The following is a 220,830-nucleotide window of genomic DNA, read 5'->3' on the forward strand; positions in this document are numbered from 1 at the left end:
TGCTTGAACGCACGATCGACGCCTTCGGGGGTTGCCAGCACCTCGTAAACATCGGCCGGCGCGACACCGTCGGCCATCAGCGCCCATTCGAGGTTCTGTGCCGGAAACTTGCGCATCGCGCGCTTGCCCGGAAACTTTGTCGTGTCGAAGATGTCGAGGACCGAGGTTGGCGCCTCCTTCAGCACGTTGGGGTCATAGGCAAGCACATCGCCATAGGCGTCGAGACCGACGCCGCAGTCGAGTGCGGAACCTTCGATGAACTTTTCACGGGGGGCGATCTTGGAATAGTCGAGCCGCTCGAGAATGCCGGCGTCGCAACCCTGCAGCACGGTCGCGGTCTCGACCGTCACCAGATCGATCGGCACGTTGCCGGTGTCGACCATCGCTTTGACCTTGCCGAGATCGCCAAGATATTCCTGCTCGACGATCTTGATTCCAGTCTCCTTGCTGAACGGCTCGAACCATGCCTTGCGCTGGGCATCCTGCCAGGCGCCGCCGCTGGCCATGATCGAAAGTTCGTCGGCGAAGGCGGCATGTCCCATGGTGATGAATGCTGTGGCTGCCGCGAAGGCGAACAGCCGGGCCTTTGTGATTTTCATTGTTCTTATTCCCCTGTTTTCGAGATGGAACCGCCCGTCCCGGCATCGGCCGGAAAGGCACGGCAGTCGTTGGGCGCGCAGGAAACCGTGACCGGTTCCCCGTTGCCCATGGTCGCTTCGGGGCCAACCTTGACGGTCAGCACCTGTCCGTTTTCCAGCCTGGCCAGAAGACGCTGGTGGTCGCCGAGATAGATGCGGCCATCGACGGTGGCGGCTAGCGCATTTGCTCCGTTCGAAGCGGGCGCAAGCTTGAGCCGCTCCGGGCGGATGGCGACATGGCAGGCCGCGCCCTCGGCGACGCCGATGGCCAGCGCGGCGACCGAACCGCCGCCGTGCAGCGTGACGCGGCACTCCTTGCCGGAGACGCGCTCGACCTTGCCTTCCAGCGTGTTGTTCTCGCCGATGAAGCTGGCGACAAAGGAGTTCTGCGGCGTGTTGTAGAGATCATCAGGCGAACCGAGTTGGGCAATCCCGCCATTGTTGAACACGGCAACGCGGTCCGACATGGTCAGCGCCTCGCTCTGGTCGTGCGTCACATAGACGATGGTGACGCCGAGCATCGTGTGCAGTTGCTTGATCTCGAGCTGCATATGCTCGCGCAGCTTCTTGTCGAGCGCGCCGAGCGGCTCGTCCATCAGCACGAGGCTCGGCTCGAACACCAGCGCGCGGGCGAGCGCGACACGCTGCTGCTGGCCGCCGGAAAGCTGTGCCGGCCGCCGGTCGCCGAACTGCCGCAGCCGTACCATGTCGAGCGCGCGGCCGACGCGGGATGCAACGTCCGCCTTGGTGATCTTGCGGACCGAGAGCGGGAAGGCGACGTTCTCCTCGACGCTCATGTGCGGAAACAGCGCGTAGTTCTGGAACACCATGCCGATGTTGCGTTCGTAGGGCGGCAGCCTGTCGACTGACCGGCCTTCAAGCGTAATGACGCCGCCGGTCGGCCGTTCGAAGCCGGCGAGCATGTTGAGCGTCGTCGTCTTGCCCGAACCGGAGGGGCCGAGAAGGGTGAGGAACTCGCCGCGCGCCACGCCGAGGTTCAGCCGTGTCACCGCGAAAGTCCGGCCGTCATAGGATTTCTCGACATCGACGAATTCGACGAATCCCTGCCGGCCGGCGTCCGGTGCCGCAGCGGCGCTGTCGGCTGACAGGACTGTCGCTTCGGCGATCACGGACGGAAATCCGTTGAGCGGCGGCAATGGCCGCTTGTCGAAACGGGGTGGTGCTTGCCGTGCATGGGTCGGTCTCGCATGACGCCGGCCGCGCAAGAGCGGCAAAACCAAACTTGTATGCTCACACAATCAATCGCCAAAGAACCATAGATGCAGACAAGTTCGCCCGTCAAGTCGCTTTCTCCGGGATTGTGTGAGATTCTCCAGGCTGACTTTGAAAACGGGTACCGGACAAGTGCTATTGTCCGGAGGATTGTCTTATGCTAGATGCGTCGGTAGCCAGAGTGTCGACACACCGAAACCGCCAATCCACATGCTCCAAGACCTGCAACTCGCCTCGGATGAAGGCCCGGTCTACCGGCGCCTTGCGGACGCTATTGCCGAACGGATTACGGCCGGCACGCTTGCCGTTGGAGACCGGCTGCCACCGCAGCGCGAGATTGCCCGCGCACTTGGCATCAACGTCACCACGGTGACGCGCGCGCTGTCGACGCTGCAGCAGCGCGGGCTGCTCGAAGCGCGGCCCGGGCGCGGCACCACGGTCGCCGCCCGCAACGGAGGCGAAGGACCAGGTTTCGTGTCGGCGCCGAGCGAAGACACCGGCGTCATCGATCTTTCCGTGAACAGACCAGCGACCTCGGCCTATCTCGACGCGCTGGCGCTGCTGTTGCCGCGCCTGTCCAAGGACCGGCACTACGTCACGCTTCAGGACTATCACCCGCCTGAGGGGCCGCTGTGGGCGAGAGAGGCAATCGCCGAGTGGATGCGCCCGGCGGCAGGCGACGGCGATCCCGGCCGGGTGGTGCTGGCGGCGGGCGCCCAGCATGGGCTGGACTGTGTGCTTGGCGCGGTGACCAGGCAGGGCGACGTCGTGCTAGCCGACGAAGTGACCTATCAGGGCATCAATGCATTGTGCCGGGTGCATGGGTTAGAGCTCAGAGGCGTCGCCATGGATCGTGGCGGCATGCGGGCCGACGCGTTCGAGGCGGCCTGCGCGCAGCTCCGCCCGCGCGCGGTCTTCCTGGTGCCAACCCTGCACAACCCGACCACCATCACGCTACCCGAGGAACGCCGGCACGAGTTGGTGGCTGTGGCCCGTCGCCATAACGTCCTCATCATCGAGGATGACGTCTACCGCCCGCTGGCGGACCATCCGCCGCCGTCGCTTGCCAGCCTCGAGCCCGAATTGACGGTTCACATCGGTGCGTTGTCGAAATGCGTTGCCCCAGGACTGCGCCTCGGTTTTGTGATCGCCCCACGCGCCATAGCCGGCCAGGTCGCTGCGGCATTGCGCATCAACTGCTGGAGCATCAGCCCTCTGACCGCGCTGATCGGCGCGCGACTGATAGAAGAGGGCGCGGCGGCGCGTATCATCGAAGCCCAGAAGCAGGAGCTTCGCCAGCGCCAGGCCATCCTCACCGAAATCCTCGGCCGGTACGATGTCCAGAGCCACGCCACCTCGACCCATGCCTGGTTGCGCCTCCCGGAGCCGTGGCGGGGTGCGGGTTTCGCTCGCACCTGCCTGGGACGTGGCGTTGCCGTTCTTCCCGGCGATGCCTTCGCGGTTGGGCGCGAGCCGGTGCAGCACGGGGTACGCATCAATGTCGGCGCCGCGCGCTCGCTCGACGATCTGCGCACGGCTCTGAACACCATGGCCGAACTGCTCGCGGCCGGGCATCTGCAACTGCCTGGCTTTGTCTAGGGGCTCGGTCGTGGCAGCACCGGAAACCGTGGAAGTCGCCATAGTCGGCGCCGGCATTGTCGGTCTGGCAACGGCACTCCGGCTTGCGGCCGAGGGGCGCGAGGTGCTGCTCATCGACCCCAACGAGCCTGGCTCCGGCGCCTCGTTCGGCAACGCCGGAACGCTCGCTGAATATGCCTGCATGCCGGTCGGCAACCCGGCCCTGCTACGCGCGCTGCCAACCTGCTCCTCGATCCGGACAGCCCTTTCGCCTTGCGCTGGCCGGCGTTTTCCAGCTTGCGCCCTGGATGGTCCGCTTTGTGCGGCAGTCGCTTCCGGCGGCCACTCGCGCCAATGCGCTGGCGCTCGCCGGGCTGCTGGCTGAGGCCCTGTCGGCCTGGGAGGAGATGGTGAAGGAGGCCGAGGTGGCCGACCTGCTGCGACGCAACGGCTGTCTCTACCTGTATCGCAGCAAAAGCGATTTCGCCAAGGCGGCCGGGGGCAGGGCGCTGCGCGCGGGGTTTGGCGTCCATCAAGAGGTTCTGACGCCGGGGGAGGTGGCCGCGCTGGAGCTGAGCCTGCCCCCGACCGGGGCCTGCGGCCTGTACTTCCCGGATTCGATGAACGTTACCGATCCAAAGACGCTGATGCGGCGGCTGGTCGATGCCGCGACCGCCCGCGGCGTGTCGGTAGCGCAGGCTGCTGTAAACGGGCTGCGGGTCGAGGCGGACGGTGTCAGGCTCAGTGGTTCCGGCTTTCGCGTCAAGGCACACACGGTGGTGATCGCCGCGGGCGCGCAATCGCGGGCGTTGGCCATGCAGGCCGGCGACAGGATCCCGCTCGAGACCGAACGCGGTTATCATCTCGAATTCCCGACCAAAGCGCCTCTGCTCAATCGTCCGGTCTGTCCTGTCGATCTCGGCTTCTACATGACGCCGATGACTGGCCGGCTGCGTGTCGCCGGAACTGTCGAACTCGGCGGGCTTGCAGCGCCGGCAGATCCGCGCCGGCTAGCGCTGCTCGATCGCGGTGTCAGGCAGTTCTTTCCTCAACTCTGCCGGCCTTCATCCGAATGGCTCGGGTTCCGGCCGTCGCTGCCCGATTCCCGGCCGGTCATCGGTCCGTCGCGTCGCAGCCCCAAGGTGATCTATGCCTTCGGTCATGGTCATCTCGGCCTCACTTTGGCTTCGATCACGGCCCGCTTGGTCGCCGACCTGATTGCCGGACGCGGCGATCGCGACCGCCTCGCGCCCTTTGCGGCGGACCGCTTCGGTGCATGAAGGTACGTCGGCTCGGCCGCGGTAGCGCAGCGCGTGAGCATTGGAGCGTTCGGCATTCTCTTTTGTCCCCCAACTGACGCCAGCCTGCGCGCCAATAGCGGATGCCGGTTCCACCCCGAGCACCATTCAAGCAAAAACCCGCCCCGGTCTCCGGAGCGGGTCTGTTGCCTGAGGCGGAACTCAACACATGTCCGCCGCAGCAAGGTCGTCTCGAGATGCTGAAGATCCGGTTAACCGGCGATATTGATTCAAATCCAGCTGTGGATATTTGCCTTCGGGTAAATCGAGATGGCCATCCTTGTCCAACGGCGGGCAAAAGGAGAATCCATGACTAGCGACTTTGCCGCCGCCCACCTCCATCTTGAACGAGCCTGCCACTATTTGCGCGGCGATGACGAGACGAGCCGTACGGCTCGTGCGGCTCTGGATATCCTGATCGATGCAATTACCGCAGCCCAGTACAAGCGTCCGCCCGCAGACGTGGTGGAATTTCCCAGAGCGGCAACGCAGCGATAGTCGGCGAACCGGCCAGGAGGGCCTACGAAACCAGCCGATCGATCGCCTGCGTCAGCAGGCGATTCCCTCGGGACCGCAGAGGTCAAGCGTCTGATCCCTCCGCTGTGCATTTCGAACCCGAACCGCACTCTTATGCCTCTGTTCCTGGAGTTGAGGCGAACGTATTCTCGTTGCGGCCCAATGGTCTGAAATTTTCTCGGGGAGGAGATTGCGATGGCTGAGGCAGCACGTCACGACGCTTGGCAGGCCGGGGACAGCTATGACCTCTATATGGGGCGATGGAGCCGTCAGATCGCCCCGCTGTTTCTGAATTGGCTCGATCCGGCAGAAGGGCTGGATTGGCTGGAGGTGGGTAGCGGAACCGGGGCGCTTTCGGCAGCCATCATGGCGTGCTGCAACCCCAGCAGCCTGGTGTCGATAGACCCGTCGGAGGGTTTTCTCGCCAAGGCGCGTGTAAACGTGCCGGACGAACGTGTCGAGTTTCTCGCAGGCGATGCGCAGGCGTTGTCTGTCGAATCGGGCAGCAAGGACGTGGTCGTGTCGGCGCTCGTTCTCAACTTCATCCCCGACAAGCAAAAGGCGCTTGCCGAGATGAGGCGGGTGGCCCGCCCCGGAGCGACGATCGGGTTCTATGTGTGGGATTACCCTGGCGGCGGGGTGGAATTCATGCGGGCCTTCTGGACCGCTGCGACCGCGCTTGACCCCGGCGCCATCGACCTTACCGAAGACAGGCGTTTTCCATTTTGCACACAAGATGGATTGACCGATCTCGCTGAGAAGGCGGGCTTGGTTTCCATCGACTCCACGCGGATTGAAATGCCGGCCGTATTCAAGGACTTTGAAGACTATTGGCACCCCTTCACCCTGGGTGCAGGGCCGGCGCCCGGCTATTGCATGAGTCTCGGCCCCGCAGCTCGCCAGAAATTGATGGAGAGGCTCCGCGATAGTCTGCCGCGCGGCAAGGAGGGGTCCATTCCCCTGAAAACCAGAGCCTGGGCAGTCAAGGCCAAGGTTTGAGCGCGAGCCGGCGCCAGACCGGCAGGCCGCCGACCATAGACTGTCCTGCGCAAAGTTCGGGTTGACCGGCGTTGTACGCGAAGCGACTATTCGTCTGGACAGCCGAGATGCAGACTGCGCGAGGAGATTACGATGGACGAGCCCGATCGGTGGCGTCACATGTCGAGCGCGCCAAGGGATGGCAGCCGAATCCTGGTCACGGTTCGGCCGTCGGAACAGGGGCCGGCGGAAGTCGACCTGGCTTACTGGTCTCGAGCCGACCAGTTCGGCAGTGAGGGCTGGCGCGCTTCCGACTCGTCTCCAGGACGCGTGGTTGAATACGCCGAACCCGAGCTGAAGTGCTGGATGCCGCTGCCGACTGCCAATCTGAGCAAGGGTTCATTGCCCAGCCCCTGGGACGAAGAAGATGTCCCGCTGCTGGATGGGTCGGGGATATGAGGTGAGCGGAAAGGGCTAATTTCAATTGGCCGGCGGGACAGCGCCCCCCTCTGTCCTGCCCTCTGCCAAAAACTTGGCATCTCCCCCACTAGGGGAAGATTGGCAGCTTCGCCGTCGGCTCCTTCTCTTCAGCTCACCTCAGTCCCTCAGAACAGGAATGCTGCCGTGACGGGGTTCGGCCCGGTGCGGCCGTCTGATGAATCCATGCCACGAATGAGGCCGAGGTCCTCCGCGTCCAGCTCAAAATCGAAGACATCGAAATTGGCGGCGATCCGGTCCTGGCGGATCGACTTTGGAATGACGATCAGCCCTTCCTGAAGATGCCATCTGATGATCACCTGCGCCACGGACTTGCGATGTTTTAGTGCGATCTTTTCGAGGGTCGGGTCGCTCAACAGCCGGCCGCTGCCCAGGGGGCTCCAGCTTTCGATACGGATATTGTGCGTGCTGTGAAATTCTGTGGTATGGCGCTGTTGAAACCGGGGATGGAGTTCGATCTGATTGACCGAGGGCGTGACTCCGGTCTCGCCGATGATCCGCTCCAGATGGTCCTGGTTGAAATTCGAAACGCCGATCGACTTGATCCGGCCGGATTGCCTGAGTTCGATCAGCGTCTTCCACGCCTCGACATATTTGCCCTGGCTGGGCACCGGCCAGTGGATCAGAAATAGGTCGATCTGTTCGATCGCGAGCTTGTTCATCGTCCCGTCGAAAGCCCGAAGGGCGGCGTCGCGCTGATGTGCGCCGTTGCGCAGCTTCGAGGTGATGAACAACTCGCTTCTCGGCACGCCACCAGTGCGGATCGCTTGCCCGACGCCTTCCTCGTTCCGGTAGCCTTCGGCGGTGTCGATCAATCTGTAGCCGGCCTCGATCCCCCAACTCACAATCTTGGCCGTGATGGCCGGATCGACTTGCCACACGCCAAGGCCGATCTGGGGAATGGCTAAGCCGTCGTTCAATGTGATCTGTTCAGGCTTACTTGGTGTAATCTGTTCAGGCATGCTCAGGTCCTTCTGCATCGTTTAGCCCAGCGCAGCGCTTATCTGGGCGCGGCATCCGCCAGTGCCCAGTCGACAGGTGGAGGCAAGTCCGGCCCAGGCAGCCAAGATTGCAACCGCCAGCGCGATGCCGTCCTTGCCATTGCAAACCTGGCTACGTCACCGAGCGATCACGGGTTCCATCCGCCGCTGCCGTATTGACGGGTAATGATCTCGAGAAGATGACCGTTCGGGTCCTCGAAATAAACGCCGCGACCGCCGTCGTGGTGATTGATCTCGCCCAGCTGCGTCCGGGCAGGGTCAGCCCAGTACGGGAGATCCCGTTCACGAATCTTACCGAAGATCTCGTCGAACTCGGTTTCGCTGACCAGGAAGGCGTAATGCTGCGGCCTAATTTCGCCGCCGGTATCCATGTAGTCGAGGTTGGCACCGTTTTCGGTCGTGACCATCTGGAAAGGCCCCCAGCGCCTCGGGGCTGGAAGGCCAAGTATTTCCGCCAGGAACTTTGCCGACGCCTCGCTGTTGCGGGCCGGCAGTATTGTATGGTTGAAATCGATAGCCATGCGATCACTCCCTTTGATCTCTCCTCGCACGTCGTCGTTCCACGACTGAAGCGATGCTGCACGAGATGGGGTCGAAGGCCATGATGCTCAAGCCGGCGTGGCAACATGCCCGATGACCTGCACGGGGTCAGCTTGGTGAATACGGGCGATGATCATTTCGCCGCTATCCGGCACCTCGCCGGTCAAGCCGGTGATGTTGACCTGATGCGTGACAAGGACGGCTGGTCCGCCGAAACGCTGCCCGCGAAGCCAGGCCAAAAGAGCGGCGGTGCGCTTCTCGCCGGCAGAACTGTCGCCAAAGAATGAATTGAGCAGCTCGAGAGGCACAACTTCGCCGATCCCGAGCAGGCGAGCGGTGTCGAGGCAACGACACCACTGGCTCGAATAGACGGCTGCCGTCGAGATGCCATTCGCACGGAACAGGTCGCCGATTGCGCGGGACTGCGCACGACCTTCTTTCGACAGATTCCGCTGGGTGCTGCAATCACCGAGCCTGAAGCCGGGCGGATCGCCGGAGCCTGGGGCCTCGGCGTGGCGCAGCAAGGCAATGGCTTCTCCGGATCGCAGGGCTGACCAGAGCGGCTCGGTGGCGCGTGCCTTGCCGAAGGCAGCCGCTCCGAGCGACAGGACAAGAAATCGCCGACGTCCAATTCGCATGTTGCTTCTCACCTTTCCGATAGCGGCTTTGGCAAGTGCCGGCAAATGTCTCGATAGAGTGCGCGCTTACTGTTCGTCTCTATCGGCCCCGCTGCCGGAGGACATCGGCCAGTTCCGCCTTGAGAGGGCTGGCTTCAAGTTCGAGCGGGTCGGTCATCCGGTGGATGTCCGCCGAACCGGAACAATGCTATCCTGCGGGGAGCATTCGGGGAGGCGACTGCATTGACCGAGAGCTTGGAAGCCGAAGAGCCGAGAGGTTGGTCGAATCTGCTGCTCGCGGCAGAAAGGGGCGATGCGGAGGCCGTGAAAGCGGAATTGGCGGCCGGCGCCAATATCAACGAGGCGGACGGCGGCGGCTGGTCAGCCCTTCATCTCGCAGCCCTCAATGCCCGCACCGCGGCGGTCGAGGCGTTGATCGAACACCCAGCAATCGATGTGAATTCCAGAAACAAATGGAAAAGCACGCCTTTGAGCCTTGCTTCTGCCAAGGGCCACTACGCCTCTATTTTAGCCATGGTGAAACATCCCGAAATAGAGATCGATGCAAGAGCCGACTACTACGGCAGAACGGCCCTTATTGAAGCAGCAAAGAACGGGCATCTGGATGTCGTTAAGTTGCTTGTCGAGAATGGCGCCGACGTGAATCTTACTGACAAGACCGGAAGAAACAACGCGCTTATCGAGGCTATCAAGGGACGGCACTACGAGGTCGCGGGATACCTGCTTGATTCTCGGAAAATGAACTTTCTCAACAAGGATATGAGACTGAACGCCCTGATCTGGGCTGGAAGCTGCCATAACCCTCAACTCATCGAAAAGCTGGAAGTCTCGATTCATACTTTCTTCGAAGGCAAGTGAAGGTCCCGCTTCCGCCGCCGTGAGCATGTCCGTGGTCTTGCACTGGCCGATGTCCTCGATCGCCGCACGCCGCCTGTGGAGCTCCCTTCCGAAATCATTCAACCAATCGGTTGACAATCAGAAAGCGTGACTCTATATTCAACTATATGGTTGAATTAGAGACACCCCAGATCGACGCGGTTTTTCATGCCCTTGGCGACGCCACCCGCCGGCGGATGCTTCGCGACCTCGCCGGCGGCGAGCGAACGGTAAGCCAGCTGGCGGAACCCTTCGCCATGTCGCTGGCGGCGGCCTCCAAGCACATCAAGGCGCTGGAGAATGCCGGGCTTATTCGTCGAGAGGTGAGGGGCCGCACGCATCTTTGTCGCCTCGAACCCGGACCGCTGGCCAGCGCCCACCAATGGCTGGGCTTCTACGAGCGCTTCTGGACCAACCGTCTCGACGTTCTCGAACGTCTCCTTCACGAGGAGGACGCACGAAAAGCCCAGGATGATTCCAGGAAATCGCCCACCTCAAAAGAAGGAGACGACCAATGAACCAGATGAAAAACATCGAAGCCTATGGCGAGCTGACCGAGCCCGCCACGTTCACCATCCAGCGGCTTTTGCCCGGCCCCATCGAGCGGGTCTGGGCCTATCTCACCGAGAGTGACCTGCGTCGGCAGTGGATGGCCGCGGGCCAGATGGAAATGGAGGCCGGCACGTCGTTCGAGTTCGTCTGGCGTAACGACGAGCTGACCGACCCGCCCGGCCAGCGCCCTGCAGGCTTTCCCGAAGAGCATCGGATGGAGGGCCGGATCACAGAGCTCGATCCGCCTTACAATCTCGCCATCACCTGGGGAAACACCGGCGGCGTTTCCTTCTTGCTGGAGCCGAAGGGCAACGATGTGCTGCTCACCGTCGTCCATCGCCGGCTGCCGGAACGCGCAATCCAGCTCAACGTCACCGCCGGCTGGCACATGCACCTCGACATGTTGGCTGCCCGCCTCGCGGGCAAGACGCCGACCTCTTTCTGGGAGGGCTGGAGCCGCCTGCGCGAAGAATACGACCGCCGCCTGCCGGCCTGACACGATCGCGTCGGCCATCCCTGAAGTCACCGCCCAGCCTCCACCGGCATCGGCCTTGGAGGCTCGCACACCAGCAACGAACCGACGATGAAACGTGCTTGCATTTCGCAAGCCCGATGGAGGAAGTCATGCGCAAATTGATCACCGGAATGAAGGTTTCCGTCGACGGCAAGATGGAGGGACCCGAGGGTTACGCCGATTGGGTCGACGCGTGGTCGGAGGAGTATGGGCTGACGCCGCAAATCGATGCCTGCCTGCTCGGGAGCGTCATGTACGCCGGCTACGAGCGCTACTGGAGCGCGATCCAGAATGAGCCGGACAAGCCGCTGCCAATGACCGGCAAATTGCCGACGCCGGCGGAGCTCGAATGGGCCCGCTTTGCCGAACAGACCCCGCATCATGTGCTGTCGAACACAATGACCTCAGCGGCCTGGCCAAAGACGCGCTTCATGCGGAGGCTCGAAGACATCGCTGCCCTCAAGCAGCAGCCGGGCAAGGATATCTATCTCATGGGCGGTGCGCGAATGACCGCGAGCCTGATCGATGCCGGGCTGGTGGATGAACTGCGGCTGATCGTCTATCCGCTGCTCGTCGGCGAAGGGAAGGCGCTGTTTGGAGCAACGCAAAATCGTCGTGGGCTCGAACTGCGGAAGGTTCAGCAGCTCACGGATGGGCGCGTGAGCCTGGTCTATGGAATTGGCTAACTCAGCCGGTCTTCGCAGATTTCGCAGCGCTGCCCGGCTGAAATTTATTCCTGAAAGCCGCGTCGCAGGTCAGAGCGAAACCGATAGCCCGCCGTCAACGGCCAGTACATGTCCGTTGACGTAGGCGGCAGCGTCGGAGGCGAGAAACACCACGGCTCCGCCGAGCTCCTCGGGCTGGGCCCAGCGGCCCGCCGGGGTTCGTGTCTCGACCCATCTGGTGAAGGCCTCGTCGCTCATAAGCGCGGTATTGAGCTCGGTAGCGAAATAGCCGGGGGCGATCGCGTTGACGGTGATGCCGTGACGGCCCAGCTCAGCGGCCGTGGAGCGTGTCAGCCCGTGTAGGCCCGCCTTTGCCGCCACATAGGCGTGAATGGTGGGACGGCCAAGTATCGCTGCAACCGATCCGGTGTTAATTATGCGCCCGAACTTGTTTGGCAGCATCAGGCGCACCGCGTCGCGCATCATGCGGAAGCAGGCCGAGAGGTTGACGGCAATCACATGGTCGAAATCCTCGTCCTGCCATTCGACCAACTGACTTCGATGCTGGATGCCGGCGTTGTTGACCAGAATATCGAGGCGGCCGTGGCGTTCGACGATTCCTTCCAGCGACGCCCTTGAGATCGCCGCGTCGGTGACATCGAATGGCAGCGCTTCGGCACCGATCCTTTCGGCCGCCGCGGCGAGGGCGGCCGGATCGCGGGCATTGACGATCACTGTCGCGCCGTTTTCCGCAAGTGCCTTGGCCATGGCGAAGCCGAGACCACGCGAAGCACCCGTGACCAGCGCGACACGGCCGTTGAGCGAGAACAATTCCGACATTGAGATCCCCTATGGGCTTGGCTTCAAGTTCGAATCGGTCGGACTTACATAGCGATCACAGCGAGCTACATCCCTTCAAATGCCAGCCGACCATCGACGACAAGGGCGGAAGCGGCCCGGCCGCATTTGTCGATGGCGATCCCGGTATTTCGCTCGCACAGGCGGCGCTGTAGCAAGAACCAATCGCGCTTCCAAATTCTCGGCAGGAGCTGCCAGGCGCGTCCCACCGAGGTCATGACCTCGTAGATGCCGTAGACAACCGATGCGGCCGCCTCCCGCGTTGCGACAATCGCAATCGCCAAGGGGTCGTCGGGGTTGCGCTGCTTCATGTCCGTTTCGCACCGTCTTAGCCAAAATGAAGGCTAACACTTTACGAGGGGTGCGAACAGTTCAGGCCCGATGGTCCCGATTGTGGGGCGGGTGCGCCCGCGGACTTAGCCGCCGAAGTAATGACTGCCCACCGAGAGAATGGGACTTGCCAAGTTGTAGGATGACCGTATGATCAGACTCATGGCTACGGATCACCCATCTCTTCAACGCGAAGCTTCCGGCGCAATTGTTGAGCTACCTGCCAAGTTGGCGAATGATGCGCTGATAGACGGCCAGTCGCCGCTGGCAGAACGGTACCTCATCGATTGGAGCCGCGACAGGCGCGGAAGTGCCCGCTTCATCGTGCGTCCAGGATCCGTGGAAGATGTCCAGGCGTTTGTGAGATGGTGCTCGCAAAGCGGTGTCGCCATCGTCGTGCAGGGTGGCAATACCGGACTTGCCGGCGGCGGGATTCCGGACAATTCGGACTACGCAGTGCTGTCGCTTGAGCGTCTCAACCGGATACGGGCTGTCGATCCGCTCGACTTCACGCTGCAAGCGGATGCCGGTGCCGTGCTGCAAGACGTCAAGGACGCCGCTGAAGCATCCGACATGACCTTCCCTCTCGCGCTTGGTGCGCAGGGATCGTGCACGATCGGCGGCAATGTCGCGACCAACGCCGGCGGTATCAACGTGCTGCGCTACGGCATGACGCGTGATCTGGTGCTCGGGCTTGAGACAGTCCTGCCGGACGGCACACTGTGGAGCGGCATGAACGGGCTGCGCAAGGACAATCGCGGCTACAGCCTGAAGCAATTGATGATCGGTTCGGAAGGAACGCTCGGGGTCGTCACCGGCGTCGAGGTAAGGCTCTCGCCCCGGCCGACGCAGGTCGAGACCGCCTATGTCGGACTGGGCAGCTTCCGCCAGGCATGCGAACTGTTCCGGATGGCGCGGCATTTCTGCTCCGATCTTCTCAGCGCGTTTGAGGTCATCGGCGAGGAGTGCCTGCCGCTGGCCCATCTCATCGATCCGAACGTGCGCTCACCGTTGACACAGGCATGTCCGGTTCATGCGATCGTCGAACTCGCCTGTGGGCCAGGGATAGACGCCGGCGGACTTCTTGAATCGATGCTGGCGCGCGCCCTTGAGAGCGACCTGATCAAGGACGGTGTCGTCGCGCAAAGCCGCTCGCAGGCCGCCGCATTCTGGGCGATCCGTGAGGGGCTGGTCGAGGGGCAGGCGCGGCGCGGCTTTCATGTCCGCACCGACCTCTCGGTTCGCCTCAGCCAGGTGCCGAAGCTGATCGAGCAAGCCCGCGCGTGCATCGTGCGCGAGTGGCCAGGCTGGACATCCCTGGCCTATGGCCACGCGGGTGACGGGAACATCCATTTCAACGTGCTGCCTCCCATCGATTGCGACCCCGGCGAAGCGAGGATCGTAGGTCAGGCGGTTTTGACCCGACTCTATGAACTGGTCGGCGCGCTCGGCGGCTCGTTCAGTGCCGAGCATGGCGTCGGTCGGAGCCGCAGTCACGTGTTCTGGGCCGGCTTGTCGCAGCGCGAGCGGCAGCTTCATACCGCGATCAAAGCAGCTTTCGATCCGGCAGGCCTGTTCAATCCGACATGTCTCATGCCTGATCCGGGCGATTTCTAGGGAAAAGCCGCATGAAGCAGCGTTCGTCCATCATAGGCAGCGTGGAGGCGCTTCCGCATCGCGTCGCTTCGCATCTGAGCCGCGAGATCGAGGGCGGCGACATCATCCCGGGAGCCCGGCTTCCCACCGAAAGCCAGCTCGCCGACAAATTCGGCGTCAGCCGCAATGTTGTCAGGGAAGCGATCGCGCAGCTTCGCGCCGATGGCATGATCGAGGCGCGTCAGGGGGTGGGCGCATTCGTCATGGCGCCGGAACAGCGGACAGCTATCCGGATCGACCGTGAAGCACTGAAGGACCAGCGCAACATGGAGCAGCTGTTCGAGCTGCGCAGCATTCTGGAGACCGAATCCGCCACGCTGGCCGCAGCGCGCTGCACATCCGATGATCTTGACGCGATCAAGGCTGCGCTGGACCGCATGGGCGGCGAAGAGCGCTGGGAGGATGGCAGCATCGAGGCCGATCTGCTTTTCCATCGGGCGATCGCCCGGGCCACCGGCAACGGCTACATCTACACCTTCATTTCCTTCGTCTGCGAGCAGATCCGCCAGTCGATCCACTATGCCCGCCTCACCAATCCGCTCCACGACCTGGTCGAGGTCAACGTCGCCGAGCACGTGCGAATCTACGACGCGCTCGCCGCGCATGATCCGCAGGCTGCCGGCGAGGCGATGCGCCGGCACATCGATGGCGCGGCATCGCGGGTAGGCGTCGAACTCACCGCGAAGATCAATCGAGGCAAATGACCATGTCGCTCGGGCAGACCAAGGCAATCACCGATATCTGCCTGCTTGTGGAGGATATCGATCGCACCATCGACTTCTACACGCAGAAGCTCGGCTATCGGATCAGACGCCGGGCCGAGGGCTTTGTCGATTTTCATTCCGGGCGCGTGACGCTCGCCGCATGGGAACTGGATCACATCAATCGCCACTGCGGCGTCTCGAATGTCCGCTCACCGAAGCAGGCGCACAAGGCATGTGTCGCCATGGAACTGGAAAGCGCCGGCGAGGTCGACCGGCTCTATGCCGAACTGTCGGACAAGGGAGTGCCGTTCGTCGGGCCGCCCGGCGACTATGTCTGGAACGCGCGCTGCGCCTACTTCCACGACCCGGATGGGACACTGTGGGAGCTCTACGCCTGGACCGGCGCGGGACCGGGCGACTATCACGACACGCAAGTGTGATCCGATCGCGACGGCCTCGCAAGAAGGGCCGCGCGGCATGCAAACAAGTCCAACAAAGGAGCAAGAAGATGAGTGGGAACACATCGCAGTGGAATCGCAGATCGATCCTGAAGGCCGGCGCCGCCGGCCTGGCGGCTTTCGGGCCGGGACTTCAGCTGTTTGGCGCCAGCGCCTCGGCAGCCGCCAAGCTCGTCGTCCAGTATGACTGGCTGATGTCGAATGGCCAGATCGGCGATGTCGCAGCCGTCGCCAATGGCTACTTCAAAGAGGCCGGGCTCGAAGTCGAGTTCAGCCCCGGCGGACCGAACGCCGCCACCGTGCCGCCGGTGGTGTCCGGTGCCGCTCAGCTCGGCCAATTTTCCGAATCGCCTCAACTCTATGCCGCGCGGGCGAGCGGCGTTCCGGTGAAGATCATCGCCTGCGGCTATCGCACCGGGCCTTATGCGCTGACCTCGAAACCGGCGAAGCCGATCCGGTCGGCGGCGGACCTGAAGGGCATGCGGATCGGCACGCAGCCGACCGCGCGCTTCGCCATCGACGCGATGCTCGCGAAGAACAAGATCGACCCTTCCGAGGTCACCATCGTCAATGTCGGGTTCGACAAGGCCCCGCTCGTACGTGGCGACGTGGATGCGATCGGCGGTTGGATCACCAACACGCAGGCGCTCAGCGTCGTCGGCGATGATCGCATCGATCTTCTGTTGTCGGAGCTCGGCCTGGCGTCCTATGCCGACGTCTATTTCGCAACCGACAGCGCCATCGAATCCAATTCCGAGATCCTGGCGAAATTCATCGGCGCGGTCGCCAAAGGATGGGGCTGGGTCCACGCCAATCCCGAACAGGCGGTCGACAAGCTCGTCGCTGCCTATCCCGAGATCGATGCAGGCTGGGAAAAGAAGACGATCCCCCTGGTGCTGAAACTGTCGTTCGACGACAACACGAAAAAGGATGGATGGGGCACCTTCGATCCTGCCTCGATCGAGAGCCAGATCGCGCTGCTTGACCAGATTGGCCAGTATCCGAACGGCAGGCCGAAGGCCGAGGACGTCTATACGACTGAGATTCTCGAACTCAGTGCGGCTGAACGGCCGAAGCTCGGCGCGCCTGCCTCTTGATGGCCGCGCCGGCCATCGAAACTTCCGGGCTCGACGTCGGCTATCCCGGCCGGCACTCGCCCGTGACGGTGATCTCCGGTCTCGAACTGACAGTCGAGGCCGGGACGTTCCTGTCCATCCTCGGGCCTTCGGGGTGCGGAAAGTCGACGTTTCTGCGGGTTGTCGCCGATCTGCTGGCGCCACTCGCGGGCACGATACGCGTGATGGGCGAAACGCCGTCGGCGGTGCGCTCCGGCCGCGGCGTGGGCTTCGTCTTCCAGGACTCGACCCTTTTGCCGTGGCGCACGGCGCGCGAGAATGTACGGCTGCCGATCCAGGTGGGCCGCCGCAGCCTGTCGCGCATGATAGACGACCGGGCCGACGAGCTGCTCGAACTCGTCGGCCTGTCGGCGCTCAGTGAGCGCCTGCCGCATCAGCTTTCCGGCGGACAGCGCCAAAGGCTGGCGATCGCCCGGGCGCTGCTTGGCGAGCCACGTTTGCTTCTGATGGACGAACCTTTTGGCGCTCTTGACGAGATCACCCGCGATCGCCTCAACGACGAACTGCTGAACCTTTGGCGGCGGACCGGAACGACCGTGCTGTTCGTCACGCATTCCATTGCCGAAGCCGTCTATCTCGGGCAGCGCGTAATCGTGCTTGCGGCCCATCCCGGACGGATCGTCGCCGACCACGACCTTCGTCCGCTGAAGGGGCCGGAGAACAGATGCTCGCGCGAGGATCCGGCAATCGTCGCGGCGATGGCCAGGATGCGCTCCGCCCTTGGGGCGGCCTCGTGAACCGCGGCGCGCTTTCGCCGTTCGCACAGACTGTGCTGCCGATCCTCGGCGCCGGCTCGCTCATTCTCGCATGGCAATTCCTGCTGCCGCTCGCCGGCGTGCCGGCATATATCGTTCCGACGCCGACCGCGATAGCGGGCGCGTTTGCCAGGAACGGCTCACTTCTCCTGTCGAACCTCTGGCCGACGGCCATCGAGGCGCTCTCCGGCTTCGTCCTCGGCAACCTCGCCGCAGTGCTGCTGGCGATCGTCTTCGTGCACAGCCGTACGCTTCAGGCAGCCTATTTTCCGGTCGTGCTGTTCTTCAATACGATCCCGGTGCTTGCGCTGGCGCCGGTCGTCATCCTCATCTTCGGCCTCGGCATGCTGCCCAAGATCGTGATCGCGGGAGTGATCTGTTTCTTCCCAACGCTCATCAACATGATCCGGGGGCTGGAATCGGCGAGCCCCAGCGAGCACGAGCTGTTCCGCGTGCTGTCGGCGACGCGTTGGGAAATATTCTGGCGCCTGCGCCTGCCGCGCGCGCTGCCAATGCTTTTCGCCTCGCTGCGGATCGCCTCGGCGACCGCGGTGATCGGCGCGATCGTCGGCGAATGGATCGGCTCCGACAAAGGTCTCGGCGCGCTGATCATCCAGGCGACCTTCAACTATCAGTCCGACCGGCTCTACGCCGCCATCGTGCTCTCATCGCTGTTGTCGATCGGGTTCTTCATGACGGTCGTCGCCGCTGAGCGGTGGTCGGTTCGATACCGTTGACCGGCTGGCTCCCCGGGATGGCCGCTTGGCGTCGCACTGCGGACTTCGCTCTAGCCGCCCAGGCGAGGGTTGGCCTTTCCTGCGTCGGCCTGTACTATGACCGGTGCTTGCAGGGGATAGGGGAGCTCGAGCATGGGCCTGGGTCGGACTTTCCGCCGTTGGGGGATGCGGGCCTTCATCGCCGTCATGGTGCTTTCGCCGCATGCGGCGTCGGCCGACACCATTACGCCCGACCGGATCGCGGCAGCCCTGTCGAAGCTCGAGGCACTCGCTAAAGGCGTCGTCGCGGATGGCGGGGTGCCTGGTCTCGCCGTCGGAGTCGTCAATGACGACAAGGTGGTCTTCCTCAAGGGTTTCGGGCATCGCGAGGCCGGCAAACCGGAGGCCGTCGATGCCGACACGGTGTTCCAGATCGCCTCGCTCTCCAAGCCGGTCTCAGCAACGATAGTGGCGGCACTGGTCAGCGACGAGATTGTTTCCTGGGATACGAAAATCGCCGATCTCGATCCGGCCTTCCGGCTGTCCGAGCCCTATCCGACCAGCGAACTCACGGTTCGCGACCTGTTTTCGCACCGCAGCGGACTGCCCGGCACCGCCGGAGACGACCTCGAGGACATTGGCTATGACCGCGCGGAGATACTGCGCCGTCTGCGGTTCGTGTCGCCATCGTCGAGCTTTCGTGCCGGCTACTCCTACAGCAATTTCGGACTGACCGAGGGTGCCGTCGCGGCCGCGAAGCCGACGGGCAAGGTTTGGGAGGAGATCGCCGAGGAGAAGCTCTACCGTCCGCTTGGAATGGCGTCGACCAGCTCCCGTCATGCGGACTTCATCAAGCACGCCAATCGGGCCGCGCTCCACGTCAAGGTTGATGGCGTCTGGGCCGCGAAGGTAAAGCGCGATCCGGATGCGCAGGCGCCCGCAGGCGGCGTCAGTTCCACGGCACGCGATCTCTCGCAATGGGTGCGCCTCGTACTCGGCAACGGCGTCTATGACGGCAAGCCGCTCATTGCCGCCGATGCGCTGGCTCAGACGCATGTGCCTTTGATGACCCGAGGCAAGAACCCCGTCTCCGGCGGCGAGTCCTTCTACGGCCTCGGCTGGAATGTCGAATTCGGCCGGCACGGTCTGAGCTGGGGCCATGCCGGCGCCTTCAGCGTCGGCGCCCGCACGCTCGTCACGCTTTTTCCCGAACAGAAGCTTGGCATCGTCATCGTCGCCAACGCCTTTTCAACAGGCGTGCCGGAAGGACTGTCCGACAGCTTCGCCGATATGGCCTTTGACGGAAAGGTCGAGAAGGACTGGGTCAAGGCATGGGACGATACCTATGCGGGCCTGTTCGGCCCGGCGGTCGCGGCGGCCAAGGCCACCTATGCCGCGCCACCGTCTCCGGCAAGGCCGGCCGGGCCGGCCAGTGCCTATGCAGGCCGTTACTTCAACGACTTCATCGGCGATGCGGTCGTGTCGAGTGCGGGGGATGCTCTTGTGCTCAAGGTCGGGCCGGCCGGCGCGCGGTCCTATTCATTGAAGCATTTCGACGGCAACCTGTTCCTGACCTTCCCGGACGCCGAGACGCCGGACAGGCCCTCGGGCGTAGGCTTTGACATCGGCCCCGACGGCAAGGCGTCGGCCATAACCGTAGAGTTTCTCGACGATAACAATCTCGGCACGCTGCGGCGCGTTGGTGACTAGGGCCAAATGTTGGTGAGACGGTTGTCGGCTTCGCCGAGACGGAGCCGGGGGCCGCGCCGGCGTTCGCGATGCGGCGCTCAGCTCCGCGCCGATTGACAACCTTGAACAGCCGCCCATTCTGTAATCGCCACAGGCCTGGCCGGACAGAAAAGGCGCTATCCATGGAAAAGATCATTCTGGACTGCGATCCGGGGCACGACGATGCCATCGCCATCCTGCTGGCGGCCGGCAACCCGAACATCGACCTTCTCGGCATCACCACGGTTTCGGGCAACCACAATGTCGAGAACACCACGCGCAATGCGCTGGCCGTATGCACGGCTTACGGCATCAAGGTGCCGGTCGCGAAGGGCTCTCTCGGCCCGCTCATCATCGACCAGGTGCTGGCCGTCGAGATTCATGGCGATACCGGGCTCGACGGCCCCGTGCTGCCGCCCGCCTCGTTCGAGCTCGACAGGCGGCATGCCGTCGACTTCATCATCGACACGGTCATGGCGCATGAGCCGAAGACCGTCACGTTGGTACCCGTCGGTCCCTACACCAACATCGCACTCGCCGCCCGCAAGGAACCGCGCATCATAGAGAGGGTGAAGAAAATCATCGCGATGGGGGGAAGCTACACCAGAGGTAACATCACGCCGGCGGCGGAATTCAACGTCTATGCCGACCCTGAGGCCGCCGATGTGGTGTTCCGTGCCGATTGGGACGTCACCATGGTGGGGCTCGACCTCACGCACCAGGCGCAGGCCACCCCGGAATTGCAGGACAGGGTGCGCGCCGTCGGCGGCCCGATCGCCAAATTCATCCTCGATATCTGGGAGTTCATAGCGACCACGCATGGCGGCCTCCTGCAGATCGCGTATCCCGCCGTCCACGACGCATGCTGCGTCGCGGCCATGATCGACCCGAGCGTCTTCACCACCGAGAAGGCCGATATCCGCGTCGAGATTGCCGGCCGGTGGACCAAGGGCATGACGGTGTGCAATTTCGAGAAGATGGGCGGCATGCATCATTTCGGCGGCACGGCGAGCGAGCAGACCGACTTCCGCCACACTGTGGCGATGAAGCTCGACCATGCGAAATTCTGTGACCTGATCGTCGACGCGCTTGAGCGCCTCACCAGGCAAAAGGCGTGAGCCGATCTGCCGGGCGCGACGATTATCGAAGGGTAGCAAGATGAGCAAAAAAGCCAGTCCCAAATCCTCCAGCCCAAGGCAACTCGCGGAGATCGCCAGCTATCACGCCCATATCTACTATGACGGGCCGGCCGAGCGGCAGCATGCCGAATGGCTGCGCCTGCGCATCGGCGAACGTTTCCGTGTGCGCCTCGGCAATTGGCGCGACGAGCCGGTCGGCCCGCATGAGCAGGCCATGTACCAGGTCTCGTTCGCCACCGAGATTTTCGCTTCGCTGGTTCCCTGGCTGATGCTGAACCACGGCGGCCTGAGCATCCTCATCCACCCCAACACGACCAACCCCAAGCGCGACCATCTGGTCGATCCGATCTGGATCGGCCGGCCGCTGGGGGTGCACGGCGAGGTGCTTGGCGAGCAGGACGAGGCGGAAGAGGCGCTGGAAGTGAATACGGAGCCGACGCTGAGGGCGTAGGGGGCAATCGCATGTGGGTTCTACGCTTCCGTTCGACGGATCGCGGACAAACCGTCCCGTGGAGAAGCGCTGAAGGCTGCGGAGAGCTGTGATTGAGGTGAGCGGGATGGTGGCCTGAGCATCCTTATCCACCCCAACACAACCAATCCCAAGCGCGACCATCTGGTCGATCCGATCTGGATCGGCCCGACCGCTGGGCGTGCACGGCGAGGTGCTTGGCGAGGAGAACGAGGCGGAAGAGGCGCTGGAGGTGAATACGGAGCCGACGTTGGGGGAGTAGGGGGGGCGCGACGCCGTTCGGCATGTGAGGTTCGGCGTAGGAATCGCGTGTGCCTGCAGTGCAGCATGACCGGCCGCTTTGCGCCTCATCTCGGTCATCGAGGTAAAGTTTACCGTTGCCTCGAAGCAAGACATGTCAGATATCATGCTGAGCGGTGAACATCACTCCCCTCTCAACCTCGCCAGAAAGGTTTCGCGATCTCCGCTTCCACCTGCTTCCTCGTCAGGCCGACATCGGCGATCATATGCGGGGCGGTGATCAGCATATCCTGAAGCTTGAGCCGAAAGCGTTTGCGCTCCTCCCACGTCTCGACCATATCGCGCAGGCTGCCGAGGCAGAGCGATTGACGCGGCGCGTTCGTCCGCCTGATCGATGTCCGAGCGATCGTAGTGCGATGCACCGCTGGTACAAAGGTATCGGCCATGGAAACCTCCGTCTTTGAGAATGAAAACCTCTGTTTCACTGCGGCTGACCATGCCTTAGAAGATCGACGTCGTACTTAAGGCCTGCCTAAAATTTCCAAAAACTTGCAAACGGGATAAGATGCCCAGCATGCTGGCGCCGCGCTTTGCCTTTGGTCCATTCGTGCTCGATCCGGGCTCTGGAACGCTGCTTCGCAACGATCTTCCCGTTGCTGTCAGCCACCGTGGGCTAAAGCTCCTTGCTGCTATGGTCGAGCGTCCGGGCGAGATCCTGACGAAGGCCGAGTTGATGGACGCCGCCTGGCCCGGCATCGCTGTCGAGCAGGGTAATCTCACCGTCCAGATCGCGCAGCTCAGGAAGTTGCTGGGACATGTTGGTGATGGTGGCGAATGGATCGCCACGGTGCCCCGCGTGGGTTATCGTTTCACCGGTGTCAGCGAACCGCTCAGCGGCGCCGAGCGGAAAAGGTTGCCTCTTCCCGACAAGCCGTCGATCGCCGTGCTGCCCTTCGCCGGCTTCGGCGATGAGCAGGGTCAAGAATCGTTCGCCGACGGACTGACGGAAGACCTGATTACCGACCTTTCGCGCACGGCCGGCCTGTTCGTCACCGCTCGCAATTCCGTGTTTGCCTATAAGGGAAAGGCGATGGACGTGCGCGACATCGCTGGAGATCTTGGGGTGCGCTATGTCTTGGAGGGGAGCGTGAGACGCTCCGCCGGACGCGTTCGCATCAACGTGCAGCTAGTCGACGCAAGCGGCCGAGAACATCTGTGGGCGGAACGCTTTGACCGCGAGCTGAAGGACATCTTTGCCGTTCAGGATGAGGTCACCGGAAAGATCATCGATGCTCTGCTCGGACAGCTGCGTATGCCGCCGCATCGTATCCGGCCGCGAAGCCTCGAGGCCTATGACCTCGTCGTGCGGGCACGCAAGCTGATCGACGACTCGCCGCAGACATCGCGCGAAGTGCATCTGCTGCTCTCACGTGCGATCGCTCTCGATCCGGAATACGCCGAAGCTCACCGATGGCTGGCGATGAACCATTGGCTGGGATGGCTAATTTGGGGTGAACCGGTCGAACCAGCCCGAAGTCGCGCCTTAGAACTCGCCCGTAAGGCGGTGGCGCTCGATCCAAACGATGCCGGTTGCCATTGGGTCCTCGGCAACTTGCTCGCTTATGAACGTTGTTTCGCCGCCGCCGACCAGGAGTTTGCCAAGGCGATCGAACTCGATCCGAACGACGCCGACCTCTGGGCGACGCTTTCCGACAATGCCGTTCTGGCCGGGCGGGTCCAAGAAAGTCTTGATCATATTCGGAAGGCTTTCCGGCTCAATCCATTCCCAGCGGGGTTGTACTATCTGACCCTTGGCGTCGCGCAATACGCGAACAGGGACTATGAGGCCGCAGTCGTGACGCTGCGCCGCGAGGAGACGCATCGCAGCACGAGCTCTCGCCGGTTCCTGGCCGCGAGCCTTGCCCAACTCGGCCGGTTCGACGAAGCTCGCTCCGAGGTTGCGCTGTTTCTTGTCACTAACCCGCATTTCACCATTCGCCACTTTATAGGGACGCAGCCATTCCGCGACCATGCTACGCTCGATCATTTCGTTGATGGCTTGCGCCAGGCAGGTTTCCCCGACTGATCACTCAGGCTCGCGAAGCGCTTCGTGTCATGCGAACGCCATGTCAGGTGGTTGCACTCAGGTGTCGCTTGGACGACGGTTTTGCGCCCTTATGGCCGACGTTCGATTGCTGCGAACCGAGCCAAAACCGGCCGCTGAAGTTGATTGCGCAAAGCGGCCGATAAGGGTGGGTAGCGGGCTGGCTACTTCTGGACCAGAGTAGCGGTAGAATAAGTATGTCAGCCAAGCTTTGACCTGGGGAGGCAGGATATCAGAAGATGGAGCGACGGCTCACCGCAATCCTTGCTGCCGACGTTGTCGGATACAGCAAGCTCATGGGCGAGAACGAACTAGGCACGCTCGAAGGACTGAAGAGGTGCCGGCGCGAACTGATCGACCCCGAGATCAAAAAGCACCATGGCCGCACGATCAAGCTCATGGGCGACGGTGCACTGGTAGAGTTTGCCAGCGTCGTCGATGCCGTCCAGTGTGCTGCCGCGATTCAACGCCAAATGGCCGAGCACAATCGGGACGCCGCCGTGGCGCAGCCGATCCGGTTGCGCATCGGGGTCAATCTCGGTGATATCATCGTCGAAGGCGACGATATCTATGGCGACGGGGTAAACATCGCCGCCCGTCTGCAAACGATCGCAGAGCCCGGCGGAATCTGCATCTCTGGCACCGCGTTCGATCACGCGGCGCACAAAGTGGATGTCGGCTTTGCGGACCTCGGAGAGCAGCGCCTCAAGAATATCGCCGATCCGGCGCGCGCCTATCGGGTTCTGCTCGATCCTGCAGATGCAGGGAAGATCCTGGCGGCGCCACGCCGACCAAGATCTCGGGTCATGGTTTTGACGGGACTTGCGGCCCTACTTATTGTAGCCTTGGTTGCAACCGTCTTAACTTGGCGGAGCCCCGCAGTTGCCCAACGGCCAACCGTAGCGGTCCTGCCATTCGCAAACCTCAGCGGTGATCCTGGCCAGGACTATTTTGCCGACGGCATCACCGAGGATTTGATCACCGACCTTGCGAAGCTTTCCGGCCTCGAGGTGATCGCCCGCAACTCCGTCTTTGCCTACAAGGGAAAACCCCTGGTCCTGGCGGATGTCCGGCGTAACCTTGGCGTACGCTATGCGGTTGACGGCAGCGTCAGGCGCACCGGCGATCAGATGCGGCTCAATGCGCAGCTGATCGATATCGCCACTGGCGACACTTTGTGGGCCAATCGGTTCGATCGCGGCATCGCGGACGTGTTCGACGTTCAGGACGAGATGAGCCGGGACATCGCCCAGGCGCTCGGCGTCCACGCTTCGGCAACCGAGAGCGCGAGAATGGCCCGCCCGCCGACTGCAAACCTCGAAGCCTATGACACCTACCTCCGTGCGGAGCGGGAAGCGCGCACGGGTCGGGGCGACGGATTGCGCGAGGCGCTCGCGCTCTATGAGAAGGCGCAGGATCTCGACCCCACCTTCGCCGAAGCCTTCGCCGCCGACGCACGCCTGAGCGTCTATGTCTGGCGCGCCGCCTCCGACGATATCATTCAGAGCGCGCTCGCCCGAAAGAGAGCGTATGAGAAGGCAAGCCGTGCTTTGGAGCTCGACCCTGACTTGTCGTCGCCCTACGCGGTTCTCGGCGTCATGCAGGTCATCGATCAACGTTACGAGGATGCCATCGCTTCTGCGGAGCACGCGCTTGCTCTAGGCTCCGGGGACGCAGCCACGCAGATCGCTGTGGGTTACATCCAGCTGTTCGCTGGCAATCATGGCGATGCGGCAAGAGCCGGCGAAACGGCATTGAAGCTGGATCCCAATCTGGCTCCGATAGACCGTGAGGTCGTTGGGGTTGTCTTTCTTTTCCTTGGGGAAGCCCAGAAGGCCATCGAGAATCTCGAGCGCGCTCGCGACGATGCTCCAGAGGCAGGCAGCTTCAGGATCCTTCTTGCAGCCGCATACGCGCGCGACGGCCGCATGGAGGACGCGAAAGGCGCGATTGCAGACGGTCTCCGGCTGGTGGCGAGGACCGAATCCCTGGCTCGACTGCGGTCGCTGGCCGCGGTTCGCAATCACTATGCCCATCTCCGCAACGCTGAGGACCTGGTTCCGGTTATGGACGCTCTCCGCCGGGCAGGACTACCCGAATGGCCGTTCGGCTTCACTGCCGATGAACAGGACCGGCTGAACGGCGCGGAAATCGCATCTCTCGTTGTTGGCAAGACTCTGAAAGGCAGTCTCGAACCCGATGGGCTCCCGGCCATCATGCAAGTCGAACGGGATGGCACTGCGGTCTTCCGCACGATGACGCGAATGACCACCGAGAAGGTCTACGTGGATCGCGACCTCCTGTGCGAGAAGAGCGAGAATATGTTCGGCCGCCCTGACTGTGGCCTCGTGTACAGACGCAGCGAGGGCGCCGGGTATTCCTTTGTCAATTCAGGCAAGGTGTTTCACTTTGTGGCAGTGAAGTGAGATCGCAAGGTCAGGGGTTGTTGATCGAGTTCCAATCGGGCTGATCGACTGCCAACTTCGCCTGAACGACCGGCCATTTGGCGTCGCCCTTCGGCACAAGATCATTGGCGTTGTCCGCGAAATCGGTCGCGTTCCCTTCGTCGTAGATCAGATAGAGCTTGCCATCAATGATCTTGAACGCTTCAGGATCAACATTGACAGTGACGGATTCATTGAGTGCGACCTCGCCCGCGCAGTAACCACCATATTGAGGAGCATATTTGGTGGGCTGGCTCATGAACATTTCCTTGTGTTCCTCGCTGGCGAAATGCCACGGCGTGCCAAGCCACTCGTAGGAAAATTTCTCGGAACCCTTCACGGCCTTGCCGTCGGTGAAATAAGCGACCGTGTCGTAGCCCATGATTGCCACGCCGCCGAAATAACCGGTATTCACGGTGTTGCCGGCAAAAGCTGGTCCTGTGGCGGCAATTGCCGCGGCCGCGAATACCGCCGCCGACACCGGCCGGCGAACTGGGGTCATGATTGCCATGGCCATCTGCGCTCTCCTTTTCAATCGTGGATCGCTGCGCACTTGGCAGCATTCGCTTCGCCAAGGATTTTCTCCTGGCACGTGGCGCCGTGCCGTTTGAACAGTTTTACGATGTCGGTATTGCCCTTCCAGAACGCCCGGGTGATCGGCATGTACCCATGGCCCTCGGCACGGTTGACATCCGCACCTTGCGAAATGAGGAACTCTGCCAGTTCGACATGGTTTTCCTCGCCCGCTATCAGCAAGGACGTGACGCCAGACTTGTTGGCAGAGTCTTCGAGCACCGCCCCTTGTTGAAGCAACAGCTTGGCGATGGGGAGGCTGCCGGAAAAGGCAGCAGCGTGGAGCGGGGTAAATCCACCGGAATTGCGCGCCATGACGTCGGCGCCCTTGCTCAGCAGGAATTCCGCGATGGCAGGTTGGTCACTAAGCGCAGCAGAGATCAGGGGGGTTGCTTGATCGGGAGCCCGGCTATCGATCTCGGAGCCCCTCGCCAAGGCCTGCTCGACGGCAGCCTGATCTCCAGCCGCGACGGCATCGAACAACGGATCACCTGCGGCGGCCTTTATTGCCGCCAGCAACAGCATGAGGACTACCAGCAGTCCACGCATGATCCTAGCTCAGAGAACATTGAAGAGTAGCATATTAGCTCGGATTCATACAAGTTCCTTTGGGCGGGGAGAGTTCGCTTTTGGCGCGACCGCGACCACATCGTGGCCACGTCAATGTCCGCTGTCGGGATCAGTTGTCGATAGTTGCAGGGCTTGAATGGGCGCGAAGTCGTTATGGCTGCACGACCCTGATGGCAACTCCCAGGTTCTGCGGCGCGGATGGGGAAGGTCTTGCGTGGGGTCGGAAGACGCCGTTAGAGCAGCTTATCCGATGGCAGCTATACGATGCTCAGCACCTGAAAGCGGACCGACCGAAGACGGCCCCAATCAACGACGTTCGAGACCTTATGCTAGGCGAGGGGGAGGCAGGTCCCCCACTCAGCCCCCCGCCAACCGCGGCAGCAGGAAAATCTCCGCCCCCTCGGGCAGTTCCTTGGACCAAGTGTCGCGATAGATCGTTCCGTCGATCGCCACCGCTATCCCGCGATCAATCCAGGGCTCGATGCCGGGATACTGTTCCGCCAGTTTGCGGAACAGCTCCCGAATATCCTTCGCCTCGATCTCGATCTTGCTCTTGCCTCCGGCGATTGCGCCGAGCGATCCCCAGAGCGTTACTTCGACCATTAGCCTCCCCGTTCCGCCTCGATCGCCGCGAGAATGCGCGGCGGCGACATCGGGATATGCGTCATCCGCACGCCCGCGGCGTTCGACACCGCATTGGCGATCGCCGCCAGCGGCGGCACGATCGAGGTCTCGCCGACGCCGCGCACCCCGTAAGGATGGTTGGGATTGGGGATCTCGAGGATCTGCGTGTCGATCATCGGCAGGTCCGAGCAGACCGGGATCCGGTAGTCGAGGAAGCCGGGGTTCTGCAGCCGCCCGTCCTTGCCGTAGATGTACTCTTCGTTGAGCGCCCAGCCGATGCCTTGCGCGGCACCCCCCTGGTACTGCCCCTCGACATAGGTCGGGTGCACCGCCTTGCCGGCATCTTGCACGACTGTGTAGCGCAGGACCCTCGTGGTGCCGGTCTCCGGATCGACCTCGATATCGCAGATATGGGTGGCGAACGAGACGCCGGCGCCGTCCGCGACGAGCTCGCTGTGGCCGGCGATCGGCCCGCCCGTTTTTCCTGACGCCGCCGCGATCTCCCTTAGGGACAGCGCAGCAAGGTTGCCGTACTTCTCGCCTTTGGCGATGGCGTGGCCCGTTTCCCAGACCACGTCGTCGACGGGAATGTCCCACATCTGCGCGGCGCGTTCGCGCAGGATCTTGATGGTGTTGCGGGCGGCCGAGATCGTCGCCATCGAGGAGGAGAAGGTGCCGCGGCTGCCGTCCGTCATGTCGTTGTAGCCGAGGCTGGATGTGTCAGCCACCACAGCCTTGACCTGCTCATAGGCGATGCCGAGTTCCTCCGCCGCCACCAGCGACAGCGACGCGCGGGAACCACCCACATCGACCGTGCCGACGGCAAGCGAGACCGAGCCGTCCATGCCGATGTTGAGGTCGGTGCAGGTCTGGCCGCCGAAGTTGAACCAGAAGCCGCAAGCCATGCCACGGCCCTGGTTCTTGCCCAGCGGAGCCTTCATGTGCGTATGGTTCTTCGCCGCTTCCAGCGTCGGGCCGATGCCGATCGGGCCATATACCGGACCGTAGGAAGATCTGGTGCCTTCCTGTGCGGCGTTTCTGATCCGGAATTCGACCGGGTCCATGCCGATCTCCTTGGCCAGTTCGTCGATCGCACTTTCCACCGCAAACGCCGCCATCGGCGCCGACGGCGCCCGATAGGCGGCGGTCTTCGGCCGGTTGACCAGAACTTCGTAGCCAACCGTCCTGACGTTCTCGAGCCTGTAGCAGGCGAACGCCGTCATGGCGCCGATCTCGGCCCACATGCCGGCATAGGGGCCGCAGGAATAGCGCAGCGTCGCCTCGGCCGCGGTGATCGTGCCGTCCTTGCGGGCGCCGATCTTGACGTCGATCGAGGTGGCGCTGGTTGGGCCGGAGGCGCGGAACACCTCGTCACGCGTCATCACCAGCTTGACCGGCCGTCCGGCCTTGCGCGACAGCGCCAGCGCCACCGGCTCGGCCCAGACATGGGTCTTGCCGCCGAAACCGCCGCCGATCTCCGACGAGGTGACGCGCAGCTTGGAGGCTTCCATGCCAAGCAGTTGGGCGCAGTGCTGGCGGTAGACGAAATGGCCTTGCGTGCAGACCCAAAGGTCGGCGGTGCCGTCGGAGCTGACGCTCGCCACGCACGCATGCGGCTCGATATAGCCCTGATGCGTCTGCTCGGTCTTGAAGGAGCGTTCGACGACGAAGTCGGCCTGGCCGAAACCTTCATGGATGTCGCCATGGCCAAACTGCGTGCGCTTGGTGACGTTGGAAGGCTTGACGGGCTTTTCCTCGAGGCCCTCGGTGAAGATGGCGTCGTTAAGTAGGGGTGCCGTGTGCTTCATCGCCTCGTCGACATCGGTCACATGCGGCAGCACCTCATAGTCGACCTCGATCAGCTTCAGCGCCTGCCTCGCCGTGCGGGCGTCGACAGCGGCGACCGCGGCCACCGCATGGCCGTCATAGAGCGCCTTCTTGCGCGCCATGCAATTGTCGAGGATGTCGTACATGGCAGCATCGCCGTCGGTGAGGTCGGGCAGGTCGGCCGCGGTGATCACCGCCTTCACGCCGGCGAGCTTCTCCGCCTTCGATGTGTCGATCTTCCTGATCGTGGCGTGGGGGTGCGGGCTTCTCAGAACACGCCCGACCAATTGGCCGGCCATGTTGAAGTCCGCGCCGTAGCGGGCGCGGCCCGTCACCTTGTCGACGCCGTCGGGGCGGATGGGACGCGTGCCGACGGAGGTGAAACTGCGATTGGAGTAACGCGGATCGAAATTCATCGTCATGCCCCCTTCATCACGGTGGCGGCGTCCTGGACGGCGCGCACGATCTTGTCATAGCCGGTACAGCGGCAGAGGTTCCCGGCGAGGCCGAAGCGGATTTCCTCCTCGGTCGGGTCGGGGTTCTTGGCCAAAAGGTCCTTCGCCGCTATCAGGAAGCCCGGCGTGCAGATGCCGCATTGCAGCGCTGCGTGCTCGAGGAACTTCTGCTGCAGCGGATGCAGCCTGTCGCCATGCGCCATGCCCTCGATGGTCTCGACACGCCGGCCTTCAGCTTCCGCGCCAAGCACCAGGCACGAGCACACCAGCCGGTCGTCGAGGATGATGCTGCAGGCGCCGCAGTCGCCGGTGCCGCAGCCTTCCTTGGCGCCCGTCAGCCCGAGGCGGTCGCGCAGCACGTCGAGCAGCGTCTCGTCCGGCTGGCAAAGGTACTCGACATTGTCGCCGTTGATTGTGGTTGAGACTGCTACACCAGCCATCATTTGCCTCCTGCACGTGCATAGGCGGTCGTGGCGGCCCGCCTGGCCAGCACGCCCGCAACTTTTCTTCTGAACTCGACGGTGCCCCGCTTGTCGTCGATGGGACGGCAGGCCCCGGAGCAGACCTTGGCGAGCCGCTCAAGTGCTGCTTCGTCCAGCTTCCTGCCGATGAGGGCCTCGGTGGCCTCTTCCACCAGCAGCACCGTCGGCGCGACGGCGCCCAGTGCCACGCGGGCCGATTTGACGACACCTTGTTCATCGAGCGTCAGGTTCACCCCGGCGCTGACCACGGCGATGTCCATCTCCGTGCGTGGAATGAAACGCAGATAGGCATCGCCGGAGCGCGGCGCGCGCCTGTCGAGCAGGATCGCCTCGATGATCTCGCCCTTGGCAAGCGACGTCTTGCCCGGCCCGGTCGGCACTGCCTCTACCGCGACGGTGCGCCTGCCTGCTGGCCCGGCTATCAATGCCATAGCGCCGGCGGCTACCAGCGCCGGCACGCTGTCGGCTGCCGGCGAGGCGTTGCAAAGATTGCCTGTTATGGTGCAGCGTCCCTGCACCTGTTTCGAGCCGATCAGCTTGGCCGCTTCGACGACGCCCGGCCATTCCCCTTTCAAGGCCGCGCTCTCCCCCATCAAGGCGCAGGAGACCGCCGCACCGATGCTGAAGCCCTCCGCCGTTTCCCTGATTTCGCTGAGCCCATCGATTGCCTTGATGTCGAGGATCAGGTCGGGCTCGATAAAGCCGCCTTTCATCCTCACCAGGAGGTCGCTGCCTCCGGCGAGAATGGCGGCCGTGCCAGACGAGCCGGCCAACTGGCCAACGGCGTCTTCCATTGAAAGCGGACGTATGTAGCGCATCGTCTCCCCTTGATCCTCGCAATTCTGTCGGCCTGTTATAGTGCCTTGGATCGGAATGGTCATCCGGTTCTGCATCAGCAGCGATTAGGCCAGGCGCCGCAAAACCGAGTCCCAAAGCTACCCGAACTGGCGTGCGCCCGTGTCGGCATACTCTTGCAGTTCCGTCCGGATCAACCACTTTCTCGTTCCCGATCGACGAGACGAATGGCAACATTCCACCCATATCGACCATGGGCGGTAGCCAGCTGACGGAGTCTGAGTCCTGGAGCCGCAGGGCGGCGGGCCTTTTGCCGGCGCGTTCTCGACTCAGGGCGCCGGGCTGAACTGGAGCAATTTGAAACAATCGCCGCTTCCAGACTTCAACTGCGTCAGGAAGCGCTTCGACCGATCGATCCATTCCTGGTGCGACCTGGCATCAGCCTCGATCTCGTTGACCGGTCCAAGGTTGACGAAGCTGCGCCCCTTGCTGAAAAGCCAGCACGCACGGCCGAGAAGTCTCCTGCTGCGCTGGCGCAAGAGGTCGGCATCATAAAAGATGTCGAGCACCTCCTGCTTGATCTTTGCCTCCTTTTCAGGATTTGCGATCGCAACCGCGATCGAATCTCCGCCGATCGCATCCTGCAGGTCCTTGTAGTCGAGGACGAGCTGAGTGGTGGCATATTTGATCTCGCTCTCATCCTGGACGATGTTGAACCACAGCGCGGGGTCGAGTTCGTTGACGACGAACGATGCTTCGAAATCGCGCGATAGGTTCAGGATCTCGAACGCTTGAACCTCGACGTCGCGCTCTACCAAAAGGATCTCGGCGACCTGCTTGCCGAGTTCCGCCCCGTGGGCGCTGATCGCGGCATTCGTTCCACCGAGTTCGGGGCTGATATAAGGCCCGCCATCATCCAGCAGCGCATCGAATTCGCTGAGGTATTCGACGACGGCGGCACCGCGCGCAATGCGCGCGGCCAGTTTGGCGAGAACCAGCTGCAGCTCCGTTTCGCGTTTGCGCTGGTCCTGATAATTCTGCTGGAAAAAGAAGATGAACAGAGAAACGCCAATACCGATCAGGATTACCCCGAGCTGGGAAAAGATGTTGCGATAATATTCCAGCAGCTTCTCACGATGACGTATGTCGTGGCGCACATTGTGTGCCACACGAGCATTGACGATCAGCGAAAGGATCAGAAGCCCGGCACCGACCAGGATGAGGCCGCCGATGAGGAAATAGCCTCGCCCTGAGAAGGTGCTGAAATCCATGCGTTTGCCAGCTCGCTGAAGCCCGAGACCGCGCAGGTTAATACCATTCGGCTCCAACACCTACATGTTCGTAGCGGGCGTCAGCATCCGAGCCTTCATTGGTCGCGGTGATTTCTGGCAACGTTGCCACCTCCCGTAAGCCATCTTGCGTCGAACCAGCGGTCTGCCGGCCCGTCATACGGCAGCCGGGTGACATCCCAATGGCTGACGAAGCGCGCGTAGGCGTCCCACACCGGTGGACCGCCGCCGATGAAGACGACACGGCCGGCAAAGCGCCGGAGCGTGTCCTCCGGATCCATGCTGGAGCGAACGACGACAAGTTCCCGATCCGGGCGAGCAAAATCCGGAATGCTTGCGATCGTCTTGGGACCGGCGAGCAAGACGTGCCCTCTGGTGAGGTCGAAAAATCGTGCAACGTCAGCGACAAACTCGGGCGACCGGTTGCCTTCCCACGGAAGGCCACCATCGAGGCCGAGCTGCCCCGCTTGGCCGATGGCACAGACAACCCTAACGACAGTCTTCTTCACGAGTACTCCACCGATAGCCGGTCTGATCCCATTAGCGACGTTTGCACGTCATACGGCGCAACCTGTTTCAGTAAGGGGTTGCGTCCGGCAACCGCCTCAAACGCTAATATTTGCCTTCATCTCTTAATCGATCGGCAATGAGGTCGCACCACGTCTGTTTGCCTAACGTGAGAAAAGCATTTCGCGGCACTTCGGGCAAATGCGGCATAGCAAGGGCTGCAGCGGTGTTCGGGTGTTGAACGATCTCCGAAGCGGTTGCCTAATACTTTAGTTGTAATCTCTCACGTGTTTGATATCGTGACGACGGGAGGAATTCAGATGGCGGTGGAGTGCACATCCGCGCCCGATATGGGCGTCTTTTCAACCATTGAACTGGATCTCTTGAGGGGTGTGGTTCGGGAAATTTTGCGGTCCGGCGAAACGGAGCTTGACAACGAGGACGCCCAAATGATCGCGCGGGTGGTCATCGCAACCTACAAGGACGGCGCCTCGTGTCGCGAGGAATTGCTTGAAGCCGCCCGGATTGCCGCCAGGCGCTGCGCTCTCGACCATTTTTACGATCGAGCAGTCGGCTTGTTCGCATAGAGCAATTCCAGGAAAAGTGTGAACGGTTTTCCGTCCGGAATTGCGCAAAAACAAAGAGATAGAGCGGTTCGGCGTTTCTGTGAAACGATGAACCGCTCTAGGATTTCGCATCTGACGCAATTCAGGGCGGAGTTACTCGTTCCTGCTCCGTTGGCATTCCGCGCACCGCTGCGGAGTCAGGTGCAGACTTCTGATCAGAGGGCCCGAAGCTCATCGGCCGATCAATCGTCATTGTCTGCTTTCCGGCGCGTAGTGGAGAATGACAACACCTGACTTGAGCGTCCTCGTCTCCAGATGCTTCAGGGATATCCGGTTCGGGCCGCCCTTGAAGAGCGGCGTGCCTCTCCCGAGAATGACGGGGTTGATCCCGAGGTGATACTCATCGATCAGGCCGTGCTCCAGCAGGGTCGCCGTGAGGTCGGCGCTGCCGAACACGAAGATGTCTCCGCCGTCCCTGGTCTTCAGCTTGGAGACTTCTTCCGCGACATTGCCGTTGAAGAGCGTCGTGTTGTTCCAGTCGGCGCTTTTCAGCGTGCGCGAGAAGACCACCTTCTCGATCTTGTTCATGAAGTCCGCGATCCAGCCTTGCTCGGACGGCCAATAGGCTGCCATGAGCTCGTAGGTCACGCGGCCGAAGATCAGCGTGTCGGCCTTTTCCTGGGTCTCACGAATGTAGTTCTCGAGTTCTTCTTCGAAGACGAACCAGCTGATGTCCCTGTCCGGACCTTCGAAGAAGCCGTCGACGGTCACCATGTCCCATATAATCAGTTTTCTCATAGAACCCGCCTCTGCGTGTATCCCTTTGTGAATTCTTGGCCCGATCCCGTGAAGCGGAAGCGCATGTTGGTGATCCGCCCCGGCTCCAGGACCTCGGTCTTTTCCAGCCTGACCGGCGCCATGCCGTTCTGGCTGAAGAGGCGGATGCCGTCGCCGATGAGAACGGGCGCGACATGGATGAGGACCTCGTCCACAACCCCTAATTCGAGCCGACGGGAAGTCGCGGCATTTCAGCGGGATGCGACGAAGCGTTCCAGTTTGCCCAGAGTTTGCAATCCCAGTTCCACGGCACCGAAGCCCTTCGCCTCCTGGAACTCGGCAGCCGTGCTGAATACCATGCCCAGCGTTACCTTTGTTGCCCCGTCCTGATCCTCGAACGAGGCCCAGGCGTCGGCATGTTTCGGCCCGTTCTCGCCCCAATGCAGCGTATAGCCGATCCTCTCCTCGGGCCGGACCTCGTTATAGAGATGGTGGTTCGGGAAGACCGTGCCATCAGGCGCGATCATGTCGAAAACCCATTCGCCGCCCGTTCGCAAGTCGATCCTCTTCGTTCGACAGGAGAAGCCTTCCGGCCCCCACCATTGCGGCAGCGTTTCAGGGTTCATCCACGCGCCCCACACGATGGATCGCGGCGCCTGGATTACCCGCTGCAGCACCATGGTTCGTTCGGCCGCGCCCGCGAGGTTGTCCAGACCGGCGGAGAAGCCTTCCCGATAGCCTGCCTCCATATCCTGCGCCAGCGATGAAAGTTGCACCGTCACGATCAGCCGGCTGCGCTCGTGCGTGCCTGAAAGATTTGCCGTCACCAGCGCTGCTGATTGCGTCACGCCTTCGCACGAGATCACCTCATAGTTCACGCTGCACAGCGCCGGCTGCAGCGCAAGCCAGCCATTCTCGCAGCGGATGTCAGGCTGGTCCTCGACCTTGCAGAGCGAGATCTCGCGTCCACCCACCCTGGTGTCGGCCTCCAGGAACTCCACGGTAACCGAGGCTGATGGCGCAGCCCAGATCGCCCGCGCGGCCGGGGCGGTCCATGCCTGCCACAGTACGGCCAATGGCGCGGCCACGTCCCGTTCGAAGGTGAGTGTCGCAAAGCGGCTTTTCTTATCATCAGGCACCGCATGGGTCGCGCTGTTTGTAGCGACGTTCTGTGTCATTCTGCGCGCTCCTTCATCACATTCATCACAAATGCGTCCAACCGGTCGAGCCGAGCTTCCCAGATGGCCCGCTGCTCATCGAGCCATGTCCGCACCGGGTCCAGAGCCTCGGGCACGATGGCGCAGGTGCGTATCCGCCCGTCCTTGGAGGTGGAGATCAACCCTGCCTCCTCCAGTACGGAAAGGTGCCGCATCACCGTGGGCAGACGCAGTCCCGTGGGACCAGCGAGATCCGTCACCTGCGCAGGTGTTTCGGCAAGCCGGGTCAGGATCGACCGGCGGGTCGGATCAGCGAGCGCGTGGAAGAGCAGCGATAGATCAGGATCATGCTTAGCCATGTCGCTAACTATCGCCCAATTTGCCGCTGGCGCAAGCGAAAACTTCGTCAACTCGCTAAGTTTTTTCCGCCGAACGCGCCGAGTTCCTGGAGCAGGCGGCTTCCGTTGCCGAGTCCGCTGAGAAGTTGCTCGCAACGATGCGAGCGCGCCCCGATGCCGGCAATCGAAGACAAGTTCCTGAAGCCGCCGTTCCGCTTCCAGATGCTCGTAGGAAGCGCCAACATCGGAAATGACCCAACGCGAACTTCATCTCGCGGCGTGGACCGGGCGCGCACTGCCGAACCCCGGCGTGCGCTGCAGTTTGAAGGCACTAGCGGGAAAATCCAGTTCTCCCGCACGCCAGGAACCAGCGTTTGGCAATGGGCTTGGTGGCCAATCCAAATCGTTGATCGAAATCCGGCGGAACCAGATCGCTTTCGGATCCTCCACCCCAGTTGAGAGAGTATGGAGGTTCGACTGCAGCCCAGCCTTCACCCGCCACCCTTCGCCGACCTGCCCGCCCCAAACCTCAACCCGTCCATCAGCAGCGATACCAGCCGGCGCGAGCGGTCGCGCCAGTCCTTGGTGTCGGGCGCCGAATAGATGCCGCCCAGCGCGTGCAGAACGTCCGATGCGTCGACGTCGCTGCGGATCGAGCCGTCGGCCACCGCCGCCTCGATCAGCCGTCGCAAGGCAAGTGTCACCCTGCCCGAAACGTCGGAGAACAATGTGGAGTTCGTCGTGAGCAGGATGCGCAGGCTTGTCGCCAGTCCGCGCTTGGTGGCGATGTAGTCGACGAAGCGCTGCATCCATTGTTCGAGCGCGACGTCCGGCGAATGGTGAAGGGCGAGCTCGTCGGCGGCCTGGCACAGGCCTTCCACTTCGCGCCGGTAGACCACCTCGACCAGATGCTCGCGCGTCGGAAAGTGCCGGTAGAGCGTGCCGATGCCGACGCCGGCCTGGCGCGCGATCTCCTCCAGCGAGGCATCAACGCCATGTGCGGCAAAGGCCACTGCTGCGACCTCGACCAGCATGTCGCGGTTGCGCTGCGCATCGGCGCGCAGCGGTTTTGCCGCTGCGGCTTCGGCCTTGTCTCCAAACCTGGCGGGCGGCTGCGAAGCCAATTTTTTTCCAATTCGATCGGGGCTTGAACCGGGCAGGGCAGGGGCCCGGCAGGCCCGTTAATATAGCCACGGCATCGAGTATGTCATATCCTTCGAGCCCACAAGTCTGCCGTCGGCTGCCTCCGACTGCCAATGCAGATCGGCAAAATGCCGTGGGATATGGCCGGGCACCGGCTAGAGCGGGATGCGTTCAAATTGAACGAGGCATCCGGCGCTATCTCTTTGTGTTAGCCGCTTTATGCGACGCCAAGTGAGGCCACTTGGGTGCAAATGCTCCCATCTGGAACTGTAGTACTAGGCCGTGAACTCATAAACACGTTGCGCGATTGCTGAGGAGAGTCTGCTTTGGGCTGATCGCGGGAAGTCGGTCTGATGGGAGCGATTTCCGCAAAGCGCCGGAAGCGGACTGACCGGAGCGCGCAGTTTCCAGCCGCTTCTTCCGATGTCGACGATGCGGACCCCAGCGGCTTCAGCAGTCGGCCTACGGCTCGCGGATTGACGATTGAAGGGTGACGTCGAGGCCAGGTCTTAACAAGAGGTTCGGGTTCGGAAACTCGACGGTCACCTCGACCGTCTGTGTTTCAGGATCGAACTCGTAGGCGCCGGCTACGAAGCGGCCCTTATGCGGATAGGCGTCGCCGGTCGGCAGGATTAGGCCGAACTCGCGCTGCTCGGCGGCTTGCTCGATGGTCGTGACGATCTCGCCGCGCTGGAAATAGGCAGACGCCGGGGCTCGGCCGACGACATGGATCGGATCCAATTGGGCGATTGTGGCGAGCCGGCTCTGCTCTCGCACCTCCTTGGTGATGTATGCGCCTTCGTTGACCAGGGAGCGGCTGATGATACCCGTGATCGGCGCGTAAAGCTTCATCTGGTCCAAGGCTAAATCGGCAAGCGCGACATTCGCCCGGGCCTCCTCGACTCTGGCCGCCGAAATATCGCGCTGTGCTTCGGCCTCGATGAACTGCATTTCCGAGGCAACGTTGCGCGTACGAAGGGTCTCAGCATTCCGCAGCTTCACCTCGGCTAACCGCAGCTGCGCCTCAGCCTGCTTGAGGTGGGCCTGGGCGAGTGCGACAGAGAGCTCCTTGTCCCTACTCCCAAATTCAAATAGAAGGTCGCCCTGTTTCACGAGCTGACCCGCGGTGAAGTTTATCTTCAACAAAAGCCCATCAATCCGGGGCGCGACCTCCGCGAGGCGCGCGGGCGTCAACGTGCCCATGTATTCGAGCACTGCAGACGGCTGTTGCTGGGCTGATGCCGGTTGGAACAGCAGGAAGGCCACGGCGAATACCGGAATTATCCGCAGAGTGAGCGATCTATTCGCAGTCATTGCATTCTCCCTTCGAATAGCGAAGAAGATCGATGCTGCGTTCACGCCACGGCATTGCGCCGCGCCGTCTCGCGGAACCACGCGGCGCTCATCTTCGGCGTGCGCTTCTGCGTCTTGAAGTCCACGTGCACCAGCCCAAAGCGGTTGCCGAAGCCGGCGTTCCACTCGAAGTTGTCCATCGTGCTCCACTGGAAGTAGCCGTTGACCGGCACGCCGTCGGCCGTCGCGCGCTGGAGCTGCGTCAGGTAGTTGCGCAGATACATGATGCGGTCGGTGTCGTAGATCCTGCCGTCGTCGGCGATCACATCGTCGCTGGCGCAGCCGTTCTCGGTGATGAAGATCTCCTTGGCCCTCCAGAGCGACTGCACGAACTTCGGGGCCCAGTACATCGCCTCGGGGCCGAAGCTGAGCCACTTGTTGAACATCTGCGGGTGACCCTTGGCGAACGGGACCTCGCGCCAGCCGGGCGCCTGGTCGGAGGCCAGCACGTAGTATGTCGGCTTGTAGACGTTGATGCCGACGAAGTCCAAAGTCGAGCTGATGACCTTCAGGTCGTCGTCCGTGAACTTCGGCGCGTCCTTACCGGCCTCCTTCAGGTAGGCGTCGGTGTACTTGCCTTCGAGCATGACGGTCAGGAACGGGGTGTTCGCTTCGCGCGTGGCCGCCTGGGCGGCCTTGATGTGCTCGGGGGCCTCGATGAGCGGCACGGCGATTTCGATCACCTCGGCCGGGCCAACCTTGGTCCCCTGCTTCCCCTTCGCCCGGATGGCCTGCACCGCCAGCCCGTGGCCGAGAACCGCGTGGTGGCGAACCTGGTTCAACTCGCCCAGCGACAGCTTCAGGCCGGGGGCGATCGAGACGGAGTACGTGCCGCCCGGAACCTTGATCTCGTGGCCGCGATGGCCCGCGTCCACGAACGAGCGGAACTCGTTGATCGTGAAGAAGTGCTTCACGCGGTCGGAGAGTTTCTCGGCGATGTAGCCGGCGTAGTCGGCGAACGCCTTGGGAATGTCGCGGGATTGCCAACCGCCTTTGTCCTGCAGCGCTTGCGGGAGATCCCAGTGATAGAGCGTGGCGAACGGCTCGATGCCGGCGGCCTTCAACTCGTCCACTAGCCGGTTGTAGAAGTCCAGGCCCTTGGCGTTGGGCGTGCCAGTGCCCTCGGGAAAGATGCGCGGCCAGCAGATCGAGAAACGATAGGCGTTCGCGCCGATGTCATTCTTCATCAGCGCGACGTCCTCTTTGTAGCGGTGGTAGTGGTCGTTGGCGACGTCGCCGGTGTCGTTGTTCTTGATCTTGCCCGGCGTGTGCGCGAACGTGTCCCAAATGGACGGGCCCTTGCCGTCCTCGTTCCACGCGCCTTCGATCTGGTACGACGACGTGGCCGTGCCCCAGTAGAAGCCGTCAGGGAATGTTCGCGCCGCAGCGGGTGCGGCACCTGGCTGGGCACCGGCCGATTGCGCTGATGCCTCACCGCTGAATGTCGCGACGGACAAGCCAACGGCCGCTCCTCCGACGGCTTTGATAGAGTCACGCCTGGTGATTTCAATGCGGGAACGTTTCATACCGACCTCCTTCAAACGACCGTGGCGGTGGAAAGAAACGCGCGCTCCTCACCCGTGATGACTCGCGTCTTCCCCGTGACGCTAACTTTCGCGCTGGAACGGATGTCGCTCGAGCTGCTGCCGGCGCTCACCTCCACCGGACCGGGCTCCATGACGACTTCGCCGGAAAGTCCCGTGTAGGCGAGCAGGCTCATCGGAACCGTGAAGGAGACGGTTTTCGATGCGGCCGGCTCAAGATCGACGCGTGCGAACCCGATGAGCTGCTGCGCTGGGAGCGTCACGCCGGTTGCAGTGTCGGCGGCGTAGAGTTGCACGACCTCGGTCCCGCGCCGTTTGCCGGTGTTCGTGACGGTCAGAGACATTCGCGCCTCGCCGCTCACATCGACGGTGTCGCTTTCCAATTTCAGCGGGCTGTACTGGAATGTCGTGTAGCTCAGCCCGTGGCCGAAGGCGAACAGCGGCGTGGACGGCATGTCGAGGTAGCCTTTGTGGATGTCGGCCTTGGTTCGCTGATAGCCGCTGCCGGTCTTCTGGGCGTGGTGGATCGGCACCTGCCCGACGTGCCGCGGGAGCGTGTACGGCAGCTTCCCGCCGGGGTTGGTGACGCCGAAGATCGCCTCGGCGAGCGCCGGCCCCTGGCGCGGGCCGCCGAAATAGGCGGTGAGGACGGCCGGCAGGCGATCTATGACGGCAGCGAGCCCCTGGGGGCGGCCCATCGCTACGACGGCGACAGTCGGCTTGCCGACGGCCGTCACGGCGTTGACAAGTTCCACCTGCTGCGGCGGCAGGTCAATGTTCGCAGTGTCCTGGCCCTCGCCCTCGGTGCTGTCCTTACCGGCCCACGCCGAGCGGCCACCGACGTAAAGGATGATCACGTCGGCCTCCTTCGCCGCGGCGACTGCGCCGGGGATGTCCGTCGGCTCGGACGGCACCACACCGGTGCCCGCAACGGCGGTCACCTTGGCGTTGGGCAGAAGCTGGCGGACCGCCTCGGCGAGGGACACCGCCGGGTACGAGCGCTTGACGTAGTCCTCCAGATCTACTTTCAGATAGTCCTGTAGCTCGTTCTTCATCGCGACCTTGGCCTCGGGGGCCGGCAGCCACCCTGAATCGCCGGAGTCGCCGACGCCCGCCATCGAGGTTTCGCCGCCGCCCATCATGACGCCCAGCAGCCCCAGCGCGGCCGGATACGTGTAGGCCGGCAAGCCGATCACGGTGCTGTCGGCGTGCGGACCGATGATCGCGATGTTCGTGATGTCGCGGCTGAGCGGCAGGAGACCGTTCTCGTTCTTGAGCAGCGTGACCGACTCGGCCGCCAGCCGCTGGGACAGGTCCTTGCCTTCCGTCGCGAGGCTCTCGAGCTTGATCGGGTCCTCGGCGACGTACGGGTTATCGAACAACCCCAGTGCGAACTTGTCACGCAGCACGCGGCGCACGGACTCGTCCAGCTGTGACTCACTCACCTTGCCGATCTGAACCGCCCCGGCCAGCACCTGTCCGTAGCCGTGAACCTGCGGCAGCTCGACGTCCATGCCGGCGGCCAGGGCAAGCGCCCCGACCTCCTCGGGCGTATCAGCGACGCGCTGGCGCGTCTGGGCCCACCCGACGCCGACGTAGTCGGACACAACGGTGCCGGTGAAGCCCATCCGGCCTCGCAGCAGTTTCGTCAGCATCTCGTGGGAGACGTGGATCGGCACGCCTTCGAACTCGGCGTAGGAGGCCATCACCGATCCGAGCCCGGCGAGGCGGATCGCAGCCTCGAACGGACGGGCGTAGACGTCGTAGAGCTCGCGCGGCCCGACCGCGGTCGCGGCCATGTTCTGGCCAGCTTCGGTCACCGCGTAGCCGAGGAAGTGCTTCGCGCTCGCGAGCACGCCCTCGCGCAGGTCTTTCCCTTGCATCCCGCGCGTGAAGGCGACGCCCATGGCGGCGACGAGGTAGGGATCCTCTCCGTAGGTCTCGTGCACCCGCCCCCAACGGGCATCGCGCGACACGTCCAGCACCGGCGAGAGCGACTGCAGCATTCCCACCGACCGCATCTGCCGCCGCATGAGGTCCGCCATCTCCTCCACGGCTTGCGGATCCCATGTCGCCGCGAGACCGATCGCGGTGGGGAAGTGCGTGAATTGCGGCGCCACCACGCCGTTCAGCGCCTCGTTGTGAAAGATCGCCGGGATCTTCAGGCGCGTCTCGGTGACCAGGTAGCGCTGGATGGCGTTGACCGTCTTGGCGATCGTCTCGGGCGTCTTGTGCCCGAACGTGCCCAACCCAGCGATGTGTCCAATGCCTTGCTTCAACTGGGCGTCGAGCTGGCTCTTGATCGGCCCGTCGGCGCCGAGCAGGCCCATGGGATAGAGGGCGACAGCTGCATCGCCTTTTCCTCGACGGTCATCTGGCGTAGCAGCTCGTCCGCGCGTTCCATCGCAGGGTCGGCAGCGGCAGCCGCTGCGGGCGCGCTGGTGGCCGGGGTCGAAGGTTGTGCCGTCTGATCGGCCTGGGCGGCGGCATCGCTCGCGGTCGTCGCCAATCCGACGCCCGTGGCCGACACCATGAGCGCTCCGGTCCCCGCAAGCTTCGCAAGCTCACGGCGCGTGAGATCCATGCCCATTGTTCCCTCCGACACCTTGGCGTGCGGTGTTCGCGATCGTCAGCGCCTGCCGCAGGAGTAGAGAATCGCGACCGCAACAGGTTCCACGGGCGCGTCGGGAGACGGCCGCACGCGCCCGCCTAAGAGCTCCCTCTTCCGTGCCATGCCGCCCCCTCAGGCCGGCACTCCTCCAGACCTTACTCTACGCCTGGTGGCAAACTTCGCAAGGTGTGTGTTCCGGCCATTTCGCACCAGATTCAGGATGCTCCTGCTTGATTCTAAGGGCGAGCCCTGTCGGCCAGAACAAGGACGGCAGCGGCCGTAATGAGGAAGGCCCTGCAGCTGGGCCGGAAGTTGCCTGCGTCTCGAACGTTTGCATTGGGTCAATTTGCGAAGTAACTGGACGGCGCGGTCATGTCCGCTTTGACGCCCGAAGCCGCAAGTGTGATTCCCGCTCCCCAAAAATCGGAGCACGAATCATGCGGTATGAACTCAGCACCTACGAATGGAGTGTCATCAGACCGATGCTCCCGAACAAGCCGCGCGGCGTTCCCCGCGTCGACGACCGACGCATCCTCGACGGCATCTTCTGGGTCTTGCGATCAGGTGCGCCGTGGCGCGATCTGCCGGAGAGCTTCGGTCCTCATACTACCTGCTACAATCGCTTCGTTCGTTGGCGCCGAGCTGGCGTCTGGGATCAGATCATGGATGCCCTCGCCGCTGCTCATGATGGGGCGGTGCAGATGATCGACACCTCGGTCGTGCGCGTGCACCAGCATGGTGCCTGTATCGCGAGCAATTACGAGCAACAAATGGGTCGTTCACGAGGCGGACTGACCAGCAAGATTCACGCGGTCGTAGACGCCGCTGGTTTGCCAACGCGCCTTGGCCTCACACCTGGCGAGGCACACGACAATCGGCTGTGTTCGGTTCTCCTATCGGAACTGCAACCCCGAGCAACTTTGCTGGCAGATCGCGGATATGAAGCCAACTGGATCCGGGAGTTCGCCAGCCGGAAAGGCGCCTGGGCAAACATCCCGCCGAAACGAAATCGGAAGGAGCCGATCTGCTTCAGCCCTTACCTCTATCGGGCGCGCAATCTGGTTGAGCGGTTCTTCAATAAGATTAAGCAGTACCGACGCATCGCCACCCGCTACGACTAGCTCGCCGCTAACTATCTTGCCTTCGTCAAGCTCGCGTCCATCCGTCTGTGGCTGCGCGCTTATGAGTCCACGCCCTAGGCAGAAAGGCCCAGCCTGAACTTGTCCGTATCTTTTATCCTGCCTTGCCTTGCGGCTAGGTGGTTTGTCAGCAGATTTTCTTCGATGGGCTGTGACATGAAAAACCCTTGAGCGCTGTGACAACGCTCGGCAATCAGGAAATCAAGCTGCGCTTCGTTTTCCACGCCCTCTGCCAGAACGGTCAAACCGAGCGAATTGGCCAGTGCTATAATGCCTCGAACAATGTTCTGTTTTTTCTTCGACGCTTCCAGACCGCTCAAGAACGATCGGTCGATCTTCAACCGATCCAGGTTGAAATCGGCAAGGTAGCCGAAACTTGAATAGCCGGATCCAAAATCGTCGAGTGCCAAGCCGACCCCGATATTTCGAATTTCCGTCAGCATGTTCAAGGCGTTTCGGCTGTTCTGGATAAATACCCCTTCCGTTATTTCCAGTTGCAGGCGCGAGGGCGGCAGGCCCGTTTGTCGCAGCACCAGAAGAAGGTGCGCGAAGTAGGCATCGTTCTGAAGGCTTTTGCCCGAAAGATTGACCGAGCAAACGAAATCATCGGCAGAAACAGGCATCCATCGAGCTGCCTGCAGGCAAGCCTTGCTCAGCACAACCTTGTCGACTTCTAGTATCAGGTCGCCTCGTTCGGCAATTGGAATGAATGACATCGGCAGACGAATCGCGCCCGAAGCGGGGTCGCGCCAACGCACAAGCGCCTCGGCGCCAATCATGCGGCCGGTTGCCAGCTCGAATTGCGGTTGCCAAACCAGGAAGAACTCATCGCAATTAAGCGCCCGCTTGATGCCAGCTTCTTCGCCAAGCTGCATGTCGAACTGATTGAGGATTGCAGGCGAAAACGTCACGAAGCCAGAGCGTCCTTCCGCTTTGGCCACATAAAGAGCGCTGTCTGCGTTGCGCAACAGGGTGGAAATATCCGAGCCATGCTCAGGATAACATGCCATGCCGATACTGGCTCCCATGCGCACGTGGTGGCCTTCGAGTTCGGCAAACCGGTTCAATTGCTCCCGAAGCCGATCTCCGAGAGCATCCGCTGCCGCGTGCCGGTCCCCAATCGCCATGATGGCAAACTCGTCGCCGCCCAAACGGATGGCGACCACTTCGTCGGGCCGTTCGACCGATTGCAGGGTTTCAGCGACGGCTTTCAGCAGCAGATCACCGATGTGATGACCGAACGTATCGTTCACGCTCTTGAAATGATCCAGGTCTATCAGGAAAAGGCGGAGTTGTTTGCCGGCCTGCCTTGCCCGGTCCAGCACCACGTCCCTGTTGGCTGACATCCAGGCACGGTTCTTCAATCCCGTCGTCGCGTCGCGCCAGGCCAGGAATTCCAGTTTCTTTATTGTTTCCCAACGGCCGATTAGCAATACGGCAGTTCCGATCGCCAGCAGCGACAACACCGCCAGGGCGAACGCAATCTGGTAGTTGAATCTCTTCAGACTTTTTTCTGTCGAATAGAGATCTACGTTGATCTCATCTCCATATTTGTAATATTCGTCATTCATCCTCGCTACGAGCTGCTCGAGTTCCAGCCCCATTTCCTTCAGGCTCTTTTCGTCGAGAGGCAGCCCGGCCGCAATCATGGCATCAAGCCGTGTCACCGCGTCAACGACACGGGGCACGATACTTGCGTAGGCGGGAATCTCGCTCGCTGTCCCAGTGCCGTCGATCCGCTTGAAACGAATGTAGACTAGGTCGTTCGCCGCCGATAAGTGCTCAAGGCTGTCTGCCGACCCAGGGGCGGCCTGGGCGAGCGAAGTCATGTCCCTGAGGTGGGTTACATCGCGTATTGCAATGTGGAACTCGCGGATGGCGAAAAAGCCGAACCGAGGCAGCGAATATTCGATCTTGCTGAGGCTGAGAAACAATATGGTGATCAAGACGGCCGAGCTGGCCGCCGCCGCAGCAATGGCGCTCCCGTAGGTGAGGGGAACGCGCCAGCCACTCGATCCAAACCGTACCATTCGAGCCACGCCGGAGCTCGACTAGCCGCCGGACTCGAGCGTCTTGATCAGCCAGACCCATCGTGGTTTGCGGATTGGCGTATCGAAGGCAGGATAGTCCTTGAGCGGGTAGATCAGCCGGGTCGGACCCTGCGTGCGTCGGGTCAGCAACTTTCCATCCTGGCGGGTGGCAAGCAGGAGAGGACCTTCCGTCCAATCTTCGCGTGGAACTATCTGCACGTATTCGTCCACCGCCCGCAGAGCAACTGAATCCTCGCCTTCCAATCCAACGAGCTTGAGCACATCGCGGAACAGAACGCCTTCAAACGTAAGCTGCCCCTTTTCATATGGACTTGTGGTGGTGACTCTGTAGAGACCGAGCTTTTCCAGCTGTCGCAGCGTAACTGGAATTGACTTGCCGTTCTTCTGAACATTGAAGGCCACTGTGTCCGGCGGTTCCGGGAAATCAGCAGGCTCCAGCGCCGGCGCCGGCAGAATGCCAATCGCCAAAACTGCCAGCATGACCAGACCGCGCTTAAGCGGTAGAAGTGCTGTGTTGAGCAAGGATGACATGCAGCAATCCTTTTCTTCTCGATAGGCAAGCACCAGCCATTGCCTGACCTTCATTCGGGCAGACTGGTACTGTGGCCACGAATGTTTAATTTTTCCGTTAGCTTTGGTTCAGGCCGCGGGAACAGCGGTGGGATAGTACTCTGACGCTGGTCCTTGAGGCTGGAGAAGGGCGACCGTTTTCAAACCGGCAGCGGACAAGCCAGCGCAGTGGAGCAGCGGTCTAATCGCCGCGGCTTCGATCTTGTCTTCAAGCGCCGGCGGCGGCCGCGAGGCCAATTCTCTCCAATGTCGATGGGTTTTGACCCTAAGGGCTTGAACCGTGCCGGCCCAGCCCCCACGTAATAAACGGAGGCACCTCCGTTTTAGTGGAACACCTTTATCATATAATCAGGGGAACCGGTATGTCACCTGTTGAAGCCTGCAAGCCGGCGAGAGCGTGATCTCCCCCTCAAGGGGGGAGATTAGCCCCTTACCATCGCCTCGCCATCCCTTGGTGCTCTTGCCGCACCGCGTCAGCAACTGGAGCCAGACGCCCCCATGACAAGCAAAACCCGAATTCCCATCCACCTTCAAATCAACGGACATCGCCATGAGCTGGAGGTCGAGCCGCGCGTCACGCTGCTCGACGCCTTGCGCGACCATCTCGGCCTGACTGGGACCAAGAAGGGCTGCGACCAGGGCCAATGCGGCGCCTGCACCGTGCATGTCGACGGCCAGCGCGTGCTGGCCTGCCTGACGCTCGCTGCCCAGGCCGAGGGAAGGGCTGTCAGCACCATCGAAGGGCTTGCCGAAGGCGACGGCACGCTGCACGCGGTGCAGGCCGCCTTTCTCGAACAGGACGCCTTCCAGTGCGGTTACTGCACGCCGGGCCAGATCATGTCGGCGGTCGCCTGCATCAGCGAAGGCCATGCCGGTTCGGATGACGAGATCCGCGAATATATGTCCGGCAATCTCTGCCGCTGCGGCGCCTATCCGCACATCGTCGCCGCCGTGCGCCAGGCGGCACTGGAGGTTGCGTCATCCATGGAGACCGCGTCATGAGGGATTTTTCGTATCTGCGCGCCAATTCCGTCGATGCGGCACGCCAGGCGGCGGCGCTGCCCGGCGCCATGCTGCTGGCCGGCGGCACGACGCTCGTCGATCTTGCCAAATGCGGCGTCGCCGAACCCGACACCGTGGTCGACATCACTCATCTCAAGGGACTGGATAGGATCACGGTCGACGACCGGGGCGCCATGATCGGCGCGCTGGCAAAGATGAGCAGCGTCGCCGACCATGCCGCCATCAAGAGCCGGTTCCCTGCCGTTTCGGAAGCGCTGTGGCAGGCGGCTTCGGCGCAGCTCCGCAACATGGCGACCATCGGTGGCAATCTGATGCAGCGCACTCGCTGTCCGTATTTCCGCGATCCGGCGAATTTTCCCGCCTGTAACAAGCGCACGCCCGGCAGCGGCTGCTCGGCGATCGGCGGGGTCACCCGTGGCCATGCCGTGCTCGGCACCAGCGAGACCTGCATCGCCACCTATCCGGGCGATCTGGGCACGGCGCTGGTCGCCTTCGACGCAACAGTCCACCTCGGCGACCGCCAGGTCGCGGTCGACGACTTTTTTCTGCTGCCGGGCGCCACGCCCGACAGGGAGCATGCGATCGCGCCAGGTGAGGTGATCACCGCGATCAGCATTCCTGCTTCCCCTGCCGCCCAGCGCTCGACCTATCTGAAAATCCGCGACCGGCAATCCTACGAATTCGCTGCTGCAAGTGCCGCCGTCGGCATCGAGTTCGAGGCCGACGGAAGGACGATCAAGGATTTGCGCGTGGCGCTCGGCGGCGTTGCCACAAAGCCATGGCGCGCACGCGCCGTCGAAGAGGCGCTGAGGGGCAAGCTTCTGGAGCCTGACGCTGTCAGGCGCGCCAGCCTGCTCGCCATCGAGGGGGCCGTCGACCATGGTGCTAACCATTACAAGATCGAACTGGCGCCGCGCGTCGTCGCTCGCGCCATCCTTAAAGTGGGAGAAACGGCATGACCGTTCACGAGTTGAGAACAAGACACGATGATTCGAAGAGGGGCGAATCGAAGAGGGGCGACGCATCGGACGGCGCCGTCCTCGCGGACCAGGTTGGCGGGCGGCTGTCGCGCGTCGATGGCCCGGCCAAGATCACCGGCGCCGCAAAATACGCCGTCGAGCAGCAGCTTGACGGACTCAGCCACGCCGTTCTCGTCGAGAGCACGATTGCAGCCGGCAAGGTGCGTTCGATCGACACGGCTGCGGCCGAGGCAGCGCCGGGCGTGGTTCTTGTGCTGACGCCGGACAATGCGTTGCGCCTCAACACCGCAACGGACTGGCTGGGCACGCCGCCGCCGGATGTTCCCTATTGTCCGCTGGCGCGCAACATTACCTTCAGTGGTCAGCACGTCGCGGCGGTGGTGGCCGAGAGTTTCGAGCAGGCCGTCGCGGCTGCAGCGCTGGTCAGGGTCGCCTATGACGAGACGCCGGCCATCGTCGACCTTAGCGATGCGAAGGCCGGCGACGGCATTCCGATCGACGCGATGACGAAGGAGTGGGGCGATGCGCAGGCGGCTTTCGCCGCCGCCCCGGTGCGGATCTGCGCCGCCTACAACACGCCGCGCGAATACCAGGCGCCGATGGAACCGCATGGGCTGATCGCGCACTGGCAGGGCGACCGGCTGACGGTGTGGGAGCCAAGCCAATGGCTCGACGGCATGGCGCGGACCTATGCCGAATGGTTCGGCGTGCCGTTCGAGAATGTGCGCCTGGTCTCGCCCTATATCGGCGGCGGCTTCGGCTCCAAGGCGTTCGCCTACGGCTATGGCGCGGTGGCGGCGATGGCCGCGAAAATGCTGGGACGGCCGGTGAAGCTCGCGGTCACCAGGCCGCAGACCTTCACCGCCTATGGCGGGCGGGCGGCGACACGTCAGACGGTGGCGCTCGGCGCCGACGCCGAGGGAAAGATCCAGTCGATCGTCCATCGCGGCGTCAACGAGACCTCGGTCGACGGTATGTGGGTCGAGCCGCTCGGTTCGGTCACCTCGATCATGTATGCGGCGCCTAATTTCTCGTCGCGGCAGAATGTCGTGCGGGTCAACACCGTGGTGCCGGGCGCGTTGCGCGCGCCGGGCGAGAACCCGAGCGCCTTCGGTATCGAAAGCGCGATCGACGAGCTAGCTTACGAGGTCGGCATCGATCCGCTGGAAATCCGGCTCAGGAACTACGCCGAGCAGGATCCAGAGGCGAAAAAGCAATGGTCGACACGACAACTGCGCGAGGCTTTTGCCGCGGGTGCTGAGGCCTTCGGCTGGTCGAGGCGCTCGCCAGAGCCACGCTCGATGCGCGACGGCAACCAGCTGATCGGCTGGGGCGTTGCCGCCGGCACCTATCCGGTGCGGCGCGCCTATGGCGAGGCGATGGTGCGCATCCTCGCCGACGGCTCGGTCGAGGTCGAAAGCTCGAGCATCGACATGGGGCAGGGCACTTATACGATCCTGGCGCAGACCGCCGCCGAAGTCGTGGGCGTGCCGGCTGAGAACGTCGTGGTGAAGCTGGGCGACTCCCGCTATGCCCGCGCCGGCGTCACCGGCGGTTCGCGGCTGGCCGGCGTGATGACCGGCGCCGTGCACAAGGCGGCGACTGCCGCGCTCGACCAGCTGGTCGGGCTGGCGATCAGCGATCCAAATTCGCCGTTCCATGCACTGCAGGCCAACACGCTGGTCGTCGCTGAGGGCCGCATAAAGTCGCCTCGCGGCGAGGGGCCTGAGGTCTCCATCGCCGAGCTGCTCGCCAGCGTCGGACGCGAGCAGATTGAGGCGATGGGCGACACCATGCCGGCCAACTCGACGGCGGAGGATCGCTACAAGAACTACACGACCATCGCGACGGCGCTGTCGCACACCGAGGGCGACTATTCCCGCCACAGCTGGTGCGCGCATTTCGTCGAGGTGCGCGTCGACCAGGACTTCGGCACGGTTCGCGTGTCGCGCGTGGTGTCGGCGCTGGATTCGGGCCGGCTCTACAATCCCAAGCTCGCCGAAAGCCAGTGGAAGGGCGGCATCATCATGGGCATCGGCCAGGCGCTGCTGGAGGAAGGCATCGTCGACCGCCGCCACGGCCGCATCGTCAACAACAACCTGGCCGACTATCTGATCGCGACCAATGCCGACATTCCCGACATCGAGGTGATCTCAGTCGGCATCCCCGACCCGCATTCCTCCGTGCTCGGCGGCAAGGGCGTGGGCGAGCTGGGCATCGTCGGCGTTGCGCCTGCGATCGCCAATGCGGTGTTCCACGCCACCGGCAAAAGAGTGCGGGACCTGCCGATCACGCTGGAGAAGCTGATTTAGAGGGGAGGGTCGTGCGAAGCGCCCCCCTCTGCCCTGCCGGGTATCTCCCCCCTTGAGGGGGGAGATTATTCGCTCAACTGCTTTCGCCAACCACAAGCGATGGAAAGCTGACGGAGCGCCGAAGCTGCCAATCTCCTCCCTTGAGGGGGAGATGTCCGGCAGGACAGAGGGGTGCTGTCCCTCCAACTTGAGGAGCCAACTCATTTCTCCCCATCCTGCTTGATGAAATGACCGAGCAGGTCCATCGGCACCGGAAACACGACCGTCGACGAGCGCTCACCGGCGATGTCATGGAGCGCCTCGAAATAGCGCAGCTGCATGGCCTGCGGTGTCTCGGACAGCATCTTGCCGGCCTCGACGAGTTTTGCCGCCGCCTGCTGTTCGCCGTCGGCATTGATCACTTTGGCACGCCGCAGCCGTTCGGCCTCGGCTTGCTTGGCGATGGCGCGGACCATGTTCTCGTTGAGGTCGACATGCTTGATCTCGACGTCGGAGACCTTGATGCCCCAGGCATCGGTCCGCTGGTCGAGAATCTCCTGGATGTCGCTGTTGAGCTTGTCGCGTTCGGCCAGCATTTCATCGAGCTCATGCTTGCCGAGCACCGAGCGCAAGGTGGTCTGTGCCAGCTGGTTGGTGGCGGTCATGAAGTCCTCGACCTGGATCACCGCCCGCTCGGCGTCGACGATACGAAAATACAGCACCGCGTTGACCTTCACCGAAACATTGTCGCGCGAGATCACGTCCTGCGGCGGCACGTCCTGGACCACCACCCGCAGGTCGACCTTCACCATCTGCTGCACGAACGGGATCAGGATGATCAGGCCGGGGCCCTTGACCCCGGTGAAGCGGCCGAGCGTGAAGACCACGCCGCGCTGATATTCCCTCAGGATGCGAATGGCCGCGGACAGGAACATGACCACGACGAGCGCTGCTACCAGATAGGCCACATAACCGATGATCACTGCCTTGCTCCATCGCTTCTCACATTGCGACGCCGTATCGTCAGCACGAGACCGCTGACGTCAGCCACCTCGACGCTGTCGCCCACTGCAATGGGTTCGTCGGCTTTCGCCCGCCAGCGCTCGCCCCGGGCAAGCACGTGGCCCTCGCTGCCCTCCCAATCGAGGACCTTGGCCGGCAGGCCTTGCATGGCCTGTGCGCCAACACGCGGAAGGTTCTTGCGGGCCGCCCACAGATAGCTGCCGGTCAACAGCGCCAGGCCGAGCGTCAGGACGGCGGCGGTGCCGATGACGGCCCACGACATCTCGAAGCCGGGCCCCTCGATCCTGAGCAGCATGGCGGAGCCCAGCAGGAACGCCGCCACGCCTCCCAACCCAAGGACGACTGTGGGATTAAAGACCTCGACGACGAGGAAGATGATGCCAAGCAGCATCAAGGCAAGGCCGGCATAGCTGATCGGCAGGAGATTGAGCGCATAGAGCCCGAGCAGCAGGCAGATCGTGCCGACCACGCCGGGCGCAACCGCACCCGGGCTGGTGAACTCGAAGACGAGGCCATAAACCCCGATCAGCATCAGGATCACGGCGATGTTCGGATCGGTGATGACGGCGAGAAGCCGGATGAGCCAGCCGGGCTCCAGCGTTTCAACCGGCAGCCCTTTGGTCGCCAACACCTCTTTCCTGCCGGCTATTTCCACCGTCCGGCCGTCAGCCAGCTGAAGCAGTTCGGTCGTGTCGCGGGCGACGAAGTCGACGACACGCTCCTGCAGCGCCGCGTTGGCCGACAGGCTGGCCGCCTCGCGCACCGCCTTTTCACCCCAATCGGCATTGCGCCCACGCAGTTCAGCCAGACTGCGGATCAGGGCAACCGCGTCATTCGTTGCCTTGGCGATCATCGCATCGCCCGCCGGTGGGCTCTTCGGGTCCTTGCCGGCTTCCGGGCCATTGTTCTTGTCGTCGCCGCCGGGAAAGGATGGCAGCGGCCCGCCCATCTCGATTGGCGTTGCCGCGCCCAGATTGGTGCCGGGCGCCATCGCCGCCACATGGGTTGCGTAGAGGATGTAGGTTCCGGCGCTCGCCGCATGCCCGCCGGCGGGCGCGACATAGCCGATGACGGGAACCGGCGAGGCGAGGATGTCGGCGATGATCTCACGCATGCTGGTGACCAACCCGCCGGGCGTGTCCATCTGCAGGATGAAAACCTCGGCGTTCCGCTCTGCGGCCACCGCCAGCGCTTCCTCGAACTGCATGGCGCTCGCCGGACCGATGGCGCCGTCTATCTCGATGCGCAGTGCAGTCCTCTCTTGCCCGCTCGCCGCTCCGGTTGCGGAAGAGGAACAAACAGCCACAGCGGCTACAACAGCCGCGGCAATCAGGGCTACACGCGCGAGTTTCACGCTCAAAGCTCCCTATCAGGGATATGGGCCCGATTTTGCCGAAATCCATGCTGCGTCGCGCGCGCAGCGGCGCAATGGCGATTGGCGATCTCCCTCCGCTGGATGACGAGGCAATCGCATATCGGCAAGTGCCCCTCACCCGGATTGCCAACCGAATTGCGAAGGCCAATTCGGGGCAATCCGACCCTCTCTCCAAGGGGAGAGGAGATTGGCAGCGCCGGTGCTACCTCTTCTCCCCGGCGGGGAGAAGGTGGCCGCGAAGCGGCCGGATGAGGGGCCCCCCATGCGCGGGGGAGATCGGCAGCTTCAACCCTGTGCCTAACCCATTGGCATGAAGCGGGTGGTTTGCGTGCGCTGCTTCACCCATCTGATTGCAGAAGCCGATGAAGCCAGAGGAGGCAAAGCCATGACCATTCATCCGATAGGTTCGAAAGCAGCGGTCCGATCGGCGGAAGCGCGGGTCGCCGGATATGATTGGCAGGCATTGGCCGAGGAGATGAGCGGCTACGGCTGCGCAGTGATGGAAAAGCTGCTGACACCGGAAGAATGCCGGGAGATCGCCGGGCTCTATCCCGACGAAAGCCATTTCCGCAGCCATGTCCACATGGCGCGGCACGGCTTCGGCAAGGGCGAGTACCGCTATTTCCGCTATCCCTTGCCCGAGCTGATCGGCGGCTTGCGCACCGCGCTCTATCCGCGCCTGGCCGCGGTCGCCAACGAGTGGAACGAGCGCATGGGCATCGCCCAGCGCTACCCGGACGAACACGCCGCGTTCCTTAAGCAATGCCACGACCAGGGCCAGACGCGGCCGACGCCGCTTCTGCTGCAATACGTTGCCGGCGACTTCAACTGCCTGCATCAGGATCTCTACGGCGATCTTGCCTTCCCGCTGCAGGTGGCGATTCTGCTGTCCGAACCCGGCGAGGACTTCACCGGCGGCGAGTTCGTGCTGACCGAACAGCGCCCGCGCATGCAGAGCCGCGCCGAGGTGGTGCCGCTACGCCAGGGCGATGCCGTCGCCTTCGCGGTTCACAATCGTCCGGTCCAGGGCAGCAAAGGCAGCTACCGCGTCAATCTCAGGCACGGCGTCAGCCGGCTTCGCTCCGGCCTGCGCCACACCGTCGGCATTATCTTCCACGACGCGAAGTAAAGTGTCTTCGAAGGGCCTGCGTAGAGGCGACGGGCGGCTTCGTGCTAAGGGGGTCGGGGCTGGTGGCGACCTTGGTGGACATTCTGTAACGCTGATGATCGGCGACGCCTCGATGAGAGCGCTCCTCTCCCCGTCACTATACGGGGAGAGGATGCCGGCAGGCAGGTGAGGGGCGGCGCCAGCGTGAAATGATTGGCCTGCCCGTCCGGCGATGCCCGCTCTTGTCGGCCGCGAGAATACATGCGCCAACCGCTTTGGTCGCTTCGGCGCCTTCGCTCAGGCCTGAAACAGCGCCAGCCCTTCGGCGGTGAGGTGGCGGGCCTTGCCCTTGGCGAGCTCACCGAGTTGCAACGGGCCGATCGCCACCCGCACCAGGCGAAGCACCTCGACATCGTGCGCGCCGAGCAGCCGGCGAATGTGGCGGTTGCGGCCCTCGTCGAGGGTGATTTCGAGCCAGGCGGTGCTGGTGCCGCTGCGCAGGATGTCGATCGACCGCGCCGTCAAATCCTCGCCGTCGACCGTTGCGCCGGCGCGCAACTGCGCCAGCATGGCCTCGTCGGACAGGGCGCCGATCTGCACGTGGTAGATCTTGGCGACGTGCGAGGCGGGGTCGAGCAGGCGCTGCGCGAAGCGCGTGTCGTTGGTCATCAAAAGCAGGCCTTAGCTGGCCTTGTCGAGGCGGCCGACCGGCGACACGAAGGGCAGGTCGAGTTCTGCCAGGCAGTCATAGACGGTGCCGCGGTCCTGCGGGTCGTCGCGGGTGGTGACCAGGCCGCGCGGCTTGTTGATCATCAGATAGACCTTGCGCTCGGCGACAACGCGGCTGCCGTCGACCTCGATGCGGTCGCGGCCGGGATCGACGCGCAGCGAGCCGTTGCGCACGATTTTTCCGGCGACCCGGACGCGCCCTTCGGCGACCAGAATTTCGGCCTGCTTGCGCGAGCACAGGCCGAGCTTCGACAGCGCACGACAAAGGCTGACTCCTGGCGGATTGGCTCCGGCGCTAGGCGAGGGGCGTCGCCGGCCGCTATTCGGTCGTGGCGCTATGGTTTTGCGAGAGCGCTCCGGCAAGGTCAGGGCTTTCCCGCCAGCCCATCTCCAGCCCTGGCGAGCGTTTCCATGCCTTCGCTGAGGTGCCTTTTCAGGACGCGGAGGGCTGCCTCGGCGTCACGGTGGCGGCAGGTCGTCAACAGGTGGAGGTGCTCCGACTGCGAGCGGCTGCGATAGTTGAGGTTGGACAGGAGAACGCGAACGTAGCGGTCGGCCGCATTGTGGTGGGCTTCGATGAGGCCGAGGAGCCGGGCGTTGCCGCAGGCGCTGTAAAGCGCCAGGTGAAAGGCACGGCTCAGCGATCCGCAGCGGCCGACATTCGGCTCGGCATCGATCTGGTTGAGCACATAGCCGGCCTCGTCTAGTTTTTCTTTGCCGAGGTTGGGGATCGAAAGCCGCAGCGCTTCGCCTTCGAGCAATGCGCGGACCGCAAAGATCTCCCTGTTCTCGGCAGCGTCCATCCTGGCGACATGCGCGCCCTTGGTCGGATGGATCGACACGATGCCTTCGGCTTCGAGCTGGCGAAGCGCGTCGCGGACCGGCATGCGGCTGAAGCCGAACCGCTCGGCCAGGTCGTCCTGACGCAGCGGCGTGCCGGCCGCCAGGCTGCCCTCGGCAATCGATTGGCGCAGCACATTCGCCACTTGCTCCGCCACCGTCAGCGGCTTCTGCATCAAGCCTTCGCCAAGCCCGCGCAAACCATTCTCCCTGCTATCCTGCGGGCCTTGCCTAACAGAAAGCAGCTAGGGGGGATATGTGGATTCTCGTATACGAGTATCCCAGCGTGTATTGGCGGTGATGCCGCGTCACGCCGCATGGGCCAGCCGGCCGGCGAGCCCTGCTGCGCGGCTTCGGTTCCGCTGCCATCCGCGTGTTTGAAAATTCCTGGCGCTCTACCGGACGGAACCCGTCTCGGTAGCCGAGCGCCAGGAGATTTTGCGGTCAGGAAAACGGTCACCTGCCTCGGACGCGCCGCTTCCCTCGCTCCGACGTGGTGCCTGGCTGATCGCCGAGGCACCACGATCGTCAATTCGACCTGGGGTCGTTCAGCGTCTCGAGGACGAAAGACGCGGCAATCAGGTCGTCGGCATCGAGCCGCAGGGAGCCTTCACCTCCTCCCATGACGGCGGCGACCTTCTGAAAGGTTTTCATCTCGTGCCCGGTAATTCGGGCGCTTTGCATCCTGGCTTTGAGGTCAGCGACACGCAGCCCCAATGTGTGCGACGTTCCAATTTCACGGTTCGACATGACAATATGCTCCTCCCCAACCCATGCTTTTTGCCTCCCCGCCGGTATTCGCCGTCGCCTTGCCTAAATATAAGGCATCGCGAATACAGCGCCCCGAACGCGTGGTGCGAGGGAAGGTTCCAGCGCAACACGGTCACGAAATAATACGGGCCAGCCGGCCGATCCGGCAGGCTAACCGCAGGAGGGTGGCAGGCGCGGTGGATCGGTCACAAGCTGCACGCCGAACATTGCCGTCGCCGTCGAAGAAAACCTGCCGGTCTGCGAAGCGAAAAAGCTCACGGCAGCTCTGGAAGACGAGCTGTTCGAGCCCATGCCGGCGTTTGCGGCTGCCAATATCAGATTGGCGAGTGCGGATGCCGATCATGCTCACGGCGAACATGACAGGCACCAACGATCACATCGACCGGCTCGTTTCCGTTGGCCTCAGCATCATCCACTTCCTCAAGGAGCACCGCCCGCAGGCTGCGGACGAACGCTGCCTTCGGCGATGGATGCGCCGGGCGCGCTCAGCGCTGTTGCGGCGGCGGCGATGCTATGCCGCAACCAGACGTGCCGAGGTTCGTCCTGGTGGCGCGCGTGCCAGAGAAGGCTCATGGTGAAGCTGCCGAGATCAAGGGGGCAGCGAGACGAAACGTCCGCCCACCATCTGCGCCAGGCTCGACGGCAGCGTCATGATCAGGTCGGACTGGGCAGCGATTTCCACTGCTGCAAGGAAGCTCGGTACGCGCACGCTCACCCGTCGTCGGCGGCCCACACCAGCGAGCGCCACGTCGACGAACGCTGGTCCAACGCCGGTGACGCTCACCACGATATGACCCAATTCAACAAATCGGTCGAGCGTAAGCTCATGGTTCGCTGAGGGATGCCCGGTGCGCATCAGGGTGACAAAGCGGTCTTGATAGAGGCCGCGCCGGCGGATGCCCGCGGGCGCATCGTCGATCACGCCGACGAGTGCGTCCACGGCGTCCTCCTCCAGTGCTTCGATCGCCGTTGCGCTGGGCGGCAGAATGTCCAGATCGAGCGCCGGCGCCTCGACGGTGAGACGAGCAAGCAGATGAGGCGCCAACGCGGCAGTCTCAAGATCCATCATCAGCAGCCGCACATGACCGGTTGCCGTTGCCGGGTCGAACGGATTCGCCCCCAGCATCGTAGCGATGTCCGCCAAGGTGCTGCGCAGCGCCGGCCGAATCTCGTCGGCGCGGGCAGTGAGCACGTAACCTGTCCGCCCTTCCACCAGAAGGGCATCCGCGAACAGCTTTCTTAGCCGCGACAGCGCACGGCTCACCGCCGGCTGGCTCATACTGAGACGGACGGCGGCCCGCGTGACGCTTCTTTCGTCAAGCAGCGCCTCGAGCACCACCAGCAGGTTCAGGTCGACGCGACGCAAATTCACTTCGTGCATGCCGGCTATATAATACATGCATTTATCGCATGCATAGCCATTCCGTAATCTGAGGTTCTCATCAATCGCGAACACCCGAGGAGAACAGATCATGCATGTGGTTTTTGGAGCAAATGGGCGGGCCGGCGGGGAAACGGCGCGTGCGCTGATGGCGAACGGTGAGCCCGTGCGCGTGGTCGTGCGCCGTCGGGAACAGGGCAAAGCGTGGGCGGCGCTCGGTGCCGAAGTCGCCCTCGCCAGCCTTGATAACGCAGAGCAGGTTTCCGCCGCTTTGAAGGGCGCCACGGCGGCGTTTCTCCTCAACCCCCCGCCCGTCGCCGGCGATCCGTTTGGACAGACAGCGGAGATCGGCGCAGCACTTGCCCAGGCGGTCCGCCGCGCCGATCTGTCCAGGAGCGTTATCCTATCGTCGATTGGCGCGCAGCATGAGACGGGCACCGGGGTCATTGCCACCTTGCATCAGGTCGAGGCGATGCTAGCCGGCACCGCGCCCGCCACGGCCTTTCTGCGCTCGGGCTATTTTGTCGAAACTTGGTCGGAAGTCGCTGAGGCTTGCGTTTCGGAAGGCGTGCTCCCGTCGTTTCTGGAACCGGACCGGAAAATTCCCATGGTCAGCACGACCGATGTCGGGCGCGCTGCCGCCCGGCTGATGTCCCAGAACTGGGCTGGAACGCGCATCGTGGAACTGGCCGGGCCCGAAGACTGGAGCGCCAGCGATGTGGCGGTTGCCTTTGCGAAGGTTCTCGGCCGTCCGGTCGAGCCAGTGCTCGTGCCGCCGGAGCAGCGCGAAGCGGTCCTGGCCGAGGCGGGGCTCTCCGCGGAGGTTACCGCCGCCCTGCTCGGCATGTACGAAGGCATTGCAAACGGCCGCTTCACGCGCCAGGCCGGAACCGAACGTTGGCGTGGCACGACATCGCTGACAGCCGCGGTCGAGCGTATCGTGACGAAGCTGCGCGTTGCCGCTTAACCATTCATGCGAACCTTGTGATGGCAGGAGGACTTCCGGCCCCGGCCGACTCGCACTGTCACAGTTGCAGGAACCCGACCGTCGCATCGTGATCGGCACCCGCGGCGGAACGGGGTTATGACGCTCACACTCGGCCCCTCGAACCTGGCAAGCATTCGGTAGGTCGCCGGCCGGGTGTTCGACGAAATCGCAGCAGCTCGATCCAGCGCCAGCCGCCGTCGCCCATCTTCTCGTTGGCCGCGACCTGGCAGGCGAAATGCCCGGTCTAGGATTGCCTTGGCGCGGTCCTGGTGGAATAACGGCAACTGGTACGAGCATTGATCGGTTCTCTTCTGCCTTGATTCCGCCCACAGGCAAGAACGACGCGGGCGGCCGAAAAGAATTATGCTGAGCCGAGAATCTTTTCGGTAACTCCGGTCGTCTTCTGCTGAGACCAACCAATCAGGAGACGAACCATGGCCTACAAACTCATTCGCTACAGCGTGAAAGACACCGGGCTGGAAGAGAACCGCGCGCTGGTTGCAAAGGTGTTCGAGGCGCTGGATGAGACGGCGCCGCAGAGCGTGCGCTATCTGGTGCTCGAACTGGACGACGGCGAGTTCATCCACGTCGTCGGCGAGGGAAATGAACCATCCGCGTTGACCGGGCTTGCGGCCTTCGAGGCGTTCACGCAGAACCATGCGGAGCGACGTTCGACCCCGGTAAAGCGATCGCCTGCCAAAATCATCGGCAACTACCATGTGCTTGAGGACGGCAAAGCCGGATAGAGCGACCGCGCCAGGGCCGAAAGAACGCCATGATCTCACGAAAATTCGATCGGCCGGCGCTGGAGGCGATGCTCGCCGAGCTACACCCCAAACTGCACCGCTACTGCGCCCGAATGGCCGGCTCGGTGATCGACGGCGAGGACATCGTGCAGGAGACGCTGCTGAAGGCGCTGCAGGCGGTCGACGGCAGCATGGCGGTCGAGCGGCCCGAGCAATGGCTGTTTCGCATCGCCCATAATGCCGCGCAAGACCATCTGCGCCGGCGCCATCGGGAAAGGTCGCGCATGAGCGAGACCGACATGACCACCATCGAGGATCCTTCCGGCAGCGCCGACAGCAGGATCGCCGCGGCGACCGGCTTGCGCAGCTTCATGCAGCTTTCGGTGGCTCAGCGCAGCGCCGTGATCCTGATCGACGTGCTCGGCCTTTCCCTGCACGAGACCTGCGAGGTGACCGGCGCCACGCTCGCCGCCACCAAGGCGGCGCTGCATCGCGGGCGGGCACAGCTGCGCGTGCTGGCAGCCGAGCCCGAACACGTCGCCGCGCCTAAGCTCGGCGCCGATGACGAGCGGCGGCTGCGCCGCTATGTCGATCTGTTCAACGCGCGCGACTTCGACGCTGTCAGGGCGCTGATCGCCGAGGATATCCAGCTCGAACTCGTCAGCCGCCTCCGCCTGCGCGGCAAGGCCGAAGTGTCGACCTATTTCGGCAATTACGACCGCATCAGCGACTGGGCGCTGTCGCTGGGCTTCATCGATGGAAGGCCGGCGATCCTGATCCGCAACCCGCAGGAGCCGGACGGCGCCGTGCGCGGCTTCATGCTGGTCGAATGGCAGGACGAGCGGGTCGTCCAGATCCGCGATTTCCGCTACGCACCCTGGTGCCTGGTCGATGCGGAGATCAGCATCGTGGACGGGTGAGGAATCTACGACCCACACCTGTCCGCTCGATATGGAGTCGGTGCCGCTGCAACGTGTCTAGAGCGGTTCCGGTTCTCTTGGGACCGTAACTCGCTCTAACTATATGTTTTGCGGCATTTATGCCGACGCCAAATGATCCCATTTGGCTGCAAAATGCTCTAGTCGACACGCACGCGGCGCGTCACCTGGCCATTGCTTTCCCAGTATGTGTGTTTCTTGGCAATCAAGGGATCGTCCATTGCCGGTTGAACTTGTCCCGTGGTGCTGACCGCGCGCGAGGTCACCGTGTGTTCTCCAGGAGCGGGACTTGCCCAGTCCAGGGACCAGATTTTCCAGGCGTGCCCGGCCTCCTCACTGTGGTCAATGGTCGCTGGTGCCCAAGGCCCTTGATCGATTTGCACTTCGACCCGCTCGATCGGCGCCCCCCAGGCTGCCCCAATGACGCGGTAGTCCGAGTCTTTCCGGGTAACCTTCGCAGGCGCGGACTTTATCAGCGCTCGGCCAACCGAGTTCTCGGTCCACACGCTCTCGCCGTTGTGCTCTTCCTCCCGGATGGTGACATAGTCACGCGCCATCAGAAGGTTCATGAAGCGGGTGTCGCGAACCTCGATGCGCTCCAGCCACTTGACGTTGGCGATACCGTACCAACCTGGAGCAATCAGCCGCAGCGGAAAACCATTGGGCGCCGGCAAGGCGGCTCCGTTCATTTCATAGCAGAGCAGATTGTCGCGGTTCATCGCGTCGGCGAGCGACATGCTGCGAGCGAAGTTCTGCTGCATCTTGATATCGCGTATTGCGACCTCGCCTTTGTCAGTGCCGAAAAAGACAACCTCGATGCCATTTTCCAGAACGCCGGCCTCCTCGAGGATCGGGGCGAGCGGCGTCCCAGCCCAGCGCGCATTGCCGATGCCGCCGGTGAAAAAGGGGAAACCGTGGTTGCCCGAGCATTCCACTGTGAAAACGACCTCCTGCCGCGGTCGCGCCCTGATGTCGGCGAGCGTTAATTTTAAAGGCTTCTTCACCAGGCCTCCGATCTCCATCGACCATGTCTTCTCGTCGATCGTTGGTCGATTGAAATGCGAGATGCTGAAGAACTTGTCGTTTGGTGTTATCCAGCTATCCAAATCCTCCCAGACAAGCTGCTTCTGGATACCGACCGGATCGGGATTTTCGGTCGGCTGATCCAGCCACGGAATAACTTCCTCGCTCGGCCGTGTTGGAAAAGCGTAAGCCCGACGCGAGGTATAGAGAGCAGCAATTGCGGCAAGAGCCGCACTTCCTTGAACAAGGAGTTCTCTGCGCTGAAAATCAGGCATGCTGTTTACCTCCCAGTTGATCCGGAACGGGCTGCAACGTGCCTTAGGCCGTAGCCTGATCACGGATAGGCGACATAATGTGAGGTCTGCCGACCCGGAAGTATCCGGACAGGTCAGACAATCACCCGACGCAAGTCAAGCATGTGAAGCATTGGACGAAACACCAGCTCGCGTTTCGCACGCTAAGAGTGCGCCTTTGAGAAGGACGTGTCCACAACCTGGACGGGACATGATGATGATTGCAGCATTCGAGACCGATTTTTCCAGTCCTGCCAAAATCGTTTGCTGCTCGGATTGCTATCGGAAACGGCCGCTTTTGGGGTCGTCTCCAGGCCTTCGCGGGTGCGGTCGGAAAGGGCCGGTCCGACCGCATTTCTGCCGTTCCGATGTCGGCCTCACGATCTCCAAGGCGCACGTTCACCCATTATTCAGCGAGAAGGCGCGATGGTCTGCCGTCTTCCATGGCGCGACAGGATGGCGGTGCGGCCGGCGCAGGTGTATGTTGATGGTCTAATCTTTCGATATCAGGGAGGACAGCATGACGTCTTGGGAAATCAAGGGACGCGAACTTGTCAATTGCACCTGCGAATATGGCTGCAACTGTCAATTCAATGCGCTGCCCGACAAAGGCCATTGCCATGCGGTGGCGGGCATCCAGATCGACGAAGGTCATCATGGCGAGACCGCTCTCGACGGCCTTCGGATCGCCGCGATCTTCAAATGGCCTGGCGCGATCCACGAGGGCAATGGCGAAGCCATCGCCTTCGTCGACGAGAATGCAACCGACCGGCAGCGTCAAGCGCTGCTGCGCATCATGACCGGCCAGGACACCGACCCGTTCGCGACGATGTTCGCCGTCTACGCCTCAACCGTAACAAAAATGAATGAGCCGGTTTTCACCAAGATCGATCTCGACCTCGATATCGACGGCCGCAGGGGCCGCATCTTCGTCAAGGACTACATCGAAACCGTCGGCGAACCGATCCGCAACAAGGTGACGGGCGCGGACTCGCGCGCTCAGATCGTGTTGCCGAACGGCTTCGAATATGCAGTCGCCGAGATCGGCAGCGCTTCGAGCACAACCAGCGGGCCGGTTCAGGTGAACATGAAGGACAGTTACGGCCAGTTCGCCCGGCTGCATCTCAACAATCACGGGGTGGTGCGGGCCTGAGGCGCCACATGGACGGCGGGTCGCCGCTGGAACGGCTGCTCAGACGCGACCGCGTCATCACGATTGCGGGCGTGGTAACGCTGTGCCTGCTGGCCTGGCTTTATATCGTCGCGGGTGCAGGGCTCGGCATGAATGCGTGGGAGATGACGAGGCTCGCGCTATTCCCCCACCAGCAAACTGCCGACCTGACCTCCGATATGTCTGGGATGGATATGCCCGGCATGGACATGAGCGCGATGACCATGGCAGCCGAACCGCGGGCCTGGGGGCCGGCGATCTGGGCACTGATGATCGCCATGTGGTGGGTCATGATGGTTGCCATGATGTCCCCGAGTGCGGCGCCAACTATTCTGCTCTATGCGCGCGTGCATCGCCATGCGCTCGCACAGGGTCAGATCCAGGACAAGCTCGCGCCCACCGGCGTATTTATGGCAGGCTACCTCCTGGTTTGGCTGGGGTTTGCCGTCGTGGCCACCGCGTTGCATTGGCTGCTCGAACGCGAGGCGTTCGTTTCCGCAACGATGATGAGTTCGCAGAGCCGCTGGCTTTCCGGCATCGTCCTGATCGCCGCGGGCCTGTATCAGCTCTCGCCGCTCAAGAACGCCTGCCTGTCGCATTGCCGGGCACCGACCGCGTTTCTTGCCCGACACTGGCGTCCCCACGCAGTCGGCGCGCTGCGTTTGGGCGCGTTGCACGGGGCGTTTTGTGTCGGATGCTGCTGGATGCTGATGGCGTTGTTGTTCGTGGGCGGCATCATGAATCTGGTGTGGGTTGCCGGGCTCGCTATTCTGGTGCTGGCTGAAAAGCTGTTTCCTGCCGGCCAGTGGGTTGGCCGGGCAGCCGGCATCGCACTGATCGCCTGGGGCAGCGCAACGCTTTTGGTCTGACGACCAGGGCGGCCTATGTCGGCATTCAATGGCGTGAGGAACTTTGACTCCTCGCATCCGTTTACCCGAATGTTGGGATGGGAGGTTCCGCCAATGAATGTCAGCGACGAAAGGACTGTATCCCTCTGGGCGGCGACCGAAGTAGCGCCCGACGCGGTCGCGCTCGGGCAGAGCGAACAGGTCGATGTCGTGGTCGTCGGGTCTGGAATTGCCGGACTGTCGGTCGCGTACGAACTGGCCGTCGCCGGGCAAAAGGTGGCGGTCCTCGATCGCGGCCGGATCGGAAGCGGCATGACGGCTCGCACTACCGCGCACCTGTCATCCATTTGCGACGACTACTTTTCGGAACTGACCAAATTGCGCGGTGAGGAGCTGGCGCGGATGTATTACCAAAGCCAGTCGGCCGCTATCGACCGTATCCAATCAATCCAGGAGAGCGAGAGTATCGCGTGCGATTTCCGACGCCTCGACGGCTTTCTCTTTCCGGCTTCCGGCAGGCAGCAATCCGACATCAAGCGCCAGCTGGACGCCGGTCTGAAAATCGGTGTCGACGTCGAGAAGACCAAGGGTGTGCCGTTTGCAGGCTTTTCGGATGCGCAGGCCCTTCGATACGCCAACCAGGCGACCTTCCACCCGCTCAAATATCTCCGCGGGCTGGCGGTAGGCATCCGCTCGCGCGGCGGCGCGCTTTATGCCGATACCGTTGTCGAAAAGGTCGAGGAGACTGACCGCGGCGTGCGCGCAACCACGGTTTCAGGCTTTACCGTGTCCGCCAAATCGGCCGTTGTCGCCACCAACTCGCCGATCAACGATCGGGTCGCCCTCCATACCAAGCAAGCGCCGTATCGGACCTACGCGATGTCGTTCGAGATCGCGCGCGATACCATACGGGATGCCCTGTATTGGGATACTGAAGACCCTTACCACTACGTTCGGCTTCAGCCTGGCGAAGATCGGACCGACTTCCTGATCGTCGGAGGTGAAGACCACAAAACAGGGCAGGCCGATGATGCCGGTGATCGCTTCGCGGCCCTGGCGGCCTGGACCAAAAGGCTGGTGCCCGATGTCGGCGTGGAAACCAACCGGTGGTCCGGGCAGGTGATGGAGACCGTCGATTATGCGGGGTTCATCGGCCGCAATCCTGGCAACCGCCGCGTCTTTGTGGCGACTGGGGATTCCGGCCAGGGCATTACCCATGGCGTCGTCGCCGGCCTGTTGATTTCCGACCTGATTCTGAAGGGGGAAAGCCGCTGGCGCGATCTTTACGAGCCGTCTCGCAAGACGGCAGGCGCGATCGGCGATTATCTGTCGGAGAATGCGACAGCGCTCAAGAGTTTTGCCGAGTATATCGCGCCTGGCGAAATCGATTCCGTCGACAAGCTGCGACCGGGAGAAGGTGCCATCGTCCGCGAAGGGCTCACCAAAATCGCCGCGTTTCGCGATGACGACGGCACGCTCTACAAGCGCTCGGCCGCATGCACGCATATCGGCTGCCATGTCCATTGGAATTCCCTCGAGCGCTGCTGGGACTGCCCCTGCCACGGCTCGCATTTTGCTATCGACGGCACGGCTTTGAACGGACCGGCCGTGTCGCCCCTGGCTTCGCTTGACGCCCTCTTCGAGACGAATATTCGCCTCGCCTGACTGGGCGCTTCCGCTCAAGTGGTCCTGCGAGGCGCCAATGGCGAACGCTCAAGAGGGCGCGAAGTGGAATTTCTGCATCGCATCGGTCCGGCCAAACCGGCTCACAACTCCTTTTCGGCCAGCTCGCGAAAGGCATCGGGAATCGACCGCGACAGTCCGAGCGCGACCGAGGCATAGCCGACCGCCTCCCAGCCGAAGCGGTCGCGGATCTTATCGACGGCGCGGTCGGCGGTCCAGCGCGCCACGCCCTTCCTTGTGCCGGGGCGGCGGCGGTCGTCATCGAGGCCGAGCGGCAGTTCCAGCTGTAGGCCCGGCTGCTTTTCCAGATGCGAGACGGCGATCGCCAGCAGCGAAATGGTCTTTTCGTGCGGATGATCGACAATCACCTTGCGCACCAGCGCCTCGGCGATCTCGGCCAGCATCGCGGTTGCCGAAATCGGCTGATCGAGCGTGATCGAGCGCGTCACCGAGCGCAGGTCGGCGAAGCGGACACGGACCGTCACCGTACGGCCGGGCCGCGATTTCGCCCGCAGCCTGGTGGCGACCCTGTCGGCCAGATGCAGCAGGGTCGGCACGAAGACTTCCTCCTCGGCCGGTTTCCTGCCGAGCGCCGACTGCGCGCCGGCCGATCGCGCCCGGCGCTGCGTCTCGAGCTTGCGCGGATCGCGGTTCCAGGCCAGCGCGTTGAGCTTTTCGCCCGCCGCCGGGCCGAGCAGGCGCTCCAGCGACCCATCGTTGGTCTTCGCCAGCTCGCCGATGGTGTTGACGCCGATGCCGGCCAGCCGCTCCCTGGTGACCGGACCGACGCCCCACATCAGCTCAACCGGCAGATCGTGCAGGAACTCGAGCTCGTGGCGCGGATCGACCACCACCAGCCCGTCGGGCTTGGCCACTTGCGAGGCGATCTTGGCCAGATGCTTGGTGCGCGCCACGCCAACCGAGATCGGCAGGCCGAGTTCGGCGCGCACGCGGCGGCGGATGGTTGTGGCGATCTCGGCCGGCGGGCCGAACAGACGGGTGCAGCCGGTGACGTCTGCGAAGGCCTCGTCGATGGAAATCCGCTCGACCACCGGCGTGAAATCGCCAAGCACTTTGATGGCCGCATCGCCCAGCCGCTGGTAATCCTTGAAATGACCGCCGCCGAAAATCAGACCGGGGCACAGTTCCCGCGCCCGCCGCCCCGGCATGCCGCCACGTACGCCGAAGGCCTTGGCCTCGTAGGACGCGGCCAGCACGACGCCGCCGCCGACGGCGATCGGCTTGCCGCGCAGGGCCGGGTCGAGCAATTGTTCGACCGAGGCATAAAAGGCGTCCAGATCAGCGTGGAGGATGTTGGCTTCCATCCGGCCCGTTCGCCCGCGGAGGTTCGAACGCCGCATTGTCTCGAGGGTGGTTTGGTTTGGAACATAGAGAGAACATTGTACGTGGATTGTCAAGGAGCGTGGACGGCAGGTGGAAGACAATCGCTTCAGGTTTGCGCTGGCCCTCATCGCTGCTAGGCACTTCTCCCTGTAGGGACGGGAGCAGGACGCTCTCGTCGATGGTTTCGCTAATCACCAACGTTGCAGGAACTGCCGATGTTGCGGACAGCCCCCTTCGCCCCGTCACCATGCGGGGAGAAGGTGCCGGCAGGCGGATGAGGGGCGGCGCCGACTCGGCAATCAGCCGATCGAGCGCTACAACCCCATCTTGTAGCCGAGATGGCTGGCGATGAAACCGAGGCGCTCGTAGAAAGCGTGCGACTCTTGTCGACTCTTGTCGGTCGTGAGCTGAACGAAGCTGCAGTTGCGCGAGCGGCACTCTTCAACCGCCCATTCGATCATGCGTTTGCCGACGCCGCCGGACCGGCGGTGCCGGGCAACGCGAACGCCTTCGATTTGCCCGCGCCAGGCGCCTTTCCTCGAAATGCCCGGAATGAAGCTGAGCTGTAGGGATCCAACCACTTGCCCGGCTTCGACGGCCACCGCCAGCAGCTGGTTGAGATCGGCATCGATTGCCCTGAAGGCATCGAGATATGAGGGGGCGAGCGGCGTCGACGCGTCTTCCCGACCAGCGCCAAGCGCATCGTCGGCTAGCAATGCGACAATCGCCGGCAGATCGGGCGCTTGCGCGCGACGGAAATCAATTTCGCTCATCGAGGGACGACATACGGCGCGGGCTTGGCGACGGCAAGTGCGGTCCAGCCATTCGCGGCCGATGGCGTCGACGACCTCCGGCTTACGCGGCCTGCCGTGCCCAGAGGCGGTGGCCATAGCGGCGGAAGAAGCGCGCCAGGAGCCGCTGCTGCCTGGCGCGGGCGAGATCGGCGCCGCGTCTTTCCTGGCGCCAGCGCGGCATGTTGCGGAACAGCGCAATGAAGCGGGCGGCGTCCTCGAGCGCCTCCTCGGCCGACTGCGCCGGGCGGATCGCCGCCAGGAACAAGGCCTCGCCGTGCTTCAGCCGGTCGACCACCGCCTTGCGCTGGTCATGGCCCAGGCGGGCCTTGCCTATGCCGTCGAGGCGGATGGCGGCGAAGGCTGCCAGCATGGCCGGGCTGTCGCCGGTATAGCCGCAATCACGGGCGAATTGAGCGGAGAGGGCGTCCATCCTGGTTCCCTTGGCTGAGCGGCCGCGACGGGTGCCCGGTCTTCCGCCCATGCGTACGTCCACGGCGCTAACTAATCATCGGTATATCGTACACAAGCATAACTCTAAAATATGCGCAAGTTAAACTTTTACGCAGGGTTGGGCAGATCCGACTCGACTCTTCGGAAAAAACCCATAATGTTGCGAACAAAACAGGAACATGAGGCATCAGGAACAATGGCATTGCCGGGCAAGGAAGCGACGCTCGCCGAGGTTGTCTCGATTGCGGTCGAGTGTATCGATTGCGGCCGCAACAGATGGTGGAAGCCGGCTGAGCTCAGGCGCTTCGGGGTAACTGCGCAGACGCCGCTGGCGTCCCTTTCGGGGCGCCTCATTTGCTCGGCCTGCCGCGCCGATGGCCTGCCGGGCGCAGCGGTCGTGATCCAGGCGGCATTCGTCGACGAGCAGCAGCGGCGCCGCGCCGAGGCGCGGATGCTCAGCGAGCGCGAGGTTCCGCTGGAGAGATCCAGGCGGGCTTGAGTGGCGCGCCGATCCACCTTCTCCGACAGGGGGAGAAGCGAGCGCGCGAACCCGCCACCCCTAATACCCCAGCAGTTCCTTGAGCGGGATGACGCGGAAGACGGCCTTGATCGCGTAGCGGTTGAAGGTCAGCGTCTTCGGCGGATTGTACTGCTCGACGACCAGCTCGGCAGCGGTGCGCTTGACAAGCTTCTTGATGAAGGCCTTGCCGTTGCGTTCGTTTTCTTCGGGGAACATCTCGATCACCACATGGTCGCCTGGCACGGCGTCGCGGCCGCCGCAATAAAGCATCTCGCCGGGCTCGTAGCGCGGCACCATCGAGTCGGAGAGCACATGCAGCGCAAACACCTTGCGCAGATGGGCGATGCCGGGCGGGCGCTGGACGTAGCCGGCGACCTCGCCGTTGAAGGTGAAGTCGCCGTCGTCGCCGCCAACCGCAGCACCCAGAAGCTCGATGTCCATAGGGCCGGCGGGCAAAGGGGCGGCGTCGGTGACGATCTCTGCGTCGGCGACATTGTCGGCGTCGTCGAGGAAGACGACCTCGCCCTTGCCGAGCGCCACCGGGTCGACGCGCAGGAAGGCGGCGGTCTTCAAAAGGTTCTCGGTTTTTGGCAGGTTGCGGCCGGTTTCCCAATTGCCGACGGCGGCGACATCGGTGTCGTTGTGCTCGGCAATGTGGCGCATCACCAGGCCACGCTGCTTGCGCGCCTTGCGGATCGCCGCTCCGACCTTGATCGACAATGAGGTTTTCGCCATGGCGGCCATCTGAAACATAAGAATCGGTTTCGTCCATGAAAGAATGCCTTGCATAATTATTCGAGTTATGCTTATATGCAGCCATGCACAAGCCTCGTTGCCCCATCTCGTTTTCCCATCCGTCCCGGCTGTCCTCCTCCCCGGCCGGGACGAAACCCGAGGCCAGCGCCTCGGCTCCGGTCGCCCTGCCGTCATCGCAGGCGACCGGAACGGCCGGAGCCGTTCCCCTCACGGCTCCGGCCACGAACTTACGCGAGTGCCGCGCCGGCCTTTCGCGCATCCGCACCGAGGATGGCACGGTCATTGTCTTCGACCGGCGCACGGGCAGGGCGGTTTCCGGCGCCACCCGCGAGGCGGCCGAGGCGAAGCTTGGCCGCCGGTGGTGATCTCCCTTCTCCCCTGTGAACGGGGAGAGGGGCAGCTTCGGCATCTACGCAACCCTTTCAATGGAAGAACACCATGCCCGCCTGTACCGACACAGAATTGCAAAGCATCGCCCGCACGCCGGCCAGGCTGGCGCCGCCGGTCTGGCTGCCGCAGCGCCAGACCGTGCGCGAGATCCACGGGCCCGACGGCGAGTCCTTCAAGCTGCCGGCGCCGCGCCCCGTTGCCGCCGGGCGCCAGCCGCACGTCGCGGCCATGCGCTTCATCGACTGCCTGTTCAACCGCTGCCGCGCACCGCTCGATCTGACGCTGGAGGAAGATCCCGAGAACGACGCGCCCGGCAGCCGGCCGGCACTGGACATGCTGTGCTGCGGCCTGCGCACGCGGCCGCTGAAAAGCTACTGCGCCTATCACGCGGCGCGCTTCTGCGACCATCGCCCTACGGCTCTGGCGGATGCGGCGTGAACTGGGTCTTGCGTTCCTCGCCCCGCTACGTGGGGCGAGGACCCCAGGTTCTGCGAAGGCAGCCAATCAAACGAGGAGACTGTCCATGAGCAAGAAGACCGCCAAGGTCAAGGCGCCGAAGGCGCCCAAACTGGCAAAGGGCGAGGCCGAGCAGGTGCGCATCCGCAAGGAGGTCGGTCATAATTTCGCACTGAAGGACGACGCCTTCGGCCGCAAGCGGCTGGCGACCGGCACGCTGGAGGCGAGGCGCATTTATGAGGTTTCCAATGACGGCCACACCTCGACCGGCGGCATCGTGCGGGTGCGCAACGTCGACCCGCTGACCGGCATCACCTCGCTGTCGCGCCAGCAGCGCGAGGCGGGTATGCGCTACCGCGAGGATTTTCGCGTCTCGGCCCAGGACGGCGTCAAGCCGATGGCGCTGACCGAGCGCGTCGACGGCGGCCGCATCGGCGGCGGCGTTGCCGACCGCATCCTGTCGGCCGGCCGCGCCTATGCCGACGCCACCAGCGCGCTTTCGCATTGGGAGGTGTCGGGCGTGGTGCAAAAAGTCTGCTGCCATGGCGAAACGGTGAAGTGCCTCGCCGAACAGACGGGCGAGCCGCGGGACGTTGTGTCTAAGCTGCTCAAGGTTGGGCTGGATTTGTTGGCGGTGCATTACGGGATGATGCTGATGCGGCGGCCGCGGGGGTAGGGCGCGAACGGACGGCGGGACGTCGAACCAATGGGTGATCAGGCTAGAGGCGAACCTCGATCGCCGGCGTCCTCCAATTGAAGGGCGCGGGCTTCTCGACGGCCTGTTACGGTGCGCCATTGCTGGTAGATCGCAATGCCAAAGCCACCGCTAGACCCTCATTTCGCAGACGTGGCGCCGACGTCTTCGGTGCTGACCGCCTATGACGAGCACTGCATGCTGACTTACATCCGGCTGCTCGATGCTTCGGCGGACGGGGCCGATTGGCGTGAGGTCGCCTACACCGTTCTGCACATTGATCCGAACCAGGAGCCGGAACGGGCATTCCGGGCTTGGGCGACGCATCTGGCGCGCGCTCGCTGGATGACCGGGAATGAGGGTTGGCGCCGATCGGCACGATGAGCGGCGTGGATGACGCCGGAGATCTTTCGTGGAACTGCCGTCCCGGTTTGCCCGTTTAGACAGGAATCCAACTGGGAAGCGCCCGATGAACTCTTGGCAAATCAACACTTTGGAGGCGTGCTGCCTTCTTGCCGTTCCGCTGTCGATGATCCTTACGGTTCTGATAGCGGGTCTTATCCTTGGCTGAATCCCCGCTACACTGTCCAGTGAAGAAGGCTCTTCCCGGCCCGCATCGTGGTACGGGGCAATCGTGGGTTGCGCCTCTACGTCAGCATTTTGCGACGATCAGGCGCCGTAGCGAGCGCTCACCATATACGTTGGGGCTGTTAAGAGACAGGATTAAGGCGTATTAGCGAGTTAGAGTTAACAAAGGGTTTTCAGGTGACGCTGCTTCAAATCTCCTCGATCGTGGCTGAACTCGCGGTCTCCTACGTCACGATTGCACTCACATATCTGGCAGCTGTGTACGCGATTTGCTCCCGCTACTAGCCGCCGCGCGTCCAGTCGGCTTCCAGCACGCGACGCCTGTCGCCCGCCTGGCGCCAAATTTCGTCAGGGGCGCCCATAGCGACAGCGTCATCTTGGACGCGCATTGCCCAACCTCTCAATCCTTCGCGCGTTCCACGTACGCGCCGTCGGCCGTCATGACCACCACGCGGGTGCCGGCGCTGATGTGCGGCGGTACCAGCGTGCGCACGCCGTTGGACAGCGTCGCCGGCTTGTAGGACGAGGATGCCGTCTGGCCCTTGGTCACCGGCTCGGTCTCGACCACCTCGAAAGTGGCGCGCTGCGGCAGCACCAGCGAGATGGCAATGCCGTTGTGCTGCGAGATCTGCACCGCCATGCCTTCCGTGAGATAGGGCGCCATCTCGCCGACCACGCTTTCTGACACCGCGACCTGGTCGTAGCTCTCCGGGTTCATGAAATGAAAGCCCTCGCCATCGCGGTAGAGGAAGGTGTGCTCGCGCTCCTCGACATAGGCGCGCTCGACCTGCTCGGTGGTGCGGTAGCGCTCCGAAACCTTCACTCCATCGGAGATGCGGCGCATGTCGAGCTGGGTCACCGGCGTGCCCTTGCCGGGATGGATGTTTTCGGCAAAGAGGATCACATAGAGCTTGCCGTCCTTTTCGACGACATTGCCTCTGCGTAGGGAACTGGCGATGACCTTCACGGGCTTCATTCCTAAGAGTGTTGACTGGCCTGGGAGCGCCGACTGGCGCAAATCGGCTGCGGGAGCCGTCCGGTGCGGCCTAGCGCATCTTGGCTGCAATCGCCAGTCCTCGATGCGAATCCTTCTGTCATGACCGCCGCCTCGCCCTGGTGGACGCCTGATGTTCACGCCGACCGCCGGCCGCGGCTGATCCTGCGCAATGCCATCACTGCGGCCCTGCGCGACTGGTTTGCCCGCCGCGACTTCGTCGAGGTGGAGACGGCGGCGCTGCAAATCTCGCCCGGCAACGAGGCGCATCTGTCGGCCTTCGCCACCGATGCGATCGGCCCCGACGGGCAGCATCAGCCGCTCTATTTGCACACATCGCCGGAATTCGCCTGCAAGAAGCTGCTCACCGCCGGCGAGAAGCGCATCTTCAGCCTGAGCGCCGTCTATCGCAACCGCGAGCGCGGCCCCTTGCACCATCCGTCCTTCACAATGCTCGAATGGTACCGGGCTGATGAAACCTATGAGCGCCTGATGGAGGATTGCGCCGGGCTTGTCGCGCTGGCCGCCGAGCGGGCCGGCACAAAGCGTTTCTCCTTTCGCGGCCGCGAGGCCGATCCGTTCGCCGAGCCGGAACGGTTGAGCGTCGCCGAGGCTTTTGCGCGCTATGCCGGCATCGACCTGCTGGCCACGGTCGCCGCCGACGGCAGCACTGATCGTGAGGCGTTGTACACGGCGCTGGTTGCGGTGGGCCTACGCACCGCACCGGACGACAATTGGGCCGATCTGTTCAGCCGGGTAATGGTGGAAAAGATCGAGCCGATGCTGGGGCGGGGGTGCGCCACCATCCTTTACGGCTATCCGATTTCGGAGGCAGCACTTGCCCGGCCGAGTGCGGATGATGCGAGGACCGCCGAGCGCTTCGAGCTCTATTGCTGCGGCGTCGAGTTGGCCAACGCCTTCGGCGAACTGACCGACGCCGCCGAGCAGCGCCGGCGCTTCACCATCGAGATGGACGAGAAGGAGCGCGTCTATGGCGAACGCTATCCGATCGACGAGGATTTCCTCTCCGCACTCGCCATCATGCCGCAGGCAAGCGGCGCCGCACTCGGCTTCGACCGGCTGGTGATGCTGGCGACGGGGGCGATGCGGGTCGAGGATGTGATGTGGACGCCGATGGCGGGTTTGTGAGGCGAGGCGAATTGGCTGAGGGGGACTCTGCCGCTACGCCAAAGGCAAAGATCAGCGCCTGTCCAGCCCGGCCTCGATGACGATATGCTGGCAGACGCCTTCATTGGCATCGGCATGCTGCGAACCATCGACTTCGACGACAAGTTCCTTTTCCGGGCAAGCAAAGTCGACGATGTAACCAGCGATCGGAAATTGTCTCCGGAACCCGAGCCCATCAGCTGATGGGCGCGAAGCTCATTCCAGAGCTTCAATTCGGCGTCGGTCATGACTTTGCGCATCGACTTGGCATTGGCGCGATTTCGTGGGGCAACCGCGTGTGAGGGATTGTCAGTGCTCGGTTGCTTTTGAGATTGGCGCTCTACGGCGCGCCCCTCTGTCCTGCCGGACATCTCCCCCAAAAATGGGGAGATTGGCAGTTCCGCCGACAGCGCCACTTTTACGAGGTTGGCGATTGGCGAAATCAAAGATGACGGCCGATCTCCCACCAATGGGGAGATGTCCGGCAGGACCAGAGGGGGCGCTGTCCCGCCAACCTTGCCTTGATTTCGAGCTCCATCCTCACTGCTTCTCCTCCCGGTGGGACTTCACATTTCCTACCGCCCCATTAGCAAAGCGACGATGAGCTGCTGCAGATTGCCGCGCGGGGCGAATTCTACCCGGTCGAAATCGCGGCTTGCCTGCCGCTGTGCCTGGGAGAGTTCGGCGAGCCGCCTAGTCATTTCGGTCCTGATCTTTTCGCACCCGGGATCGTCGGGGACGGACAGGCCGATGGTGGCCGTCTCGATCTTGCGGACCATATCGACGATGATGTCGCCATGCACCTTTTCGTGGGCGGCGAGGCCGGCGGCAAAAACGTCCCAACTTTTCTGCACGGCGGCCGGCACCGGCCCGGACGTTTTGGGCAAGGTGTAGGTTATGATGAGCTTCGGCCGCGCCGATACCAGCACGCAGGCATTGCCTTGTCGCTGATAGTCCCTGACCCAGGTCAGCTTGAAATTGGTGTAGGCCATGGCGCGGACCTTGCTTTTGCCGATCATCGGCCCCCGCTCGCCCATCGAGGCATGGAGCTGGGGACCGGTCTGCCCTGAAACGGCGTAGGTCTCGACCTTCTCGACCGGCTTCCATCCCGCCTGCGCCGGCGATGCCAGCAAACAGGCCAGGAGCAGAGACTTCAGAACGACTGTTTTCATGCGAATCCCCCGGGCTGATGGCTTTGGTGCGCTTGAGATCATCAACGCGTGGCAGGAATGCGGTCAAGGCGCCCTTGCCAAACTCGGCGTTCGCATTCGCGTCGAAAGAACCAATCGACGGCGATGCGCCGCAAACTCAATCCGCTTGGCGGGCCCGTTTTGAAATCTTCTTTCTCACTAATCTCTATCAACTTACTAGAGTTAAGCCACAAAAGCGCTTTGCGAGGAGCCCAAATGTCGAAAAAGCTGGTGGTGGGGCTGTCAGGCAACCTGACCCGTCCGTCGAAGACCAAGGCGTTTATCAGCCACATCGTCGCGGAGGTGGCGAGCAGCACCGGTGCAGCCTCGACCGTTTTCGACCTAGAGGATCTCGGTCAGTCCTTCCCGCTGGCAAAGCGCATTGGCGATCTGGATCCGTTGGCCAGAAACATCGTCGAGCGATTGCTGGGGGCCGATGTCCTGGTGGTTGGCTCGCCGACCTTCAAAGGCAGCTACACCGGGCTGTTCAAGCATTTCTTCGACCTGCTCGACCCGTCATCCCTGAGGGGAAAGCCGGTCATCCTTGCTGCGACGGGCGGCGGCGATCGTCATTCGCTGGTGGTCGAACATCAGCTGCGGCCGCTGTTCGGCTTCTTCGAGGCGCTGACCCTGCCGACCGCGATTTACGCCTCCGACAAGGACTTCGCCAACGGCGTGCTGGTGTCCGAAGCCATCCATGCTCGCGCCAGGCAAGCGGTCGCCGAAGCTTGCCGGGCGGTGCCACGCAGCGTCGGTCTTGCCGCTTGAACACGGCCAGTGACCCTCAATCCCTTTCCGCACAGTCAGAAGGAACCCGCAATGACCAGACCCAGCAAGTCCAGGCAGATCAAGCTTGGTGCTTTCCTGCCCGGTGGCGGACAGCATATCGCAGCCTGGCGCCACCCTGACGCGCCGGCCGACGGCGCGACGAATTTCGAGTTCCACAGGCAGCTCGCGCTTACCGCCGAGCGCGGCCTGTTCGATGCCTATTTCCTCGCCGACAATCTGACCGTCGGCCTCGGCGCCCGCGAAGGCGGCAATGCAAAGATCGCCGGGTTCGAGCCGGTGACGCTGTTTGCCGCATTGGCGCCGCTCACCACACATCTGGGCTTCATCGCCACCGCCTCCACCACCTATGAGGAGCCGTATACGCTCGCCCGCAAGTTCGCCTCGCTCGATCTTCTGTCGAATGGCCGGGCCGGCTGGAATGTCGTGACCTCGGCGGGCGACGAAACCGCGCGTAATTTCAATCGCGAGACGCAGCCTGCCCACGCCGAGCGCTATGCCCGCGCGCATGAGCATGTCGAGACGGTCAAGGCGCTGTGGGATAGCTGGGAAGATGATGCCTTCATCCGCGATAAGAAGTCGGGGCGCTTCTACGATAAGGACAAGCTTCACGACATCGACCATAAGGGCCCGCATTTCAGCGTCAAAGGTCCGCTCAATGTGCCGCGCCCGGTGCAGGGCCACCCGGTGGTGGTGCAGGCCGGGCAGTCGGAGGGCGGCCGCAAGCTCGCCGCCCAATCGGCTGAAGTCATCTTCACCGCCCATCAGAATCTAGCCTCGGCGCAAGAATTCTACCGCGACCTCAAGGCGCGCGTGAAGGCTGCCGGCCGCAATCCCGGACAGGTGCTGATCATGCCGGGCGTGGCACCCTTCGTCGGCCGCACCGAAGACGAAGCCCGCGCCAAATACCAGCAGCTGAACGATCTGATCCTGCCCGAAGATGGCGTGGCCCTGCTCAACGGGTTGGCCGGCCAGACGCTCGACATCAGGGGTTATCCGCTCGACGGACCGCTGCCGCCGAGCAAGGAAACCGAAGGCATGAAGAGCCGCCAGGCGCTGATCCGCCAGATCGCCGACGAGCACAACTTCACCATCCGCCAGCTCTACCAGTGGGTGGCGACGGCCCGCGGCCACTACACTGTCATCGGCAGCGCGGTGCAGGTCGCCGATCAGCTGGAGGAATGGTTCGGCAGCGAGGCCGCCGACGGCTTCAACATCCTGCCGCCCTGGTTGCCCGGCGCGCTCGACGACTTCGTCGACCTGGTGATCCCCGAGCTGCAGCGCCGCGGCCTGTTCCGCACCGCCTACGAAGGCAGGACGCTGCGCGAGAATCTCGGCCTCAGGCGGCCGGAAAACCCCTGGACCGCCGCCCGCTCGAAGGTGCTGGCCGCCGAATAGATTCTCTTAGAGCAAAGGGCAAGACGATGAGTTTGCAACACATCGAGCGGCCGGTCACGATCGCCGCACATGACGGCAGAACTAGCCTCGGCGCCGATCTTCCGCGCCTGGCCAACCGGGCTGTCGTCCGCTTCCTGTCCCGTTACGGCATCCTGATCGCCTTCCTCGCGATCTGGCAGGTCTCGAGCAGCGCGGGATGGGTCAACGCCGCGGTGCTGCCGCCGATCGACACGATCGTCTCCGCATTGTGGAATGGTCTGGTCGGCGGCACCTTGCTTGGCGACATCGCCATCAGCCTGCAGCGCGCCGGCCTCGCCTTCGCAGCGGCGGTGGCGGTTGCCATCCCGCTCGGTCTGTTCATGGGCCAGGTGCGCGCCGTCGAAACCGCGCTTGATCCGATCCTGCAGGTTTTTCGACAGACTTCTGCGCTGGCCCTCTACCCGGTGTTCATCCTGCTGCTCGGGCTGGGGGAGGCCTCAAAGGTCTTCGTCATCTTCTGGGCGACGCTGTTTCCGCTGCTGCTCAACACCATCAGCGGCGTCAAGCAAGTCGATCCGAAACTGCTCGAAATGGCCCGGGTCTATGGCGCCACGCGGCTCACCGCGTTTCGCCGGGTCGTGCTTCCGGGGGCCGTCCCGTCGATCTTCGTGGGCTTAAGGCTGAGTGCGACCACGGCGCTCTTGCTGCTGATCGCCTCCGAAATGATCGGCGCCAACAGGGGCATCGGCTTCCAGGTGATGAACGCGCAGTACAACTTCCAGATCCCGCTGATGTTTGCGGCGATCGTCATCCTCGCCGGCCTCGGCCTGATCGCCAACCAGGCGCTGGTTAGCCTTCAGCGGCGGCTCTGCCGCTGGAGCAATCCCATCGACTGACCAGCCTTTCACCATCCTCTCCAACAGGCACCATCCTCCAACAGGAAAGACCGGACCATGCCAATCACTCGCCGTTCCCTGCTTGCGGGCGCTCCCTTTGCCGCCGGCGTCATCGCCACCGGCCTGCCTCGCTTTGCCGCTGCGCAAGCTGCGCCGGTCACGTTTCGCTACCTCGCCAGCCGCGGCAGCATCTCGCCGCATGAGCTGGCGGACGAGCTCGGCTATTTCAACGACCTCGGCGTCAAGCTGGAGAATGTCGGCTACTCGGGCGGCGGCCCGGAATCGCTGTTCGCGCTCGCCTCCGGCAGCGTCGATCTCGGCTCGGCCGCAACCGCTGCGGTGATCAATTCGATCTCCGGAGGCAACGACTTCGTCGCCGCCTATCCAAGCAACGGCATCAACAGGCAAGTGCACAGCGTCTTCTACGTGCTGGAAGACAGTCCGATCAAATCGATTGCCGACGTCGCCGGCAAGACCATTGCGGTCAATACGCTTGGTGCCCATCTCGACTACACCGTGCGCGAGGCGCTGCACGGGGTCGGCCTGCCGCCGGATGCGGCCAAGCTCGTCGTGGTGCCCGGGCCGCAGCTTGAACAGACCCTGCGGTCGCGCCAAGTCGATATCGCGGCACTGGGCTATTGGCAGGCGACGTTTGCCGGCGCGCTGGTGGACAAGGGCGGCGTGCGGGGTGTGTTCAACGACACCGACGTGCTGGGCGAACTGGCCGGCGGCTTCACCGTCCTGCGGCGCGACTTCATCACGGCGCATCCGGATGGCGCCCGCAATTTCGTCGAACAGTCGGCCCGCGCCGCCGACTGGTCGCGCCAGAACCCGGACGAGGCGCGCAAGGTGCTCGCGGACATCCTCGACAAGCGCGGCGAAAATGGCGAGCTGGCACGCTACTGGACCGGCTTCGGCCTGCGCGAAGGGGCCAAGGCTGACGACCGCGACATCGACTTCTGGGTCAGCGTGCTCGAGCGCGACGGCCGCCTGCCCAAGGGCAGTCTGAAAGCCGCTGATATCCTTTACCGGCGCGGCGAAACGAAAACCAACTGACCGGGAGACGGGCGCCATGGCCACCACAAGCGGCGGCGAGGTCACGATCCGCGACCTGTCCAAATCCTTCAGCCTCGGCGGGCGTCCGCTTGCCGTGCTGAGGGCCCTCAACCTCGATATCCGCTCCGGCGAATGTCTCGTCATTGTCGGCGCCAGCGGATCGGGCAAGACCACGCTGCTGCGCATTCTTGCCGGGCTGGAGGCCTCCGACAGCGGCGGTGTCGCGATCGACGGCAAGCCGGTCCATGGCGTCGGCGCTGAACGCGCGGTGATTTTCCAGGAACCGCGCCTGCTGCCCTGGCTGACGGTACTCGGCAACGTCGCCTTTGGCCTCGAAGTGCGGGGCGTGCCCAAGGCGGAGGCCGAGGACAAGGCCCGCTTCTATACCGAGCTCGTTGGTCTGGCCGAATTCAGCGATGCCTATCCCAGGCAGCTTTCGGGCGGCATGGCGCAGCGCGTCGGCATCGCCCGGGCCTTGACCGTGCAGCCTGAAATCCTGCTGCTCGATGAGCCGCTGGGCGCGCTCGACGCCATGACCAAGATCGGCATGCAAGAGGAACTGGCGCGCATCTGGAGCGAGGAGAACGTCACCATGGTCATGGTCACCCATGATCTGGAAGAAGCGATCTATCTCGCGGACAGGGTGCTGATCCTGCCCAGGGAGAAGGGCGGCACAGCGCGGCTGGTCGAGGTTGAACTGCCGCGCCCCCGCGATCGCAGCGAAGGCCGGTTCGTGCGCTATCGCGAAGAACTGCTGCGCGAGTTTGGCTTGCACTGAGACGCGGCGACAGGCGCGTCTTGCGCTGCCTTATTTCGCCGCCCCCGACGAAAACAGCGCGCGCTCGACGGGCGGCTCCAGCGTTTGCGCAAAGGGCGTCGCCAAGTGGTGGCGATCGCGGTAGGCCAGCTTGCCGTCGATGAAGACATGGCAGGTCTTGGCGTCGCAGAACCGGTCGGTCATGTCGATATAGGTCGCGTTGGGGACGGTGCGCACGATGTCGCGCTCCACCGCGGCCACGGCGTCGTTGGCGGCGTCGGTTCGCGGCGCATCACATACCGACGGCGTCTGTCCCCGCCACAGCGCGCGGGCCACGCACGTGTCGGCGAACATGCCGTTGAACGGGACATCGCGGATGAAGGCGACTTTCAGCCCGGCCTGGCTGAACGCTTCCAGCGTTGCACGTAGGCCGGCCTGCCAGTCCCGGTCCTGGCTTTCGGATACCTTCACGTCGGGCGACAATTTGCGCGAGCTGGTCAGCGAGATCTCCGACATCACCACCAGGCTCGGGCGCAGGGCGATGATCTCCTTGATCGATTGCTCGCGCCATCGATCGCACTCGGTGTAGTCGCGCTTCAGCTTCGAGCTCCAGACCGTCAGCCGCGACGCCCGGCAGGCGGATTTGAGCCAGGTGACGACCTTGTAGTTGTTCTTCTTCGCCGCCTCGATCAGCGGCGTCGACCAGTGGTCGGCATGCGAATCGCCGAACAGCGCGATCGAGTGCTCGGCATTCTTGGCGCCGAACACACAGGGCTTCGGCGTGACGGTTTCGTAGTCGAGAACGCAGCCGTCCTTGGCGCGCGCGGTGGAGGGCTGTGCGGCAGTTTCGGCAATGATGCGTTGTGAGGGGTCGAGATCGTGCACGGCAAGGCGCGCATTGGCGTAAGTTACCACCACGCCGGCGCCGGTCAGCATTGCGGCGGGAATAAGCGCGCGCGCCGCGTTCGCCATCAGCCAGACGTTGCGGCGGATCGGGTTCTCGATGAAACTATAGGTGAAGATCGACAGAGCCAGCGTCAATGCTGCGCAGGCAAGCCGCCCGGGCCAGGAGAGGTCGGGAACCATCATCGTCGCATAGACGATGACCGGCCAGTGCCAGAGATAAAGCGAGTAGGAAAGTTTCCCCACCCATTGCAAGGGCGGCAGCGCCAGCATGGCGCTAGGCCCTCTTTGGACATTGCCGGAGCCGCTGAGCAGCAGCAGCACGGTGCCGGCCACCGGCACGACCGCCGCGACGCCGGGGAAGGGGGTGGCCTGTTCGCTGAAGGTCAGATAGGCCCCGGCGATCAGCGCCAGGCCAAGCCATGCCAGTGCTGCGCCCAGTTGCGGGCGCTCGCGCCAGAATTTTGCCGGCGCCATCGTCGCCAGGCCGCCGGCGGCGAATTCCCAAGCCCTGAGCGGCGAGAAATAGAAGGCCCAGGGCTGCGCCACGGTGGTGAGCCAGGCGCAGACGGCGAACGACACCGCGCCGGCGAGGCCGATCACCAGGATCGCCGTGCGCTTGCCCGGGCGCAGCCATGCGGCCAGCAGAAGCAGTGCCGGCCATACGAGGTAGAACTGCTCCTCGACGGAGAGCGACCAGAAGTGGATGAAGGGGTTGTTCGCCGTATCGGGGGCGAAATAGTCGAACGACCAGCGGATCAGCCATAAATTGATCGCATAGGCCGAGGCGAACATGGCGCCTTTCGAATAGAGCGCCTGTTCGTCCGGCGACAGGATGAAGTAACCCGCGACAAGCGTGGCGAAGATGACGAACAGCGAGGCCGGCAGCAGGCGCCGGGCGCGCCTTGCGTAGAACCGCCACAGGTTCAGCCTGCCGTCCTCGGCCATTTCCCGCAGCAGCTGGCCGGTGATCAGATAGCCGGAGATGACGAAGAACATGTCAACGCCGGTGAAGCCGCCCGGCAGGTCCGACAGACCGAAATGGAACGCGACGACGCCCGACACCGCCAGTGCACGCAGCCCTTCGATATCAGGCCGAAACGATGCTGACACGGCAAAACCTCGTGTGGTCGTTGAAAAAGCCACCCGTTGCGAAGGCTCGACGCGATGCACCGATATTGCAATGCAACAAATCTAACGCAGTGCAACATATGTGGAGTTGGCGGAGTGCAGGGGGTGTGCTCGTCGGCGGCTAGACCAGGAAGCGCCGCGGCGACGCTGCCATATGCACCCGGCGCGGCGGGGTGTTTTTTAAGCACAAGGAAGACAATTGGCCCGGCTAGCGGGCCCGCGTACCGATCTCAGGCTTAGAAGGAGCTCGCCGCTCGCGCGCCGGGCTCCTCCCCAGGTCGTCACCATCACGCATGCGCTGGCGGATGATGACGAGAGTCCCAGACCGCCCAGGCTGATGCCGCAACCACCAGCACGCCGAGGACAACATGGGTCGCCATCGCGTTGGCGTTCGCCACGAAGCCGAGCAGCCAGGGCGAGGCGATCAGCCAGAGCCCGACGACAAGGTTCACCCACTCTTCCCATTCGGCGAATACCGAAAGCGCCGCGAGAGCCAGGGCGCCGAGCACGACTGCGGCAATCCAGGCGTTCCACGCAGGAGCGGTTTCAGCAGCGAAGCCGATGACCCAAGGTGAGATGAACAGGCATGCCGCAAGGATCAGATTGATCCAATCCTGGGCCTTCTTTCCTTCCATCAGATTGTTTGCCATGACAACCTCCATAGATGAAGCTTGACCAAAGCACTACGTCGCGTGCAACGCACGCTTAGTCATTGATATATCGTACTTTCGACGGCTTTCAAGGAGTGGCCCCGGAGGGCCGGCCCTCGCGTCGGTTCCGTACCGCGGCGATGCCGCGTCTGCCACCCGCCTGCGCAATTCAGAAGCGCCGGTTCCCGGAGGCTTCGGCTGCTCGGGAGGATGAGGGCAACGTCAAGCGTAGCGGCACGTGGCAAACCGTGCCATTGCTGCTGATAATACGGGCGGGCCCGCGTTGCTCATGTCAGGTGCCTCGGCTATTGACCGGCAGCCAATGCCGGCACAGTTCCAAACGGAGCCCGACCATGACAGAGAAGACCATCCTCAAATTCGGCGCAGTCGAAAACGCCGAGGCGGGCGATCTCGCGGGCTGGGTCGTGGTCGACGGCAACCCAACCATGAAGACCGCCGTCCAGCACACCACAGAGGACGGCAAGGTCATGTCGGGAACATGGCAGGCTACTCCCGGCACCTATCACGCGACCTACAGCGACTATGAATTCGTGCACATGATATCAGGCCGCATCGTCATCACGCCCGATGGCGGCGCGCCCGTCGAAGTCGGTCCCGGCGATGCCTTCGTGGTCGAGGCCGATTTCAAGGGAACGTGGAAGATCATCGAGCCGGTGACGAAGCATTTCGTCGTCAGGGTAGGCTGAGGCCGGAGGCGAACCTATCGCGGCTTGCCGCGCCGCGTCTATTGATCCCGGGGCTGATCCCGGGGCCTGTCGATCCCCAGGACCTGTCGATCCCGGCCACCGCAAGCGTGGTGCGGTCGAAATAAAAGGATAGAGTCCCTCCATTAGGGGATGGATGAAACCCTAGAAATCGAAATAGATCGCCGGCGGATACGGACTGGACGCATTTTTGTCGACCGGCGCCGCCATCGTATCGGACGAGGCGTTGATCCCGCCGGTGGCCTTTTTGTCGAGCGGCGGCCGGGTTTTCTCGGCTGTGGCCGCTTTCGCATCTGTCGCAACGACTTTCGTTTTAGCCTCCACGGTTTGCGAAAGTGCGAGCACGGCGAGAAGTGCAGACAGGGCAAGTTTCATGGCGGCGTCCCTCGATGGTTAACGTAAGGTTAACCCCAGCCGCCGGCCCGAACACCGCCGCTGTGTGGAATGGCGTGGAATTCTCCGGAATTCCTGGAATATGGCTTGTGAAAAAGCGCGGCTGCAAGGAATCGGCGCGAGTTAGGCTTACGCAGCCGCGCCGACCGTAAGTTCAATCCTTGAAGCCGGTCGAGTCTAGCAGGGCGACCTGCTTGCCGTCGATGTAAAAGCGTATCACGTGCGCGCCGCCGTCGACTTCAATGCGCGTCGGCTCGATGGCCGGCGACGCAGGAGCCGCCTTGCCATATGTCGCTGCCGCGCGCGAGCCGGCAGCAGCACGCGACGGTCCATCCGGCCCGAAGGTCAGCAGCAGCAGTGCGGCGGATCCAGCCGCAACCGCGGTGAAAGGGATTTTGGGAGAAGCAGTCCGGGACATCGAATTATTCCTTCCTTGTTGCGGCGGCATCTACGCTGGTTTGTGCTGGTTGCGAGAGCTCGGCTTCGCCGTCGTTCAAATGACTGAGGAAGGGGAGTGGTACTCAAGCCTAGATAGCGTGAGTTTCATGACTTGCCCTTGCCCTGCGCGACCTTAGTGCCGCCCGGCAGGGCGAAAAGGGTAGGCGTCGCGTGGAGCGGCGTGGAATTCTGCGGATTTCCTGGAATATGGGACTTTAGGAGAAGTCCGGCCCGCAATGAATGCGGTGGGAGCAAGTGCTGGCACATGTTATGCCTCGCGGTGGCATAAAGGGGCGGGTAGGATGGCACAGCATATCGCGCAGAAATTACGGTTGACTGCGGCCCTGCTGGGAACCGTCGCTCGCAAGGATTTGGCGGCAGCGTTCCGAGGCGTCAACCCGAAGACGGCGTTCGATCTCGGCCGTGCCGACAAATGGCTGCAGGGCCGCGCCCAGCCGCGCGAGCTCAGCGTCTACGACGACTGGTCGAAGCTTCTCAAGCTGGAGCAGCCCGGCGCCTGGATCGCAGAGAGCGACCTGCCAGGCTTCACGGCGGCGATCTGCGCCCGCCACGGCATCGAGAGGGCCGAACTGGAACGCCGCGTCGGCGCGCAGTTCGAGACGGCGTCCGGGCATGAAGAGCGAAGCCTTGGATTGGCCCTTGCCGGAACCTATGCATGTTATTCGCGCGCCCTGTCGCCCTATTATCGCGGCCAGTTGATCAGGGGCAGTCTTTCGATAGAGACCGGGCCGGGGGCGCACGGCCTGACTGTCGCCTATCGCGAGGCATTGCCGACCGGGCAGCTGCTGCTCGGTGGGCTGATGACGTCGGCAAAACGCGGCCTTTATGCGCATCTGAAGGAAACCAGCGGCGAAGCCCAATTCTTCTTCTGCCTGTTTCCGCACTCCCGGCCCGGAAGCGTGCTTGGCGGCTATCTTTGCGGCACCACCATCATCGGCCCGGAGCCGCAGCCGTCCCTGACCAGGATCCTGATGATCCGCTTGCGCAATCCCGCGCCCCAGGGATGGGGCGGATATCTGCCGCTCGACGGGTCGATCGCCGATGATCTGGCTTCGCTCGGCGTGGCAATTGAGCAGCCGGAAATGGTCGACCGGCAGCTGGCCCAATTCCTCGCCGGAGACAGCAAGGGCGGCGGTGCTAGCCAGATCCCGCCGGCCGAGTTCCGAGGCATCCTCGACGTGTTCGACCGCCATTGGCTGCGTCATTCGTATTAAGCCTGACCTCGTCTTCTGCCTGTGCGGAACCGATCACCACGTCAGTTGTTTTGTCCGGCGACCGAAGCGCCCGTCCGGCTGTCCAGTTGGGCCGCAAAGCGCCGCCCTTGTCGATCGCGTCTTCGAACTCGCCGGCGCGAAGAAGCGAAAGTTGCACGCCGGCTCAATATGCCTGATCATGGCTATGGCAGGGCGGAGGTATCAAGTGGCGGCCAATCGTCGAAACGGCATGCACCCCGCCGAGCCCGGGGTGATGGGCGTTGTTTCCTCTGCCAGAACCCTACCGCGCATGTCATTGCCCACCGTCGCAACAGTCGTGGCGGCGATTGCGGCCCTGTACTTCGGGCGCGAGGTTTTCCTGCCGATCGCAATCGCTCTCCTGCTTACCTTTGCGCTCGCACCCATAGTTTCCGGACTCAAGCGAGTCGGCCTTCCCCGTCTCCCGGCCGTCATCGCCAGCGTGCTGAGCGCATTCACGGTCCTCGCGCTGTTCTCCTTCATTGTCGCCACGCAGGTGAGCGAACTGGCGCAGAACATCCCGCTTTACCAGTCGAATATCCTGACCAAGGTCCGATCCCTGAAGGAGACCGGCGTCGGCGGAGGCATCATCGCCAGGCTGAGTGGGGTGATCGAACGCATTGGTCAGGAACTCGACCGACAGGAAACCTCACCGCCTACCGCAGGTGAGCCAGAGCGCGAGCCGGTGCCTGTCGAGATCATCGCGCGCGAAAGGCCGCTCCAGGTTCTCCAGAACCTGATCGGCCCGCTGATCAGCCCGCTGGCATCGGCCGGCCTGATCATCGTCGTCGTCATCTTCATGCTGCTCGAGCGCGAGGACCTGCGCGACCGTTTCATACGCCTCGTCGGGTACGGCGATCTTCATCGGACCACCGAGGCGCTCCAGGAAGCGGGCAAGCGGGTCGGCCGATATCTGCTCATGCAATTGGTGGTGAACATCGTCTATGCCGTGCCGATTGCATTCGGGCTTTGGGTTCTCGGCATACCCAATGCACTGCTGTGGGGTTTGCTGGCGTTGGCGCTGCGCTTTGTTCCCTATATCGGCCCGATCATTGGTGCGTTGCTGCCTTTGTTCCTGGCGCTTGCCGTGGCTCCCGGCTGGTCGCTCGTGCTATGGACCGCCGGGCTGTTCGTGGCCATGGAAATGATAACCGGCAACGTCGTCGAACCGTGGCTCTACGGTTCACGAACCGGGCTTTCACCATTGGCCATCATCGTTGCGGCTATCTTCTGGACCTGGCTCTGGGGGCCGTTGGGCCTGGTTCTGTCGACGCCGCTCACTGTCTGTCTCGTCGTGCTCGGCAGGCACGTGCCGCAGTTCGAATTCCTCGACGTTCTGTTCGGCAACGAACCGGTGCTCGAACCGCATGCTCGGCTCTACCAACGGCTGTTGGCCGGTGATCCAGAGGAAGCCACAGATCACGCCGAGGAGATCCTGGAGGAAAGATATCTGTTCGAATTCTATGACAAAGTCGCCATTCCCGCACTTCTCCTCGGCGAACAGGATCGGGTGCGGGGTGTCATGGGCGATGAGCAAAGACGACAGGTGGCGGCCAGTGCGCAGACGCTGGTGGCGAACCTTGACGATAGCGCACGGGAGGAAGCAGAGGAGGACGATGATCCGGCCGCGGCCGAGCCTGCCACAGCAGATGAGGACAAGCAGGCTCAAGGGGTGAGCGAGAACGACATCGAACTCCCGGATGGCACGGACATCTCAGTGCTTTGTGCCGGCGGCCGCGGGGAACTCGACGATGCCGCCGCCGCCATGCTGGCGCAGGTGCTCGAAGTGCAAGGGGCGACGGTCTCGAAGGCGAGCTTTGCCGACATGGAACCGGCGAGCATTCGCCGGCTCGAACTCGACGCTGTCGACACCGTTGTGGTCGGATTCCTGAACCGCGACTCCGTCAAACATGCCCGTTTCCTGGTTCGTCGGCTGAAACGTGTCAAAAGGGCGCTGCGGGTGGGGATCGTGTTCTGGTCGGAGGACGGCGACGACAAAAACACAGCCGTCGAATTGGCCAATGACATCAACGCCGATTTTGTGGCGTATGGCATGGTCGAAGCCGTTCTCGGCGCGTTGTCGAGCGATCCGCCGGTTGCGCTGAAGATCGCTGCCAAGCGCCGCATGCGCCGCCGGTTGCGTCCTGCCAAGAAGGCGCCGCTTGCCGCTGCAAAATGAGCGCGGGACAGGGCGGCGAGGGCGTGGGCTCATAATCATGTCTGGCGCATTCCTGACGTCTGCCGCCGACCTGGTGTCCGCGATCACGCCAATCAAATCAGTCAGTAAGCGTAGGCGAGGGCTGGAGTCGCGTGCGACGTCAAAGGTACAGAGCAGAAATGCCAAGTTGGCGGGTCGCCCGCCCAACCAGAAATATTTCAACCGAAGGGGAACCTCACGGTCGCAGGCAAGTTCGGTACGCGATGTGGGGGAGATTGCGCCATCCTGCTTTATCGTTGTCGTGCTTGCGATCTTCTCCTTCCTCGGATTCCAGTAGGAGGGACTATGGAGCGCGACTACGATCAACGAGGCTGGGCTTGAGAGCGCCAGTCTGTCATCCTGAGGTCGACCTCTGCTCACCGACAACACCTGGACTCGCTCCCGCTCGCGCTCGCTTGGTCAACATTCGACGCTTGCACCCGTACCACTCAGAGGCGACGCGATGGCGGCCCGAATGAAATTGTGGTGGGGGTCGGAACTGGCAACGGTCGATCGCCTAGCGGGAGCGCTGGCGCGAGCCTTGGCCGACGGATCGCACGCATGAGCGACGAGCCGGCGCGTCCGCCGGGCGAATATCCGTCCGAGTTTGCCAGCTTCTTCATGGCTGGCTTCGAATGTTCCTCGCATCGGCGCGGCGACGGAGTGCGCCTCGATTTGATTCGCGCAACCGCACACGACAAACACGCCCTCGGCGACTATCGCAGCTGTGCTGCCCTTGGGCTTCGCACGATCCGCGACGGCTTGCGCTGGCACCTTATTGAAACTGCGCCAGGAGTCTTCGACTGGTCGGGTTGGATTTCAATGATCGAAGCGGCTCACGCGGCGGGGGTGCAGGTCGTCTGGGATATCTTCCACTATGGCTCACCAGATCACGTAGACCAAGGCGCCCCAGACTTTACAGAAGCCTATGTCCGCTTCGCCGCTGAAGCTGTCCGGGTCCATCGCTCCATCACAGGAGTAGCTCCCTTGGTGTGCCCGATCAATGAGATCTCATTTTTCGCATGGGCCATAGAGGTCGGCTATTTCCCACGCGTGGGGCCGAAGAAGCGGGGATGGTTCAAGCGACAGCTTGTGAGGGCAGCGGTTGCGGGCGTCAAGGCGATGCGAGATGCCGAACCTGATTGCCGGTTCATATGGGCTGAACCGCTAATCCATGTTGCTCCCCGTGACCGTAGTCGTGCCGAGCAGCGGCGCGCGGAAAATGTTCGTCAGGGCCAGTTTGAAGCCTATGACATGCTGACGGGCCGTGCCGAGCCCGAATTGGGCGGCACCGAGGACTGTGTCGACGTCATCGGACTTAACTTTTATCCGCACAACCAATGGTACTTTCAGGGGCCAACGATACCGATGGGCCACCACGAATATCGGGCGCTTTCCGACATGTTGGTCGAAGTCGCAGAGCGCTACAGAAAGCCCATGTTCATCGCCGAGACAGGCGCTGAAGGATCAGGCCGGCCGGCATGGCTCCATTATGTTTGCGATGAGGTCCGCGACGCAATGAGCCGTGGTGCCCCGATTCAGGGTATATGTCTGTACCCGGTGACTGCGTATCCCGGCTGGGACAATTCGCGCCACGCGGAAGTCGGCTTATTCTCCACGATTCATGCCGACGGTTCGCGCAGTCTTCGCCAGCCGGTTGCAAATGAATTGGAGCGCCAGCGCACACTGTTCGCGGCGGGTGTTTCGTAGCGTCGAAGAAGGGGCGGGCCACGTCAGTAGGTGGGGAACTGCTCCGAATGTTGGCCGAGCATCGTCCGCTGGGTAAGCATCTGCACCGTGCCGTTTGCCGGCAGGCTCTGTTGAATGCGCGCGAACGTCGCCAGAGCCTGACCGACAACCTGATCCATATTGTAGTAGCGGTACGTGGCCAGGCGCCCGACGAACCACACTTCGGGGCACGCCGCTGCCAGTGCTTCATAGCGTTTGTACAGCGCCTCGTTTTCCGCCCGCGGCACCGGGTAATAGGGATCGCCGATATCGGTTGGATATTCGTAAGTCAGGCTGGTCTTCGGACTCTGCTGTCCGGTCAGATGCTTGTACTCGGTAATGCGGGTATAGTTTTCCGTCTGCGGATAGTTGACAACGGCGACCGGCTGAAACTGCTCGCAATCAAGTGTCACGTGCTCGAACCGAAGTGACCGATAAGGCAGACGACCAAGGCTCCAGTCGAAATATTCATCGACCGGCCCAGTGTAGATCATCCGCTGAAAGGGGATCTTGTCGCGAATTTCGCGATAATCGGTCTGCAGCATGATCTTGATCCTTGGGTTGTCCAGCATGCGCTGGAACATGCGTGTATACCCGCCAGCCGGCATATTCTGGAAAGTGTCGCCAAAGTAGCGATCATCGCGGTTGATCCGCGTTGGGACCCGCGCAGTCACGGACTTGCTTAGTTGGGCCGGATCGACACCCCACTGCTTCCTTGTATAGCCGCGAAAGAATTTTTCGTAGAGTTCCCTGCCAACGGTGCTCACAACTACGTCTTCAGCTGTCCGGACTTCCTCGACCGTTTCTCGCCGGGATGCGAAGAACTCCTCCAACTGCTCGGGCGTCAATTCAAGATCGTACAGACGATTGATCGTGTCGAGGTTGATCGGTATCGGCAGCAGTTTTCCGTCGACCGAAGACAGTACGCGATGTTCGTAAGGCCTCCATTCGGTGAACTGCGAGAGGTAGTCTATGATCGATTGGGCGTTGGTGTGGAATATATGCGGCCCATAGCGGTGGACCAGAATTCCAGCTTCGTCGTAACAGTCATAAGCGTTGCCGCCGATGTGATTTCGCCGGTCGATGAGCAGGACGCTTTCCCGCCGTTGCGATGCGATGCGTTCGGCGAGCACGCTGCCAGCGAAGCCGGCGCCGACAATCAACCAATCGAACATGGTCAGGCTCCCCGGCGCAAAGGCACAATGCTTTTCATTGCATAGGCGCGCTGGATATGGGCAGCCATTGCGTCCCACGTTCGTTCCCAGGACATGTTGGCGAGGTAGGCATCGACTTCCTTCAACAGGAAATTCCGGGGACGTGACAGAAGGGACCGAAGCTTGGTTTCGATGTCTTCGGCGTCAACAATGTCGACCAGGCCTTCGGCGCCATAGGTGCGCACGACGTCCACAATCGCCGTGGAGACCACCGGCAGTCCGGCGGCCAGGAACTCAGGAGTTTTGGTCGGGCTGATATAGCGTGTCGCCTCGTTGAGCGCGAACGGCATCCAGCCGGCGCTCCAGTGCCTGAGATAGCGAGGCAGGTCGGCGTAGGGCTTGGCACCCAGCCAATGTAAGTTACTTGCGCGCGGCAAGCTTAGCGGGTCGATCTTGACCACCGGGCCGAGCATGACGAAATGCACTTCGGGCATTGCCGCAGCCGCCTGTGCGATCATTTCAACGTCGAGCCGTTCGTCGATCACGCCGAAGAAGCCCACTCTCGGGTGAGGTATGTCTGCCTGGTCTACAGGGTCATCGCCGGGCTCTCTTGCCTTGTGGAAATGCGCAACGTCGATGCTGCTGGGGAAGGGAAAAATCGACTTGTGGAGGCTTCGTTTGGCCTCGTACAGACTCTGCCCGCCCGTGAACACGACATCAGCGCGCTGGAACAGCGCCTTTTCCATCTGCGTCAACTCTGCCGGCGCGTTCTTGAAGGCGGAGAGTTCATCCATGCAGTCGTAGACGCACACGTCGTAGCGGAGATGATCGCTGAAACGCAGCGCCATCGGCGTGTAGTACCATACAGTCAGCCGGTCATGCGGCGCTGAGGTGAGGATCTGGTCGACGAACCTGCGCTGGATGGCGTCCGCCTTTGTTGCGGAAATGCCGGCCGGAAGAACCGGGGTTACGATTGTGATCATTGCAGATCGATCGTTCACCCGGATCGAAGGATAGCATATTTCCTCGTAGACCGGCTCCTCAAAGTAAATTAGCTGCTGCTGTTTTGAGGCGTGCGTCAGAATATGCTGCGGGCGTTGGTGTACGAAATCCCACCTGAGGTGAGAAAAGCAAAGTATAATAGACGGTTTTATGGGGATATTTGATTTATTTTTTTTGCCACCCGCTATTTTCATGGAAGATTCCTCTGAATTATAGTTTGTTAATCTCCAGATTAACATATGTTAATCGAAGCACGCTCCTGATGAATCCTTTATCCTTATATCTAACTTTCATTTGAGTAAGTTGTTCCCTGGATTTCAATTGGCTGTAGCCGCCGAGCCGGCCACTTGCGCAATTGTTCGAAGAGACGCGGCGCTGCACCAACACCCGACGGACATGTCGCCTCGGCCAAGGCGGAGGCGCTTGCAGCTTCATATCTCGCCAAATGTGGCGCATCGCCACAGAACGGCTGAAATCCGCTCAATCGTTCAACAACCATTCATGAGCGCAGGTATAAGAGTTAATGAGCCGCGCATGATTCGTTTTGGTCGCCACAGATGGCCGAAGAGGGCAGCCACCGTGAGAGAGCCGCAAGGAATGAAGTTCAACTTTGAAACCAACGTCTTTCCGTTGTTTCACCCGCAGTCCGTGGATGATCTGAAGGATCCTTGTCCGGTGTTCGACGGCGAGATTTGGCACGTCTTCGGTTCCAGCGGCACTGTCACGACCGAGAGCTGGAAAATACTACATGCCACGGCTCCGGACCTTTATGGGCCGTGGACTGAGCATGAGGCGCTCGACTTGCCGGTAACCGGATCGGGCATAGCGGCGCCCGGCGTCATTCATGAATGCGGCGTCTTCCATATGTTTATCCAGACCGAATTCATGAAGTCGGGCGGACGTTGTGAACATGCGGTTTCCAATGATGGCTTCAACTGGGTGGTGCTGAAACCGGCGATATTGTCCCTGCCGGGCACCGATGAGGACGGGATCTATGATCCCCATCCGGCGATCATCGGCGGCAAGCGCTACATCGTCTATTCAGGCATGCCTAAATTCACCAGGGTGCCGCAGCCTGACGTCTATCTGGCGCGCAGCCAATCCGATTCCTGGTTCGGGCCGTGGAAACGTCTCGGCAAGATATTGGACCATCTCGACGTTCCCCATCACAATGCGCGCGAGCATCCGGACTACGAATGGGGGATCGAGGGCGCCCAACTGGTCGAACTGCCCGACGGTCGCGTGCTTCTCAACGCCACCTGCTTCCTTCCCGAGGGTCCGCGCGGAAGTCGTCAGCGCGTATTCTTCGCCATCGCCGACGACGTCCAGGGTCCCTACGTGTCGGTCGGCCCCGTGCTGGATCCTGGTGAGCCTGGGGAGAACGGCCATTCGACGGTAATGATCGAGGGCGGGAAACTGACCTTGTTTTACCAGAGCAGACGTGAGGCAACGAACCATCGCTGGCGTTTCGGACTGGCTAGGTGCGACCTGGATCAGCAAGTCCTTTCACGAGTCGCCTAACAGGGACGACCGGGGCCGAGGCGTCGTGGCTGTGTCATGACTATTTCATTCGCGTTCCTGCGATCGTCCATAGCGATAGTCCATAACGTAACGATGATCGCAAGGCCGGCTCTGCCGCAAGGGCGCAGCAAACTACGGGCCATGATCGCGTCCTGGCTGGTTCTTCGTCAGGATCGACCGAGACCTGGATTACCTGGGGATCAACCACGTCGAGGGAGCCTTAGCAACTCATGACTGCCCAAGAGGGGGCCTGAGTGGAAGAAAGCGATCCAGTTCCTGCATAGATGGGTTTGGGACGGGGTAGCCCCACCGGAGGTGCGTCAGGCTTTCGAGGCCGTCGCTTAGGAGAAGGAGATGTTCCTTCCCTGCGACTAGGGTAGGGCATCCTTGCACTGCAAATAGATGACAGTCCGTTGGCCTGCCAACCCGGCGAAACATTTTGCCACCGCGGCAGTTATACCGCTCCGGGGACGAAATTCGGGGCATGCCTTTGAACGATATTAGATTGGCGATACCGCTGGTCGGGGAAGTGGAAGACACTGCGCCTAGATCGGCTGCCGGCCTGCCTTGGATCAAGTTAGCCGGTTCCTATTTCGCAACCGAGGACGGCGAGGCATGGACGCCGATCGGGCACAATGATGCGGTAAGCTGGCCCGAACTCAATGGCCTGTTCCGGCGCGCCGATATGGCCGGCGTGGAAAATCATCTCCGTCGGCTGAAGGAAAGCGGCGTCACCTGCCTCAGGCTGATGCTGGAATATGCCCAGGTTCGCCACCGCTACTTCGAGAAGCCGCAGGGCCGCTTCGTGCCGGCAATGGTGCAATTGTGGGACGACCTCTTTCGTCTTTGCGAAAAACAGGGCTTAAGAATCCTGCTCACCCCCTTTGATACGTTCTGGCAGTGGCTGCACTGGCGCCACCACCCCTACAACCGCAATAACGGAGGCGTGCTGGACCACCCGTCGCGATTCCTGATCTGCGTCGAGACGCGCCGCGCGATCAAGGCAAGGCTGGAATTCGTGGTTCGCAGATGGAGCGGCAGCGGAGCCTTCTTCGCATGGGACCTCTGGAACGAGATCCATCCCGAGCAGGCTCAGGGCAGCGCGGATGGCTTCGGCGCCTTCATCCATGATCTCAGCGATTTTGTGCGCCAGCTGGAAACGTCACTTTACGGCCGCTCTCACCCGCAGACCGTCTCGCTGTTCGGACCTGAGCTTCGCTGGCGGCCCCACATGCCGCTGCGCGGGCCGATCTTCCGCCACCCAGACCTCGACTTCGCCTCCCTCCATCTCTACGAGGAGGGCACGATCGATGACCCCAGTGACACGGTGGCGCCTGCGCTCGGCATGGCGCGGATCGTCGGAGAGGCGCTCGGCGAAATCCGTGACGGCCGCCCTTTTCTCGATTCCGAGCACGGCCCGATCCACTCATTCAAGGACAAGAAAATCACGCTTCCGGAACCTTTCGATGATGAATATTTCCGCCATTTGCAATGGGCTCACCTGGCGGCGGGGGGCGCGGGTGGCGGCATGCGGTGGCCAAACCGCACCCCGCACGTGCTCACCCCCGGCATGCGGCGGGCGCAGCGTTCGCTGGCCGATTTCCTCCCTCTGATCGACTGGGTTTCGTTCCGGCGTGCCCATCTCGGCAACAAGATGCGGATTTCCGGTCCCGACGCCGCGGCTGTTGCCTGCGGGGACGATTCCCAGGCAGTGGTCTGGCTGGTTCGCCGCGACACGATCGGGGGGAACGGCATGCTTCGCGCCGGCGCTGCGCCGGTTCCGGTCGCCTTGGAGCTGCCCGGGTTGGCTCGCGGCACCTATCGCGTCATCGCCTGGGATACCACTGCCGGCAGGCAAACGGCGGAGTGGCAAGCGAATTCGGACGGCTGGCTGAAGCTTGATGTGCCGCCGTTCTCCGCCGATGTCGCCCTTGCCATCCGCCGAGGCGTTCTGGCTGCGCCATAACTATTTCATCCGCGGTCCCGTTGGTCCAAGCAGAGCCACGGGAAATACCTCTCACGACCTGCGGCAAGACTCGAAGGGGGTAGCGTGGGGATCCGCAGGTGCGCTCAAGGTCGCTGGCAGGCGCCGCATTCGCCGCTGGCTGTCAAGAAAGCGCCGCTTGCGGCTGCAAAATAAGGCTGTAGTTCGCTGTCACGTCCAGAAATAGCGCACGGTGTGGAAGAAAACCGGGGCAGCGAAAACCAGGCTGTCGGCGCGGTCCATCATGCCGCCATGGCCCTCGATCAGATGGCCCCAGTCCTTCACCCCCTGATCGCGCTTGATGGCGGAGGCGACCAGTCCGCCGAGGAATCCCATCAAGCAGGCGATGAAGGCGACCCCCGCCGCCTGGAGCGGCGAAAACGGTGTCAGGAACGACAGCAGCGCGCCAAGCAGGCTCGACGTCGCCAGCCCGCCGACCAGCCCTTCCCAGGTCTTCGACGGCGAAACCTTCGGCGACATCAAGTGCCTGCCGAACAGCTTGCCGAAGATGTATTGCAGCACGTCGCTGCCTTGCACGGTGATGATCAGGAATGCGATCAGCAACAAATTGCGGCCCTCGAAGCCGGGCACCTCGAGCGTCAGCAGCGCCGGCACGTGGCTGACGCAGTAGACCGAGATCATGACGGCCCATTGCTGCGCCGAGACGCGCTCGAGAAAGCGCTCGGTGTCGCCATGAAGCGCGGTGATCGCCGGCATCAGCAGGAAACAGTAGACCGGGATGAAGATGGTGAAGAGGCCGTACCACGCGGTCCACACCAGCCAGTACTGGAACGGGATGATGATGCCGAACATGCCGAGCAGCACCCAATGGTCGCTGCGGCGGCTGTGCGTCAGCGTCACGAATTCACGCAATGCCGCAAACGAGATAAGCGCGAACAGGATGGTCATGCCGGAGCGGCCGAAGAAGAAGGCGACGGTGATCGCCACGACCATTACCCACCAGGCGTTGATGCGCTGGTTGAGGTTGACCAGCGTCGAGGACAGCGGCTTCGGCGCGCGCCACGACAGGATGCCGGCAACCAGGCTTGCGGTGGTCAGCACCGCAGTGAGGCCGACAACCAGAATGAGGGTCTCGTGCATTGGCATGTTGTTCTAGTCGTCTTTTAGCGGGCGGGGATTGAGCGCAAGCAGCGCCTTGCGGGCGCGGTCGAGAAAGGCCCGGCGTTCCTCGCCGGGCGCAATGGCGATCGGCGCGCCGAAGACCACGCGGCAGAGCAGTGGCACCGGCACGAACTGGCCCTTGGGGAGCACCCGCGACATGTTCTCGATCCAGCAGGGAATGAGTTCGACGTCGGGCCGCGCCATCGAGAGATTATAGAGGCCGGAGCGGAACGGCAGCAGTGGCTCGTCTGTCATGTTGCGCGTGCCTTCGGGGAAGATGATCAGCGAATGGCCCTCGTCGAGCACCGACAGCATGATCGAGATCGGATTCTGAGCCTCATCGATCCACTGCCGGTGGATGAGCACCGAGGAAAGCATGTCCTGCGCGATGAACCGGCGCAGCCGTGATTTTCCCCAATAGTCGGCGGCAGCGACGGCATGGGTGCGGGCGCGCTCCTTCTCGCTGAGGCAGGCAGACAGCAGGATGAAATCGCCGTGGCTGGCATGGTTGGCGAAGTAGATGCGCTGCCGGTCCGACGGCTTGCTGCCGTTCCAGATCGGCCGCACCCCGGTCACCGCCCAGGCCAGCGCCGATAGGCCGACCGAGGTCACGGTCTGCAGCAGGGTGAAAGTCCTTGTGCCGAGCTTGCTCATCGTCCGGCTCAGAAAGACAAGGCGACAGCGGATGCCGCCACGAACAGGCCGAGTGCGATGCGCTGCTTCATCAGCAGGCGCTGCGTGCCCGCGATGCGCCGGTCGAGCGAGCGGATGCCGGCAGCGGCCGGTTTGACGCGCATGCGCGCCAGCACGTCGTCGACCGAGGCACCGCCGGCGGCTTCGCTGATGTGGCTCGCCATCAGCCAGAACAGCAGCGCGTCGAAGACAAGCAGGGCCGAGACGGCGAGGGTGACCATGCCGCTCGCTGCCGCCACCAGCCAGGCCGCCGACGCCAGCGTCGTCGTCTGCGGCTGCGCTGCCACGGCAATGAACGGCGCGGCCACCAACGCGGCCAGCACCAGCAGCAGCGGCCACACCGCCTGCATCATCAGGCTGGCGGCGAAGGCCTCGGCTTTGTCTCGATGGGCACTCATGTCGGCTCGTCCGCCGCGATCCGAAGATGCACCGGACGGCCCGATGCCGTTAGCCGCTTATGCGCCTGCGCCGGTGTTGGCGAGCGACCGCTCGCAACCAGCCAGTTGGCGACGATGGCGGCGCTGCGCTGGAAGCCGAGCGCGCAGCAGACCAGCACGGTGCCGTGGCCGCGGGCCGCCTCGATCGCCGCCACCGCTTGCGTTTGCGCCGCTTGCGAGGGCGGCAAAAGATCGACCATGGCGACAGCCGTCCAGCGGCAGGTGACGCCGCGCGGGCTTTCCAACTCGCCGGCAAGGTCGATTACCGTGCCGAAAGCGTCGGCCTCGGCGGCGGTGGGAAAGCGGCCGAGGAAGACGCCGTCGGCGATCGCGACATGCGGCGGCAGCTTGCGCGTCCACGCCCACACATTGATCCTGGCGCCAAGCCGGTAAGGCAGCAGCAAAACACGGCTGGCCAGCGAGACGCTGCCATCGGCCGCTTTCTGGAACACTTTGGCGCCGGCTCCGACATAGGCGAAGGCGACGATGGCCAGCGCCAGCGCCGGCCACAGCAGGATGAGCCACAGCGCCGAGACGAAGGCGCCGGCAACGGCGCCGGCCAGTGCCAGGGCTGCGACGAGCGCGTAGAACAGCGCCAGCCGCCGTGCCTTGGGATCGGCGGCCAGCCGGAAGCCGGCGAACGGCAATTCGCCGTCGCGCGGGAACAGCCACAGGGCGAAGAAGCCGAGCAAAGCGCCGGTCGGGATATCGATGACATGGTGCTGCCATGTCGTCAGCACCGAGGCGCCGATCAGGAAACACCAGACGTGCCAGACGATGGCGGCCAGGCCTTTGAGCCGACAGCGCCAATGATCCCAGATGATGACAAGCAGCGCGATGTGCAGCGACGGCGCCTGGTTGAACGGCTTGTCGAAGCCGCCGAGCACCGCGAACATGAACCCCGGCAGGCCTGATGTCTGCGGCCGCATGAAGGTCGCCGTCAGCGGGAGCAGGATGAAACAGGCGACGGCGATGATCTGCGCCGTGAGGTAACGGCCGGCGAGCCGGTCGACGCCGCGCTTGGTATCGTTCAACAGCAGCGACAGGCCGTAGAACAGGTTGATCGACCAATAGGGCACGATCGTCCAGGCGATGAACGGGATGCCGCGCTCCCAGGCAAAGACGATGCTGCCGACATCGTCGCGCTGCGACGCCAGCCAGTTGGCGAAGCCGTAGGTCACGTAGAAGAACGGCGCCAGAAACGCCAGCCACAACGCAGCGCGCAGGACGATTCCGGCGTACGGCTCGCGCGGGGAGGCAGAAAGGGCAGGGGCCGCGGCAACGGCGGCGCCAAGGACTGGCAAGACCATGCTCAGACGCGCCGCGCGATCGAGACGGTGAAGATGCCCCACTGGTCGATGCGCTGGTCGAGCTTTTCGAAGCCGGCCGCCGCCACCAGCTGGTCCATCTCGCCTTGCGTGCGCCGGCGCATCACCCAGGCCTGGCCGCCGCGATGCGAGGTCAGGCTGCGCGCGATCATTTCGAGCTGCGGATGCCAGGGCTGGTTGGTGTAGAGAAGCAGGCTGCCGGGCTGCATCGCCTTGGCCAGCCCGCCGAGCGAGCGGGCGACCATGGCGTTGTCGGCAAACAATTCGTAAAGCCCGGAGACGATGGCCAGGTCCGGCGCCGGATCGAGCCCGGCCAGCATTTGGGCGTCGAATGCGTCGGCCTGGTGAAACGAGACGCTGGTCGGCAGGTGCCGCTCGGCGATCAGCTTGCGGCCGAGCGAAACGTTGAGGTCGGAAAAATCCTGCAGCCGCACGCTGGCCGGCGGCTCAGTGCATTTGGCGACGGCGTCGAGCACGTAGCGGCCGTGGCCGGCCGCGATATCGACGATATGGACCGGCCGGCCGGCCTTCAGCGTCCGAGTGGCGCTGCCGATCAGCTCTTCCAGGTGCAGCTTGCGCTGGCGGATGCCGCGCCAGCCGATGGCGTCGAGAAAGGTGCGGTCGATCATGCGGCCGAGTGGACCGTGGCCCCGCGCCTCGTTCTCGTAGACATAGTCGAGAGTCGAGCCGGAATCGAAGCCGGTGGCAATTCCCGTCTTCATGCCTGACGACAGCCAGGCGCCCATGCGGATCGAGGCGCGGCTCATTGCCCAGTAGAGGCCCCTCGGCGACAGCAGAGCGAGCGGCGAGGCGAGCCGGTCGGCCTCGTCGCGTGTGAAGCCGGCGCGGTCGGCCGCGGTCAGGTCGACCGGCTTCTCCGGGGTCGCGAACTGTCTTTCGAGGAACGGCTTGATCAGGTCGAGTGCCTTGCGGCGTTCGCGTTCGCCGAGCGTGTCGTGGAAGAAGCCGGGCAGCACATGCCGCTCCTTGGCCGGGCTGGCGAGATTGACGAAGAACTCGTGCTGAGGTCCATGCCGCACCACCCAGTCGCTGCCGGAGATCAGCAATTGCGTCGGCACGGTGATGGCGCGGGCGTCGGCGACGATACGCGCGGCGTGATCGTAGAGCTCGACCAGGATGTTGGACGCGATCGGCCGCGTGATCAGCGGATCGGCCTCGAAGGAGACGATGCGCTCGGGGTCATGCGTCAGGAACTTGGCCTTGACGTAGGAATTGACGAAGAAGCGGCCCTTGATCTTCTGCCACAGCGCAATGCCTTGCTTGGCGAAGGGCACGTAGAGCTTGACCGAAAAGGCCGGCGAGGCCAGCACCACAGCGCGAATCTGCGGTGCATAATCATGCACCCAGGCGGCGGCGAGCACCGCGCCGAACGATTGGGCGATCAGCGCGATGTCGCGCTGGCCGAACCCGTCTCTGCCGATCTCGCGCACGAAACAATCGATGTCGCGCACCAGCGCGGCAAAGGACGGCGCATAGCCGCGTTCGCCTGCCGAGCGGCCATTGCCGCGCGCGTCCCAGGCATAAAAGGCATGGTCGGGCATGTCGAGTTCGTCGACCAGATGCGCCATGCGGCCGCCATGCTCGTGGCCGCGGTGGAACAGCAGGACCGCGCCCTTGGCAGGTCGCCCGACCGCCGGCCAGTAGCGGTAGAAGATCTCGGTGCCGTCATGCGTGCGGAAGGTGCGTTCCTGCGCCACCCGCTGCTCACTTGCGGAAGCGGCAATCGTTGGTTCATGAAGCATGTTGTTCCCCTGGCGGATGCGACCGGAATTTCAGCCACCGCTCCCGTTAAGGCCGCTGCGTATCCGGTTGATGGCGGTCACCAGCGAGAGTGTAGCCATTGCCGGAAACACAAACGGCGTCATCGCTTCCACCCACAGGCCGCAGGCGATGAGGAAGGCGACGATGCCGAGCGCCAGCGCCCGATCGCTCTTGCCGAACGGCCCGGCATAATTGCGCCCCGTGCCCGCCGCGATGCCGAGCACACCGGCGAATTCCACAAGCACTGCCGTGATGGCAAAGGCGACGACGCCCGAGGCGGAGAAGAGAGCGGCAAAGGCCAGGATGAGCGCGAGGTCTGAGACGACGTCGCAGAGTTCGTTGAGGTACATGCCAAGCTTCGAGGCCTGACCATGTTCCCGCGCGAGCATGCCGTCGATGGCGTTGAGTGCCATGCGCGCAAACAGCACCACCGGCATCAGGATGAAGATCGCGCGATGGCCGGCAAGGGCCGCGACCAGAATGCCGGTGGCGACCGACAGGGCGGCAGCCAGTAGCGTGATCTGGTTGGCGGTGACGCCGGCCCCGGCCAGCCGGTCGGCGAGCGGCCGCAGCTTCGCCTGGAAGGCCGGTTTGAGCGCATAAAGCGTCGGCATGTGCGAACCCCCCGGCCGCGGTGCAACTAACGTCTGCGAGGATGGTCAATTGGCGCGCAAGACGCAAGGGCGGCGAGCGGTTGTACATGGTTACGATCAGCAGCGCTGGCCGAGGTAACAAGCGACCGCTGTGCAAGCTCGGAATAGAGCGCCTGGCATGTGCGGGGAATCCGCTGCACGTGCGTTGTTACCGTTTTCGCGAAGCGGTAACAACTCAGCTTAAAGCTGCGTGGACACTCGACGCGCTGTTCGTCGCGGTGGCGCAGCGCGACTACCAGGCGGCGGAGCGCAATCTCGGCCGTACCATGTCGGCGGTGACGTCGAAACGCCGGGACAGGGGCACATGACGGCTTCCCCGCCCCTGGTCACCGTGTTCGGCAGCCTGCATTACGACATCATGGTCGAAGCCCCCGACCGCCCGCGCAAAGGCGAAACTGTGACCGGCCATGCCTGGCAGCCGAAATGTGGCGGCAAGGGCGGCAATCAGGCGGTGTCGGCCGCGCGGGCCGGCGTGCGCTCGGCGATGATCGGCGCCGTTGGCCATGACGATTTCGGCCGCGTGCTTCTCGGCAATCTCGAACGCAAAGGCGTCGACAGCCGCTTCGTGCGGGTCGCGCCTGGCGCCGGCTCCGGCATGAGCGTGGCGATCTTCGACGACGGCGGCGACTATGGCGCTGTGATCGTCTCAGGCAGCAATCTCACCTTGGGCGAGAAGGACATCGCCGCCGCGACCGAGATGGTTGCGCACACGGCGGTGCTGCTGCTGCAGAACGAGGCGCCATCGAGGCGGAATTTCTGGCCGGCATTCCGGTCGTCGACACGCTCGAGGGGGCTGCCGAGGCGGCACGCATGCTGGTCGATTTCTACCCGGCCGCGATCGTCACGGCCGGCGGGGAGACCGTTGCCTTTTGCGACCGCGACGGCCAGGCGTTCGCGCTGGCGGCGATCCCGGTGAAGGTCGTCAGCACCCATGGCGCCGGCGACGAGTTCGTCGGCGCGTTCGCGGCAGGCCTTGCCCGCGGGCATCAGGTCGAGGCCGCCATCGCCGCCGCCAACGCCGCCGCGGCCTTGCTGGTCGCCACGCCGGAAACGGAAGCGCGAGGCGATCTGAGACAAGGCGCTGAGAAGGGGGCGCTGAGAAGGGGGCGCTGAGAAGGGGGCGCTGAGAAGGGGGCGCGCCCATCACAGCTATAGGGCGACCAGCACTGCTGGCGAGGGCCGGCGGCGGACCGACGCCCTCAGGATGGCAGCTCGGCATAGTCGGGCGGGGCTCATTGGGGATGATGCTTTGTTAGCATCGGACTGGCGAGCCACTTACGGAACAAGGTTAGTTCGGTGCACCACCAGCAAGAAGGTATCGAAAGCCGTTCGTCGTCAGCCAGCGGCACGTGCCAGATGCGTTGCCCACGCGCGGAATGGCTCCCGGTTCGGGGTCTACTTGCCAGCAATGGCGCCCGTGATAGGCGATAGAAAGGCCCGCGCCGTTTAATTGGAGGACGCGGGGCAGGGTATTGCGGCCCAGGATTGTTCACGCCTGGTCACACGACCGACCGGGCCGGCCGCAAACGGCTGCACTTTAGTGGAACCTAATTTAAATGACGCTATTATCGTGCATGGGAAAACGCGAGGTCCAGACCGTTACTGAATATCGAATAGCTGGAGATCAGCTGACCGATGATCCAGTGATCGCTCTCGATATCGCGGAACGGATATTGCAGGCAGCCGAGCACGACCGGATTGTCTATGTCGTCGCGACAGCAGAGCCACACCAAGCCGACCTTATCGAGAAAACAGAGCCTCAACAGATCAGGGCTACCACGACCTCTTTCCGCGACCTTGAAGTTTTGCTGCTTGTTCTCTATGCGGCCTATGCACTCGTCGTGCTGGGTGTCACCGCTTTCATGCTGATGGAGTTAGGCCCTGTTCTGTAGACGTGCTTCAGCAGTTCGATAATCAAACGAAAGCCCGCCACCCTTTCGGATGACGGGCTCCGTTGCCTGGATGCCAGGAACGCCACGGTAGCGACTTCTGCTACTAATGCTCCCGTAGATATTCAATATGCGGCCTCCGCGCCGCCTGGCGCATCGGCTGAACAAATGAAGCCCGCGCCTCTGGCGGAGAGCGCGGGCCCGATCGGGTTGCAGCCCGATCCGCAGCAGGAACCCGGAGGTTCCGCCGCTCGGGAGTAATTATTAGAACTTTCTAATATCCATGCATCGTCCGGATGAATGATGTAACCGCCCTCGTAAACGAACACCTTGTCAGGAGATTCTTTTGCCTGAGTCATGTTTGCTCCGCCGGCCTCAAGCAAACTTTTGAGACAAACGTTCGTATTGGTGGATGGGTGCGCTTTCAGGGAGAAAGCCGTGGGCAGACAGCAACGCACCGTCTTTTTGGTCGCGGTCTTTGCGTGTGTCCTTGGCTTTGTGCTGTTGGTCCTAATCCTGCAAATAGTGAGTTCGCTTGACTAGATAAGACGCCGAAACCGGCTGCCGGTGTGAATTTTGGCCGGCGCGCATAGGGGCTTCCTGCGTGTCGGTCGTTTCCGTGGCCGCTCGGCCCGCAGTTTCGCCGGCCGGACAGCAACACGGTTTTCGCCCAAGGTGAGGGAGGAGTTTCGCAGCATCCGCCTCGCAAATCGTCCGCGCACCTTGGCGGCATTGCGCGAGCTGCGCATGGCGCGGGCGCGGCGGCGCAGCAGGCTTCGCGCTTCCACGAAGCGGCGGTGAAGGACGCGATGGCAGCGGTGCGCACCGCCACAACAAACCTTCAGGCGACGATGCAGGACTATCTCTTGACCGCGCTGAAGAACGTCAAGGCAAAGCCCGCTGCAGGAAGTTGATGCTGGTAAGGCTGTCGTTCTAAGGTGTCCGGCGCAGCCGGGCGCGTGCGCGTCCGGCTGCCGATGTCGTTAGTGCTTGCTTCCGCCAGAACTGACTTTGCCGCCACTGATGGCGATGCGCTTGGCCTTCGTCTGCGCGCGCTGGGTCTTGGGCAGCGTCACGCTGAGCACGCCGTTGTGGAAGGCGGCATTCACCTTGTCCTCCTCGACCTCGTAGCCGAGCGGGATGCGGCGCTCAAAGCGGCCGTAGAACCGCTCGGAGAAGTGCCTGTCCTTGTCCTCGGTCTCGGAGCGCTTCTCGCCGCGCAGCGTCAACACGCCGTCGTCGAGCAGCACCTCGACGTCCTTCTCGTCCATGCCGGGGATTTCGGCGGTCACGCGGATCTCCTTCTCGCTGTCTGAGATTTCAACACTCGGCCAGCTGGCGCGCGCCGACGAAAATCCGCTGAGCGACGGCATGCGCGTTTCGAAACCGCGGAACGCGTCGTCGATCATGCGGTTCATCTCGCGATGCAACGCCATGAACGGGTCCCGGTCATCGTCACGATAGAAGCTGGGAACCGGACTGTTCTCCCGGCCCCACGGAATGAGATCACGAATAGCCATTGATGTTCTCCTTTCTCGACTGGTTGCGCCAAAGGCGACGTCAGAGATCGCCTTCGCTCAGGCGGCCTGCTTCGGCTTCTCGACCTGCCCGGCCTTCGGCGCGCCGTCTTGCTTGGGGATTGCAATGCGACGCGGCTTCATCTCCTCGGGCACTTCGCGCACAAGGTCGATCGTCAGCAGGCCGTTGTTGAGCGAGGCGCCGGTGACCGTCATGTGATCGGCAAGCTCAAAGCGCCGTGTGAACGGCCGTACCGGAAGGCCGCGATGTAGATATTCCACCGTGCCCTGTTCCTTGCGCTCGCCCGAGACGATCAGAAGGTTGGGCTCGTGGCTGATGTCGAGATCGTCTTCGGAAAAACCGGCGACGGCGATCGTCACGCGATAGGTGTTCTCGTCGCTTCGCTCGATGTCATAAGGCGGCCAGGTTTCCGCTGCCTGAGGCGCGTTTTCCAGCAGGTTGAAGATGCGGTCGAAGCCGATGCTCGACCGATAGAGCGGGGAAAAATCGAATGCGGTTCTCATAGCTACATCCTCCATTGAGCAACATAGTACGAGGGACGCCAAAGAGCTTGGCGCTCCCTGGGTTCTGCCGGCCCCATTCGGCAACCGGCAATGTCGATTTGGTTATTGCCAGCCCGAAATCAAGACCCAGATTCTGTCCCGCTGCCAGAATTTTTGTTGCCAGATTGTAGCTGGGAATGCCGTTTCAACCGTCATTTGAGGGTCGCGCCGGCCCGCCGGATGGAGGATATCATGACCATGACACGCGACGAGATCATTTCGGTGCTGGGCCCGGTGGACGACGCCGTTATTGCCGACATTGCCTCGACCGGCGCGACGATCGAGGAGTTGCGGGAGGCCTTTGCGTGGGTCGGCGCCGATGAGGCGCTGGTGAACGAGGGCCGCCCCCTGCCGTCGGCTAGGGTGGCGACGCTGATCGGGCTTCTCGAGCCGCCGGACGACGACATATAGCCGGCCGCTGCGTCTGGGCGGGAGACAGGGTTTGGGCAGGAGGTCTTGAAGCGCGCAGGCAGACGAACCATCTCGTTTGCCGCCGCCGATCGGGCCGCCCTCCTGCTTAATCGAGGATGTTACTTGCTCTAAAAACAGAAAGAAGAGGAAGTGATGAAGGACGTCCCATTTTCCGAGCCGATCACGCTCAAGCTCCAATCCGTCGGAGAGCGCAAGGTCGCCAGCAGCTGGGAAGCCATCGAATGTATGCAGCAGTGGCCGGACCGGGCGCGCGGCCGGAGCTGGCGCGCAGCCTATCGAACCTGCCGCGACGCGCTCGACGGTTGGCGCACCGCCCGCGAGGCCCGCAGCGCCTTCATCAAGGCGGCTCGTACGGCCGGACTGCTTGTAAAGGGACGTAAATCCACCTGAACGGCCGTGCTCCGAGCGGCGCCTGTCTCACTGCAGCGTAATAACGCCGCCCACCGCCCGCCATTCGGAGGGCTGGATCAGACGGTGGTGGGCGACGCGCACGGAATGCAGCGGGCCTTCGATCTCACGCTCCCAATATTCGAGGAAATGCTTCAGCGTCGGGAAATCCGGGGCGATGTCGTATTCCTGCCAGATGAAGAGCTGCAGCAGGTTCCGATAATCGGGAAGACGATAGTGGATCTCGGCCGTCGTCAGGCCAAAATCCTGGATCTGGAGCCGGAACGCGTTGCTGACCTGGAATTCATTGCTGACCACGCCATCTCCTTTTCGAACGTTCGGGCGTCCATCCTGCGCATGGGAAAACGCCTCCGCTTCCTCATCGGTTCCGGCCGCCGGCAGGCGGTGCCGGGATCGACGACGAAGTCGGAAGGTTGCGCCGCGATTGCAAGCTGCGTTCGTCGTTTCAAGTCCTGGAATAGCGTTATTATTAAAGTGCGTTGGCACTCGACCACGGCGAGTGCTAAAATTTTTTCGGCATCCTCTTGAATGCTCGGATCGGCAGACTAACTCGATATGCGCGGTGCCTGAACAGGAGTCGCGCACCGTCGCATCGGCCGGTGTACCGGTCGGCTGCGAAGGGAGGGCCAAGAAAATCTGTTTGTCCTATGAGGAGAACGACATGGCGTTCCGTCCATTGCATGACCGTATCCTGGTCCGCCGCATCGAGGTCGACGAGAAGACCGCGGGCGGCATCATCATTCCCGACACTGCCAAGGAGAAGCCGCAGGAAGGCGAGGTCATCGCCGCCGGTCCCGGCGCGCGCGACGATAGCGGGCAGTTGCAGCCGCTCGACGTCAAGGTCGGCGACCGTATCCTGTTCGGCAAATGGTCGGGCACTGAGATCAAGCTCAATGGCGAGGACCTGCTCATCATGAAAGAAAGCGACGTGTTGGGCGTAATCGAAGCCACCGACAAGATGCAGAAGGCCGCCTGAGCGGGCCTGGACGAGCAACCAGTCAACGAAAAGCTGCCTGTTTGAAGGAGTTATCCAATGGCTGCCAAGGAAGTGAAATTCCATACCGAAGCCCGCGAAAAGATGCTGCGCGGGGTCGATATCCTCGCCAATGCGGTGAAGGTGACGCTCGGTCCTAAGGGCCGCAACGTCGTCTTCGACAAGTCGTTCGGCGCTCCCCGCATCACCAAGGACGGCGTGACCGTCGCCAAGGAAATCGAGCTTGAGGACAAGTTCGAGAACATGGGCGCGCAGATGGTGCGCGAGGTCGCCTCGAAGACCAGCGACACCGCCGGCGATGGCACCACGACCGCGACAATTCTTGCTCAGGCCATCGTCAGGGAAGGGGCCAAGGCGGTCGCCGCCGGCATGAACCCGATGGACCTGAAGCGCGGCATCGACAAGGCGGTCGACGCCATCGTCGCCGACCTCAAGTCCAATGCCCGCAAGGTGACCAGGAACGACGAAATCGCCCAGGTCGGCGCCATCTCGGCCAACGGCGATGCCGAGATCGGCCGCTTCCTCGCCGAGGCGATGGAAAAGGTCGGCAATGAGGGCGTCATCACCGTCGAGGAAGCCAAGACCGCCGAAACTGAGTTGGAAGTGGTCGAAGGCATGCAGTTCGACCGCGGCTATCTCAGCCCCTATTTCATCACCAACCAGGACAAGATGCGCGTCGAGCTCGAAGAACCGTATGTGCTGATCCACGAGAAGAAGCTGTCCAATCTGCAGGCTATGCTTCCCGTACTCGAAGCCGCCGTGCAATCCGGCAAGCCGCTGCTGATCATCGCCGAGGACGTCGAAGGGGAGGCGCTGGCGACGCTGGTCGTCAACAAGCTGCGCGGCGGCCTGAAGGTTGCAGCCGTCAAGGCGCCGGGCTTTGGTGACCGCCGCAAGGCTATGCTGGAAGACATTGCCATCCTGACCGGCGGCACGGCGATCTCGGAAGACCTCGGCATCAAGCTTGAGAACGTCACATTGGAGATGCTCGGCCGCGCCAAGAAGGTGCTGATCGAGAAGGAGAATACCACCATCGTCGACGGTGCGGGCCGCAAGGATGAAATCCAGGCGCGCATCAACCAGATCAAGGCGCAAATCGAGGAAACCACCTCCGACTACGACCGCGAGAAGCTGCAGGAGCGGTTGGCCAAGCTCGCCGGCGGTGTCGCCGTCATCCGCGTCGGCGGCTCGACCGAGATCGAGGTCAAGGAGCGCAAGGATCGCGTCGACGACGCCATGCACGCCACTCGCGCGGCGGTCGAGGAGGGTATCCTGCCCGGCGGCGGCGTGGCGCTGCTCAGGGCGGCGAAGGCGCTCGATAACGTCGCCGTTGACAATCCCGACCAGAAGACCGGTGTCGATATCGTGCGTCGCGCCATCGAAGCGCCGGTGCGCCAGATCGCCGAGAACGCCGGTGCGGAGGGTTCGATCATCGTCGGCAAGCTGCGCGAGACAACCGACTTCGGCTATGGCTGGAACGCGCAGACCGACGAGTTCGGCGACCTGTACGGACAGGGCGTCATCGATCCGGCCAAGGTCGTGCGCACCGCGCTGCAGGGTGCCGCCTCTGTTGCCGGCCTGCTGGTGACCACCGAGGCGATGGTGGCCGAGAAGCCGAAGAAGGAAGCGGCCGTTCCGGCGATGCCCGGCGGCGGCGGCATGGACTTCTGACGCCAGGCTTCTAAGGACAAACGGCCGTGTCCGCCGACGCGAAGTCGGGCACGGCCTTGCCCGGATCATAAGCAGGTGTTGCCATGGACATGATGAACAGTTTTGGAAAGATCGCGGCGCCGACCCTTTCCAAGACCGATTTCAACTATGAAACGGAGTGCAAAACGGCGCTGGCGCCGCTAGTCGACGGATTGCTGGACGCGGTCGAGTCGGCCGGCTGGGATCGCCGCAAGGCGGCCTACACGCTGATGTTCCTGTCGGCTCAGCGATTGGGAGCCGACAAGGAGGAGCGCAAATGATTGCGGCGCGGATGCGTGAGTGCCTGCGCCTGCTGAGGTGGTCGGAAACCGATTTCGCCGAAGAGGCGGGCTATCCGGTCGCTAAGGCAAAGGCCTGGCTCTACGGGCGTGAACATCCGCCCCTTGTCGTAATGGCCTGGCTGGAGACGCTCGCCAAGGTGCACCGGCTGCTGCCACGGCCGCGCATGCCGCCGCAGCCGGCCGCGTTGCATTCGCAGATCGGCGCTGTCATCGCGCAGGCCGTTCTTGAGGATCGCAGCGGCCGGACAGTTGAGTCCCGAAAGGAGCTAGTTGAGCTTCCAAAGGAGAGTGTCATGGATCGTTCTTCTTTTGCAAAGCCGGTCACCATCCTCACCGGCCTCGGTAGCCCGACCAAGATAGAAAGCGCGGCTGAGGCCTATGCGCTGCTGTCCGACTGGCCGTCGGCGAGCCGGACGGCCGCGCATGACATCGCCGCCAAAGCCTGCCGGGCCGCGATGGAGGGAGAGATCGACGCCGAGACGGCGCGGGCAACCTTCGTGGCGTTCGCCCGCCGCAACGATCTTCTCGCGCCGCAGACGAGCTCTACGCTTGCGGGCGGAACAGTCACCGATTGGACGCGTTCGCAGCGTGTGAACGCACCAGCGTGAACGCGCCTTTTCCTTCTCCCACAACAGGGGGGGAAGGTAAGATCGCTTTGCGCCGGATCCTCAATCCTCACCGCCGCACCCGCGATTTCAGCCAGCGGTCGAAGGCCACGGCGAGGATCAGGATCAGGCCGATGACGATGCTTTGCGTGTAGGACGAGACGTTGTTGAACTGCAGCCCGTTCTGCAGCACGCCGATCAGTGCTGCACCCACCACCGTGCCGCCGACCGAGCCAATGCCGCCGAATAGCGAGGTGCCGCCGATGACGACCGCCGAGATCACCGTCAGCTCGTAGCCGATGCCGGCGACGGCTTCCGAGGAATTGAGCCTCGCCGACAGCACGAAGGCGGCAAGGCCGGCGAAGAAGCCGACGATGACATAGACCGAGATCAAAATGCGGTCGACGCGCAGGCCGGACAGCCGTGCCGCTTCGGCATTGCCGCCGACGGCGTAGACGGCGCGGCCGTAGCGCGTGTAGCGCAAGACGATGTGGCAGAGGATCGCCGCCGCGGCGAAGATGATCGCCGGCACAGGGACCGGGCCGATGAGGCCGGTGCCGAACCAGCGCATCGAGGCTTCGAAGCCGGAGATCGGGCCGCCATTGGAGATCGTCAGCGTCAGGCCGCGAAAGACGGTGAGACCGCCGAGCGTGACGACGAAAGGCGGCACCTTCAGCCTGGTGATGGCAAAGCCCTGGACGCCGCCGGCCATGGCGCCGACGACGACGGCAGCCAGAAGGGCTGCGAACCAGCCATAGCCTTGCGTGCCGGACGTCGACAGCGACAGCGTGTTGGCGGTGCCGCCCTTGGCCACCACCGCCGCGACCATGCCGCAAAAGGCCAGCAGCGAACCGACCGACAGGTCGATGCCGGCGGTGAGGATGACGAAGGTCATGCCGAGCGCGATCAGGCCGGTGATCGAGATCTGCCGCATGATGTTGAAGATGTTGATGGGGTCGATGAAGCTCGGCTTCAGGATGGTAAAAACGACCATCAGCAGCGCCAGGAACATCAGCGGGCCAAAGCTCATCAGCAGCCGCGCGACGTTGATGCCGCCGCGCTGGCTCGGTTCGGTCGTGCTGGTCATTGCGTCGCTTCCTGCGTTTGGTCGAGCGCCATCAGTTCCATCAGTTTTTCCTCTGTCGCCTCGATGCCGGGCATCTCGCCGGTGATGCGTCCGCGCCGCATGGCGACGATCCTGTCCGACACGGCAAGCACCTCGGGCAATTCTGACGAAATCATCATGATGGCGATGCCGCGCGCGGCGAGGTGCACCAGGATCTGGTGCACCTCGGCCTTGGCGCCGACATCGATGCCTCGCGTTGGCTCGTCCACGATCAGCACCTTGGGGTCGCGCGCCAGCCAGCGGGCGAGGATGACCTTCTGCTGATTGCCGCCGGACAGCCCCTCTATGGGCTGCTCGGGCGAGGCCATGCGGATCGACAGCGTCTTTCTGTAGCTTGCCAGCGCCTCGCGTTCGCGCCTCTCGGCCATGAAGCCGGCCGTGTTGGAGTAGCGGCCGAGCGCGGCGATAGAAAAATTGGTCAGGATGCCGAGGGTGGCGAAGATCGCCTGATGCTTGCGGTCTTCCGGCACCAGGCCAATGCCGAGCGCGATGGCGTCGGCGGGTGTTTCAGGTGCGATCGGCTTGCCGTCGAGCGTGATGGTGCCGGCGGCGATGCGGTCGGCGCCGAAGATGGCACGGGCGAGCTCAGTGCGGCCGGAGCCGACGAGGCCGGCGACCCCGAGAATCTCGCCTGCCTTGAGATCGAGGTCGACGCCTTCGAGCACGATGGCGTGCGGCGCCTGCGGATCGCGCACTGTGCGCAGGCCGCGCACGGAGAGCCTGACGTCGCCGGCGACGTCGCGCAGCGTCGGTCTGGCGTAAAGCTCGGATGCAGCGCGGCCGACCATCTTTTCGATGATTTTCGGCAGTTTGATCGGCCCGCCGTCGCGGTCGAGATGGCCGGCCAGCCTGCCGTCGCGCAGCACCGTCATGCGGTCGCAGATGGCAGAGGCCTCTTCCAGCCGGTGGGTGACGAACATGATGGCGACGCCGTCCTTGCGCAGCCGGCCCATGATCGACATCAGCTTCTGCACTTCGGTTTCGGTCAGCGCCGAGGTCGGCTCGTCCATGATGATGAGGCGGCTCTTCAGCGACAGCGCGCGGGCGATCTCGACCAGCTGCTGCTCGGCCACCGACAGTGCCGACACCGGTGTCGCCGGATCGATATTCAGGCCGACGCGGGCGATGATCGCGCGGGAGTCCTCCTCCATCTTCCGCCAGCTGACCAGGCCGTGCGGCCCGAGCGGCGCGCGGCCGATGAAGATGTTCTCCGCCACCGTGAGCGTCGGGATCAGGCTCAGTTCCTGGTAGATGGTGACGATGCCGAGACGCTTGGCATCCTGCGGATTGTGCGGATTGAATTCGACGCCGTCGAAGACGATGCGGCCGCTGGAAGGCGGCATCACGCCGGACAGGATCTTGAGCAGCGTCGACTTGCCGGCGCCGTTCTCGCCGAGCAGGCCGAGGATTTCGCCGGGCCGAACCTCGAGCGAGACGTCGCTGAGCGCGGTGACGCCGGCAAAGCGCTTGGTCACGCCCTCGACGGCGAGGAGCGGGGGCGATGGCGACGGCGCTGCGGCTTCGGCTGGAGACAAAAAATCCTCCCTGAAAGATAAGATCGATCGTTCCGATTGTTACACAAGGTTTGCGGGACAGCGCCACCTCTGTCCTGCCCTCTTTGCCACCACTTGGCATCTCCGCCACAAGGGGGAGATTGCGCCTTCATCACTGGTTTCGCCAATCACCAACGTTGCAGAGGGCAGAGCCGGCGTCGAAGCTGCCAATCTCCCCCCAAGTGGGGGAGATGCCCGGCAGGGCAGAGGGGGGCGCGGCAGAACGCTACTTTGCCGCTATGCGCGCCCTCGGCGTCTCCCTACTTCGTCTCACCCAGCCTTTCAGCCTTGTCGAGATTGTCCTTGCCGATGACGATCGGCGTCAGCAGTACGAGCTTTTCCTTGGGCTCGGTCTTGTCCCTGGCATAGGCGACGGCGATCTGCACCGCGGTGCGCGACTGCTCGCCGGGGAACTGTTCGACGGTGCCGGCCAGCTTGCCGTCGCGCACGGCGACCAGCGCTTCGGGAAGCGCATCGAAGCCGTAGATCTTGACGTCGGTGAAATTGCGCGCCGCGCAGGCTTCGACCGCGCCAAGCGCCATGTCGTCATTGGCACAGATGATCGCATCGGGCTTGCCGTTGGCGGCAAGGCCGGCCTCGGTGACGGACAGCGCCTCGGCGCGGGCGAAGTTGGCGGTCTGCTCGAAGACGATCTGGAACTTGTCCTTCAGCGGATCGAGAACATTGTGCACGCCCTTGTTGCGGTCGATCGCGGGCCCAGCACCTGGCTGGCCCTGCAAATGGAAGATCTTGGCGCCGTTCGGGAACGCCGCCACCATGGCCTGCGCTTCGGCCTCGCCACCCTTGACATTGTCGGCGCCGACATGGGCGAGGATGCCTTCGACGCCGTCGACGCGGCGGTCGATGGTGACGACCGGGATGCCGGCCTGGACCGCCTGCTCTATGGCCGGCGCCAGCGCGTTGACGTCGAGCGGCGAGATGACGATGGCGTCGACCTTCTGCACAAGTGCGGCCTCGATATCGGCGGTCTGCTTGGGCGCCGAATTCTGGCCGTCGCTCTCGGTCAGGTTGACGCCCTGCGCCTGCGCCTCCGCCTTGATCTGGTTCAGCATGTGAACGAAGAACGGAAAGCCGAGGCTCGGAACCGACCCTAGGATAGTCAGCTTGTCCTGGGCGAAAGCCAGTTGCGGCGCGGCCAGCGCCAATGTGCCCATCGCCACGGACGACAGCAGGAACTCACGTCTGTTCATCAATTTAGTCTCCTCCACATGCGCGCACGACCTCGAAAACCGGAATGGGTCTCCGGCAGGTTCATGCGTCGATCTAGAAATGGAGTGTCCTTTGAGCGCCCAAGGGGACGCAACGGCGCTCCAGCCGGTCCACCGCGACGTTCTCCTCCGCTCGGCGCCGGCGGGCGGATGCTAGCCAAGGCCGGAGGTTTGCGCAAGAACTGGGTGCTGGAAGGTCGATCGGCGCGCAGCGCCAAGCCGGATGAGGGGTGTTGGGAACGCGGCGTGAAAATATCGAAGAATTTTAGGCGATTACGTCTCCAATGTGGCGATCCGTCCAGCATCCCTCATCCGACCGAGCTTCGCTCGGCCACCTTCTCCCACAGGAGGGGGAGAAGGGAAGATCAACGATCGATCATGACCATCACGCGTTCGTTGTAGCGCTCACCCGAGACCTTGCCCGGCGCCAGCGCGTCGTCGAGCGCCTGCATTGCGACGATGTCAAGCTGGAGGGAAGCAGCGGCGACGTTCTCCTCGAGGTATTTTCTGCGCTTGGTGCCGGGGATCGGCACGATGTCCAGCCCGAAATCGCTGCCCTTGTGCAGCAGCCAGGCCAGGGCGATCTGGCCCGGCTTGACGCCCTTGGCCGTGGCGATTTCGCGGACAACTCCGGCCGCCTGCACATTGGCTTCGTAGTTGGCGCCCTGGTAGCGCGGGTCGCCGCGGCGGTAATCGCCTTCCGGATAATCCTCAGCGCGCTTGACGTCGCCGGTGAGGAAGCCGCGGCCAAGCGGCGCGAACGGCACCAGGCCGATGCCGAGTTCGCTCAGCAGGGGGATAATCTCCGGTTCGAGGTTGCGTTCCCACAGCGAATATTCGCTCTGCACCGCTGATACCGGAAGCACGGCGTGCGCGCGGCGGATGTTGGCCGCACCCGCTTCCGACAGGCCGAAGAAGCGCACCTTGCCTTCGTTGATTAGTTTGCCGACAGCACCCGCCACATCCTCGATCGGCACTGCTGGGTCGACGCGGTGCTGATAGAGCAGGTCGATATGGTCGGTTGCGAGCCGGCGGAGCGAGCCGTCCACCGCCTCGCGGATATGCTCCGGCCGGCTGTCGCGGTCGGTGCCGATCTGCTTGCCGTTTTCGATACGGAAGCCGAATTTGGTGGCGATCGTCACCTCGTCGCGCCGGCCCTTCAGCGCGCGGCCGAGCAGTTCCTCATTGGTGTGCGGGCCATAGACTTCCGCCGTATCGAGGAAGGTGCAGCCGAGTTCGATGGCGCGGTGCAGGGTGGCGATCGATTCCGCCTCGTCGGCCGGGCCGTAGGACTGGCTCATGCCCATGCAGCCGAGGCCGATCACCGATACCTGCAGCCCCTGGCTGCCGAGCTTGCGTGTGCTCAAGGTCATAGATGAGATCTCCGGATAGTGTCGGGGTTCGTGTACGTCAGGACTATTACGTTAGGACCATATAGAGCTCCCGCTCAGTTTCCACAGTCGCTCGGACGAGGCTGATCGCACGATCGTGTGAGCTTTTCCGCTAAGCACCTTGCCCACTGCCCAAATTGACACGACACGCGGTCTCGGCCATCCTTATGCCAGCCGCCTTCTCCTGCGGCGGCGTGTGTATGAGCGAGTCCATGGCCAGTTCCGTCACCAGCCAGAATTCCAAGCGTGCCGCGGTGCGCAAGGCGCTCGACCGCCACAAGGTCTATATCACCGCACAGAGCTTTTCCGCCGGCGCCTACAAAGCGCGTGTCCTCGTCGACGGCGAGGCCTACTGGGTCGACGAATTCCGGCTGAGCCAGCTCCAGCAGGGTCTGTCACCGGCCGAGCTCGAACTAACGCCGGCCACCGACGATTGAGCTGTGCGAGGCACGACATCGGCCTGCCGCCTGCTGACAAAATGATTCAAGCGATGCGGGTCAATTCCTTGTTTTTGCGCAGCCGCCGCATCCGGCCTGGCATGCGGAAATGACGCCGAAACTCAAGGCCTATCGCGCCAAGCGCGAATTCAGCAAGACGCCGGAACCCGTCGGCGGGCTGGTTGCCGGAGAAGGCAATCGCTTCGTCGTGCACAAACACCATGCCACATCAGACCATTATGATTTACGTCTGCAGGTCGGCGGTGTGCTGAAGAGCTGGGCGGTGCCTCGCGGCCCGTCGCTCAATCCCGCCGACAAGCGGTTGGCGGTCGAGACCGAGGACCATCCACTTGAATATATCGACTTCGAAGGCGTCATTCCCGAGGGCGAATATGGCGGCGGGCCGATGATCGTCTGGGACACAGGCGTCTGGGCGCCGATGGACGATGTCGAAAAGAGCCTGCGCACCGGTTCCTTCAAGTTCCGTCTCGCCGGCGAGAAGCTGAATGGCGGCTGGATGCTGACCAGGCTAAAGGCCAAGCCCGGCGACGACGAGAAGAAAAACTGGCTGCTGTTCAAGGAGCGCGATCTCGCCGCCGATACAGCGCTCGACATCCTTGCCGAGCGGCCGGAAAGCGTGAAATCGGGACGGCGCATCGAGGAACTGGTCGAAGCGCCGAAGCCAGTCCCCAAACCTGCGAAACCGGTCGTGCTGAAGCCCGGCGCTTTGCCGGGCGCCGTCAAGGCGCCGGTGCCCGCCCGCATCGAACCGCAACTGGCGACGACCGTGGCAAAGCCGCCGGATGGAGTGGACACCCGGGAGGAGTGGCTGCACGAAATCAAATTCGACGGCTATCGCACGATGGCGCATCTGGCTGAGGGCGAGGTGCGGCTGATCACACGAGCCGGTCTCGACTGGACCAGGCGCTATGGCGACCTGCCGCATGCCTTCGCCAGACTGCCATGTCGTGAGGCTGTTATAGATGGCGAGATCGTCGTGCTGGACGCCAAGGGCATCAGCCGCTTCGCTCTTTTGCAGGACGCGCTGGCCGAAGGCGCCGGCAACAAGCTCCACTTCTACGCCTTCGATCTCTTGCATCTCGACGGCTGGGATCTGAGAAAAGCGCCGCTCGGCCGGCGCAAGGCGCTGCTGTCGCAATTGCTGTCCGGCTTGGGCGCCAACTCCGCCATCCAGTTCAGCGACCACGTCGAAGGCGATGGCCAGGCGCTCTACGCCCAGGCTTCCGAGATGGGACTAGAAGGCGTCGTCTCCAAGCGCGCAACGGCAATCTACCAGAGCGGCCGCACCAAGACCTGGACCAAGATCAAGGCGCTGAAGAACGGCGACTTCATCATCGCCGGCTATACCACCTCCGATGCAGCCGAGGGATTGGCCGCACTCGGCCTCGGCGAATTCGAGGATGGCGAACTGCACTATCGCGGCAAGGTCGGCACCGGCTTCGACGCTGCCACCGCCGCCGACCTGCTGGCTCGGCTGGGGCCCTTGCGCGCCGGCGCGTCTGCACCCGAAGGGGTTCCGCGCGAGATCATGCGCGAGATGAACTGGGTGCGGCCACTGCTTTCGGCCCATATCCACTATGCCAACCGGACCACCGATAATGCGCTGCGCCATGCGGTGTTCCGCGGACTGCGCGACGTCGGCCTATCGACGCCCGTGTCGGCCAAGCGCAAGCGGCTGATTGCGGAAGCCGATCTCGCCACAATTTGGGTGACCAATCCGACGCGGCGGTTGTTCGGCAAAACCGGACCGACCAAGCTCGACATCGCCGTCTACTACGCGCTGGTCGGCGACTTCATGCTGCCGCACATCCTCGGCCGCCCGGTGTCGCTGGTGCGCTGCCCGACCGGCAAGCCGCAGGACTGTTTCTTCCAGCGCCATGCCTTCACCGGCATGCCTTCATCGGTGGCGACCTTCGAGACGACCAATTCCGAGGGCGAGACTAAATCCTATCTGTCGGTGGAAGATGCCAAGGGCTATCTGGCGCTGGCGCAGTTCGGCGTCGTCGAGTTCCACACCTGGGGCACCCACCGCACGCGGCTAGACAGACCGGACCTGATCGTTTTCGACCTCGACCCGGGCGAGGGGATTAGCTGGCGCGAGGTGGTCGAGGCGGCAGTGCATATCCGCGCCGAGCTGGAGGCGATGGGGCTGATGCCGTTCGCGAAAACGTCGGGCGGCAAGGGCATACACATCACCGTGCCGGTAACGCAAAAACAGAACTGGAAGAAACTGCACCAGGCGACCAGCGCCATTTCCTCGGCATTGGCCGCCTCCGCGCCCGACATCTTCACCACCACCATGGGCAAGGACAACCGCAAACGGCGCATTTTCATCGATTATCACCGCAATGCGCGCGGCCACACCTCGGCGGCACCTTATTCGCTGCGCGCCCGCACCAACCTGCCGGTCTCCACGCCGGTGAGTTGGTCCGATCTGGAATCCATCGACGCTCCGGAAGATTTGAATTATTCTTCGCTGCCGGGCCTTCTGGCCACCTCCGGCGATCCCTGGGCCAACATGGAAGATTTCGCTAGGGATTTGCCGGTATTGTGAGGGCGAAGTAGGTTTTGCGCAGCGTCGTTCGTCCTTTGGACGAAGCGCTGCGAACAGTTCGACAGTGCACGGCCGCGTAGGAGAGTTTCATGGCGCCCAGGGCAAGTTGGAAAGGTTACCTCAAGCTCAGTCTCGTCAGCTGTCCGGTCCGGCTGTATCCGGCGACGAGTGCCAGCGAGCGGATCAGCTTCAATCAGCTGCACAAGGACACCCACAACCGCATCAATATGAAGCCGGTCGATCCCGAGCTCGGGCTGGTCGAGCGCTCGGATCTGATCAAGGGCTACGAATACGAAGATAAGCAGTACATCATCATCGACGATGCCGACCTCGAGGCCGTGCGCATCGAATCCAACCACACGATGAACATCGAAGCCTTCGTCGACGAGCATTCGGTCGACGTCATCTACCAGGACGCGCCCTATTATCTGGCGCCCGATGGCGCGATGGCGGAGGAGACTTTCGCGGTGCTGCGCGAAGCGATGCGCAAGTCGGGCAAGCTGGCGATCGCGCGGCTGGTGCTGTCCAGCCGCGAGCGCGTCGTGACGATCGGCGCGCGCGAGAACGGCATGTTCGTCTGCACCTTGAGGAACCCGAATGAAGTGCGCGGTACGGCCGAATATTTCGGCAACATCCCGGCCGGCAAGCCCGACCCGGAAATGCTGCAGCTCGCCGAAGCGCTGATCAAGCAGAAGGAAACCACTTTCGATCCGAAGAATTATGAGGATCGCTACGAGATCGCGCTGATGGCGATGATCCGCGAGAAGCTCAAGGGCCACAAGCCGATCATCGCGGCCGCCCCCGAGCGCGGCAACGTGATCAACCTGATGGATGCGCTGAAGGCCAGCCTGTCGCAATCGGCCAAGCCGCCGGCCAAGTCGAAGAGCAAGGCCGATGAGGCGGCAAAGCCTGCCGCCAAGGGCAAGGCCAGCGCGGCCAAGGAAAACCCGCTCAAGGCCAATTTGCTGAAGGCCGTCGGCAAGAGCAAGGCGTGACGGCGCTTGCCGGCACCGTCTTCGGCGCCATCGGCGCGCTGGCGGCGTTTCCACTGAGGCTGGCGGCGCGCGAGGTTGAACGCCAGCACGGCCAGTTAAGGCGCGGCGTCACGCGCCGCACTAGCCATGTGGTGTTCGGCCGCACACTTCTCGCCAAGGCCGGGGATGCCGAGATCGAGCGCCGCGTCGCGGCTGAGCGCGCGGCCGGCCGAAAGCTGATCAGCGAAAACGGTTTTTTGCGCCTGCTAGGGCTGATGAAGGCGCCGGAGGCCTCGGCCCTGTCGCGGCAGTCGCTTCTCGATCAGTCGCGATTGGCCGCATCCGACCTCGACCTTCTCAGTCTCTTCGATGCCTTCGAGCATGATTGCGAGCCCTATTCGTTTCGCGACCTGATCCTGGCCCGCAAATATGCCGGGCTGGTCGCCGGCGGCGCCTCGTGGGGCGCAATCGCGCGCTCGGTGCACCGCTCCGGCCCGGTGGCTTCGCTCACCGCCAAGTCGCTGAATGTCGGCTCACAGCGCGGGCGCGCGGATGCGATCTATCTCGATGGTGGCCAGAGCGAACTCGACGGCCAGCTGCTGTTCGACTTGGGGACGCCGGATGACGACACGCTGGAAGAACTGTTCGCCGACGCTGAAGCCGCGGAAGAGGCTGAACGTCACGAACAGGCGGCAGCACTCTACCAGCGCTGCTTGGCCATCGACCCGACCGACGCCATCGCCGCCTTCAACCGCGCCAATTGTCTGCGCGGCGCCGGCCACGCGGCCGAGGCGGCGCATGACTATGCCCGCGCCATCAAGTGTGACCCCGGCTTTGTCGAGGCCTGGTTCAATCTGGCCGGGCTGATGACCGAGCAAGGCCGAGAGGCCTCGGCGCGACGGCATCTACAAAAGGCGATCGCGCTCGATGCCGATTATGCCGATGCGGTGTTCAACCTTGCGAGGCTGGAGTTCGACGCCGGCAACCTGGCCGAGGCGCGCCGCCACTGGGCACGCTACCTCGAACTCGACGCCAACTCCGAATGGGCGCGCATGGCGGCCAAGGGGATACAGTTCGTGGATTTGCAGCTGGCGCGGACGTCGGCGGGGTGAGGCGATGGCGCTCCCTTCTCCCCTTGTGGGAGAAGGTGGATTGGCGCGTTAGCGCCGAGACGGATGAGGGGTGCTGGAAGAAATGAGGCGTTGGCGCTCCGTCCAACACCCCTCATCCGACCGAGCTTTGCTCGGCCACCTTCTCCCACAAGGGGAGAAGGGGTCGTCAACGTTGGAGTTGTACACCCAATGACCGCCTTCCTCTTCGACGGGCCCGAAACCGCCCCCATCACCGTCCTGCTTGCCCATGGCGCCGGGGCGCCAATGGATTCGGCGTCGATGACCGCCACGGCCAAGGCGCTGGCCGAGGCCGGCTTCCGCGTCGCGCGATTCGAATTCCACTACATGGCCGCCCGCCGCTACGGCCACCGCAAGCCGCCGCCGCGCGCCGAGACAGTGAACCCGGAATATGTCAAGGCGATCGCCGAACTGAGGGCGAAGGGCGTGACGGGGGCGCTGATCATCGGCGGCAAGTCGATGGGCGGCCGCGTCGCCTCGATGATCGCCGACGAGATGTTTTCCAAGGGCGAAATCTCGGGCCTGCTTTGTCTGGGCTATCCCTTCCACCCGCCGGCCAAGCCGACGCAGTTGCGCACCAAGCATCTCGCCGCGCTCAAGACCCCGACACTGATCTGCCAGGGCACACGCGACGAGTTCGGCACGAAGGACGAGGTCGCGGGCTATGCGCTATCAGATGCAATCGAAATGCTGTGGCTGGAGGCTGGCGACCACGATTTGAAGCCGCGCAAGAGCATCTCCGGCTTCTCCACCGCCGATCATCTGAAGACACTCGCTGATGCGGTGAAGGCGTGGACCGAGCGCATCGTGCGCTGAAGCAGGCCGATGAAGATCGCCACCTTCAACGTCAACAACATCAACGGCAGGCTGCAGAACCTGCTCGCCTGGCTGACTGTCGCCAAGCCCGACATCGTCTGCCTGCAGGAGCTGAAGGCGAGGCAGACGCAGTTTCCGCGCACAGCACTCGCCGCGGCCGGCTATGGCGCGGTGTGGGTGGGGCAACCGACCTGGAACGGCGTCGCCATACTCGCGCGCGGTTCAGAACCGGTTCTGATCCGCGAGGCGCTGCCCGGCGACGAGAGCGACAACCAGGCCCGCTACATCGAGGCAGCGGTCAGCGGCATCGTCATCGCCTGCCTTTATGCGCCGAACGGCAACCCGCAGCCCGGTCTGAAATTCACCTACAAGCTGGCGTGGCACGAGCGCCTGAACGCGCATGCGGCGGAACTGTTCGACACCGGGCTGCCGGTAGTGCTGGCCGGCGACTACAACATTGTGCCCGAGCCGCGCGACATCTATCCGACCCGCTCCTATGACGACAATGCGCTGGTGCAGCCGGAAAGCCGCGCCGCTTTCGCAGCACTGCTCGACCAGGGCTGGACCGATGCGCTGCGCAAGAAGCACCCGAAAGAAACGCTCTACACATTCTGGGATTATCGCCGCAACCGCTGGCCGCGCGACGCCGGCCTGCGGCTCGATCATATATTGCTCTCCAAGAAACTGGCGCGCCGATTGGCCGGGGCAGGGATCGACCGCGAAGTGCGCGGCGAGCCCGGCGCCAGCGACCACGCGCCGGTGTGGGTGGAATTGCGGTGAGGGGTGGAGAACATTCGATCTCCCCGTTTATGGGGAGGTTCGCGGTTGCTGGCGCTATCGCCAACCCTCACGCACAAAAAGGCACACTGGTCGCGCCCCTTCGCGTGCGAAAGCCTCGATCAAAGGTGTGTATCCCTCAAGGTCGGGCTGGGTAGCGAAACTGTGGGTGGCGGCGGTCGTAGCCCATGGCAGCTTTTCCGACGCGAAGACCTCGACGAAGGGCACATACCAATGGTGCTCGTCCAGCATGGTAGCGCGAACATTGACGATGAAGTCCAGGCCGTGCGGATGCGTGAACATCCAGTTCTTGCAGTGCGGGCAGTAGAGTTGCCGGTGCGGCCCATGCATGCCGCCGACCACCGGCTCGCCTTGCGTCACGGTGAAGCCGTTGCTCGGCACGGCCATGGTCAGGGAATAAGCGCTCGCGCTCAGCTTCTGACAGCCGGTGCAATGACAGGCCATTGTCAGCAGGGGTGGCGCACTTACCCGAAAGCGTATCCCGCCGCACAGGCAGCCGCCTTCCCAAGGTAATTTCCATTCATCCATTGCTTGGCCTCGATCGGTCTTGAGCCCTGCCGAGCGATCCTAGCGCGCGACTGGGCAACATTGCGGCGACCGAGAGAGTGTCCTCAGGCACATCCAGCACTTGGCGCAGGCGAGCGTTTTGCGCTCGCCGTTTCGCGGGTAAACTTCGGAATTGAACCGGGGCATCGACAAGCCCGGCGCTGGCCGGCATCATTGCGGCAAAGCGAAAGCGGCGCGAGGGGGAGACCGATGAACAGGTTTGTCGACAGGCTGCTCGCCGCGCTGCTGCTGGCGATCGGCATGCTCTGCCTCACACGCGTGTATTTCGCGCTGGGCGGCGAGGGCGCGGGCGACGCTTTCGCGTCCGCGCGCCTGGCTTTTTTCGGGGCAGCGGGCGTTCTCTCAGCCCTTGCAGCCCTGCTGTTCTGGGCCGGCCTGTTGCCGGGCCGGTCGAAGCCCGGACCAGCCATACCCTTGTTCGGCAGAGGCGCCGAAACGCAACCCGCCGGACGACCACGCCTGCGACAGCTCTTCGCCGTCGTTCCGTTCCTCGCCGTGCTCGTTCTGGCGGTCGACCAGCTCGGCCCCTGGTGGCGACAGCCACAGGACGCCGGCAAAAGTCTGACCGCCGAGCAACCCGCGCCGAGCGCGCCGAAGGGCGAAGACGTCGCCAGCGCACCGGCCCAAGCGCGGGAAGCGCTCGAGCGGCCTGAACAGACGGCTGCGCCTCCGCCGCCGCAAGGTGCAAACCCTGGCGCCAGCGCGAAATCGGCACAGCCGCCGCCTCCTGCTTCGCCATCTGCGGTCGCGCTTGCCCCCTCTGTCTCACCGCCGGAGGCTGCTCCCGCCCCGGCCGCGCCACCGCAGACCGTCGCGCCGCTGCCGCAGCCTCCACCGCTGCAGCCGACGCAACCCGACGGTCACAGTGATGCAGTGGTCTGGCTGGCGGTGGCGCCCGACGGTCACTCGATCCTGAGCGCCAGCACCGACCGCACGGTCAAGCTCTGGGATATCGATGGCAAGCGCCTGATCCGCACCCTCGGCATCCACAAGGACATGGCGCGTACCGCGCTTTTCCTGCCCGATGGGGCGCGGGCGCTGACGGCGGGCGACGATGGCGAGATCGTGCTGCGCCAGCTCGCTGATGGCGCGGTGCTGCATGTGTTCTCGTCAGGCCAGAACGGCGGCGTCAACAAGCTGGCGATCAGCCCCGACGGTAAACGTGCCGTCAGCGGGCACGACACCGGTAGGGTCATCGTCTGGGATATCGAGAAAGGTTCGGTGCTGCATGTGGCGCCGGGGCACGACTGGTCGATCAGCGGGGTCGCCGTCTCGCCGGACGGCACACGCGCGGTCAGCGGCAGCATCGAGGGCACGCTTAAGCTATGGGACATCGGCACCGGCAAGCAGCTGCGCAGCTGGCACGGGCATGAGCGCGGCCCCTATGGGATCGTGTTCATGGCCGACGGGCGCCATCTGATCACCGGCAGCGGCGATTATACGATCAAGCTCTGGGATCTCGACAGCGGCCGCGAAGTCCGCCGCCTCGATGGCCATTCGGGCACGGTCTATGCGCTGGCGCTGTCGGCCGACGGCAACCGGCTGCTGTCCGGCTCGCTCGACGGTACGGCACGGCTGTGGGACATGGAAACAGGCAGCGAGACCGCCCTGTTCGACAGCCGGTCCGGCCCGGTCTACGCGGTGGCGTTCGCCGCCGACGGCACGGTGCTGACCGGCGGCTACGACCGCACAATTTGGGATTGGCCGGCGGGCGGCGGCGACGGTGTCGTGCTCTTCGCCGGCGCGCCAGAGTGATCAATTTCACCGGAGCTTGAGCACCCCCCTCTGAAGGGTCGCGACCTATACAAAATCGATGTAAGGCCTCTTCGTCGCGCAGGTGCAGGAACACCATGACCGATCTCCACATCGTCGAGGCCTCGATCGAGCAGTTGCGGCAAGCGCTGGAGGACGGCACGGTCACCAGCGTCGAGCTGGTCGGCGCCTGCCTGCGCAGGATTGCGCATTACGACCGCCATGGCATCACCCTCAATGCCGTCCCCGTGCTCAATCCCGAAATGTTCGAGGAGGCGGCCGCGTCCGACCAGCGCCGCAGGAATGGTGCCGTGCTCAGCCCGTTGGACGGCATCCCCTATACCGCCAAGGACAGCTACAAGGTATCGGGCCTGACGGTGGCCTCCGGCTCGCCGGCCTTCGAACATCTCATCGCCAACGAGGACGCCTTCACCATTGCGCGGCTGCGGGCCGGCGGCGCGGTGCTGATCGGGCTTACCAACATGCCGCCGATGGCTAATGGTGGCATGCAGCGCGGCGTCTACGGCCGGGCGGAAAGCCCCTACAATGCCGATTACCTGACCGCCGCCTTCGCCTCGGGCTCGTCGAATGGTTCCGGCACCGCGACCGCCGCCAGCTTCGCCGCCTTCGGGCTCGGCGAGGAGACATGGTCGTCGGGCCGGGCGCCGGCGTCGAACAACGCGCTGGTCGCCTACACGCCGTCGCGCGGCGTCATTTCCGTGCGTGGCAACTGGCCGCTGGTGCCGACCATGGACGTGGTGGTGCCGCATACGCGCAGCGTTGCCGACATGCTCGAACTGCTCGACGCGACCGTCGCCGACGACCCGAACACAAGAGGCGATTTCTGGCGCGCGCAGCCCTGGGTGGCGCTGCCGACGAGCTCCGATGTCAGACCGCCACGCTATACCGGCCTCACGCTGGAGGGAGCGCTGCAAGGCGTGCGGCTCGGCGTGCCCGGCATGTATATCGGCCGCGACACGGAGGCTGACGTTCCGATCCCGACCCGCGCGTCGGTGCTCGACCTGTGGGAGCGGGCGGCAGCGGATTTGCGGCGGCTCGGTGCTGATGTGGTCGAGGTCGATTTCCCCGTCGTCTCCGACTACGAGCGCGACCGGCCGGGCACCAAAAACATGGTCGATCGCGGGCTGGTTCCGGAAGAATTCGCCGAGCGCGAGATATGGGACCTGTGCGTCTTCGCCTGGGACGATTTCCTGCGCGCCAATGCCGATCCGGCCATCCCCGATCTCGCCTCGGTCGACGGCGCAAAGATCTTTCCGCAGCCGCCGGGCACGCTGCCGGACCGCTACGAGGACAGCTTCGATCTAGCGGAGTATGTCGGGCGGGCCAAGCGCGGCGTCACCCCATTCGAGGCCATTCCCGAGCTGGACGCTGGCCTGAAAGGCCTCGAGGCAACGCGGCGGATCGATTTCGAAGACTGGCTCGACGCGCAAGGGCTGGATGCAGTGGTGTTTCCGGCCGTCGCCGATGTCGGGCCGGCCGATGCGGATGTCAACGAGGCCTCCGCCGCGCTTGCGTGGCGCAACGGCACCTGGGTCGCCAACGGCAATCTGGTGCCGCGCCATCTCGGCATTCCGACCGTCACCGTGCCGATGGGCACTATGGCCGATATCGGCATGCCGGTCGGACTGACCTTCGCCGGCAAGGCCTATGAAGATACGAAGCTGCTTCGGCTAGCCGGCGATTTCGAGCGTTTTGGCCAGCGCCGCACCAGCCCGCCGCGCACTCCGGAGCTTCCCGACGATGTCTTTGCCGCCCGGCCTGCCGCCCGCCAGCCCGACGAGGCGCCGCCGCTGACAGTCACGCTTGCCGCTGAGACGCGCCGTGCGGGTGATCAGGACGAGATAACTGTCACGCTCGATGTGCATGGCGAGGTCGGAACCGAGACCAGCGTGAAAGTCCATGTCAACGGCGAGCCCCTTCGCATGCAGCGGACCGACGAGCGCTTTACAGGGCGTGCAGTCGTACCGGCCAGTGAGCATGAGAGAATCCACAGCGTCTGGCGCGGCTCTTACGGCTCGATCGTTACCGCCGTCGTGCGTCTTGAGGACGGGCGTGCAGTCGGCTCATATGCAGTGACGGGAGGGATTGGATAGCAAGCCCTCCGCGTATTCCCATTCTGGACTCTCGGGATGGCATCGCCGCAAGTCTAGGGGAAGCTGCGGGATAGTGCCGATCGCGCCGACCCGCATGCCACCGATGATCAATGGCGGCATGCAGCCCGTCTGCGGCCGGCTTTCCAATCTGCGTCAGTCCGGCTTGCAGGGGTCGCTACCGGCGTCGGCTTTGGCCGCCGCTGTCTTGTCGCCCTCCTGCTGCGCCTCGACATCCTGCTGCGAGGTGGCAAGGTTTTTATCCCCACCGGCTTCCTGGTTGGCTAGCGGCATGGTGTTGCCGTCCTTATTGGCAGGGCCGCCCTCAACCTTGCTACCGGCATTCGCATCAGTTTCGAGGGGTGCACGCGTTCCGTCTTTTGCGATGCCTGATTGAGCTTCGATCGATGCAGTCGTGTCATGGCAGGTGGCGCTTGCCGTGCCGGCGGTCAGGCCGATCATTGAGGTGGCGAGCAAAATAGCGGTAACCGTCTTCATCTCATTCTCCTTTCGGTGTTTGAGCTATCTTTCTAAACTGCCGGCGATATCCAAGGTTCCGCTGATTCAGTTCGAACCTCGAAACTGGTGTCGTATTGCCATTTGATTTGCGGGCTTCCGCAGGCGAGGCCTATCGCGTATTGGCGCGGGGAAAATCCCTTTGGCACGCGTGGAAAGCATGATTCGACTGGAAAGTATCAGCAAGCAGAACGGCCGGCAGATCGTCTTCATCGAGGCCTCCGCCTCCTTGCAGAAGGGCGAGAAGGTCGGGCTGGTCGGCCCCAACGGGGCCGGCAAGACGACGCTGTTCCGCATGATCAACGGCGAGGAGCAGCCCGATGAGGGCCAGGTCTCGGTCGATCGCGGCGTCACCATCGGCTATTTCAGCCAGGATGTCGGCGACATGGAAGGCCGCAGCGCTGTCGCCGAAGTGATGAACGGCGCCGGGCCGGTGAGCGAAGTGGCGGCCGAGATGCGCGAGCTCGAAGCCGCCATGGGCGACCCGGAGCGATCAGATGAGATGGACGCCATCATTGCCCGCTACGGCGACCTGCAGGCGCGTTTCGAGGAGCTCGACGGCTATGCGCTGGATGGCCGCGCCCGCGAGGTGCTGGACGGCCTCGGCTTCAGCCAGGAGATGATGGACGGCGACGTCGGAAAACTCTCCGGCGGCTGGAAGATGCGCGTGGCGCTGGCCAGGATCCTGCTGATGCGCCCCGACGCCATGCTGCTCGATGAGCCGAGCAACCATCTCGACCTGGAAAGCCTGATCTGGCTGGAGCAGTTCCTGAAAAGCTATGACGGCGCGCTCTTGATGACCTCGCACGACCGCGAGTTCATGAACCGCATCGTCAACAAGGTGGTCGAGATCGATGGCGGCTCGCTGACTGCCTACTCCGGCAACTACGAATTTTACCAGCAGCAGCGGGCGATCGCCGACCGGCAGCAGCAGGCGCAGTTCGAGCGCCAGCAGGCGATGCTGGCCAAAGAGATCGCCTTCATCGAGCGCTTCAAGGCGCGCGCTTCGCATGCCGCCCAGGTACAGAGCCGGGTGAAGAAGCTGGAGAAGATCGATCGCGTCGAGCCGCCCAAGCGCCGCCAGAAGGTATCGTTCGATTTCCAGCCGGCGCCGCGCTGCGGCGAGGACGTGGTGACGCTGAAGAACATCCACAAGCGCTATGGCAGCCGCTCGATCTACGAGGGGCTGGATTTCCAGGTGCGCCGCCGCGAGCGCTGGTGCGTGATGGGCATCAACGGCGCCGGCAAGTCGACGCTGCTGAAGCTGGTGGCCGGCGCTTCCGAGCCGGACAATGGCACGGTGGCGCGCGGCCCGAGCGTCAAGATGGGCTATTTCGCCCAGCATGCAATGGAAGTACTGGAGGCCGAGCGCACCGTGTTCCAGACGCTGGAAGACGCGTTTCCACAGGCAGGCCAGGCGCCGCTCAGGGCGCTGGCCGGCTGCTTCGGCTTTTCCGGCGACGAGATCGAGAAGAAATGCCGGGTGCTGTCGGGCGGCGAGAAGGCGCGGCTGGTGATGGCGCTGATGCTGTTCGACCCGCCCAACCTTCTGGTGCTGGACGAGCCGACCAACCACCTCGACATCGCCACCAAGGAAATGCTGATCACAGCACTTTCGCAGTATGAGGGCACCATGCTGTTCGTCTCGCACGACCGCCATTTTCTGGCGGCGCTGTCGAACAGGGTGCTGGAACTGACGCCCGAGGGCATCCATACCTATGGCGGCGGCTATACGGAATATGTCGAGAGGACGGGACAAGAGGCGCCTGGGTTGCGGAGCTGAGGCGCAGGCCGGCGCTGCCGCTCACCGTCATCCAAACGCTCGGAGAGGAAGCCACGGGCTGCTCAGCCGTGCAGAACAATTTCGCGCAGCGGATTGCCGCCGTCGATGAACAGCCGGCCTTGCGCCGTCAACGCCGCCTTGAGCCGTTGCAGGGCGATCTTTCCTGCCTCGGGATGACGCCCGTCCAGCGCGCCGACGCGCACCGCAACGGCAATGTCGAAGTGCTGCTCGTCCGCCTCCAACTGGAAATCCTCGATGGCGGCCTGACGCAGGCTCAGCCGGCCCGCTGCAATCTCGGCGCGCGAGGCAGCCCTGGCCTGCGCGATGGCCTTGGCCGAGCGGTCGATCGCCAGCACGTGGCCGTCGCCAATCCGGCGCGTGATCTCGCGCGACGCAGCACCCGGGCCGCAGCCGATCTCCAGAATCCGCATGCCCTGCTGCAAAGGCAGTGCATCGACAATCGCCAAAAGCCTTGGCGACAGACCATTCGTCATTCCCTCGTCTCCAGCCTCTTCCGCGATCCGAGATTAGCGGGCGTGGCTGGCGGCGGGAAGGCCGAGACCTGAGGGGATAGTCGATGTGTTCACCGGCCTCGACGACCGGCAGCCGGCGAAAGCGAACAGTAGGAGGTACTTAAAAAGCGCTTCCCGTTTGAGCAAAAAACCCCGGGCGGCCCGGCGTCGTTGGCCTGAGGGGGGGACTGGCGCCGAGCCTAACCGGTTGGGGGGTAGATCACCGGCCGCATAGATACATACGCTTAAGCTAATGTAAGCGCAAGCTAATGTTATGCGTTTGCCGTTTCCAGCGGCTGTTTCTGACCATGGATGTTTCTGCCGGCCGCTTCCTGACTGCGCGCTTAATCCGGGTGCTGGAACTCACGCCAGAGGGCATCCACACCTGTGGCGGCGGCAATGTCGAGCGCACCGGCCAGAGGCGCCGGGGCTGAAGCGCAGAGCGGAGGCTCGCTTGAGGGCTTCGCGATCGTCGGCTTGACCCTTCACCAAGCCGGCGACATTGTGGATGTGCTGTTCGCCAGTCCATAGCGGTCGTGTGGGAATGGATTTTCGCAACGCCATCGATGAATCGCTGGCCTGGGCCAGCCGATGGTTCGACTATGCCGTCACGCCGTGGTTTTTCTATCAGGCTGCCATCATCGTCGTGCTTTTCCTCGTCGCGAAGCTCGCGGCGCAGCGCATCGAACCGCTCATGGAGAACCGGGCACGCCAGATCAAGGGGCATCCCGGACTGTTGAGGGTCGTCGTTGCGCTGTTGCGGCGCACCGACTGGATCCTGTTCACGGTCTTCCTGCTTGCCGCGCTCACTCTCATGCGCGCCGTCACTTGGCCAAGCCGGACCCATTTCATCTATATCGCGCTCTCGCTATCCCTCGCGTGGCTGTTCGCATCGGTGCTGTCGCGCATCATCCGCAACCGCTTTGTCGCGCGGGCTCTCGCCTGGCTGACCTGGATCTATGCGGCCCTCGTCATTCTGGGCATCGATGACGCCGCCGCGGCTTTCCTGGACAGCCTCGCAATACCTTTGGGGGCGGTGCGCCTTTCGGCGCTCATGGTGCTGAAGGCGGCGCTGCTGCTGATCGCCACGGTTTGGCTTGCGGTGGTCGTCGGCAAGTATATCGATGAGCGCGTCCGGATCTCCGAAGAGCTGACACCCTCGATCCGCGTCCTCGTCGGCAAGGTCGCAAAAGTGGGCCTTGTGCTGGTGGCGGGTGCCATCGCCCTGTCTTCCGTCGGTCTCGACCTGACGGCTCTGACGATATTCTCCGGTGCCGTCGGCGTCGGCCTGGCTTTCGGGCTGCAAAAGGTCGTTTCAAATTTCGTCTCCGGCATGATCATCCTGCTCGACAAGTCGATCAAGCCGGGCGACACCATTTCGCTCGAAGGCACCTTCGGCTGGGTACGCGAATTGCGGGCGCGGTTTGTCTCGGTGGTGACGCGCGACGGCCGCGAATACCTGATCCCGAACGAAGACTTCATCACCCAAAGGGTCATCAACTGGTCGTTCAGCGACAACCTCGTGCGGCTCGACGTGAATTTCGGGGTCTCTTACGACGCCGACCCGCATAAGGTCAGCGAACTGGCGATAGCGGCCGCCATGAGCGTCGGCCGGGTCGAAGCGGACCGGCGGCCGGTCTGCTGGCTCACGGACTTCGGCGACTCCTCGCTCAACTTCGTGCTGCGCTTCTGGATCCACGACCCTCAGCAAGGTCTGACCAACGTGCGCGGCAGGGTACTGCTGGCGCTGTGGGACACCTTTAGGGAAAACGGCATAGACATCCCTTATCCGCATCGCGAGATCATCATGAAGCCGGATGGGCGCGCTGGGAAATCAAGCGGGCGCTGATGGGTAGGGTGCACCGGGTCGCGGCGCCGAGCCGCTGAGCGCGGCCTTTTCGTCCCTGCCATCTCGGCAACGCTTATTGCCTTCAAGCCATGGCTCCAATGCTGTATCCAGCCCCGAATTCAAGGAGCCTTCGATGACCTCACACCTCGACATCCCCGACGCCGGCATGGCTGCAGCCGGCATGGCCGCCGATGACGGGCGCGCCCACGATGATGACGCCTCGTGGCAGGACGATATTCGCGCGGGCGTGCGGCATGTGCGCGATCTGGATTCCCTGCCGCTGTCGCCGGCCGAGCGCGAGGCGGCTCAAGCCGCGGCGACGCGCCACAAGGTTCGCATCCCAAAAGCCTATCTCGATCTGATCGACTGGAGCGACCCCGCCGACCCCATCCGCGCGCAGGTCATCCCGTCGCCCGAAGAACTGGCCGAGCTGGAAGGCGAGCTCGATGATCCGATCGCCGACCATGCCTTCAGTCCGGTGCCGCGATTGACGCATCGTCATGCCGACCGGGTTTTGCTGTTCCCGACCTATCAATGCGCGGTCTATTGCCGGTTCTGCTTTCGCAAGGAGTCGCTGACTTCGATCGGCCGCGGTTTTTCGCGCGAGGCGCTGGAGCCGGCCTTCGCCTATATCGAGGCCCATCCCGAAATCCGCGAGGTGATCCTGACCGGCGGCGATCCGCTGTCGCTGCCGGACAAGGCGCTGGCGGAAATCCGCGCCCGCATCGAGGCGGTTCCGCATGTGCGGCTCTTGCGCATCCACACCCGCGTGCCGGTCGCTCTGCCCTCGCGTATCACCTCAGGGCTGGTTCGCTCCCTGCAGGGCCGGCTGATGGTCACGGTTGTCACCCATTTCAACCACGCTTGCGAAATCACTGATGCCGCTGAGCAGGCCTGTCGCGCGTTGCGGCAAGGCGGCTTCGTGCTGCTGAACCAGAGCGTTCTCCTGAAAGGCGTCAACGACACGGTCGAGGTGCTGGAGGAGCTGTGCCGCGAGCTGATGTACCGCCTCGGCGTAAAACCCTATTACCTGCACCACGGCGACCTCGCGCGCGGCATGGCGCACCGGCGCACCACCATCGCCGAGGGACAGGCGCTGGCCAGCGCGCTCCGCGCGCGCCTGTCGGGCATCTGCAATTTCGTCTATGTGCTGGACCTGCCGGACGGCGGCGGCAAAGTGCCGCTCGGCGCATCCTATGCCGAGGCGCAGGACGGAGCGACCTGGCGGATTCGCGGGCAGGATGGCGAGCTGAGGACCTATACGGAGCTTGTCGGCGACCTTTGAACCCTGGGTTCCTCGCCCCCCAAGCGGGAGAGGTGGCTCGGCGAAGCCGAGACGGAGAGGGGCCTTTCGAGAAACGGAGACTTCCTTCAGCGCGCAAGCTTGTGCCACTCCTCGTTGGAACCGTATCCAATGCCTCGCATTTCTAGAGATGACGGGGCAAAGGAGCGCAGGTGAAAGTTTTATCAGCGGTACTTGGCGGCTTTGTGCTGACGCTGGCGGTTTTCGCCAGCGGATTAGCTTTCGCCGTCTGGATTCTTTCCGCCGAGCCGGTGCGGCAGGCCGCCCCGACTTCCAGCGTTGCCGAACTGTGGCCGAGGGAGCCGCGGAAGGTGAACCCCGCTTCGCAGCGTCTTGAGCGCCTTCCCGCCCGCGAGGTCCCAGAGGTCGCAGTTGATCAGGTCCCCGTCGATCGCACCGAGAAACCTGCCGATGCCGCAGCTTCGGCGCCCGACCCCAACGCTACCGCCTCTATCCCGGCAGCCGACGAGCAGCAGGCGGTGCCCGCCGCCCATGTGGAATGGTGCGCAAGCCGCTACCGCTCCTACAGGCCAAGCGACGACCACTACACATCCTATAGCGGAGAGCAGCGTCCCTGCATCTCGCCCTATCTCGATGCCGGCGCGGCCAAGCGCGTCGTACAGCCTGCCGAGAGCGCCAGCTATGCCGAGGCGACCGACACGTGGTCAATGGATGGGAACGTTCCGGCGGATGAAACCGGTGGCGCCTGGCTTCCGCCCGACCACGTGCAATATTGCTTCAGCCGCTATCGCTCCTACCGGCCGGAAGACAACACCTACCAGCCCTATTCCGGCGGCCCGCGCCGGCAGTGCGAGTAGGTAGGGCGGGGGCGGGCTGGCGGCTGCAGTGCGTGGCGCCTTTTGGACCCCACCCAACGATCACACGCAGATTTCTTGGATCGTTCGGGTTGGCGCCGCGTTCATCCGATACCCAAAGGAGGAATCAACATGGGCGACGACCGGGAAGACAGGATTCGTGAGCGCGCATACCAGATCTGGGAACGTGAAGGCCGCATCCATGGCGATCCCGAGCGGCACTGGCACCGGGCCGAGGCCGAGATCGACAGGGAGGCAGCCCTGCCGCTGACGGCAGGCGATGCCCTGCCGGAAACCCGCGAGGTCGCGAGCTCCGACGTCTTGACGGTGGAGGCCCTGGCGGTGCGCACCGGCATATCGGGCGACCAGGCGCAGGAGCTGCTCGACAGGCTGGGAAACGACCGGGCGGCGATCGAGCAAGCCGCGCGCAACCTCAAGGGGAAGCGGCGGCTCGGGGAGTGACAGATGATCAGAAAACTCAAAGACGGAAAATACCGCCTCTATTCGCGCAACAAGGACGAAAAGACCGGCAAGCGCCGCAATCTCGGGACGTTTGACAGCCGCGAGGCTGCGGAGAAGCACGAACGCGAGGTGCAGTATTTCAAGCGGCATTGATGGGGCGTGCCGTCGCCTGCCAGGCAGCCGCGTCGGATGCCTGGCGGAACCTGCGAAGACGGCGGCGCATCTCTGCGCCGAACACTTTACGAGAACATGATGCGTCCACCAGCCTTAGTCCGGAAGCAGCAGCGACGCCCATGGCGGCTCCAGCCGCGTCCCAAGATCGATTTTAGCCAAGTCTAGCTTTTCGCACTGATCTCCGTCGCATCAGGAGCGAAATCTGACGTCAGGCTCCGTATTCCGACGTCGTACACGCGTACTTCCTCATCGAAGCCCTTGAGGTGGCGCGCGCCGAGGGCGACCATCGGAATCTTGCCGCCGACGGAACACGCCACAGAGTCATCGGTGAGAATTTGCTGATCATCGGCCGACGAACACAGTCTGGACGCCAGGTTCACGACATTGCCGATCGCGGTGTAGTCAACGCGGGCCTCATAGCCAATTCGGCCGACCGTCGCCCATCCCATCGCGAGCCCTATGCCGAAACCGACCGCGTGGCCGCGCAGACGCCACGCGGCGATTAGCCGTTGAATCGCGTCCTGCATGTCAATCGCCATCTCGACAGCGCGAAGCGCTGGGTCCGCGCTCGGCACAGGGGCGTTGACAAGTACCATCAACCCGTCCGCCGAGAAGTTGGTCAGCGTGGCCTCGTAGCGTGTGATGATCGCGCCGAGAGCCTCATAGTAGTCGCGCAATACCTTCATGACGTCATCGGGTTCCGCATGCGCCGAGAACGCGGTAAAGCCGCGTAGATCGCAGAAGACTGCGACCACCTCCGCCCGCTGGCCCGCGAGTACGCTCTCGTCACCGGATTTTTCCACGAGCTCGGCGACCTGCGGTGCGAGAAAGCGTTTCAGCCGCGCGATCCGCTCGGAGCGATCCCGCGATATGGCGAGTTCCTGCGCCATCTGATTGAACCGGACCGCCAGCCGTTCAAGTTCATCTCCGGTGGCGATGTCGATCCGGTGATCGAACTGTCCGGCACCGATTTTTTCGGTGCCCTCCTCCAGCAGGCGGATCGGGCCGGTCATGCGCCTGGCAAGCCAGTAGGCGAGCGCCGCCGCCAAGACGATTGCCGCAAGCAACAGGCCACCAGTGCGCCACAAAGAAGCATAGAGCGGTGCAAACGCCTCTGCCTGCGGCTGCTCGACGAACACAGTCCAGCCAACACTGGGGATCGGTGCCATCGCAGTCACGACGCGTTCATCCTCGGCGTTGCGGGCCGTCGTCGCCTCGCCACCTGCTGTGGCGATCTCGTCCCGCAATCTGAGCAGGGCCTCCGCAGTGTTCTCGTCGGTGCCCCGCAACACTTTGCTGATGTCTGGGTGAGCGATGATCCGGCCGGTCTGGTCGAGAACAAATGCCTGGCCGCTGCGCCCCACACGAATTTCCGAAATGACAACCCAAATGAGCTTCAGGTTGATCTCGACGACGACGATGCCGTATCTCTCGCCGGGTCCCCACAGTGCCATGGTCATGAACGGTTCGGAGCCATCGCGGTAGGTGACCGGGCCATACCATATCCCCGTCGACAGGGCTCCCACAACGGCAGGATCACCTGAGCGATCCAATCCTCCTTCAACCCTGTTCAGGTCAATGCGGGAGACGTGCAGCCGCTCCACGCCAGCACGGTCGACAAGACTTATGCTGACGATTGCCGGGGCTTGGCGCATCGCCCGCAGTGCATCCAGCCGTTGTCCCCGGGTGTCCGCGGTCAAGGTCCTTTGGACCATCCAGCCGAGCTGATCCCTGATGTCGTCGAGAAAGCTCTGCATCCTGCCGGCTGCCGATGTGGCTTCCACCCGCAAGAGAGCGCTGAGCATGGCACGCTGGTCGCGATAGCCGAACCAGGCGTCGCTGATGCCGCTGGCAGTTACGGGGACAATGACGGCCGCGAAAAGGGCGATGAAATACTTCCGAAACAGTGATCGGCGCACGGGGGCGGCCTCGGGATGGATCGAATCCCGCACATCATCCTCATTCGATGACTTCATCAGCCATGATCAGTACGGTCTGCGGCAGATCGATGCCGAGGGCATTGGCCGTTTTCAAATTGATCGACAGCTCGAACTTTGTCGGTTGCTCGAGCGGAAGATCGCCGGGATTCGTTCCCTTGAGAATCCGGTCGACATAGAAAGCCAGCCGATGCAGCATCTCCGCGTAATCCGCGGAATAGGCAAGCAGACAGCCGTTTCGCGGATACCACGGAGCCCATGCCATCGTCGGCAACCGCTGTTCGAGTGCCAGATCGGCGATATGTGCCGCCTCGCCGGCGAGCATGACGTCGGGCAGGACGAAGATTGCCTGCACGCTCTCTTTCTTCATTTCCGGGATTGCGACATCGAGGTCCGCCGGCTGCCTGATGTGATGAAGCTTCACGCCAATGCCGAGCTTTTCGGCCGCGCGCATTGCATCAGCCTCGAATGGCAAATAGGAAACGTCCGGGTTGGCCAGAACCCCGATCGTGACGATACCCGGAATTGCTTCTTTCAGCAGTTCCAGACGCTTGGCAGTAAGTTCGGTCGCATAGTAGCTCACCCCGGTAAAATTGCCGCCTGGTCTGGCGAGGCTGGCGACGAGGCCAGCGGATATCGGATCCCCGCTGACGATCGATACGATCGGGACCGAATCCGTCACCTGGTGGGCTGCACGTCCCGCCGGTTGAGAGCTTGTCACGATCACGTCCACAGATAGCTGCACCAGCTTGCGCGCCGCTTCGGCAAGTCTGTCGTAATTCTTGCCAGCCGCCTGGCACTCGAGTGCAAAGGTCTCGCCCTTCCTATAGCCCAGTTCCTCGAGCCCCTTGAGAAACGGTCCGAATTCGTCCTGAACAATACCCGGGCTGCAGTCCCAATAGGTGAGAAGGCCTACATGCGGAACAGTTGCGGCCAGCCCAGGGCTGGCCGCAAACGGTCCACCGAACAGTGCCAGCAGGTAGGCAAGAGCGAAGTACCCTTGACGCATTGGATCCACCTGATCGGTTTCGGACGGCAGCCGATGTCAGGAACCATTCCCAAATGATGCGAATTTCACGCTTCGCCGGGGCTGCTCATCCAAAAAAGTCGTTCCCCACATCGAGCACTTGGTGCCCAAATATAGCGCTATTTGATCCACTCAGAAAGCGACCACTAGCTGCTGGGCGGAAAGCGCGAAAGAGACGCACATGACCCCGTTTCGACCGCGCGAAGGTCAGAAAATGGCGTCGACAACCGTCATTCGCCGATATCGCATCAAACGAAGTTGGCGCTAAGCTGACATTCGAACGGCACGATTGAACACGCGTCCTGCTGCCGTCATCTCTGAGCGCCTAGCGCGTCGCCCGCCGCGATCCCCTCAACCGCGTCGAGCCGCTCCTGCAAAAGCCCATTCAGCACGATCATTTCCTTGATGGCCCTCACCGCATCGCCCTTGTACCGGGCGATGAACCTGTCGGCGATGGCCTGAAGGGCGGCCTCCTGGCGGCTGTCGAGCGTCACGATGTGGTCCATGGAGATGCCTCCAAATGTTTCTGTTCAACTTGAACAAAACGGGAACAAATATGTCAAGTGTGAATTGACTCCGTGAGGAATCCCTTCCTATTTGTCAGCAGGTGGGGCGGTTGCTCACAAATTAGGGAGAGCCGCGATGGGCAGACGAAAAAGCCGGTTTGACAGGCTGTCGACGAGGGATGCGGAGGCGATCATCAAGGACGCTCTGAGCCTGCGCAGGACGGTGCTTTCGTCGCAGCTGCATCTGAAGGCGCATGGCGAGCTGTATTGGCAGCTTAGTGGACTTGTCGACAAATTGCATGAGGTGATGGCCAGCCTAGCGAACAAGGAGCCCGATTTCCGGATGCCGGATCTTGGCCTGCTTCCGCTTCCCGAGGACTATTTGGCCCGGAAATGACCGATGGCCGGGCCGATGGACAGCGTTGGACGTGCCGCGAAGGTCAACATGCTGCTCATCGTCGAGTGCGGCCATTGCTACCATGTCGGACGCTTCAGGGCCAATGATGTCGCGCAGGTGGTGGGCTGGAACAAGCCGCTGGAAGCGATCAGGTTCAGGTGCAAACGGTGCAGCCGGAAGGACACCACCGTGCGCACCCAGTTCATCGACCAGGACCACCCGCCGAAGGGCTACATCTGGGTGCTGCAGAAGTTCAAGCTTTAGAACAGCGAACCCTGTACGGGCGCCTGTGACGCCTGCGGCGGAAACTTGATCTGCGTCGCCGGCTTGTCGACGATCACCAGCGCGTCGTCGGGTGCCGTGCGCTGCAGGTGCCTGGCCTCCGACCAGGGCGCTGTCAGCCAGGTCTCGGTTTCCTCCTGGGTGGTCAGGATGACAGGCATGGCCTTCTCGTGAATTGGCGCGATCAGGGCGTTTGGCTTGGTGGTCAGAAAACCATAAAGCTCGAAGTCGCCGGGGCCGTCCTTGACCTTGCGCACGCCTTGCCAGCGCGTCCACAGGCCGGCGAAGAAGAACAGCGGCCGCTCCTCGTTCAGCGCGAACCAGTAGTTCCTCTGGATACCGGTATCCGGGTCCTTGTCGCCCGGCGCCGGGCTCGGTTCGGCGAAGCTGGTGAGCGGCACCACGCAGCGGTTCTCGACGCCGAGATATTGCTGCCAGTGGCCGTATTGCGGGTTGCGGATGTTGGTGGTGCCGTAGTCGGCCTTGCCCTTCACCCGCTCAATCGGCGTCGGCATGCCCCACAGCAGGTTGGCCAGCTCGCGAGTCCCGTCCGGCGCGTTGCGCACCACCGGGCCGGGCTGGTTGGGGTAGATGTCGATGGAGGGCTCGAGATTGCCGAGGATGTCGCGCAGGGCGCGGGTCCACTGGCGGATCGCCTCCTGGCTGGTGGTGATGTTGTAGAGGTTGCACATGTCGAGCCCTCAGGGATGTTCAGGCATCTTGTGGGAAAGGGCAGGGAAATTCCAGCGCCGTCCGCTCGGCTGCTGACACGCTACCCCAGCCACCACCACAGCGCCGCGATCACCGCCCCCACCCGGGCGATCGACCGCGCCAGAAGGAAACTACCGTGCGCAGCGGCGAACCGCGGGCTCCGCTTACGCAACGGACGCCGATTGTGCGCGTTCTACCCATTAGGAGGAGCATCGGGATATGACGCCTGGTCTCATGCGCTTACAATCGGAGGCAAACCATGATGTCTAAGTTCAAAGAAGCCCTTGAGCGCGGGAAGGAAGCCCGTGAGCAAGAGGGGAAGGTCCGCAATAAGAAGGCGGAGGCAGGTGTGGTGGACTTCGGCGCGCAAGCCAGGGCCTGGCTAAACCACGTCGTGGTTGCGTCGTTGGAGGCGGCCAAGGCTGAAGTGGCGGGCGAGGTGACTGTCGAGATGGACACCGCGCCACGCCGCCAAGCCAAAGCGTCAACACCATCTATCCGGTTCAAAGTCTACAGCAAGCAGGGCGTGGCGAAGGAGGAAGTCGGAAGGACGTTCACGGTCAACGTTCAGCTGAGTGGGCAAGTGTCGGTCTCTTCGCCCGGGATGGTGGCAAGAGAAGTGGGAAACATAGGGGATAGGACTGACGAGCGGTTCTCTACCTTGCTAGCGGAACTTATCGAGGACGCAGCAAAGGGCACTTAGCCAGCAAGGTGTCGAGAAGGGCAAGCAATTTCCAGCGCTGCCCGCTCGGCTGCTGACACAGCCGGGCCAGTCAGTAAATGGCTTTCCTAATGTCGCGAATACCCCCTCCGTTAACCTTTCGTTAACCATGGCTGGCTAGCGTTTACCTATCAGTAAGGAATCGCTGTCCGTGACCTTCGCCGCCCCCGTCGAGACCAAATCCATTCGTTTTCGCGCCCGCTCGTTCGTCGCCTTCACGCTGACGCCGGAGGCCCCGCTTTCTGAGTGGCTGGAGAGCCTCGATCGCTGGATCGGCAATTCACCGGGCTATTTCGCCGGCCGGCCGGTGGTGCTCAACCTCAACACGCTGAAGCCTGAGGTCGGCCAGATCGAAGCGCTGGTTGCTGAGCTTGGCCTGCGCGGCATCCGCATCTACGCCATCGAGCTCGACGGCAACACGGCGCTCGATGCCAATCTGCCGCCCGTGCTGATCGGTGCGAAAGAGGCCACCGCCGGGCTGCTGATGCAGGCCGACAGCAAGGGCAGGCCTGAAGAGGCGGGCAAGCCGGAAGAAGGCAAGGCGGAACAGGGCAAGCCAGAAGACAGGCAGCCGGAACCGCCGGCCACCCTGATGGTCAAGACCCCGATCCGCTCGGGACAGTCGGTCTTCCACGCGCATGGCGATGTCATCGTGCTGGGCTCCGTCGCCTCCGGTTCCGAGATCGTCGCCGCCGGCTCCATCCATGTCTACGGCACGCTGCGCGGGCGGGCGTCTGCCGGGGTGCTCGGCCATTCGGCGGCGCGCATCTTCTGCCGCAAGAACGAGGCCGAGCTGCTGTCGGTCGACGGCTGGTATTGCACCGCCGAGGAGATGGAGCCGTCCTTGCGTGGAAAGGCGGTGCAGGCGTTTCTCGAAAAAGACACGTTGCGTATCGCGCCGTTCAGCTAAGCAATGCCGGCCAAAGGTGCGCAATGTTTTTATGATGCATATGAAACAACTACTTAAGCGGATCTCCTAAATCAGACGCTTAACAATACCAACAACAATAATGGAGGCATATATGGGCAAGGTAGTGGTGGTCACCTCGGGCAAGGGGGGCGTCGGCAAGACGACCTCGACTGCCGCCCTTGGTGCCGCGGTCGCGAGGACCGGCAAGAAGGTGGCCCTGGTCGATTTCGATGTCGGCTTAAGGAATCTCGATCTGATCATGGGCGCCGAGCGGCGGGTGGTGTTCGACCTGGTCAACGTCATCCAGGGAACGGCCAAGCTCTCGCAGGCGCTGATCCGCGACAAGCGGGTCGAGACGCTGTTCCTGCTGCCGGCCTCGCAGACGCGCGACAAGGATGCGCTGACCGAGGAGGGCGTCGGCGAGGTGATAGAAAAGCTAAGCTCGGTGTTCGACTATGTCTTCTGCGATAGTCCGGCCGGCATCGAGCGCGGCGCGCAGCTTGCCATGCGCTTTGCCGACGAGGCGGTCATCGTCACCAACCCGGAAGTCAGCTCGGTGCGCGATTCCGATCGCATCATCGGCCTGCTCGACGCCAGGACCGTCAAGGCCGAGCGGGGCGAACAGATCGCCAAGCACGTGCTGGTGACGCGTTATGATGCGGCCCGCGCGGCTCGCGGCGAAATGCTCTCGATCGACGACGTTCTGGAGATCCTGTCGACGCCGCTCCTGGGCATCATTCCCGAAAGCCAGGACGTGCTCAAGGCCTCCAACCTCGGTTCGCCGGTGACGCTCAGCGATCCGACGAATTCCGCCGCCCGCGCCTATATCGAGGCGGCCAAACGGCTCGAGGGCGAGGAACTGCCGGTCGTCGTGCCGTTCGAGCGCAAGGGCTTTCTCGATCGGCTTTTTGGAAGGAGGGCAGCATGAACCTGTTAGACCTCTTCAAGCGGCGCGGCAGCGCGCCGGTGGCCCGCGAGCGGCTGCAGGTGCTGCTCGCCTATGAGCGCCGCAACCGCAGCCAGCCCGATCTCGTCTCGGTGCTGCGCGAGGAGATCATGGCCGTCATCGCCAGGCATGTGCAGATCGACCAGGATTACCTGCAGGTCTCTATGGATCGCGGCGAGACGATGTCGACGCTGGAGATCGACATTCAGATCCCCAACAAGAGCGCAAGGCCATTGGCCATGTCGGCCTGAGCGGCAGTGTTGCGGCCAGAGAAGCGCCGGAAACTCCGGCGCCGCGCGGCGCTCCGCGAGCTGTCGCTTTCGACCTGCGCAGACCTGATCCCACCTGGCTCAGGGCTGTTGGCTCACGCCTTGGCCTTGAAGCGCGCCGCCTCCTCCGAACCGCTTGTGGCGTCGCCTGCGCTATAGGGCGCGCCGGCGTGGGAAGTGTGTCTGGCCGCCGGGATAGCGGTCGAGCTTCGTAAGCCCGTCCCGCGCATAGTTTGACGAGTAACCGTCGACCGATCGTCATAGAGGACGCAAACGACCTTTGCCATTTTTGATCTCCCTTCGTCTGTCAACGAGGAAGACGCTCGGTTGTTAAGGCTGCCCGCCAAAACGAACGGGCGGCCACTCTGTTTGTCAGAGGCCAGCAACTCTTAGCGCTTCCTGGGAAAGTTGCGCGCTATTGCGAATTAGATGGAGGAGCCGGACGTGGCTTCAAGGCCAGCGGCAGGCAACGGTGCCGCGTTGCTCTTCGGACCTTGGGCGTAACGAACGACGGGCTGCCATTGCAGCCACTGCCGCGGTGGCGCCAGCCACAAAACCTCACTTCTTCCCTTGCGGGTAGATCGTTTCGCCGCGTTTCAGCATCTCGACAAAGGCGGCGATCTTCTTTTTGCGCCCGGCCTCGGTCTTCATGTTGTGGATGCGGAAGGCGAGCGCGAAACGGTTCTGCGCGCTGAGCGTTGCCAGCATCGCCTTTGCCTTGGGCTCGGCATCGATGGCCGCCTGCAAGTCCCCGGGGATTTTCATATCCTTGCCGCTTCCGTAAGCGCGCGCCCAGCGACCGTCGGCCTTCGCTGCCTCGACCTGTTTCAGCCCGTGCTCGGTCATCCGGCCTTCCTCGATCAGCCGGGCGACGTTGTCGACGTTGATCTGGCTCCAGGTGCTCTTCCTGCCGCGCGGCGTGTAGCGCTGCAAATAGCTCTTGTCGTCGAGCCCCTTGCGCACGGCGTCGATCCAACCCCAGCACAGCACGACGTCGATGGCCTGCTTGGGCGTGATCGAAGGCAGCCCCGAATCGACCTTGTGTATCTTGATCCAGACTTCTGTCTCGGTGTCGTGGTGCTTGCCGAGCCAGGTGTAGAAGCTTTCGGCATCGCCGAATTCGCGCACTTTTTCAGGGTCGACCTTGACCGGCGGCATTAACCGGCCTGCCTTGGTGGTCCGGTGACACCCCGCGCTCGCTCATCGGATGTCTCAGCCATCGTTCCTCCCTCTGCGCCGCCGCATCCGTCTGGATGGAGCAACAGCGGGGAAGCGTCAACAGGTGGATGTAGCTGCCAGTCCGCCCCCTCCGTCCCGCGGCGCCCATGGCGGTTCTTCCCATCGTGATGTAACACCGTCCTGACAGAACCGGCCCATAATAGGCTCGGCGGGCCTCAACTGGGGGATGTGGACATGCGAGCGATGCTGTTCGGCCTGATGTTGCTGGCGCCAACCGTGGCCCTGGCGGAACCGATAGAAACCCAGAAGATCATCACCGCGCTGACCGGCGACTGGAATGGCGACGGCGCCGTCGACCTGGCGATGATCGTCGAGACCCAGCCAAGCGAACCGATGGACATGCATTTCTTTCTCAGGGATCGCGAACACGACTTTTTGCGTCCTGCCGGCATCGTGCGTGACCAGATTCTCGGAGAGTGGAACGGTTACGACCGCTCCGGCTACGAGGCCTCCGACACCGAGCCGGAGCTGACCGCACTGCCCAACGGCTCGATCAAACTGTATCTGCCGGCGATGCCGGTCGGCAGCAAACGGACCAACCAGACGCTGACGCTCGCTTACCGCGACGGCGTCTTCATCGTCGCCGGCTTTGCCTATGATTATCACGATTATCTTGAAGACAATGTCGCAAGCGAGTGCGATTACAATGTTTTGACCGGCAAGGGCAAAAGCAGCAAGATGCAGCCCGATGGCACCACAAAGCAGAAGACCGTGGCGGTGGGAGGCAAGGTCATTGCCTTTTCTGAGTGGAACCCTGGAACAGGCTTCAGCGCCTGCGGCGAGTGAGGGCAGCGTCCCCGCATCACGAAGATCTGACCGGTACGGACTGCTTCACTGCAGCTGCGGTTTCTTGAGAAAGCTGTTGCGGTCGGCCGACTTGACGCGCAGCCAGGTTTCGCGGCCGTCGCGCACCACCCGCAATGGGATCTCGGCGCCCGCCGGGTTCTGCCACAGCTTGCGATAGAAATCGGCGAGCCCGTCGACTTCGCCGTCGCGGACGTCCGAGATGATGTCGCCCTGGCGCAAGCCGGCTTCGGCGGCGGGGCTGCCTTCGGCGACGCTCATCACTACGACCTCGCCATTGCTTTCGGCGGAGAAGGCGCCAAGCCATGGGCGCGGTGGCTTGGCAACCTGGCCGCGTGTCAGGAGATCGTCGAGAATGGGCGGCAGAAGGTCGATCGGCACCACCATGTTGATGTCGGCGATCTCGCCGGCGCGGCTCATCTGCAGGCGCAGCGAACCGATGCCAAGCAGCCTGCCGTCCTGCCCGATGAGTGCCGCACCTCCCCATGACGGATGGGCCGGCGCGGTGAAGATCGCCTCGTCCAGGAGATACTCCCAATAGCCGGCGAATTCCTGTTTGGTGACGATGTGCGCCCTGACCGCCTGGCCGATGCCGTCGGCAAGCACCACGGGGTCGCCGGCCATCGCCCTGGCCGCGTCGCCGAAAGCCACGGCGGGCAGGCCGAGCGGGGCCAGCGCCTGCACCAGGCCGAAGCCCGATTCCTGGTCATAGGCAAGCGCGTGGGCGGGAACCACGCGCCCGTTATGGTCGGTCAGCCAGACTTCTTCCGCCTCGGTGATGAGATACCCGATGGTGAGCACCAGCCCGTTATCGCGAATGACCACGCCGCTGCCTTCCCGGCTTGTGCCCAGCGCGTTGGCGGTGAAGGCGTCGTCGGGGATCGAGGCCCGCACCGCCACGATGGACCGCAAAATCGTATCGATGGTCATGCTCTCAATCCCGGCAAGCGATGCGTGGGCCGGCAAGGCCCGATATCCCTATAGGTATGGCGCACGTGACGAGGCGCAAGGGCATCGATTAGCCCTTCCCCCTCGGGGCCTATTGGGGAGAAGGGGCGCGCGGCATCGGCAATAGTTCAACATAAGTTGAACTTCCTGGCGACCGCACTACCTGTATCTATGTGTAGACGAACCTGCCCCACCCTCCCGCTCTCATCGCGCAACCTGATCCTCCCCAAGACGCTCCCCGCTCACAACACAAGGCCTCCCAAGATGAACCAATATACACCGCCGAAAGTATGGACCTGGAACAAGGAAAATGGCGGCGCCTTCGCCAGCATCAACCGGCCGATCGCGGGCCCGACGCATGACAAGGAGCTGCCGGTCGGCAAGCATCCGCTGCAGCTTTATTCGCAGGCGACACCGAACGGCGTCAAGGTGACGATCATGCTGGAGGAGCTCTTGGCGCTCGGCCACAAAGGTGCCGAATATGACGCCTGGCTGATCAGGATCAACGACGGCGACCAGTTCGGCAGCGGCTTCGTCGAGGTCAACCCCAACTCCAAGATCCCGGCGCTGATGGATCGCAGCGGGCCAAAGCCGATCCGCGTCTTCGAATCCGGCTCGATCCTGGTGCATCTGGCCGAAAAATTCGGCGAATTCCTGCCGACCGAGCAGCCGGCGCGCGCAGAAACCCTGTCGTGGCTGTTCTGGCAGATGGGCTCGGCGCCCTATCTCGGCGGCGGCTTCGGCCATTTCTATGCCTATGCGCCGGAAAAGATCGAATATGCCATCGACCGCTTCGCCATGGAGGTGAAGCGCCAGATGGACGTGCTCGACCGGCGGCTGGCCGAAACCGAATATCTCGGCGGCAGTGACTACACGATCGCCGACATGGCGGTCTGGCCGTGGTATGGCGGTCTGGCCAAGGGCCGGCAGTACAATGATTCCGCCACCTTCCTTTCGGTGCAGGAATACAAGAACGTGCAGCGCTGGGCCGAAGCAATCGACGCACGGCCGGCGGTGCAGCGCGGCCGCATGGTCAACCGCGCCTTCGGCGAGCCGGCGATGCAGCTGCACGAGCGCCACGACGCCAGCGATTTCGACACCAAGACGCAGGACAAGCTGGCGGCCGAATGAGCGGCTTTGGCCAGACGCGTGGGGCCGGAGACGTCCGGCGTCGCGATCCTCGACCACATGGATCCTAGGGTCTCCGCGACGTCGCTTCGCCCTAGGATGACGAAGGCATCACTGCTTAAGGCCAATCGCGGACGGTGAAGATTGGCAGTTGCGTCGCCGCGTGGCGGTTGATGGCAAATCGCAAACTTCGAGATTGGCTGAACAACACTCCCCCGTTCGTCATCCTAGAGCGAGCGGGAGCGCGGACCTAGGGATCCATACCGTTACGATGACCGAGAAGGGCAGCGATCGCCCTCAAGCCTGTCCTATTGCGCAAGCCACAGGCAGGCTTCCGTGCTGCCAACACCAGACATATGTATCCGGAAATATATATTGCTTGACTAAAGTATCGGAACGTCCAATGCACATTCCCAGAACCGAACAAGTCCGCTTTCAAAAGGCTTAGACCATATTATCTATTTCGGTCACATCATTATCTAAGCACATCGATATTCTGCCGGCGCGTAACCTGTATCTCGACACGTCGTAAAACCGATACTCGTCGGTCCAGCACTCGCGGTCGCGGATCACCTGTGTGTCTTTCGCCCGGCTCTGTAGATCAGTTGGACGACGAACAAAAAATATCCAACCTGCGAAACGATCAAGGTAAGGACCGTCCAGCCCAGCGCCTTCCAGATTGAACCCGTTGCCAAAAAAGTCGAGAGCGCCACGACGAATGACGCGGTAGTCATCCCCACCAGGAACTGTGGAAAATTCATCGCTTTTCAAAGCCGCCCCGGAGCTTCTAACGGCCGCGACGGCCACCCTTGCCCATTTACCCCGGACCACGTTTTCACCCTTTCAATGGTTGCGCAAGTGGCAAATGGATCAGAAGTGTGCACATGCTTAATGCAATCTCTGGTTGAGATACATCCTGGCGTCGTGCTGTTCCATTCAAAAAGAGCAGACCTATTGCGGAAAAAACGATGGAAAGTTGTTGCGCGCCGGGTGCGCTGGCGCAACGTGGGCCCTGCGGACTGCCACAGAACAAGAATATCAGTCCAGGGGAGGATGGGGCCAAGGGGGAGGATTACATGGCGCTCAAGGTAATCGGCGCGGGATTTGGACGCACGGGCACATGGTCGACCTTTGCCGCGCTGAACAGGCTCGGCTTTCCCTGCTATCACATTTAGGAAGTTCCTCAAGCTGAAGCGATTGCCCTGAGGTAAAATCCACCAGGGCTGGACAGCCTCAACTCATGGAACCAGTTGCGGGAGATCGCATGGGCGCTAGGTCGGATGACTTCCGCATCCTCGTTGCCGCGACCGGCCGGGGTCAACGTGCCTGTCGTCGGAGAAGCAACCGCCCCGCCGTGCCTCCTGTGGTCCCTTCGCCGGCTCCTTGCGCAGTAACGGTTTCTTCGTTGCTTTTGTCGCACAATGGCCGCGATGGGGCAGGCGAAGTCCAAGGGGCATGGCTGACAAGAAGAATCGCAACGGAGAGTTCTGGGAGCTGGCGCTCGAACGCGCGCATCTTGGCGTCTGGGACTGGGATCTCAGGACCGGCGACTGTTTCTACTCGGCAATGTGGTCGCAGATGCTCGGCTATGGCGAGGGCGAGCTTGCCGAGACAAGCGACCTTTGGCTGCAACTGACGCATCCCGACGATCGCGAGCGGGCGGTGGCCAGCGGCGAACGCCACATTGCCGGGCTGACCGATTCCATCGAGACCGAGCTCAGGCTGAAACACAAATCCGGTCACTGGGTATGGGTTCTCGATCGCGGCGGAGTGGTGGAGCGCGACGCGGAAGGCCGGCCGCTCCGGCTGATGGGCGTCCAGACCGACATCACCAAGCAGAAGCAAGCGGAAGCACAGCTTGAGCAGGTGAACGTCCGCTTTCGCCTGGCGTTAGCAGCCAGCGGCACCGGCATCTGGCATCACGATCTCGCCGCACGCAAAAGCTACTGGGACCAGCGCACGCGGGAAATCTTCGGGCTTGTCGCCGAAACCGACGAGGTGTCGCAAGACCTCTGGCACAGTTATCTGCATCCGGATGACAGGGCCGACGCCGAGCGGGCCCACTTGGCGCCGCTGCAAACCCAAAAGGTCGTCGCCGTGCAATACCGCATCATCAAGCGGAACGGCGAAATCAGACATGTCGAATCACTGATACGGCTCATCGCCGACGCCCAGTCGTCGGGCCAGATCCTGGGCACGGTGCGCGACATCACCGAGGCGAAGCAACGCGAGCAGGAACTTGCCCATGCGGCCCACCATGACGCGCTGACCGGCCTTCTGAACCGCGCTGCATTCGACCGGCTGCTGGCCGAGCATATCGCAACGGCGCGCCCGCTCGCGATCTTCTACGTCGATCTCGACTACTTCAAGGCTCTGAACGACTTCGCCGGCCACGCCGCCGGCGACCTTGCACTGAAGCGCGTCGCCAAGCGCATTCAGGGCTGTCTGCCGCCGTCGGTGCATGCCGCGCGCCTCGGCGGCGACGAGTTCGCGCTGCTGGTGCCTGATTGCGACGCAGCGCAAGCCGAGCGTCTCGCCGGCGCCGTTCTCGCGGCGGTTCGCGATGCCGACCTCGGCTCGACGGCGGCGTCGCGCAAGCTGGCGGCCAGCATCGGCATCGCCTTTGTCGCCGATGAGAATACCGCGGTGGCCGACGCGCTCGCCTGTGCCGACGACGCCTGCTATGCGGCCAAGGCCGCCGGGCGCAATCGCTTCGCGGTGTTCTCCCCTGAGACAACATCCGGTTCCAGCGGTCTCAATGCGGCGCGGCTAGCGGCCGACACCGTCGATGCCATGGAAGACGGAAGGCTGAAACTGTTCGGCCAGGAAATCCATCGGCTCGGAACACCTTTGCAAGAGAGCCGCCATGTCGAGGTCCTGGCGCGGCTCGCCGGGCGCAACGGGCGGCTGATCCCGCCGGGCGAGTTCATCCCGGCGGCGGAGCGGTTCGGCATAGCCTCGCGGCTCGATCGCTGGATCATCAGGACGGCGCTCTCGCTTCATGGTCCGGCGCTGAAGTCAGGGGCGCTCACGCTCGGCTTCAACCTGTCGGCGCAGACCCTGAGCGATCCGCAGCTTTGGGATTTCGTCGACGCCGTCATCGATGAGACCGGGGCGCCGCATGCCGGCATCGGCTTCGAGATCACCGAAACCGCCGCAGTCACCAATTTCACTGCTGCCGAACAGTTCGTCCGCAAGGCGCGCGAGCGACGCTGCCGCGTCAGCCTCGACGATTTCGGGGCGGGCATGAGTTCGTTCGAATATCTCCGGCGCTTTCCCGTCGACGCCATCAAGATCGACGGCTCCTTCATCGAGCATATTGCGGAGAGCCGCTTCGACCGCGAAATCGTCTCGGCCATATCCGGCATCGCCAGAAGCCTCGGCTGCTCCGTGGTGGCGGAGAAGATCGAAGAGCAGGCTTCGCTCGACATCCTCAGGGGTATGGGCGTTGCCTTCGGCCAGGGATTTCTGCTGCACCGGCCGGAGCCGCTGCAAGCGATCGTGGCACGGGCGAGCGCGCAAGCGGCTTTGCCAGCTGGACGGCGAGCATAGCATCCGCTCGCCGGGCGCGAGGCTGCAGGACGGCCAGCGATCCGTCACGCGCGAGATCGGATTCGCGTCGGTCGAAGGTGAGAAAGCCTAAAAGCCGCGAGAACGTCCGGAACAGTTCCAGCGTCGACACTGCGAGTGGGTCAGGGCTTTCCCGGCGGGCGATAGCGGATCGACTTTGCCTTCCCAAGCGCTTGCATCGTCTCTTCGACGCTTAGGAGAACGGTGGTCTCGTACGAGTTGATCGCTCCTCCCGCACCGATAGCCAGCATGACAGATGCCATCGAAACGTTGTCTGGCGCCTCCCACAGGTTCCAGCCATCGTGCTCTCCGAAGGCATACCAGAACCCGTGCAGCTTTCCGCCCACCGACTCGATGTAGGTGCGGGCTGCCTCGCGTCTATCCTCGGGGTTTTCGATCAGGCGCGCCCAGGTCTCGGGCGTATAGCTGAATCGTGAGAGATACATGGGCATGGTTCGCCTCCAGCGCTGCCGATCCCCGCGGCTCGGCGTCAAGGGATCGAGGGGAATGGCGCCGAGCCTAACCGGCTTGGGCAGTTCGCCGGCTGACGAAATATGCTCTTAAGCTAATATAAGAGCAACAGCTATAAATCCGCGCGCCATAGGTCGCCTCATAGCTTCCGCCGAAGAGACCGCAGAATGCTGGATGGTTCCAGTTCGACTTTTTTGGCCATGCCGGTTCGCCAATGTGAATCGATCAGTCAGCTAATTTAGTACCTTTGTTTATCAAGGCAAGATCCGGTCTTAGCGAGACTGGCGAGCGGGCAGGCGCGCGACATTTGCCTGCCGTGCCAATATCCGCAGCCAAAGCAGCATTACAAGCGAGTGGGAAATTAACCGGCAGTCGGCGCAATCATCAGGAGGCCCGGCTCTGCCGGGCCTCCTTCGAGCCTGTCTCGGAGCCTGTCTCGTTCAAGAGGCTGCAGAGCGAAACGGCCTCATCGTGACACAGGCCGATCAGCGCAAGCGCCGAAAACTGGGCCGGCAGATCGAGCCTGACGTCCCACACCATCCATCTGCCGTTTGGCTCCATGACACATTCAAAACGCAATGCACCGTCCGACATTCGACCCCCCAACGATTGCCGCTAGGTGGTATCGCGTCAAAGTAAAAGAGTTATTGCGTTCCTGAAACCTGGCGTTGAATCCGGCCGATAGCGCCGGCAGGCACCGGAAACACGCGGTATGGTCAAGTCGCAGTGAGGATCCGATGATGATCCGGCCGCGATGATGGTCCGGGTCGACGCCGCCGGATGCGGATCAGGCGTTGCGGCTCGCCATATGCGCATCGAGCTTCTTTCTCGAAGGACCGTACCGCTTGATGATGGTCGCGGCCTCGCTCGGCGGTATGCCGTATTTTCTTGCAAAAGCCGCAACGTCGTAAGGCTCCTCGCCGGAGGCCGGTTTGCGGTCCTGCTTGCTCTTGGATTTGTCGTCGGCCATGTCGTCCTCCGTCACATCCGGTCGATATAGGGCGCCCTGGTCCGGCCGACCATCCTTACCATTCGGAAAGGCGGGCACACCTGTCCCCCCGGGGCATTGCTGCGCGATGCAGCAGTCTGATCGGATCAAGACCGATCGGTTGCCCGGCTGGGGAGCTGCTGGTTCCCGCTCATGGGCTCGAACCACGATTCACGCCTTCATGACGACAACGTCGCTCTGGGTGGCAACTTGCCGTATGGCGCGCCTGTCGGAATGACGTGATTGCGACAAGGAGCGGACGTCGTCCAGCCCATGCGCTGAGGCTTGCTCACTCCAGCGTTAGGTCGCTCCGCGGGCCGTTGAATGGAAATCGAAGAAGCCTACGGGCAGACCTTTAGCCCTCCGTCGATGATTGTTAAATCCAAAGAATCACCACAGGACGGTGGCCGTCGAGCGAGTTTTCAGCAGCCCATTTCCGCAGCCTATTAATGTGAAACTTGGGAAGCTGCCGACATCAATTCCTCGGGATTCAGCGCTCTGAAGGTGTTGAGGCCATCCTCCAGAACTTCAGTGAAGTTCCAGCGTACGATGCCCGCCCGGTCGATTAGGAACTGACCGACAAGCTGCGCCTGGCTGGAAGCCATCGCCTGCTGATCGACTTCAGTAATCTCATATCCTTCCTTCTTGTTAAGAAATTCATTCATTGCCATGATGTCCATAGGCTCGGGCAACTCGCCCGGGAGATGGAACGGTATCGCCATGACCGTGTCCATCCCGACCTCGCGCAAGCCGAAAGCACGGTGCGAGGCTCGCTCCGGGTCGGATGCGGCGAGAAGATCGGGTGCCGGGTGGTAACGGAAATAGAGCCGCGCCCGCTCGACCGGCGTGTTGACCACCGCCAGGCATTCGACGCCTTTCTCACGCAGGGCCGGCTTGAGTTGCGCCATCGTCGCGACATGGCGCCGGCAGAACGGACAGTGCAGGCCTCGAAACAAACCGATCAGTAACGGACTGCGGCCTCGAAAATCATCGAGCGCGATCTTGCCTTCGCGCGAGATCGCATCGAGTACAACATTCGGTGCCCGGTTGCCCGGCTGCAGCGGGCAGTCGACATTACTCGTGGACATGGACAACCTCCTCGCCCCGGATCAGTCAAGAAAAGGCAGCACACCCACTCTTCGGAGTTGAGCCTGTGGCGGGCGCAAAAACTTCCTGCGCCAGGGCAAATTAGCTTTCGGCCTCTGCCATATTGCCGAGGTCGAGATTACGCGTGTTGCAAACCCATCATAACACGAAAATGCATCTGCGGGTCGCCCCTTTTCGCGAGCCGTCTCGAGCGCCGCAGTACACAATGGGTCGTTTCATCCGCGCCATGGCATGACACAGCGGCGAGACCGATTGGATCTTCAGATACGCGCGTCCTTGCGGTGTTCACGTCTGGAAACTTGGGCGGGCCTCGAAGTGAGCGGATGCCAAATGTCGTGAATGATCCACACTAGAGCACTCCCGAATGCTCTTGCGCTGAAGGTCCGAAGACGACGCTCAGCAGCAGTGCGCAACATCTGGCCTGTGGTCCATTTCCAGCACGGACCGCCTCCAGGATCGCATTTTCAAGAGCAGGTCCAGGCGTTCTGGTCCCTAGTGGGAATCACGGGTGGGCTGAGGCGTGCGAGTTTTCTGTCGCGGAGCGTGGAGGAAGAAGAACGTGAGGACCGCGAGCTTCGGCAGGCCAACGAGATTCTGCGCAAGGCGAGCGCGTATTTTGCCCAGGCGGAGCTCGACCGCCGATTCAAGCCATGATCGCGTTCATCGTTGATCACCGAGAGGCGCATGATGTCAGCCGATCGTGTTGCCGATCGCCCCGTCGATATTCCAAAGCCTCGGTAGCCGGCGATTGTCGCGCGGAACGTTGAACTCCACAGAGGGAAACTTTACGACTTGAGCGGCCTTCTGGAGGGGTAGCCGGGCCAGGGTCGGCCCGACCTTTTGCGGTGTCCGATCAATGGATCCTAAGAAATGACAAAGTTGCTCTGAGGCTGGCCGTGCTTGGCATTCTTGCAAACCGCACCTACCGCCATCTCTTCGCGGCTCAGGTCATCGCCTTGATCGGCACCGGCCTTGCCACGGTTGCTCTCGGTCTTTTGGCATTCGAACTGGCGGGCGGTGAGGCCGGCGCGGTGCTCGGGACGGCGCTCGCCATCAAGATGATAGCCTATGTCGGCGTCGCGCCCGTAGCTGCTGCTTTCGCCGAACGGTTGCCGCGGCGCGCGATGCTGGTGAGTCTGGACCTTGTCCGGGCGGCGGTGGCGGTGCTTCTGCCCTTCGTCGTCGAAGTCTGGCAGGTCTATGTGCTCATCTTCGTCCTGCAGTCGGCTTCGGCTGCATTCACGCCGACCTTTCAAGCCACCATTCCCGATGTCTTGCCCGACGAGAAGGGATACACAAGGGCGCTTTCTTTATCGCGGCTCGCCTACGATCTGGAAAGCCTTGTCAGTCCGATGCTCGCCGCCGCCCTGCTGACGGTGGTCAGCTTCCACAGCCTGTTCGCAGGTACTGTGATCGGTTTCCTGGTCTCCGCTGCGCTGGTTGTCTCGGTTATGCTCCCCAGTCCAAGGCCCTCCACGCCGCGTGGCATCTACGAGCGCACCACGCGCGGAACCCGCATTTACCTGGCGACACCACGTCTACGGGGATTGCTGGCTGTCAATATGGCGGTCGCCGCAGCGGGCGCGATGGTGATCGTCAACACGGTCGTCATTGTGCAGGGAGAATTCGGCCTCACCCAGCGGGCAACTGCACTGGCGCTGGCCGCTTTCGGTGGCGGATCGATGCTTGCGGCACTTGCGCTGCCCAAGCTGCTCGAGCTCGTTCCCGACCGCTCGGCCATGCTCGCGGGCGTTCTCCTGCTGGTCTGCGGTCTCCTTTTCGGTGTGGCGGTTCCCAGCTATCAAGGTCTTTTGCCGCTCTGGTTTGCGCTCGGATTGGGATATTCAGCCGCGCAGACGGCATCTGGGCGGCTGCTCCGACGATCCTCGCAGCCCGAGGATCGGCCCTCGCTGTTCGCAGCCCAGTTCGCGCTTTCGCATGCCTGCTGGCTTGTCACCTATCCGCTGGCTGGATGGCTGGGCGTCAATTTCGGATTGGCGGCGACATTCGTGATCCTCGCCTGCATCGCGGGTGCTGCCCTGATTGCCGCATTCCTGGTGTGGCCAGCTTCCGATCCGGAAGTGCTTGAACATCCGCATCCCGGTCTTCCCGAGGATGATCCGCATTGGGCGGAGGGGACGCACCATTCCGGATATCGCCATGCCCACGCCTTTGTGATCGATAAGCTGCATCCGGAATGGCCGCGTGAGCCTTGAGCGGCAGCGCGTGATTCGGGCCCGGGCATGTTGCAGACGATCATCGAACTCCAACGGGACATCTATCTCGCCTTCGCCGGGCACATAAAGGCGTTCGCCCAGGACGGAAGCTGGAGCGCTCTGGCGGCTTTCCTGCCGATGGGCATCGTGTTCGGGGCGGTGCATGCGATGACGCCTGGCCACAGCAAATCGGTGTTGGCGACTTACCTGGCCGGATCGTCAGCCGGATTCGGGCGCAGCCTGACGGTCTCGCTTGTCCTTTCCGTCACCCACGTCACCTCAGCGGTGCTGATTGCACTCCTGTCACTTCCGCTGGTCTCGGTTGCGCTGGGAAGCGTCGGCCGCGCGCCAATGCTGGAGGATTTGAGCCGAGGCCTTCTCGGCCTCATTGGTGTATGGATGCTATGGCGAGCCTTCCGGCACCCAGTTCACCCGCATGACCACCAGGAGGGCTTCGCCGTCGGAATCATGGCAGGCCTGATCCCATGTCCTCTGACATTGTTCGTCATGACGTTCGCCATGATCCGCCGCGTGCCGGAAGCCGGCATCGCATTCGCGGTGACCATGATGGCAGGGGTCGCGCTCACGCTGTCGGCCGTCGCGCTCTTCGCGGTGTTCTTCCGCATGCAGCTGGTCAACCTTTTGAAATCGCGGCCGAAGCTTGTCTCTGCTACGATCCGCTCGATCGAAGCGGTCGCCGGCGCCATCCTGGTTGCAGTTGCCGTCCATGAAATTCTCTAAGATCGCCGAGGATTCAGCCGAACCAGTCATTCGCCGGTGATCGAACTCGCCACAATCATGCCTTCTCCCGTCGAAGCCGGGAACTTGAGATTGACGAACTGCTTGCGATCCCCGGCAATCAGTATGTAGAGCCTGGACACCTGCACTTCGTTCCGCTCTTCGGAAATCTTCTCGGCATCGGTCCGGGTGAAAAAACTCTTCAGGAACGATTCGACATGGACGTCAACGATAGCGACGGTGCAAGTCTGCACCGCCTTGCCGTTCAGCGTCGCCTTCGAAACGCCGACCACGGTGCCTTCCGGCATGGCCTTGCCGGTCGCCCTCCACCCTCTCATGGCTCGTGCGTTTTCGAGTGGAGCCAGCTTCGCAAACGCGTCTTCAGCAATCGGCTCCCATCCAAGCCCGTCGGCGGCGGCCGTTGTCCGGTCGAAATCCGGTCCATGGGCGAGGCAGGTACTATGGAAGCTTTCCAACGCCTGCTCGACATCGACGCCGGCAAGCGCCGGGAATGCCGTGAGGCAGAGGATCGTTACCCCTAGTATTTTGATGCAACGGGACATTTTCGCCTTTTGGCCTACCGCATCGGCGCGCTCGACCAAGAACTGAGTAGTTGCGATGGCGAGCAACCCACGCTCAGGAATAGCAGCCTGAGAATAGGGCGCAGAAGTCGCCGTGACGGCCTCCTTCCGATGCGCTTTTCGCCACCGGTTAGCCTGATCGGCGCCTTGGTAAGCGGGAGAATGCCTTCGCCGCAGAGGAGAGTCCAGAGAGCTTTAAGCGGTTGGTAACTAAGCGGCTGGCTACCGATGCGTGACAACGAGTATGTTTCGGGCATGTTGGAACGCGATGGTGGGAGGAACTGCCAAGTTCGCCGCTCTGCTCATCGCCCTTCGCCACCTCGGACAATTATTGGCCAGATATTGGACGATAGAGCGACGAAATTCTTCTAAGTTCTTGAAATTTCTGGTTCCCGCTCATGGGCTCGAACCACGATTCACGCCTTCAAAGGGCGCTGTCCTACCATTAGACGAAGCGGGAGTAGAGGAAGTGAACGCTGTCTAGCACTTTCTCATCCGCGCATGAAGCCGCCTTCATGCCGTCATCTGCTTGAGCACGAGACACGCCCTTTTCAGCAGGGCCTTGTAGAAGATAGGAGCAATCGCCGTGATTAAAACCGACCTCTCTGACGTCTACCGACACTACATTGCCTGCCTGAATAAGCAGGACTGGCCGAAGCTGGGACAATTCGTTCATGATGAGGTGATCCACAACGGCCGGCGGCTGGGGTTATCAGGTTATCTCGAAATGCTGGAGGGAGACTTTGCTGAAATTCCGGACCTTCATTTTAACGTTCAGATGCTGATTTCCGATCCGCCCTATATAGCGAGCCGGCTAGCGTTCGACTGTACGCCGAAACAAATGTTCCTTGGCCTCCCAGTAAACGGGCGGAGAGTTTCCTTTGCTGAGAATATTATCTACGAATTTAGTGACAAAAAAATTGTACAAGCATGGTCTGTTATAGACAAGGCGGCTATCGAAGCTCAGCTTTAGGACGATAGATTGTCGCGTATCTTGCCTCAAAGCAGTCTTTACGATGCTAGACAATGTGCCTGAGCCTAAACTCGCGTTATGGCCAACAGCCACGCCAGAAGTTCCAGCAACAATAGAAACAAGGCAAGCTGTAGCGACATGCGCAAGCGCTGAATGATCCGCCAATTGCTGGCCATGTCGGTTTTAATGCGCAGCGCAAGCGCGCGGTGCATCACATCCATGGTGCCGGAAGGGTCTTTATCGACAAAGTCCTGGAGCAGCTGCTCTGGATCGAAGCGGAACGTATAGGCGTAGTAGGGCCACAACATGATCACGACCAGCAGCCCGATCAGGAAAAGCAACGCCAGCGCCAGCCAGTCCCACAGCCCCAGTCCGTCCAGGAGAGCCCTGCCGCCGAGGAGAGAACTCACGAACGCGGTTGCAAAGATCAGATTGCCCGCTCGCGTATTGAGGCTCTCCACCACGTTCTGCTGATGCAGGAGACCCCGCACCGCTTCCGCATAAACAAAGGCCAGGCGGGGGTCAGATGCCGCAGCGGGCTGGCAGTGGTTTTCTCCCGCCGATGAAGAATGCTCGGCCATGAGGTGTCGTTCCGCGTTCCGATATGAACCACGATATGAACAATGGCAGCTGCCTGTCTACCGCCTGTCAAGGACCCCGGCCTTGACGCCTGAACACATTGCCCCAGATTACGCGGCGGAGTTTCAGCTATGCGATTCGACTGGCAGGGGCGCAAATTCCTGGAACGGCATTTCGGCATTGTTATCGCAATTGGCCTGGTTGCAGGGCTGTCTGCCCTGGCCGCGCTGGGCTACACGCCTTAAGCCTCGGATTCAGCGCCAAATCCCTAATGTAAGCGAAAGGCAACGGTGCGACGCTACCAGACCGGCGCCACGTGCATTTCAATGCATGACGATGTTTCGCCCCGATATCCCTGCAAAATGCTGCGCTTATTGCGGCGGGCGCGACCACGGCTACGAAGACTGCCCGAAGCGGAAAGCTGACGCCGAACAGCAGAAGGAGCCGGATGTCGATCCAGCCCCAAGCCCGGTATCGGGGATAGAAAAGCCCGACAAAACCGCAGCCTGAACCATCCCGGTGACTGGATCCAATCGGACGAACCCGGCCGCTGCCGAGCGCCTATCGTTTCTGCTGCGTGTGCCCAACGGCATTGGCGAAAGAAATGTCGCCCTTGATCTCGCGCATGGCCATCGAGGTGATCGTCCGGCGCACGCCGGGCAGGCGGCTGAGCTCGACGCGCAGCATCCTGTCCAACGCCATCATGTCGACCGTCACGATCTGCAGGAGATAGTCGGCCTCGCCTGTCGTGGCGTGGCAGCGCCGGATCAGTGGGTGCGCCTGGACGGCGGCCTCGAAGGCTTCGGAAAGCTCGAAATCGATCGACACCTGGATGAAGGCTTCGATGCCGAAGCCGAGTTTTGCCGGGTCGATCCGTGTCGAGTAGCCGCGGATGATGCCGGCGTCCTCCAGCGCCTTGACCCGCTTCCAGCACGGCGTCTTGCTTAAACCGACCTCGTCGGCCAGCACAGCGAAGGAGGTACGCGCGTCGCGTTCCAGCGCAGCGACGATCTTCCGGTCAAGGGCATCCATCATCAAACGTTCTCCAAGACGGCTCCATAAATGGGAGTTCGTCCTTCAATTCTCGCTATTTGAATAACAGAATGGAACAATGTTCAAGCCAAAAGCGCTTATTCTTCAGGCTCGGATGCCCTCAACCGACGGCCGGGCAAAGGAGCAGCTGCCATGCACAAGCCGGACTATTATGCCCGCATCGAAGCGCCCGAGATGCGCGACTACGGCGTCTACCTCAGGTGCGACAAGCTTCTCGCCTGCCAGAAGCCGCTGGCCGAGATGGTGAATGCCGACGAGCTGCAGTTCCAGATCGTCCATCAGGTCGAGGAGCTGTGGATGAAGCTCATCACCTACACGCTGGTCGATGTCGTCGACTTCCTCGAACAGCAGAACACGCATCGCGTCGTTACGCTGATGGGGCGCGTGCATCGGCTGATGCGCATGATGACGGCGCAGCTCGACCTGCTCGAAACCATGTCGCCCAAGGAATACCAGGAGATTCGCCTGCAGCTCGGCAATGGCAGCGGCCAGGAATCGCCGGGCTTCAAGCTGCTCTTGCGCATGCCGCCGGACCTGTGGCGGGCCTTCAAGGCGTCCTATCTCGATGGTCGCGGGCTCTCGGTCGAGGATGTCTACGATATCAGGTATGATCACGGCGACAGCTATGTCGTCGCCGAGGCGCTGATCGAATTCGACGAGCTGTTCCAGAAATTCCGCGCCAATCATCTCTACCTCATCCACCGTTCGATCGGGCTAGGCTCGAAATCGCTCAAGGGCCGGCCGGTCGAACTGCTGCAGGCCGGCGCCCTTCATCGCTTCTTCCCGGAGCTGTGGGACATACGCTGCGAGATGACCGACCGCTGGGGCAGCCAGTACGGGACGGTGCGGGCACCGATCAGCCATCCGGAGGCGGCAGCCGAATAGGCCGCTTCGCGCCCCGCCGGAGTCTCACGGCTGATAGCCGAGGCAGATGGCGCCGAGTGCGACGATGGCGCAGGCGGCGATGCGCCGGGGCGTCAGCACCTCGCCGAGAAACAGCCAACCGATCAACGCCGCGAAGATGACGCTGGTCTCCCGGATCGCCGTGATCGGGCCGGCCGGCCCGAGCGCGAGAGCGGCGACCACGAGGCCGTAGGCCAGCAGCGCGAACACGCCGCCGCCGAGCGCCTTAAGCGTTTCGGCAGAGCGAACATCGACGACGAGCCGGCCACGGAAGGCAATGAAGGCTGCCGGCAGCAGGGCACCGTAGATCAGCAGAACCCATGCGGTGTAGGCAGTGGCGCTTCCCGCCTGACGAACGCCGATCGCATCGACCGTCGCATAGGCGGCGATGATCGCACCCGCCGCCAGCGAATGGAGGATCGATGTGATGTCTGTCCGTCCCTTTCCCAAGGCAAGGCTCATGATGCCGCCGGCGACGAGCCCGACGCCCACGATTTGCGGTATGGCGAGATGCTGGTTGGCCAGGAGAAATCCGCCAAGTGTGACCAGCAGCGGCACGCTGCCGCGGACGATCGGATAGACCTGGCCCAGTTCGCCATTCCTGTAGGCAGCCACCAGAAACATGGTGTAGCCGACCTGCAGGCAGGCTGAGAGCACGACATAGGGCCAGGCATGGGGTGCCGGAAACGCGCTTGAGATCGCCAACGGAATGGCGACCACCGTGCTCGAAAAGCTCATCACGGTGACGGTCCACAGCCTGTCGGCTCCGGTTCGCAGAAAGGCGTTCCAGCTTGCATGCAGGATTGCGGCAAGCAGTGCCAGCCCGATGACCGTCGCGCTCATGGCGCGGTCATGGCGCTGGGAGCGGCGATGATGCTGAAGGCAGCCTTGCGGGCATCGCAAATGGCTGTGTCGGCCTGTCCCATCTCAGCCATGAGAGTTGCCCCCTCGATGAGCATCAGCAGCGCCGCCGCCGTGCTTGCGGCCCGGTCGGGCGGCATGATGTCCTCGAGGATGGACTGCATCCTGCGCCTGAGGCCGTTCTTCTGCCCGGCGACGGCCTTGAACACCGGGTGCTCTGGGTTGCCAAACTCTGCCAGCGCATGCGCAAACAGGCAGCCGTGGAAATCGGCGCTGCGAAACCAGCGCTCGTACCAGTCGAAGATGGTCGCGATCTTCTGCTCGGGCGTGACGGCTTCTTCCGCAAGGCGATCGAGCTGACGGTCGAAACGCCGGGCGCGATAGTCGAGCACCTGGACGATCAGATCGTCCTTGCTGGGGAAGTGACGATACATCGTCATCTTGGCGACCTCCGCCTCGGCGATGATCCGGTCGATGCCGGTGGCATGGAAGCCGTCGCGCTTGAACAGTGCATAAGCGGTTTCAACGACGTGCCTGCGCTTATCGGAGCCGAGCGGCGATGATGAGATCATGGCTTGTCACCCCAAGCAGTGAGACAGGTCTGTCTATTAACTAGGCGAGGAACTCCTGTCGGTCAAGGCCGTCGCCGGATCCTGGTGATGAACGTAAAACAGCAGCGGTGCTGCGACGATCGCAGCCGGACGGTTTATTCGTGAGGGGACAGGGCATGGAAAGTTTCGGCCGATGTCGGACTTGCGGCCGACCGATCGTCCTTGGGTCGAAACCGTCGCAAAAGCTGGGAGAGAGACATGCCGTCCGAAATCCTTCAAACGCCATGGCAGACCGCCGCAATCCTCATTGGCCGCCTGATCTTCGCGGCTGTCTTCCTGATGGCGGTGGCCTTCAAGTTCATGGATATGGGCGCCACCGCGGGCTACATCGCCGCCGCCGGATTTCCGTTCCCGTTGTTTCTGGCCTGGTGCGCGGCGCTGTTCGAAATCGTCCTCGTGCTGTGCTTCCTGACCGGCGCTTTCTTCTCGCAGGCCGCTCTTGTCGCCGGCGCCTATGTGCTGTTCCTCGGTTTTGCCTTCCACGGGCCGTCGCACTGGGCCGGCAACCAGGCCGAATTCGGCTTCTTCGTCGATCATTTTACTTTCCTGGCCGGGCTGCTGTTTGCCGCAGTGCACGGGCCGGGCCGCGTGCTGACGCTGAACCGTGAATTCGCCAGATCCTGATCCGGGAGCTGCGGTCGCAAAGTATGGAGCAGGCCGGCGGCGTAATACGATATATTTGCCGCCCCTAATGTTTCGGCTCGGCGAAGATGGACTTGTATTGCCTCTGTACTTGTGACTTTGAACGCGATAAGCAAGACGCGGGTCTTTGGGGGGAATTCATGAACATCGCCACGCGTTTTGCTGCCGTCATGGTCGGCACGTCACTGCTTGCCGGCTGCACCACGCTGACGGAAGGAGAGTTCAACACGATGCATGCCACACTTGAAGGCAGCCCTGCCGTGAAGCGCATGGTCATCAAGGACTGCATTGCAAGAGAGAGAGCCACGCCGCTCGGCCAAAAGAAGACTTACGCCGCGATCATGGATGTGAGCGTGGCGAAGTACGAGACAGCCTTCTGCAGCCGTATCAGCAATGCCCTTGCCAATGGCAGGCTGACCTACGCCGATTATGTGAAGCTGCATTCGCCCACCGCCGACAACAGCAAAGTCATCAGGATCATGCAGGGCCGCTAGACTGGCCGCCTCGGCGCGTCAGTTCTGTTCGCCGCCTCACATCTGGTCGTTGTAGGGTTCCTTCATCTGGCCGACCATGCGCGCCAGTTTCGAGAACGACGGCATGTCTGCCTCCGGCTGGCACTGATTGGCCAGTTCCAGCAGCCGGATCGGGAAGTTGACGGCATCGCGGCTCGACGCCGACATGCCTTCGGACCGCTCCTCGCTGGTCTCGCTGGCTTCGGCCTTGCGCAAGGCGATGTCTATCTCCTCGACCGTCAGCACGCCCTTGCGGACCAGGACCTGATTGATCGATGCGACGGCCATCAGCAGGCCTTCGAGTTGCAGATTGGCGACATTCATGGCTTTGCTCCCATTGGCAAATTGCAAACGCGCGAACGCCGGTTCCGATCCGGACAGCTGCAGCATATCGCGGCGCGGGGCCGAATTTTGGGCCGGCCCACGAGATTTCGCTTGCTTTGTGACGGCAGCTATGCTAGGAATATAGTCATGGTGCTGAGTTGCGCCAACGACCCGCCCGCCGAGGCGGGTTTTTGTTTTTAGCCTTCTCGAACGTTTGTGCCTGTGTTGCCGATATCAAATGTCGGCGGGACAGCACCCCCTCTGTCCTGTCCTGCCGGACAGAGGGGGCGCGAACGATCGCGACGCTTCCCGTAACGAATACTGCACCTCCCAGAGACCCCCAATGTCCAACCGTTATGCCACCATCATCATCGACGATGACGGCCGTGAGGTGGTCAGCGCCATCGGCCAGTTCGAGGGCGTACCCGATGCGCGCCGCGGCCGGGTCCAGCCGGTCGCGGACGGCGTGCGGATCGGCATGGTCCGGGGCGGTTCCGTCGATGCGGTCGGCGGCTTTGGCTTTGCCGTGGGAGCACCTGGCATCGACGCCGGTGCGCTCGGTATGGTCCGCGCCAGGCTGAAACAAGTGTCACGACCGGCCGCCGAGGCGACCGAGGGCGCGACCGGCGCGGCCAGAGCGCCGCGCGCCAAACCCCGCAAGAAGCCGCGTAAGGCCCGAAGGGCTGCACGGCCGGCGGCGAGCAAAGCGGCGAAGTCCGACACAGCCGGGGGCGCTGCGGCCGAGATCGGGCCAGCCGAGCCTGTCGGGGCCGCAGCCAATGACTGACAAAGCTTCCGCCGCCAAGTCGCCCGGTCGCGCCAGGCGCAAGCCGCCCGGCACACCGGCGAGGCTGCCGGCGCCGCGCCCGAAGCGGGCGAAGAAGACGCTGGGCGATGGTTTCCTCGAAGCGATCCGCGCCGATTTCCGGGCGCATGGCGCCGGCGTCATCGCCGAGGTTCGCACCGAAAAGCCCGACCAGTATCTGAAGATCGTGCTGTCGGTATTGCCCAAGGATCTCGGCGCCAACATCAACACTCTGGATGGATTGAGCGATGACGAAATCAGGCAGCGCATCCGCGGCCTCGAAGCCGTCCTCGGGCCGTTCCTCGAAAAGCCGGGCCTTGCAACAGGCCTCGCGGGCCTCGGCGGCGAAGAAGGAATATCTCAGCCTGCTGGCGGAGCTGGACCGGAGGCGCCGCACTAACCAGCTTGCCGCCTATCGGCCCTATTTCAGACAGGCCGAGTTCCACGCCGCCGGCGCGACCAACCGCGAGCGGCTGTTCATGGCCGGCAACCAGCTCGGCAAGACAAGGGCCGGCGGTGCGGAATGGGCAATGCACCTCACCGGCCGCTATCCCAGGTGGTGGCAAGGCAAGGTCTTCGACGCGGCCGTGCGGCTGTGGGCGGCCGGCGTTACCGGCGAAGGCACGCGCGACAACCCGCAGCGCATCCTGCTTGGCCCGCCGCAGCAGCCGGCGGCCTGGGGCACCGGCATGATCCCGGCCGACGCCATCGTCAGCACGATGGCGGGACGGGCGCCGGGCGCGCTCGACAGCGTCGTGGTGCGCTGGGGCGGCGGCGGCGATGTTCAGGCCGATGAATCGGTGCTGTCGTTCAAGAGCTACGAGAAGGGCCGCGAGAAATGGCAGGGCGAAACGCTGCACGGCGTCTGGTTCGACGAGGAGCCGCCGCTCGACATCTATTCCGAAGGACTGACCCGCACCAACGCGACCGGCGGCATCACCATCGTCACCTTCACGCCGCTGCTCGGCATGTCGGGTGTGGTGCTGCTGTTTTTGTCGGCGGAGGAGGTGGGGACGATGGGGCGGGGGTGACATCGCAGGACTTGGGTTCCTCGCCCCCGCAGTGCGGGGGGGAGAGGTGGCCGCGCACCGGACGGAGAGGGCTTTCGCAGGCGTCTTCCGGTAAGCGAGACTTCTTTTTACCATTCCCATCTGGAGGGACAAGCGTCCCCCTCTCCGTCTCGGCTTCGCCGAGCCACCTCTCCCCACTCCGTGGGGCGAGGAACCAAAGCTTTCCAAAGGCCAGCCATGACCCGCCACGTCACCTTCATGACCATCGACGATGCCGAGCACTACACGCCGCAGCAGCGCGCCGAGATCATTGCGGCCTATCCTGCGCATGAGCGCGAAGCGCGGGCCAAGGGCATTCCGGTGCTGGGCTCCGGCCGCATCTTTCCGGTGGCCGAGGAACTGATCGCCTGTGAGCCGTTCCGGCTGCCGCGCTATTGGCCACGGCTTGGCGCGCTCGATTTCGGCTGGGATCATCCGTCGGCCGCGGTCGAGCTCGCCTGGGACACGGAGGCCGATGTCGTCTATGTCACCAAAGCCTGCCGGGCGTCGCAGCAGACTCCCGCCATGCAGGCGCTGACCTTAAAACCGTGGGGCGAATGGCTGCCCTGGGCATGGCCGCGCGACGGCCGTCGCGAGACACTGGAAGGTGCCGGCCTGGCACTCGCCAAACAATACGCCGCGCATGGGCTGAACATGCTGACCAGCCATGCGCAGTTCCCAGACGGTTCCGTCTCGGTCGAGGCCGGGCTGATGGAGATGCTCGACCGCATGCAATCAGGCCGCTTCAAGGTGTTCTCGATGCTTTTGCCCTGGTTCGAGGAATTCCGGCTCTATCACCGCAAGGACGGCCAGGTGGTGAAGCTGCGCGATGATTTGATGGCGGCGACGCGTTACGGCGTGATGATGCTGAGGGAAGCGGTGGTCGACCCGGCGGAGTTCAAGGCGGCGCGGCGAAGGGCCGGGCAGAGCGATCCGCTGGGGGCGTTTCGGTAACTCGACGGCAACCACGCACCATGACCGCCTCATGACCGTCCGCATCATCCCTGCCACGTTGCGCGACCTCAGCTACATCGCAGCCAATTTGCGCCCGGAGGACCGGGCCGAGATCGACTGCCAGCTTGATCAGTGGTCGCCGGCGCTGCTGGCGCTGACGGCGCTGCAGGGTTTTGCCTATGTCGCCGCGCTGAACGGCAATCCGGAAGCCGGCTTTGGCGCTGCCGAACAGCGCGGCGGCTTATGGATCGCCTGGAGCTGGGGCACGCGCCGCATGAGGCGCTGCGTGCCCGGGATCACGGAGTTCTTTCACGCCGTGCTCGGGCCTGACGTGGCCGCGCGCGGCGCCTGGCGGGTCGAGGCGCGGGCGCTCGCCGCCAATGAATTGGCGCTGCGCTGGCTCGCTCGGCTTGGCGCCACGCAACGCTGCCGCCTGCCGGGTTACGGCCGGAATGGCGAAGATTTTTTACTCTATGACTGGACAAGAGAAAGCTGGAACCATGTGCCTCTTCCAAAAGCCGCCGGCGCTGAAGCCGCTGCCACCGACACCGACCATCGCCGACAAAGACGTGCAGGCGCGCGAGGCGGCACTCAGGGCTGAGCTCGAACAGCGCCAGGGCACCGCCGGCACGGTCAAGACCGATCTGTCGCCCAGCGACCTCACCGGCCAGCGCCGCGTGCTGCTGGGGGTGTGATTATGGGCGCGAGGAAACGGGTGTTCAGGAATGCGGTTTGCCCTGGTGGACCTGGCGGCGGCTGGCGCGGTTGGTGAAGAGGTGAGGATAGTCTCCCCTCAAGGGGGGAGATCGCTATCACCCCGGCTTCCGCGCAAATGCCCACACCATCAGCGGGTATTCCTCGTCGTTGCTGAGGTCGCGCCACAGGCCGTAGGCGCGCACTGGCCCGCCGATATGGGCTTTTGCGCAGGCTTTGTTGCCCCAGCCGAACACTTCTATCTCGGATTTCGGGAAGCCGCCATCGACCATCACCTGCTTCAGGCCAGCGGGAGTCCAGCGGTCGTGCGGCCTGGCATGCACCCTGAACAGGAACGGTGTGGCCACCATCGCCCAGCCGTCCGGCCGGGTCATGGCATGGATATTTTGCGCGGCGGCAAGCGGCCGTTGCACATGCTCCAGCACCTGGTCGGCGATGACGACGGAATATTGCCGGTCGGTGCGGTCCTTGCAGATGTCGAAATCGGGGAAATCGACCGAGGTGTGTTGGAGCATCCTCTTCCAGTAGCGGTTCCAGCCGGGCGAAACCTCGATCACGTCAGATGACTTGCGGCCGTCCGCCTCAAGAAAACGCGGTGAATGCCTCGATCTGCCTGATGCGCAGCCAGTTGCGGGAGTCGTAGCCGATCAGCCGCTTTGCAACCTGCTTGCTTCGCCTCGTCAGGGCACCGGGTAGGCTCTCCGTCATTGTCACATCGACCTCCTTAAAGGCCCGCCGCGCCTCCCTTGAACATCGCAAAAGCGGACAAACTCGACCGCCCTAAAATAAGCTCAGACCACCGAAGAAAGAATGCCATGACGAGTGATTCCCGCGCCCACGATATCCTGTCGCGACAGGCGCAACTGGAGAGCGAGCGCAGCCAGTATGAGGCTGTCTGGGAGGCGGTGTCGGAATTCTGCGACCCCGACGCGCCCGATGTCTGGAGCGGGCGCCGGCAATCCGGACCTGACTCGCAGGCTGAGCGGCAGGAGCGGCGGGGTGCGCGTGTCTACGCCAACACCATCAACTCGGCAGCCAACCGGCTGGCCGCTGGGCTGGAAAGCCTGATCATCCCGCAGTCGGAAAAATGGCACGGGCTGTCGACCGCCGCCTTGAACGACGAAGAGAGCGACGAGGAAAAGGAATGGGCGGAGGCGCTTCGCGATTTCCTGTTCTCGCTGCGCTATTCCGCCAATTCGAACTTCGTGCCGGCAACGCAGGCCTGCCTGCGCAACGTCGTGCGCTACGGCCCGGCCTATCTCTACGCCGAGGAGGGCTTTGCGCCCCACACGCTGATCCGCTATGCCTCGATCCCCGTGGTCGAGGGCTATCTCTGCCGCAACCGCTGGGGTCAAGTCGATATTTTCCACCGCCGCTACGAGCGCACGGCGCGCCAGGCCGCACAGCTGCTCGGCTATGAGAAGCTGCCGGCGCGCATCAAAATGCTGGTCGATGATCCCGCCAAATGCGAGACCAAGATTTCGCTGGTCCAGTGCATCCAGCCGCGCGACGAGCGCAAGATGTATCGGCTGGGCGGATCCTACCAGTATCTCGACACGGCCTTCGCCTCCTATCACATCCTCGAGGACGAGGAGGTCATCGTCAGGGAAAGCGGTTTCCGCTCCTTCCCGGTGTCGTGCTTCAACTGGCGCCGTTACGAGGGCGACCCCTACGGCATTTCGCCGACCATCGAGGCGCTGACCACGGTGCGCGAAGAAAACGCCGTGCGCCGCTCCGGCCTCAGGGCGCTGCAGCAGGTCACCGATCCGGCGACCGCTTCGAAGGCGCGGCTCGACTATGTGCCGGTGCTCAATCCCGGCGAGAACTATCCCGGCCTGATCGACGATCAGGGACGACCGCTGATTGCGCCGATCGCTACGGGGCAGAATCCGACCTATGCGTTCAGCTACGCGGAAAGCCGGGCCGAGGAGATCCGCGACATGATGTTCGTCAATCTGTTCCAGACGCTGGTGCAGAACCCGCAGATGACGGCGACCGAAGCGCTGCTCCGGCAGGAGGAAAAGGGCGCGCTGCTCGGACCCTCCGGCTCGATCATCCAGGCCGGTTTTGCCTCGAATCTCGACCGCGAGCTCGGAATCCTCGAGGACAAAGGATTATACGAGGAAGACAGCCGCTTCCTGCCGCCGGCGAGCCTTGCCGGCAAGGCGGTGCGGCCGACCTTCACCGGCCCGCTCGACGTGCTGCGCCGCTCGGCCGAGGCGCGCGATACAATCCAGGTGGTGACCACGGCCATGCAGATGGCGCAGTTCGACGCGAGCGTGATGGACAATATCGACGGCGACGAGGCGCTCAAGATCGTGCAGAGCGCCGGCCGCAGTCCGCAGCGGATCTTTCGCCGCCAGGACGAGGTTGCCGGTATCCGCGATGCCAGAGCCAATGCGCAAGCTGCGCAGGCCGGCATGGCCGCGATCGCCAACGCCGGCAAGGTGGCCAAGGATGCCGTGCCCGCCGCCGTGCAGGCGCGCGACAGCGGTCTGCTCGACAGTCTCGGCGGGCTGATGTCGCAGAGCGGCGAGGGCGGCGCATGAGCGGCAAACGCTTCGCCCATTCGAGCCAGGCCGGCGGCCCGGCCAAGGCGCAGGATGCGCTGACCAAGGCCTATCTCAGGGTGTTCTCAGGCCAGGACGGCGAGATGGTGCTTGCCGACCTGACGGCGGCGACCGGCTATTACCGCCGCCCGTCCTATGGCGAGTGGCTGGCCAAGACGAAGACGCCGAACGGCTTCGAACTGCACAGCGCACTGAGCAATGCACGCGCCGAAGTGGTGCAGCACATCATGGGGTTCCTGACGCTGGACGAGGCGCAGCTGGCGGCGCTGGAGAAGGCGGCGAGGCTGGAGGGGAGGTAGGAGGGTTCGCCGAGGTCGGCATTATGGTTGCTTTCGCCAATTTACGATGCTTCCAAGAGGAGCGGTGCTGGCGAAGCTGCCAATCTCCCCCCACTTGGGGGGAGATCGGCCGTCGCCGCTGATTTCGCAAATCGCCAACTTGAAAAGAAAGGAGCCGGCGTCGAAGCCACCGAACTCTCCCAAGCGCCTTTGTCGCTATCGGCTCAATAGTTGCCGCTGTAATAGCGGTCGTCGCAAGGCGCCGTGTAGATGCGGCCGTAGCGATCCTGATAGCGGCAAAGCTGTTCGCCGCGCCGCTGCGGCGTTGTCGCGCTGCCCACGACCGCGCCCAGCAAGGCGCCGCTGGCTGCACCGATAACCGTGCTCTTGGTGTCGCGGCCCAGGGCCTGGCCGACGAGAGCGCCGCCCGCGCCGCCGACCAGAGCGCCCGTGGTCGCCCTCTGCTGGCCTTCGGTCTGCGCACAGCCTGCCAGCGTGGCAGTGACAAGCAGGGCGGCAATGGCTTTGTACATGGTCATCGTCTGATACTCCGTTGAGGCCTATGAACTAATACACCGGCTGGTTTTGCCAAGTGTTTGCCAAGTGCGGTCGCATTGCGGCGGAACAGCGGCACCATGCCTCACGAAATAAGACATGGTTTCTTTCGTCTTGACGGCCAAGGCCTCCGGCTCGGAAAGCTCATGGTCAAACAAAAAGATCATAAAGATCAGGGTCACGGCTTCGGCCGCAACGATTCCGCTCGCGGCGGGTCCAGCCGATCCCTCAAATCCCCCAAGAATGGAGAATGCAATGACCCGAGGTCTCCCCCGGACGCTTTCCCGTGCCGCCGCCCGAGAGGCCGGCCTTGCCCCGCCCAAGGCCGGCCTTGCCGCCAGCACCAGCGGGCAGGGCGGTTCCTTCCGCACCGTCTTTTCGCTCAACGCCATGCAGGTGCCGGTCACCGATGCGCTTGCCTATGCCAGCCATAAGCTTTTCGATTTCCTCGGCGGCAAGGTGCGCATCAAGGGCGGCACCGCAAGGCTGCAATTCGCCGTGCTGACCACCCGCGCCTCGACCATCAACGACAATGCGGCACTGACCTGGTCGCTCGGGTCGGCGGCGGCGTCAAGCGCTGCGCTCGCCGGCACCATGGTCAATGTGCTGGCTTCGACCGGACGTACCCTGGACGGTGCCGGTGCTGCACTGTCGACCGCTTCGACCGCCGATGTAGCGGCGGCTTTGACGCTCGATGGCACAGTGACGCCGGCCGATCTCTATCTCAACCTTGCCCTCGCCGCCGGCACCGATATCGACGCCGACGGCATGCTGGCCGTTACCGGAACGATCACGCTGCTGTGGGAGAACTGGGGCGATAACGCGCAGCGTTAATCTCCCCCTTGAGGGGAGATGTCGCCAAAGGCGACAGAGGTGCGACCGGGCCCGACCTCAGCGACAGATGGAGGTTTTGCGCTCCACGCGCTGGTACCCCCCTCTGGCCTGCCGGCCATCTCCCCACAAGGGGGGAGATACTACGCCCCACCACCGGCTCCTATCATCAGCCTTTAACCTCAACAAAGGAACATCTCATGACAGATCTGGCAGACGCCGGGTCCGTGGTGGCTTCGCCACCGGCGGGCAACCTTGCACGGCCACCGGCCAACGGGGACAACGGGTCCGCCCCGCCTGCCGGCAAGAGTTGGTTTGACGGTCTTTCCGAAGGCAACCGCAAGCTCGCTGAAACCAAGGGCTGGACCCAGCCTGAAAGCCTCGATCGGGTTTTCACATCCTATGCGGAGCTGGAACGGCAGCAGGGCGAGAGCCTGCGCATTCCCGCAGCGGACGCACCTGGGGAAGACTGGGACAGGTTCCATGCCCGGTTGCCTGAGGCGATGCGCCCGCTGACATCGCCCGACAAGGTCGAGTACAGTCGCCCCGACGGGCTTCCCGAAGACTTCGCCTATTCGGACGAGCTCGCCAACGCATCGAAGGCCTGGGCGGTCGAGGCCGGCGCCACCCCGAAGGTGGCGCAGGCCTATCACGACCGCTTCGTCGGCTACATGGCCGAGCAGGCCAGGGTGCAGCAGATCGCCCTTGCCCGTTCGGTCGAGGCCACTCACGATGACTTGGTCAGGGATTGGGGACCGACCGACAGCGACGGCTTTCGCAGGAGATTGGAGGTCGCCAACCGGGCGATGAAGAAGCTCGGCCTGGTCGATTCCTACAAGGCGAAGGGCATCCTTCTGCCTGACGGCGCCTTGACCGATCCGCACATCGCCAAGGCCTTCCACGCCATCGGCGAGGCGATGTTCAGGGAAGACACGATCGACGGCGGCGCGGCTTTGATCGGCGGCAATCCGTTCAAGCGCAACGCCGCCGGCGAACGCAACCTGACTGAGATCTCGGCCCTCGTCAGAAGCGATCCCGTTCGCGCCCGCCGGCTGGCACGCGAGGCCGGCGAAAACCCCGACCTGTGGATACCCAACAACCCTCTTTGAAGTGGGGTAGCCGCATCCGAATGCCCCTCAACCGGCCGCTTCGCGGCCACCTTCTCCCCATGAGAAGAAGAGGCTGGCGCCGACGGCGCAGGTCTCCTTTCCCCGCCGGGGGGTCAGCCGAGCGAAGCGGAGGCTGGGTGAGGGGCGCAACCGCCAACCAAACCTGAAGGAAGAGAAAAATGGCAGACGCCTATACCCGTGTCGCGGACGCGATCGTTCCGTCCGTCTATGCACAATACTCGTTCGAGGAGCACGTCCAGTCGCTCGAGATCTACCAGGCCGGGATCCTGTTTTCCGACCCGGCCATCGCTTCGAAGCTCTCCATGGGCGGGCGTTCCGTCGACATGCCCGGCTGGAAGGATCTCGGCAACGATCCGTCCGAGCCCGTCAATGACGATCCGGCCGATTCGATCGAGTTGAAGAAGATCGGCGCGCGCCGCGAGGTCGCCGCCCGCAATGTCCGCGCCCAGGCCTGGGGCATTCCGGACTTGACCTCGATCCTGGCCGGCGACGACCCGCAGAAGCTGATCGTGCGGCGCCAGACCGACTATTGGCAGCGTGCCAACAAGCTGACGCTGCTCGGCATCCTGAAAGGGGTGCTGGCCGACAACATCGCCAACGATGCCGGCGACCTGGTGCGCGTCACCGGCGCTTCGATCGTCGACACCGACATCATCGAGGCCGCCTATCTGATGGGCGACCGCGCCGACAAGTTCAAGACGATCTGGATGCACTCCAAGCAGATGAAGGCGCTGAAGCTCGCCGACCTCATCGACTATGTGCCGCCGTCCGAGCAGGGCGGGCCGCTGATCCCCTATTACATGGGGCTCAGGGCCGTCGTCGACGACGATATCCCGGTGGCGGCGGGCGTCTACACGGCGTTCATGTTCAAGGACAAGGCGATCCTGTGGAACGAGCTGCCGGTCAATACCGAAGGCGGGCCGCTGGAGTTCGACCGCAAGCCGCGCCAGGGCCATGGCGGCGGCGTCACCGAAATGGTCGGCCGCAGGCATTTCGTCCCGCATGTGCCCGGCACCCGCTTCCTCGACGCCTCCTCGGCCGGCGAATTCGCCACCGACGCCGAGCTGGCGCTGGCGGCGAACTGGGACCGCACCGCGTCGAGCGTCAAGAACATGACTTTCATCGCGCTGAAGACGACCGAGGCCTGATCGGACCGGAAGGGGCGGGGGTAAAAGAACTCCCGCCCTTTCTGGACAAGCGGTTCGCCGAACCGCTCTATCTCTTTGTTTATGCGCAATTCCGGACGGAAAACCGTTCACACTTTTCCTGGAATTGCTCTAGATCGCCAATGTGGCGAATTTCAAGTTCACCCGCTGCGCTAAACCAGAGTGAAACAAGACTTGGGGTTCGCAACATATTCATGTTGCCCTTTAACCAATCGCCGTCACCAAATGGTTACAGAGATGGGCGATGCTGCTTTGTCTTGGCAAGGAGGGTAACCATGAACATGACATACAAGGCAGTTCAGCGAGTGCTCCGAAAAGCGGGCATTGTCATAAGCAAAAAGGGCGAAGTTCACCGCATAAACTTCTTCAGCGGTCTGGAAAACACCGCCTACTATACGACAAGTCTTCAGGAGGCCCTGGATCGGGGTTTGGGGATGGCGAGAGGTGCCGGAAGGCTGCAAGCAAGCGCCGTTGCCAAGTCGGCCGAAACAGGGCGGCCGACGAGCGCACGCGTCGGCTGATGCCGCAGGAATTCGGGCCGCAAGTGATCGCCGCGTTGCGCGGCGATATCGTGAAACTGCAATAGCCACAACGTCAGGTGGCGCAGGCCACCAGTTTCCTGCGGTCGCGTTCCGTCGCCACCCACCATCACTCCCCCCAAAGAATCCTCAGCCGCTACGAAGCGGCTTTTTGCCGTGGGCCCATGCCTGCTTTTTCCGATCCACACAGACGGAGCCTAAAATCATGGCCATCACTCCGCTCGACATCGCCAACATGGCGCTTGGCGTCCTCGACGAGGCGCCGATCGACAGCCTTGATCAGGACGTGAAACCGGCCCGCCTGCTCAATCTGCATTTCGACCTGACCCGCGAGGCAGAGCTGACGAAACACGCCTGGGTGTTCGCGATCCTGGCGGCCGCCGTCGCCGGGTCCGATACCGGCAGTGGCGCGGGTACGCTGAACTTTGCCTATGAATTGCCGGTGGACTGCCTGCGGCCTTTGCCGCTGACCGATAATGGCGAGCCGGATGGCGTGCCGATCGCGTGGCGCCAGGAGGCCGGGCTGATCTATTGCGACCGGTCGGGGCCGCGTCTCATTCGCTACGTCGCCAACCTCACCGATCCGAACGACTGGGACGCGCTGTTCACCGAAGTGCTGGTTGCAGCGCTCGCCGTCAAGATCGCGCATCCGCTGACCCACAAGGCGGGCATGATCGACATCGCCCGCGGTGCCTATGACCGGGCGCTCGACGCGGCATTCCAGTCCAACGCCATCCAGCGTGGCGGCAGGCTTTCAACGTCGTCCTGGGCGATCCGGCGCGGCGGGTTTGTGCGCTGATGACGACGCTCTATCCAGTCCAGGACACATTCGTTCGTGGCGAGATCTCGCCGCGGCTACACGCCCGCGCGTCGCTCGATCTTTATCGGGCGGCGCTTTCCAAATGCGAAAACTTCGTCACGTTACCGCATGGCGGCATCCGCAAGCGCGGCGGGACATACTTCGTTGGCGAGGTGAAGACTTCGGCCAAGAGGACGCGCGGCATTCCGTTCATCTTCTCGGCAGATCAGGCCTACATGCTTGAATTCGGCGATCTCTACGTCCGCGTCTATGCCTATGGCGCGCGGGTCGGCACGGTGGAAGTGGCGACACCCTATCTCGAAGCCGATCTGTTCGACCTGCAGTTCGTCCAATCCGCCGACCAGATGTGGATCACCCACAGGGACTACCTTCCGCAGGTTCTCACCCGCACGGCGCACACCATATGGACGCTGGCCGAGTTCGTCTTTCTCGACGGCCCCTATGACGACATCAACACAAGCGCGACCACCATGGCGCCTGCCGAGACCGGCGCCGTCCATCCCCTTATGACCAACAACACCGCTCCAAGCGGCACTGCTGCCGACAGCAGCGGGTCCGCCGACGCCTATAAGGTGTTTGACCGGGACAATGGGTCGAACCTTTCGTTCGGCACGACGACCGGCTTCTTGTCCTATGACTTCGCCGGTACAGCGACCAAGGTTTGTGACGGCTACTGGCTTCGGGCAAACTCGACTGGTGGTACAAAGGCACCCATCGCGTGGGATTTCCAGGGCTTCGACGGCACGAGCTGGATCTCGCTTGACAGCCGGACAGCGGAAACCGGGTGGTCGCGCAGCGAAGTGCGCTTCTTCGAATTTCAGAATGAGACTGCCTACCAGTCCTATCGGTTGAATATCTCAGGCTCCGAGGACGACGCCAATCTTACGATCGCGGAAATGGGATGGCATGAGGATGGCGATACACAGACGCCATTCGATCTCACGGCGTCCTCGATCGTCGGCATCAATGACGGCACCGGTTTCCAGACCAGCGATGTTGGCCGTACCATTCGTTTGCTCGGCTCGGATGCTGTCTGGCGCTGGGCGCGTATCACGAGCCGCACCAGCGCTACTGTGGTCAAAGTCAGGTTGTATGGGCATGCGCTTCCCGATCTCAGCCCGATCGCCCGCTGGCGTCTCGGCACCTTCGTTCCCGGCAAGTACGTCGAAAGCGGTTCGCTGTACGAGGAGCGGTTAGCCTTCAGCCGAAAATTCTCCGTCTACGCATCCGCAACCGGCGACTTCGACAATTTCGCACTCGGGGAAAAGCACGACGATGCTCTTGAATTTATCCAGGCCGGCGGCGGGCAGGCCAATGACATTACGTGGATCTCCGATTCGGATGGTGCCCTGCTGATCGGAACGCTTGGCGGGGTCCGCGCTCTATCGGGTTCCGGCATCGACGAAGCGCTGACCCCTTCTTCCTTCAAGAACCGTCGGTCCCGCACGTTTGGCTGCGCCAAGGTCCGTCCGGTCGATGCCGGGCAGTCGTTCCTTTACGTGACGCGCTCCCGCAAATCGATCGCCGAACTTGCCCAGAGCGCCACCGGCCGCTTCACGTCGGACGATGTCGGACAGATTTCCGAGCACATTCCAAAAAAGGGTGTCGTTGAACTGGCGTTCCAGACCGATCCCGATCCGCTGCTGTGGTTCCCGCTGGATAACGGAGAACTTGGCGCCTACACGCACCAGCCTTCGCAGGAAGTCCGCGGCATGCACCGGCATCGCATCGCCGGCTCGTTCTCAGGTTCGGCATGGGGCATCGTTGAAAGCGCCGTGGTCACACCGGGGCAGGACGGCAACGATGATCTCTGGCTGATCGTCAAGCGCACCATCGGCGGCGCGACGAAGCGCTATATCGAAGTGATCAGCGTTCCTTTCGAGTACGAGCAAATCGAAGACGCTTTTGCAGTCGACTGCGGGCTCACATACGCCGGCCCGGCGACAGCCACGGTCACAGGGCTTGACCATCTCAACGGCGAGACCGTCGACGCTCTGGCGGATGGCATAGTCTATCATGACCTCACCGTGGCCGCTGGGGCTGTTTCCCTGCCCGGTCGTGCAACGGCCGCCAAATGGCAGGTCGGGCTACCCTACGAGGCGGGAGCCGACACGTTGGAGCTCGATGTCGGCGGCAAGGACGGATCGATTGTGGGCCGTCGCAAGAAGATTTCGGCCGTGATCCTGTCGCTGCTGGAAACCGACACGACGGGCTTGCAAATCCAGTCGATGCAGCGTGGGCGGTGGGAATCTGTCCGCATCCCCTCAATCGTCGCTCCCGATGGCATGGCAACGTTGTTCACCGGCAACGTAACGGTGCCCGTCGAGGACTCATGGGAGGGGCAGGGCCGGTTTAGGTTGCGTCATTCCAACCCGACGCCGTGCACAGTGAGAGGAGCCACGCCGATTTTCGACGGGGAGCCTTAGCCGAGGTAGGCCAGATGAAGATTTCTAGCGGGTGTGTTCCTCAAGCGGAACATTAGTACATCCTGATGATTGTCTGTGAGCAGCGGGCACGCCCCCTCTCGCTTGCCCGCTGTAGATCGGGGCCCTTACCCGATCGGGCCCGCGCTCTCCGCCAGAGGCGCGGGCTTGTCTGCGTGCGGTCACCGGCTCTCGGGGTTCAGGCCGGTGCGTGCGATAAACAAGGGAGGCTGAAGCCATGGCCTATTCATATCGGTGCAGGGACTATCCCGGAAATGAAACCTGCCCGGCATCGTTCACGGCGGCGACCGAGGCGGAAGTGATGAAGCATGTCGAACTTCACGGTAGGATCGCTCACGGGGAAGATCCGGAGCAATGGTCACCGGAGGACCGACAACAGGTCCAGAAGCTAATTCGCGCTAGGCCCGCTACGCAGCCGTAGGGAATGACAATCCACTCGTCCGATCAGCCCGCGGCCATTCCCCAGAGGGCGCGGGCTTCGCTGCTTGCGCTCACCGGCTCAGCCGCTCGACCGTTTCAATTATGGCTTTGGCAAGCGCCTCGGCTTCGTGGAAGACCGATAGAGCCCCAAAACGGCTTCCTCGCTCGGCATCGCCTCCTGGCAGTCGGTCACGCGGTCGGCGTATTCGTCGCCGCTACTCCCTATGGCAGGTCAGCCGGTCTGCTTTCGAAATCATTGCGCCCCGAGCGGATGGCGGCCAGTAAATCAGCTTCGGTCCTGTTCGGGGAGCAATGGAAAGCAGTCAGCACCGCCGCGGCCAAGTCTTCCGCCTCAATCGACTTGCTGCCCAAACTGGCGTCGGCGCAAATCTGGTCGAACACTCGCTGGCACAAGGCCAAATCTTCGGGTCCAAGAAATTGGCTGAATCGACTTAGCATCTCAACGCCTCCGTAGGGGCGAGAGTGCGTAGCGCCTCTCAATCAGCGAAGCCCTTATATGATCGCTGACACCTTACTGTACGTTATCGGATTAAAATTGCGAGTCTTTCCTGTCTCAGGGAACAAGCACGATTGGGTGACGTTTCGGACCAAAGGAATTGCAGAGATGGCTGACGGACCCGACAAGCTGCCCTCGGCACCGGATCGTCTCTCCCTTGTCCAGCGCTTGGTCAAAGAGGCCAATATCACCGAAGAGCAGGCTCGCGAGCTAATCGCTCTCTTGGGGTCCCACTGGCCGTCACTTATGCGGGAAGCCCGCTTTCTAACCCGAAAACGCTAGTCTGGTCAGTCAAACCGCAGGGCCGGCGCCGAAGGGCATGAAGCGGCCGGCGACGCAATGGGTAAAGCCGGGACTGATCGGCCGAGTGAAGCACCTACGAGGCGAGGAGGACCTGCGGCATGCTTCGCTGCAGGATTTTCGAGAGGAGCCGGGATAAGTGTATAATGAAGATCCTACCTGCTCGAAGAGATCGTGACGGCACCCGTGGTGACCCCATCCCGAACGTGTCCGACTTCATTGGCCTATTGTAGCGTCAAGAAGGTTCATGCTTATCACGGCCCAAGTTGCGGAATGAAGGATCGAGAAAATGTCGGCTCAGGTGCGCGAAATCGTTCAAAAATTGGTGGATGCGGAAACCAAGGGGTGGGACGAAAAGAACATCGAGCCCTTCTTGTCCATGATCCATCCGGATATGGCGTGGCCATTTGCCCCGAACGCCGATGCACACGATCCAATTGACTGGCACTTCGTGATGGGGCGCTTCGACGAAGAAGAGTGGCGTCGCAGTTATAACGGCCTTTTTGCCGCTCATGACCTGATCCACAATCGCCGGAATACCGTCAAGATTGAAGTGGCTCCAACCGGGGATGCGGCATTCGCAGTCGTCGACATCGACACGCTTTGGCGAAACAAGGACACGGGCCTTGATTTCCATTGGAAAGGGCGAGTCTGCAAGATCTATTCGAAGCTCCGAAACGGCGAATGGAAATTCTACTGGCAGACCAGCGCCCTCAGCTTCCCGCCAAATTTCTGAACCGCGATCCTGCACGAGGCCGGCGCCGATACGCTTGAGCTTGATGTCGGCGGCAAGGACGGGTCGGTTGTCGGACGCCGAAAGAAGGTGTCGGCGGTGATCCTGTCCTTGCTGGAGACCGACACGACCGGGCTGGAAATCACGTCGTTGATGCGCGGCCGGTGGGAGCCGGTTCGTATCCCCTCGATCGTTTCGCCCAATGGTATGGCCAATCTGTTCACCGGCAATGTCGAGGTGCCGATCGAGGACAGCTGGGAAGGCCAGGGCAGAGTGAAGATCCGCCACACCAACCCGACACCCTGCACCATCCGAGCGTTCACGCCGGTGTTCGATGCCGAGCCGTAGTTGAAACTGCCGATCTCCCCTTGAGGGGGAGATGTCGCCGAAGGCGACAGAGGGGGTCGGCACGTCCTGACGCAGCCTCCTATCGCGGGCGAGAACGCCGGTGCTCCACGCGGTACTACCCCCTCTGGCCTGCCGGCCATCTCCCCCTCAAGGGGAGATCAGCGGCACCGCCGTTTTCCATCACCCTCCTAAAAGGACCCTCCTGTGACCCCAATCCCCGATGACAAGCGCCGCGCCGCCGCCGCGCAAAGTGAAGCCTGCGTCGACATCGCAGCACTTGCCGACGAGATCAGCGCAAACGCCGCTTCCCTCGACGAGCGCTGGCGCATGGCCCAGTGGCTGATAGAACAGCTGCGCCAGCAATTGTTCGACGCCGATGCCTTGCGCCGCGCCATCGCCACCGCCAACAGCCAGTTCGACGCCGCCGGCGTTGCCGACCTGAAAGTCAACCTGACCGCCATCCGGCGCGCCGCCATAGCCGGGCGGCGAGCGGCAGCACCCGCTCGTCTCAGCGCGGCGGCGATCCAGGCCGACAAGATGCTTCTGTCCCTCCTCAGCCCCGGCGGCGCGCTCGACCCGCGCCCTGCGCTCGGCGCTCCGGTTGGAGGCATCACAGCTAGATTTTCGCTTCGTGGCCTAGGCCGAGGCTGACCATGTGCACACTTGCCCTTATCGGCCTTTCGGTCGGCGGCGCGCTGGTCGAGGGCCAGCAGTCAAGGCAGATGGCCGACTATCAGGCCAAGGCCTATGAACTGCAGGCGCGGGCCGATGCGCAAGCCGCGGCCTTCGAACAGGGCCAGGAGCGCCACAAGCAGGACCTCTTGCTGTCGCAGGCGCGCGCCCAGGCCGGCGCCTCGGGCGTCGGCATATCAGGCTCGCCGACCGAGGTGCTGGCCGCCAATGCCAGGCAGGGCCAGCTCGACATCAAGGCGATCCAGTACGGCTCGCAACTGCGCCAGAACAATCTGACCACGCAGGCCGCGATCTCGCGTTTTTCCGGCAAGCAGGCGGCGGCGGCCTCGATCTTTAGGGCAGGCGGCAACCTCGTGTCCGGCCTTTCCGGCATCTACGACCCGAGCAAGGCCGTGACGTTCGGCAAGAGCGCCTTTCCGCAGGCGCCGGGCGGAGGGCTTTACTGATGGCGACCATCCCCCTCCAGCTTGCCCAGCGCCGGCTCGATACCGGCAGCGTGGTTTCCTATCCCGATGGCTCGCCGATCGGCGCCGCCATGCAGGGTTTTGGCGACGAGCTCTCGGCGGTCGCCGAGCGGTTCCGGCAGCAGAGGCAGCAGCAGGACGCCTTCGACGCCGAGGTCATCGGCCGCGAGTTGAACGGGCAGATCGCCCAGGCCGAAAACGAGGCGATCCGGAATGCGCCGGCCGACGGTCGCGGCCTGCATGACAGGATGTATGGCCAGGTCGACCCGCGCACCGGCCAGGTGATCAAATCGGGCCTGTTCGACACGCTTTTCGACGGCACCCTGCCGAAAGTGCCGGAGAGCGAACGCGCCAACTTCATCATGAAAAAAGAGGCTTTAAGGCTGGCCGGCTCGGCACGAATGGCCGCACAGCAATATGCGCGCCGCCAGGACTATGAGCAGGCCGAATGGTCCAAGGCGCAGGACTCCTACACGAGCGCCATCGCGCAGAGCGATCCGGACGACACCGCAGCGTTCGAGGCGATCAGGCAGAGCGGGTTCGACTTCATCGCCAAGATGGGCAACCCGGTCGCCAGGCAAGCGGCCGAAACTGCCTGGCGCAGCAACACGGCAAAAGCGCTCGCCAAGGCGATGATCGCCAAAGATCCGGGCCGCTCTGTTGAGCTGCTTGGCGCCAAGCCTGCCGCGAAGGCCACCATCGGCGCGATCAACGGTGAAACCACCGGCGCTGAAGGCGGCACCGCTCTGTCGGCGAAAAACCCGAATTCGCCCACGTCGGGCGATGACCGCCTTGCTGATCTCAGGCCCGACGATAAGGCTGCGCTCGCCCGGCTGGCCGGCGCCTCGGTGGCGCAAAACTGAGGTCCGCAACCAGCATCGGCTGGCCTCCCAGAATGCTCCGGTGGCCATACGAGAGCGACGGATGCCTTTCTTCCAACACAGGCTTGTGGTTTGAAATTCCAAAGCGCTGATGCTATCAAAATGACAGGAACTCCAAATCCACCACACCGCCCATCCAGCTTTTCAAATGAAGGACTGACCCTATCTTGTTGCGCACAGACTCTTTTTCGACGATGGCAAGAATCGGTTTTGTAGTCACGTTGGCCTGCGTTCTGCTGCTCACTCTTCTGCCGGTGCGGTTCTTGCCGGATCTCGGCATGGCCGTCACGCTTCACGATGACAAGCTGGAGCACGCCATTGCCTTCGCCGCGCTGGCGGCCCTAGGAAGCCTCGGCTGGCCGGGACACAAGGCAAGGCTGGTTGTTCTTCTCGCCTTTACCGGCGCGGCGATCGAAGTTCTTCAGGGCGCCCAACTGATAGGGCGCGATCTGGATGGGTTCGACTGGGTAGCCGACTGCGCCGGCATGGCGTTGGGGCTGACAATCGCCGGCTGGACCAAGAGGCGCGTTGTCGGATTGCCATAAAGCGGTTTTTGCGCGCCCCTTTTCTTTCAAGGCAAGACCCCGGCTAACCCAGCCGCATCCCATCGATCGCACCTCCCGCGCCTAGGCGGAACCTTACCCAAAACCCCAGATACGCCCCGGACCGCAAGCTATCCTGAAGCGCATGGACGTCAAGGCCACATGGTTTTCGATCTGCATTTAGAGACTGGGCAGCTGAGGAAACTATTTCCCGCGTGATGTCGCAGAGATGGCCCTGGCTCATACGATCTCGAAAAAAGTGGAGGCCGCCTATCGACGAGGTGACCTTTTGGAGAAACGGCGGGAGATGATGCAAAGTTGGGCCGACTTCGTATGAAGAACAGTGTCGCCGCATCAGAAGCATGAAGGCCAAACTCCGGTCCGTCGAGGAGGAAATCGCTGCTCCTCAATACCACGCTGATCAAGAATTTTTAGGTGGTGGGCTTTTCCGTGTTGCAGGGGAGCGACAGAGCTGTCAACGGGCGTGAAAGGTTTTAATGAGCTTACCAACAGCGAATACTCGTTTCCCAAAGCGTTATAAGTAAGTTTTCACTGTCGGAAAAACTCGAAAGAGTCCGTCATTCATATTGGCATGAGAAAGCTTATTCCGAACGGTTACCAATTCGGAAGCAGGAGCTGATCGCGCGAGAAAAGTTCAAGGCAGCTGCTGCGGACATAGTCAGTGTCCTAGAGAAGACGCATCGGGGCCGTTCGATCGATCCGATCCAGGGATACGTTTGGGCAAATGTCCGAGATGGTTTGAAAAGTCATCTGCAAGATTTTGATCGAGGGCTTCCGATCATCCACGAACACCTAAGTCGGATTGCTAAACTGCCTGCACCACCGGGCAAAAAGGGCCGGCATGAGCATGTTCACATAAACAACGCGACCGCCAGGCTTTGCAGGATGTGGATAGAAATCGGCGGCAAGGCGATAGAACGGAATCCAGGAACCGTTGGAAAGGGGCGGGCAATCGAGTCGTCCATCTCGGCCCACGCCTCATCCTCGTATGTTGGCCATAGACCCCGATGCCGAGATTAGGCACGTACGGTCTGCTCTGCGGCTAGCCGCTGTCAAGATTCAAAGCCTACAAAAAATGCGCCAAACTCGGGCGACATTCTGTAGGGAGATTTTGTCGACACATCTCTCATCCAGTGCCATCCATCCGCTGCCGAAATGAAGGAGCGAGGTGTGATGAGGAAGGATTTGAACAGCAACGGCTACTTGCGCTTGGGGATGTCATCGGCCTGACGGGCTTTGCCCATCGGTCGCTCGAATTGGTAAGGGCGGATCGCCAACAAACGCGCCCCCCGCCCCGTCAAATGCGGGCGCCTTAGCTTGTGGCGGATCCCGACAGTGAACGGCTGCTCCGAGATCCGGATGGCTACTTCGATGCTCCGATGAGGAGGCTACCAAGTGATCTTGACCCGCTATCCCCAGGCCCCCCGACGGTTTCGTCGAGAGGGTGGTGATCTGGAATCGCTACCCGTTGCCTATTCCGGTTTGACCGAAATAGTGTCCCACGTTACCGAGCAAATCCCAGAAGCCGGTGATGAAGTGGCGAGTTCGGCGTGCCCGTCCGTGTCCACGGCTGCTCTGCGCGATGCTCTGGCAGAATGCCACAGCAAGCGCCACCCAGCTGTTGGTGCGTAGTTGGAAGGAGAAGGTGCACTCGTTTGTACCTCCCTACCGGCTCTACGGTGAAATGCTGGCGGGCGGTTCTGCTGCAGTCGACCACGTAGTGGGCGACGACTTTTTCCAGGCAGACAGAGAGCGCGCACCATCCGCCAAGAAAATAGCACTCATCGCGATCACGGTCTTCGTCCGGCCGCACCTGAAGACCAGTCGGCCTGCAGCGACTACGCGTGTGTGCTTGAAAATTGCCCATGCCGTACAAGTGCCGCCAGACGCGCTTGCAGAGTAGCTTCTTGCAACGACGCTGAGCCGTTGCAAGCGCGCAATTCGCGCCAAACGCAGGACTGAGAAGCTCGATCGTGCCGGCCCGTCAGCTGTTGACGAAGCACTGCAGAGGTGCACAGTGCACTCGATGAGATCGGGGCCACTAGCCTTAACGTAACCAGCCGAGAGACAGAGCGGGGCTTGGAGCAGTTCGTAAAGTTTCAATGCGCCTTGGGTCAAGTCGACCAGAACGCCCCTGCCACGAATGCTGGGCACCGCTGCCCGAGTTGCTCCGGCAGCTCGCTGATCGGTTGGAGAAAGCGTTTGTTCCTCGCACAGGAGACCCTAATGAACAGCCTCCAGGATCGTTCTGCAGCGGCTGCGAAGTCAGATGCCCGTGTGCTGCGGCAAGGCTTGCGAGGCTTTCGCGCCACGGGGTCGATGAGCGCCTTTGGCGGCCCCTGGAACGGTGTGACGGTTCCAGTTGTCCAAACGCAGGCTGCAGCGCAGGTTGTACCTTTGGCGAACGCCGTGAGATCAACAGGCTTATACGTCAGACGAGGGGCGCTGTTGACTCGAACGTGGCAAACTCGACATTTCGTGACGACCGTTGATCCGCAGTACTTTCTCCTACCCGGCCGTTTGAATGAACTGTCGGTAAACGGAATGCTTCACGGAGTTCGTCGGCGCGTACGCTTGGCGCCTGCACGCAACATGGGGCGGCAAAAAGCGGCCACTGCGGCCCCTAAAAGTTCACCGCCATTGCCGCCGAAACCTGCCCGTGAATAGTCGTCGTTCGCAATTGCGGTGAGGGGAAGAACGAGAGACCAATGAGGGGACTTTGTTTTGACGCACGAAGCAATTGAGCAGACGTGCACTGATTTGTTGGGTCTGACCGCGGACATTGTCGCGGCGTATGTTCAGAATAACGCGATGCGGTCGTCGGTCTTCCCGATTCGATCGCCAGCGTCAATTCTGCGTTGTCGGGCCTAGTCCAACCGGCCGCGGCATCGCCACCAGTAGTTGCTCCGGCCGTAAATCCCAAAAGTCGATATTTCCCGACTGGATCGTGAGCCCGGAGGACGGACGCAAATTCAGGCCTGCTGGGAATGGCACCTGACAGTACAGAGCCAAGTGGATTTGGCGCGCGGACTATCCTACGGTCGCGCCGACATATGGGCCGAGCGGCTTGCTCTTGCCAAAGCCAGCGGTCTTGGCCGCAAGGCGACAGCGAAGCCCCGCCGAAGAAAGCCGCAGCAAAGAGGAAGCTAAGGCATAGGTGGGGCGCATCAGAGTTGGCAGCCGGCAAAGGCTGAGGGTCAACAGAAGCGGGGCGTCGGATCGTTCAAGCTGCCAGATGAATGCGGTTGCGCCCGGCATCTTTGCTGCATGGAGGGCGGACCAGCATGTCGGTTACGGAATCGCCCGCTTGAGCCGTCGCAATACCTGCCGAGAGCTGTTTTGGACTCCGACCGTTCCATAGGTGATCTTGAACTACGAATAGCGGCTGGCAGGCATCCATCGCGGTGGCGAGCAGCGGCGGGTGACGAAAAATAGCGTAAGCGACGCATTTGGCACCTTCTCAGGGCCGATGACAAATTGTTTCAGGTGCGTTGAGAAGCGGCTCCCCTTAAGGCACACCTTATCTCTTGTCCCTCCGATCAGATCTTTGTTTCTTAAATTCTGGAAAACTTGCGCTTTTCCCACTCGCGTAAAAACTTCCCTGTGGATATTCGGATTGTGACGATGCGGCGCCGTATTCGTTTGGCGGCGGTTGAGTAGAAGTAAGCAACTGGGCTTCGGGGGAATCATGAACAAGTTGCTGCTTGGCGCGGCTTTGCTTGCCGCTGGCGTTATTGGTGTCGATACATCTTTTGCCTCTTATATAAGAGGCTCCGCAGGGATGGCGGCTTTTGCGCAGGAGGCGCAAGGGTCCTCGCCTGACCTTGGCGCACAGTCGGGCGGCGGTTTCGGCAATGGCGGGGCAGCGCTTGGCTCGGGCTCCGGCACGGATGATGCGGGCGCGCCCGCATCAAGTGCGACGGGAGATGCTGCGCCGGCGACCGAGGCTCCAGACGCGGCGGCCGAGGTAGGGACGACAGATCAGTCGACCGACACAGAATCCGCCCCAGAGGAGCCAGAAGCAGCAGAGGCCGCCGTGGCGGCCGAGACAACCACCGAGAGCGGTGACCCCGAGGCGATCGGCACGCCGAAGGTGGATTTGCCGAAGAGTTCAGGCAACGGCAATCTGGGTTATGCCATCGGCATCGATGTCTCCGCCTTCCATGGCCTCGAGCCGGCGATCGCGCTCAACTACAATTCGTCACGCAAGACCAAAACCGGCGGCCTCTACCAGGGCTGGCTCGGCTATGCCTGGGGCCTTGACGGTTTTGACGTGATCGAGCGGGCGAGTCCGGGCTATGGCATGCCGGTATTCGATGCTGGCGACGTCTATCTGCTCGACGGGCAGGCGATGGTCGCCTGCGTGGCCGGCATGGTGTCACCCTCCTGCTCGACCGGCGGTACGCATGCGACGGAGAATGAATCCTATCGCCGCATTGCGCTGAACAGCACGACGAACGAATGGACGGTGACCGATCGCGACGGCACTGTCTCGACGTTCCGCTCGGTGGCTGCGGTCGCAAACCTGACGCCAACCGCCGGTACACCGGCATACGATCTGGCCCAAAACTACCGTTGGCTGCTGACCTCTGTCACCGGCACCAATGGTAACAGTGTTGCCTATACCTACACCTGCCCGGCAAGCCCGGTCTGCTACCCCGATGCCGTCAGCTACAATGGCACCGTGGTAAAATTCTATCTGGAGACGCGGCCCGACCTGATCCTGATGGGCAATGGCCGCGACATCTCCGAGACCAGCCAGCGCATCAAGGCGATCTCGGTCACGGTCGGCGGCGCACTGCGCAGCGCCTACAGGCTGACCTACGACCAGGCGCCGTTCTCCAACGCCTCGCGCCTCACCCTGGTCACGCGCTTTGGCTCCGACGCAGCGATCGCCGCCGACGGCACCATCACCGGCGGCACCGCAAAGCCACTCGGCCAGATGACATATCAGAACACCGATGGGGTGTATGGAAGCGTGGCGCTATCAATCACCCCGGGCCTAGGCGGCATCACAAGGCCGAGGGACGTCGGAGATTTGGATTCAGACGGCCGGGACGAGATTTTCGGCGATTATATCCAGAAGGTAACCGTAGGATCCCCCCAGGACCCCTCGTACGCGCTGAAGCGAACCAAATATATATACAAATTCAATCCCAACGGCACACAGGGCGCAACGGTGTCGCTCCTGCTCGACACGTTGCCTGGTTCCAATACCGATCCAAATCCGCCTGGATATTTCTCACGGCTTGGGCGCTTTGTTGCAACCAAGGACACAATGGATTTTGCGGATTCGGCTATCAAGACCTCCGTCAGCGGCGCCACTGGCCGCGTTACCTACACTGCGACCAGATCGATCATCAAGACAGATGCTTCGCTCGGGTTAACCAAAGCGGCCTGTGTGCCAACCGGCTACCAAGCCGTTTGCGATGCTCTGCCAGTTGAAGGCCCGGAGGTATCCTCGGCATCCATAGTGACGGACGCGGATGGTGACGGAATCGACACGCTCAACCTCAAGAATGGCGGGCAGATAGTCGGTGTGGGCGATTTCCTTGGTAACGGCCGGCAGCAGCCGCTCTACTGGGGTAGCGGCGGAACGATAAAAAAGGGAACGCTATCGAACGGTGTCTGGCAGAGCAGTGGGTCTTCGTTCGGGATCAGCTGCCCGTCAGAGCACTATTCGGGCGAGGGCACGTGCGTTTTTGCCGACGTCAACGGCGACGGTGCGGCGGACGTTTTCCGCTACAACGGCATTAATGTCAGCACCGGATTGTGGCTGTCGACCGGCATTGGGTTTAAGCGCTACGACATCTCCTCAATGTCGGGGACGACGGCGGTCCTTCGCGATTTCGACAATGATGGACGGTTGGATGTCATTACCATCGGCGGGACCATAACAAGTCAGCCGGACAGGACCGGCGCGGTCAGGGTCTTCTCGTTGCAGCCGTCTTCGACAGCTTATGCGCCGGTGCAGTTTACGCTGCCGGTTGCGATGAATGCCGGGACGTTGAGCGGCGACTTCAACGGGGACGGCCTGCCAGACTTCACCAAATACGATCACATGTTGATCTCCAATCCTGGCCCCGGCAACCCGAACCTTCTGCGGTCGGTGGTGACGGAGCTCGGTGGGACGGTTGCGGTGGAGTATGCGCCGTCGTCGACCTGGACGAACAATTATCTGGCGCAGGTTGTGCATCCGGTGTCGAAGCTTTCGGTCGGTGACGGGCGCGGGCAGACGGCGGTGAGCTCTTACACCTATGCCGGCGGCAAGTACGATCCGGCGGCACGCAAGTTTTTGGGCTTTGCCTCGATCATCGAGACCAGGCCGCTGGCCAATGGCGAGACGGTGGCCTCGACGATCGAGACCACCTATAGGCAGGACCTGGCGAGCTACGGGCTGCCGTCGCTGACGCTGTGGAAGGATGGTGCCGGCGTCGTGCACAAGCAGGTCGCCGAGACCTATGCGGTTAATCTGGCGGCAAAACCCTACACAGTGCAGAACACGGCGACCGACACCACGGCGAGCGAGAACCTTTCGCGCACGCTGCGGGTCGAGCGGAGCTTCGACGCCTACAGCAACGTCACTGAGATCAGGGACCATGGCCGCACCGACGTCAGCGGCGACGAGACCTGGACGGTGGCGAGCTTTGCGCCGAACACGACAGCCTACATCGTCTCGCTGCCAAGCAGCCAGACGACCCGCTCGGGAATGGACACCAGCTTTCCCTATGTCAGCTATGAGGAGACCTACTACGACGGCAACACCGGCGCCAATACGACAGCGCCGCTCAAGGGCAACGTCACCCGCAAGCGCGGCTTCTCCGATTACTACGCAACGCCGCAGAAAGAGGTGAACCAGTATTTTGCCTACGACAGCTATGGCAACAAGGTCTCGGACGCCAACGGTCTCGGTCACCAGACCGAGTGGGTCTATGACGCGACCTATCACCTCTATCCCATAACGCAGCGCTCACCCCGCTACTTTGCCACCGGCGGCCAGGGTGCGGACACGCGCTTTGTCTCCTCTGCCACCTACAATGCGGTATGCGGGCAGCCCTCGACGAAGACCGACCTCAACGGCCTTGTGAAGACCTACACCTATGATCCGTTCTGCCGGCCCTATCAGGTCTCGCAGAGCATCACCGGCGCCTATGCCAAGACGCGCTTCGAGAACGAGGGTAATCCGGCGACACAGGCGCTGGTCCAGCTGACGCCGCTGCCCAATGGGGCGGGCGAGGACTTTGTCCGCTCCTATTATGACGGGCTTGGCCGGGTCTATCGGGTGGAAACGCCCGGCGAGACGGCGGCCGGACCAAAACGCATTGCCGACACCGAATACGATCTGCGCGGCAATGTCTTGCGCACAGCCTTCCCGCGCTTTGTCGGCGAGACGGCGCAATGGACGACCAACAGCTACGACTGGGCCGACCGGCTGACAAAGACGGTCTATGCCGATGCCAGCCAGACGATTTTTGCCCACAGCCTCGACAGTAGCGCAGGCACCAATCCGCGGCTCAGTGTGGTGGTACAGACCGACCAGATCAGTGCGACGGCAACGCGTCAGTCGAAGACCGTGTCCTCGACGCGCGGCGATGTCGTGCAGGTGGTTCGCGATCTTGGCGGCCTTAATCTGACAGAGAGCCGTAGCTACGACCTTTTGGGCCGGCTGATCGGGGTCAGCGATCCCGGCGGCTCGACCTGGAGCTACAGCTACGACATGGTCGGCAACCGGTTGACCGCCTCCGATCCGGATCTCGGCACCTGGTCCTATGTCTATGACGGCGCCAACCGGCTCACCAGCCAGACGGATGCCAGGGGTACGGTCACCACTTTGGCCTACGACCAGATGGACCGGCTGACGCTGAAGACGGCAACCGCTTCCGACGGCAGCCCGGTGACGCTGACCCAGAACAGCTACGACCAGGCAGCGGCCGGCTTTTACAACATCGGCCAGCTGACGACATCCACCAATCCGTCGGCCACGCAGAGCTTCAAGTATGACGGCTTTGCCAAGGTCGCCCGCCAGGACGCCACCATCGGAACGCTGACCCACACCACGACGAACGTGCGCGATGCCTCGGGCCAGACGCTGGCGACACAATATCTGCCGGTGCAGCTCGACTTCGGCACGTCTGCCGCCCCACTGCAATACACCGCCGCTAACAAGCTGCTCTCCGCCTCCGGCTTCATCACCTCGACCCTCTATGAGGCCGATGGCCAGACCAAGGAAATCAGTTATGCGAACGGAGTAAAAACCTCCTTCACCTATTCGCCGACCCGCCGCTGGCTGACCCGGGTCACCACGGCCAAGGGTGCTGCCGTGTTGCTCGACAATCAGTATGCCCGTGACCTCATCGGCCGCATCACCGGCACGACCGGGCTCACCGCTTCCGACAGCTGGACCTATGGCTATGACAAGGCCGACCGGCTGACCTCTTCCGACAATCTCGGCGACAACACGCTCGACGAGACGTTCGTCTATGCCGCCAACGACAATCTGATCTCACGCACCCGTGTTGCCGGCACCTATGTCTATCCCTCGGCGAGTGCTGCTCGTCCGCATGCCCCAACATCGGTCGGCGCCAAGACGCTCGCCTATGACGCCAACGGCAACATGACCTCCGACGGCACCAGGACGCTGGCCTGGGACCAGGCCAACCGGTTGAAGACGGTCACGCTCGCCGCCAACACCGTGTCGCTGTTCTACGGCCCCGACGGCGCACGAGCCAAAAAGTCCTCATCCTTCGCCACCACGCTCTATCCCGACGCCTCCGTCGAGATCGATCCGGCGACACCGGGAGCAGAAATCTACACCCGCTATCCCCATGCCGACGTCAAGGTGACCGGTGCCACAAAAGCCTTCCTGCACCGCGATCACCTGGCTTCGGTGCGCCTGGTCACCGACGCAACCGGCGCCATCACTGAGGCCACCAACTACACCAGCTATGGCGAACGCCTCAACACCGGCTTCCAGACGCAGAAGTCCTATATCGGCGAGCGCTTCGATCCCGAGACCGGACTGCTCCACCTCAATGCACGATACATGGATCCCGTGCTGGGAAGGTTCATCTCGCCGGATGACTGGGATCCGACCAAGGAAGGTGTCGGCACCAATCGATACGCCTATGCCCAGAATGATCCTATCAATAAAAGCGATCCGAACGGACATCAATCCACTAGCGACCAGACTGACCCTGGAGTGCGATCGGACATGGAAAGTGTCGTTAGTGACGCGCTGCGCGACTATGACAAAGGACTCATAACTGCCGAAAAGCGCGATGCCATAACTAATTGGGCTCATTCTAACGTAGCTGCAATAGATATGCAAAAGGAGGCGATGACCCAAGCAGTTGGATTTGATTTGTACAACCGCGCTGTAAGTGCTAGCGAATTTGCCGATGCAACCGCGCAGAATCTTCAGACGGCTGCTGGCGCCGCGGTAGTTGGAAAGAGTGTACTATCAAATTCTGATCGCACTATCTCAAAAAACAATGTTTCCAAGGTTGAGGAAAATACTCCGAAAGCAATCGTCCCGAATCGTTCTAGGCGCCCCAGCGTCGAAACCCGCCGTCAAGCCGACCAAGCTGCGACCGACGAAAACGGCAACTTTAACTGCAGCTATTGCGGTCAACCTATGACAACACAACCGGGCTTGCCTAGTTCACGAGAGTATGATCATGTTAAAGCTTATGCGAGAGGTGGGGATTCGACAATCGGCAATATTGTTTCTGCGTGTCTGACCTGCAACAGAAGTAAAAGCAGTAAATCTTTAAGTGAGTGGGGAGGACCCAGATAATTTCACAAGATAAATTTGGCGGGCACCCAAGGGTTTACGCATGCATTCACGTTATCGATCGATCGCGCCCTGTGCTACTTGTAAGCAGGCCGGAGGGCGATTGGTGCTTCCTCTGTGGCGAGCTTCATGACGATACGGCCTCTTCGTACAAAGCAATTGGGGTGAATCACGTGATTGATCAGGATCCGACTTTAGATGAACTTAGTGACCTCCTTCCAGAATGGGAGGCCGAGCGGACCAAGCCCGGGGCACCGTGGCTTAGAACACCGATCTCTTCAGAAAACTGATATGCCTACTGGCAATATGGTACCGTGCACCTTTTGATGTTCGTTCGACCCTGTCATTATTACGCCTAGATTGATTGTGGTTTGAACCGCGCCGGGATTGCCGGAGGCTGTTTCGTTTGAGTCACGCTGCCATGGCCGGCTCCTCCAGCATGGCGTAGTGGCGTGCCTCGGCTTCGGCCGGCGGGGCGCGACGTTTTTCAGGCGCGCAGTATGAGGGATCGGGCAATTTCGTCTCGTCCGGCTCTCCCGTCACCCAGGTGACTGCGGATGGCTCCGGTCAGTATGAGCTCAACCTGGTCAATGCGCCGATCGCCGAGGCGGCGAAGGCGGTGCTCGGCGACGCACTTCACCTCAACTACGTTGTCGACCCGCGCGTACAGGGAACGGTGACATTGCAAACATCCCAACCTGTGTCGCAGGACTCCTTGGTCGATATTCTGGAATCGGCGCTTGCCGTGAACAACGCCGGCATCACCAATCGTGCCGGCACCTACCAGATCGTGCCGCTGTCCGACATCATGTCCAGCACGCCGTCCGTCAGCGTGCCGTCGGTTTCGCCATCCGGTCCCGGCGTCAAGGTGCAGGTGCTGCAGCTGCAGTACATCGCAGCCGACGAGATGAAGACAATTCTCGAGCCGATCACTCGCCAGGGCTCGGTGCTCAGGGTCGATTCCACCCGCAATTTGATCACGGTCGCCGGCAACAACAGCGATCTCGACGCTATTCGCGAAGCGATTTCGGTGTTCGACGTCGACTGGATGCGCGGCATGTCGGTCGCCCTCCACCCCCTGAAAACCTCGAAGCCGGCGGCCGACAGGCTGCCGGCCACGCCAATGTCGTGGCCGATGTCGAAAACAATGCGCTGCTGATCCAGACCACGGCGCGCGACTATGACCGCATCCATTCGCGACTGTGGCTACGACGCCGGGAATATCCTTGTTGTCTTCCCTCCAGAAGCGAAATTGGAAGGTATGGCGGCCATTTCACCAACATGGCTGGCTCATCACTGGCAAAAATGGGTTGATCCTTCTTCCACTCCGGACGACGTATGGGTTCTTAAAGGTGGCCGATTGGAACCTGAAAAACTACCCGATGAATAGAGACGGGGTCCCTCCTTCTTTGGGTGCGCAGGTGCACGACCTGCCGGCGATTGTTAGCTGTACATCCGCACCAGAATTATGGTGACAGTGTGCTTTTTGTCATGCTCACAGGGCTGCCATGAAGGCGCCGACCTGGACGGCCAGGCAAGTGAGATTCTCTCACCCTTGTCGCATTGGCCGAAACCAACCGCCGGAATTACGGTAATTACGGTGACAGTGCACTTTTTCCTACGTCCGCCTGCCTGTCATTGTGTGCAGATTAGTTGCAACCCTGCGGCAGGTCCGGAAACCACAACGCGGGCAAAGCGCTTGGAGGCAGGCGCTGTCGAATGGACCTCTGTAAGAGATAGCCAAGCGGGCCGGAATTGGCGATACTTGAAACAACAAAGCTGTGGCTAATCGAGCCCCAGCCAGACGATCTTCGCCCACAGCCTCGACAGTGGCGCTGGCACCAATCCGCGGCTTGATGTGGTGACCCAGACCGACCAGATCAGTGCGACGCTCACGCGTCAGTCGAAGACCGTGTCCTCGACGCGCGGCGATGTCGTGCAGGTGGTGCGCGATCTCGGCGGTCTCGCCCTGACGGAGGGCCGCAGCTACGATGTTCTCGGCCGGCTGATCGGGGTCAGTGATCCCGGCGGCTCGAACTGGACCTACAGCTACGACATGCTCGGCAACCGGCTGTCGGCCTCCGATCCCGACCTCGGCGCCTGGTCCTATATCTATGACGCCGCCAACCGGCTCATCAGTCAGACCGATGCCCGCGGCACCGTCACCACACTGGCTTACGACCAGATGGACCGGCTGACCTTGAAGACGGCAACAGCCTCGGGCGGCAGTGCGGTGACGCTGACCCAGAACAGCTACGACCAGGCAGCGGCCGGCTTCTACAACATCGGCCAGCTGACGACCTCCACCAACCCGGCGGCGACGCAGATCTCCAAGTATGACGGTTTTGGCAAGGTCGCCCGCCAGGATGTCACCATCGGAACGCTGACCCACACCACGACGAATGTGCGCGATGCCTCGGGCCAGACGATGGCGACAAAATATCTGCCGGTGCAGCTCGACTTCGGCACTTCTGCCGCCCCGCTGCAATACACCGCCGCCAACAAGTTGCTCTCCGCCCCGGGCTTCATCACCTCGACCCTCTACGAGGCCGATGGCCAGACCAAGGAGATCAGTTATGCGAACGGGGTGAAGACGTCCTTCACCTATTCGCCGACGCGGCGTTGGCTGACCCGGGTCACCACGGCCAAGGGTGCAACAATCCTCCTCGATAATCAGTACGCCCGTGACTTCATCGGCCGCATCTCCGGCACGACCGGGCTCTCCGCTTCGGACAGCTGGACCTATGGCTATGACAGTGCCGACCGGCTGACCTCTTCCGACAATCTCGGCGACAACACACTCGACGAGACGTTTGTCTATGCCGCCAACGACAATCTGACCTCGCGCACCCGTGTGGCCGGGACCTATGTCTATCCCTCGGCGAGCGCCGCTCGTCCGCACGCTCCAACAGCGGTCGGCGCCAAGACGCTGGCCTATGACGCCAATGGCAACATGACCTCCGACGGCACCAGGACGCTGGTCTGGGACGAGGCCAACCGGCTGAAGACGGTCACGCTGGCCGCCAACACCGTCTCGCTGTACGGCCCCGACGGCGCGCGCAGCAAAAAGGCCTCGTCCTTCGCCACAACGCTCTATCCCGATGCTTCCGTGGAGATCAATCCGGCGACTCCGGGGGCAGAGATCTACACCCGCTATCCCCATCCCGACATCAAGGTGACCGGCACCACCAAAGCCTTCCTGCATCGCGATCACATGGCATCCGTGCGCATGGTCACAGACGCCGCGGGCGCCATCGTCGAACAAACCAACTACGCCACCTATGGCGAGCGCCTCAACACCGGCTTCCAGACGCAAAAGTCCTACATCGGCGAGCGCTTCGATCCCGAGACCGGACTGCTCTACCTCAATGCACGATACATGGATCCCGTGCTCGGACGGTTCATCTCGCCCGATGACTGGGATCCGACCAAACCAGGCGTCGGTACCAATCGATACGCTTATGCCCAGAATGATGCAGTCAATAAGAGCGACTCGAACGGGCATGCAGGACTTGTAGATGCGCTCGGAAGGGACCCACGGGGTCGTTTTATGGAAGCGAGCGCAGCGTTGGCAGGCGTCGCTGCTCTATCGCTTGCACAAGGCGCAATAGCTAGCGCAATAGTTAGCAATCCGACGGATTTAGGACTATCCTCACCTGCTCCAGATCTCACAGGCCCGAGTGTATCGGCAAGAACGTGGGACACCTATAGAGAGGTACAGGCTCAAAATAGAACGCTAGCACAAAGCGTGACCAACAACGAAACCAGGCAGGCCCACCATGTCGTTCAAGACGCGGCTGTGAGAAGTCTGCCGGGATATAATCGCAGTGTGGCTCCCGCAGTATCAGTGTCAGCTTCACAGCACTACCAAATGACCGCGTTCCAGCGAACTCTGACAAGGGAATGTGCCGTTACCTATGCAGGGACCATCCACGCGCGGCAAGGTCGCTTCGGCGCCGTTGCTTTGGACCAGGATCACCTACGGAATCCCAAAAACCATCCGCCCGTCATCAATTCCTCAATCAACGGACGGCGCCTAAGGTTGCCGCCAACAAAAGCTGTGGCTAATCACGCTTCCGCGCTCCTCCTGATATCCGCGTCACACCAGCAACTGTAATCTCGGTCTGGAAAACCTCGGCGAAGAATCAGCCGGGGTGGCGGGCGACTGATCGTGGCAACACTCAACGAGCAATTCCTGGATTTCTTAGACTGGTGGCTCGATGAGCTACGAGGGGTCTGGACGCGGACTTGCCCTAAGCAAATGCAATCTTCCACCAGCGGCTGGATCGTCAGTGTCGCGGACGCCGGTATCCGCGCGCGCGAGGCAGACGCGCTCGAATTTCTATCGATCCCTTTGGCGCCGAACGCCACAGCGGACGAGATCTCCGCGCTTCTCCAGACTGGGCTTCGGCGAAAGCGGCCGACTTTCGATATCCAGATCCAGTCGGGGTTGTTTCTGACGCGGCAATTGGCGACGCGACGACTGCCGCTTCGGCAAGCGAGAAATATGGCGGAGCTTGACTTACTGGCGTCCACGCCATTCGACCCGGCGCAGGTGCATGTCGTCTTCGCCAAAGGTGTGGACCAGGACTGTTTCTACCTTGTCGTGAAGACCAAGACGCTTGCGGCGGTTCTGGAAGCGGTCCGCCGTTTCAGCGGAACGGTCGGTTCACTGTCTCTATCTGATGCAGATCGGACTCTGCGGGCCGATCAGTTAAGCTTGGCTGCTGTCTGGCCCCCGACAAAACGTGACCGCCGCGCAAGATTCGGCTGGATAGCGGCGTGTTCAATCTTGCTTAGCGCGGCACTCGTCACCTTCGGCCATGCGCAATGGCGTTACTGGCAGGCCGAAACAGAACTGGATGCTCAAATCGCCGATGCCCAGATTCAAGCCAAGGCGGCTCGGTCTTCCCTGCAGAAACGCCAGTCTAACATCGAGCAGGTTGAAAGAATCCGCAACGAGAAGAAAACGTCCGCCTCGCTGGTTCGCGTCTGGGCCGAACTGACGCACCTTCTTCCCAATACCGCCTGGCTGACAGACCTGTCGTCGAAAGGCGACGAGCTGACGATCACCGGGTTTTCGACTTCCGCGGCCGAACTGATCGAGCCGATGGATGCATCGCCGCTGTTTTCCGCGCCCGAGTTTGCGGCGCCTGTCGTCAGGGTTCCGGGCCAGGACGGCGAGCGCTTTACCATCACCGCAAAGATCGAAGCGCTTTGACCATGCTCTCCACCATCCTCAACGCCCGCCCGATAATCCGACGCCTGATAGCCGTCGCCATCGCGGCAGCAGCAGCCTGCGCCACAGGCTGGGTGGTCTACATGGCGCTGGATAGCATCGCTGTGGCAGAAGCCGGCATACAGGAAAAGCGCGAAATGCTGGGCCAGTTGCAGGCCGTGGCAGTCCTGGCAAAACGCCTCGATGCCGCAGCGGTATCCGATCCTGCTGCGGCCTCAAATCCCGGGTTTCTGACAGGTGAAAGCGAAGCCATCATTCGCGGCGGACTTCAGACCCGGTTGAACGCGATTGCGGCATCGAATGGCGTGACGGTGCTGTCGGCCGGCAACGCCCCGGCGCTCAGCGAAGCAGGCGTGGATTTTATCGGGCTGCGGGCAAACTTTTCCGGAACCCTGGAAGGCGTCCACAGTACAATTCTCGCAATCGAAACCTCGCTTCCGGTCCTGTTCATTCGCGAAGCCACCTTGCGAACAACGAACGTCGGACCAGCGGCCGGCCGAACGGCAGACCCGGAGCTTTTTGCCGAGATCCTGTTCTACGGTCCGCTGCAAAGCAGGGCTACGTCCGCATCCCGCGAGGCGAAACCGTGACCGGCAAGTTCGCGGCGCTTGCTCTGGCGGCGAGCATTGCGGGTCTCGCCGTGGTCAATGCGTGGCTCTACGACACGCCAATCGACATTGCGCCGATCGTGTCCGCAAAGGGGCGCGACGGCGGGTTGGCGCCTAGCTCGGCGGGGTCACTTCAGATGCCGAACGCAGGCGATTTTACAGAGACCTTTGAACGGCCGCTGTTCAGTCCCACGCGTCGAAAATTCATCCCCGAGCCGGTCGCGCCGCAGCCAGTGGAAGTCGCTTCCGTGCCGGTCGAACAGCCAGCTCTAGTCCCGGAGAACGTTGCGCCGGCAGTTGTCCCGTTGCTGCTGGGGATCAGCATTTACAGCGGAGCGGCAAAAGTGTTGCTGCGGACCGCCGGCAGCGACGCCGCCCTCTGGTATGGCAAGGACGAAACCGTCGATGGCTGGAAGGTCTCCACTATCGACAAGGACCAAGCCGTGCTGGAACGGGACGGCAAGGTAACGCGAATATCGCTTTACCCGTCGAGCCAAGACGCATCGCCAGCCGGGAGGAGCGGCCAATGAGCAGCGATCGCGGCGACGACGAAAGCGCCAGCGCCGGTTTCTCGTTGGTCGCTGTGCTGGTCTTCATGCTGATCGTCTCTGCCATCGTTGTCCCCTTTGCCGTTACGGCGAAAACCCGGTTGATGATCGCCAACAATGAGGTCGAGCAGGAACAGCTGTCGCTGCTTGCCGAGGGCCTGGCCAATGTCCTGTCGAGCGAGTTGGCCGACGGTTCGACGACGGAAAAGCTGCTCCTGGATTCCTCGCTGACAAGTTGCCGATCGGGAGAATTCGCCTTCAATGTCCGCATACAAGACCATAGTGGACTGATCGATCTCAATGCCGCGGACGCTCATCTGCTGTCGCTCGGTTTTGCCTCGCTCGGCTTCGATGGACAGACATCCGAAACACTCGGGAAAGCAGCCATTCAGTTCCGAGGCAACGCGAATGCGTTCACTACGCAAGCCGAGCCTACCATCCCCATTGGGCCGTCCGAACACAAGCTGGCGCCGTTTGAATCGGTGTCCGAGCTGCAGGAGTTTTCGGCGCTTGCTTCGAAACCCTTGCATGACCTCTACAGTATCTTCACGGTTGATTCGAAGCGCGGCACACTCAGTCTCGATCATGCCCCGAACCGTCTTCGCGCTATTCTTGCTGATGGAGCTGGAAGTGGCGCTTCAGTCATGCAAGTGGCTGCCGAGGCTCCGGCCTTCACGGTCGAAGTCACAGCGAGACGAGACACGTCGGGGATTGCGGGCCAAGTCGGATTCATCATCGAGAGATTTCCAGCAAGCGCGGCAGGCTTTCGGCGTCTTTCACGAAGTCCAGCCGCGGAAATCGCGGAAATCGCATCGACATCTTCCAGAACCTGCGACGGACTCTTTGGGACTGAGACAGCGCGGATCTTGAGGGGATGGGCGTCGTGAACGTGGCTGCCCGGACATCGGGGATAGAGGCGTTTCTCGCCTTTCTCGAAAGCGAGAACGTGCTGAGCGGTCATGCGGCCCAACGCGCCTTGGGCGCATCGAAGACATCTGGCCACTCGTTCGATACGGTAATGACCGAACTCGGTCTGATCGGGGAGCAAGAACTTGCCGACAGCCTCAGTCGATTCATGAACCTACCGTCAGCTGTCGGCGTTCCGGAACAGTTCAACCCCGGGCTGTTCTCAAGCGTCCCGCTGATCTATCTGCGCGAAAACGCGATCCTTCCCCTGGAAATGGACGCCGAGCTGCTGATTGTCGCCGTAGCCGATCCCTTTTCGACGGCAACCATCGATGCGCTTGCGTTTCACTATGAGCGGACGCCGGCGTTGCGCATACTGCCAAGGCGGATGATTGCCGAATGCATCGACCGGCTCGAGCAGTCTGCCATCGAGGCTGTTTCCTCTGAAGCGAGCGGCGCCGAGTCTTCGAATTTCGGCCCCGACGACCTCGAGCGATTGAAGGATTTTGCCCGCGAGGCGCCGATCGTCCGCTTTGTCGCCGACACCATTCACAAAGCCGTCGACGCAAGAGCCACCGACATCCATATCGAGCCGCTCGAGGATCACGTCCGCATCCGGTTCAGGCATGACGGCATGCTGTCCACCGTCGATACGGCATCGACGGCGATGCTGTCCGGCATCTCGACCCGCATCAAAATCCTGTCGCGGCTCAACATAGCCGAGCGACGGCTGCCGCAGGATGGAAGGATGCGGATCGCCGTGCGTGGCCGGGATATCGACCTTCGCGTCTCGGTCATTCCATCGATTCACGGCGAAGCCATCGTGCTCAGAATTCTGGACCGCGCCGGAGTCGAGTTGCGACTGGGAAAGCTCGGCTTCGACGACGCCGCGCAAGCAAAAATACGAAGCATGTCGCAGGCCGCCAACGGCATCGTGTTGGTCACTGGGCCGACAGGCAGCGGCAAGACGACAACGCTCTATTCGATCCTCGCCGAACGCTCCCGGCCGGACGTCAAGGTTTTCACGGTCGAGGACCCGGTCGAATACCGGATGGCGGGTATCACGCAATTGCAGGTCAATCCTGCGATCGACCTCGACTTTGCCGCGGCCCTCCGTTCGATCCTCCGGCAGGATCCCGACATCATCCTGCTCGGCGAAATTCGCGATCGCGAGACGGCGCAAGTCGCGGTCCAGGCGGCTTTGACCGGCCATCTAGTATTTTCGACACTGCACACCAACAGTGCGGCGGGAGCGCTGACGCGCCTTCGCGACATGGGCATCGACGGCTATCTGCTCGGGGCAACGATCAGAGGGGTTATCGCGCAAAGATTGCTGCGCCGCGTCTGCCCGACTTGCCAAGCTGCGGATCAAACGAGTTCGAGCTGCCGATCCTGCAACGGCTCCGGCTATAGCGGCCGTACCGTGACTTACGAGATGCTGCAGGTGTCGCCGCGCATTGCCGAGCTGATCGACCAGGGCGCGGGCGAAATGGAGATCGGCAGAGCGGCAGTGGAAGACGATCTCGTACCGATGGCGGTCCATGCAAAGGCGCTCGCGCAAGCACAGGTGACCACAATCGAAGAAGTCCGGCGCGTCATCGACCTCAACGGAGGTGATTGATGCCGGCCTTTGCCTATCGCGCCTATCTTGTCGACGGAACCAGGGAAGCCGGCGTTCTCGACGCGTCGACCAAACAGGATGCTGCCCGCAAATTGGCGCAACAGGGTCGCCGATCCTATCATCTAGCTCCGGTGGACGGAGGAAAACAGCACATTCGCCTGCCGGGGCGCGGTACCCTGACGTTTACTCGACGGGTCGACCTCAGCCGTCTCTTTTCCGAGCTTTCGGTGCTTTTGAATGCCGGTTTCACCGTCGACCGGGCGTTAAGCGCGGTGATATCGGGCGAAGGCAAACATACGCGGCGCCAGCAACTGCAATCGGTGCTCGACCTTACGACCGGCGGCCGGCCGATCGCCGAGGCGTTTGCGAGCCTGCCGGGGATCACGTCCGACATCGCGGCTCTGCTTACCAGCGGCGAGCGCAGTGGCAAGATGGCATTCATCTGCCAACGGCTGGCGGATACTTTCGAAGCAAAAGCAAAGCGTCGTACCGCGATCATCGAAGCGCTGACCTACCCAGCTTTTCTTTTGGTCGTGATGGGCGGGGCGCTGATTATTCTGGCGACGGTGCTCGTGCCGGCGCTTGAACCGATTTTCCAGGGTTCATCAGCCGCCAAGCCATTCACAATGACGATGCTCTCAGCGCTTGGAACGATCTTTTCCGACTATCCATTCGTATTCCCACTCGCCGCAACGCTGGGCCTGCTCTTCTACCTCTTTTTGTCCAGGTCTCGGGGGGCAAAGACATTGCTCTCGCGCTGGCTGCTGAAGATCCCGTTGATCGGTTCGCTGGTCAAAGAGTCGGTGATTGCCCGCTATCTTGAGACCCTGTCCTTGCTGCTTGGCAACGGCGTGGCGATGACCGAGGCACTTGGCCTTTCGGCCAACATTTCCACGCAAAGTTCGCTGCGTGCAAGTTTTGCGGCGATCGAAGACGACGTGGCAAACGGCGCGGGTCTTCACAACGCAATCGCCAAAGCCGGTATTTTCGACAACGCCACCACTTCGCTCATCTCGCTCGGAGAAGATGCGAACGCACTTCCAGTCGTGCTGGATCGTGCCGGGAAAATGCTTCAATCGGCGCTGACGCGACGGATCGATACGACCCTGAAACTGCTGACGCCGGCCTTGACGATCTCACTGGGCCTTCTCGTCGGCAGCCTGGTCATTTCGGTGATGACCACGATCCTAAGCATCAACGATCTGGCGCTGCAATGAAGACCTTGCCTTCAGTCTCAGGGCGCACGGACGCGGCGGCCGGATTCACCTTGGCAGAAATGCTGGTTGTCCTTGCAATCATGGCCGTCGTCGCCGCCATCGCAGCACCAGGAATCGCCAGAAATTATCGGACCAAAAGTCTGGAAACGCTGACGAGCGGGATCACCACGCGACTGCGCCTGTCACGCACATCGGCGATTGCCACTGCCAGGCGGAAGCAAATCGTCCTTGATCCTCGTGCCGGCGCGATCCAATTCGACGAGCGGGACACGCTCATCCTCCCCGAAGACGTCAAGATGACCGTGACCACAGGCAAGGAAACCACAGTGGCCGATCGGCAAGCGATCCTGACCTTCCTTCCGGACGGCAGCGCTTCCGGTATGGAGATCGACCTGCAACGAAAAGGACAGACAGCTCGCGTCGAGGTCAATTGGCTGACCGGACTTTCAACGCGGCGCAAATTGCCATGAACTCGCGCACAGAGCCTCCTTGCGGTGAGGACGGGTTTTCCATCCTTGAGATGATCGTCGCGATGACGATCCTGGCGCTCGTGCTTGGTATCGCGAGCCAGTCGATCGTGATGGCCAGCCGCAGCATTGCAGCCGCCAAGGCGCAGGTCGAAGCCGTTAGGGCTGTGCGAACGATGTTAGCCAATTATGAAGCCAACACGGAATCCAGCGCTATAGGCTCGGAAGACCCGACCCAGTCGGGCTGGAGCCTGAAAGCGCGCAAGATCGAGGTCTCACGGGCAAAAATAACCGCCATCCTCATCCAAAGAACTGGTGCCGCGGGCGCGGCACGTGGCGTGCCGTTCCTGACGTTTGTGCCCGAGCAGGATTCGAACTCTCCGTGAACCGCCGGTTCACCCAACCTGTTTCAATTTTTGGCGGCGCCTGGTTGCCAAGGTTTCTCTTCCTCATTCTTGAACCTAACTTCAAATCGCCTCCGGATCAGCGTCTGAAATCATCAGCATCAGTCGAGGGATTTGCGCTCATCGACGTTCTGGTCGGCCTCGCTATGATCGGCGTGATTTCCTCACTGATGATCGTCTTTCTTGGGCAGGCCCGAACGATGATACGCATCGAGAAGACAACGGAGATGCAGATGGAGGTCGATTCTGCATCGCGGTTTCTTGAAACGGCAATCAGCGGAGCGGAGCCGCTGCCGTTGTCCAAATCGTCGCCGGAGAATGTGGTCTATCTCAGCGGTGACTCGGCCCGGATCGAGTTCAATGGCGTTCAGGCGATCGGGTTCAGATCCTCGGCACTGAGGGAGATAGCGATTTCGCTTGGAATTGGCGACAGTGACGGCCAGATTGGAAACGTCTTGGCCATCGTCCAAATGCCGCGGCGCGGCATCGAGACCGGCAAGTTGGTCGACAGCGACCCGGTGCGACTGATCGCTGGTGTGACTGCCGTAAAATTCGAATATCTCGACGGGTCGGCAGGAGCGACGTCCTGGTCGGCAGACTGGAGCGCCCAGCGACGCCTGCCGTCTGCGGTGCGGTTCACCATCTCAGTTGCCAGGGATGGCGCGACCTATTCGTCCAGCGGTTTTGCGCGCCTCGCCCTGGCAAACACTCCGTCGCAGCGCACCAACTGACAATCCCCGTTCGCTAGTTGGTGATGTCCTGATCTTCGCCGCTCCCGTCCGGCTTGCCGTCGCGGCCAAAAGTGCGGATCAACACTCCGCTCGCATCGGCCTTGACGTCGTATGAATAAGGTTTTCCCCACGGATCGCTAAGCCCGCTGGTTCCCTTGAGATAGGGCCCGTTCCACCTATCGTCGCCCGCCGGCGCAGTGACCAGCGCGGACAGCCCTTCTTCCGCCGTGGGGTATTTCGCGTTGTCGACATAGTAGAGTTCGAGCGCGCTCTCGATATTGCGGATTTGCGCTTTGGCCGCATTGGTCCTGGCCGAGCCGAGATAACGCAGGACCTGAGGCGCAGCGAGCGTGGCGATCAATGCGATGATGGCGAGCACGACCAGAAGCTCGACCAGCGTAAAGCCGTCTTCATGGCCCTCAACAATGCGATCGCGTTTCTTACCCGATGAAATGAAGCCAAGAGTGACCATTAGACCAGTCCCATATTCAAACCTGAAAATTGTTCCAGCGCCCAGGTGCAGCCAAGACCTGTCGCTATGAATGGACCGAAGGGAACGCGCGACCGTGCCGCTGCCGGTCCGGCCGTGACCACCTGTCCACCGATAAATAGAAGAGCAGTTGCGCTCGCGATGAACAGCAAGACCGGTAGAAGAAGCGGGCTGATCCAGCACGCCGCAGCGGCGAGCATTTTGACGTCGCCGAGTCCAAGACCGATCCTGCCGGTCATGACGAAGTGGCCGCGTCGGACGAGCCAGACAGCGGCGAGCGTAGCCGCAGCGAACAGGATTTGCGCCGGGACGTCGGCCGGCCGTGTCGCCATCTGGGAGCCAAGACCAATGCTGGCCAGGGCCAGATTGAGCCAATCCGGGATGACCAGCCTTCTGAAATCGACGATCGAAATGCCGGCAAGGATTGCCATGAGGGCTAAGGTCGCGGCCAGCACGAGATACGGATGTGTGCCCATGATCAATTGGCCAGTCTCTTCAGGTCCTGTTGCAGTTTGGTTCCGCCACGACGCATCTGGATCGGCGTCTGCAGGCTGATCTTGCCGCGGAATTCTGCCGTCACTTCGCGTGCCTCAGCGATGTCGCGGACAACCCGTGGGCGGATGAAGATGATCAACTCGGTTCGCCCGATGCTGTCGGTCTTGTTCTTGAACGCATTGCCGATGATCGGGATGTCGCCGAGGATCGGCACCTGGCCACGGTCGATGTTGTTGCGCTCCTGGATAAGACCGCCGAGCGCCAGGCTCTCGCCGTCATTCACCAGAACACGGGTCTGGATCTTGCGCTGCTGGATGGTCGGTGAATCGATGCCGGAGCTGGTTGTCTTGGTGACGTTGCTGACCTCCTGCTGGATATCGAGCATGACGCGCCCGGCATTGTTGATGCGCGGTGTGACCGTGAGAATGACGCCGGTATCCTTCATCTCGACTGAATTGACGATCGGCGCGTCGGCGGTCGTGGTTCCGACCGCCTGCTGCGTAATGATCGGAACCTGGTCGCCGACCTGCAGGATTGCCTTCTGGTTGTTGAGCGCCATGATGGTCGGCGCCGAAATCACATTGACGTCGGTGATGCTGGATAGCGCGTTCAGCGTGACCTGGATGTTGTCGGTCGCATAGGTCCAGCCAAGGCCAGGGAAGCTCGCACCGGTAAATCCACTCGCCACGTCGGTCAATGAGATTTTCATGCCATTGTTCTCGAAAAACCAGCGCAGGCCGAATTTCAGTTCATCCTTCAGCATCACTTCCGCGATCACGGCCTCCAGCATGACTTGCGTCGGCAGGACGTCGAGCTTGGTCAGTATGCGCTGGATGCGGTCATAGTCGCGCGCCGTGGTCTGGATCAGCAGCGCATTGTTCTCGACATCGGCAACGACATTGGCGTGGGCGGCTCGTTCGTCTTGCGCCAGTTCGAGCAACGGCGACGGCCCAGTCAACGGCACGGGCGTGATGCCGTCCGAAGCAAGCGCAATTGGCGTCATGTCTGGCGAAACATTCGCGCCGGCTGCATCTCCGCTGGTCTTGACTGAGGTACCAAGAACGGAACTCAGCACCTCGGCCAGCTCCTTCGCCGGGCGGTTCTGAATCTGGTAGACGAAAAGCTGGTCTTCGTTTGTCTCGGCAAGCTTGTCGAGCTTGCCGATCCATACTGCAGCGCGGCTAAGATACGCTGGGCGCGATGTGATCACCAGCACCGAATTCAGCCTGTCATTGGGAATGAACTGGATGACCTTGGCGCCCGGTCCACCCTTGGTCCCGAAGATCGAATCGAGTTCCGTGGCAACGGCCGCCGGCTTGGAGGTTTTCAGGGGATGGAGGGCGACCGACATGCCGCGCATCCAGTCGACATCGAACACCGAAATCGCTTCGCGAATGGCGTCGAGGTCGCTGTTGTTGCCTGCCACCGTGATCAAATTGCGGGTGGAATCTACCCTGAGCACCGAGCCTTGGCGAGTGATCGGCTCGAGAATGGTCTTCATCTCGTCGGCTGCGATATATTGCAGCTGCAGCACCTGCACCTTGACGCCCGGACCAGACGGCGAAACCGACGGCACGCTGACGGACGGCGTGCTGGACATGATGTCGGACAGCGGCACGATCTGGTAGGTGCCGGCACGATTGGTGATGCCGGCGTTGTTCACGGCAAGCGCCGATTCCAGAATATCGACCAAGGAGTCCTGCGACACAGGTTGGGATGTTTGCAATGTCACCGTTCCCTGTACGCGCGGGTCGACAACGTAGTTGAGGTGAAGTGCGTCGCCGAGCACCGCCTTCGCCGCCTCGGCGATCGGCGCATTGACCAGATTGAGCTCATACTGACCGGAGCCATCCGCTGTCACCTGGGTGACGGGAGCGCCGGACGAGACGAAATTGCCCGATCCCTCATATTGCGCACCGGAAAAACGTCGAGCCCCGCTGGCCGCCGTCAGGGGGCGGGAGCTGCCATATCCGGCCCGCAGGGGCGAGTTTTTCGCATGCAGGCTATCGACGGTTTCGGTAAAAAAATCCTTGCCCGATGGCGAGGTGCAGCCGGCGATCGCCAGCAACGTGCACAGCACGACACGATTACTCGACTTGATCAACATCCGCCCGATTCCCCTAGGTCCTTAGCCTAGAGCTTCTTCGCGTTGGACGCTGGAATTGCTGGCGTTATTTCGGGTCTGTCCACAAGGTAGGTGAGGGGCAATTAGCACGAGCGGTTATCGGTCCCCCGCCAAGTGCAAGACGTTTCCGCTTTCCGACGCTTAGTCGAATCGGATGGGAGCGGCGAGTCGTCTGGAGCGACGACTAGCAACGTCCTCGGTGGTTCGCCGCGAGACTTGCCCGTCTTGTCGTGTGGCTCGCAGCGCGCACGACCCATCAGGGTATGCCCCGAAGTGACGTCACGTGGCGCGGCCACCACCATGTAACATCTGGGTTGACATCGACTATTTGTGACAGTGTAGCCTCGGGCCTAAACCTTGAGGTGACAGTATGAGCCGGATTGGCTACGCCCGCATTAGCACCATCGACCAGGATCTCGGAACCCAGATCGCCAAGCTGAAGGCCGAAGGCTGTAGCATCATTCGCTCCGAGAAGGTCTCAGGAGCGAGCCGCGATGGTCGAGACGAGCTAGCAACCATCATCGACTTTTTGCGACCGGGCGATGAGCTGGTCGTTACGCGCCTCGACCGGCTTGGCCGTGACACTCGCGACGTTCTAAATTTGATCCACGAAATGTGAAGTGCGGGGAGCTTTCGCTACAGTCCTGGACCCGCACGTCTCTACCCGCGGCGAGATGGGCCATGTGGTGCTGACGGTCTTGGGCACGGTCGCTCAGATGGAGCGTCGGTTTATCAAAGAGCGGCAGAGGAAAGGCATCCAGAAGACCAAAGACACTGGGCGGAGCGTTGCGACCGCGTGATCCATCATGTACGTCGATCCAGGCGGAGCATTTTCGGAATCCGACGCTGAGGACTTGGCAGTCTTGGCCTTCGAACACCGTGGGGATCCGCAGGTTTCTTCGCGTTGTCGACCGCGCCGTCCTGCTGTTGTCGCTTCAGGGTGTACCTTTTGTTGTGATACGTGAGCGTTGGGGCTAAACCTCGATGTGACAGTGGCCAACATAGTCATACGAACGCGTAAAAATCGAAAGCCCGCTCCATAAATGTCTAATGAAAACGAGGCAAGCGAGTTGCCCCGATGCGGTGCTAGAGCAAGCACTTCTCGAACTGCAAGATAGAATGGCTATGTTTGACCTGTCGGCCCGACCTTCATCGGCCGGCAGCCATGGCCTTGAACTTTTGCTGAAAGACTTGCGCAATTTGCGCTTCAAGATGGATGGTAATCGAAATCATATGCGAGCGCATCTGCATATCGACTACCATCGTCACAACCATATGGCATCATATGCGGTCGACGACGGAACCCTGCTCGCGGGGAGTGGCAGATACAACCACCTTATCGAGCCTTGGATTGCGAACAATAGGGAGTCCGTTATGAGAGTGTGGCGAGACATCCGCACCACAGGCGTGGACGACCAAATTGTCGCTCAACTGCGCGAGAGTGCACTCTGAAATGGCTGACGTTGCTTATCACGCCGGCAAATAGAACGACTCTCCAAGCAAGAAGTGGGCGTGACACCTGCTCGATACTACCTCGGTATGAGGCTGGAGCGGGCACATTTGCTGCTATCAACGTTGGCGATGAGCATCATCGATGTCGCCTTCGCTTGCGGTTTCGTCTCAGCCTCCCATTTCGGAAAGGTCTATCGTGAGACATATGCTCGCACGCCTCCAAACACGGATAGCAACGGCGGAACAATACAAGCGTCAGAACGGCTCAGGATCGCGGGTGGCTGGCACGACACTGGACACCCAAGGGCGACGAGCCAATTTGCTTCTGCGCATACAAATGCTGCTAGCAGAATCAGTATGACGGCAATTTAAGGGTTAGCCGAAAATCCTGACTTAGTGGGTGACGTTTGGACGTTTGTAGGGGACTTCCAAGGAATCCAAGGGTGTCCTATTTTGGGCTTCCCAGACCAGCCAGTGCCACCAATTGTCAACTTTCACTTTGGTCGAGACAATTGCATCGAACGTCAGCCCCATGTCACTGCTTGATAGAGTCTGGAATTGGACCGAACGTCCCCCGGTTTTGATTCCGAACTTAGCCAACGCACGCCGTAGATCGCCAGTTCCCGTTCCTGCACTGCCCTCCCTGAGATCGGCATTGCCAAACATCACTGCTTTTGCAGCATCGTACGAGGAACTTGCTGGGCACCCGGCGTGCCGCTGAATAAGCATTGCGACACAGGCTACGCCGCAACCGCTGTCTCCCTTTTGTGTTATCAATTCCGTTTTACCAACTGCCTGCGAAAGCGGGTCTGAAGGGAATCCCCACACGAGAACTGACTGCGAGCAGCTATTCAGAGATCGGTCCTGCCACCGTGAGCAGTTCTAGGCTTTCAATCTCTTGCATCACCTTTCCAGCGATGCCTTGTAGGTCGCCATACATACCAACAGTCGATTCAATGACACCTTGAATTTGCGCTTCTCGCTTGGCCCACAGTCGGATAGTGGCTTTATGCTTACGTGCGAGATCGTCCTGTATATCGGAAAACTTTTCGACGATAGCCTCGATGCGCTGCCGAAAACTGGCCCAGTCAAATACCCATACACCAACTCCATCTTTGAAGCCTGGCCGACTTGGACTAGCCGGGAGTTGGACAATTCGATTAGCGACTGACGTAATATAACCGCCATGGGAATGGCGCACTTGGGATGGGCGACATATACGCCGTCGACCGGTTCGAATGTCTCAATTCCCGAGGGCAGGGCTTCAGAAATCAGTAAGGCCATGTCCGCCTTCGCCGCTCGCTGGTAAGTCCTCAGCTTGGCGAGCCAGCCCTGACTCCAATTCTTGGTGCGCTTTGATTCCCAAAGGATTGCCCCGCATTGCTGACCAGTCGGACCGACGACCCGCTGAAGGACGTCACCACCAAACTCGCCCTTCGCCACCGGCTCGATCACGTCGACCGGGAAGCGAATGCTGATCAGCCCTTCCAATTCCACCTCCAGAGCTTCACCTTGCAATTGCTGGGAGCCCTGTTCAGCGCGACGCTTCAGATCCTCGATCTGGCGTTGCATGCCGGCGATTTGTTCCTCCTTCTCGACGATTTTCATTTTTAGGCCGTCTTCCGCATCAGACCTGGCCTTTGCACGAACAGCGTCCAGTCCTTCCTGGACCTTTCGCTCGATGTGAGAGCCATTTCTCTCCGCTCGTCCTCCAGTGCGCGCTGCTTTGTGAGGAATTCTGCTTGCTGTTTCTGCGCCTGTTCGAGCTTGTCATCGCGAGCCTTCAGCATCTCCTCCAACTCGGCGACCTTGCTGTCGCGCTCGTCAAAATCGGCCAAGAGCAAAATTTTGGCCTTGCGAGCCTCATCGACAGCAATGTGAGCCCGCTCGATCCTAACCTTCTCGGCAACGAGACTTTCGACGCCCTCTCTCGCCAATGCGACCTCATGGCGTTGACGCTCGAGTTCTTCTTCTCTGAGGGCGATTGCTGCATTCGTCTGAGCGATGCGCTGCGCGTTGCAGCGATTAGCGGCCCCGCGAGCGACACGTTGAGCTTGATGTCCGTCTTGCAACTAGGGCAGGTGATCGTCGGCTCGTTGAAGAGCTTATCGCCGTGCAGAGTCTTGCTCACAGCTTGAACGGTCATTGGTATTCGCCTCGGAAGAATCGGTTTCCTTAAGGCAGTAGTTTAGCCAATGCTCGCTGCAGTGAACAGAACGAAAAGGGAACATTCGGGCATTCCACCGAATTGAGCTGCTCAAAAGAGCGCCGTGATAGCTTGTAAATAACGCGCTCAACTGTCCACCAAAATGTGGGTGCATGAGGGCTTAGATGACTTTGATAGGGAAATTTGCAAGGCGATTCAACGCGCTAGCAATAGCGATGGCGGAGAGAGCGGGATTCGAACCCGCGTTACGGTTTCCCGTAAACACACTTTCCAGGCGTGCGCCTTCAACCACTCGGCCACCTCTCCGTCTTAGCATTTTCAACGCGGCCGGTTTCGCCGCGCGGGTTGGGGAGATGCGTCTCCCTTCGGGGATTCCGGTCCAGAACTCCGCACCGTGGGCGCCGTCAACCAGCGGACACCCTTTCCCCGCACCTGAGCCGTCAAAGCAACAGGCGCGGGGCTCATCTAGTCGATCCGGTGCCGAATGCCAAGACATAACGGCACTCTATTCGCTTTGTCGGACAGGGATGCTCTGTCCATGTCACCAGTGCTGCCTTGGCAGCCGATCGCCGCGATCGGCGGCGGTGACTTTGCCGACTGGCGCCTCAGTGGCGCAAACCGGCGGCGTGGGTTCACTTCGCGTGTCGCGATTGCGGATAAAGCGGGCAGATCCTATCTATCAGGCCGATACTGACATTTCTGATAAGCTTCCGGGGAGGTAAGGTCTGGATGTTCCGCTTCGTCTTCCGTCTCGCGGCACTGGTCGCGCTTTCGGTTTCCGTCATCATGGCGGTGATCGACGCGACACGCTCGGTGGCGGCCTCCGCGCTGGTCATGACCCCGCTCAACACGAGCTGGCTGGCCGTCTCGCCGGATACGCGAAGCACCTTCGAAAGCTTCGTCCGCGACAAGCTTGGCCCGCTGCTATGGGACGGCGCCATCGCCTGGGTGCTCAACCAGCCCGGCTTCGCCGTGTTCGCGGTGCTTGCCTTCATTCTCTACATGGTCGGCTACAGGCGGGAGCGGCCGAGCGGGCGGTTCGCCTAGACGTGATAGCTTTCCAGCGCCCCAAACAAAGAGAAAGGGAGACCGCACATGTTTCTCAGCGACATGCTGAACAAGAAGCTCAATCTGCCGAAGCCTGCCGAGGCGCTGCCGGGCCGCGCCAAGCCTATCCCGACGCCATCCAAGCACTTCGTCTCGAAGCGGCCGCTCAAGGGGCCGTATCCCGAGGGGCTGGAGACGGCGATGTTCGGGCTGGGCTGCTTCTGGGGCGCCGAACGCCTGTTCTGGCAGGTCGATGGTGTCTGGGTCACGGCCGTCGGCTATGCGGGTGGCGTTACCCCCAACCCGACCTACCAGGAAACTTGCACCGGGCTTACGGGCCATGCCGAAGTCGTGCTCGTCGTTTACGACCCGAAGATCGTGTCCTATGCACAGCTTCTGAAGCTGTTCTGGGAAAGCCACGACCCGACGCAGGGCATGCGCCAGGGCAACGATGTCGGCACCACCTACCGCTCGGCGATCTACACGTTTGGCGATGCGCAGCACCAGGCGGCGATCTCATCGCATGACGCTTATGAGGCCTCGTTGCGCGGCGCCGGCCGCGGCAGGATCACCACCGAGATTGCTCCGGCACCGGAGTTCTATTTCGCCGAGGAAGACCACCAGCAATATCTGGCGAAGAATCCCTACGGCTATTGCAATCTGCAGGGCACCGGCGTCACCTGCGCCATCCCGGCTGCCGTCTCCGCTTGAGGCCTTTGGCGAGACGATGATCCGTGGCGCCGGGATACGGCGCCACGCTTTTCCAAAGGTCAAAATTCCGCGTGAATTTTGTTTCGGGCCGTGCCAGATTGGCCCGAAGCGGGAGGGAGCCACTCCTGTCTGATGTCGCATGCCTGCCGGAGAACCGGGCAGGCAGGCGGTGCATAACGGAAAAAATAACCGACAGGGTGTGGATCACATGAAACGTATCGTTCTCGGCCTCCTGGCCGCAACTGCGATGGTTCTTCCGGCCTTCGCCGCGGACATTCAGCCAGCACTTCTCTATGATCTCGGCGGCAAGTTCGACAAGTCATTCAACGAAGCGTCCTACAATGGCGCCGAAAAGTTCAAGGCCGAAACCGGCATCGCCTATGTGGAATTCGAGGTCAGCAACGCGACCCAGCGCGAGCAGGCACTGCGCCGTTTCGCCGAGGACGGCCGCAATCCCATCGCCATGGCGGGCTTCTCCTGGGCAGATGCGCTGGAGAAGATCGCCGTCGAGTTTCCCGAGACCAAGTTCGCCATCATCGACATGGTCGTCGACAAGCCCAATGTCCGCTCCGTCGTCTATAAGGAGCAGGAAGGCTCCTATCTCGTCGGGGTGATGGCGGCGATGGCCTCGAAGACCAAAAAGGTCGGCTTCATCGGCGGCATGGACATTCCGCTGATCCGCAGATTCGGCTGCGGCTATGTCGGCGGCGCCAAAGCGGCCGGCGCGACCGATGTAATCCAGAACATGACCGGCGACACGCCGGCAGCCTGGAACGATCCGGCCAAAGGGGGCGAGATCGCCAAGACGCAGATCGACCAGGGCGCCGACGTGATCTACGCGGCGGCAGGCGGAACCGGTGTCGGCGTGCTGCAGGCGGCAGCCGACGCCGGCAAGCTCGGCATCGGCGTCGATTCCAACCAGAACGGCCTGCAGCCCGGCAAGGTGCTGACCTCCATGGTCAAGCGCGTCGACGTCGCCGTCTACAACACCTTCATGGACGCCAAGAACGACAAGTTCACCGGCGGCATCAACGATCTCGGCCTCAAGGAAGGCGGCGTCGACTACGCTATGGACGACAACAACAAGGCGCTTGTCGACGACGCGATGAAGGCGGCGGTCGAAAAGGCCAAGGCCGACATCATCGCCGGTACTATCAAGGTGCACGACTACATGACGGACAATGCCTGCCCCTATTGATCGTGAGATTGCCGATCTGATCGAAACCGCCGGGTGAAAGCCCGGCGGTTTTGCTTTTCTCAGTTTGCTCACCAATGCGGCGGCTTGGTCACGGGCACGTCGGGTGCGGCCTGCTCCTCCAGCGCCAGGAAGCGGTCGGTCAGCGCATCGAGCTTGCGCTGCATGCGCTCGATCACCTTCCACTGCTCGGCGATCTGGCCGGACAGTTCGTCGATGATCTTCTCCTGCTCGGCGGCGCGGATTTCCAGCGTCGTCAGCCGGTCGGAGGGCATGGTCATCTGAAAAACCTCGGTTTCTTGCTGCGCAACTCTCAAGAGATGCGAATTTCGGGATTCGCCACATTAGAGCGACATGCGTCCAATTGGACGCCGAAAATACGTTCTAAGCCTTACAATCTTCGCGTCGTGCTGCTGAAAATCCAACCCGATTTTCAGCCCGATGCGATAGCGTTGTGAACGCCGCGGCCACGTTCGAAATTGACAAGCGGGCGGTGATTTGTCGAGAGTGAACGCTGCTCCGGCCAATTGGCACAGACGGGGCGTCATGCTAGGCGTTTTGACCAAGCGATAAAAAAATAAGAGTGGGACAGGCTGCATGGCGCAAGCCGCAATCGAGTTGATGGGCATCAACAAGAGTTTTGGCGCCGTGCGCGCCAACCGCGACATCAATCTGGAGATCGTGCGCGGCACCATCCACGGCATTGTCGGTGAGAACGGCGCCGGCAAGTCGACGCTGATGTCGATCCTCTATGGCTTCTACCAGGCCGACAGCGGCGAGATCCGCGTCAGCGGCCAGCCGGGGTCGATCAAGACGCCAAACGACGCCATCGCGCTCGGCATCGGCATGGTGCATCAGCATTTCATGCTGGTCGACAATTTCACGGTGCTGGAAAACGTCATTCTCGGCGCCGAAAGCGATGCCCTGCTGAAGAGGAGCATCACCAAGGCGCGGTCGGAGCTGGAACGGCTCGAGCGAGAATACGGGCTGGAGGTCGATCCCGACGCGATCATCGAGGAGTTGCCAGTTGGCCTGCAGCAGCGTGTCGAAATCCTCAAGGCGCTGTATCGCGGCGCCGAGATCCTGATCCTCGACGAGCCGACGGGCGTGCTGACGCCCGCAGAAGCTGACCATCTGTTCCGCATCCTCAAGCAGTTGAAGGAGCAGGGTAAAACGATCGTGCTGATCACCCACAAGCTGCGCGAGATCATGGCGATCACTGACACGGTCTCGGTCATGCGCCAGGGCACGATGGTGGCGACACGGGAAACCAGGAAGACGACAGTCGAAGAGCTGGCCGAGCTGATGGTCGGGCGCCGCGTGCTGCTCAGGGTCGAGAAGGGCGAGGCGGAAGCCGGCGGCGTCAAGCTCGCGGTGAAGAACCTGACAGTGAAGGATTCCCGCGGCGTCACCATGGTCGACGATATCTCCTTCGATGTGCGCGCCGGCGAGATCGTCGGCATCGCCGGCGTCGCCGGTAACGGGCAATCCGAAATGCTCGAGGCGATTTCCGGCATCAGGCGCGCCGTCTCGGGCTCCGTCATGCTCGACGGCAAGCCGATCGATCTCACCGGGGCCGCCGATCCCGGCGAGCTGCGCGACCGCGGTCTCGCCCATGTGCCGGAAGACCGTCATCATGTCGGGCTGGTGCTGGCCTTCGAGGAGAACGAGAATTCGATCCTCGGCTATCACGACGACGAACGATATCTGAAGGGGCCGTTCCTCGACATAGACGCGATCCGCAACGACGCCAGGGACAAGATTACCAAATACGACATCCGTCCGGCGGATTGCCGGCTCAAGACCGCCAATTTCTCCGGCGGCAATCAGCAAAAGATCGTGCTGGCCCGGGAGATGGAGCAGGATCCGGGCGTGCTGATCGTCGGCCAGCCGACGCGCGGCGTCGATGTCGGCGCCATCGAATTCATCCATAAGCGGCTCATCGCCATGCGCGACCAGGGCAAGGCGGTGCTGGTGGTGTCGGTCGAGCTCGACGAGATCCGCTCGCTGTCCGACCGCATCCTGGTGATGTTTGCCGGCCGCATCGTCGGCGAGCGCGGACCGGAGGCGACCGAAGGCGAGCTCGGCCTGCTGATGGCCGGCGTCGAGCGCCAGGAGGCGGCGGAATGAGCGCGCCTTACGCCAAGCTGCCGGCCTGGGCCGATTACGGGCTGATCCCGGTAATCAATCTCGCCGTTGCCTTCGTCGTCGCCGGCTTCGTCGTGCTTCTGGTTGGCGAAAATCCGTTCCGCGCTGCCGCCGTCCTGGTCGAGGGCGCCTTCGGCCGCGGGCAAGGCATTGCGTTTACGCTTTTCTACGCCACCACCTTCATCTTCAGCGGGCTGTCGGTGGCGGTTGCGGCGCATTGCGGCCTGTTCAACATCGGTGGCGAGGGCCAGGGTTATATCGCCGGTCTCGGCATCGGCATCGTCTGCCTGGCCTTCGACAGCGTGCTGCCCTGGTGGCTCACCTTCCCGCTGGCGATCATCGCCGCCGCGGCGATGGGGGCGCTGTGGGCGCTGATCCCGGCCTATCTGCAGGCCAAGCGCGGTTCGCACATCGTCATCACCACCATCATGTTCAATTTCATCGCTGCCAGCGTCATGGTCTACGCACTGGTCGGATTCTTGAAGCCGGCCAATTCGATGGCGCCGCAGACACGTACCTTCCTCGACGGCGCGCAACTGCCGAAGCTCAACTGGGTCATCGAATTGTTCGGCGCCAAGATCCGTTCGGCGCCGTTCAACATCAGCTTCCTGCTGGCGCTGGCCATGGCCTTTCTGGTCTGGGTGCTGATCTGGCGCACCAGGCTCGGCTACGAGATGCGCACCTACGGCCACAGCTCGAAAGCGGCGCGCTATGCCGGCATTTCGGAGACCCGCATCATCATGGTCGCTATGATGATCTCGGGCGCGCTGGCGGGCATGATGGCGCTCAATCCGACGATGGGCGACCAGCACAATGTCGCGCTCGAATTCGTTTCCGGCGCCGGTTTCGTCGGCATCGCCGTGGCGCTGATGGGGCGCCTGCACCCGGTCGGCATCGTGCTGGCGGCAATCCTGTTTGGCATGCTCTACCAGGGTGGCGCCGAGCTCGCCTTCGAGATGCCGGCGATCAGCCGCGACATGATCGTCATCATTCAGGGCCTGGTCATCCTGTTCGCCGGCGCGCTCGAGCACATGTTCCGGCCCTATGTCCAGGCGCTGTTCGCCTCACTCAGCCCGAGATCTGTCGGCATGGAAGTGATCAAGGGGAAGGGTGCCTGAGATGGACATGTTCAACGCCATCATCCAGGTTCTGGACTCGACGATCCGCCTGTCGGTGCCCTTGCTGCTCGCATGCCTCGCCGGCCTCTATTCGGAGCGGGCCGGCATCTTCGACATCGGGCTCGAGGGCAAGATGCTGGTCGGCGCCTTCGCCGGTGCCGCCGCAGCCTCCGTCTTCCATTCCGCCTATATCGGCCTCGGCATGGCCATCCTCATCTCGGTCGCTTTCGCGCTGGTCCACGGGTTTGCCTCAATCACCCATCGCGGCAACCAGATCGTCTCCGGCGTGGCGATCAATTTTATCGCCGCCGGATCAACGATCATGCTCGGCCAGGCCTGGTTCCAGCAAGGAGGACGTACGCCGGCGCTTGCGCCCGGCGAGCGGTTCGGGGCGATCATCTGGCCCGGCGCGGACACGCTTAGGGGGATGCCGATCCTCGGCCCGATATATTCGGAACTCATCTCCGGCCATTCCGTGCTGGTCTATGTCGCGTTCCTCGCCGTGCCGTTCACCTGGTGGGTGCTGTTCCGTACCCGCTTTGGCTTGCGCATGCGCGCGGTCGGTGAGAACCCGGCCGCGGTCGACACCGCTGGCATCTCGGTCGCCTGGCTGCGCTACCGGGCGCTGATCTGCACCGGCGTGCTCACCGGCATTGCCGGCGCCTACCTGTCGATGGTGCAGAATGGCGGCTTCGTGAAGGATATGACCGCCGGCAAGGGTTACATCGCGCTTGCCGCGCTGATCTTCGCCAAATGGAAGCCGGTCAATGCCATGTTCGCCTGCCTGTTGTTCGGCTTCCTCGACGCGCTGTCGATCCGGCTGCAGGGCACGCCGCTGCCGCTGATCGGCAAAGTGCCGGTGCAGCTCATGCAGGCGCTGCCCTATATCCTCACCGTCATCCTGCTCGCCGGCTTCATCGGCAAGGCGATCCCGCCGCGGGCCGGCGGCGTGCCCTATGTCAAAGAACGCTGAGCATGGCCGCGAAAAGTGGAAGCCGGTTTTCGGATCGGGCCATGCGAAAAAGGAAAATATGAGCATGACTGCGAAAAGTGGAACCCGTTTTTCGGACAAGATCATGCGCGGGAAAAACTAAATGTCGCATGATCTGTTCGAAGCGGCCAAGGCGGCCATGGCCAAGGCCTATGCGCCGTATTCGAAGTTTCCGGTCGGGGCGGCACTGCGCACCGAGGACGGCCGCGTCTTTACCGGCGCCAACATCGAGGTCGCGTCCTATCCGGAAGGCTGGTGCGCCGAAACCACCGCGCTCGGCCACTACATCATGGCCGGCGGCGGCAGGATAACGGAGATCGCGGTGTTCGCCGAGCGCACGGCGAAATGCTCACCCTGCGGCGGCTGCCGGCAGCGGCTGGCCGAATTTTGCCGGCCGGAAACCAAACTCTATCTCTGCGACAGTGGCGGCGTGGTCGAGACCGTGACCATGGGCGACATGCTGCCCTACGGCTTCCAGGGCGACATGTTGAAATGAAGAGCTGGTTGAAATGAAGAGCCGGTTGAAATGAAGGAGGCGCTTGATCGTCTCGTCGAAAGGCTGGACGGGCTGGCGCCAGCCACCGCGCTGGTGCTGGGTTCGGGCCTTGGCGGGGTTGTCGACCAAGTCGAGGACGCTGTCCGCATTTCCTATGCCGAATTGCCGGGCTTTCCCAGAAGCGGCGTCACCGGCCATGCCGGCGAGGTGGTGGCGGGACATTTCGCCGGCACACCAGTGTTGATGCTGTCCGGCCGCGCTCACTACTACGAGCACGGCAACGCGGCTGCGATGCGGCCGGCGCTGGAGGTGCTCGCCGGCCTCGGCATTTCGAACCTGATCCTCACCAACGCCGCTGGCTCGGTCGATCCGGACATGGGGCCAGGCTCGGTGATGCTGATCACCGACCACATCAATTTCTCGGGCTCCAACCCGCTGATCGGCGAGCCAAGCGACCGCCGCTTCGTCGGCCTGACCGAAGCCTATGATGGCGGCCTCCGCGCGGCGATCGAGACGGCGGCGAAGGCTACCGCTACCGCCCTGCACAAGGGCGTCTATATGTGGTTTTCCGGGCCATGCTTCGAGACACCCGCCGAGATCCGCATGGCGCGCGTCATGGGCGCAAACGCCGTCGGCATGTCGACCGTGCCGGAGGTCATTCTCGCCCGCTTCCTCGGCTTGCGGGTCGCCGCCTGCTCGGTCATCACCAACCTTGCAGCAGGGATGACCGGGGCGGAGCTTTCGCACCAGGAGACCAAGGACATGGCGCCGGTTGGCGGCGCGCGTCTGGCGACGATCCTCCAGCGTGTGTTCCAGGATGGCTTGCCGGAGCGTAAGGTCCCGGCCTGATGCTTCCCCAGGAAATCATCCGCAGCAAGCGCGACGGCCACAAGCTGTCGACGCAGGAGATCGCCAGCTTCATCGAAGGCGTGACCGCAGGCGCCGTCTCGGACGGGCAGGTCGGGGCCTTCGCCATGGCGGTGTTCTTCAACGGCATGAGCCGCGACGAGGCGGTGGCGCTGACGCTGGCCATGCGCGACTCCGGCGACGTGCTCGATTGGTCGAACCTGCCGGGCCCAGTCACCGACAAACATTCGACAGGCGGCGTCGGCGACAATGTCTCGCTGATGGTGGCGCCGATCGTCGCCGCCTGTGGCGCTTATGTGCCGATGATTTCCGGCCGTGGTCTCGGCCATACCGGCGGCACGCTGGACAAGATGGATGCCATCCCCGGCTATATCAGCCAGCCGGATGTGGCGGGCTTCCGCAAGGCGGTGCTCGAAGCCGGCTGCGCCATCATCGGCCAGACCGCCGATCTCGCGCCCGCCGACCGCCGGCTCTATGCGATCCGCGACGTGACGGGAACCGTCGAATCGGTGCCGCTGATCACCGCCTCGATCCTGTCGAAGAAGCTGGCCGCCGGCCTGCAGTCGCTGGTGCTCGACGTAAAGGTCGGCAACGGCGCCTTCATGGAAAAGTCGCGCGACGCAACAACGCTGGCGAACAGCCTGGTAGAAGTTGCCAGTGGCGCAGGACTGAAGACCTCAGCACTGGTCACCGGCATGAACGAGCCGCTGGCGTCGGCAGCCGGCAACGCGGTCGAGGTGCGCAACGCCGTCGATTTTCTCACCGGCCGCTTCCGCGACCGGCGCCTGGAGGATGTGACGCTGGCTCTGGCCGCAGACATGCTGCAGTCTGCCGGGCTGGTGTCGTCCAACCAGGATGGCATGCGGCGCGCCGCCGAGACGCTTGCCGGCGGCGGTGCCGCCGCCGTCTTCGCGCGCATGGTGGCGGCGCTCGGCGGCCCCGCAGATTTCGTCGAGAATCCGGAAAAATACCTGCCGAAGGCGGCGACTGAATTTGCGGTCAAGGCGACCGAACACGGCTTCGTCACCGGCATCGCGACCCGCGACATCGGGCTCGCCGTCGTCGGGCTTGGCGGGGGGCGCATACGGCCGGACGACAGGATCGATCATGCGGTCGGCATCACCCGGCTGTTGCCGGTCGGCGCGGAGGTGCGCCCCGGTGAGGCGCTGGCGCTGGTCCATGCCCGCAATCCCGCGGATGCCGAAGCGGCCGCGGCCGCCGTGCTTTCGGCCTATGCGATCGGTGCTTCGAAGCCGCCCGCGGAAAAAACCGTCATCCGGCGAATCCTGCCGCGCGGGTGATCCGGTCAGCAAGGCTCTACCTTCTTGTTGGACGATGATCGTTCCGAGAACCGGATTCCACTTTTCCGGGATCTTGGTTCACTGGACGAGCAGCAGCGCGCCGTTCTCGACCTGGTACTTTTCAAGCCGCTGGAGAAAGCTCAGACCGATCAGGTTGGTGCGCAGCGCCTTGTCGTCGAGCACCACCGCCTGGACGCCGTCGACCGTGATCTTGCCGATCTGCAGCCGATCGATGGTCACCAGGGCAGCCCTGATCGCGCCGTTGGCGGTGTTTACCTCGTGTTTGAAGTCGGACACGTTCAGCGAGATGCCAATCCTGCGCGCCGTCGAACTGTTGATGGCCACGAGCGTCGCGCCGGTGTCGATCATGCCGTCGACCGTTCGACCGTTGAGCCTGAACGCCGACGTGAAATGCCCGCGCGCGTCAGCGGCGACCACGACCTTGCGGCCGAGCGGCCGCGGCGTCGGCGGTCTATCCGGAACCGTGGCCAGGTTCAGATCCGTTTGCGTTTCGACTGCCGGCCTGGTACCGACCGCCGATTTCAGCAGGCCATCGAGCATCTGCGGATTCGACTGATAGAGGATCGGGAACGACGCCGATGCTACGGCGAGCATGCCAAGGATGATAAGATTGCGCAGCATGGACCGGCCTTCGTGAAGGCCCATGCTTATCGCGGCATGGTGTTTGCCGCTTTAACAGATGCGGAAAGCGGCCGTTTGCGTAAACGATCGGTAAACGAGTGGCACGGTCATTTTGTCCCGTACATGCGGTCTCCGGCGTCGCCGAGGCCCGGCATGATATAGCCTTTCTCATTGAGCTGGCGGTCGATGGAAGCGGTGAAGACCGGAACATCGGGATGCGCCTTGATGAAGCGCTCGAGGCCTTCGGGGGCAGCCAACAGGCAAAGGAAGCGGATGCTGGTGGCGCCGCGCCCTTTCAGCTTGTCGATCGCCGCGATCGCCGAATTGGCGGTCGCCAGCATCGGATCGACGACGATCACCAACCGGTCGGCGAGATCGCTCGGCGCCTTGAAGAAATACTCGACCGCTTCCAGCGTTGCGTGGTCACGGTAGAGACCGATATGGGCCACGCGCGCCGCCGGCACCAGGTCGAGCAGGCCTTCGAGCAAGCCGTTGCCGGCGCGCAGCACCGAGGCGAAGACCAGCTTCTTGCCTTCCAGCGTCGGCGCTTCCATCGTCTCGATCGGCGTTTCGATCGTCGTCGTCGTCAGCTCGAGATTGCGAGTGACCTCGTAGCCGAGAAGCAGCGAGATCTCGCGCAGCAGCCGCCGGAAGCCGGCCGTCGAGGTTTCCTTCTTGCGCATGATGGTCAGCTTGTGCTGGACAAGCGGGTGGTCGACGACGGTGACGCCCTGCATGGTGTTCTCCTGAAATCCCGGCTGCCTACGCGAACCCTAGCGACAATGCGCCGGCCAAGGAACCGCCTGCTGCCGCCGACCACAGCTTTTGCCGAAAAAAGAGAGTTAGCGGGCGGCGCTGTTGAGGCGGGTGAGAAGCGCTGTCCTGGTCTTCTTGTCGACGAAGGCGGCCTCGATGGCGGTTCTGGTGACGGCGGCGAGCGCCTTGTCGTTCATCGAAAAATGCTCGGCGGCAATGTCGTATTCGCGCTTCAGCGAGGTCCAGAAATAGGGCGGATCGTCGGAGTTTAGCGTCACCTTGCAGCCTGCCGCCTGCAGTGCCGGAAAAGGGTGATCGGCGAAACTGTCGAAGACCTTGAGCGCGACGTTGGAACTGGGACAGCATTCGAGTACGACGCCTTCGTCGGCGATGCGCCGGACAATGTCGGGGTTCTCGACGGCGCGCACGCCATGGCCGATGCGGGCGGGGCGGATGTGATCGAGTGCGACCTCGACGCTCTCCCAGCCCATCAGTTCGCCGGCATGGACGGTGATGCCGAGGCCGGCCTCCCGCGCGATTTCGAAGGCCCTGACATAATCCTCCAGATCGCCCATCCGCTCGTCGCCGGCGACGCCGAAGCCGGTGACCAGCGGATGCCCGCAGCGGGCTGCGAAGCGCGCCGCCTGCTCGATCGATTCGACGCCGGCATTGCGCACGCCGGTGACGATCATGCGGCCCTCGATGCCGGTCTTGGCCTTGGCGCGCGCGATGCCTTCGCCGAGCGCGTCCGTATAGGCCTTGGGCGACAGGCCGGCCTTGCCGGCGTGGTCCGGCGAGGTGAAGATCTCGGAATAGATGGCGCCGTCGCGGGCGAGGCTGGTCAGGTAATGATCGGCCAGCCGGGCATAGTCCTCCTCCGTGCGGAACAGGTCGGAGGAGAAGTCATAGGCGGCGAGGAATGAGGTGAAATCGTGCCAGACGAAAGAGCCATTCTGAATGTAGCGCGAGGTGTCCTTGCCGTATTTCTGCGCCTGGCGGATGACGAGTTCGGGCGCCGCTGCCCCTTCGATATGGCAGTGCAGTTCCGCTTTCAAAGGCATGCAATCATCCCGTCAGGTCTCCAGCTCGTGACATAAGTACGATTTCACGACCGAGAAGCGCGGCCGAACACCGCGCCTTA

At 62.5% G+C, this 220,830-nt stretch carries 218 protein-coding genes, 2 tRNA genes, 15 pseudogenes and 1 other annotated feature (1 of these 236 cut by a window edge); of the genes and pseudogenes, 139 read left to right on the plus strand and 96 right to left on the minus strand.

Annotation, left to right across the window (positions count from 1 at the left end):
* On the minus strand, positions 1-599 hold the 5' portion of the coding sequence (locus A9K68_RS08575; protein WP_065008587.1) for an ABC transporter substrate-binding protein. It extends 451 nt beyond the left edge of the window; 599 of the gene's 1,050 nt are visible here — the first part of the coding sequence; it begins with the start codon at positions 597-599; its stop codon lies beyond the left edge, outside the window.
* A 5-nt stretch (positions 600-604) separates the two neighbouring features.
* Positions 605-1,747, minus strand: a complete 1,143-nt coding sequence (locus tag A9K68_RS08580; RefSeq protein WP_246811403.1) for an ABC transporter ATP-binding protein — start codon at positions 1,745-1,747, stop codon at positions 605-607.
* 334 nt (positions 1,748-2,081) lie between these two features.
* Between A9K68_RS08580 and A9K68_RS08585 the strand changes: the two genes are divergently transcribed.
* The 6 genes from A9K68_RS08585 to A9K68_RS08605 all read left to right on the plus strand — a co-directional run bounded on the left by A9K68_RS08585 (position 2,082) and on the right by A9K68_RS08605 (position 6,700).
* On the plus strand, positions 2,082-3,470 hold the full coding sequence (locus A9K68_RS08585) for a PLP-dependent aminotransferase family protein (protein WP_065008588.1): 1,389 nt from the start codon (positions 2,082-2,084) through the stop codon (positions 3,468-3,470).
* Between the two features lie 10 nt (positions 3,471-3,480).
* Entirely contained in the window at positions 3,481-3,834 is a 354-nt protein-coding gene (locus A9K68_RS32450) for an FAD-dependent oxidoreductase (RefSeq protein WP_348640710.1), read from the plus strand.
* Entirely contained in the window at positions 3,770-4,729 is a 960-nt protein-coding gene (locus A9K68_RS08590) for an FAD-dependent oxidoreductase (RefSeq protein ID WP_348640711.1), read from the plus strand. The genes A9K68_RS32450 and A9K68_RS08590 overlap by 65 nt, the downstream gene beginning before the upstream one ends.
* A 327-nt stretch (positions 4,730-5,056) precedes the next feature.
* A complete protein-coding gene (locus tag A9K68_RS08595; protein WP_029351073.1) occupies positions 5,057-5,245 on the plus strand; it encodes a hypothetical protein in 189 nt (62 codons plus the stop codon).
* 213 nt (positions 5,246-5,458) lie between these two features.
* Positions 5,459-6,262, plus strand: a complete 804-nt coding sequence (locus tag A9K68_RS08600; RefSeq protein WP_065008589.1) for a class I SAM-dependent methyltransferase — start codon at positions 5,459-5,461, stop codon at positions 6,260-6,262.
* Between the two features lie 132 nt (positions 6,263-6,394).
* Positions 6,395-6,700: a hypothetical protein gene (locus A9K68_RS08605; RefSeq protein WP_023799134.1), complete on the plus strand. Its 306-nt coding sequence runs from the start codon at positions 6,395-6,397 to the stop codon at positions 6,698-6,700.
* Positions 6,701-6,846: 146 nt separating this feature from the next.
* Here A9K68_RS08605 and A9K68_RS08610 read toward each other — a convergent pair whose 3' ends face one another.
* The 3 genes from A9K68_RS08610 to A9K68_RS08620 form a co-directional block, all read right to left on the minus strand.
* A complete protein-coding gene (locus tag A9K68_RS08610) occupies positions 6,847-7,701 on the minus strand; it encodes an aldo/keto reductase (RefSeq protein ID WP_065008668.1) in 855 nt (284 codons plus the stop codon).
* Positions 7,702-7,868: 167 nt separating this feature from the next.
* Positions 7,869-8,261: a VOC family protein gene (locus A9K68_RS08615; RefSeq protein WP_065008590.1), complete on the minus strand. Its 393-nt coding sequence runs from the start codon at positions 8,259-8,261 to the stop codon at positions 7,869-7,871.
* 87 nt (positions 8,262-8,348) lie between these two features.
* Positions 8,349-8,918: a histidine phosphatase family protein gene (locus tag A9K68_RS08620; RefSeq protein WP_065008591.1), complete on the minus strand. Its 570-nt coding sequence runs from the start codon at positions 8,916-8,918 to the stop codon at positions 8,349-8,351.
* Between the two features lie 222 nt (positions 8,919-9,140).
* On the opposite strand from A9K68_RS08620, the gene A9K68_RS08625 reads away from it, so the two are divergent.
* The 4 genes from A9K68_RS08625 to A9K68_RS08640 all read left to right on the plus strand — a co-directional run bounded on the left by A9K68_RS08625 (position 9,141) and on the right by A9K68_RS08640 (position 11,546).
* A complete protein-coding gene (locus tag A9K68_RS08625) occupies positions 9,141-9,776 on the plus strand; it encodes an ankyrin repeat domain-containing protein (RefSeq protein ID WP_065008592.1) in 636 nt (211 codons plus the stop codon).
* Between the two features lie 146 nt (positions 9,777-9,922).
* Positions 9,923-10,312, plus strand: a complete 390-nt coding sequence (locus tag A9K68_RS08630) for a metalloregulator ArsR/SmtB family transcription factor (RefSeq protein WP_029351087.1) — start codon at positions 9,923-9,925, stop codon at positions 10,310-10,312.
* Entirely contained in the window at positions 10,309-10,842 is a 534-nt protein-coding gene (locus A9K68_RS08635) for an SRPBCC family protein (RefSeq protein ID WP_065008593.1), read from the plus strand. Before A9K68_RS08630 ends, A9K68_RS08635 begins: the two co-directional genes overlap by 4 nt.
* 128 nt (positions 10,843-10,970) lie before the next feature.
* Positions 10,971-11,546 carry a dihydrofolate reductase family protein gene (locus A9K68_RS08640; RefSeq protein ID WP_029351092.1) on the plus strand — a complete coding sequence of 192 codons (576 nt, stop codon included), beginning with the start codon at positions 10,971-10,973 and terminating at the stop codon, positions 11,544-11,546.
* Positions 11,547-11,615: 69 nt separating this feature from the next.
* Here A9K68_RS08640 and A9K68_RS08645 read toward each other — a convergent pair whose 3' ends face one another.
* Positions 11,616-12,365, minus strand: coding sequence for a glucose 1-dehydrogenase (locus A9K68_RS08645; RefSeq protein ID WP_065008594.1), 750 nt, complete (start codon positions 12,363-12,365; stop codon positions 11,616-11,618).
* Positions 12,366-12,430: 65 nt separating this feature from the next.
* Positions 12,431-12,694, minus strand: a complete 264-nt coding sequence (locus A9K68_RS08650) for a hypothetical protein (protein ID WP_065008595.1) — start codon at positions 12,692-12,694, stop codon at positions 12,431-12,433.
* A 169-nt stretch (positions 12,695-12,863) separates the two neighbouring features.
* Between A9K68_RS08650 and A9K68_RS08655 the strand changes: the two genes are divergently transcribed.
* From A9K68_RS08655 to A9K68_RS31625, 10 genes are all read left to right on the plus strand, one after another.
* Positions 12,864-14,330, plus strand: coding sequence for an FAD-binding oxidoreductase (locus A9K68_RS08655; protein ID WP_246811321.1), 1,467 nt, complete (start codon positions 12,864-12,866; stop codon positions 14,328-14,330).
* A gap of 11 nt (positions 14,331-14,341) precedes the next feature.
* On the plus strand, positions 14,342-15,073 hold the full coding sequence (locus A9K68_RS08660; RefSeq protein ID WP_065008596.1) for a FadR/GntR family transcriptional regulator: 732 nt from the start codon (positions 14,342-14,344) through the stop codon (positions 15,071-15,073).
* Positions 15,070-15,513 (plus strand): VOC family protein, encoded by a 444-nt coding sequence (locus tag A9K68_RS08665; protein WP_065008597.1) that lies wholly within the window; start codon positions 15,070-15,072, stop codon positions 15,511-15,513. The genes A9K68_RS08660 and A9K68_RS08665 overlap by 4 nt, the downstream gene beginning before the upstream one ends.
* A 68-nt stretch (positions 15,514-15,581) precedes the next feature.
* Positions 15,582-16,628, plus strand: a complete 1,047-nt coding sequence (locus A9K68_RS08670; protein WP_065008598.1) for an ABC transporter substrate-binding protein — start codon at positions 15,582-15,584, stop codon at positions 16,626-16,628.
* Positions 16,625-17,404 (plus strand): ABC transporter ATP-binding protein, encoded by a 780-nt coding sequence (locus A9K68_RS08675; RefSeq protein ID WP_156768343.1) that lies wholly within the window; start codon positions 16,625-16,627, stop codon positions 17,402-17,404. The genes A9K68_RS08670 and A9K68_RS08675 overlap by 4 nt, the downstream gene beginning before the upstream one ends.
* Entirely contained in the window at positions 17,332-18,159 is an 828-nt protein-coding gene (locus A9K68_RS08680) for an ABC transporter permease (protein ID WP_082982402.1), read from the plus strand. The genes A9K68_RS08675 and A9K68_RS08680 overlap by 73 nt, the downstream gene beginning before the upstream one ends.
* Positions 18,160-18,291: 132 nt before the next feature.
* Entirely contained in the window at positions 18,292-19,848 is a 1,557-nt protein-coding gene (locus A9K68_RS08685) for a serine hydrolase (RefSeq protein ID WP_065008601.1), read from the plus strand.
* A gap of 161 nt (positions 19,849-20,009) precedes the next feature.
* Positions 20,010-20,984 carry a nucleoside hydrolase gene (locus A9K68_RS08690; RefSeq protein ID WP_065008602.1) on the plus strand — a complete coding sequence of 325 codons (975 nt, stop codon included), beginning with the start codon at positions 20,010-20,012 and terminating at the stop codon, positions 20,982-20,984.
* 40 nt (positions 20,985-21,024) lie between these two features.
* The gene (locus A9K68_RS08695) at positions 21,025-21,456 is read left to right on the plus strand and encodes a DOPA 4,5-dioxygenase family protein (protein WP_065008603.1); all 432 of its coding nucleotides are present in this window, start codon (positions 21,025-21,027) and stop codon (positions 21,454-21,456) included.
* Positions 21,457-21,582: 126 nt separating this feature from the next.
* Positions 21,583-21,894, plus strand: coding sequence for a hypothetical protein (locus A9K68_RS31625; RefSeq protein ID WP_246811404.1), 312 nt, complete (start codon positions 21,583-21,585; stop codon positions 21,892-21,894).
* A gap of 14 nt (positions 21,895-21,908) precedes the next feature.
* On the opposite strand, the gene A9K68_RS08705 is transcribed toward A9K68_RS31625, so the two are convergent.
* Positions 21,909-22,160, minus strand: coding sequence for a DUF1127 domain-containing protein (locus tag A9K68_RS08705; RefSeq protein ID WP_246811322.1), 252 nt, complete (start codon positions 22,158-22,160; stop codon positions 21,909-21,911).
* Between the two features lie 128 nt (positions 22,161-22,288).
* Here A9K68_RS08705 and A9K68_RS08710 point away from each other — a divergent pair, with 128 nt between their 5' ends.
* Together A9K68_RS08710 and A9K68_RS08715 are read left to right on the plus strand one after the other, a co-directional pair.
* A complete protein-coding gene (locus tag A9K68_RS08710) occupies positions 22,289-23,800 on the plus strand; it encodes a winged helix-turn-helix domain-containing tetratricopeptide repeat protein (protein WP_065008604.1) in 1,512 nt (503 codons plus the stop codon).
* A 257-nt stretch (positions 23,801-24,057) separates the two neighbouring features.
* Positions 24,058-26,244, plus strand: coding sequence for an adenylate/guanylate cyclase domain-containing protein (locus A9K68_RS08715; protein WP_065008605.1), 2,187 nt, complete (start codon positions 24,058-24,060; stop codon positions 26,242-26,244).
* Between the two features lie 10 nt (positions 26,245-26,254).
* On the opposite strand, the gene A9K68_RS08720 is transcribed toward A9K68_RS08715, so the two are convergent.
* The 8 genes from A9K68_RS08720 to A9K68_RS08755 form a co-directional block, all read right to left on the minus strand.
* Positions 26,255-26,773, minus strand: coding sequence for a YHS domain-containing (seleno)protein (locus tag A9K68_RS08720; protein ID WP_156768349.1), 519 nt, complete (start codon positions 26,771-26,773; stop codon positions 26,255-26,257).
* A gap of 20 nt (positions 26,774-26,793) precedes the next feature.
* Positions 26,794-27,384 carry an ankyrin repeat domain-containing protein gene (locus tag A9K68_RS08725; RefSeq protein WP_065008606.1) on the minus strand — a complete coding sequence of 197 codons (591 nt, stop codon included), beginning with the start codon at positions 27,382-27,384 and terminating at the stop codon, positions 26,794-26,796.
* Between the two features lie 378 nt (positions 27,385-27,762).
* Entirely contained in the window at positions 27,763-28,008 is a 246-nt protein-coding gene (locus A9K68_RS08730) for a MoaD/ThiS family protein (protein ID WP_065008607.1), read from the minus strand.
* The gene (locus A9K68_RS08735) at positions 28,008-30,272 is read right to left on the minus strand and encodes a xanthine dehydrogenase family protein molybdopterin-binding subunit (RefSeq protein ID WP_065008608.1); all 2,265 of its coding nucleotides are present in this window, start codon (positions 30,270-30,272) and stop codon (positions 28,008-28,010) included. The genes A9K68_RS08730 and A9K68_RS08735 overlap by 1 nt, the downstream gene beginning before the upstream one ends.
* A gap of 2 nt (positions 30,273-30,274) precedes the next feature.
* Positions 30,275-30,751, minus strand: a complete 477-nt coding sequence (locus A9K68_RS08740) for a (2Fe-2S)-binding protein (protein WP_065008609.1) — start codon at positions 30,749-30,751, stop codon at positions 30,275-30,277.
* Positions 30,751-31,611 (minus strand): xanthine dehydrogenase family protein subunit M, encoded by an 861-nt coding sequence (locus tag A9K68_RS08745; protein WP_065008610.1) that lies wholly within the window; start codon positions 31,609-31,611, stop codon positions 30,751-30,753. The genes A9K68_RS08740 and A9K68_RS08745 overlap by 1 nt, the downstream gene beginning before the upstream one ends.
* A gap of 306 nt (positions 31,612-31,917) precedes the next feature.
* Positions 31,918-32,859 carry a hypothetical protein gene (locus tag A9K68_RS08750; protein ID WP_065008611.1) on the minus strand — a complete coding sequence of 314 codons (942 nt, stop codon included), beginning with the start codon at positions 32,857-32,859 and terminating at the stop codon, positions 31,918-31,920.
* A 95-nt stretch (positions 32,860-32,954) separates the two neighbouring features.
* Positions 32,955-33,386, minus strand: a complete 432-nt coding sequence (locus A9K68_RS08755; RefSeq protein WP_065008612.1) for a dihydrofolate reductase — start codon at positions 33,384-33,386, stop codon at positions 32,955-32,957.
* A gap of 447 nt (positions 33,387-33,833) precedes the next feature.
* Between A9K68_RS08755 and A9K68_RS08760 the strand changes: the two genes are divergently transcribed.
* Entirely contained in the window at positions 33,834-33,971 is a 138-nt protein-coding gene (locus A9K68_RS08760; RefSeq protein ID WP_163602996.1) for a hypothetical protein, read from the plus strand.
* Positions 33,972-34,199: 228 nt separating this feature from the next.
* Here the strand turns inward: A9K68_RS08760 and A9K68_RS08765 are convergent, their stop codons facing one another.
* The 9 genes from A9K68_RS08765 to A9K68_RS31270 form a co-directional block, all read right to left on the minus strand.
* Positions 34,200-34,748 (minus strand): dihydrofolate reductase family protein, encoded by a 549-nt coding sequence (locus A9K68_RS08765; RefSeq protein ID WP_065008614.1) that lies wholly within the window; start codon positions 34,746-34,748, stop codon positions 34,200-34,202.
* Positions 34,745-34,942, minus strand: coding sequence for a hypothetical protein (locus A9K68_RS08770; protein WP_065008615.1), 198 nt, complete (start codon positions 34,940-34,942; stop codon positions 34,745-34,747). The genes A9K68_RS08765 and A9K68_RS08770 overlap by 4 nt, the downstream gene beginning before the upstream one ends.
* A 36-nt stretch (positions 34,943-34,978) precedes the next feature.
* Positions 34,979-35,905: an SRPBCC family protein gene (locus tag A9K68_RS08775; RefSeq protein WP_065008616.1), complete on the minus strand. Its 927-nt coding sequence runs from the start codon at positions 35,903-35,905 to the stop codon at positions 34,979-34,981.
* Positions 35,902-36,243: a metalloregulator ArsR/SmtB family transcription factor gene (locus A9K68_RS08780; RefSeq protein WP_065008617.1), complete on the minus strand. Its 342-nt coding sequence runs from the start codon at positions 36,241-36,243 to the stop codon at positions 35,902-35,904. The genes A9K68_RS08775 and A9K68_RS08780 overlap by 4 nt, the downstream gene beginning before the upstream one ends.
* 470 nt (positions 36,244-36,713) lie before the next feature.
* Positions 36,714-37,346, minus strand: coding sequence for a TetR/AcrR family transcriptional regulator (locus tag A9K68_RS08790; protein ID WP_065008618.1), 633 nt, complete (start codon positions 37,344-37,346; stop codon positions 36,714-36,716).
* Between the two features lie 481 nt (positions 37,347-37,827).
* On the minus strand, positions 37,828-38,631 hold the full coding sequence (locus tag A9K68_RS08795; protein ID WP_163602997.1) for an efflux RND transporter periplasmic adaptor subunit: 804 nt from the start codon (positions 38,629-38,631) through the stop codon (positions 37,828-37,830).
* Between the two features lie 89 nt (positions 38,632-38,720).
* Entirely contained in the window at positions 38,721-40,244 is a 1,524-nt protein-coding gene (locus A9K68_RS08800) for a GH1 family beta-glucosidase (protein WP_156768345.1), read from the minus strand.
* An 11-nt stretch (positions 40,245-40,255) separates the two neighbouring features.
* The gene (locus tag A9K68_RS08805) at positions 40,256-42,592 is read right to left on the minus strand and encodes a glycoside hydrolase family 3 N-terminal domain-containing protein (protein ID WP_203546892.1); all 2,337 of its coding nucleotides are present in this window, start codon (positions 42,590-42,592) and stop codon (positions 40,256-40,258) included.
* Positions 42,538-42,852, minus strand: coding sequence for a hypothetical protein (locus A9K68_RS31270; protein ID WP_203546893.1), 315 nt, complete (start codon positions 42,850-42,852; stop codon positions 42,538-42,540). Before A9K68_RS31270 ends, A9K68_RS08805 begins: the two co-directional genes overlap by 55 nt.
* 458 nt (positions 42,853-43,310) lie before the next feature.
* Here A9K68_RS31270 and A9K68_RS08810 point away from each other — a divergent pair.
* A pseudogene (locus A9K68_RS08810) lies at positions 43,311-44,072 on the plus strand (IS5 family transposase).
* Here the strand turns inward: A9K68_RS08810 and A9K68_RS08815 are convergent.
* Together A9K68_RS08815 and A9K68_RS08820 are read right to left on the minus strand one after the other, a co-directional pair.
* On the minus strand, positions 44,069-46,042 hold the full coding sequence (locus A9K68_RS08815; RefSeq protein ID WP_082982403.1) for a bifunctional diguanylate cyclase/phosphodiesterase: 1,974 nt from the start codon (positions 46,040-46,042) through the stop codon (positions 44,069-44,071). The pseudogene A9K68_RS08810 and the gene A9K68_RS08815 overlap by 4 nt on opposite strands.
* A 21-nt stretch (positions 46,043-46,063) precedes the next feature.
* Positions 46,064-46,594 (minus strand): molybdopterin-dependent oxidoreductase, encoded by a 531-nt coding sequence (locus tag A9K68_RS08820; RefSeq protein WP_163602998.1) that lies wholly within the window; start codon positions 46,592-46,594, stop codon positions 46,064-46,066.
* 537 nt (positions 46,595-47,131) lie between these two features.
* Here A9K68_RS08820 and A9K68_RS08825 point away from each other — a divergent pair.
* From A9K68_RS08825 to A9K68_RS08835, 3 genes are read left to right on the plus strand one after another with little or no spacing between them, the layout of a single operon-like run.
* Positions 47,132-47,635, plus strand: coding sequence for a (2Fe-2S)-binding protein (locus A9K68_RS08825; protein WP_082982404.1), 504 nt, complete (start codon positions 47,132-47,134; stop codon positions 47,633-47,635).
* On the plus strand, positions 47,632-48,615 hold the full coding sequence (locus A9K68_RS08830) for a xanthine dehydrogenase family protein subunit M (protein WP_065008623.1): 984 nt from the start codon (positions 47,632-47,634) through the stop codon (positions 48,613-48,615). Before A9K68_RS08825 ends, A9K68_RS08830 begins: the two co-directional genes overlap by 4 nt.
* A complete protein-coding gene (locus tag A9K68_RS08835) occupies positions 48,612-50,948 on the plus strand; it encodes a xanthine dehydrogenase family protein molybdopterin-binding subunit (RefSeq protein WP_065008624.1) in 2,337 nt (778 codons plus the stop codon). The genes A9K68_RS08830 and A9K68_RS08835 overlap by 4 nt, the downstream gene beginning before the upstream one ends.
* Before the next feature lie 200 nt (positions 50,949-51,148).
* On the opposite strand, the gene A9K68_RS08840 is transcribed toward A9K68_RS08835, so the two are convergent.
* Together A9K68_RS08840 and A9K68_RS08845 are read right to left on the minus strand one after the other, a co-directional pair.
* Entirely contained in the window at positions 51,149-51,910 is a 762-nt protein-coding gene (locus A9K68_RS08840; protein ID WP_065008625.1) for a slipin family protein, read from the minus strand.
* A complete protein-coding gene (locus tag A9K68_RS08845) occupies positions 51,907-53,304 on the minus strand; it encodes a nodulation protein NfeD (RefSeq protein ID WP_065008674.1) in 1,398 nt (465 codons plus the stop codon). Before A9K68_RS08845 ends, A9K68_RS08840 begins: the two co-directional genes overlap by 4 nt.
* 406 nt (positions 53,305-53,710) lie before the next feature.
* Between A9K68_RS08845 and A9K68_RS08850 the strand changes: the two genes are divergently transcribed.
* Entirely contained in the window at positions 53,711-54,454 is a 744-nt protein-coding gene (locus tag A9K68_RS08850; protein WP_065008675.1) for a 2OG-Fe(II) oxygenase, read from the plus strand.
* Positions 54,455-54,730: 276 nt separating this feature from the next.
* Here the strand turns inward: A9K68_RS08850 and A9K68_RS08855 are convergent.
* From A9K68_RS08855 to A9K68_RS08875, 5 genes and pseudogenes are all read right to left on the minus strand, one after another.
* Positions 54,731-55,417 (minus strand): annotated as a pseudogene (locus A9K68_RS08855) (pseudouridine synthase).
* A 110-nt stretch (positions 55,418-55,527) separates the two neighbouring features.
* Entirely contained in the window at positions 55,528-56,178 is a 651-nt protein-coding gene (locus A9K68_RS08860) for a GntR family transcriptional regulator (protein WP_065008626.1), read from the minus strand.
* A 352-nt stretch (positions 56,179-56,530) separates the two neighbouring features.
* A complete protein-coding gene (locus tag A9K68_RS08865) occupies positions 56,531-56,752 on the minus strand; it encodes a hypothetical protein (RefSeq protein WP_065008627.1) in 222 nt (73 codons plus the stop codon).
* 133 nt (positions 56,753-56,885) lie between these two features.
* Entirely contained in the window at positions 56,886-57,131 is a 246-nt protein-coding gene (locus A9K68_RS08870) for a hypothetical protein (RefSeq protein WP_065008628.1), read from the minus strand.
* A gap of 231 nt (positions 57,132-57,362) precedes the next feature.
* The gene (locus tag A9K68_RS08875; RefSeq protein ID WP_246811323.1) at positions 57,363-58,172 is read right to left on the minus strand and encodes a LysR family transcriptional regulator; all 810 of its coding nucleotides are present in this window, start codon (positions 58,170-58,172) and stop codon (positions 57,363-57,365) included.
* Positions 58,173-58,245: 73 nt separating this feature from the next.
* Here A9K68_RS08875 and A9K68_RS08880 point away from each other — a divergent pair, with 73 nt between their 5' ends.
* The 3 genes from A9K68_RS08880 to A9K68_RS08890 all read left to right on the plus strand — a co-directional run bounded on the left by A9K68_RS08880 (position 58,246) and on the right by A9K68_RS08890 (position 60,808).
* On the plus strand, positions 58,246-59,121 hold the full coding sequence (locus A9K68_RS08880) for an NmrA family NAD(P)-binding protein (protein WP_065008629.1): 876 nt from the start codon (positions 58,246-58,248) through the stop codon (positions 59,119-59,121).
* A 455-nt stretch (positions 59,122-59,576) separates the two neighbouring features.
* Positions 59,577-59,888 (plus strand): hypothetical protein, encoded by a 312-nt coding sequence (locus A9K68_RS08885; RefSeq protein WP_065008630.1) that lies wholly within the window; start codon positions 59,577-59,579, stop codon positions 59,886-59,888.
* A 29-nt stretch (positions 59,889-59,917) separates the two neighbouring features.
* Positions 59,918-60,808 carry a sigma-70 family RNA polymerase sigma factor gene (locus tag A9K68_RS08890; protein ID WP_065008631.1) on the plus strand — a complete coding sequence of 297 codons (891 nt, stop codon included), beginning with the start codon at positions 59,918-59,920 and terminating at the stop codon, positions 60,806-60,808.
* 158 nt (positions 60,809-60,966) lie between these two features.
* Here the strand turns inward: A9K68_RS08890 and A9K68_RS08895 are convergent, their stop codons facing one another.
* A complete protein-coding gene (locus A9K68_RS08895) occupies positions 60,967-62,124 on the minus strand; it encodes a sulfite oxidase (protein ID WP_065008632.1) in 1,158 nt (385 codons plus the stop codon).
* Between the two features lie 538 nt (positions 62,125-62,662).
* Here A9K68_RS08895 and A9K68_RS08900 point away from each other — a divergent pair.
* The 3 genes from A9K68_RS08900 to A9K68_RS08910 all read left to right on the plus strand — a co-directional run bounded on the left by A9K68_RS08900 (position 62,663) and on the right by A9K68_RS08910 (position 65,826).
* Entirely contained in the window at positions 62,663-63,295 is a 633-nt protein-coding gene (locus A9K68_RS08900; RefSeq protein ID WP_029351172.1) for a DUF1326 domain-containing protein, read from the plus strand.
* An 8-nt stretch (positions 63,296-63,303) separates the two neighbouring features.
* The gene (locus A9K68_RS08905; protein WP_065008633.1) at positions 63,304-64,182 is read left to right on the plus strand and encodes a DUF2182 domain-containing protein; all 879 of its coding nucleotides are present in this window, start codon (positions 63,304-63,306) and stop codon (positions 64,180-64,182) included.
* A 93-nt stretch (positions 64,183-64,275) separates the two neighbouring features.
* A complete protein-coding gene (locus A9K68_RS08910) occupies positions 64,276-65,826 on the plus strand; it encodes an FAD-dependent oxidoreductase (RefSeq protein ID WP_065008634.1) in 1,551 nt (516 codons plus the stop codon).
* Between the two features lie 101 nt (positions 65,827-65,927).
* Here A9K68_RS08910 and dinB read toward each other — a convergent pair whose 3' ends face one another.
* The 3 genes from dinB to A9K68_RS08925 all read right to left on the minus strand — a co-directional run bounded on the left by dinB (position 65,928) and on the right by A9K68_RS08925 (position 68,463).
* Positions 65,928-67,169, minus strand: coding sequence for a DNA polymerase IV (gene dinB / locus A9K68_RS08915; RefSeq protein WP_065008635.1), 1,242 nt, complete (start codon positions 67,167-67,169; stop codon positions 65,928-65,930).
* A 333-nt stretch (positions 67,170-67,502) separates the two neighbouring features.
* Positions 67,503-67,961, minus strand: coding sequence for a GNAT family N-acetyltransferase (locus A9K68_RS08920; protein ID WP_065008636.1), 459 nt, complete (start codon positions 67,959-67,961; stop codon positions 67,503-67,505).
* Positions 67,962-68,043: 82 nt separating this feature from the next.
* Positions 68,044-68,463, minus strand: coding sequence for a hypothetical protein (locus A9K68_RS08925; protein WP_246811324.1), 420 nt, complete (start codon positions 68,461-68,463; stop codon positions 68,044-68,046).
* Between the two features lie 165 nt (positions 68,464-68,628).
* Between A9K68_RS08925 and A9K68_RS08930 the strand changes: the two genes are divergently transcribed.
* Entirely contained in the window at positions 68,629-68,931 is a 303-nt protein-coding gene (locus A9K68_RS08930) for a hypothetical protein (protein WP_065008637.1), read from the plus strand.
* Positions 68,932-68,991: 60 nt separating this feature from the next.
* On the opposite strand, the gene A9K68_RS08935 is transcribed toward A9K68_RS08930, so the two are convergent.
* Complete coding sequence (locus A9K68_RS08935) at positions 68,992-69,696, minus strand: helix-turn-helix transcriptional regulator (protein ID WP_065008676.1); 705 nt, start codon at positions 69,694-69,696, stop codon at positions 68,992-68,994.
* 74 nt (positions 69,697-69,770) lie between these two features.
* On the opposite strand from A9K68_RS08935, the gene A9K68_RS08940 reads away from it, so the two are divergent.
* The 4 genes from A9K68_RS08940 to A9K68_RS08955 all read left to right on the plus strand — a co-directional run bounded on the left by A9K68_RS08940 (position 69,771) and on the right by A9K68_RS08955 (position 71,632).
* A complete protein-coding gene (locus tag A9K68_RS08940; RefSeq protein ID WP_065008638.1) occupies positions 69,771-70,073 on the plus strand; it encodes a hypothetical protein in 303 nt (100 codons plus the stop codon).
* 73 nt (positions 70,074-70,146) lie between these two features.
* Positions 70,147-70,536, plus strand: coding sequence for a hypothetical protein (locus A9K68_RS08945; RefSeq protein ID WP_065008639.1), 390 nt, complete (start codon positions 70,147-70,149; stop codon positions 70,534-70,536).
* Between the two features lie 85 nt (positions 70,537-70,621).
* Positions 70,622-71,230 carry a DUF6456 domain-containing protein gene (locus tag A9K68_RS08950; RefSeq protein WP_065008640.1) on the plus strand — a complete coding sequence of 203 codons (609 nt, stop codon included), beginning with the start codon at positions 70,622-70,624 and terminating at the stop codon, positions 71,228-71,230.
* 135 nt (positions 71,231-71,365) lie between these two features.
* Positions 71,366-71,632 carry a hypothetical protein gene (locus A9K68_RS08955; RefSeq protein WP_065008641.1) on the plus strand — a complete coding sequence of 89 codons (267 nt, stop codon included), beginning with the start codon at positions 71,366-71,368 and terminating at the stop codon, positions 71,630-71,632.
* A 604-nt stretch (positions 71,633-72,236) separates the two neighbouring features.
* Here the strand turns inward: A9K68_RS08955 and efp are convergent.
* A complete protein-coding gene (gene efp, locus A9K68_RS08960; RefSeq protein WP_065008677.1) occupies positions 72,237-72,803 on the minus strand; it encodes an elongation factor P in 567 nt (188 codons plus the stop codon).
* 129 nt (positions 72,804-72,932) lie between these two features.
* Here efp and epmA point away from each other — a divergent pair, with 129 nt between their 5' ends.
* Positions 72,933-73,979: an EF-P lysine aminoacylase EpmA gene (epmA, locus tag A9K68_RS08965; protein WP_065008642.1), complete on the plus strand. Its 1,047-nt coding sequence runs from the start codon at positions 72,933-72,935 to the stop codon at positions 73,977-73,979.
* 51 nt (positions 73,980-74,030) lie between these two features.
* Here the strand turns inward: epmA and A9K68_RS08970 are convergent.
* Both A9K68_RS08970 and A9K68_RS08975 read right to left on the minus strand, forming a co-directional pair.
* A pseudogene (locus A9K68_RS08970) lies at positions 74,031-74,257 on the minus strand (endonuclease domain-containing protein).
* Positions 74,258-74,572: 315 nt separating this feature from the next.
* On the minus strand, positions 74,573-75,169 hold the full coding sequence (locus A9K68_RS08975; protein ID WP_065008643.1) for a DUF922 domain-containing protein: 597 nt from the start codon (positions 75,167-75,169) through the stop codon (positions 74,573-74,575).
* A 234-nt stretch (positions 75,170-75,403) separates the two neighbouring features.
* Between A9K68_RS08975 and msuE the strand changes: the two genes are divergently transcribed.
* From msuE to A9K68_RS09000, 5 genes are read left to right on the plus strand one after another with little or no spacing between them, the layout of a single operon-like run.
* Entirely contained in the window at positions 75,404-75,955 is a 552-nt protein-coding gene (msuE, locus tag A9K68_RS08980; RefSeq protein WP_065008644.1) for an FMN reductase, read from the plus strand.
* A 51-nt stretch (positions 75,956-76,006) separates the two neighbouring features.
* Positions 76,007-77,371, plus strand: a complete 1,365-nt coding sequence (locus A9K68_RS08985; protein ID WP_065008645.1) for an LLM class flavin-dependent oxidoreductase — start codon at positions 76,007-76,009, stop codon at positions 77,369-77,371.
* 26 nt (positions 77,372-77,397) lie between these two features.
* Complete coding sequence (locus A9K68_RS08990; RefSeq protein WP_065008646.1) at positions 77,398-78,246, plus strand: ABC transporter permease; 849 nt, start codon at positions 77,398-77,400, stop codon at positions 78,244-78,246.
* Positions 78,247-78,303: 57 nt separating this feature from the next.
* Positions 78,304-79,302, plus strand: a complete 999-nt coding sequence (locus A9K68_RS08995; RefSeq protein ID WP_065008647.1) for an ABC transporter substrate-binding protein — start codon at positions 78,304-78,306, stop codon at positions 79,300-79,302.
* A 16-nt stretch (positions 79,303-79,318) separates the two neighbouring features.
* Positions 79,319-80,080, plus strand: coding sequence for an ABC transporter ATP-binding protein (locus A9K68_RS09000; protein WP_065008648.1), 762 nt, complete (start codon positions 79,319-79,321; stop codon positions 80,078-80,080).
* A gap of 30 nt (positions 80,081-80,110) precedes the next feature.
* Here A9K68_RS09000 and A9K68_RS09005 read toward each other — a convergent pair whose 3' ends face one another.
* Both A9K68_RS09005 and A9K68_RS09010 read right to left on the minus strand, forming a co-directional pair.
* A complete protein-coding gene (locus A9K68_RS09005; protein ID WP_065008678.1) occupies positions 80,111-82,075 on the minus strand; it encodes an acyltransferase family protein in 1,965 nt (654 codons plus the stop codon).
* 305 nt (positions 82,076-82,380) lie between these two features.
* Positions 82,381-82,743 carry an SPW repeat protein gene (locus A9K68_RS09010; protein WP_029351215.1) on the minus strand — a complete coding sequence of 121 codons (363 nt, stop codon included), beginning with the start codon at positions 82,741-82,743 and terminating at the stop codon, positions 82,381-82,383.
* A gap of 353 nt (positions 82,744-83,096) precedes the next feature.
* On the opposite strand from A9K68_RS09010, the gene A9K68_RS09015 reads away from it, so the two are divergent.
* The gene (locus tag A9K68_RS09015) at positions 83,097-83,450 is read left to right on the plus strand and encodes a cupin domain-containing protein (RefSeq protein ID WP_065008649.1); all 354 of its coding nucleotides are present in this window, start codon (positions 83,097-83,099) and stop codon (positions 83,448-83,450) included.
* Between the two features lie 162 nt (positions 83,451-83,612).
* Here the strand turns inward: A9K68_RS09015 and A9K68_RS09020 are convergent, their stop codons facing one another.
* Together A9K68_RS09020 and A9K68_RS09025 are read right to left on the minus strand one after the other, a co-directional pair.
* Positions 83,613-83,843, minus strand: coding sequence for a hypothetical protein (locus A9K68_RS09020; RefSeq protein WP_065008650.1), 231 nt, complete (start codon positions 83,841-83,843; stop codon positions 83,613-83,615).
* Between the two features lie 172 nt (positions 83,844-84,015).
* Positions 84,016-84,279, minus strand: coding sequence for a hypothetical protein (locus tag A9K68_RS09025; RefSeq protein ID WP_065008651.1), 264 nt, complete (start codon positions 84,277-84,279; stop codon positions 84,016-84,018).
* A gap of 322 nt (positions 84,280-84,601) precedes the next feature.
* On the opposite strand from A9K68_RS09025, the gene A9K68_RS09030 reads away from it, so the two are divergent.
* From A9K68_RS09030 to A9K68_RS09040, 3 genes are all read left to right on the plus strand, one after another.
* Positions 84,602-85,534, plus strand: coding sequence for a hypothetical protein (locus tag A9K68_RS09030; protein WP_065008652.1), 933 nt, complete (start codon positions 84,602-84,604; stop codon positions 85,532-85,534).
* 205 nt (positions 85,535-85,739) lie between these two features.
* The gene (locus tag A9K68_RS09035; RefSeq protein ID WP_065008653.1) at positions 85,740-87,731 is read left to right on the plus strand and encodes an AI-2E family transporter; all 1,992 of its coding nucleotides are present in this window, start codon (positions 85,740-85,742) and stop codon (positions 87,729-87,731) included.
* Between the two features lie 579 nt (positions 87,732-88,310).
* Positions 88,311-89,459: a beta-glucosidase gene (locus tag A9K68_RS09040; protein WP_065008654.1), complete on the plus strand. Its 1,149-nt coding sequence runs from the start codon at positions 88,311-88,313 to the stop codon at positions 89,457-89,459.
* Between the two features lie 23 nt (positions 89,460-89,482).
* Here A9K68_RS09040 and glf read toward each other — a convergent pair whose 3' ends face one another.
* On the minus strand, positions 89,483-90,652 hold the full coding sequence (gene glf, locus A9K68_RS09045; protein ID WP_065008655.1) for a UDP-galactopyranose mutase: 1,170 nt from the start codon (positions 90,650-90,652) through the stop codon (positions 89,483-89,485).
* Between the two features lie 2 nt (positions 90,653-90,654).
* Positions 90,655-91,827: a glycosyltransferase family 1 protein gene (locus tag A9K68_RS09050; protein ID WP_065008656.1), complete on the minus strand. Its 1,173-nt coding sequence runs from the start codon at positions 91,825-91,827 to the stop codon at positions 90,655-90,657.
* A gap of 403 nt (positions 91,828-92,230) precedes the next feature.
* Between A9K68_RS09050 and A9K68_RS09055 the strand changes: the two genes are divergently transcribed.
* Together A9K68_RS09055 and A9K68_RS09060 are read left to right on the plus strand one after the other, a co-directional pair.
* The gene (locus A9K68_RS09055) at positions 92,231-93,154 is read left to right on the plus strand and encodes a hypothetical protein (protein WP_065008657.1); all 924 of its coding nucleotides are present in this window, start codon (positions 92,231-92,233) and stop codon (positions 93,152-93,154) included.
* A gap of 484 nt (positions 93,155-93,638) precedes the next feature.
* A complete protein-coding gene (locus A9K68_RS09060; RefSeq protein WP_203546894.1) occupies positions 93,639-95,120 on the plus strand; it encodes a hypothetical protein in 1,482 nt (493 codons plus the stop codon).
* Positions 95,121-95,309: 189 nt separating this feature from the next.
* Here A9K68_RS09060 and A9K68_RS09065 read toward each other — a convergent pair whose 3' ends face one another.
* Genes A9K68_RS09065 through A9K68_RS09090 form a run of 6 tightly spaced genes read right to left on the minus strand, consistent with a single transcriptional unit; the run spans position 95,310 to position 101,114 of the window.
* Positions 95,310-96,239 (minus strand): phosphatidate cytidylyltransferase, encoded by a 930-nt coding sequence (locus A9K68_RS09065; RefSeq protein ID WP_065008658.1) that lies wholly within the window; start codon positions 96,237-96,239, stop codon positions 95,310-95,312.
* A gap of 12 nt (positions 96,240-96,251) precedes the next feature.
* On the minus strand, positions 96,252-96,914 hold the full coding sequence (locus tag A9K68_RS09070; RefSeq protein ID WP_065008659.1) for a lysophospholipid acyltransferase family protein: 663 nt from the start codon (positions 96,912-96,914) through the stop codon (positions 96,252-96,254).
* Positions 96,915-96,922: 8 nt separating this feature from the next.
* Positions 96,923-97,351 (minus strand): hypothetical protein, encoded by a 429-nt coding sequence (locus tag A9K68_RS09075; RefSeq protein WP_065008660.1) that lies wholly within the window; start codon positions 97,349-97,351, stop codon positions 96,923-96,925.
* Positions 97,348-98,700, minus strand: coding sequence for a phosphatase PAP2/dual specificity phosphatase family protein (locus A9K68_RS09080; protein WP_082982408.1), 1,353 nt, complete (start codon positions 98,698-98,700; stop codon positions 97,348-97,350). The genes A9K68_RS09075 and A9K68_RS09080 overlap by 4 nt, the downstream gene beginning before the upstream one ends.
* Positions 98,701-98,702: 2 nt before the next feature.
* Positions 98,703-100,481, minus strand: coding sequence for a bifunctional alpha/beta hydrolase/class I SAM-dependent methyltransferase (locus A9K68_RS09085; RefSeq protein WP_065008661.1), 1,779 nt, complete (start codon positions 100,479-100,481; stop codon positions 98,703-98,705).
* Positions 100,482-100,511: 30 nt separating this feature from the next.
* The gene (locus A9K68_RS09090) at positions 100,512-101,114 is read right to left on the minus strand and encodes a CDP-alcohol phosphatidyltransferase family protein (protein ID WP_065008662.1); all 603 of its coding nucleotides are present in this window, start codon (positions 101,112-101,114) and stop codon (positions 100,512-100,514) included.
* Positions 101,115-101,350: 236 nt separating this feature from the next.
* Here A9K68_RS09090 and A9K68_RS09095 point away from each other — a divergent pair.
* The 3 genes and pseudogenes from A9K68_RS09095 to A9K68_RS09105 form a co-directional block, all read left to right on the plus strand.
* Positions 101,351-101,461 (plus strand): annotated as a pseudogene (locus A9K68_RS09095) (RpiR family transcriptional regulator); the annotation flags it as partial.
* Positions 101,458-102,266: pseudogene (locus tag A9K68_RS09100) on the plus strand (PfkB family carbohydrate kinase). The pseudogenes A9K68_RS09095 and A9K68_RS09100, both read left to right, overlap by 4 nt.
* Before the next feature lie 443 nt (positions 102,267-102,709).
* Positions 102,710-103,045: a hypothetical protein gene (locus A9K68_RS09105; protein WP_246811326.1), complete on the plus strand. Its 336-nt coding sequence runs from the start codon at positions 102,710-102,712 to the stop codon at positions 103,043-103,045.
* A gap of 980 nt (positions 103,046-104,025) precedes the next feature.
* On the opposite strand, the gene A9K68_RS09115 is transcribed toward A9K68_RS09105, so the two are convergent.
* The gene (locus A9K68_RS09115) at positions 104,026-104,562 is read right to left on the minus strand and encodes an Hsp20/alpha crystallin family protein (RefSeq protein ID WP_065009104.1); all 537 of its coding nucleotides are present in this window, start codon (positions 104,560-104,562) and stop codon (positions 104,026-104,028) included.
* Between the two features lie 57 nt (positions 104,563-104,619).
* Positions 104,620-105,084, minus strand: coding sequence for an Hsp20 family protein (locus tag A9K68_RS09120; RefSeq protein ID WP_065009103.1), 465 nt, complete (start codon positions 105,082-105,084; stop codon positions 104,620-104,622).
* 237 nt (positions 105,085-105,321) lie between these two features.
* Between A9K68_RS09120 and A9K68_RS09125 the strand changes: the two genes are divergently transcribed.
* Positions 105,322-105,534 (plus strand): hypothetical protein, encoded by a 213-nt coding sequence (locus A9K68_RS09125; RefSeq protein ID WP_065009118.1) that lies wholly within the window; start codon positions 105,322-105,324, stop codon positions 105,532-105,534.
* Between the two features lie 153 nt (positions 105,535-105,687).
* Complete coding sequence (locus A9K68_RS09130) at positions 105,688-105,945, plus strand: DUF982 domain-containing protein (RefSeq protein ID WP_065009102.1); 258 nt, start codon at positions 105,688-105,690, stop codon at positions 105,943-105,945.
* Between the two features lie 27 nt (positions 105,946-105,972).
* On the opposite strand, the gene A9K68_RS09135 is transcribed toward A9K68_RS09130, so the two are convergent.
* The gene (locus A9K68_RS09135; RefSeq protein WP_065009101.1) at positions 105,973-106,260 is read right to left on the minus strand and encodes an usg protein; all 288 of its coding nucleotides are present in this window, start codon (positions 106,258-106,260) and stop codon (positions 105,973-105,975) included.
* A 364-nt stretch (positions 106,261-106,624) separates the two neighbouring features.
* Between A9K68_RS09135 and A9K68_RS09140 the strand changes: the two genes are divergently transcribed.
* From A9K68_RS09140 to A9K68_RS09155, 4 genes are all read left to right on the plus strand, one after another.
* Positions 106,625-106,939: a co-chaperone GroES gene (locus tag A9K68_RS09140; protein ID WP_065009117.1), complete on the plus strand. Its 315-nt coding sequence runs from the start codon at positions 106,625-106,627 to the stop codon at positions 106,937-106,939.
* Positions 106,940-106,996: 57 nt separating this feature from the next.
* On the plus strand, positions 106,997-108,628 hold the full coding sequence (gene groL, locus A9K68_RS09145) for a chaperonin GroEL (RefSeq protein WP_065009100.1): 1,632 nt from the start codon (positions 106,997-106,999) through the stop codon (positions 108,626-108,628).
* Positions 108,629-108,711: 83 nt separating this feature from the next.
* Positions 108,712-108,927, plus strand: coding sequence for a hypothetical protein (locus A9K68_RS09150; protein WP_065009099.1), 216 nt, complete (start codon positions 108,712-108,714; stop codon positions 108,925-108,927).
* Between the two features lie 314 nt (positions 108,928-109,241).
* Positions 109,242-109,556, plus strand: a complete 315-nt coding sequence (locus tag A9K68_RS09155) for a DUF982 domain-containing protein (RefSeq protein WP_065009116.1) — start codon at positions 109,242-109,244, stop codon at positions 109,554-109,556.
* Positions 109,557-109,623: 67 nt separating this feature from the next.
* Here the strand turns inward: A9K68_RS09155 and A9K68_RS09160 are convergent, their stop codons facing one another.
* The 4 genes from A9K68_RS09160 to A9K68_RS09175 all read right to left on the minus strand — a co-directional run bounded on the left by A9K68_RS09160 (position 109,624) and on the right by A9K68_RS09175 (position 114,834).
* On the minus strand, positions 109,624-110,640 hold the full coding sequence (locus A9K68_RS09160) for an ABC transporter permease (protein ID WP_065009098.1): 1,017 nt from the start codon (positions 110,638-110,640) through the stop codon (positions 109,624-109,626).
* Positions 110,637-112,214 (minus strand): sugar ABC transporter ATP-binding protein, encoded by a 1,578-nt coding sequence (locus A9K68_RS09165; protein WP_065009097.1) that lies wholly within the window; start codon positions 112,212-112,214, stop codon positions 110,637-110,639. The genes A9K68_RS09160 and A9K68_RS09165 overlap by 4 nt, the downstream gene beginning before the upstream one ends.
* A gap of 278 nt (positions 112,215-112,492) precedes the next feature.
* The gene (locus A9K68_RS09170) at positions 112,493-113,443 is read right to left on the minus strand and encodes a substrate-binding domain-containing protein (RefSeq protein WP_029351280.1); all 951 of its coding nucleotides are present in this window, start codon (positions 113,441-113,443) and stop codon (positions 112,493-112,495) included.
* 383 nt (positions 113,444-113,826) lie between these two features.
* Positions 113,827-114,834 carry an aldo/keto reductase gene (locus tag A9K68_RS09175; RefSeq protein ID WP_065009096.1) on the minus strand — a complete coding sequence of 336 codons (1,008 nt, stop codon included), beginning with the start codon at positions 114,832-114,834 and terminating at the stop codon, positions 113,827-113,829.
* A 230-nt stretch (positions 114,835-115,064) separates the two neighbouring features.
* Between A9K68_RS09175 and A9K68_RS09180 the strand changes: the two genes are divergently transcribed.
* From A9K68_RS09180 to A9K68_RS09205, 6 genes are all read left to right on the plus strand, one after another.
* Positions 115,065-115,289, plus strand: a complete 225-nt coding sequence (locus A9K68_RS09180) for a hypothetical protein (protein ID WP_029351283.1) — start codon at positions 115,065-115,067, stop codon at positions 115,287-115,289.
* Positions 115,290-115,398: 109 nt separating this feature from the next.
* The gene (ligD, locus tag A9K68_RS09185) at positions 115,399-117,864 is read left to right on the plus strand and encodes a DNA ligase D (protein ID WP_065009095.1); all 2,466 of its coding nucleotides are present in this window, start codon (positions 115,399-115,401) and stop codon (positions 117,862-117,864) included.
* Positions 117,865-117,953: 89 nt separating this feature from the next.
* Entirely contained in the window at positions 117,954-118,859 is a 906-nt protein-coding gene (locus tag A9K68_RS09190) for a Ku protein (RefSeq protein WP_065009094.1), read from the plus strand.
* The gene (locus tag A9K68_RS09195) at positions 118,856-119,950 is read left to right on the plus strand and encodes a tetratricopeptide repeat protein (RefSeq protein WP_065009093.1); all 1,095 of its coding nucleotides are present in this window, start codon (positions 118,856-118,858) and stop codon (positions 119,948-119,950) included. The genes A9K68_RS09190 and A9K68_RS09195 overlap by 4 nt, the downstream gene beginning before the upstream one ends.
* A 189-nt stretch (positions 119,951-120,139) precedes the next feature.
* Positions 120,140-120,784: an alpha/beta family hydrolase gene (locus A9K68_RS09200; protein WP_065009092.1), complete on the plus strand. Its 645-nt coding sequence runs from the start codon at positions 120,140-120,142 to the stop codon at positions 120,782-120,784.
* Between the two features lie 9 nt (positions 120,785-120,793).
* On the plus strand, positions 120,794-121,564 hold the full coding sequence (locus tag A9K68_RS09205; protein ID WP_065009091.1) for an exodeoxyribonuclease III: 771 nt from the start codon (positions 120,794-120,796) through the stop codon (positions 121,562-121,564).
* 54 nt (positions 121,565-121,618) lie between these two features.
* On the opposite strand, the gene A9K68_RS09210 is transcribed toward A9K68_RS09205, so the two are convergent.
* Positions 121,619-122,110, minus strand: a complete 492-nt coding sequence (locus tag A9K68_RS09210; RefSeq protein ID WP_065009090.1) for a GFA family protein — start codon at positions 122,108-122,110, stop codon at positions 121,619-121,621.
* Between the two features lie 228 nt (positions 122,111-122,338).
* Here A9K68_RS09210 and A9K68_RS09215 point away from each other — a divergent pair, with 228 nt between their 5' ends.
* The gene (locus tag A9K68_RS09215) at positions 122,339-123,904 is read left to right on the plus strand and encodes a WD40 repeat domain-containing protein (protein ID WP_065009089.1); all 1,566 of its coding nucleotides are present in this window, start codon (positions 122,339-122,341) and stop codon (positions 123,902-123,904) included.
* Positions 123,905-123,999: 95 nt separating this feature from the next.
* On the plus strand, positions 124,000-126,015 hold the full coding sequence (locus A9K68_RS09220) for an amidase (RefSeq protein WP_065009088.1): 2,016 nt from the start codon (positions 124,000-124,002) through the stop codon (positions 126,013-126,015).
* Positions 126,016-126,168: 153 nt separating this feature from the next.
* On the opposite strand, the gene A9K68_RS09225 is transcribed toward A9K68_RS09220, so the two are convergent.
* Positions 126,169-126,510: a hypothetical protein gene (locus A9K68_RS09225; RefSeq protein ID WP_065009087.1), complete on the minus strand. Its 342-nt coding sequence runs from the start codon at positions 126,508-126,510 to the stop codon at positions 126,169-126,171.
* Positions 126,511-126,688: 178 nt separating this feature from the next.
* On the opposite strand from A9K68_RS09225, the gene A9K68_RS09230 reads away from it, so the two are divergent.
* Complete coding sequence (locus A9K68_RS09230; protein ID WP_065009086.1) at positions 126,689-128,311, plus strand: ABC-F family ATP-binding cassette domain-containing protein; 1,623 nt, start codon at positions 126,689-126,691, stop codon at positions 128,309-128,311.
* Between the two features lie 62 nt (positions 128,312-128,373).
* Here A9K68_RS09230 and A9K68_RS09235 read toward each other — a convergent pair whose 3' ends face one another.
* On the minus strand, positions 128,374-128,805 hold the full coding sequence (locus tag A9K68_RS09235; protein WP_065009085.1) for a class I SAM-dependent methyltransferase: 432 nt from the start codon (positions 128,803-128,805) through the stop codon (positions 128,374-128,376).
* A 562-nt stretch (positions 128,806-129,367) separates the two neighbouring features.
* Between A9K68_RS09235 and A9K68_RS09240 the strand changes: the two genes are divergently transcribed.
* From A9K68_RS09240 to A9K68_RS31275, 5 genes are all read left to right on the plus strand, one after another.
* A complete protein-coding gene (locus tag A9K68_RS09240; RefSeq protein ID WP_065009084.1) occupies positions 129,368-130,672 on the plus strand; it encodes a mechanosensitive ion channel domain-containing protein in 1,305 nt (434 codons plus the stop codon).
* A gap of 181 nt (positions 130,673-130,853) precedes the next feature.
* A complete protein-coding gene (locus A9K68_RS09245) occupies positions 130,854-131,957 on the plus strand; it encodes a KamA family radical SAM protein (protein WP_065009115.1) in 1,104 nt (367 codons plus the stop codon).
* Between the two features lie 170 nt (positions 131,958-132,127).
* Entirely contained in the window at positions 132,128-132,793 is a 666-nt protein-coding gene (locus A9K68_RS09250; RefSeq protein ID WP_065009083.1) for a BA14K family protein, read from the plus strand.
* A 129-nt stretch (positions 132,794-132,922) separates the two neighbouring features.
* Positions 132,923-133,252 carry a DUF2934 domain-containing protein gene (locus A9K68_RS09255; RefSeq protein ID WP_065009114.1) on the plus strand — a complete coding sequence of 110 codons (330 nt, stop codon included), beginning with the start codon at positions 132,923-132,925 and terminating at the stop codon, positions 133,250-133,252.
* A gap of 3 nt (positions 133,253-133,255) precedes the next feature.
* On the plus strand, positions 133,256-133,405 hold the full coding sequence (locus A9K68_RS31275) for a hypothetical protein (RefSeq protein ID WP_156768381.1): 150 nt from the start codon (positions 133,256-133,258) through the stop codon (positions 133,403-133,405).
* A 182-nt stretch (positions 133,406-133,587) separates the two neighbouring features.
* On the opposite strand, the gene A9K68_RS09260 is transcribed toward A9K68_RS31275, so the two are convergent.
* The 3 genes from A9K68_RS09260 to A9K68_RS09270 form a co-directional block, all read right to left on the minus strand.
* Positions 133,588-135,402: an adenylate/guanylate cyclase domain-containing protein gene (locus tag A9K68_RS09260; RefSeq protein WP_065009082.1), complete on the minus strand. Its 1,815-nt coding sequence runs from the start codon at positions 135,400-135,402 to the stop codon at positions 133,588-133,590.
* The gene (locus A9K68_RS09265) at positions 135,386-136,372 is read right to left on the minus strand and encodes an ABC transporter substrate-binding protein (RefSeq protein WP_246811327.1); all 987 of its coding nucleotides are present in this window, start codon (positions 136,370-136,372) and stop codon (positions 135,386-135,388) included. The genes A9K68_RS09260 and A9K68_RS09265 overlap by 17 nt, the downstream gene beginning before the upstream one ends.
* Before the next feature lie 329 nt (positions 136,373-136,701).
* Positions 136,702-136,896 carry a hypothetical protein gene (locus A9K68_RS09270; RefSeq protein WP_082982460.1) on the minus strand — a complete coding sequence of 65 codons (195 nt, stop codon included), beginning with the start codon at positions 136,894-136,896 and terminating at the stop codon, positions 136,702-136,704.
* Positions 136,897-137,032: 136 nt separating this feature from the next.
* Between A9K68_RS09270 and A9K68_RS09275 the strand changes: the two genes are divergently transcribed.
* On the plus strand, positions 137,033-137,293 hold the full coding sequence (locus A9K68_RS09275; protein WP_065009080.1) for a hypothetical protein: 261 nt from the start codon (positions 137,033-137,035) through the stop codon (positions 137,291-137,293).
* Between the two features lie 3 nt (positions 137,294-137,296).
* Complete coding sequence (locus A9K68_RS09280; protein WP_065009079.1) at positions 137,297-137,557, plus strand: hypothetical protein; 261 nt, start codon at positions 137,297-137,299, stop codon at positions 137,555-137,557.
* On the opposite strand, the gene A9K68_RS09285 is transcribed toward A9K68_RS09280, so the two are convergent.
* Positions 137,554-138,267, minus strand: coding sequence for an SOS response-associated peptidase (locus A9K68_RS09285; protein WP_029351312.1), 714 nt, complete (start codon positions 138,265-138,267; stop codon positions 137,554-137,556). The genes A9K68_RS09280 and A9K68_RS09285 overlap by 4 nt on opposite strands.
* A 278-nt stretch (positions 138,268-138,545) precedes the next feature.
* Between A9K68_RS09285 and A9K68_RS09290 the strand changes: the two genes are divergently transcribed.
* The 4 genes from A9K68_RS09290 to minE all read left to right on the plus strand — a co-directional run bounded on the left by A9K68_RS09290 (position 138,546) and on the right by minE (position 141,114).
* A complete protein-coding gene (locus tag A9K68_RS09290; RefSeq protein WP_065009078.1) occupies positions 138,546-138,989 on the plus strand; it encodes a hypothetical protein in 444 nt (147 codons plus the stop codon).
* A 169-nt stretch (positions 138,990-139,158) separates the two neighbouring features.
* Complete coding sequence (gene minC / locus A9K68_RS09295) at positions 139,159-139,917, plus strand: septum site-determining protein MinC (protein ID WP_065009077.1); 759 nt, start codon at positions 139,159-139,161, stop codon at positions 139,915-139,917.
* Positions 139,918-140,029: 112 nt separating this feature from the next.
* Complete coding sequence (gene minD, locus A9K68_RS09300) at positions 140,030-140,845, plus strand: septum site-determining protein MinD (RefSeq protein ID WP_029351318.1); 816 nt, start codon at positions 140,030-140,032, stop codon at positions 140,843-140,845.
* Complete coding sequence (minE, locus tag A9K68_RS09305; RefSeq protein WP_029351320.1) at positions 140,842-141,114, plus strand: cell division topological specificity factor MinE; 273 nt, start codon at positions 140,842-140,844, stop codon at positions 141,112-141,114. The genes minD and minE overlap by 4 nt, the downstream gene beginning before the upstream one ends.
* A gap of 113 nt (positions 141,115-141,227) precedes the next feature.
* Here the strand turns inward: minE and A9K68_RS31280 are convergent, their stop codons facing one another.
* Together A9K68_RS31280 and A9K68_RS09315 are read right to left on the minus strand one after the other, a co-directional pair.
* A complete protein-coding gene (locus tag A9K68_RS31280) occupies positions 141,228-141,419 on the minus strand; it encodes a hypothetical protein (protein WP_203546945.1) in 192 nt (63 codons plus the stop codon).
* A 271-nt stretch (positions 141,420-141,690) separates the two neighbouring features.
* Positions 141,691-142,290, minus strand: a complete 600-nt coding sequence (locus A9K68_RS09315) for a YdeI/OmpD-associated family protein (protein ID WP_065009076.1) — start codon at positions 142,288-142,290, stop codon at positions 141,691-141,693.
* A gap of 255 nt (positions 142,291-142,545) precedes the next feature.
* Here A9K68_RS09315 and A9K68_RS09320 point away from each other — a divergent pair, with 255 nt between their 5' ends.
* Positions 142,546-143,157: a hypothetical protein gene (locus A9K68_RS09320; protein ID WP_065009075.1), complete on the plus strand. Its 612-nt coding sequence runs from the start codon at positions 142,546-142,548 to the stop codon at positions 143,155-143,157.
* A 45-nt stretch (positions 143,158-143,202) separates the two neighbouring features.
* On the opposite strand, the gene A9K68_RS09325 is transcribed toward A9K68_RS09320, so the two are convergent.
* Positions 143,203-144,105 (minus strand): S1C family serine protease, encoded by a 903-nt coding sequence (locus tag A9K68_RS09325; protein ID WP_065009074.1) that lies wholly within the window; start codon positions 144,103-144,105, stop codon positions 143,203-143,205.
* A 282-nt stretch (positions 144,106-144,387) separates the two neighbouring features.
* Here A9K68_RS09325 and yghU point away from each other — a divergent pair, with 282 nt between their 5' ends.
* A complete protein-coding gene (yghU, locus tag A9K68_RS09330; protein ID WP_065009073.1) occupies positions 144,388-145,254 on the plus strand; it encodes a glutathione-dependent disulfide-bond oxidoreductase in 867 nt (288 codons plus the stop codon).
* A 441-nt stretch (positions 145,255-145,695) separates the two neighbouring features.
* On the opposite strand, the gene A9K68_RS31630 is transcribed toward yghU, so the two are convergent.
* Positions 145,696-146,022, minus strand: coding sequence for a hypothetical protein (locus A9K68_RS31630; RefSeq protein ID WP_246811328.1), 327 nt, complete (start codon positions 146,020-146,022; stop codon positions 145,696-145,698).
* A gap of 305 nt (positions 146,023-146,327) precedes the next feature.
* Here A9K68_RS31630 and A9K68_RS09340 point away from each other — a divergent pair.
* Both A9K68_RS09340 and A9K68_RS09345 read left to right on the plus strand, forming a co-directional pair.
* Positions 146,328-146,459 (plus strand): annotated as a pseudogene (locus A9K68_RS09340) (sulfotransferase); the annotation flags it as partial.
* Between the two features lie 247 nt (positions 146,460-146,706).
* The gene (locus A9K68_RS09345) at positions 146,707-148,803 is read left to right on the plus strand and encodes an EAL domain-containing protein (RefSeq protein ID WP_065009071.1); all 2,097 of its coding nucleotides are present in this window, start codon (positions 146,707-146,709) and stop codon (positions 148,801-148,803) included.
* Positions 148,804-148,943: 140 nt separating this feature from the next.
* On the opposite strand, the gene A9K68_RS09350 is transcribed toward A9K68_RS09345, so the two are convergent.
* The 4 genes from A9K68_RS09350 to A9K68_RS09365 form a co-directional block, all read right to left on the minus strand.
* Positions 148,944-149,273, minus strand: coding sequence for a GYD domain-containing protein (locus tag A9K68_RS09350; protein WP_065009070.1), 330 nt, complete (start codon positions 149,271-149,273; stop codon positions 148,944-148,946).
* 403 nt (positions 149,274-149,676) lie between these two features.
* Complete coding sequence (locus tag A9K68_RS09355; protein ID WP_029351792.1) at positions 149,677-149,886, minus strand: hypothetical protein; 210 nt, start codon at positions 149,884-149,886, stop codon at positions 149,677-149,679.
* Between the two features lie 193 nt (positions 149,887-150,079).
* The gene (locus tag A9K68_RS09360) at positions 150,080-150,262 is read right to left on the minus strand and encodes a DUF3606 domain-containing protein (RefSeq protein ID WP_065009113.1); all 183 of its coding nucleotides are present in this window, start codon (positions 150,260-150,262) and stop codon (positions 150,080-150,082) included.
* 464 nt (positions 150,263-150,726) lie between these two features.
* Positions 150,727-151,368, minus strand: a complete 642-nt coding sequence (locus tag A9K68_RS09365; RefSeq protein WP_065009069.1) for a peroxiredoxin-like family protein — start codon at positions 151,366-151,368, stop codon at positions 150,727-150,729.
* 562 nt (positions 151,369-151,930) lie between these two features.
* Between A9K68_RS09365 and A9K68_RS09370 the strand changes: the two are divergent.
* The 3 genes and pseudogenes from A9K68_RS09370 to A9K68_RS09380 all read left to right on the plus strand — a co-directional run.
* A pseudogene (locus tag A9K68_RS09370) lies at positions 151,931-152,064 on the plus strand (IS3 family transposase); the annotation flags it as partial.
* Positions 151,996-152,105 (plus strand) — a sequence feature (AL1L pseudoknot). It overlaps the preceding pseudogene by 69 nt.
* Before the next feature lie 178 nt (positions 152,106-152,283).
* Positions 152,284-153,603, plus strand: coding sequence for an MFS transporter (locus tag A9K68_RS09375; protein WP_065009112.1), 1,320 nt, complete (start codon positions 152,284-152,286; stop codon positions 153,601-153,603).
* A gap of 27 nt (positions 153,604-153,630) precedes the next feature.
* Positions 153,631-154,344: a sulfite exporter TauE/SafE family protein gene (locus tag A9K68_RS09380; RefSeq protein WP_065009068.1), complete on the plus strand. Its 714-nt coding sequence runs from the start codon at positions 153,631-153,633 to the stop codon at positions 154,342-154,344.
* 26 nt (positions 154,345-154,370) lie between these two features.
* On the opposite strand, the gene A9K68_RS09385 is transcribed toward A9K68_RS09380, so the two are convergent.
* Positions 154,371-154,904 (minus strand): hypothetical protein, encoded by a 534-nt coding sequence (locus A9K68_RS09385; RefSeq protein WP_156768380.1) that lies wholly within the window; start codon positions 154,902-154,904, stop codon positions 154,371-154,373.
* 404 nt (positions 154,905-155,308) lie between these two features.
* Positions 155,309-155,382: transfer RNA gene (locus tag A9K68_RS09390), tRNA-Gln, on the minus strand.
* A 126-nt stretch (positions 155,383-155,508) separates the two neighbouring features.
* On the opposite strand from A9K68_RS09390, the gene A9K68_RS09395 reads away from it, so the two are divergent.
* Positions 155,509-155,895 (plus strand): ester cyclase, encoded by a 387-nt coding sequence (locus A9K68_RS09395; RefSeq protein WP_065009066.1) that lies wholly within the window; start codon positions 155,509-155,511, stop codon positions 155,893-155,895.
* Between the two features lie 65 nt (positions 155,896-155,960).
* Here A9K68_RS09395 and A9K68_RS09400 read toward each other — a convergent pair whose 3' ends face one another.
* Positions 155,961-156,476: a hypothetical protein gene (locus A9K68_RS09400; RefSeq protein ID WP_065009065.1), complete on the minus strand. Its 516-nt coding sequence runs from the start codon at positions 156,474-156,476 to the stop codon at positions 155,961-155,963.
* Between the two features lie 559 nt (positions 156,477-157,035).
* Positions 157,036-157,509 (minus strand): Lrp/AsnC family transcriptional regulator, encoded by a 474-nt coding sequence (locus A9K68_RS09405; protein ID WP_065009064.1) that lies wholly within the window; start codon positions 157,507-157,509, stop codon positions 157,036-157,038.
* A gap of 150 nt (positions 157,510-157,659) precedes the next feature.
* Between A9K68_RS09405 and A9K68_RS09410 the strand changes: the two genes are divergently transcribed.
* Positions 157,660-158,412 carry a tryptophan 2,3-dioxygenase family protein gene (locus A9K68_RS09410; RefSeq protein ID WP_065009063.1) on the plus strand — a complete coding sequence of 251 codons (753 nt, stop codon included), beginning with the start codon at positions 157,660-157,662 and terminating at the stop codon, positions 158,410-158,412.
* Positions 158,413-158,436: 24 nt separating this feature from the next.
* On the opposite strand, the gene A9K68_RS09415 is transcribed toward A9K68_RS09410, so the two are convergent.
* Both A9K68_RS09415 and A9K68_RS09420 read right to left on the minus strand, forming a co-directional pair.
* The gene (locus tag A9K68_RS09415) at positions 158,437-159,273 is read right to left on the minus strand and encodes a DMT family transporter (RefSeq protein WP_065009062.1); all 837 of its coding nucleotides are present in this window, start codon (positions 159,271-159,273) and stop codon (positions 158,437-158,439) included.
* A complete protein-coding gene (locus A9K68_RS09420; RefSeq protein WP_082982461.1) occupies positions 159,270-159,860 on the minus strand; it encodes a TetR/AcrR family transcriptional regulator in 591 nt (196 codons plus the stop codon). Before A9K68_RS09420 ends, A9K68_RS09415 begins: the two co-directional genes overlap by 4 nt.
* A gap of 240 nt (positions 159,861-160,100) precedes the next feature.
* Here A9K68_RS09420 and A9K68_RS09425 point away from each other — a divergent pair, with 240 nt between their 5' ends.
* Together A9K68_RS09425 and A9K68_RS09430 are read left to right on the plus strand one after the other, a co-directional pair.
* On the plus strand, positions 160,101-160,526 hold the full coding sequence (locus A9K68_RS09425; protein WP_065009060.1) for a DoxX family protein: 426 nt from the start codon (positions 160,101-160,103) through the stop codon (positions 160,524-160,526).
* A gap of 158 nt (positions 160,527-160,684) precedes the next feature.
* Complete coding sequence (locus A9K68_RS09430; protein ID WP_065009059.1) at positions 160,685-161,038, plus strand: hypothetical protein; 354 nt, start codon at positions 160,685-160,687, stop codon at positions 161,036-161,038.
* A gap of 36 nt (positions 161,039-161,074) precedes the next feature.
* Here A9K68_RS09430 and A9K68_RS09435 read toward each other — a convergent pair whose 3' ends face one another.
* On the minus strand, positions 161,075-161,380 hold the full coding sequence (locus A9K68_RS09435) for a hypothetical protein (RefSeq protein WP_023803842.1): 306 nt from the start codon (positions 161,378-161,380) through the stop codon (positions 161,075-161,077).
* A 343-nt stretch (positions 161,381-161,723) separates the two neighbouring features.
* On the opposite strand from A9K68_RS09435, the gene A9K68_RS09440 reads away from it, so the two are divergent.
* The 6 genes and pseudogenes from A9K68_RS09440 to A9K68_RS32240 all read left to right on the plus strand — a co-directional run bounded on the left by A9K68_RS09440 (position 161,724) and on the right by A9K68_RS32240 (position 164,883).
* The gene (locus A9K68_RS09440; protein WP_065009058.1) at positions 161,724-162,167 is read left to right on the plus strand and encodes a hypothetical protein; all 444 of its coding nucleotides are present in this window, start codon (positions 161,724-161,726) and stop codon (positions 162,165-162,167) included.
* Positions 162,160-162,585 (plus strand): hypothetical protein, encoded by a 426-nt coding sequence (locus A9K68_RS09445; RefSeq protein WP_246811329.1) that lies wholly within the window; start codon positions 162,160-162,162, stop codon positions 162,583-162,585. Before A9K68_RS09440 ends, A9K68_RS09445 begins: the two co-directional genes overlap by 8 nt.
* Positions 162,503-163,180 (plus strand): annotated as a pseudogene (locus A9K68_RS09450) (terminase family protein); the annotation flags it as partial. The gene A9K68_RS09445 and the pseudogene A9K68_RS09450, both read left to right, overlap by 83 nt.
* A 258-nt stretch (positions 163,181-163,438) precedes the next feature.
* A pseudogene (locus A9K68_RS09455) lies at positions 163,439-164,188 on the plus strand (terminase family protein); the annotation flags it as partial.
* 31 nt (positions 164,189-164,219) lie between these two features.
* Positions 164,220-164,789, plus strand: coding sequence for a hypothetical protein (locus A9K68_RS09460; RefSeq protein WP_065009055.1), 570 nt, complete (start codon positions 164,220-164,222; stop codon positions 164,787-164,789).
* Positions 164,758-164,883 carry a hypothetical protein gene (locus A9K68_RS32240; protein ID WP_280950361.1) on the plus strand — a complete coding sequence of 42 codons (126 nt, stop codon included), beginning with the start codon at positions 164,758-164,760 and terminating at the stop codon, positions 164,881-164,883. Before A9K68_RS09460 ends, A9K68_RS32240 begins: the two co-directional genes overlap by 32 nt.
* A 117-nt stretch (positions 164,884-165,000) precedes the next feature.
* Here the strand turns inward: A9K68_RS32240 and A9K68_RS09465 are convergent.
* Positions 165,001-165,610: pseudogene (locus A9K68_RS09465) on the minus strand (methyltransferase domain-containing protein).
* A 107-nt stretch (positions 165,611-165,717) separates the two neighbouring features.
* On the opposite strand from A9K68_RS09465, the gene A9K68_RS09470 reads away from it, so the two are divergent.
* Positions 165,718-167,451: a portal protein gene (locus A9K68_RS09470; protein WP_065009054.1), complete on the plus strand. Its 1,734-nt coding sequence runs from the start codon at positions 165,718-165,720 to the stop codon at positions 167,449-167,451.
* The gene (locus tag A9K68_RS09475) at positions 167,448-167,771 is read left to right on the plus strand and encodes a hypothetical protein (protein WP_029351760.1); all 324 of its coding nucleotides are present in this window, start codon (positions 167,448-167,450) and stop codon (positions 167,769-167,771) included. Before A9K68_RS09470 ends, A9K68_RS09475 begins: the two co-directional genes overlap by 4 nt.
* Positions 167,772-167,974: 203 nt before the next feature.
* Here A9K68_RS09475 and A9K68_RS09480 read toward each other — a convergent pair whose 3' ends face one another.
* The gene (locus A9K68_RS09480; RefSeq protein ID WP_065009053.1) at positions 167,975-168,289 is read right to left on the minus strand and encodes a YMGG-like glycine zipper-containing protein; all 315 of its coding nucleotides are present in this window, start codon (positions 168,287-168,289) and stop codon (positions 167,975-167,977) included.
* Positions 168,290-168,560: 271 nt separating this feature from the next.
* Between A9K68_RS09480 and A9K68_RS09485 the strand changes: the two genes are divergently transcribed.
* From A9K68_RS09485 to A9K68_RS09515, 7 genes are all read left to right on the plus strand, one after another.
* The gene (locus A9K68_RS09485; protein ID WP_065009111.1) at positions 168,561-169,139 is read left to right on the plus strand and encodes a hypothetical protein; all 579 of its coding nucleotides are present in this window, start codon (positions 168,561-168,563) and stop codon (positions 169,137-169,139) included.
* A 197-nt stretch (positions 169,140-169,336) separates the two neighbouring features.
* Positions 169,337-170,245, plus strand: coding sequence for a hypothetical protein (locus A9K68_RS09490; RefSeq protein ID WP_065009052.1), 909 nt, complete (start codon positions 169,337-169,339; stop codon positions 170,243-170,245).
* A gap of 179 nt (positions 170,246-170,424) precedes the next feature.
* Entirely contained in the window at positions 170,425-171,414 is a 990-nt protein-coding gene (locus A9K68_RS09495; RefSeq protein ID WP_065009051.1) for a Coat protein, read from the plus strand.
* A 293-nt stretch (positions 171,415-171,707) separates the two neighbouring features.
* Positions 171,708-171,953, plus strand: a complete 246-nt coding sequence (locus tag A9K68_RS09500; RefSeq protein ID WP_065009050.1) for a hypothetical protein — start codon at positions 171,708-171,710, stop codon at positions 171,951-171,953.
* Positions 171,954-172,176: 223 nt separating this feature from the next.
* On the plus strand, positions 172,177-172,770 hold the full coding sequence (locus A9K68_RS09505) for a hypothetical protein (protein ID WP_065009049.1): 594 nt from the start codon (positions 172,177-172,179) through the stop codon (positions 172,768-172,770).
* Positions 172,770-175,217, plus strand: a complete 2,448-nt coding sequence (locus tag A9K68_RS09510) for a hypothetical protein (protein WP_065009048.1) — start codon at positions 172,770-172,772, stop codon at positions 175,215-175,217. Before A9K68_RS09505 ends, A9K68_RS09510 begins: the two co-directional genes overlap by 1 nt.
* Before the next feature lie 235 nt (positions 175,218-175,452).
* A complete protein-coding gene (locus A9K68_RS09515; RefSeq protein WP_082982458.1) occupies positions 175,453-175,656 on the plus strand; it encodes a DUF1059 domain-containing protein in 204 nt (67 codons plus the stop codon).
* Positions 175,657-175,877: 221 nt separating this feature from the next.
* Here the strand turns inward: A9K68_RS09515 and A9K68_RS09520 are convergent, their stop codons facing one another.
* The gene (locus tag A9K68_RS09520) at positions 175,878-176,114 is read right to left on the minus strand and encodes a hypothetical protein (RefSeq protein WP_082982457.1); all 237 of its coding nucleotides are present in this window, start codon (positions 176,112-176,114) and stop codon (positions 175,878-175,880) included.
* Positions 176,115-176,482: 368 nt separating this feature from the next.
* On the opposite strand from A9K68_RS09520, the pseudogene A9K68_RS32455 reads away from it, so the two are divergent.
* From A9K68_RS32455 to A9K68_RS09545, 6 genes and pseudogenes are all read left to right on the plus strand, one after another.
* Positions 176,483-176,611: pseudogene (locus A9K68_RS32455) on the plus strand (ATP-dependent DNA ligase); the annotation flags it as partial.
* A gap of 150 nt (positions 176,612-176,761) precedes the next feature.
* Positions 176,762-177,208, plus strand: coding sequence for a hypothetical protein (locus A9K68_RS09525; RefSeq protein ID WP_065009045.1), 447 nt, complete (start codon positions 176,762-176,764; stop codon positions 177,206-177,208).
* Between the two features lie 96 nt (positions 177,209-177,304).
* On the plus strand, positions 177,305-177,553 hold the full coding sequence (locus A9K68_RS09530) for a hypothetical protein (protein ID WP_246811331.1): 249 nt from the start codon (positions 177,305-177,307) through the stop codon (positions 177,551-177,553).
* A 204-nt stretch (positions 177,554-177,757) separates the two neighbouring features.
* Complete coding sequence (locus tag A9K68_RS09535) at positions 177,758-178,204, plus strand: hypothetical protein (protein ID WP_245497251.1); 447 nt, start codon at positions 177,758-177,760, stop codon at positions 178,202-178,204.
* Between the two features lie 2 nt (positions 178,205-178,206).
* Entirely contained in the window at positions 178,207-178,692 is a 486-nt protein-coding gene (locus A9K68_RS09540; RefSeq protein ID WP_065009043.1) for a hypothetical protein, read from the plus strand.
* Positions 178,692-179,573, plus strand: coding sequence for a hypothetical protein (locus A9K68_RS09545; protein ID WP_203546895.1), 882 nt, complete (start codon positions 178,692-178,694; stop codon positions 179,571-179,573). Before A9K68_RS09540 ends, A9K68_RS09545 begins: the two co-directional genes overlap by 1 nt.
* 115 nt (positions 179,574-179,688) lie before the next feature.
* On the opposite strand, the gene A9K68_RS09550 is transcribed toward A9K68_RS09545, so the two are convergent.
* Positions 179,689-179,871, minus strand: coding sequence for a hypothetical protein (locus tag A9K68_RS09550; protein WP_163602971.1), 183 nt, complete (start codon positions 179,869-179,871; stop codon positions 179,689-179,691).
* Here A9K68_RS09550 and A9K68_RS09555 point away from each other — a divergent pair.
* The 15 genes and pseudogenes from A9K68_RS09555 (at position 179,870) to A9K68_RS09625 (ending at position 201,688) form a co-directional block, all read left to right on the plus strand.
* Positions 179,870-180,136 (plus strand): hypothetical protein, encoded by a 267-nt coding sequence (locus tag A9K68_RS09555; RefSeq protein WP_246811332.1) that lies wholly within the window; start codon positions 179,870-179,872, stop codon positions 180,134-180,136. The genes A9K68_RS09550 and A9K68_RS09555 overlap by 2 nt on opposite strands.
* Positions 180,137-180,294: 158 nt before the next feature.
* A pseudogene (locus tag A9K68_RS31635) lies at positions 180,295-180,470 on the plus strand (integrase); the annotation flags it as partial.
* Between the two features lie 3,372 nt (positions 180,471-183,842).
* Positions 183,843-189,950 (plus strand): RHS repeat-associated core domain-containing protein, encoded by a 6,108-nt coding sequence (locus A9K68_RS09565; protein ID WP_082982456.1) that lies wholly within the window; start codon positions 183,843-183,845, stop codon positions 189,948-189,950.
* Between the two features lie 544 nt (positions 189,951-190,494).
* Positions 190,495-191,106 (plus strand): secretin N-terminal domain-containing protein, encoded by a 612-nt coding sequence (locus A9K68_RS09570; protein WP_246811333.1) that lies wholly within the window; start codon positions 190,495-190,497, stop codon positions 191,104-191,106.
* Between the two features lie 21 nt (positions 191,107-191,127).
* Entirely contained in the window at positions 191,128-191,337 is a 210-nt protein-coding gene (gene imm45 / locus A9K68_RS09575) for an Imm45 family immunity protein (RefSeq protein ID WP_156768578.1), read from the plus strand.
* 471 nt (positions 191,338-191,808) lie between these two features.
* Complete coding sequence (locus A9K68_RS09580) at positions 191,809-194,064, plus strand: RHS repeat-associated core domain-containing protein (protein ID WP_163603000.1); 2,256 nt, start codon at positions 191,809-191,811, stop codon at positions 194,062-194,064.
* Between the two features lie 54 nt (positions 194,065-194,118).
* Positions 194,119-195,168 carry a PilN domain-containing protein gene (locus tag A9K68_RS09585; RefSeq protein WP_065012155.1) on the plus strand — a complete coding sequence of 350 codons (1,050 nt, stop codon included), beginning with the start codon at positions 194,119-194,121 and terminating at the stop codon, positions 195,166-195,168.
* A 2-nt stretch (positions 195,169-195,170) separates the two neighbouring features.
* Positions 195,171-195,776 carry a type II secretion system protein GspM gene (gene gspM / locus A9K68_RS09590; RefSeq protein WP_065012156.1) on the plus strand — a complete coding sequence of 202 codons (606 nt, stop codon included), beginning with the start codon at positions 195,171-195,173 and terminating at the stop codon, positions 195,774-195,776.
* Positions 195,773-196,324 carry a hypothetical protein gene (locus A9K68_RS09595; protein WP_065012157.1) on the plus strand — a complete coding sequence of 184 codons (552 nt, stop codon included), beginning with the start codon at positions 195,773-195,775 and terminating at the stop codon, positions 196,322-196,324. The genes gspM and A9K68_RS09595 overlap by 4 nt, the downstream gene beginning before the upstream one ends.
* Before the next feature lie 122 nt (positions 196,325-196,446).
* Positions 196,447-197,229: a general secretion pathway protein GspK gene (locus A9K68_RS09600; protein WP_246811405.1), complete on the plus strand. Its 783-nt coding sequence runs from the start codon at positions 196,447-196,449 to the stop codon at positions 197,227-197,229.
* Positions 197,217-198,869, plus strand: a complete 1,653-nt coding sequence (locus A9K68_RS09605; protein WP_065012159.1) for a GspE/PulE family protein — start codon at positions 197,217-197,219, stop codon at positions 198,867-198,869. The genes A9K68_RS09600 and A9K68_RS09605 overlap by 13 nt, the downstream gene beginning before the upstream one ends.
* Before the next feature lie 92 nt (positions 198,870-198,961).
* Entirely contained in the window at positions 198,962-200,086 is a 1,125-nt protein-coding gene (locus A9K68_RS09610; RefSeq protein ID WP_246811334.1) for a type II secretion system F family protein, read from the plus strand.
* Positions 200,083-200,556, plus strand: a complete 474-nt coding sequence (locus A9K68_RS09615) for a prepilin-type N-terminal cleavage/methylation domain-containing protein (RefSeq protein WP_065012161.1) — start codon at positions 200,083-200,085, stop codon at positions 200,554-200,556. The genes A9K68_RS09610 and A9K68_RS09615 overlap by 4 nt, the downstream gene beginning before the upstream one ends.
* 50 nt (positions 200,557-200,606) lie before the next feature.
* On the plus strand, positions 200,607-200,939 hold the full coding sequence (locus tag A9K68_RS09620; protein ID WP_246811335.1) for a general secretion pathway protein GspI: 333 nt from the start codon (positions 200,607-200,609) through the stop codon (positions 200,937-200,939).
* A 44-nt stretch (positions 200,940-200,983) separates the two neighbouring features.
* Complete coding sequence (locus A9K68_RS09625; RefSeq protein ID WP_246811336.1) at positions 200,984-201,688, plus strand: general secretion pathway protein GspJ; 705 nt, start codon at positions 200,984-200,986, stop codon at positions 201,686-201,688.
* A 13-nt stretch (positions 201,689-201,701) separates the two neighbouring features.
* Here A9K68_RS09625 and gspG read toward each other — a convergent pair whose 3' ends face one another.
* From gspG to gspD, 3 genes are read right to left on the minus strand one after another with little or no spacing between them, the layout of a single operon-like run.
* A complete protein-coding gene (gspG, locus tag A9K68_RS09630; RefSeq protein WP_065012163.1) occupies positions 201,702-202,160 on the minus strand; it encodes a type II secretion system major pseudopilin GspG in 459 nt (152 codons plus the stop codon).
* Positions 202,160-202,654, minus strand: a complete 495-nt coding sequence (locus A9K68_RS09635; RefSeq protein ID WP_065012164.1) for an A24 family peptidase — start codon at positions 202,652-202,654, stop codon at positions 202,160-202,162. The genes gspG and A9K68_RS09635 overlap by 1 nt, the downstream gene beginning before the upstream one ends.
* A 2-nt stretch (positions 202,655-202,656) precedes the next feature.
* Positions 202,657-204,780, minus strand: a complete 2,124-nt coding sequence (gene gspD / locus A9K68_RS09640; RefSeq protein ID WP_163603001.1) for a type II secretion system secretin GspD — start codon at positions 204,778-204,780, stop codon at positions 202,657-202,659.
* Positions 204,781-205,168: 388 nt separating this feature from the next.
* On the opposite strand from gspD, the pseudogene A9K68_RS09645 reads away from it, so the two are divergent.
* The 3 genes and pseudogenes from A9K68_RS09645 to A9K68_RS09655 form a co-directional block, all read left to right on the plus strand.
* Positions 205,169-205,562 (plus strand): annotated as a pseudogene (locus A9K68_RS09645) (recombinase family protein); the annotation flags it as partial.
* 355 nt (positions 205,563-205,917) lie between these two features.
* Entirely contained in the window at positions 205,918-206,250 is a 333-nt protein-coding gene (locus tag A9K68_RS09650) for a DUF4160 domain-containing protein (protein ID WP_163603002.1), read from the plus strand.
* Between the two features lie 15 nt (positions 206,251-206,265).
* A pseudogene (locus A9K68_RS09655) lies at positions 206,266-206,622 on the plus strand (helix-turn-helix domain-containing protein); the annotation flags it as partial.
* A 475-nt stretch (positions 206,623-207,097) separates the two neighbouring features.
* Here the strand turns inward: A9K68_RS09655 and A9K68_RS09660 are convergent.
* Both A9K68_RS09660 and A9K68_RS09665 read right to left on the minus strand, forming a co-directional pair.
* A pseudogene (locus A9K68_RS09660) lies at positions 207,098-208,396 on the minus strand (DUF2130 domain-containing protein).
* A 237-nt stretch (positions 208,397-208,633) separates the two neighbouring features.
* A tRNA-Ser gene (locus A9K68_RS09665) sits at positions 208,634-208,723 on the minus strand.
* 423 nt (positions 208,724-209,146) lie between these two features.
* Here A9K68_RS09665 and A9K68_RS09670 point away from each other — a divergent pair.
* The 3 genes from A9K68_RS09670 (at position 209,147) to A9K68_RS09680 (ending at position 211,373) form a co-directional block, all read left to right on the plus strand.
* Positions 209,147-209,464, plus strand: a complete 318-nt coding sequence (locus tag A9K68_RS09670) for a hypothetical protein (RefSeq protein ID WP_065011439.1) — start codon at positions 209,147-209,149, stop codon at positions 209,462-209,464.
* A gap of 48 nt (positions 209,465-209,512) precedes the next feature.
* Positions 209,513-210,175 (plus strand): peptide-methionine (S)-S-oxide reductase MsrA, encoded by a 663-nt coding sequence (msrA, locus tag A9K68_RS09675; protein WP_065011438.1) that lies wholly within the window; start codon positions 209,513-209,515, stop codon positions 210,173-210,175.
* Between the two features lie 208 nt (positions 210,176-210,383).
* Entirely contained in the window at positions 210,384-211,373 is a 990-nt protein-coding gene (locus A9K68_RS09680; RefSeq protein WP_065011437.1) for a BMP family ABC transporter substrate-binding protein, read from the plus strand.
* A gap of 68 nt (positions 211,374-211,441) precedes the next feature.
* Here the strand turns inward: A9K68_RS09680 and A9K68_RS09685 are convergent, their stop codons facing one another.
* Positions 211,442-211,651: a SlyX family protein gene (locus A9K68_RS09685; protein WP_065011436.1), complete on the minus strand. Its 210-nt coding sequence runs from the start codon at positions 211,649-211,651 to the stop codon at positions 211,442-211,444.
* Between the two features lie 316 nt (positions 211,652-211,967).
* On the opposite strand from A9K68_RS09685, the gene A9K68_RS09690 reads away from it, so the two are divergent.
* The 6 genes from A9K68_RS09690 (at position 211,968) to deoA (ending at position 218,291) form a co-directional block, all read left to right on the plus strand.
* Positions 211,968-213,500, plus strand: a complete 1,533-nt coding sequence (locus A9K68_RS09690; RefSeq protein ID WP_065011435.1) for an ABC transporter ATP-binding protein — start codon at positions 211,968-211,970, stop codon at positions 213,498-213,500.
* Positions 213,497-214,636: an ABC transporter permease gene (locus tag A9K68_RS09695; RefSeq protein WP_065011434.1), complete on the plus strand. Its 1,140-nt coding sequence runs from the start codon at positions 213,497-213,499 to the stop codon at positions 214,634-214,636. Before A9K68_RS09690 ends, A9K68_RS09695 begins: the two co-directional genes overlap by 4 nt.
* A 1-nt stretch (position 214,637) precedes the next feature.
* Complete coding sequence (locus A9K68_RS09700) at positions 214,638-215,609, plus strand: ABC transporter permease (RefSeq protein ID WP_065011433.1); 972 nt, start codon at positions 214,638-214,640, stop codon at positions 215,607-215,609.
* Between the two features lie 121 nt (positions 215,610-215,730).
* A complete protein-coding gene (gene cdd, locus A9K68_RS09705) occupies positions 215,731-216,123 on the plus strand; it encodes a cytidine deaminase (RefSeq protein ID WP_065011432.1) in 393 nt (130 codons plus the stop codon).
* A 30-nt stretch (positions 216,124-216,153) separates the two neighbouring features.
* Positions 216,154-216,972: a purine-nucleoside phosphorylase gene (locus A9K68_RS09710; RefSeq protein WP_065011431.1), complete on the plus strand. Its 819-nt coding sequence runs from the start codon at positions 216,154-216,156 to the stop codon at positions 216,970-216,972.
* Positions 216,972-218,291 carry a thymidine phosphorylase gene (gene deoA / locus A9K68_RS09715; protein ID WP_065011430.1) on the plus strand — a complete coding sequence of 440 codons (1,320 nt, stop codon included), beginning with the start codon at positions 216,972-216,974 and terminating at the stop codon, positions 218,289-218,291. The genes A9K68_RS09710 and deoA overlap by 1 nt, the downstream gene beginning before the upstream one ends.
* 78 nt (positions 218,292-218,369) lie before the next feature.
* Here the strand turns inward: deoA and A9K68_RS09720 are convergent, their stop codons facing one another.
* From A9K68_RS09720 to A9K68_RS09730, 3 genes are all read right to left on the minus strand, one after another.
* Positions 218,370-218,933 (minus strand): TIGR02281 family clan AA aspartic protease, encoded by a 564-nt coding sequence (locus A9K68_RS09720; RefSeq protein WP_065011442.1) that lies wholly within the window; start codon positions 218,931-218,933, stop codon positions 218,370-218,372.
* Positions 218,934-219,040: 107 nt separating this feature from the next.
* Positions 219,041-219,670, minus strand: a complete 630-nt coding sequence (upp, locus tag A9K68_RS09725) for a uracil phosphoribosyltransferase (RefSeq protein ID WP_065011429.1) — start codon at positions 219,668-219,670, stop codon at positions 219,041-219,043.
* A gap of 105 nt (positions 219,671-219,775) precedes the next feature.
* The gene (locus tag A9K68_RS09730; RefSeq protein WP_065011428.1) at positions 219,776-220,750 is read right to left on the minus strand and encodes an adenosine deaminase; all 975 of its coding nucleotides are present in this window, start codon (positions 220,748-220,750) and stop codon (positions 219,776-219,778) included.
* Between the last annotated feature and the right edge of the window lie 80 nt (positions 220,751-220,830).

The organism is Mesorhizobium sp. AA22 (genome assembly GCF_001672375.2).
Lineage (GTDB): Bacteria > Pseudomonadota > Alphaproteobacteria > Rhizobiales > Rhizobiaceae > Mesorhizobium > Mesorhizobium wenxiniae.

What these genes read in the sequence shown, in the direction of transcription:
- A9K68_RS08585 (WP_065008588.1), top strand. Translation starts at nt 2,082, where the DNA reads ATGCTCCAAGACCTGCAACTCGCCTCGGATGAAGGCCCGGTCTACCGG.
- A9K68_RS08595 (WP_029351073.1), top strand. Translation starts at nt 5,057, where the DNA reads ATGACTAGCGACTTTGCCGCCGCCCACCTCCATCTTGAACGAGCCTGC.
- A9K68_RS08600 (WP_065008589.1), top strand. Translation starts at nt 5,459, where the DNA reads ATGGCTGAGGCAGCACGTCACGACGCTTGGCAGGCCGGGGACAGCTAT.
- A9K68_RS08605 (WP_023799134.1), top strand. Translation starts at nt 6,395, where the DNA reads ATGGACGAGCCCGATCGGTGGCGTCACATGTCGAGCGCGCCAAGGGAT.
- A9K68_RS08610 (WP_065008668.1), bottom strand. Translation starts at nt 7,701, where the DNA reads ATGCCTGAACAGATTACACCAAGTAAGCCTGAACAGATCACATTGAAC.
- A9K68_RS08615 (WP_065008590.1), bottom strand. Translation starts at nt 8,261, where the DNA reads ATGGCTATCGATTTCAACCATACAATACTGCCGGCCCGCAACAGCGAG.
- A9K68_RS08620 (WP_065008591.1), bottom strand. Translation starts at nt 8,918, where the DNA reads ATGCGAATTGGACGTCGGCGATTTCTTGTCCTGTCGCTCGGAGCGGCT.
- A9K68_RS08630 (WP_029351087.1), top strand. Translation starts at nt 9,923, where the DNA reads ATGGTTGAATTAGAGACACCCCAGATCGACGCGGTTTTTCATGCCCTT.
- A9K68_RS08635 (WP_065008593.1), top strand. Translation starts at nt 10,309, where the DNA reads ATGAACCAGATGAAAAACATCGAAGCCTATGGCGAGCTGACCGAGCCC.
- A9K68_RS08640 (WP_029351092.1), top strand. Translation starts at nt 10,971, where the DNA reads ATGCGCAAATTGATCACCGGAATGAAGGTTTCCGTCGACGGCAAGATG.
- A9K68_RS08645 (WP_065008594.1), bottom strand. Translation starts at nt 12,365, where the DNA reads ATGTCGGAATTGTTCTCGCTCAACGGCCGTGTCGCGCTGGTCACGGGT.
- A9K68_RS08650 (WP_065008595.1), bottom strand. Translation starts at nt 12,694, where the DNA reads ATGAAGCAGCGCAACCCCGACGACCCCTTGGCGATTGCGATTGTCGCA.
- A9K68_RS08655 (WP_246811321.1), top strand. Translation starts at nt 12,864, where the DNA reads ATGATCAGACTCATGGCTACGGATCACCCATCTCTTCAACGCGAAGCT.
- A9K68_RS08660 (WP_065008596.1), top strand. Translation starts at nt 14,342, where the DNA reads ATGAAGCAGCGTTCGTCCATCATAGGCAGCGTGGAGGCGCTTCCGCAT.
- A9K68_RS08665 (WP_065008597.1), top strand. Translation starts at nt 15,070, where the DNA reads ATGACCATGTCGCTCGGGCAGACCAAGGCAATCACCGATATCTGCCTG.
- A9K68_RS08670 (WP_065008598.1), top strand. Translation starts at nt 15,582, where the DNA reads ATGAGTGGGAACACATCGCAGTGGAATCGCAGATCGATCCTGAAGGCC.
- A9K68_RS08680 (WP_082982402.1), top strand. Translation starts at nt 17,332, where the DNA reads ATGCTCGCGCGAGGATCCGGCAATCGTCGCGGCGATGGCCAGGATGCG.
- A9K68_RS08685 (WP_065008601.1), top strand. Translation starts at nt 18,292, where the DNA reads ATGGGCCTGGGTCGGACTTTCCGCCGTTGGGGGATGCGGGCCTTCATC.
- A9K68_RS08690 (WP_065008602.1), top strand. Translation starts at nt 20,010, where the DNA reads ATGGAAAAGATCATTCTGGACTGCGATCCGGGGCACGACGATGCCATC.
- A9K68_RS08695 (WP_065008603.1), top strand. Translation starts at nt 21,025, where the DNA reads ATGAGCAAAAAAGCCAGTCCCAAATCCTCCAGCCCAAGGCAACTCGCG.
- A9K68_RS08705 (WP_246811322.1), bottom strand. Translation starts at nt 22,160, where the DNA reads ATGGCCGATACCTTTGTACCAGCGGTGCATCGCACTACGATCGCTCGG.
- A9K68_RS08710 (WP_065008604.1), top strand. Translation starts at nt 22,289, where the DNA reads ATGCTGGCGCCGCGCTTTGCCTTTGGTCCATTCGTGCTCGATCCGGGC.
- A9K68_RS08715 (WP_065008605.1), top strand. Translation starts at nt 24,058, where the DNA reads ATGGAGCGACGGCTCACCGCAATCCTTGCTGCCGACGTTGTCGGATAC.
- A9K68_RS08720 (WP_156768349.1), bottom strand. Translation starts at nt 26,773, where the DNA reads ATGGCAATCATGACCCCAGTTCGCCGGCCGGTGTCGGCGGCGGTATTC.
- A9K68_RS08725 (WP_065008606.1), bottom strand. Translation starts at nt 27,384, where the DNA reads ATGCGTGGACTGCTGGTAGTCCTCATGCTGTTGCTGGCGGCAATAAAG.
- A9K68_RS08730 (WP_065008607.1), bottom strand. Translation starts at nt 28,008, where the DNA reads ATGGTCGAAGTAACGCTCTGGGGATCGCTCGGCGCAATCGCCGGAGGC.
- A9K68_RS08735 (WP_065008608.1), bottom strand. Translation starts at nt 30,272, where the DNA reads ATGAATTTCGATCCGCGTTACTCCAATCGCAGTTTCACCTCCGTCGGC.
- A9K68_RS08740 (WP_065008609.1), bottom strand. Translation starts at nt 30,751, where the DNA reads ATGGCTGGTGTAGCAGTCTCAACCACAATCAACGGCGACAATGTCGAG.
- A9K68_RS08745 (WP_065008610.1), bottom strand. Translation starts at nt 31,611, where the DNA reads ATGCGCTACATACGTCCGCTTTCAATGGAAGACGCCGTTGGCCAGTTG.
- A9K68_RS08750 (WP_065008611.1), bottom strand. Translation starts at nt 32,859, where the DNA reads ATGGATTTCAGCACCTTCTCAGGGCGAGGCTATTTCCTCATCGGCGGC.
- A9K68_RS08760 (WP_163602996.1), top strand. Translation starts at nt 33,834, where the DNA reads ATGATCGCGCGGGTGGTCATCGCAACCTACAAGGACGGCGCCTCGTGT.
- A9K68_RS08765 (WP_065008614.1), bottom strand. Translation starts at nt 34,748, where the DNA reads ATGAGAAAACTGATTATATGGGACATGGTGACCGTCGACGGCTTCTTC.
- A9K68_RS08775 (WP_065008616.1), bottom strand. Translation starts at nt 35,905, where the DNA reads ATGACACAGAACGTCGCTACAAACAGCGCGACCCATGCGGTGCCTGAT.
- A9K68_RS08780 (WP_065008617.1), bottom strand. Translation starts at nt 36,243, where the DNA reads ATGGCTAAGCATGATCCTGATCTATCGCTGCTCTTCCACGCGCTCGCT.
- A9K68_RS08800 (WP_156768345.1), bottom strand. Translation starts at nt 40,244, where the DNA reads ATGAAACGTTCCCGCATTGAAATCACCAGGCGTGACTCTATCAAAGCC.
- A9K68_RS08805 (WP_203546892.1), bottom strand. Translation starts at nt 42,592, where the DNA reads ATGGGCCTGCTCGGCGCCGACGGGCCGATCAAGAGCCAGCTCGACGCC.
- A9K68_RS31270 (WP_203546893.1), bottom strand. Translation starts at nt 42,852, where the DNA reads ATGGGCATGGATCTCACGCGCCGTGAGCTTGCGAAGCTTGCGGGGACC.
- A9K68_RS08815 (WP_082982403.1), bottom strand. Translation starts at nt 46,042, where the DNA reads ATGGTACGGTTTGGATCGAGTGGCTGGCGCGTTCCCCTCACCTACGGG.
- A9K68_RS08820 (WP_163602998.1), bottom strand. Translation starts at nt 46,594, where the DNA reads ATGTCATCCTTGCTCAACACAGCACTTCTACCGCTTAAGCGCGGTCTG.
- A9K68_RS08825 (WP_082982404.1), top strand. Translation starts at nt 47,132, where the DNA reads ATGACAAGCAAAACCCGAATTCCCATCCACCTTCAAATCAACGGACAT.
- A9K68_RS08830 (WP_065008623.1), top strand. Translation starts at nt 47,632, where the DNA reads ATGAGGGATTTTTCGTATCTGCGCGCCAATTCCGTCGATGCGGCACGC.
- A9K68_RS08835 (WP_065008624.1), top strand. Translation starts at nt 48,612, where the DNA reads ATGACCGTTCACGAGTTGAGAACAAGACACGATGATTCGAAGAGGGGC.
- A9K68_RS08850 (WP_065008675.1), top strand. Translation starts at nt 53,711, where the DNA reads ATGACCATTCATCCGATAGGTTCGAAAGCAGCGGTCCGATCGGCGGAA.
- A9K68_RS08860 (WP_065008626.1), bottom strand. Translation starts at nt 56,178, where the DNA reads ATGCAGAAGCCGCTGACGGTGGCGGAGCAAGTGGCGAATGTGCTGCGC.
- A9K68_RS08865 (WP_065008627.1), bottom strand. Translation starts at nt 56,752, where the DNA reads ATGTCGAACCGTGAAATTGGAACGTCGCACACATTGGGGCTGCGTGTC.
- A9K68_RS08870 (WP_065008628.1), bottom strand. Translation starts at nt 57,131, where the DNA reads ATGTTCGCCGTGAGCATGATCGGCATCCGCACTCGCCAATCTGATATT.
- A9K68_RS08875 (WP_246811323.1), bottom strand. Translation starts at nt 58,172, where the DNA reads ATGTATTATATAGCCGGCATGCACGAAGTGAATTTGCGTCGCGTCGAC.
- A9K68_RS08880 (WP_065008629.1), top strand. Translation starts at nt 58,246, where the DNA reads ATGCATGTGGTTTTTGGAGCAAATGGGCGGGCCGGCGGGGAAACGGCG.
- A9K68_RS08885 (WP_065008630.1), top strand. Translation starts at nt 59,577, where the DNA reads ATGGCCTACAAACTCATTCGCTACAGCGTGAAAGACACCGGGCTGGAA.
- A9K68_RS08890 (WP_065008631.1), top strand. Translation starts at nt 59,918, where the DNA reads ATGATCTCACGAAAATTCGATCGGCCGGCGCTGGAGGCGATGCTCGCC.
- A9K68_RS08895 (WP_065008632.1), bottom strand. Translation starts at nt 62,124, where the DNA reads ATGCCTGATTTTCAGCGCAGAGAACTCCTTGTTCAAGGAAGTGCGGCT.
- A9K68_RS08900 (WP_029351172.1), top strand. Translation starts at nt 62,663, where the DNA reads ATGACGTCTTGGGAAATCAAGGGACGCGAACTTGTCAATTGCACCTGC.
- A9K68_RS08905 (WP_065008633.1), top strand. Translation starts at nt 63,304, where the DNA reads ATGGACGGCGGGTCGCCGCTGGAACGGCTGCTCAGACGCGACCGCGTC.
- A9K68_RS08910 (WP_065008634.1), top strand. Translation starts at nt 64,276, where the DNA reads ATGAATGTCAGCGACGAAAGGACTGTATCCCTCTGGGCGGCGACCGAA.
- dinB (WP_065008635.1), bottom strand. Translation starts at nt 67,169, where the DNA reads ATGGAAGCCAACATCCTCCACGCTGATCTGGACGCCTTTTATGCCTCG.
- A9K68_RS08920 (WP_065008636.1), bottom strand. Translation starts at nt 67,961, where the DNA reads ATGAGCGAAATTGATTTCCGTCGCGCGCAAGCGCCCGATCTGCCGGCG.
- A9K68_RS08925 (WP_246811324.1), bottom strand. Translation starts at nt 68,463, where the DNA reads ATGGGCGGAAGACCGGGCACCCGTCGCGGCCGCTCAGCCAAGGGAACC.
- A9K68_RS08930 (WP_065008637.1), top strand. Translation starts at nt 68,629, where the DNA reads ATGGCATTGCCGGGCAAGGAAGCGACGCTCGCCGAGGTTGTCTCGATT.
- A9K68_RS08935 (WP_065008676.1), bottom strand. Translation starts at nt 69,696, where the DNA reads ATGGCCGCCATGGCGAAAACCTCATTGTCGATCAAGGTCGGAGCGGCG.
- A9K68_RS08940 (WP_065008638.1), top strand. Translation starts at nt 69,771, where the DNA reads ATGCACAAGCCTCGTTGCCCCATCTCGTTTTCCCATCCGTCCCGGCTG.
- A9K68_RS08945 (WP_065008639.1), top strand. Translation starts at nt 70,147, where the DNA reads ATGCCCGCCTGTACCGACACAGAATTGCAAAGCATCGCCCGCACGCCG.
- A9K68_RS08950 (WP_065008640.1), top strand. Translation starts at nt 70,622, where the DNA reads ATGAGCAAGAAGACCGCCAAGGTCAAGGCGCCGAAGGCGCCCAAACTG.
- A9K68_RS08955 (WP_065008641.1), top strand. Translation starts at nt 71,366, where the DNA reads ATGCCAAAGCCACCGCTAGACCCTCATTTCGCAGACGTGGCGCCGACG.
- epmA (WP_065008642.1), top strand. Translation starts at nt 72,933, where the DNA reads ATGACCGCCGCCTCGCCCTGGTGGACGCCTGATGTTCACGCCGACCGC.
- A9K68_RS08975 (WP_065008643.1), bottom strand. Translation starts at nt 75,169, where the DNA reads ATGAAAACAGTCGTTCTGAAGTCTCTGCTCCTGGCCTGTTTGCTGGCA.
- msuE (WP_065008644.1), top strand. Translation starts at nt 75,404, where the DNA reads ATGTCGAAAAAGCTGGTGGTGGGGCTGTCAGGCAACCTGACCCGTCCG.
- A9K68_RS08985 (WP_065008645.1), top strand. Translation starts at nt 76,007, where the DNA reads ATGACCAGACCCAGCAAGTCCAGGCAGATCAAGCTTGGTGCTTTCCTG.
- A9K68_RS08990 (WP_065008646.1), top strand. Translation starts at nt 77,398, where the DNA reads ATGAGTTTGCAACACATCGAGCGGCCGGTCACGATCGCCGCACATGAC.
- A9K68_RS08995 (WP_065008647.1), top strand. Translation starts at nt 78,304, where the DNA reads ATGCCAATCACTCGCCGTTCCCTGCTTGCGGGCGCTCCCTTTGCCGCC.
- A9K68_RS09000 (WP_065008648.1), top strand. Translation starts at nt 79,319, where the DNA reads ATGGCCACCACAAGCGGCGGCGAGGTCACGATCCGCGACCTGTCCAAA.
- A9K68_RS09010 (WP_029351215.1), bottom strand. Translation starts at nt 82,743, where the DNA reads ATGGCAAACAATCTGATGGAAGGAAAGAAGGCCCAGGATTGGATCAAT.
- A9K68_RS09015 (WP_065008649.1), top strand. Translation starts at nt 83,097, where the DNA reads ATGACAGAGAAGACCATCCTCAAATTCGGCGCAGTCGAAAACGCCGAG.
- A9K68_RS09020 (WP_065008650.1), bottom strand. Translation starts at nt 83,843, where the DNA reads ATGAAACTTGCCCTGTCTGCACTTCTCGCCGTGCTCGCACTTTCGCAA.
- A9K68_RS09025 (WP_065008651.1), bottom strand. Translation starts at nt 84,279, where the DNA reads ATGTCCCGGACTGCTTCTCCCAAAATCCCTTTCACCGCGGTTGCGGCT.
- A9K68_RS09030 (WP_065008652.1), top strand. Translation starts at nt 84,602, where the DNA reads ATGGCACAGCATATCGCGCAGAAATTACGGTTGACTGCGGCCCTGCTG.
- A9K68_RS09040 (WP_065008654.1), top strand. Translation starts at nt 88,311, where the DNA reads ATGAGCGACGAGCCGGCGCGTCCGCCGGGCGAATATCCGTCCGAGTTT.
- glf (WP_065008655.1), bottom strand. Translation starts at nt 90,652, where the DNA reads ATGTTCGATTGGTTGATTGTCGGCGCCGGCTTCGCTGGCAGCGTGCTC.
- A9K68_RS09050 (WP_065008656.1), bottom strand. Translation starts at nt 91,827, where the DNA reads ATGAAAATAGCGGGTGGCAAAAAAAATAAATCAAATATCCCCATAAAA.
- A9K68_RS09055 (WP_065008657.1), top strand. Translation starts at nt 92,231, where the DNA reads ATGAAGTTCAACTTTGAAACCAACGTCTTTCCGTTGTTTCACCCGCAG.
- A9K68_RS09060 (WP_203546894.1), top strand. Translation starts at nt 93,639, where the DNA reads ATGCCTTTGAACGATATTAGATTGGCGATACCGCTGGTCGGGGAAGTG.
- A9K68_RS09065 (WP_065008658.1), bottom strand. Translation starts at nt 96,239, where the DNA reads ATGCACGAGACCCTCATTCTGGTTGTCGGCCTCACTGCGGTGCTGACC.
- A9K68_RS09070 (WP_065008659.1), bottom strand. Translation starts at nt 96,914, where the DNA reads ATGAGCAAGCTCGGCACAAGGACTTTCACCCTGCTGCAGACCGTGACC.
- A9K68_RS09075 (WP_065008660.1), bottom strand. Translation starts at nt 97,351, where the DNA reads ATGAGTGCCCATCGAGACAAAGCCGAGGCCTTCGCCGCCAGCCTGATG.
- A9K68_RS09080 (WP_082982408.1), bottom strand. Translation starts at nt 98,700, where the DNA reads ATGGTCTTGCCAGTCCTTGGCGCCGCCGTTGCCGCGGCCCCTGCCCTT.
- A9K68_RS09085 (WP_065008661.1), bottom strand. Translation starts at nt 100,481, where the DNA reads ATGCTTCATGAACCAACGATTGCCGCTTCCGCAAGTGAGCAGCGGGTG.
- A9K68_RS09090 (WP_065008662.1), bottom strand. Translation starts at nt 101,114, where the DNA reads ATGCCGACGCTTTATGCGCTCAAACCGGCCTTCCAGGCGAAGCTGCGG.
- A9K68_RS09105 (WP_246811326.1), top strand. Translation starts at nt 102,710, where the DNA reads ATGACGCTATTATCGTGCATGGGAAAACGCGAGGTCCAGACCGTTACT.
- A9K68_RS09115 (WP_065009104.1), bottom strand. Translation starts at nt 104,562, where the DNA reads ATGGCTATTCGTGATCTCATTCCGTGGGGCCGGGAGAACAGTCCGGTT.
- A9K68_RS09120 (WP_065009103.1), bottom strand. Translation starts at nt 105,084, where the DNA reads ATGAGAACCGCATTCGATTTTTCCCCGCTCTATCGGTCGAGCATCGGC.
- A9K68_RS09125 (WP_065009118.1), top strand. Translation starts at nt 105,322, where the DNA reads ATGACACGCGACGAGATCATTTCGGTGCTGGGCCCGGTGGACGACGCC.
- A9K68_RS09130 (WP_065009102.1), top strand. Translation starts at nt 105,688, where the DNA reads ATGAAGGACGTCCCATTTTCCGAGCCGATCACGCTCAAGCTCCAATCC.
- A9K68_RS09140 (WP_065009117.1), top strand. Translation starts at nt 106,625, where the DNA reads ATGGCGTTCCGTCCATTGCATGACCGTATCCTGGTCCGCCGCATCGAG.
- groL (WP_065009100.1), top strand. Translation starts at nt 106,997, where the DNA reads ATGGCTGCCAAGGAAGTGAAATTCCATACCGAAGCCCGCGAAAAGATG.
- A9K68_RS09150 (WP_065009099.1), top strand. Translation starts at nt 108,712, where the DNA reads ATGGACATGATGAACAGTTTTGGAAAGATCGCGGCGCCGACCCTTTCC.
- A9K68_RS09155 (WP_065009116.1), top strand. Translation starts at nt 109,242, where the DNA reads ATGGATCGTTCTTCTTTTGCAAAGCCGGTCACCATCCTCACCGGCCTC.
- A9K68_RS09160 (WP_065009098.1), bottom strand. Translation starts at nt 110,640, where the DNA reads ATGACCAGCACGACCGAACCGAGCCAGCGCGGCGGCATCAACGTCGCG.
- A9K68_RS09170 (WP_029351280.1), bottom strand. Translation starts at nt 113,443, where the DNA reads ATGAACAGACGTGAGTTCCTGCTGTCGTCCGTGGCGATGGGCACATTG.
- A9K68_RS09175 (WP_065009096.1), bottom strand. Translation starts at nt 114,834, where the DNA reads ATGACCTTGAGCACACGCAAGCTCGGCAGCCAGGGGCTGCAGGTATCG.
- A9K68_RS09180 (WP_029351283.1), top strand. Translation starts at nt 115,065, where the DNA reads ATGGCCAGTTCCGTCACCAGCCAGAATTCCAAGCGTGCCGCGGTGCGC.
- ligD (WP_065009095.1), top strand. Translation starts at nt 115,399, where the DNA reads ATGACGCCGAAACTCAAGGCCTATCGCGCCAAGCGCGAATTCAGCAAG.
- A9K68_RS09190 (WP_065009094.1), top strand. Translation starts at nt 117,954, where the DNA reads ATGGCGCCCAGGGCAAGTTGGAAAGGTTACCTCAAGCTCAGTCTCGTC.
- A9K68_RS09200 (WP_065009092.1), top strand. Translation starts at nt 120,140, where the DNA reads ATGACCGCCTTCCTCTTCGACGGGCCCGAAACCGCCCCCATCACCGTC.
- A9K68_RS09205 (WP_065009091.1), top strand. Translation starts at nt 120,794, where the DNA reads ATGAAGATCGCCACCTTCAACGTCAACAACATCAACGGCAGGCTGCAG.
- A9K68_RS09210 (WP_065009090.1), bottom strand. Translation starts at nt 122,110, where the DNA reads ATGGATGAATGGAAATTACCTTGGGAAGGCGGCTGCCTGTGCGGCGGG.
- A9K68_RS09215 (WP_065009089.1), top strand. Translation starts at nt 122,339, where the DNA reads ATGAACAGGTTTGTCGACAGGCTGCTCGCCGCGCTGCTGCTGGCGATC.
- A9K68_RS09220 (WP_065009088.1), top strand. Translation starts at nt 124,000, where the DNA reads ATGACCGATCTCCACATCGTCGAGGCCTCGATCGAGCAGTTGCGGCAA.
- A9K68_RS09225 (WP_065009087.1), bottom strand. Translation starts at nt 126,510, where the DNA reads ATGAAGACGGTTACCGCTATTTTGCTCGCCACCTCAATGATCGGCCTG.
- A9K68_RS09230 (WP_065009086.1), top strand. Translation starts at nt 126,689, where the DNA reads ATGATTCGACTGGAAAGTATCAGCAAGCAGAACGGCCGGCAGATCGTC.
- A9K68_RS09235 (WP_065009085.1), bottom strand. Translation starts at nt 128,805, where the DNA reads ATGACGAATGGTCTGTCGCCAAGGCTTTTGGCGATTGTCGATGCACTG.
- A9K68_RS09240 (WP_065009084.1), top strand. Translation starts at nt 129,368, where the DNA reads ATGGATTTTCGCAACGCCATCGATGAATCGCTGGCCTGGGCCAGCCGA.
- A9K68_RS09245 (WP_065009115.1), top strand. Translation starts at nt 130,854, where the DNA reads ATGGCCGCCGATGACGGGCGCGCCCACGATGATGACGCCTCGTGGCAG.
- A9K68_RS09255 (WP_065009114.1), top strand. Translation starts at nt 132,923, where the DNA reads ATGGGCGACGACCGGGAAGACAGGATTCGTGAGCGCGCATACCAGATC.
- A9K68_RS31275 (WP_156768381.1), top strand. Translation starts at nt 133,256, where the DNA reads ATGATCAGAAAACTCAAAGACGGAAAATACCGCCTCTATTCGCGCAAC.
- A9K68_RS09260 (WP_065009082.1), bottom strand. Translation starts at nt 135,402, where the DNA reads ATGAAGTCATCGAATGAGGATGATGTGCGGGATTCGATCCATCCCGAG.
- A9K68_RS09265 (WP_246811327.1), bottom strand. Translation starts at nt 136,372, where the DNA reads ATGCGTCAAGGGTACTTCGCTCTTGCCTACCTGCTGGCACTGTTCGGT.
- A9K68_RS09270 (WP_082982460.1), bottom strand. Translation starts at nt 136,896, where the DNA reads ATGGACCACATCGTGACGCTCGACAGCCGCCAGGAGGCCGCCCTTCAG.
- A9K68_RS09275 (WP_065009080.1), top strand. Translation starts at nt 137,033, where the DNA reads ATGGGCAGACGAAAAAGCCGGTTTGACAGGCTGTCGACGAGGGATGCG.
- A9K68_RS09280 (WP_065009079.1), top strand. Translation starts at nt 137,297, where the DNA reads ATGGCCGGGCCGATGGACAGCGTTGGACGTGCCGCGAAGGTCAACATG.
- A9K68_RS09285 (WP_029351312.1), bottom strand. Translation starts at nt 138,267, where the DNA reads ATGTGCAACCTCTACAACATCACCACCAGCCAGGAGGCGATCCGCCAG.
- A9K68_RS09290 (WP_065009078.1), top strand. Translation starts at nt 138,546, where the DNA reads ATGATGTCTAAGTTCAAAGAAGCCCTTGAGCGCGGGAAGGAAGCCCGT.
- minD (WP_029351318.1), top strand. Translation starts at nt 140,030, where the DNA reads ATGGGCAAGGTAGTGGTGGTCACCTCGGGCAAGGGGGGCGTCGGCAAG.
- minE (WP_029351320.1), top strand. Translation starts at nt 140,842, where the DNA reads ATGAACCTGTTAGACCTCTTCAAGCGGCGCGGCAGCGCGCCGGTGGCC.
- A9K68_RS31280 (WP_203546945.1), bottom strand. Translation starts at nt 141,419, where the DNA reads ATGGCAAAGGTCGTTTGCGTCCTCTATGACGATCGGTCGACGGTTACT.
- A9K68_RS09315 (WP_065009076.1), bottom strand. Translation starts at nt 142,290, where the DNA reads ATGCCGCCGGTCAAGGTCGACCCTGAAAAAGTGCGCGAATTCGGCGAT.
- A9K68_RS09320 (WP_065009075.1), top strand. Translation starts at nt 142,546, where the DNA reads ATGCGAGCGATGCTGTTCGGCCTGATGTTGCTGGCGCCAACCGTGGCC.
- A9K68_RS09325 (WP_065009074.1), bottom strand. Translation starts at nt 144,105, where the DNA reads ATGACCATCGATACGATTTTGCGGTCCATCGTGGCGGTGCGGGCCTCG.
- yghU (WP_065009073.1), top strand. Translation starts at nt 144,388, where the DNA reads ATGAACCAATATACACCGCCGAAAGTATGGACCTGGAACAAGGAAAAT.
- A9K68_RS09345 (WP_065009071.1), top strand. Translation starts at nt 146,707, where the DNA reads ATGGCTGACAAGAAGAATCGCAACGGAGAGTTCTGGGAGCTGGCGCTC.
- A9K68_RS09350 (WP_065009070.1), bottom strand. Translation starts at nt 149,273, where the DNA reads ATGCCCATGTATCTCTCACGATTCAGCTATACGCCCGAGACCTGGGCG.
- A9K68_RS09355 (WP_029351792.1), bottom strand. Translation starts at nt 149,886, where the DNA reads ATGTCGGACGGTGCATTGCGTTTTGAATGTGTCATGGAGCCAAACGGC.
- A9K68_RS09360 (WP_065009113.1), bottom strand. Translation starts at nt 150,262, where the DNA reads ATGGCCGACGACAAATCCAAGAGCAAGCAGGACCGCAAACCGGCCTCC.
- A9K68_RS09365 (WP_065009069.1), bottom strand. Translation starts at nt 151,368, where the DNA reads ATGTCCACGAGTAATGTCGACTGCCCGCTGCAGCCGGGCAACCGGGCA.
- A9K68_RS09380 (WP_065009068.1), top strand. Translation starts at nt 153,631, where the DNA reads ATGTTGCAGACGATCATCGAACTCCAACGGGACATCTATCTCGCCTTC.
- A9K68_RS09385 (WP_156768380.1), bottom strand. Translation starts at nt 154,904, where the DNA reads ATGTCCCGTTGCATCAAAATACTAGGGGTAACGATCCTCTGCCTCACG.
- A9K68_RS09400 (WP_065009065.1), bottom strand. Translation starts at nt 156,476, where the DNA reads ATGGCCGAGCATTCTTCATCGGCGGGAGAAAACCACTGCCAGCCCGCT.
- A9K68_RS09405 (WP_065009064.1), bottom strand. Translation starts at nt 157,509, where the DNA reads ATGATGGATGCCCTTGACCGGAAGATCGTCGCTGCGCTGGAACGCGAC.
- A9K68_RS09410 (WP_065009063.1), top strand. Translation starts at nt 157,660, where the DNA reads ATGCACAAGCCGGACTATTATGCCCGCATCGAAGCGCCCGAGATGCGC.
- A9K68_RS09415 (WP_065009062.1), bottom strand. Translation starts at nt 159,273, where the DNA reads ATGAGCGCGACGGTCATCGGGCTGGCACTGCTTGCCGCAATCCTGCAT.
- A9K68_RS09425 (WP_065009060.1), top strand. Translation starts at nt 160,101, where the DNA reads ATGCCGTCCGAAATCCTTCAAACGCCATGGCAGACCGCCGCAATCCTC.
- A9K68_RS09430 (WP_065009059.1), top strand. Translation starts at nt 160,685, where the DNA reads ATGAACATCGCCACGCGTTTTGCTGCCGTCATGGTCGGCACGTCACTG.
- A9K68_RS09435 (WP_023803842.1), bottom strand. Translation starts at nt 161,380, where the DNA reads ATGAATGTCGCCAATCTGCAACTCGAAGGCCTGCTGATGGCCGTCGCA.
- A9K68_RS09440 (WP_065009058.1), top strand. Translation starts at nt 161,724, where the DNA reads ATGTCCAACCGTTATGCCACCATCATCATCGACGATGACGGCCGTGAG.
- A9K68_RS09445 (WP_246811329.1), top strand. Translation starts at nt 162,160, where the DNA reads ATGACTGACAAAGCTTCCGCCGCCAAGTCGCCCGGTCGCGCCAGGCGC.
- A9K68_RS09460 (WP_065009055.1), top strand. Translation starts at nt 164,220, where the DNA reads ATGACCGTCCGCATCATCCCTGCCACGTTGCGCGACCTCAGCTACATC.
- A9K68_RS09470 (WP_065009054.1), top strand. Translation starts at nt 165,718, where the DNA reads ATGACGAGTGATTCCCGCGCCCACGATATCCTGTCGCGACAGGCGCAA.
- A9K68_RS09475 (WP_029351760.1), top strand. Translation starts at nt 167,448, where the DNA reads ATGAGCGGCAAACGCTTCGCCCATTCGAGCCAGGCCGGCGGCCCGGCC.
- A9K68_RS09480 (WP_065009053.1), bottom strand. Translation starts at nt 168,289, where the DNA reads ATGACCATGTACAAAGCCATTGCCGCCCTGCTTGTCACTGCCACGCTG.
- A9K68_RS09485 (WP_065009111.1), top strand. Translation starts at nt 168,561, where the DNA reads ATGACCCGAGGTCTCCCCCGGACGCTTTCCCGTGCCGCCGCCCGAGAG.
- A9K68_RS09490 (WP_065009052.1), top strand. Translation starts at nt 169,337, where the DNA reads ATGACAGATCTGGCAGACGCCGGGTCCGTGGTGGCTTCGCCACCGGCG.
- A9K68_RS09495 (WP_065009051.1), top strand. Translation starts at nt 170,425, where the DNA reads ATGGCAGACGCCTATACCCGTGTCGCGGACGCGATCGTTCCGTCCGTC.
- A9K68_RS09500 (WP_065009050.1), top strand. Translation starts at nt 171,708, where the DNA reads ATGAACATGACATACAAGGCAGTTCAGCGAGTGCTCCGAAAAGCGGGC.
- A9K68_RS09505 (WP_065009049.1), top strand. Translation starts at nt 172,177, where the DNA reads ATGGCCATCACTCCGCTCGACATCGCCAACATGGCGCTTGGCGTCCTC.
- A9K68_RS09510 (WP_065009048.1), top strand. Translation starts at nt 172,770, where the DNA reads ATGACGACGCTCTATCCAGTCCAGGACACATTCGTTCGTGGCGAGATC.
- A9K68_RS09515 (WP_082982458.1), top strand. Translation starts at nt 175,453, where the DNA reads ATGGCCTATTCATATCGGTGCAGGGACTATCCCGGAAATGAAACCTGC.
- A9K68_RS09520 (WP_082982457.1), bottom strand. Translation starts at nt 176,114, where the DNA reads ATGCTAAGTCGATTCAGCCAATTTCTTGGACCCGAAGATTTGGCCTTG.
- A9K68_RS09525 (WP_065009045.1), top strand. Translation starts at nt 176,762, where the DNA reads ATGTCGGCTCAGGTGCGCGAAATCGTTCAAAAATTGGTGGATGCGGAA.
- A9K68_RS09540 (WP_065009043.1), top strand. Translation starts at nt 178,207, where the DNA reads ATGTGCACACTTGCCCTTATCGGCCTTTCGGTCGGCGGCGCGCTGGTC.
- A9K68_RS09545 (WP_203546895.1), top strand. Translation starts at nt 178,692, where the DNA reads ATGGCGACCATCCCCCTCCAGCTTGCCCAGCGCCGGCTCGATACCGGC.
- A9K68_RS09555 (WP_246811332.1), top strand. Translation starts at nt 179,870, where the DNA reads ATGGCCGTCACGCTTCACGATGACAAGCTGGAGCACGCCATTGCCTTC.
- A9K68_RS09550 (WP_163602971.1), bottom strand. Translation starts at nt 179,871, where the DNA reads ATGCCGAGATCCGGCAAGAACCGCACCGGCAGAAGAGTGAGCAGCAGA.
- A9K68_RS09565 (WP_082982456.1), top strand. Translation starts at nt 183,843, where the DNA reads ATGAACAAGTTGCTGCTTGGCGCGGCTTTGCTTGCCGCTGGCGTTATT.
- imm45 (WP_156768578.1), top strand. Translation starts at nt 191,128, where the DNA reads ATGACCGCATCCATTCGCGACTGTGGCTACGACGCCGGGAATATCCTT.
- gspM (WP_065012156.1), top strand. Translation starts at nt 195,171, where the DNA reads ATGCTCTCCACCATCCTCAACGCCCGCCCGATAATCCGACGCCTGATA.
- A9K68_RS09600 (WP_246811405.1), top strand. Translation starts at nt 196,447, where the DNA reads ATGATCGCCAACAATGAGGTCGAGCAGGAACAGCTGTCGCTGCTTGCC.
- A9K68_RS09605 (WP_065012159.1), top strand. Translation starts at nt 197,217, where the DNA reads ATGGGCGTCGTGAACGTGGCTGCCCGGACATCGGGGATAGAGGCGTTT.
- A9K68_RS09615 (WP_065012161.1), top strand. Translation starts at nt 200,083, where the DNA reads ATGAAGACCTTGCCTTCAGTCTCAGGGCGCACGGACGCGGCGGCCGGA.
- A9K68_RS09620 (WP_246811335.1), top strand. Translation starts at nt 200,607, where the DNA reads ATGATCGTCGCGATGACGATCCTGGCGCTCGTGCTTGGTATCGCGAGC.
- gspG (WP_065012163.1), bottom strand. Translation starts at nt 202,160, where the DNA reads ATGGTCACTCTTGGCTTCATTTCATCGGGTAAGAAACGCGATCGCATT.
- A9K68_RS09635 (WP_065012164.1), bottom strand. Translation starts at nt 202,654, where the DNA reads ATGGGCACACATCCGTATCTCGTGCTGGCCGCGACCTTAGCCCTCATG.
- gspD (WP_163603001.1), bottom strand. Translation starts at nt 204,780, where the DNA reads ATGTTGATCAAGTCGAGTAATCGTGTCGTGCTGTGCACGTTGCTGGCG.
- A9K68_RS09650 (WP_163603002.1), top strand. Translation starts at nt 205,918, where the DNA reads ATGGCTATGTTTGACCTGTCGGCCCGACCTTCATCGGCCGGCAGCCAT.
- A9K68_RS09670 (WP_065011439.1), top strand. Translation starts at nt 209,147, where the DNA reads ATGTTCCGCTTCGTCTTCCGTCTCGCGGCACTGGTCGCGCTTTCGGTT.
- msrA (WP_065011438.1), top strand. Translation starts at nt 209,513, where the DNA reads ATGTTTCTCAGCGACATGCTGAACAAGAAGCTCAATCTGCCGAAGCCT.
- A9K68_RS09680 (WP_065011437.1), top strand. Translation starts at nt 210,384, where the DNA reads ATGAAACGTATCGTTCTCGGCCTCCTGGCCGCAACTGCGATGGTTCTT.
- A9K68_RS09685 (WP_065011436.1), bottom strand. Translation starts at nt 211,651, where the DNA reads ATGACCATGCCCTCCGACCGGCTGACGACGCTGGAAATCCGCGCCGCC.
- A9K68_RS09690 (WP_065011435.1), top strand. Translation starts at nt 211,968, where the DNA reads ATGGCGCAAGCCGCAATCGAGTTGATGGGCATCAACAAGAGTTTTGGC.
- A9K68_RS09695 (WP_065011434.1), top strand. Translation starts at nt 213,497, where the DNA reads ATGAGCGCGCCTTACGCCAAGCTGCCGGCCTGGGCCGATTACGGGCTG.
- A9K68_RS09700 (WP_065011433.1), top strand. Translation starts at nt 214,638, where the DNA reads ATGGACATGTTCAACGCCATCATCCAGGTTCTGGACTCGACGATCCGC.
- cdd (WP_065011432.1), top strand. Translation starts at nt 215,731, where the DNA reads ATGTCGCATGATCTGTTCGAAGCGGCCAAGGCGGCCATGGCCAAGGCC.
- A9K68_RS09710 (WP_065011431.1), top strand. Translation starts at nt 216,154, where the DNA reads ATGAAGGAGGCGCTTGATCGTCTCGTCGAAAGGCTGGACGGGCTGGCG.
- deoA (WP_065011430.1), top strand. Translation starts at nt 216,972, where the DNA reads ATGCTTCCCCAGGAAATCATCCGCAGCAAGCGCGACGGCCACAAGCTG.
- A9K68_RS09720 (WP_065011442.1), bottom strand. Translation starts at nt 218,933, where the DNA reads ATGCTGCGCAATCTTATCATCCTTGGCATGCTCGCCGTAGCATCGGCG.
- upp (WP_065011429.1), bottom strand. Translation starts at nt 219,670, where the DNA reads ATGCAGGGCGTCACCGTCGTCGACCACCCGCTTGTCCAGCACAAGCTG.
- A9K68_RS09730 (WP_065011428.1), bottom strand. Translation starts at nt 220,750, where the DNA reads ATGCCTTTGAAAGCGGAACTGCACTGCCATATCGAAGGGGCAGCGGCG.